Origin of the sequence: Acinetobacter sp. 809848 (assembly GCF_000581275.1) — a bacterium.
Classification (GTDB): domain Bacteria; phylum Pseudomonadota; class Gammaproteobacteria; order Pseudomonadales; family Moraxellaceae; genus Acinetobacter; species Acinetobacter pittii.
Genome location: NZ_JEXG01000001.1, coordinates 57,672 through 288,357, shown reverse-complemented (window position 1 = coordinate 288,357; position 230,686 = coordinate 57,672). Strand labels below are relative to the sequence as shown.

Here is a 230,686-nt window from a genome sequence, read left to right as displayed (position 1 = left end):
GCGCTAATAAATAACATGAATAAAATAAAAAATCTATTAAGTTTTTCTAATTTATCTTGATTTGTTTACTTTTTAATATAAATAAAACAAATGATTTTTTTATCTGTATAAAATTAAAAAATAATAGATGTGTTTAAGTAATTTTTTGCCATTTGATATTTTTATATTGTTGATTTTTATTGTTATAATTTAATATTAAGATGATTTTAAATTTTTCAGTATGAATTGAAAAATAATTCCATTAATTTAATATAATTTAATTGTTGTAAATTGAATTAAAATTTAATCACTTGGTATTTATTTTTAAAAATATAAAATTTGTTTGAATAATTTTCATTCTATTTTTAAGGTTTGATTTAAGAAAATTTAATAGCAGTTTAAAGTCATTATTTAATATAAAAATATATGTGAATTTCCGCCACCAATTTTAAAATAAAAAAAGAGCAATTTTATAAGGTCATATAAAATTGCTCTTAAGTTGGGAGAGTGGGAGAAAAGAGAAACTTATGCGGTCGTTTGTTCTTGAGTTGATTTAATTAATACTGGCTCTGGTAGTTCTTCAGTATCAGCCACTTTATCGCCTTCAAGCTTGGCAACAACTGCGGTAGCAATACTGTTACCTACTACGTTTGTTGCAGTACGGCCCATATCAAGGAACTGATCGATACCGAGTAATAAAAGGATGCCAGCTTCAGGTAAGTGGAACATAGTGAGCGTCGCTGAAATAACTACAATAGAAGCTCGTGAAACACCAGCAATACCTTTACTTGTTACCATTAGAGTTAACAAAATTAAGATTTGTTGAGTGAAACTAAGATCAATATTGTAGGCCTGAGCAATAAAGAGCACTGCAAACGTGGTGTACATCATTGAACCATCAAGGTTGAATGAATAACCTAAAGGTAATACAAAGCTCGTTACTTTTTTAGGCACGCCAAATTTATTTAGTGCATCCATAACTTTAGGATAGGCTGATTCACTTGAAGCTGTGGCAAAAGCAAGCGTCACAGGTTCACGAATTAATTTACCTAAGCGGAAAATATCTTTTTTAAGTACGATTGCACCTACAGAGAATAAGATGATCCACAGTAATAAAAGACCAAAGTAGAACTCCGCGATTAAAATGCCATAATCAACAATCAAGCCTAAACCTTGTACTGTAATTGCTGAAGCGATTGCTGCAAATACTGCAACAGGTGCAAACATCATGACGTAATCAGTAATACGGAACATGATTTTGCTGAGTTCATCAGTCAAACGAATGATAACTGAATCTTTTTCTTTGCCTTGATTTACAAAAGCAAGGGCTGAGCCAAAGAAAATAGAGAAAACAAGGACTTGCAAAATATCGTTATTTGCCATTGCTTCGGCAATACTGCGTGGGAAAACATGGCTTAAAAATGATTGTAGAGTGAAGCCTGTAGTCGCTGGAGCAGAAGAGCTACTCAATTGTTGCGCAGTTGGTAATACTAAATCTAAAGCTGCACCTGGTTGGAAAAAGTTTGCCAGACCCATACCGATAGCAAGCGATACGAACGAAGCAGTAATAAACCAAGTCATTGATTTAAGGGTGATACTGCCGATTGATGTCGATTTCCCCATTGATACAATGCCTGAAACAATAGTGGCAAATACCAATGGAGCAATAATCATTTTGATAAGGCGTAAAAAGATATCTGTAGGTATGTTGAGATAAGAAGCGATTTGCTTCAATTGTTCACCCTCATTAAAGAAGTGGTGACAAATCCAACCTGTCAGTATGCCAAGTAAAATAGCAACAACAATATACTTTAGCAATTTCTTTTGCTTCATATGAACCTCTATCCATTTGATTCAATCATCCTTTGATGGGATTTGAATGATTGAAAGCTTTCCTTGTTAGTTCAGTTCGGTTGTTCTAACGATGTTATCTTCCTAGATCTGTATCTGTTTTAACCGAATCGAATATGGCGATGTTGTTATGGAGATGGATTGTTGCTCGATTTTGAAGCGGTGTGAAATGCAAAAAAATATTGATCCATGCATTTTTTGCATAATAAAGGTTAAGTAGATTGAAGAAAATCAAGTGATTTTAAACGTATGGTAAAAAATATATAAATCAAAAAATTAACTAATTTTTAAAGTTAAAAGAATTATAAAATTTATAAAAATAATTTAAATACAATAATTTATTTTGTGTTGATAAAATTGTTATGTGGTTAGAAGATTCTTCTTTTATAAAAATGAAAAAAATAGAATTATAAAAAAGGCACCTATTTAGAGATGCCTTTTTTGTTATGCATTTTTTTAACGGCGATTGGCTAAGAAACGACCTAGACGGGTAATTGCTTCACGTAATTCATTTTCAGCAGGTAAGAAAACCACGCGGAAATGATCAGGTGTTGGCCAGTTAAAGCCTGTACCTTGCACCAATAAAACTTTTTCTGCACGTAGCAAATCAAGCATTAACTTTTCATCATCTTCAATTGGGTAGATGTTCGGGTCAAGGCGCGGGAAACAGTACATTGCTCCATCTGGTTTTACACAACTTACGCCTGGAATTTCATTAAGCATTTCCCACGCAATATTACGCTGTTCATATAAACGGCCACCAGGACGGATCAAGTCATTAATTGATTGATAACCGCCTAGGGCAGTTTGAATCGCATATTGAGCTTGAACGTTAGCACATAGGCGCATTGACGCTAACATGTCTAATCCTTCGATATAGTCGGCAGCACGGCTTTTATCACCCGTAATTGCCATCCAACCTGAACGGAAGCCTGCAATACGATAAGCTTTTGATAAACCATTAAAAGATACGCAAAGCTGGTCGCCCGCTAATGATGCTACTGAAACATGTTCAATACCGTCATAAATAATTTTGTCGTAAATTTCATCAGCAAATAAAATTAGATCATATTTTTTTGCAATCGCTACAATCTGTTCAAGAATGTGGCGTGGATATACCGAACCCGTAGGGTTGTTCGGGTTAATGATGACAATACCGCGAGTATTCGGAGTAATCTTACTTTCAATATCAGCAATATCTGGGTACCAGCTATTTTCTTCATCACATTTATAATGAATTGCTGTGCCGCCTGAAAGATTAACTGCTGCTGTCCAAAGCGGATAATCCGGCATTGGAATCAGCATTTCGTCTCCATCATCTAATAGGCCTTGCATAGCCATTACGATGAGTTCAGATACGCCATTACCAATATACACGTCATTGACATGCATATTGAGAATTCCTTTTTGCTGGTAATACTGACAAATTGCTTTGCGAGCAGGGAAGATACCTTTTGAGTCAACATAACCAATTGCATTTGGTAAGTTTAAAGCAACATCATTAATAATTTCTTGGGGTGCTTCAAAACCAAATGGAGCAGGGTTGCCGATATTCAGCTTGATAATCTTATGTCCTTGCTCTTCCATTTCATTGGCGGCTCGTAAAACTGGCCCACGGATGTCATAACAAACATGCTCAAGCTTCGATGATTTTTTGATTTCTCGAGTAGATGGCATGGAATGGATGGTAGCAGTATTTTTAGACATAACGGGATTCACTTTTGCATATCGGTATAAATAACTTTTAAATGTTTTAACTGTTACCAAATTTAGATCATGTTGATCTTTCAATAGTTCAACAATTTTTTCATGGGTAAAACCCGATTGTTGATATTGTTTGATAATTGGTAGTAGTTGTTGGAAAACCACACTTTTTTTCTGAGACATGTTCTGTCCTATACAACCGTGCGCACTTAGAATAGCACTATGTTTGCTTGCTTTAAAGAAGATTAGTAATAAATTTGCTTACTTTTGATTTTGTATTTTGCTTACTTTTTGCTTTTTGTTCTTTATATGTTTAAATTCCAACAAATTTTACGTTCAGAGACTAGTGTTTTTGTGATGAATGGCGTAAATATAAAACTCGATCATCAGAAATGTTTACTTCAGAATAAAAGGTGTATGTCATGGGAAAAGTCAATAAAACAGACCGGGAATGGCAAAGAGAGTTATCACCAGAAGAGTATCGGATTACACGACAAAAAGGCACTGAACCTGCATTTACGGGGCAATACTGGAATACTAAGCAACATGGTACTTATGTTTGCCGTTGCTGCGGCGCAGAGTTGTTCTCATCAGATACCAAATATGATAGCGGTTGCGGTTGGCCAAGTTTCTTCCGTCCGATCAATGGTGCTGTCATTGATGAACATGAAGATTTAACGCATGGTATGGTCAGAACTGAAATAGTTTGTCATGATTGCGAAGCTCATTTAGGGCATGTATTTGAAGATGGACCACAGCCGACTGGTTTGCGCTACTGTGTAAACTCGGCATCATTACAACTGAAAACAGAAGAAAAAAATGATGAGGAAACCTATCCATGAGTAATATTTATCAGTTTGAAGCTGAGCTGTTAGAGGGTGAAGTTAAGCAATTAGCTGATTATAAAGGTAAAGTTTTACTAATTGTAAACACTGCCAGTAAATGTGGTTTTACACCACAATTTGCTGGCCTCGAAAAACTTTATGAAAAATATAAAGATCAAGGATTAGAAGTTTTAGGTTTTCCCTGCAACCAGTTTGGTGGGCAAGATCCAGGAAGCAATAAAGAAATTGGTAGCTTCTGTCAGCGTAACTATGGGGTGAAATTTCCCATGTTTGCTAAAGTTGATGTAAAAGGCCCAGAAGCCCATGTGATTTTTAGATATTTAACACGTGAAGCTAAAGGTATTTTAGGTAGTAGTAGCATTAAATGGAACTTTACCAAATTCTTGGTAGGTAAAGATGGTGCTGTTTTAAATCGCTATGCACCTACGACTAAGCCAGAAGCTTTAGAAGCTGATATTGAAAAAGCATTAGCGAGTTAATTGTTTAAATGAACGCTATTCCTCAAGCTTTTGAGTTTTGGCAGGATGGGCGAATGCCGTATGTTGAAACCAGAAGATCCTGTTTTAGCCGAACGTGTTATAAGTCTCATAGTCATCCAACGTTTTCTATCGGGGCTATAGACGAGGGGAATAGCGTTTTTCAAAGTTCATTTGGTACACCCCAAAAGATTGATGCTGGTACTTTGGTGATCGTACCCGCACATATTGAGCATTCATGTAACCCTTTGCCAGATCAAGCTTGGAGCTACCAAATGCTACATTTGGACATAAGGTGGTTAAATCAGCTGTATTCAGAATTTCGAGAACATGGTCTGGATTTACATCTGCCTCAGCATAAGCCGCTCATAATAAAAGAAGAAACTTTATATCAGGCTTTTTCTGATATGAATGAAACTTTATTCGATCCTGAAAAATTAATTATTGAAAAAGAACAGTCGCTGATCTATTGCCTTACCCAGTTGTTACTCCCACATTTCGTATTAGAAGAAATACAAAAAACTGAATATTTGTATGAAGATTTTTTGGACTTAATTCATATTATTAAATCGTCAGAACAATTTATTTCTCTTGAAGAGCTTGCAGAGCAGGTTGGTCTTAGTCGATATGCAATCATTCGTTTATTCAAGGCCAATGTTGGTTTAACTCCACATGCATTTCAAATTAATTTAAAGATTAATCAAGCCAGAGCTCAATTAAAGCAAGGGATTTCACTCGCAGAGCTAGCTGTCAATTTAGGCTTTAGTGATCAAAGCCATTTTCATAAAGCTTTTAAAGCACATACGGGAATTACTCCTCGACAGTTTCAACTTGCAGCCGCGCAATAATTTACAAGAAATTATTTTTCTCTATTTTTAAGCTACTCCATACAGTTTTAAAGATGAAATCGTTATGGAAGTTTTTTTGGTTATCGCCGTTACTCACTTTTTAGCACTACTATCTCCAGGTCCAGATTTTTTTCTTATTTTGACCAGTCTTTTGCAAAAAGGAGCGCGTTATACCTATGGCGTTATTCTGGGAATTACTTTGGGTAATGCTGTTATCTTAATGGTGTGTATATTTGGACTTATGGTTCTTGGTAATTTAAGTACAATGATTCTTTTAGTACTTAAATGGATGGGGGCTGGATATTTAGCTTATTTGAGTTTTCTCTGTTTTAGAGCCACTCAAGGAACAAACTTAAATATTACTGTTGCTGAAAATAGTTTGTTTGAACAAGAGTCTAGTTATAAGAGTAAAGCTAAAAGCTTGGCTCTGGGTTTGCAATCCAGTCTTCTTAATCCTAAAAATATTATGTTTTATAGTAGTTTAATGCTACTTATTCAACAGGAATTTAGCTTATTTCAAAAATTACTAATGAGTATATGGATGACAGGAGTGGTTTTCGGGTGGAATTTATTATTAGTTCGTTTATTGCGTCAAGAGCGTGTATTAGCACAGATTAAACGCTCTGCTAGAGGAATATATTATTGCTCCAGTCTGGCTTTCATTTTTTTCGCAGTGTTATTGGTTGCCTATAGTTAAAGCAGATCGCATAGCCTTCTAAATAAAACTGAAGGCTATGCAATTTTGCTGGGTTTAAAGAATCGCTTTTAAACGTTTAACAACTTCTTCACATTGTGCCAAATCTGCTACTAAAGCCATACGCACATGATTGGCACCAGGGTTACCTTGTTTGGTATCACGAGATAGATAACGACCCGGTAAAACTTTAATGTGTGCTTTTTCCATCAGCATCTTGGCAAAAGTTTCATCATTATCGACTTTTAACCAGTAATAAAAACCGGCATCAGGTTTTTGTAATGGGAGGAGATGACCTAGCTCAGATTGGAATAAATCAAACTTTGCACGATATTGCTTACGGTTTTCTTCAACATGGTTTTCATCGTTCCACGCTGCGATTGAAGCAAGCTGGTGTTGTACTGGCATTGCAGCGCCGTGATAGGTGCGGTATTGCAAATATGGCTTTAACAGATCGGTATCACCCGCTACAAAACCTGAGCGCAAACCCGGCAAGTTTGAGCGTTTTGAAAGTGAATGAAATACGATACAGTTTTTGTAGTCATCACGACCAAGCTCAGCACAAACTTCTAATAGACCAGTAGGTGCTTGATCAAACCAAAGCTCTGAATAGCATTCATCAGAAGCAATAACAAAATTATATTGATCAGATAAGGCAATTAGCTTTTTAAATTGTTCTTTAGAAAGCACAGTACCTGTTGGGTTACCTGGTGTACATACAAAAAGAAGGGCTGTCTTTTCCCAAACTTCTGCTGGTACAGCATCAAAATCACCTAAATAGCCATTTTCTTCCGTGCAATTAATGAAGTATGGCTTTGCACCTGCAAGTAAAGCTGCACCTTCATAAATTTGATAAAACGGATTCGGCATCACCACATAAGGTGCATCTTCACGATTAATTAATGCCTGTACAAAAGAGAAAATGCCTTCACGTGTACCAGAGACAGGCAAGATGTGGTTTTCAGCACTAATGCTGTTAAGTTTAAAGCGCTTAGTTAACCAATCTGCAATGCTTTGGCGAAGCTCTGGTAAGCCTTTACTGTTTGGATAAGTTGATAAATGGTTAAAGTTATCAATAATAGCCTGTTTAACAAACTCTGGTGCTGGATGCTTAGGTTCGCCAATTGATAGAGGAATCAAGGGAAGGTTAGCAGGAGTAGTATCCTTAAAAAGTTGGTTTAACTTTTCAAATGGATACGGGTGTAATAACGACAAGCTAGAGTTCATTAAACAGTTACCAAGTAGTTGAGTTTCAGTGCTGACAAATTTGATTAGATGCTTCATCTAATGCAGCTTTCAGTTTTTCCGAGAAGAGTTTGACCTCTTCGTTATTCAGCGGTTTTCCATCTTTTTTGGTGACAAAGAAAATATCTTCGGCACGTTCACCTAAAGTTGCGATTCGGGCTGAATGGATGTCTAAACCTTGCATCATAAATAAACCACCCACGCGTGCAAGTAGACCGGGGTGATCGAGTGTTGAAATTTCGACCATATTTTGCTGTAAGGCTTCATTTAATGTTACGTCGACTGTATTTTCAATATCGAAATGACGTAATTGACGTGGAATACGACGTTGCATGAGTCCCGGATATTGGTCTGGTTGGCTAAGGGCTTTCACTAATGCATTTTTAACGGTTTCTTCACGTTCTGGGTCGGTAAGCAATGTCCCGAAACGATCAAGTACAACATAAGTGTCTAAGCTAAATGCTGTACTTGCCGTGATAATTTTTGCATCCTGAACGTCTAAGTTCATTCGGTCTAAAACGGCAACAGTGGTGGCAAATAGGTTAGGTTGATCGCGAGTATAAATAAAGATTTGCACCGCATCTTGAGCTGCTTTACGGTGAGCACGCAAGAGGACTAATGGCTCTGGATTATCACCGTGTTTTAAAATTGCTTGTGTATGCCACGCAATTTCATCCGCTGATTCTTTAATGAAGTATTCATCACCTAGTTCTTGCCATACTTTTTCGACATCTGCCAATGCGAAGTTATTTACCAGCAATTCACTTGCTGCAAATTTGGTGTCTTCAATCAGCATTTGGTAGTCAACGGGACGGCCTAAACCTGTACGGATTACATCACGAGCATGCGTATAAAGTTGACGCATGAGAGAAGCGCGCCATGTGTTCCATAGTTTTGGATTTGTCGCGTTAATATCGGCAACCGTTAAGGTATATAGATAATCAAGATGCTCCATATCGCCCAGTTTCTCTGCAAAATCTTTCACGACATCAGGATCAGAAATATCTTTTTTTTGAGCGGTCAAAGACATGAGCAAATGGTTTTGAATAAGCCATGCAATTAATTTGCATTCACGCTCTGTAAAGCCATGTGCACGGCCAAACTCAATCGCGTCTTCTGCGCCGAGTTCGCTGTGGTCACCACCGCGACCTTTTGCGATGTCATGGAATAAAGCAGCAATGAACACAATATCTTGACGAGCAAGACGTTGGAAAACTGAACTTACTACAGGGAATTCTTTGGCAAATTCAGGTTCTCTAAAACGATTTAAATTACGCAGCAATAATAATGTGTGAGCATCGACCGTATAGATATGGAACAAGTCATATTGCATAAGGCCCATAATTTGGCCAAAAGCAGGAATATAGTTTCCTAAAACACCATATCGTTTCATCGCAACCAAGGTATCGTATAAACGATATGGTGAGCGAATAATCGACATAAACAGTGCTTGATGCTCTGGATTATCGCGATAACTTTGGTTGATTCGTTTTGCGGCAAGAATAAGTAAGCGTAAAGTCCGGGCGCGAATACCTTCAATATCTGGTCGATTGGCTAAAATATAGAACAACTCTAAAATCGCGCTTGGATGCTCGGCGAATATTTTATGATGTTGTACGGCAAGTTTATTATCGACAATTTTAAAGTGATCGTTAACAACTTCAATTTTGCGTTCATAGTTGGGCAGTCGAGGAGTAATCACTGACTCGCTAAAATACGCAAGCAACATTTCATTGAGTGTTGAAACTTGCTGCGCCGTACGGTAGTAGCGTTTCATGAACTGCTCAACACCATAATTTACAGGTTGGCCTTCTTGACGAACATAACCAAATTTAGCGGCAATTTCCCTTTGGTGGTCAAAGAGTAAACGGTTTTCATCACGTTTAGCTAAACGGTGTAAATGATGTCGAATTTCCCAAAGAAAACTTTCAGCTTCTTCTAAAACTGCCAATTCAAACTCTGAAATGAAACCTAAATGCACTAAGTCATAAATACGATTTACGCGAAAGTGACGTTTGGCTATCCAGCCAATTTGGTTAATGTCACGTATACCACCCGGTGCATTTTTAATGTCGGGTTCTAAATTACTTTCAGTATTGTTGTGTTGATGGTAACGCTTGGCTTGTTCGGCCATTTTTGCGTCATAGAATGTTTTGTCAGTCCATGTCTGCGAAACAATACGGCGAGGCCATTTCGCAAGCTGACTATTGCCAGTAATTAACCGCGCTTCAATTAAAGTTGTTGCAACGGTTAAATCGGTAGCAGCCTGTTCAACACAGCTTTGAATCGTGCGAACACTAATGCCGGGTTTAAAGTTTCCAACGTCCCATAAAGAAGAAATAAATGTAGAGATACGTTTTTCGTTTTCTTCGTTAATTTCATGCTCCGATAGGATCATGATATCGACATCGGAATAGGGCAACATTTCACGGCGCCCATAACCGCCTACAGCAAAAAGGCCCAGTTCTGTCTGATCGAGTTCAGCATGTTTCCATAAAAAGATCAGTGCTTCATCTACTAAATCTGAACGGGCTTTAATGATTTCACGAATAGATTGCCCATTTTCATATGAATCTTGCAACTGTTTTTCTACATCCGTTCGCCACTGATTAATGGCTTTAATATCATGATGACTTGAGACATAGTTCAACAATGGCGATATATTGATCATGAAAATGGGTCTACCAATAAGTAAAAATTAAGAGTTTGTTTGAACGCTTACTTGATCAGCGGTTTCTTTCGCTAAAGTACGAGCAAGATCAGTATTTTCAGCACGAGCGGTTGCTACCCCCATACGACGACGTTTGAAACCTTCTGGTTTGCCAAACAGGCGTAAATCGGTGTCTGGGTGTGTTAAAGCTACATTGAGATTGCTATAACTTAAATTGCTGGCATCAACTCCAGCATAAATTACCGCACTTGCTGCAACACTGTGGCGTGCTGTGTTTACAGGTAAACCTAAAATTGCACGTGCATGCAGTTCAAATTCACTTTGAAACTGAGATGCTAAAGTTACGAGTCCTGTATCGTGTGGGCGAGGTGAGACTTCACTAAACCAAACCTTGTCGCCTTTAATAAACAGTTCTACACCAAAAATACCACAGCCACCAAGTGCAGTTGTCACTTTATTTGCAATACGTTTTGCTTCTTCGAGTGCCGCCGCCGTCATTGGTTGAGGTTGCCAGCTTTCTACATAATCCCCGGCATCTTGGCGGTGACCAATTGGGTCACAGTAATGAGTTTCGATTTCACCAGTTTCAGGGTTTTTAGCGCGAACGGTAAGTAATGTAATTTCAAAATCAAAATCAATTTGAGATTCAATAATAACCGTGCCTTGGTTAACACGGCCACCTTGCATCGCATATTCCCAAGCTGCATCGACTTCATCGAAACTTTTTACACGAGACTGACCTTTACCTGAAGATGACATGACTGGTTTTACAAAGTTTGGATAACCAATGTCATCGCAAGCGGCGCGGAAGCTTTCGAGCGTATCAGCAAAACGATAAGCAGAAGTAGGTAGGCCAAGTTCTTCAGCCGCAAGACGGCGGATGCCTTCACGGTTCATTGTGAGGTTTACAGCTTTAGCAGAAGGGATGACAGTTGCTGTTTTGCTCGCTTCAATTTCAAGTAAAACTTCTGTCGCAATTGCTTCAATTTCTGGAACAATTAAATTTGGTTTAATTTTCTCGATGAGTTGTTTTAATTGGGCAGGATCTGCCATGTTTAACACATAAGAAAAATGTGCAACTTGCATTGCTGGTGCATGATCATAACGGTCGGCTGCATGTACTTCTACACCAAGGCGTTGTAAGGAAATTACAACTTCTTTGCCAAGCTCTCCTGAACCTAACAATAAAACTTTAAATGCAGAAGATTGAAGTGGGGTACCGAGTGTCACGCTCATGCGAATCATCCTGACAAAATTATTTTTTTAAGCATAGCAGAACTTATGGTGGAGTTAAGCCTTATCATGCATAAAAAAAGTAATTTTGTCGGACAATTAAAAAAGTGGTTTTTAGATATTAACCTGATAGTTTAAAAGCAATTCATCCGCATTTTTACCACGGATGCCCCAATTTTCTTTAGGTGTTTCAAAAATAGTAATTTCAATGTCTTGTGGAGAAATTCTACATTGTTCTTGAATATTACGAAATAAGGTTTGGATAAGCTGCTTTTTAGTGGCTGCACTGCGGCCTGCAAACATTGAAAGTTCAATAATAATGTAATGCTGGCTTCTGTCAGAAGGGTAAATGAAATTTCCTGGTTTAAGGCTAATAAAACGTTGAAATCTTTTCTCAACAGGATATTTCAATTCTTCAATAAGCGCCTGATGGATTGCATGAGAAAGTAATTCTCGGTACTGCATAATGGTTTGTTCATTTGCATAAATTTTAACTTGTGACATTTTTATCTCTATATAAGTAGCTAAGGTTATCTTTTTAATCAATTCAAAAATTAAATCTTCCAAGCCAGAAGTTTCAATCTTAAACGCCTCTGGCCAGATTTTATTTTATATAAGGAAGATAAGTTTATCTATTTATAAAGGTAAATAAGTATAGATCAGACCATAAACAATTGCGGCAGTTAAAGTTGCTGGTACGATTTTCTTAAATTTAAAATAAAGACCTGCTAAAACTAAAAAACCGATAAGCATTGCGAAACTCTTATTGGGAGTTTCAAGGAGAGGTGGAAGGGTAGCAACTACAAACATGGCACTAATTGCAGATATTCCAATACTCCCTAAGGCAATTTTGATCCAGATTGAGCCGCGTCTTTGTTGGTTGCTCTGTAGTTTTTGTATTACGAAAAAAGGTCCAAAGCGTGAAGCAAAATTGGCTATGCCCACAATAATGCCGACCAGAATAATTTCTAGGTTCATATTAAGCCTCAACCTCATCATGCTGTTTCAGTACATAATGTTTAAATAGACCAGCTAAAATGCCTGAAAAAATACCTATAAAGATAGCCGCTGATAAGTTAATCCAATAACACGCCAAAGCTGAAACTACTAAAGATACAGCAACAACAAGGCTATGCTTTCGTTCAAATGCGGCTAATAAAAAACTTAAAAATAAAGCAGGTAATAAGAAGTCTAAAGCTGCTTGTAAAAACTTTGGCAAATGAGCAACTTGATCGGCAAATAATCCACCTAACAAAGAGCCACTTGCCCAAGCCATCCAACTAAATAGACTTAGGCCAAGCATCCAAGACTCGGACCATTGTTGTCTGCGTTGTGAAAGTTGGATCATTCCACTGGCAAAAACTTCATCCGTTAAGCCCCAAGCCCATACTGCAGTTTTCTTAAGATTTAATTTATTTGGAATCAGGTTGTATAGAGCAGGTCCATAAAGGACATGGCGAATATCTAGTGCAATAACTGTTAATGCTGTTAGCCAGATGGATGAACCGCTAGCCAAAAGAGCGACAACCAAAAATTGGCTAGCGCCAGCATACATTGAACAAGATAGAAAAAAGGCTTCCCATGGTGTAAAACCAAACTGGGATGCAGAAACGCCAAAGGCAAAAGAAACGGGTAAATAGGTGAGTACGATAGCTTGGCTATCTTTGGCGCCTTGCCAAAAAGTTGCTGTTTGGGCAGGCATCAATTGTTGTTCGGACACAATACACCTTGGCAATAAACCAAATGATAAAAATACTTGAAAGATTGAGTATTGTAGCTGAATTTAATAGCATAGTGCCGAAATGTTTAATCGGCAGTTTGATATGTTGAAGGCAAAGATTCGTTTAGTTTATATCGCCATGATGAGTGCAGGTATTTTTACATTGCAGGGCTGTGATAATGGTAATCAGGGTGTAGAAAAAAAAGTAGAAATTAAGCCAGCACCGAAACTAACCAATGATGCAACTGTTTATGCTCAAAAAGCATGGACATTAATTAACACGGTTGAGCATTTAGTTTATGAAAAACAACTCAGCCAAATTGATGACAAAGTTCGTAAACCTTTACGTCAATTGAGTACAGACTGGCGCATTAATGTAAAAATGACGGATTCGGTGACAGAAGGGAAATATGCACTCTGCCGTAAGGCCCTGACAAGTTTAGATATATGGGCACGCGAAACACTAGAAAACAATAGTTCAGTTGCCCAAAAACAAGCGGACTATGAGCGAGATAAGGCTCAATGTAAGGATGCGATCGATACACCGAATCTTGGAAATACTTCGCCAAAATAAAAATAATGAATCTAAAAAAGCGAGATGATCAATCTCGCTTTTTTTTGCTTTTAAACGATAATGAGTGAATGTGAATTACGGTTTTGTGGCAGCTTTAGCGGTGTTTACAGTTTTCACAGCATCTTGTTTCATTTGATGAGTCATTTGCTGTGATTCATGTTGAGCATGAGTCGCGCTGGTCATTGCATCATGTTTTTGAGTGCTTAAATCTTTTTTAACATCCTGTTTAGTTTTAGTTGCCTCTTTCTTGGCTTTTTGAGCGGTAGTTTTTCCATGTACCGCTACACATTTTCCACCTTTGTGATTCGGTCCTGTACCGCCTTGTAGTTGAGTTCCTTTTGGACATGCAAATGTCGAAACACTTAACATAGCCAATACGCCTGCTGTAAGAATTGTTGATAATTTTTTCATGTTAATCAGCGCCTTGTTGAGTATTATTGCTCAGCTTGAGTGTAGGGTGAAAATATCTGCTTTAACACATTCATTTTGTGGAAATAGAGTTTGAACAATGTTTTGATTTGCAGTGTTATCTAATTTTTTAATTTAATTTTAAGTTTTTATTATTTAGCCGCTTTTAAAAAATTAGGATTGTGCTTTAGCAACTACTTTCAATTTCTCAATATCTAGAATCTCAATTTTTCTAAAAGCAATTTTAATGATTTTCTGTTTTTCGAGCAGGCTCAGTTCATGATTGATCGTTTGTCTAGATGTGGTCAGCATATTTGCCAACTGTTCTTGAGAAATATGGATGTGATGATCTTGAATAAGAATATGATTCCCATATCCTTCTAAAATGAATAGAAGGCGCTGCGCCAGTCTTTGAGAAATACTACATGTTTGGATAGCAATCTGTTCTAAGAAAACGTACCTGAGTTTTTGGCTGGTTAAAAGTGCAAAATAGTACCAATAATATGGATTATCCTTGAGTAGCTCATTTAAAGGCTTCGCTGGAATATGTAGAACTGTGCTTTTTTTCAAGGCAATCGCATCGTGTGAGCGCGGTTCATGATCAATCAATGATATTTCACCAAACCACATGATTGGCTCAGCAATAGCAGAAAGTGCTTCATTACCATTTACATCGACATAACCCAAGCTAATTGAGCCTTCAAGTACGGTATAAATGCCATCAAATAGATCTTGAGCATGGAAAACATAGCTATTTTTCTCAAAGGTGATTTGCTTGCCATGTTCTAAAATAAAATTTTGGAATGTTTCTGGAAGCACACTAAACCATGTGTTTTCTTTTAGTCGATTAATATAAATTAGGTCCAATATTCGGTCATCCATGAAAAAATTCTTTACTTTGTCAAATAGCTGACAACTTTAAGTTTTCCTTATTTGTACAGTATGACTATATGTAAGTGAATAGGGAATAACTCATGTCAAATCTGGAGCAACAGCTTAGCAAATATGCGGCTTACCACTTAAATCATAAAAATATTTTGACGCACTTTATCGGTATTCCGCTCATCGTGTTTTCAATTTTGTGTTTAACCGCAAGAGCTGGAGTCGATATTGGTAGTTTTAAACTGACTTTAGCCATAGTCCTGATTGCAGCTAGTACGATCTATTATTTTATTTTAGATAAAGTATTTGGCTTACTCATGCTCGTTCTTTTAGCTGCTGTGTATCCACTGGCGAGCCAAATTGCACAGTTATCTTTTGGAGAATGGTTAGTAGCAAGTATTGGTTTCTTTGTGGTGGGTTGGGTCTTTCAGTTTGTGGGACATTATTTTGAAAAGAAAAAACCTGCTTTTGTTGATGATGTGATAGGACTTGCGATAGGACCATTATTTGTATTGGCAGAATTTGTTTTTATGCTAGGTTTTAGAAAGCCTTTGCATGCACGTATTTTACAAGAGGCGCGTAGTAAACGAGAGACGATGGATTTAAGTCATTAAACATAAAAAAAGCCCCAACATATTGGGGCTTTTTTAGCTTTAACTTAAACGTTAAAACGGAAGTGCATTACATCGCCGTCTTGAACAACGTAAGTTTTACCTTCTAAACGCCATTTACCAGCTTCTTTAGCGCCGTTTTCACCGTTGTATTGTACGAAGTCATCATATGCAACAACTTCAGCACGGATGAAGCCTTTTTCGAAGTCGGTATGAATCACACCAGCGGCTTGAGGAGCGGTTGCGCCAACTTTTACTGTCCATGCACGTACTTCTTGTACACCAGCAGTGAAATAAGTTTGTAAACCTAAAAGTGCATAACCTGCACGAATAACCACATTTAAACCTGGTTCTTCCATGCCCATTGCTTCTAAAAACTCAGCACGATCTTCATCTTCTAATAATGAAATTTCAGCTTCGATTTGGTTGCAAAGAGGAACAACAATTGCGTTTTCCTCAGCAGCAAGTTTTTTAACTGCTTCTAAGTGCGGGTTGTTTTCAAAACCATCTTCTGCAACGTTTGCAATATACATCGTTGGTTTTAAAGTCATTAAACCAAAACCACGAACTAATTTACGTTCGTCATCAGACAAATCAGCTGCACGAGCTGGTTTACCTTCGTCAAGTAACGGTTGGATTTTTTCTAAAACTGCTTTAGTTGCTACAGCTTCTTTGTCACCGCCTTTAGCAACTTTAGTTAAGCGTAAAATTGCTTTAGCAACAGTTTCAAGATCGGCAAGTGCAAGTTCAGTATTGATGGTTGCGATATCGTCTAACGGATCAATTTTACCATTTACGTGAATCACGTTTTCGTCTTCGAAACAACGTACAACGTGTGCAATTGCATCAGTTTCACGGATGTTAGCAAGGAATTGGTTACCTAAGCCTTCACCTTTTGATGCACCAGCAACAAGACCTGCAATGTCCACAAATTCCATTGTAGTTGGCAAAATACGTTGCGGCTTAACAATTGCAGCAAGTTTGTCTAAACGTGGATCTGGTACAGGAACAATACCTGTGTTTGGTTCAATGGTACAGAAAGGGAAGTTTTCCGCTGCAATCGCTGCTTTCGTTAATGCATTGAAAAGGGTAGATTTCCCTACGTTTGGCAGACCAACAATACCGCAATTAAAACCCATGAAAACCACTCACAAATGTGTAAATTAAAAATTGTCGTTGATTTTACATGAAAGCCATGACAAAGTCATGGCTAGAGCAGGGTTGTATTGCGTTTAAACTTTACGTTTATCAAGTTGCTGGGCTAATGCATCGCCAGTCGCTTGTACCAACATGACTAAAACAATTAAGACTAAAATGACAGCCACCATAATTTGCATATCAAAACGTTGATAACCATAACGATAAGCAATGTCTCCTAATCCACCTGCACCGATAGCACCGGCAATTGCAGAAGAGTTAATCATGGTCACAATAGTCACGGTAAAGCCTGCCACAATACCCGGCAAAGCCTCTGGTAAAAGCACATGCCAAATAATTTGTTTACGGTTACAACCCATGGCTTGAGCAGCTTCAATTAAGCCTTGGTCGACTTCACGTAAGCTGACTTCTGCAATACGAGCAAAAAAGGGAATTGCAGCAATCGTCAATGGAACAACGGCTGCCCAAACGCCATAACTTGTACCTACAATCCAGCGAGTAAGCGGAATAAGTGCAACCATTAAAATAAGAAAGGGCACAGAACGAGTAATATTAATGACCCAACCCAAAGCCTGATTAATCTTTTGTGACGGATGAATGCCATGCTCAGAAGTGCTAACTAAAACAACAGCAATAGGTAAGCCAATTAAAAAAGCAATAAACGCAGATGCACCTACCATGAGTAAGGTGTCTACAGTTCCAGTAATTAATAAATCAATGAGCTGGTCGTGCATAGCCAAGTACCTCAAATTGTGCAATTGCAGTTAATGCGTCTTGTCGTAGAGATGAAAGATCAATTTCTACGTTAGGAATACCGACTAAAAGTGAGCCAATAATGTGCCCTTGAATGGTATCGACCTGACTTTGATATAAATTGACAGGTGCTTTAAATCTGGCAAGTAGTTCTTGAATATCGGGAACTTGATGTGCTTCAGCCTCATATTTCAGTTTTACAATAATATGTGTCGAATTTTCATCGGGTAGAGGAGTGATTTTAAAAGGCAGAGTGATCTGCTCAAGGTTCAACAATTCCTGAGTAATTTGTTGCTCTGGTCGTGAAAATACAGACCAGACTTGTCCAGCCTCTACTATCTCACCTTGATCAATCACCACCACTTGATCACAAATTTCTCGAATGACCTGCATTTCATGAGTGATGAGTACAATCGTTAGACCCAGTTCCTGATTAATCTTTTTAAGTAAAGCCAAAATAGTGGCGGTACTTTCAGGGTCAAGTGCCGAGGTGGCTTCATCACAAAGTAAAATTTCTGGGTGGTGAACAAGTGCACGTGCAATACCGACACGTTGCTTTTGTCCGCCTGAAAGTTGTGATGGATAATGACCAGACTTATCTGCAAGACCTACGAGTGCCAGAACTTCATTTACACGTTGATCGATATCTGCTTTGTTGTAATTGGAAACTTTTAAGGGCAATGCCACATTTTCCCAAACTGTTTTTGCAGACATTAAATTGAAATGTTGAAAAATCATTCCAATTCGTTGACGGGTTTGAATGAGTTCAGCATGGCTCAATTCAGCAATGTTTTGTTGATGAATATGAATGCTGCCTGTATTCACTTGTTCTAAGCCATTTAAAGTGCGGAGTAGGGAAGATTTTCCCGCACCACTTTTACCAATAATGCCTAAAATCTTACCTTGAGGAATATCAAGGTTAATCTCTTTTAAAGCATGCAGTTTTTGACCTTGCGATTGGTAAAACTTATTTAAACCGCGAATTTTGATATGAGGTAGAGAAAAATCAACTTGTGATCCAAAACTCACCATTGTCATTCTCCTTATTTCCAGCCTTGAAACCACATCCCTTGCCCAAAGTCTTTATCCAGAATGTCTTGTGCTTGTTTTGAGTTCTGGAATGCTTTAACAAAGGTTGCAAGTTTTTGGTTTTTATCTTGGTAATCGCGACGAGTCACAAACAAAATTGCATATTTTTTATCGATTGGATCTAAAAATAATGCGCTATGTGGGTCGGTTACCTTTGCCATTTTTAAGTAGTGGGGGAAGCCGAAAATTAAATCGACATCATTATATGCATGTGCTGTTTGGGGGCCTTCAACTTCAACGAAGCTCAGCTGTTTGGGATTAGCAATAATGTCTTGAGTGGTTGAAAGTTCATTATTAATGTCTTTAAGCTGAATTAAGCCAGCGCGATGTAATAAAATTAAAGCACGGGCTAAGTTAACCGGATCATTTGGAATAGCCACACGTGCTTTTGACGGTAACTCTCCAAGTGATTTATATTTTTTTGAATATAAACCTACATGACTTCCTGAACCTACACCAAATGCGTGTAAGTCATAACCCGTTTCTTTAACAGCATTACGTAGAAATACGCTTTGCTGGAAAAAGTTTGCATCAATATCACCGTTTTGTACGGCAACATTGGGTGCTCGCCAATCAGAAAATTCAACGAGTTTGACATGAACGCCTTGCTTTTCTACTTCATTGGCCACGCTTTGTAGTAGCTCAGCATAAGGTGGGCTAATGCCAATCGTTAAAACATCATCGGCTTCTTTATTTTTAATATAACGGTAACCGATGAGGCCCAGAACTACGATTAAAATCGTAATTCCGAGTAACCAATGCTTATGCTGTTTGAACTGAATTGCCATAATCTTTCCGTTATTACTTCCAGCCAGGGAACCAAAGTGTTGGCCCAATCTCAGCATCTAACACAGCTTTAACTTTTGGCGAGTTTTGATAGATCTCAACAAATTTCTTCAATTTGTCGCCTTTATCCTGATAGTCATCACGCACTACAAACAAAATTGCATAACGTTTATTGGTATTGTCATCAAGTAAAAGTGCACTTTCAGGGTCAGCTGTTTTTGCTAAGCGCAAGTAATGTGGATAGCCAAAAGCCAAGTCAACATCATCAATTGCACGAGCAGTTTGTGGTCCTTCAACCTCTACGAATTGCAAATTTTTAGGGTTTGAAACTACATCTTTAAGTGCAGATAAATGATTGTTTGAATCTTTAAGCGTAATTAATTTAGCTTGCTGTAAAAGTAGTAGGGCACGACCTTGGTTTACTGGATCATTTGGAATGACTACGCGTGCGTTTTGTGGCAATTCATCTAAGCTTTTGTACTTCTTTGAATAAAGTCCCACATGTGATGCTGCACCCACTGCAAATGCCTTTAATTTAAAGCCTGTTTCTTTAATTGCATTGTCTAAGAAAGGTTGGTGCTGGAAAAAGTTCGCATCAATATCCCCATGATTTAAAGTAATGTTTGGTGTATTCCAGTCAGAAAATTCGACTAGTTTTACATTTAAACCCTGTTTCTTTGCTTCATCGGCAGCAGCTTGTAAAGTTTTTGCAAATGGAGGACTAATCCCAATCACAAGTTCATTTGAGCCACTTTGACGATGTTTATTCCAAAAGAATAAAGCAATAATAAGGACTACAACGACTAAGCCTATGCCTAGCCATTTTTTTGAGGCTGTTTGAGCCATGTCTATCTCCAAATTTAGGCGGTTATTTCTTCAATTGTTGTTAAGTTTTTGCTGTTGTTATAGGGACTACATCGGAACGCTTGAACAGGGTGTTGTTCTGGTAATTGGTCACCCCGATTAAAAATTTTGTTCCGTAATGAACCCGCTTTATATGCAGTTTTATAGCGACCACGTTGTTGTAGCTCAGGAATGACCAAGCGAATAAAGTCGTGGTGAGACTCAGGTGCAACAGTACGTGTTAAATTAAAGCCATCAATATCTGTTTCATCTAAAAGATGAATTAGGTATTCAGAAACTTCTTCGCCACTACCTACAATGAGTGGATAACGACCACCCAAAACATGCTGAGCTTTTAAGTCATTTTTCGTGATTTGTTGCTCTTTAAATTTTTCGGTAATCGAAACAATACTGTTACTTTTTTGGTAAGGAATCGCTTCATCGTCGGCAAATTTACTTAAGTCAATGCCTGTTGAACTTGCATAATGCGCGAGGCCAGCTTCAGGACTTGCATATTGACGATATTCATTAAGTTTGTGTACAGCGAGATCATGTGTTTCGGCAACAACAACGGTGATGCCAACGAAGACTTTAATGTCATCCGCTGAACGGCCTTGCTGTTCTGCAAGAGCACGAATCTTTTTCACTTGTTCTCGTATTTTTTCGGGTTTGTCGCCGCCAATAAATACACACTCAGCATGACGCGTCGCAAACTGCATACCTTTGGGGGAAGCACCTGCTTGAAACAGTGTCGGGGTGCGTTGTACAGAAGGAGACACCTGAAACACACCTTCACTTTGGTAATATTTTCCGTGGTGGTGAATGGTGTGAACTTTAGATGGATCTGTAAAAACACGTCGTGCTTTATCTTTTTTAACGGCTTCGTTTTCCCATGAACCTTCCCAGTATTTATAGCAAAGCTCTAAAAACTCTTCGGCTTGTTCATAGCGGGCATCGTGGTCTTTTAAACCTTTTTGACCAATCAAACGTTCTGCACTATCTAAATAACCCGTCACGATATTCCAGCCAATACGACCTTGAGTTAAATGGTCGAGACTCGCAAAGCGGCGTGCAAATTGATACGGATGTTCATAGCTTAAGTTCACAGTGACCCCAAAACTCAGGTTTTCAGTGACTGCCGCCATAGCTGAAATGAGTGTAGATGGGTCATGGCTTGGAAGTTGAATGGACTCTTTTAAAGTCAGATCAATACCATTTTGATAGACGTCATACACACCTGTAATATCGGCTATAAACAAGCCGTCAAATAAACCACTTTCTAAGGTTTTAGCTTGTTCTGTCCAATAGCTCAGTTCATTAAAGCGGTGTGATTCATCACGTGGATGTGTCCATAAGCCATGATTGATATGTCCAACACAGTTCATGTCAAAGGCGTTTAATAAAATCTCTTTTGCTTTGAAATCTGCCATTACAATGTCCCCCGTCGAGGTGGTAGAACACCGTTAAGAACATAGTTCCCAATAAAGTAATATTTCCATCGTGCAGCATCATGTAAGGTATGCACACGCGCATTGCGCCAGAAACGGTCTAGACCATCTTGTGATTGACTACCACGGCTACCAGCAAGTTCAATCAGCTTAGACGAAGCTTTTAGCGCCGTATCACTACTATGAGCACGTACTTTGGCAACATCGATGGATGCTTTCGCAATATTTTCTGGTGTGGTATCAATTTTTGCGGCATCGATTGATTGCGCAGCTTGTTTTAATAAAACTTCACTTGCTCGTACATCTACAGCAATGCGTCCTAGCTCATAAATCGTCAAAGGATCTTGATTGGCTGTTTCTACATTTGAATCAATCCATGGGCGAGCTTGATGCACTCTTTGCAAGCTTTCTTCAAAGGCTGCACGTGCAATACCTACCTCAATCGATGCATGCATGATTTGAGCAAAAGGGCCCACTAAGGTTGGTTGCAAAAATGCAGTATCAAAAGGAATAAGATCATCTGCATCTACAAAAACCTGATCAAATTTAACCGTGCCGCTACCTGTGGTTTTTTGCCCAAAGCCAGACCAGTCATCAACAAGTTTCAATCCTTGTGAACCACTTTTTACAAAGGCTAGATATTCTCGACCTGCATCGTCTAAAACTAAGGTTGGAATACGGTGAGCAAATAAACTTCCTGTGCAGTAAAACTTTTCTCCTTGAATCAGGTAGCCATTTTCGTGTGGACGGATATTGGTTTGCTTATGAGTTGAAGTTTTGGTTTTAAACTCAGCAAGTGCATTACCAAAGCGAGTGCCATTTAAAACTTCGCCATATAACCGTTGTTTTTGAGCTTCTGTACCTGTATTGCGCAATACTTCTAAAGCATAAAAATGGTTTTGTGGAATTTGTCCAATTGAACCATCTGCACCGCTTAAAAGAGCAATCACTTTAGCAACGGTATGACTTGAAACTTCGGCACCGCCATATTGCTTAGGTACTGTAATTGCCCAAAGTCCAGACTGGCTCAATGCATCAATTTCGGTATACGGTAAAATTCGCTTAGCGTCTCGTTCAACAGCAGTTTTTTTAAATTGCTCAGCAAATTGTTTGGCAATTTCTAAAGCTTCAGCATCATTTTGAATAATATGTGCTTGACCAGATGCCGATGTTTGTTTGGTTTGTACCGATTGATATGAAGTCATGACAATTTCTCCTTAAATCCAAGCATGGCGGGCAGGGAAATGACCATTAAGGTAATAATTGCCAATGGCATGTAATTTCCAGCGAACAGGGTCGTGTAAGGTATGTACACGGGCATTTCGCCAATGTTGATCTAAATTATGTTGGCTTAAGCTTGAACGGCTACCGCCCAGCTCTAGTAGTTTTTCAGAAATTTGTAGGGCAGCATCATTGGCATAGACTTTCGCTTCGGCAACCAGGATCGAAGCTTTTGCTACCTGTTCATCAGTCACAGTTTCAAGTTGGTCAAGTTCATCTAAATATTCAGCAGCTTCATCAAGCAGTAAAATTGCAGCATCGAGCAAAATATTTAACTTACCTACCTCTTGCAGGGTGTAATGTTCAAAGCTAGCTTTTTCAACATTTGCATCAATAATTGGACGTGCTTTGTGTATGGTTGATAAAGTATCTTCAAAAGCAGCTTCAGCAATACCTACATCAATTGCTACTTGTAATAACTGCGAATAGGCACCCCGATAGGTTGGGGTTTGGGTCAATAATCGCTCATCAAAAATAAGTTCAGGTTTAACTTCAACTTGATTTAATTTAACTGTACCGCTCGCTGTAGTACGTTGACCAAACCCATTCCAGTCATTAATGACTTCAATGCCTTGAGCATCTCGGTTAACAATGACTAAAACCACATGACCTTCAGGATGAATTGCTTTAATCGCGAGCCAATGCGCAAAGCTCGTACCTGTAGAATAAAACTTTTCGCCGTTTAAAATATATTTGCCGTTCTCAACAGTAAGATTGCTTTTTAATGTTTTTGAATCATGGGTATTACGTTCTGGTCCACCGTTGGCAAGACGTTTACCTGCTAATATTTCTGAAAAGATGAATTGTTTTTGTTGTTCTGTGCCCATGATTTCGATCAGGTTTAACAGGCTAATCTGATTTTGTGGAATCTGACCAACATTCGCATCACCTTTACTCAAAATACGGAAAACTTGAGCCAAAGTTTTATTGGAAACAAAAGCACCACCGTATTTTTTTGCAATGCGAATACCACCTAGGCCTTTTTGACTAAAGTTTTCTATTTGCTCATGCGGTAATAAGCGTTGTTGATCACGTGTATTACGACCCTCTAAAGCATAATCCGCCACTTGATAAGCAGCATTAATCGCTTGTTGATCATTTTGAATGATTTGGACGTATGCAGTCGTTTTTGATAGAGAATTAGACATAATGACACCTTGTATTGCTGTCATTACCTTACAAAAGAAATATTTTTCCACTAAACGAGGACTTATGCTCAGCTTATGAAATAAAGTGCAAAGCATTTTTTTTGCTTTTTAATGAAAAAATAGAGATATTGAAAGATTATAAAAAACAATAGTTTAAGTTTGCTATGTGGAAAAATAATAATAGAATTGGTTTTAATATGAAAAAGAGCAATAAGTACGGTAAAAAAAGATATAAAAAAAATAGACTTAAGTGTCAGTGAAAAATGAGCACAATATCCATTGTTTTAACTAAAAATAGCTTCTAAAGTATCTACTTACCATCGACCATTTTTGTACAAATAGTCAAATAAAAATAAACGTGGAGATTTTATGCGGGTTTTGTATCAGTTTCCTTTGTCCCATTATTGTGAAAAAGCTCGCTGGTTGTTAGACCATAAAGAACTTGATTATGTGGCTCATAACTTAATTCCAGGCTTTCATCGTGCTTTTGCACAACTCAAAACAGGCCAAAATTTACTGCCTATTTTGAAAGATGATCATCAATGGATCGCTGAGTCGACTAAAATTGCACTTTATCTGGATGATACTTATCCAGAGCATTCACTGTTACGTCGTGATGAACAATTAAGACAGCAAACATTAAAAATAGATAGCTTGGCTGACGAGCTGGGTATTCATGTCCGTCGTTGGGCTCTAGCTCATACGTTGGCGCAAGGAGACCATGCTTTAGAAATTATGATGGGTGAACAAGGCTATTTACGTCAGTTTGAAAAAATATCGAAGCCATTCCTCAAAACACTGGTAAAGAAGAACTATAAACTTGAAGAAGAGCTAGTCAACCAGTCAAAAGAACGTATGGATGAACTCATAAATGAACTAAATAACTGCTTAATCGAAAATCAGGCACGTTATATGGTAGGCGATCGCTTAAGTCTTGCTGATATTTCTGTATGTTCTATGCTTGCTCCTTTATTAGAAATAAAGGGTACGCCGTGGGAGCGGGAAGAGGCTGAAGGTGTTTCGGAAGAATGGAATAACTATCAACAAAATTTACTCGATTTACCTCTAGGTCAGTATGTTTTAAGAATATATCAAACTGAGCGTAATGCGCGAGTAGATTGGCGCGGAATTTAAAATTATAAAATGCCCTGAGAAAATCGGGGCTTATTTTTATCTTTGCTAGTTATTTTATTAATGTAGATATTACTATCAATTTTCTAAATGATTTTTATTAAGCCATTTGTTTATATTATTTTGATGCCAAAATTACTTTTTACAATATAAATTCCATTTTATCTAAATGACTAATAACTTTAATTTTTATGATTTTTTGGAAAATACAATTTTTCTAAATATTATTTTTAGCCAAAGTTAAGCCACTTTATTGTGCATGTGTTTACAATGTAATCAATAATTGCCACATTTAAGTGTAAATAGATGAGCTTAATAATAGACAGAAGATTAAAACATAGATTAAAGTAGAAACATGTGAGCAGTTTTAAAGGTATTAATTCTGCAAAACAGATTGAATAGAATAAGTGAAGCAAATGGATGGGTCCGACTTGGAAAAGTTGGCTCGATAATTGCAATTTAATAAAAATCACTCTATTGCTCTATATGAATGATTCTATAGATAAATAGAGAGAATGATCATCAAGGAGTTCTTATGAAACGTTCTGCAACCTCTCTCATTATTTCAACAGTTATGCTTTGTACGGTTGGCGCTACTTCTCAAATTCAAGCAGCAGATACATTAGCTAAAATTAAAAGTACCGGAAAAATCGTAATTGGTCATCGAGAATCCTCAGATCCAATTTCATATGTTGTTGCAGGTAAACCAGTAGGTTATGCAGTCGATATATGTAACCAGTTTGCAAATGACATTAAAAAAGAATTGAAAATGCCTGGCTTAAAAGTTGAGTACAAGGCAGTAACTTCATCAACACGTATTCCTGAGCTTTTAGCAGGCAATATCGATATGGAATGTGGTACCACTACAAACTCTAAACAACGTCAGCAACAAGTTGGTTTCTCAACTAACTACTATGCAACAGAAGTGCGCATGGCTGTTAAAGCAAACTCTGGCATTAAGAGTTTGGCGGACTTAAATGGTAAAGCAGTTGTTACTACTCAAGGCACTACATCTGACAAATACATCAAGATGAATGAAAAAGGTCAGGCTGTTAATGTTCAAAATATTTATGGTAAAGATCATGCTGACTCTTTTGCCATGATGGCATCTGGCCGTGCTGCTGCATTTGTAATGGATGATAATATTTTAGCAGGCTTGATTGCGAAGTCTTCTACACCTAAAGCTTTCGCAATTGTAGGTCCGGTACTTTCATCTGAACCTTATGGAATTATGCTTGCTAAAGATGATCCAAAATTTAAAGCGGTTGCAGACCGTACTGTAAATAACTTGTGGAAAACTGGTAAAATGGACGCTTTATATAAGAAGTGGTTCTTATCTCCAATTCCACCAAAAAACACGAATTTGAACATGCAACAAAGTTCATCTTATAAGAAATTAAAAGCTAACCCAACAGATGCAGGAATCTAACTGGATCTTTTTGTCCTAAATTTACTTGTGTAAGTGTAAAGATTCATTTGCACAAGTGGTCTATTTTCTAAAGATATTAATTTAAGGGGCAAACATGTCAGTCGGCTCGCTAAACTGGACTATATTCTGTGCGGAGTCTAATGAATATGGTGTCGATAAAGCCGCATGGGCAGAATCAGTTTGTAAAGCTATTGGTAGCTCAAGCTACAATGCTTATGCTGAGGCACCCACATGGTTACAAATGTTAGGTTCAGGCGTGTTCACTATGGTTTGGACAGCTATTATAGCCTTTCTTATCGCATTTTTATTAGGTTCTCTCCTAGGGGTAATTCGTACATTACCCAACAAACCTCTCGCATTTATCGGCAATTGTTACGTTGAAATTTTCCGTAATATTCCACTTATTGTGCAACTATTCTTCTGGGCTTTTGTTTTTCCTGAGTTTTTACCGGACAGCTTAAGTGCAGGTAGTGGGGATGTAGTTGCTGGTGGTTGGTGGAAAAATATTTTAAATCAGCAACCTGCGGTTATTGGTGTTTTTGCATTAGGTCTCTACACGGCTGCCCGTGTATCTGAGCACATACGTGCCGGAATTAATACTGTTTCTCGTGGACAAAAGTTCGCGGCTTCTGCTATGGGTTTTACTACTGCCCAAAGCTATCGTTATGTCATTTTACCAGTTGCATATCGTACTGTATGGCCAACGATTACATCTGAAGCAATGAACGTATTCAAAAACTCAGCTGTTTTATATGCGTTGAGTGTGTTGAATTTCTTTGCTTATACGAAAACGATGCGTGAAGAAACTTCTCAGGACATCATCATTCTTATTCTCTCTACACCTGTTTATTTGATTATCACTTATAGCATTAAGTTTGTAATGGCATGGATTGAGAAACGAATGGCTGTACCTGGCTTAGGTTCAGGAGGGAAGTAATCATGGATTTTTCTTTATTACAAAACCCTGACGTGATCGCAGCACTCAAAGAAGGTTTCATTTTTACGCTTACCGTAACGGTATTAGCAATGATGGGCGGTATCCTAATTGGAACCCCATTGGCAATGATGCGTTTATCTAGCAATGCCATCGCAAGTAATTTTGCAAAATTTTATGTTGATCTGTTTCGTGGTATTCCACTGATTCAGGTGATCTTTATTTTCTACTTTTTGTTGCCAAAAATATTTGAGTTTCAATCTGATACCTATTGGGGGCCGCTATTTTCGAGCGTTGTAACTTTTGCTATTTTTGAAGCTGCATTTTTTTCGGAAATTGTACGTTCTGGAATTCAGTCTATTTCAAAAGGTCAAGTACATGCAGGCTACGCGCTTGGTTTTACCTATGGTCAATCAATGCGCTACGTGGTTTTACCTCAAGCCTTTCGCAACATGCTTCCGGTATTGTTAACTCAGACCATTATTCTGTTTCAGGATGTGTCGTTAGTTTATGTGATTAGTGCACCAGACTTTTTAGGTCGTGCAGATACATTAGCTAATACTTATGGACCTGAAACGAAAGCAACATTCTATTTAATCGTCGCTGTAGTGTATTTCTGTAGCTCGTTTGTGCTGTCGCAATTAGTCAAACGCTTACAGCAAAAAATTGCCATCATTCGCTAATTGGAGATTTTAAATGCCAATGATAGACATCCAACATATCTCTAAATGGTATGGTGATTTTCAAGTTTTAACAGATTGCACGACGAGTATTGAAAAAGGTGATGTCGTTGTTGTTTGTGGACCATCTGGTTCAGGAAAATCGACACTCATTAAAACAGTAAATGCTCTAGAACCATTTCAACAAGGTGACATTATTGTTGATGGGATTTCGCTTAAAGATCCAAAAACAGATCTGGCTAAATTCCGCTCACGAGTGGGAATGGTCTTTCAGCACTTTGAACTTTTTCCACACATGACTGTTTTGGAAAATTTGACGATTGCTCAAGTTAAAGTGTTAAAGCGTTCAGTTGCAGATGCTCGTGAAAAAGGTTTGAAATATTTAGAACGTGTAGGTTTACTTGCACATAAAGATAAGTTTCCAGGGCAGTTATCGGGTGGTCAGCAACAACGTGTCGCGATTGCACGTGGCTTGTCTATGGACCCAATCTGTATGTTGTTTGATGAACCAACTTCTGCACTTGATCCTGAAATGGTCGGTGAGGTTCTTGAAGTTATGGTACAGCTCGCACATGAAGGCATGACCATGATGTGTGTTACTCATGAAATGGGCTTTGCTAAAAGAGTATCTAACCGTTTAATTTTTATGGATGAAGGTAAAATTTTAGAAGACTGCCCAACCCATGAATTCTTTGATAATTTAGAAGCTCGTCATGAGCGTGCTAAACTTTTCTTAGAAAAAATTCAGGCGATGCACTAATATCCCTAATAAAAAAAGAGCCTTTAAAGGCTCTTTTTTTATATTTAATTTTTAGAAGCTATACTTTGCTAGTAGGTTGATACGTGAATAATCACCCTTGTCACCTGCAAAAGTTTCACGTTGACCGTAAGTATATTCTGCTCCTAAATCAATATTTTTAACTGGGTTCCAGATTAAATTGACTAAAGCGTTATAAATTTCTTTGTTATAGCTGGTATTGGTTAAATTGCTATTTGCATAGACATTATCATCTTTATATTGAATACCACCTACAGCAAAAGTAGAACGCAGAATAGGGCTCCATTTACGTTGATATCCAATTACTGCGCTATCGAATTCTCCTAAATTAATATCTTGTGTTGTTGTGTCATAGTTATAAGCCGAATTGCTATAAAGTAAATAACGGCCATCGCCTTTAACATGATAGTAATTAGCAACCACGCTATCTTGAGGCGTTAAGTCATATTTACCACCAACCCCAACACCCCAGCCAAATTTCTCTTCAGAAGTGCTATCTTTTGGAGCTACACGGTTTTCATGGGCAAGACCATGTAACTGTAATAGGCCTTTGTTATCCGTAGTTTTGAAATCATATCGTGCTGTTAAAGCAGGAAAACGGCTTCCACCGGCAGCATTACCAGCTTTTTCAACATCACCGCCTTCTAAGGCAACTAATATTTTCTGTTGTGCATTAATTGGTTGGGTGTAACGGACCTGTACTGTACGTGTAGTACCTGTACCGATAGCGCCATTAAAATCTACTGTTTCTGGTGATGTATCTGTGTTTACAAAAGGTGAGGTCGTTTGACCAGCTAACCATTTTCCTAAGGACATATAGGCATGGCGAACACGGAAAGTACCATGGCTATTATCTCCATTGCCACCCATGAAATCGGCTTCAATTTTACCTGTTAAATCTCCATATTGAGTTGGACGAGTAATATCTAAGCCAATTCGTGAAGTTGCTGCAGATACATTTAGTGAGTCTTGTTTAGGGTCATCTTTATTCAGTGGATAATTGGCACCATTTGAAATACTGCCATTTGAACCTTTAAAGTCATAGGTTGCATCTGCGCGAACACTACCATAAAGCTTGACTTGAGTTTGTCCATCGACCATAGCCATCCAACCTGGTTTTGATGCAGGTGGTGTAGGGGTGGCAGGTACTGCGGGACTTGTTGCTGGAGCAGTGACAGTTAAAGCTGTTTTTTGTTGATCAGATAGTTTCTGAACGAGTTGTTTTAACTCCTTTACTTCATCACGTAAGGCGTTAACTTCAGCATCTGTAGCGGCATGCACAGGCATCGTCACGCTCATTGCACCTAAAGAACTCATTGCTAATACTAGTGTTTTGATCTTATTCACAGGAACTCCCCCGACATGGATAAAAATTTTCCTGCAAATACATAACAAAAATGATGCCAACTTTACGAAGATTAAAAAATAGTCAAATTTTGATGATTAATTCCTTTTTAGCCTCAAATGGTAGTGAGAATAAGGATTCTGAATAGATAAATCAGATTTAAGCATAAAACTGACTCTCTAAAATGAACCGCCTCTGACACTACTTGCACGTTTAAAAGGCATAATCGAAATAAACTCTATAAAAGAAATAGAGTTTTGCTGTCCATAAACCTTTGTATTTTCAATGCAGAGGTGATGGTATAGGGTTATACTGTCTTTACTGTGAAATTCTGGCTGGAGATTAAGAGTGGAGTTAGATCGTTTTGATAAACAAATTCTAGAAATTTTGTCTCATGAAGACTTAAATTTGAATGAACTTTCAGAACGGATCAATCTGTCAGTCAGTTCTGTGCATCGCCGTATTAAGCACCTGATTGAAGCCAACATCATGGGGCAGCTCAAAAGGGAAATTAATTTTAGTAAGCTTGGTTTTACTTTACATATTTTATTGCAAGTTTCATTGAGTAAACATGATAGTGAAACATTTGATAAGTTTCTGTCTGAAATAGAAGCAATTCCAGAAGTAACCAATGCATTCTTGGTAACGGGTCAGAGTGCCGATTTTATTTTAGAGCTTGTAGCACGCAACATGGATGACTACAGTGAAATTTTATTAAGACGTATTGGAAAAATCGACAACGTAGTTGCTTTGCATTCTAGCTTTGTCATTAAAGAATATAATGTGTTCAATTGCTATAACTTGCTCAACAAGCTATAAAAAAACGCACCAAATGGTGCGTTTTCTTTGATTCAAATGTTTGATTTAAGCATCAAGTTGAGCCAAAACCTCATCCGAGAATTCAACGTTAGTATAAACGTTTTGTACATCGTCAAGATCTTCAAACATATCAATCATTTTAAGAATTTGTTTTGCTTGGTCAACATCTGTAATTTCAGCTTTTGTAGATGGGCTCATCACAACTTCTGCGTTATCAGATTTTAAACCAGCAGCAGTAAGAGCATCTTGTACTTCACCGAAAGTTTCTGGTGAAGTGATTACCAAAATTTCATCTTCTGAAACTTCAATATCTTCAGCACCAGCTTCTAAAGCAACTTCCATGATTTTATCTTCTAAAGAAACATCTTCAAAAGTAATCTCACCACGTTTAGTAAATAGATAAGATACAGAACCCGCAGTTCCTAAGTTACCATTTGTTTTACTAAAACAGTGACGTACGTCTGGTACTGTACGGTTTAAGTTATCTGTCATTGTTTCAACAAGAACAGCAACCCCGCCAACACCATAACCTTCATAAGTTACTTCTTTTAAATCATCATTATCTTCACCACCAGCACCACGTTGGATAGCACGGTTAATGGTGTCACGTGTCATATTAACTGAGAGAGCTTTTTCAACTACTGCACGCAGACGAGGGTTGCTAGCAGGATCTCCACCACCAAGTTTGGCAGCAGTCACAATTTCACGAATATATTTAGTAAAAACTTTACCGCGACTTGCATCTTGTTTAGCTTTACGATGCTTAATATTGGCCCATTTAGAATGACCCGCCATGGACGTGAACTCCAAAAAAAGAAAATGCAAAAGTGCTGGAATATTAGCATAGGCTTGGTTTTGTTGAAAACTGTTGCCCTGCGTTTTGTTAGCCAATTGAATAAGAACAATAAGCTTAAGATCTAATGATTGAGATTAGGTCAAATCAAGTCCAATTTGATTTAGTTAATTTTTACATCTATACCAAATTGAGCGTACAGCTCTTTAATGGTTTCCAAGTCTTTTTGTAAATCAGTCGGGTAAATTTTACCTAAAATCCCACCTTGTTTACTTCGAGCATTGGCATACATTAAAACAATAGGAACATTGGCTGCTTTTGCAATATGCCAAAAACCTGTACGGATAGGTTTACGTTCAGAGCCATCTTTAGCACGTGTAGCTTCTGGAGCAATCACTAAGTTAAAAGTTTCATGGGTTTGAAATTGTTCAACCATTTGCGAAACGATATCTTTACTTGCTTTTCGGTCAACTGGAATACCACCCAATTTTTCTAAAATTGGCTTGAGTGGGCCTTTGAAAAGTTCTTTCTTTATTAAAGTATGAATTTTGATGTCTAACATTTGGAAGAGGGCAATCGAGAGCACTGCATCTAGATTTGAGGTATGTTCAAAGCCAATAATAACTTGTTTTTTCTCAAGAATTTGTGGGTCTACATTGTAGGTCCAACCAACGGCTTTAAAGATAGAGTTACCTAGAAATTTTTTCATACATCAGTGCAAATTGATAAATTTTCAGGATTCTAATATGAGTTTGTAAAAAAGCCTAGAAAAATTATGAAAGCTAAAGTAGAGCACAAAAGTTAAGGATTATCTAAGTTCTAAAATACTTTAAAAGTTCTTTTTTTATTTTTCTCAAACTTCGTCTGAAAGTAATAAACCTAGATAATTTTAAAATTAAGATACTGGCTGTGGTATCTCTTCATTAATTAAATATTCAATATATTTCCAAATTTTTTCAGGGTTAATAAGGTTTTTATCTGTCGTTCCATCAATAATCATCCCATCAATAATAGAAATAATGATATGAACAAGGGGAGTTGGGTTTTCTATACCTAACTGAGTAAGTTTTTCATGTAACAGATTAGTCAACCATTTTGTATATTCATAAAATGGTTCACGAATTGAAGTATATTGTTTAGATACTTCAATAAATGCCTTTTTAAATAAACAGCCATTAAATGTTTCGCTATTGATCCATTCAATATACCAATTAAAAATAATATGGATTTGCTCAAGAGGACTAGCATCTTGATGTAAACTTAATTGTTCATTGATTGAGTTTTGGATATTTATATTTCGATGTTGCAAGCATTCCATAATTAAATTTTCCTTTGACGGAAAATATTTATAAAAAGTCATTTTTGCAACATTTGATTCAGCAATAATACGGTCAACACCAGTAGCATTGTACCCAATCTGATTAAATAAATTTAAAGCAGTATTTATAATATCTTCTTTTTTTGACATTACTATTCCATATAGTTAAAACTAATTATAACTTAATCTAAAATATTAAATTTTTAATACAAATTATGATAATAAAAAACTGATTTTGATTCAAGTTGAGATTGTGATAATGATTATCATTAATTGGAGTTTTTTTAAATTTTTTATTTGATTTCGTACGATTTTAATTCTAATATTAATCAATGAAGGAACATATTTAAATATTAATTTAAGTCATTGTTTTTATAATAAAATATGTAAAAATCGATCATGCTTCAATAAGTTTAATGAGAGCGGATATGCCTAAGAAATTTGAGAATTTTAATAATCCTAGAAAGAAAGCGCTTACAGGGATGAAACAAAGCATTTCAGCTGAACTATGGGAAAAAAATTTAAACTTTTTAACACGATTAAGAGCAAAGATTGCAAAACATCCTGTATCCCATCATCCTGCAATCGATACTTTAAATAATGGCGAAATTAATAAAGAAGATTTAAAAAAAATTCATTTAGAGTATCGTCATGCAATTGTGCAAACTTTTACTGATGCATTGCTCATGGCCCAATTTCAAACTAAACAATTAGAGCCGAGATTGCATGCCGGTGCAAAAATGTTCCCGCGTTTTCTTTTGAGTTTAAATATTTTTGATGAGTTTGGATTTCGGCCCGGGTTGGATAAAGACGGCTACTATCAGGGAAATCCTGAATATGCTCATTATCCCTTATTTGAAGATATATTGAATGATTTCGGTATTACAGAACAAGATCGTCTAACTTATCATCCGACTGAAATTGCAGATCAGGTTAGAGTATTTTTAGAAAATGCTTATGATGACTATAAAGCTGTTTCAGCCTTATTAGCAGTCGCAGAAGAAGAAGTCATTCTGTATAGTCCACCTTTACGTAGAGCAACTAAGGCAGTTGGTCTAGATGTGGAGGGTGGTGGTTATTATCATGTACATGGTATCTCTGAAGATGAAAGTGCCGAAGCAGCAGATGATGATCATGAAGAAGATTTATGGTATGTCTTGATGCAAGCTTGTACAGAAGAAGACTATAACTATATTGAAAAATTGTGCTTAGAGTATTGTGATTTATGGGAAAAGTTCTGGGATACACAATTAGATAATTCTGAGCCAATGCGAAAGCAAATCTTAGCTTAATAGATGAAAGATGGATATTTAGTACGGAACGTAAGTGTATTTTAAAACATCTAAAATTTAGGGATAAAATAAATTTAAATTTTGAGTATTTTTTATAAGAGTAAAGCATATTTTATTTGGATATATATTAAAAAACCCCATAAACTTTTTGTTTATGAGGTTCGGTATTTGGTGGGCCCACACAGACTTGAACTGTGGACCAACGGATTATGAGTCCGCTGCTCTAACCAACTGAGCTATAGGCCCTATAAGTCAGAAAAGCTTTTAATCTCAATGCTTTTCAGTGCGTGCAATACTAATCAATTTTTTAATTAAACACAAGTCATTTTCTGAAGTAGACGCAAACTAAACCCAAAAATATTGTGTCTTATTGGTTAATATTTCAAGCGATAGTGATTCTAGCTTATGTGTACTTCAAGAGTAAAGTGGGAGAAGTTATTTATCGATCAATTAGAATTTATTCCAACAATCTATTGTGACGATGACTTAATTGTATTTGTAGTTTGAGACATTAATTTATATAAAATAAATTTTGTTTAAAATATAAGCAGGAATTGTAGATGTGCTGTTTGTGTGTTGTGAAAATATAGAATTAGAAAAAGCTTATTTAAGATAAATATAAATGGTGATTAAAAATATTATATATTTTTATATTGTAATTAAGCTTTAGATATATGGTGGATTGCCTTTTTAATTATATATTTCGAAAAATAATAGTTACAATAATTCTATTAATAGAGTTCTAGCCTATATGTAGTAAAAAATATAGACTATTAGGGCCAAATTACTTAAGAAAATAGTATTATTAATTTTTAGATTAGCTTGAAATTTAAACTTAACTTAAAAAAGTAAACATTAAGATATAAAGTTAGCAACTTTAATAATGAAACATAAAACTAACGAATAAATGGATTAATTTTTTTTGATGCAAATAAATTTAATTAAAATATAATACTTTTTCTTAAGGTGTTGGTTGTGTTTTTCTAAAAAAGCTGTTAAGGGTGATAATAGAAATTTTTATCATTAAAATACCTTTCCGTCTCTAAAGTATTTTCTATATGAAACCTAAATTGTGATTGTCTTCACAACAATACAAATGTTTGTATCTTATAAACTTTATTCTTGACTAAAACACTTGGTTTTAATAAAGTATAAGTGTATTTTTTACAAAACAAAATATTATTGCTTAATCCTGAAATACAACAAGAGGCCTACTTTCTAAGTAGGCTTTTTGTTTTTAGTAGTATTTAGACATATGGTACAGAGTAATGAGTTTAAGCTTTAAATAAACTAGATTTAACAAGAATCAAAATTATAAAAGTCCTTAGACTTTCAGAACTAACCTATAAAGTTTTATAAATTTTCTTGAATAATTTTAATTAACTCTCTAGCTGCTTTAGGTAAAGGGCGGTCTTGGAGCCAAATTAAATAAATAGATAGAGGTAAATGATTTTTTGTATTTTTAAAATCTAAAAGGACTAAGTGACCTTGATCAATTTTATCTTGTACTAGTGATAACGGAAAATTTCCCCAACCAAGTCCAGCTTCAACCATATTAATTGCTGTTTGTAGACTATTGGTTTTCCAGTACATTGCACCAATAATTGAACGGGGATCTTTCATTTCATGTTCACTACTCGCCACAACAATTTGTCTAATATTGATTAATTCTTCAATAGAAAACTGCTTTGTTCTATCTTGTAGAAGAGCGTGGCTAGAAGAAATTGTAGCCGCCACTGTTTCAGTCATTACCAATTGTAGATTCTCGCGCATTTTTATATTGAGGTCTGAACCCGCTAAGCAAAGACTGATTTGCTCCGTATAAAGTAAATTAACAATGTCGTCTTGGGGGGCAGTAATAACTTCTATGTTCAGTAAAGGGAATTTATCGGCTAATTTCTTTATACAAGAAAACAATAATTTTGTATTTACATCAGAAACAACGCCAATACGCAATTTACTTTCAAGTCCTAAGGAAAGTTCATGTGCATGATTGCTAAATAGCCTAAGTTGTTCAGAAATAATTCGTGCTTGAGGTTCCAAGGCTAATGCTGTAGCGGTAGGAATGACCTTTCGAGGTGTCCTTTCAAATAATATATAACCCAATTCTGCTTCTAAATTAGCAACGGCCATACTTACTGCTGATGGGACTCGATTTAGTTTACGAGCGGCCGCAGAGAAAGAACCTGTATCGAGTACAGTTATGAAAAGCTCAATATTTTCACTGTTAAAATTCATTTTGATATCAGCTGAACTGAAAGCTATTAACTTTATATATGATTTTGACTGAAATTAAAATATAAGGAATTAAGCAGAGTTTGTTGATTATGCAGGGTATAAAGCGTCGAATTGTATATGTTTCTTCCTATGAGATAATCGGAATGATTATTTCATCAGTAGGGTTGGCGATTTTGGCAGGTGATAGTGTTGAACATACGGGACCACTATCTGTCATGATTACGACCATCGCTGTAACTTGGAATTTTATCTACAATATTTTATATGAGAAATGGGAAGCTAAACAAACCAATAACGTCCGTACAGTTAAGCGTAGAGTGGGGCATGCTATTGGTTTCCAGCTTACTTTGGTTCTGTTTTTAATTCCTCTTATTTCATGGTGGATGGATATTTCACTGATTGCTGCTTTTTGGTTAGATGTGGCCTTTATTATCATTATTCCTATCTATACTTTTATATTTAATTGGAGTTTTGATAAGTTATTTGGATTGCCTATTTCGGCACAGGCTAAAGCGCTATCAGAATAACCGTAAAATTATTTTATAAGCTATCAAGGTGATCGACGTTGATAGCTTATCTAGTTTCATTATTTGATTTGATCAATGACTAACTGTTTTGAAAATTTTAATTGAGCTTTCTTGGCGAAAATATAATAAATCAAAGCAGTAGAGATAAGACCTACGAGCCATGATAAATCGATTCCTCCTAACATTGCCGCAATTTGACCCGTATAGAATTTACTATCAATAAATGGTAGTTGAATCAAAATACCTAGAAAGTAGCAGGTAATTCCAATCCGATTCCAACGGCCATACTTGCCATTTGGATCATAGAGTGCATCTACATCACATTCTTCTTTAGAGATAAAGTAGTAATCAACAAGATTAATAGCACTCCACGGAATAAAAAAGGTAAGCAAAAACAAAATAAATGCTTTAAAGGCGCTTAAAAAAGTATGTTCACCTATAATTGCAATAAAGGTTGAGACTACAACCATAGCAAGAACAATGAGTAATCTTGTTATTTTTGAGATTTGATTTGTCGATTTGAGACTATTCCAAATCGTAGCAATACACATAAAACTGCCATAGGCATTTAAGGTCGTTAGAGTAACTTTCCCAAAAGCGATACTAAAATATAGAAAGGTTACGACAAGGGCAATTGGGTTCATACCCACAACATATTGAACTTCATTTCCGACAAAATTGCCGTTTGCAACCTGAGCGATTAAAACGCCTAAGCTCATAGAAATTTGTGAGCCAATTAAAGAACCTAAGCCGACAGCCCAAAAAACACGAGATGAAGATGTTTTAGTTGGAAGATATCGAGAATAATCTGCAACATAGGGGCCAAAAGAGATTTGCCAAGAAGCAGAAAGGGAAACTGCTAACAAGAATGAAGACCAGCTGAAATGACGTACTGCTAGGAGTTCAGAAAAATCAGAAAGTGCGAAGATCTGAGTCAAAATAATCACAAAAGCAATCAAACCAATAATACTGGCTACTTTGCCTACCAAATGGATTAAACGGTATCCAATCGTTGCGAATAAAATGATTAAACTTGCATAAATTAAGATACCAGTTGTATTGCTGACATGTGCCAAATGTGCAATTGCTTTACCCGCTAATACCTCTCCAGTTGCGGTAAAACCAATATACATAAGGCAAACGAGTATGATTGGAATACAAGCGCCATAAACCCCAAATTGCACACGGCTTGAAATCATTTGAGGGAGACCAAGTTTAGGACCTTGGGCAGCATGCAGTGCCATGACGGCAGCACCAAAACATTGTCCTACTAATAAGCCGATAATAGACCAAAAAACATCTCCGCCTAACACAACGGCTAGCGCGCCTGTCACAATGGCTGTGATTTGTAAGTTGGCACCGAACCATAGGGTGAATTGAGCAAATACTCCGCCATGTCTTTCATTTTCAGGAATAAAATCAATACTTCGGTTTTCTATAAAACTACTATTAGGTTTCCCAGCCGATGAGTCCATTTCACTCTCCTTATCCTTTAAGAGCCATCCTATTCTTATTCATTCATATTTGTATAAGCAAATATAAACATGTATATACAAGTAATTTTAAGAAGAATCAAATATTTTTGAAGTATTAGACGTTAAAATTGAGTTAAATAATTCATAGATAAGTAGAAAAAGTATTTGACTGATTTTATTTTTTAAAAGTTAAATGATAAAAAAATAATATATGAAAAAGCCCTCTGCAGAGGGCTCTATTTTATGCGTTTGCGTCTAAAACAAGTTGGAAATAAGTGGGAAGTTCAGAAAATTGTACCAGTTGGGTCTTATCTTCTTGCTTAAAATAATACTGATAATTTGGAGTGTCTAAATGGTTATCTAGATATTGGGTTGCATCTGTAAACTGTGCTTTTGCAATCGGCTTATCTTTTTTGCATTTAATAATAACAGGATTTACGGAGTTTAATTTTACAGGAACGCCATTTTCAAATTTAGCAGTTTCAATCAATAAGGAAATTTTGAAATCTCCGAAGGTTACACAGAAGTGACCTCCATTTTCAGTCTTAATTTCTCGGTCAGAGAAAAGATCTTTAAATAAATTCTTTAGGGATTCTCTGTGTTTATCTAAAGCAACTTGAAATTCATGATCACGTTGCTCGATCTTTTCTTGCTCTTCTTGTAGCAATTTGGCTTGCTTTTCAATTGTTGTAAAATCCAGCTTCATTTTAATATCTCCTTTGGTTGTTTTAAAACTATATATGGCAATCTTTTATTAAGTTTTAAAGAAACATACAGTATTTGTTACAACGGAATAATTAAGATGAGCTTTTGTATAAACCATCACAATTGTAAAAAAATATTTTGAAAATATAAGAATTTAAAGAAATAATTTATATAATTGAAATGCTGCTACATATTAAGGATAGATTTTTAATGTAGCAGCATATTTCTTATTTTGTACAATGTTCTGCCATAAGTGGAGTGCTTTTAATTTTAAAAAAACCTCCGCTACTCATTACACCAAGCATCACTAAAACTGTTCCTACTAACTGCCAGATATTGAGGGCTTGTCCAGTAAGTAGAGCAATTATCATACTGAACACTGGCACAAAGTTAAAAAAGACAGAAGCACGACCAGCACCTAACTTTTGTATACCATTAAACCAGAATAAATAAGCAATCATGGTAGAGCAGATAACAACATATCCCATGGCTAAGTGCGCATTTATAGGGGCAGATGTAATCGCTGTAAGAGGATCTTCAAATATCACACTCAACAAACCAAGTGTTATTGCCCCGAACAGCATAGAAAAAGTTGTTGTTTCTAAGGGAGTAGCATTTTTTACATAACGGCGAGACAGTACATTTGCAAGACAAAATCCAAATGCGCCCAATAATATAAATAGATCTCCAATGTCTATTTTGAGGTGCAGCAAAGTCGTTATATGTCCCTGACTAATCACCAGTAACACACCACTTAAGCCAAATAAAACGCCTAAGAATTTATTAGTGGTAAGTTTTTCACCATCTAAAAGGATTGTCATTAATAGAGTCATTAATGGCGTGGTTGCCATAATTAAAGCACCGTTAACAGCTGATGTGGTTTGAAGTCCATAAAAACAGCCGATGTTGAATCCCGCAATTCCGATAATACCAATAATCAGATAGATAGCTAGATTCTGTCTTAAGGCTGTCCATCTAAGCTGGCCTGTTATTGAAAAGATTAAGAGTAAGCCTAGACTTGCAATAAAAAAACGTTCAGACGCAGCAGATAACGGGGGCATATGTTGAATAATATAAGACATTGCATTAAATGCTGATCCCCAAAAAAACATCGTTAAGACAACACCAGCATAGGCATAAGCCACCGTTCTGTTCATGGACAGGCTCCCATTAAGAAAGGTTTTATTCTCGACAAATCTATAAAGGTGTACAATTCCATATTAATACACTTCTAATGTGAAAATTTGCACAATGATTGATTGGGAAAATTTGCATTACTTTTCAGTTTTTACCGAAGAAAAGTCACTTTCTGCTGCTGCCAGAAAATTGGGAGTAGATCATGCAACTGTATCTAGAAGAATTGCCCAGCTAGAACAAAATTTAAAACTTAAATTAGTTGATCGTAGGCCACGGACATACATTTTAACTCCTGACGGAGAACGTCTTGCACAAGTAGTTGCTCGTATGATGGAAGAAACTTTTTCTATTGAACGTTTAACACAAGCAGGTCAGCAAGAAGTAATGGGAAGTGTTTCTATTAGTATGCCTCCCTTAACTGCTGCACATCTCATCATGCCCCATTTGGGTAAATTTTATCGCCATTATCCGCAATTAAAATTACGGGTGCTCGGTGATGTTCATTATGTTTCTTTACAGCATAGTGAGGCTGATATTGCGGTACGATTTGGACGTCCCAAAGATGAAAATTTAGTTGCTCGCAAAGTAGGTGAAATACCTTTTGGAATATATGCAGGTCCAAATTATTTAGCTTCAACAGATCCTGAAAATTATGATTGGATTAGTGTAGAAGTGGGTGGAGTACATGGTCAAAAACAGCAAAAGTTAAAAGAAAGGTTAAATCATAAAGAACCTATAATGGTTACTAATAATCCCGAGTTACAGTGGAGAGCTGCATGTGGAGAAATTGGTTTAGCGGTCTTACCAGATTTTTTAGGAGCTCTCAGTAATTTGGTCAGATTACAAGATGATTATCCGATGAGTGCTGAAATATGGTTAGTCACACACGAAGATTTAAGGCATAGCCCTGCAATACGTGCAGTAATGGATTTTCTTATGTCTTGTTTTGAAGCTTTTAAGGTCTAATGTGCTTAATGCTATCCATTTATATAAAAGCTACTGGAGTCCGCAGCTTTTATATTTGAATGAATTTTAAGCCAGACTGACTTCTATTCCTCTACGTAAATTAGATTGGTCCTGATCGGAGTTTAAATCAATTTTGGCATACGATTTGGCAAGTATGCGTCGAGCAGCAAAATTAATTGGTTTTTCTATCAACTTAGGTAATTTGATACCTAAGGGGTTGCTTTCGGTTTGAGATACCTCGGTTTTAACCCTAGTTCCCATAATATAGTCAAACCATGGTTTGGTAACGCACCAATTAGCATTTTGATTGCTTGTCATATGATGATCATAGTGCCAAGGGATGCGTTTCTTAGCATATTCAGGGTCTAAATGGGCTTTTGAATGTACACGCCAATAATTCCATAAGCCATAATAAAGCCCAGCTGTAAAAAAGGGCGCTACTGGTAAGAATACTGTTGCAGCACCAGCTAAACTAATTAATGCTGTTTTTTCATTATAAATTTCTGCATTTTTGAACATTGATTCTGCATAACCTTCATCATGAAAATTATTTAAGCGAGCACGTTTATGATGAGCAATATGAGTAAAAAAAGGGCTGTTACGATACTTGGTTGGATATTCGTGTAACCAAACTTTATGGAAGTACCATTCAAGGCCATTTGCAACAAAAATACCGACAGGAAACCCGAGCATACTAATTACTTCTCATGAATCATAATTTAAATGCATTGTAAAATAAGAAAGTTTTATCGCTTTGACTTTATAGGCAGTCCAAGAACTGCCTATAAAATCAATTTTATTGCTTTTGTTTGCGTTCGCGATATGCGCTTGGAGTTTCACCAGTCCAACGTTTAAAAGCTCGTGTAAATGCAGAGGGTTCAGAAAAGCCAGTTAAATAAACAATTTGATCAAGGGTTTCTTTGGTGTTTGCAAGTAAACGTCTTGCAAGCTTCTCTCGATGCTGGTTTAAAATTTTCTCGTAATTAGTATTAATTGCTTGTAAATCAGCTCGAAGGGTACGTGGGTTACGATTTAATTGTTCAGCAATAAATTTTTGATCGAATTGACCAGATTCAAGTAAACCATTGCTGAGCAAGCGCTCAATCGCATAAACAAGTTGATGCTTTTCTAAGTTTGATAGTTGCTGTTCAGCAATTGTTTCATGAATTTTTAATAATTCAGGTTCAGCCGCTGGTGATGCTTTATTCAATAATGTACTAGGAAAAATTATAGCGCCTTGTTTTTGGTTTAAAATTACCGGACATTTCCAAGCTTCTTGATAATTATTAGCTGAAGCACCTTGTTGATAAGGTAATGTAATTTGGCTAGGCCTAAACTCGTTATTTGTAATATATTTAAAAAAATTAAGAAAAATACCGATACCACATTCAAGATAATGTCTTACAGGGTGTTCAAAACCTACTAATAACGCGATATCTTTTTCAACAATTAAAGAAAGATTAAATACATCGGTTAACAGGTCCTGATATCTTAAAGCACGTTGTAAACCTTCACCGAAAGTAGAACTACTTAAAAATAAATATTCAATAACTAAACCTCTGAAAGCAGGCATTTGACTACCTACATGCAAACCAATATCAGGATCTTCACTTATTTCTTCTGCCGCTGTCCAAAATCGCTGTTGAGTAGAATTGTCTCTACGAATATTTTTATCGGGCGGTTGATTGGGTAAATTTACACTTGCAAAAATAGATGCTGCATCTAATCCCATTTGCTGCATAGTTTGATAAGTCATCCATAAAAAAATTCCAGCATCGGAAGAATTTTTTGACATGTTTTTTATAAATATCCAGAAAGTCGTACAATGCATTCAATCATGAATTTATTGTTAATACGATATTCTTACCTATAAATTTCATTGATCAGAAAAAAAGCCTGCATCTTCACGTGCCTGTTTTAAAGCTAAAATAAAAGATATTAGTAAAAGTAGCCCTATGAGGAAAAGAAAAAGATCAATTTTACTGATCGCGTAACCTATACTTGTAGCTCCTAGACTTAGTAAAACAATACATAATATTTTCCAAAAAATGAGCATGTTACGTTCTGATAAAAGCCTAAGAATATTGTTTGTAATTGAAGGGGATTTCTAAATTTATTTATGTTTTTTTTATTATAGATTATGTAATTCTTTATAATTTTATAAAATTGGTTTTTTATTAAGCTTTTGAAAAATAAATAAATTATTTTTAGGCTATATAAATCAATTTCTTTCATTATTTCTTAAAATTAAGTTTTTATTAATTAATAGAATGATAATTCTTTAGAAACACTATAAAATAGGAATGTAAAAAATAAATTTAATTTTTTAATTAATATAAAACAATAGTTTACTGTGGTTATTTAAATTTTTGTTAAAAAAAAGACTTGATTTTTAAGCTAAATTTTGGAATTATAGTTATGCAAATTGTGATCTATTTCCCACAATTTGTATTTCAGGTTAAGTGGTTATCACTAATGCTCATTTGCTATTTTTGCTTATGAGCATTTTTTTATGTGACTTTTTAATATAACTACAAAATTTTTGAATCGTTAAATTTTAAGATTATTTAGCTGAGCTAAGCTTAATTATTTTTAATAAATTTTTAGAGATAAGTTAATCATATTGAATAGTTACAGTTGCTGTTGCCGTAACCTCACCCGCGCTTACATTAGCCGCTGTTTGATAGTAACGAGCAGTTAAGGGGATATCGTACTCTATAGTCTGATTAGAGCTGACTGTGCCTATATTTTGTTTTATTGTTTTTTGAATTGGGGTAGTGGCACCATTCATATTCCATAATAGTTCTACACCCACACCATTGGCTTTGGTTGAGTTTGCTGCACTATTATTAATGACCTGATTATTTTTGGGATCAGAATTATAGTCAAAACTTAAGCTGATGGTGTTACTTGTTGCTATACCCGAGTTGTTTTCGCCGCCGTTACATGAAATCGATAGATTAAAGCTCTGCTCGCCTTGTGTTGAACCAATCGCTTTAAAACCTGACTTTGTAACAGTCGGGAGTTGAATAGGTATATCTACACCATTTTGAATTTCACATGATGAAGACGCGATCAAAATAGGAGCATTACTTAATACTGTAGTAGTTAAAAATGGTCGGTTTTGTTGACCTGATACATAATAGGTGCTGTAACGTCCTGCTACTAATGCTCCTGAACCTGTGGTCATGGATGTTTTAATAACTTCCATAACAAAATATCCCGGTGAAAGGGTATATGCAGTATTTGGGGTTAAAGTACGTCTATATGGGTAATACCCAGAAAAATCTGAAGCATCTGCTGCTTCACGATAAAGACGAATACCAATACCGGGAATATTGGTTGCATATACATTATTACCTATTGGGCTAACTGGATAATTTAAGGGGAGAGCCGCAATAATTTGATCACTAGCACGACTACATGTTGCAGTGGAATTATTGGGAGAAATCGTAAAAGTATTCCTTTGTAAGATAGTCCCTATAGGGTCAGTCGGTTTTACGACGATTTTACCAATGTTCATCGGGATATCGACGGTGGTAAATCCCTTACTTAAATTACAATTTGCATTTGTATGGCTATAAGCAAATAGACTCGCTGCCAAAAATCCAATTTTTTTTAAAATCTTATTCATTTACAGACTGCCTTTGTCATAATAATTGATTGATTGTTATGCTTTATTTGATCCGTGATATCGTATTCAAGTTCGCATTTTTCAGTATTCCTTTCTCCCCATCTCACATATAAAAGGTCATGGGTTAAGGGGGTTCGTAAATAAATACGGCTGCCTTGCGCAACAATACCTATTACTTCGTTATTCTGGTTATATACCTGTGCGGCAAAAGGTAAATGTGAGCCATCTAAAGTGGTCGGTCTGATAAAAAGTGCGTAACCTTTTTTTGTTGTGAATTGAACTTTAGTGATTGAGCCTGCATAGGGAGCAATACGTAAGCTACTTTCAGCTAGCTCAACCTGTGTAGACATGTTTTGTGGGTCAAGGCTAATGTCATTCATATGGTAAGGCGTAACATATGGGATAACCGCATATCCCTTTTTGTTTATGCTGAGGCCTGGTGTATTACCGACTTGTGCTCCTGTTGCATCTGGTGCATAAACTAAAACCATTGTTTGAGCTTGATCTGGACCAAACAGAATTCCTTGGGAGTGAGTAACGATATTGCCACTCAAGTTAAGCATTTCTTGTTGATATGAGTCAGCGTAACTAAAAGAAGCACCTAATGTTGTGTAGTTTGTCTTATAGTTGCCATTGATATTGAGATTCGTTTGCCCATGGTTTTGACTGGAAATTGATGCGCCGTAATTCAACCGGTTTCCTGTAAAACCGCTAAAACTCAGAATTTGGCTATCTTCACTTATAAGACTATTAAAATTTAAAGAGCTTTTCTTAAAATCTAAGGGAAAGGATAGAGAAATGAGATATTGAGTATCTTGGTTAGCTCGCCCGCTAGCTTCAATAGTTTCACTATTAATTGCAGAGAAACTATAAGTTAAATCTTTAAATTGGTTGCTATAACCTAATTGGAATTGCTTATTAGTAGTAGACTGGTTCCAATAGTTTGTCCACGAACCTACTAAATAGAAATTTCCCCATTGGTTTGGAAGAGCTTGATTTAAATTAAGCTGGAATTCACTTTTTTGCTTACCTACCGAAAAACTATCAATGTTTTGCTCTTGTAAGTCCCGAATCAAAATTGCATCACGTAGTTTGAGATAGTTTTGTGTTGAATAACGATAAGTTGCTAGTGTTAAGTTAGTATGCGTTGGAGAAAATAACTTATTGTAACTTAGACGATAACTTTGCCCTGTCATTTTAGGTTGATAAGAAAAATTGGCATTTGAATGTGTTGCATCAAAAGAAATAGCACCAGCTGGCGTTGAAAAAGCTGTACCTAACAATACAGAGAAATACTGCTGCGTTCCTTGAATTGCGCTATAAGTTGTAAGGTAATTATTGATTCCGCGTTGATATTTACCCTGTATTAGCCATGGAGTTAACTTAATGTTTGGGTCTCGAAATTGTCCTAACGTGAATGAATATCGGCTTATTTGAGGACGTAACATTTCAATGACAGAAGCATATGGAATAGAATATTTTTGAACTATTCCATTAGATTCAAGTACCGAAACTTGTAATTCACCTCCAAATCCTGTGGGATAGAGATCATTAATTTCAAAGTTCCCAGGTGGAACAGTGGTCTGGTAAATTAAATTACCTTGTTGTCTAACTTCGACTTTTGCATTGGTTTTGGCATAACCTCGAACTCTTGGAGCATAACCGAGCATGCTATTTGGAAGCATTCGGTCATCACTTGAAATATTCATTCCACGATAGGGCAAAGAGTCAATAAAATCGCTATTAGTAAAATAATCTCCTAAAGTCACAACACCGTGAATATCGGGAAACGCCTTTTGTATATATGTATTTGTCGATGTATAAGAAGAATTATTAGATTGGCTTTGCCATTTCCATTGTCCATTATGGCGAAACTGCCACCTTGCTAAATTTGCTCCAAGATTGGTTCCCATAAAAGCATAACTATTTTGATGTTGTTCATTGACTATTCGATATGCTGTGGCGTTATAGCTTAAAAAAGCTGCATTAATACCGCGATCCCATAAATGTGGATCGATATAGCCTTGCGGATTTTTTTCTAAGACGACTTGCGGGATCGAAATATCAATTCTTAAACGGGAACTATCAAATACATAAAAAGCACTATCTATCCATGAAGCGAGAGCTTTACATGAAGGTGATGAATTAGAATCATGTTGACTTAGAACATCAGCTTTTACGCCATATTCAAGCAACGCGGCTTCTGTAAAACATGTTTCAGCATTTGTGTTAGGAGCTGAGGCAGTAAATCGCATACGCCGTTTACCCAGCCATTGACCATTAATATAAACATCTAAGCTATATTCACCAGGCAAGATCGGGTTTCCGTATTTGAAGCGAGCTATATCAATTTTTTGTGCATTACCTACTAAGAAATTGCTATCAAATTCAGCCTTTGTAAAATGTGGAGCATCAGTATTATTTTCAGCATATATAGCCACAGGCATGAATAGCGTAATACTTGAGACGACATACCAAGTAAAGGGGCTTTTTAAACATATATAAGGTATAAACCATTTAGACATAGTTCTAGAGCCTATTCATGATAGGTTTTAAATTTTCTTAAGAAATACAATGAGGTTAGAATTTTATTGGGTGTTCAACTCGTCCACCGTAATCATTGATATATACAAAGCTCATATCGGCTAAGTTTTTATTTTTTAGTTTAATTTTATCCTCTGAAAAAGGGGCAATCATTAACCCTTGTTGCAATAAGTCTGTTTTATGGCTTTCACTTCCTTGAAAAATGGAGGTGATAGTAAGAAAAAAAGGTGTCGGATTTTTTATCATTAGATATTGATCATTTATTTTCCACTCGACTTTGTCACTTAGTTGATCAATATTTTCTTTTAGATCTATAGGGCGATAAAAAAATTTAATTCGCGAACGAACGGCGAGTTGCAAAAAATTGTTAGAGGTTGTTGTGGTTTGACCTTGTTGAGTTCTTCCTTCAGGTTTAGGAGGGATATCTAAAACATTAAGCCAAAAAATAGATTCTTGTTGTTGGCTTAGTTGAGATGTAGTAGGTAAAGCTGTAATTCTTAAGGTTTGCCCCTTAGTTGCTTCTACTCGTGAAATTGGTGGAGTAATAATGAAAGGTACATTTGTTTCATCTGGTGTTGACTTTGCATTTCCATCATCGATCCATGCTTGAACAAGAGACGGGGCCGTGCCGTTATTACTTAGTTGTAATGTGATCTCACGTGCATTTGAAGGGTAAATGACACGAGTACCATGTAAAACAATTTCAGTATGGCCTGTAGTAGTGAGCACTACTTGCAGACACACTAATCCCCAAAAAAATTTACGACCACGAAAAAGCATCAGTCATATTCTCAATAACAAATAATAGGAAGGAGATAGCTTCTATTCATGAATAGAAGCTTCAATTTTAAGTTTATTGATAAATAATCGTATATTTTACTTGCGATGTTACCGTACCAGCAGTAGAAGCACCTGTAGCATAATATTCAGCATAATAGTTAAGATCAGCACTACCGCCTGCTGAAACATTTACCCATTGTGAATTCGTCTGAGTTTCATTTGTGCTTGTAGCAAGTAAAGGAATTACAGCGTTATTACTGCCAAGTAACTGAATATTTACATTTGTTGCTGCACCAGAAGTTGCTTGGTTTAATAAACGACCCGTATTAAAGTCAACGGTTGCGCCTGGTTCAAAATAAGTTGCGACTTTACCTGCAGCGGTACAGTTCGTTAGATTAATTTGAAAAGGTGTACGACCAGCTACATCACCAGCATTTTTTAAGGTTTGAGATGAAACAGTAGGCAAATTGATTGTTAAATTTTTATCTCCAGTATCAATAGTACAAGTATTATCCGTGACAAGACCATTAATAGTAATTGTGCCATCTGCTGCTTGTGCATTTGCTATATTTAAGAGAGAAACTGCCGCCACAAAAATAAATTTTTTCATAAAATCCCCAGAATAGCTTTTTAAAATAAAATCCATTACTTTTCAGTAAGTTTATTCTGATTAAGTAAGGCGAAGGAAATATATCACTTTTCAATCAAAAAACAAGGAAAACATTATATTTATATATATTTTGATCAATTGTTTTTATTAATAAAAATTAAATAAATTATTTTTTATCAGTTGGTAAAATAATTAGTTGGTTTTTATTTAAAATAGAATTTAAAAATTAGTAATATCTAAGTGATTGTATTGTATTGAATTAATGTAATTTTAAAATATTTAAGATAATAAATATCTAATATTTTTGATTAAGTTATTGTTTTTGAATGATAAAATTGTTTTGTGTATATCTTATAAATATATTTAATTTTTTAAGAATTTTTTAAGGTTCAATTCCTACTGTTTTAGTTGTAATTCAATAAAAGATAATCTGGAGTTCAGTTCCATGAATACTATGAAGTATAGCTATAAACCTAATTACTTTTTCTTTGCTCATAAATTAGTTTTATTTTTAAAGGATTATCTCATCAAGCATCCGACGGAGCAGCAAACAACGTTTAACTTGCAAACGATTTATGACATCTTTAGCCATGATCTTGCTTCAAGTACGACGAACCTTGAAGGTATCTTAAATATTGCAGATGAATATGTCTTTGAAACAGAAGATGGCTTACTTCCATTAATTAGTAAGCATTCAGTCAATCTCAAAAATCATGTGCTTTCTTTAGAATTTACACCTCAAGCCTTGGCAAGTCTATTGTCAGGTCATTCGTTAGTAAATCCTAAAGCAGCTTAGATTTTCTTTTAAGGTAGAGTGAACTCATATAAAATTCATAAAATTTATTTTTAAGAGTTATTTATGAGTAAAGACTTTAAGGCCTTAACTTATATTGTGGATGATAATGTAGCAGATACGGTGACTTGGCTTTTACATCATCAAGATGTTTTTGATTCTTTTAATTTTGATGTGTTGAGCCAAGAATTCACAGTAACGCATGCAGCAGGAAAAGATATTATTCGAGTTGGAACCTTTCTGAATGCTACTTACGGAATATTAGTAACTTCTATATAAATGAAAAAAGCCCTGAATGATCAGGGCTTTTAAATTTTTTAATTTGAGTTAAGCACTCATTGCATCTACTGATAAATCAGCAACTGTTGGCTTTGGTTTTTCAGCTGTTAAACCTAGTTTATTAAATAAAGCTTGGTCTTTACCTTCACCGGCATTTGGTGTGGTTAGTAGTTTATCACCAGAGAATAATGAGTTTGCACCAGCCATAAATGCTAAGGCTTGGTCTGAATCACTTAATGATTCGCGGCCCGCAGAGAGACGGATATAACTATGAGGCATGATAATACGCGCCACAGCAATAGTACGAATCCACTCAATTACATCAAGCTTTTCAACATCAGCTAAAGGTGTTCCTTCAATAGGAACAAGCATATTGATTGGCACAGATTCAGGATGAATTGGTAGGGTAGCTAGTTCATGTAATAAACCAATTCGGTCTTCACGACTTTCGCCTAAACCCACAATACCGCCACTACAAACTTTCATACCAGCTTGACGAACATAATCAAGCGTATTTAAACGGTCATCAAAAGTACGAGTACTAATGATGTGAGAATAATACTCACGAGATGTATCTAAATTGTGGTTGTAGTAATCTAAACCAGCAACTTTTAGGCGTTCTGCTTGAGATTGGTTAAGCATCCCTAAAGTCATACAGGTTTCCATACCTAATGCTTTAACTTCACGTACCATTTCTAAAACATAAGGCATATCGCGCTCATGTGGGTTACGCCAAGCAGCACCCATACAAAAACGTGAAGAACCTGAATCTTTTGCAGCTTTCGCTTCACTAATCACTTTTTCAACAGCAATACGTTTTTCTGCTTCTAGTTTTGATTCGTAATGTGCCGATTGTGAGCAGTATTTGCAATCTTCAGGACATTTACCCGTTTTAATAGATAAAAGGGTACTGACCTGAATTGAATTGGCAGTGAAGTGCTCACGATGTACTTGCTGAGCCTTGAAAACTAAATCCAAAAAAGGTTGTTCATATAAAGCTTGGATTTCTTCACGATTCCAATCATTACGTAGAGTCATTGTCATATCCATGATGATGGCATTAATTCACTATACATAATCATACAGAATTCGTATTAAAGCTATAGGGCAAAAAACATCATTTTTTTAATTTGATAGCTGAAGTTGATTAAGTTGCTGTTCAATTGCCCAATCAATATGCACATTGACGATTTCGTCATGTAAATTTTTGCCATTTTGTAGTTGATCTACAATTTCTTTTGAATAAGGAGCATTTCCTAATCCGATTGCAATATTACGTTTAAATGATTGATAACCTGTCCGGCGGATAGGGCTACCTTCCGTATTGGCTAAAAAAGTGGCTTCATCCCACTGCCAGATATCAAGCAGACTAATATTATCTAACCCATGTCTAGGATTAAAATCAGAAATAGATGCTGTTTTGGCAAAGCTATTCCAAGGACAAATTAACTGGCAGTCATCACAACCAAATATTCGATTTCCAATACCTGCACGTAATTCTTCAGCAATAATTCCTTTATATTCGATAGTTAAATAGGCAATACAACGTCTTGCATCTAACATATAAGGCTCGACAATTGCTTGCGTCGGGCAAATATCAATACAAGCGCTACAAGAACCACAATGTGCTGTTGCAGGCTCGTCGAAAGGTAGCTCGAGTGACGTAAATAGCTCACCTAATACGAAAAAAGAACCTGACTTTTTATGAATGAGCAAAGTATGTTTACCTGTCCAACCCATTCCAGCACTTTCAGCTAATGATTTTTCAAAAATAGGCGCCGAATCCGCAAAAGGGCGAGATTCAAAGTCACCAACTTTTTCACGTATTCTTGTTGCTAGCGTTTTCAATCTACCACGCATGACTTTATGGTAATCACGACCACGTGCATAACGGGCGATAATGGCGGAGTTAGGTTCCAAAGGTACATATCGAGGCTTTGGAGATTCCACAAGATAATTCATGCGGACACAAATAATACTTTTTGTGCCAGGCACTAATAGTGTTGGATCAGCTCGTTTTTCTAGATTTTCTTCTAAATAAGTCATATCTGCATGATAACCACGTTCAAGATACTCTAAAAAACGTGGCATTTGCTCTTGAGCATCTGGTTTTGCGATGACACAATCAGCAAAACCCAAGTCTAATGCTTGAGCTTTGATCCATGCTTTTAATTCATGTGGATCAATTTGTTGCACTGTAATGCGTGATGTGTCGGAAGATGTCATAAACCAAAATGCAAGAGGATAATAATATGCAGGCGGTAGTTTACCATAGCGATGATATTCGAGCATGGGAGCGGCGCTGGTTTGCTGCACAAAACTCCTCCTTAGGTTTAATGCAGCAAGCGGCTTGGTCAATTGCCCAGCAACTTATTGAGCTTTTTAAAGATCGGTCTATCAAGAATATTGCTGTTTGGTGCGGGCAAGGCAATAACGCAGGTGATGGTTACTTTATAGCAAGTTATCTGAAGCAAGCTGGATTTAATGTTGAAATCTTTGCAGCTCAATTGGGTGAGTCAAACGATTTACATTGTGCAGCGCAATTTGCTAGAGAAATGAAAGCCCAAATTCATCCAAATTTTGATATTAAAAGAACATTTGATTGTCATATTGATGCTTTATTTGGCATAGGTTTAAACCGAGAATTAAATATAGGTTGGCAACAAGTAATTCGAAATTTTAATGAACAAGTGGGCTTAAAAATTTCGATTGATATACCGAGTGGCTTACAAGCAAATACAGGACAAGTCTTACCCTGTTCAGTAAGAACTGATCATACCTTTACTGTTTTAGGTCTTAAAGCAGGACTATTTACAGGGCAAGGTAAAGAGTACGCGGGACAAGTTCATTTAATTAATTTAATTCCTACAGACCACGAGCTGAAACCCTTAGCTTATTTGTCACCCACAAATATTAGACTTCCTCAGCGTATGGCATTTGGGCATAAGGGAAGTTATGGGCATGTTTTAGTGGTGGGTGGACATGAGCAAATGGGCGGTGCAGTTATTATGGCTGCTGAAGCTGCTTTTCATGCGGGTGCAGGCAAAGTGACAGTGGTTTGTCATCGCAACCACCATCAGGCCATTTTGTCGCGGGCACCTAATATTATACTTCGTGATATTAATGCTTTAGATGAAAACAATATTAAAGAGATTCTATCTCTGGTTGATGCAATATGCTTTGGAATGGGATTAGGCCGTGACGATTGGGCAAAGCAGATTTATCAACAATGGTTTAATTTGTTAAATCAGAGTACACGCCTAGAAGTTGTTTTAGATGCAGATGCTTTATGGTTTCTGGCTAAACAGCCTGAAAAGTTAAATACACATATTTATGCCACACCTCATCCTGGAGAAGCTGCTACTTTACTTGGTTGCTCTACAGCGCAAATTGAAAATGACCGAATTGCTGCAATTTATGCCTTACAACAAAAATATGCAGGCCATTGGGTGCTTAAAGGAGCGGGTAGCTTAATTTTAGAAGATAATTTGTATATCTGTACGCAAGGTAATCCTGGTATGGGAACCGGTGGAATGGGAGATGTGTTAGCAGGAATGATTGCGAGCTTAAAAGCCCAGTTCCACAAAGGTATTGCATTACATGAGATAGTGACTCTGCATGCTCAAGCAGGTGATGAACTTGCAAAACAAGGTATGCGTGGTTTACAGGCTTACCAAATGAATCAAGCCATTAGTCAGGTTGTAAATCAATAAATTTTTAACGTCTACGACTGCTAGAACGACTTCGCCCACGTGCCATACCACCTAAAGCATTTAAAACAGACAGTTTACTCATGCTTCCCGATGCATGAGCATGGCAAATGGCAGCAGCAAGGGCATCGGCTGCGTCGGATTGAGGTTTAATCGTCAAATTAAGTAATCGCATGACCATCATTTGGACTTGTTCTTTATCGGCAGCGCCATAACCAACCACAGACTGTTTAATTTGACGGGCAGTATATTCTGCAACTTGTAAATCTAAATTAACTAATGCTGCTATGGCAGCACCACGGGCTTGTCCTAATTTTAAGGCAGAGTCTGGGTTTTGAGCCATAAAGACTTGCTCAACCGCAGCTTCAGTTGGACCATGGAATTTCACAATTCGCTCAACGCCAGCAAAAATACGTTTTAAGCGTTCTGGCATTTCTTGAGTTTCTGTTCGGATTGTACCGGCATCAACAAAACGTAGTTTACTACCATCTTTTTCAATGATTCCATAACCTGTTAAGCGTGAACCCGGATCAATACCAATAATCAATGCCATGTGAAGACTTATATAAATAGTTTAGAGAGTATTGTTACATAGCCAAAAAGGTTCTGCATGCGTAATTTAAAGAATGCTGCGATGAATGGTTATTTTTCGGTTTTTATCGAACTAATTTATATCTTTAAAATCATTTGATGTAATTCTATTTTAGTGGAATACTTATCTATAATTTTGGAATTAAAGTTTATCGGTAGATGGAAGATATTAATATCCGCATTGCGCAGCAAGTGCGTGAAATACGTCTAGCGCGTGGATATACCCTAGATATTCTTGCTAGTCGATGTCAGGTAAGCCGTTCTGCAATTTCACTCATTGAAAGAGGAGAAGCGAGCCCTACAGCTGTTGTTCTTGAAAAGCTAGCAAATGGTTTAGGGGTGCCTTTGACTCAGCTATTTGATTCGCCCCAGAATACTCAATCGCCTCAACCTATGGTACGGCGTAGTCAACAAGCAGAATGGAAAGATCCAGAAACGGGATATATTCGCCGTCAAGTTTCGCCTCCAAATTGGAAATCTCCATTTCAGATCGTTGAAATTGAATTTCCAGCCCAGTCCCGAGTTACTTATGAAACAAGTACGAATTCTAAAGTTGTATTACAGCAAATTTGGGTAATAGAGGGGCAAATTGATATTCAATTGGGTGAAAACTTTTATGCTTTACAAGAGGGGGATTGTTTGGCGATGCAATTAGATCAACCGATCATATATAGCAATCCTTCTTCTAAAGCTGCTCGATATATTTTAGTTGTATGTAATGAGCTCGTCTCTATTCTTAAGGAATCTTCATGATTAAAAATCTTAATCCAAATTTACGTTTAATCGATTGTCATGAAGCTACACATGCAAAGGCTATATTAGATATTTTGAATGAAGCAATTATCAATTCTACTGCTTTGTATGACTATTTGCCGCGCTCTGAAGAGTCGATAAAAAACTGGTTTGCAGTTAAAAGAGAAAATGGTTTTCCTGTCATTGGTATTGTAGATGAGACAAACAAGTTATTAGGTTTTGCAAGTTGGGGAACTTTTAGAGCTTTTCCTGCCTATAAATATACGGTCGAACATAGTATTTATATTCATCATGAACATCGTGGCGGCGGATTAAGCAAAATTTTAATGCAAGAATTGATTAAGCGTGCTCAAGAGGCAGACTTACATGTATTGATAGGCTGTATTGATGCAACCAACCAAGCAAGTATCGGTTTACATGAAAAAATGGGCTTTATTCATGCAGGTACTTTTAAGCAAGTCGGTTTTAAGTTTGGTCAATGGTTAGATGCTGCTTTCTATCAGTTAAATTTAAATACACCACATACCCCAGTTGACGGATAAATAATAAGGTTTTCAAATTTCAAGTTTTAAAATAACCCAGTTTATAAGGATGAATATAAGCTGGGCTATAAAGTTCAAATTATAAAATACCTAGCTGCTCTAATCCCTTATAAGCAATTTCTTTTCGAATAGAACTAGGTATGCCTTTTTTCATTTCTAAATTGAGTGAGAACGCTACAATTTCTCCTTGAGGTTGAACGACCCAGCCTGTTAACCAGCCCACTTGAGGCTCCACATCCCATCCCCAACCACTTTTGGCATAAATTTTCCGTCCATTTTTTTCTTCTATGAACAGCATAGATTGAACTTGTTCTTGCACATTCTTGCTAAAAGGAAGAGTTTTATGGGCTAGTTCATAAGCAAACTGGGCTTCTTGTTGAGGTGTAATTTTAAGTGGACCAACAAGCCAAAAATCATCTGCTTTTGAACCAATATCAGCATTACCGAAACCAATGCGTTTTACCTCTTTAGACATAAGATCAAGGCCAATTCGTCGAGCTAGTTCCTGATAAACTGGAATAGCAGAAGCTTTTATAGCATCACCTAAGGTCATGTCTTTTTCCCAATCGGGAAATAAACGCTTTTGCCCATCCCATTTAAACACTTCAGTTGGTGTTACTTTATGATGCTCAAGTCCTATCAAAGCATTTAACATTTTAAAGGTAGAGGCGGGAACATATTCGGTTGATACTCTTTTAAGATCATTGCCATAGACTTCCTCTGTTTGCCCACGTTTTATAACTAAAACACCTGTAGTTTGTGCTTGATCAAACAACGATTTAATTTTCTCTGAGTTTTTATTGGTAGAAATTGACTGTATTTGATGTTGTTCTACCGTATTAAAAGAACATGCCGATAAAAACATCGTACCAATGGCAAAGAAAAGAGCTTTTTTAGTCATGAGTTTATGTGAGTTTAAAAGAGTTATTCTTTAATTTAACTTGAATAGAGGTACTTTTAGATAGAGAAAATGTAAGTTATTTACGAAATTCTATATCTATGCACTACTTTTTAAAATTTTATAAAACAACTATATAAATAAAAGAATATATCCAATTTTTCTAAGAACCTAAGTTTTCAACTAGACTAAAAAACTGCTTTCTTGAAGGACTTTTCGTTTAACTAGAGTAAAAAAATTAAAATCTAATTGAAGTCGCACTTGATAAACTTGATACAGCACTCATTAATAATAAAGCATGTTTGTTTTTATCGAGTTAAAATCAAATGTACTCTAGTATTGCAGACTCTTGTTGATCCGATAGCGTTGTTAATTTTTAGGAATTAGACAGAACTATCAAAGCTAAGAGGAAAGCTTAAACCTTATTTGTAACTTAGGTAGGGTTGGGTCAAATAAAATTGCAATGAATTTTCTTTTTGAGATAGATAAAGTTTTACATGAATTTACTTCTTATTGTAGTTCTGGGCGCGATTGTTGAAATTGCCGTATGGATTGGCGTAGCACAGTTCATCAGTGGATGGTATGTGTTCTTTTGGTTCATTCTTGCTTTCTTTATTGGTTTGGGGCTTATTCGCAGAAGTACTGCTGGTATTATGCCTCAATTACAGCAAATGCAGATGACTGGCCAACTCGGTAATGACCCAACAGTAACTAAAAAACTTGCTTATGCTTTTGCAGGTTTCTTATTAATGTTGCCAGGCCTTGTTTCTGATGTGTTAGCGGTTTTAATTTTGATCCCTGGTGTTCAAACTGCTTTCCGTAATATAGCGATGAGAACTTTGGCAAAACGCCAACAAGCTATGATGGATAAAATGATGGGTGGTATGGGCGGTAATATGGGAGGGCAAAATCCATTTGCTGATCTAATGCGCCAAATGCAAGATATGCAGAATCAACAAGGTGGGGGCAGTCAAGGTCAATACCGTGATTCAAGTATTATTGACGGAGAAGCGCGAGAAGTCACTCCAGATCACAAGAAAATTGAACATAAAAATAAGGATTAATAAATACCTTATCTAAAGGCCTAAACCTCTAAAGTTTAGGTCTTTTTTATTTTAAAAAAATATAAATTATTTAGTTAGATGTTCAGTCACAACAGAATCTGTTTGAGCCACTTCAGTTGGGCTTTCTTGTGGTTTTGTTTGAGGTTGGTATTTGTTTGAAGCTAAGGCTGTTTGCTTATTCTCAGATTGTTGATAACCTCGGCTTCGGTTGGCTCGTTCGCGAAAGCCACCTTTATTAATGAGCTTTGTATGTGACATGCATTTGCCTAAAATGTGAGATTATTCGCTTATTTTAACAAATTTGGCAAAATATCAAAATAAGAAAAATAGTCCTATAAAAATAATATTTAACTTATATATATGTTTTTAATTAATATTTTTTAATTGACTCAATTGTTCATCCAGATTGAATTATCTATTCATTTCACATAGGATAAATATAAAGGATGTATAAATTAAAAAATGTAGCAAACCTATTAAAACAACAACGGTTGAAATGAGGGAAGGAGGGTTACCTATGCTATATCAATACCATTGTGCGTGTTGCGACAAAGTTGTGGCATCGACTGATAAATCATGTCCATATTGTGGTTCACAACATATTCGAAGCCCGTATGGCTTATGGATGTTTTGTGTGATGGCTTGTCTAGCTGTTGTCGTTGTATTTAAAGTTGTCCATATTTATATCCAGAACCATCAAGATACTCCAACGCAGTCAACTTTACTGGATGTATTAAATCAGGATGATAAAACGACAAGACAATAGATTTTGATTACAGCTACAAATGATATGGCGTCAAGGATGATTGCTAGAAGATTAAACCCTACATACCATAAAATTTGAACTATAAATAAAAAAGCCCGCTCAATGGCGGGCTTTTTTACGATTTTGTTTTAGAGGCCAGCAGCATCTTTAAGAGCTTCAACTTTATCAGTTTTTTCCCAAGTAAATGCAGAGTCAGAACCTTCGCGACCAAAATGACCATAAGCCGCAGTTTGTTTGTACATTGGTTGAAGAAGATCCAACATACGAGTAATACCAAACGGTCTTAAATCGAAATGATCACGCACAAGTTGAATAATCAACTCATCAGAAACTTTTGCTGTACCAAAGGTATTAATTGAAATCGAAGTAGGTTCTGCTACACCAATTGCATAACTCACTTGAATTTCACATTTGTCAGCAAGACCAGCAGCTACAATATTTTTTGCAACATAACGACCAGCATAAGCAGCAGAACGGTCAACTTTAGATGGATCTTTACCAGAGAAAGCACCCCCGCCGTGACGAGCCATACCGCCGTATGTATCAACAATAATTTTACGACCCGTTAAACCACAGTCACCTACAGGGCCGCCAATAACGAACATACCTGTTGGGTTAATGTGGAACTTAGTAGCTGCATGGAACATTTCAGCAGGAATGATCGGTTTAATAATTTCTTCAATAACTGCTTCTTTAAGCTGGCTTTGAGAAATTTCAGGATCGTGCTGAGTAGATAAAACAACAGCATCTAGACGTACAGGCTTGCCATTTTCATAGGCAAAAGTAACTTGGCTTTTTGCATCTGGGCGTAACCATGGAAGGGCACCTGAACGACGAAGTTCAGCTTGACGCTCCATTAAGCGGTGAGCATAAGAAATCGGCGCAGGCATAAGCACGTCTGTTTCACGGCTTGCATAACCGAACATTAGGCCTTGGTCACCAGCACCTTGATCTTCTGGTTTTTGACGGTCTACACCTTGAGCAATTTCAGGTGATTGTTTACCAATCATATTGATTACAGCACACGTTGACCCATCAAAGCCAAGATCAGAGTGGTGATAACCAATACCGTTAACAGTATTACGAACAACAGCTTCAACATCAATATTAGCAGTCGTTGTTACTTCACCAGCAAGTACAACAGCGCCTGTTTTTACCAGTGTTTCACAAGCAACACGTGCGTATGGGTCTTCTTTTAAGATTGCATCCAAAATAGCGTCGCTAATTTGGTCGGCCATTTTATCGGGATGACCTTCGCTTACAGATTCCGAGGTAAAAACAGCGTACTCGCGCATGAAAGTCCTATCTTGGTTATTTCAAAAGACATAATATGTTACATCGACTTGAGCTTGAGGACCAGTTCATACTGACTAAAAAGCATGAATTTATTTCATTTATAGTGTGTTTTAATTGATAAGTGTATTAGCAAAATTGATATAGAAAGCTTTAATTTAAAGTATTTATATTTTAACAACTTGTTGCTAGTGTGTTTTTTAAACATATAACTTAATAAAAATCTTAAATATCAGAATTTGAATTTTAAAGTAAAGAAACATGATCAAAGCATATAGGATTAGCTAAATATTTTATCTATATATCAAAAGCTAACCAGATAAATACTCTTACATTTAGTTGTTGTGCAGAAAAATGAACACTGTTTTGTATAACTTAAAGATTCAAATGTTTTTTGTGTAACCAAGAAACGGTTAAAAATAAAGAAATATACCGTGTTGGGGTTTACCCTAGGCCTTTTTTTTAAGACAATATAGCGGCATTGAATGGTTATTCATCTTCTTCTTTTCATCAATCTATTAAAATTGGATTCTGATCTATGACGACCCCTTTAAACGAACGTCGTATTGCAAATGCAATTCGTGTATTGGCAATGGATGCTGTGCAACAAGCAAACTCAGGGCATCCAGGTGCTCCAATGGGGATGGCAGATATTGCTGACGTCGTCTGGCGTGAGTTTTTAAATCACAACCCAACAAATCCACAATGGGCAAACCGTGACCGTTTCGTTTTATCAAATGGCCATGGCTCAATGTTGCAATACGCTTTGCTTCATTTAACAGGTTATGATCTTTCAATTGAAGATTTAAAACAGTTCCGTCAATTGCATTCTAGAACTCCTGGTCATCCTGAATATGGCTATGCACCGGGTGTAGAGACGACAACTGGTCCTTTAGGTCAAGGTATTGCTAATGCTGTTGGTTTTGCTTTAGCAGAAAAAACATTGGCTGCTCAATTTAATAAAGATGATTTAAAAGTTGTTGACCATTTCACTTACTGTTTCTTAGGTGATGGCTGTTTAATGGAAGGTATTTCTCACGAAGTATGTTCTTTAGCTGGCACATTACAACTTGGTAAATTGATTGCTTATTATGATGATAATGGCATTTCAATTGATGGTGAAGTAGAAGGGTGGTTCAGCGACGATACAGAAGAGCGTTTCAAAGCCTATGGTTGGCAAGTTCTTCGTGTAGATGGTCATGATGCTGATGCGATTCGTCAAGCGACAATCGAAGCAAAAGCTGAAACTCAGAAACCAACAATCATTATGTGTAAAACGATTATTGGTTTAGGTTCACCGAATAAGCAGGGTAAAGAAGACTGTCATGGTGCGCCATTAGGTAAAGATGAAATTACTTTAACTCGTGAAGCATTAGGCTGGAACGAAGAAGCATTTGTTATTCCTGCTGATGTATATGCTGCATGGGATGCAAAAGCAAAAGGTAGTGAATCTGAAGCAGCTTGGAATGCGGTATTTGCACAATATCAAGCAAAATATCCAACTGAAGCGGCTGAGTTACTTCGTCGTATCAGTGGTGACTTACCAGCAGAATTTGCAGCGCAAGCAGATGCTTTCATTCGTGAAACAAATGCGAAAGGCGAGACAATTGCAACTCGTAAAGCAAGCCAAAATACATTACAAGCATTTGGTCCTTTATTACCTGAATTGTTAGGTGGTTCCGCTGACTTAGCAGGTTCTAACCTAACACTTTGGAAAGGTTGCCAAGGTGTTCAAGAAAACCCAGCTGGTAACTATGTCTACTATGGCGTACGTGAATTTGGTATGACTGCGATCGCTAATGGCGTTGCATTGCATGGTGGTTTCGTTCCTTACGTTGCAACATTCTTAATGTTTATGGAATATGCACGTAATGCAGTACGTATGTCTGCATTAATGAAACAACGTGTAATTCATGTTTATACACATGACTCAATCGGTCTGGGTGAAGATGGTCCAACTCACCAACCGATTGAACAAATTGCTTCATTACGTGGTACACCTAACTTAAATACATGGCGCCCTGCGGATACTGTAGAAACTGCAATTGCTTGGAAATCTGCTTTAGAACGCAAAGATGGCCCTACAGCACTTATTTTCTCTCGTCAAAACTTACCATTCCAAACACGTTCTGAAGAGCAAATTCAAAACGCTGCAAAAGGTGGTTATGTACTTGCTCAAGAAAAAGGCGAATTAAAAGCAATTATTATTGCAACTGGTTCTGAAATTTCTTTAGCAATGGAAGCTTATGCACAACTTGAAGGTGTGCGTGTAGTTTCTATGCCATGTGCAGAAGAGTTTATGAAGCAAGATGCTGCATACCGTGAAGCAGTATTACCGGCTCATATCCGTGCGCGTGTTGCTGTTGAAGCAGCTCATGTTGATTACTGGTGGAAGTTTGTTGGTCTTGATGGCAAAGTAATTGGTATGACAACTTATGGTGAGTCTGCACCAGCAAAAGATTTGTTCCAATTCTTTGGTATTACTACTGAAGCTGTTGTTGCAGCCGTAAAAGAATTAACTGCTTAAATATTAAAGTAGTGTAAAAAAGCGCTCTATCTAGAGCGCTTTTTTATTTGAGACGTTAAATAGTGAGTTCTGTTTGGATATTAATCTGAGAGGTTAATAACTTATGAATAGGGCAATTCTCTGCAACTTTTAGTAATCGCTTATGCTGGTCTTCAGTAAATTCACCTTTGAGTGTAATTTTTCGTTCAATATTATTTTGGCCTTTTTCAGGTTCGCCATTGGAGTTTAATGCTAAATCCACTTGAACATGATCAAGCTTAATACCTTTAAGATTCGCATACATTTCTAATGTAATTGTAGTGCAAGCCCCTAAAGCGGCTAATAAAAGCTGAACCGGGTTCGGAGCTGTATCTTGTCCACCTTTATCAGTTGGTTCATCTGCAAACCATTGATGACCTGAAGGATCGGTAAGAGTTACTCGATATGGGGTAGAAGTACTTTGTGCTTGGGCTGTATTAACCATGTTTTACCTTGCTATTCATGAATAAAATCGTAATAAAAATTAATAAATCTGAAGCTTCGAATAGAAGAATATCTAAACTTTATAATATTGTTTTTGAATAACAACTGTAACGCTTTTATTGTTGCATGGATGAAACATATCGTTTTATAAAGAATAGTGAATTAAATTACTTGATGTATACACTAACGACTATATCAATAAAGGATACGAAAAATGCATCTTAAAACATTAAGCTTCGGTTTGGCAGTAGCATTGGCTAGTTCAGTTACTTTAGCTGCACCAGTAGACTACAAAATTGACCCAACACATACAGCTACTGTTTTCTCATGGAATCACTTTGGTTTCTCTACTCCAAGCGCTAACTTCTCGGATATCCAAGGTGTAATTAAAGTTGATAATGCTAAACCAGCAAACTCATCTGTAAATGTGACTATTCCTTTAAGCAGTGTAAATACAAACGTACCTGCTTTAGATAAAGAGTTCCAAGAAGAAGCTTGGTTTAATGCTGCTAAATATCCAAATATTACGTTTAAAAGTACTAAAGTTGAAACCAAAGACAAAAAGCACTTTAAAATTACTGGTGACTTAACTGTTAAAGGCGTAACTAAGCCAGTTGTACTTGACGCTGTTTTAAACAAGCAGGGCGAGCATCCAATGGCTAAAGTTCCAGCGATTGGTTTTAATGCTACAACTTCATTCAAGCGTTCTGACTTTGGTTTAGGAAGTTATGTGCCTAATGTAGGCGATAAAATCACTGTAAATATTACGACAGAAGCAACTGTTGCTAATGCAGCTAAAAAATAAGTTATAAGTTTTCTAAAAAGCCCTCAAATATGAGGGCTTTTTTATTTAGACTGGCTCTTTTTTATCTGGGTCTATAAATACTAAAGGCGCTGAAGGATCGATATTTCTTTTCTGAGATTTTTCTCTTAAGAACTGGTAAGTAGGGACTTTTCTTTTTGCCTGATCGCGCAGTTTCTTTTTAATATAAAGAACCAGAGCAAAACATGTAGTTGCAACGGTGAGCATCATACCATTCATATAGCTCATGATTGAGCTTACATAGCCAATAGTTGTTAAACGATTCATCATACGTTCAACTTGAGTGCTACTTTCAATGCCCGTAATTGCCCAACTACATAGATGTTCACAGTTATTAATAATCAAATGATAGTGATTTTCATGCATACGCGAGCGCATTCGGCGAACGACAATCTTTCCTTTATAACGAGGTTTGTCATAAGAACGGACGTGTATTTTTTTGCCATGCGAGAAAGCATCTATTGATGTGATTTCAATCGGGCGTTTTTTGATGAAATGAGCTAAGCCGGAATAATGGATAACTCGACCTCTCCCTGCATATATACCATGATGGCTATAGCCGAGATGCTTTACGATGAGGTGAGCCCCTAAAGGGTAGCGTTTATTCAGTTGTTGCATGCTTACGCTGATCCAATAAAGTGTAAATGGCTTTTATTGAAAAGCTGCTAAACATTATAACCAATATCAGCAATTTGGAGTGTATTGATTACGTCGAATGAAGGAATTTGATGCATATCCAATCTATTTATATTTCTTGTATATAATTTAGTTACTTAATATGAAGGATAAATGTCATGTCAGGTGTTATTCAATGAAATGGGTAGTTGGGTGCTTTGCTTTGTATGGGCTTTTGTTTCAGGCCGCATATGCTATAGATTACCAGCAAATTCAAACGGTAGAAGGTGACCAATACGATGTGATCTCGATCAGCGATTTTAAAGCATTACGCTTGTTTTTAAAGAATCCTAATAATCAGCAATACTATAAAAGCTTTAACAATATTGAGGAAAAATTAAAGCAGTGTGAGCAGCTTAGCTTTGCAATGAATGCGGGGATGTTTCATTTAGGATTTTCTCCAGTAGGGTTGTATATTGAACGAGCTAAGGTAGTTCAGCCCTTAAATGAGCATAAAGGATTGGGAAATTTCTTTTTACAGCCGAATGGGGTAGTAGCTTGGAATAAAAAACAGGCCTTTGTTTTAACTATGCAACAATATAGCCTACAAAATTTGAAAGTTGATTATGCAACCCAATCTGGGCCAATGTTAGTTATTGAAGGAAAGATAAATTCCTTTTTTTTACCAGACTCTCAATCAAAGAAAATTCGTAATGGAGTTGGTATTCGAGATAATAAACTCTACTTTGTAATATCGAAAAATAGGGTGAATTTCTATAATTTTGCCGAGTTTTTTCAAAGAAACCTTAAGGTGGAGCAGGCTTTATATCTCGATGGTTCTATTTCTAGTTTATATATGCAAAAGAACAATCGGAATGATCAGCAATTTCAAATGGGACCAATGGTCGGTTGGGTGGATGAGTCTAATTGTGCATTAAAGTGAAATATAAAAAAGCCAGTACAAGACTGGCTTTTTAATTAATGAATAGACGGTTTTTGAGTGAGTTCATTTAACTCTTTTCGGCTATAACCACGGGAAATAAGAACTTTTTTAATTCCCTTAATGACATCTTCATCTGTTGCTTGTGCAAGTGCACTTAGAAGTTGTTCATTAGTTTTACATGAGCAGTCATTTTCAACACAAGCAGTTTGGTTTTTATGCTCGTTATGCTGTTGATCTGCCAAGAACAGCTTTTGCCAAAAACTCATAGAGCCTTCATATACAACCTAACATAGCTCGAAATATAGCCAATTTAAAATAAAATACAAGACTCTATAAGTGATAAATCCACCACTTGAACTCGAGAATTTTCGATGGGAATGCTTGAGTTAAACGAAATTATGACACACAGATGACTTGATATTTTTTGAAAATTTAAATACTTAAATAATAAAACTTTAAAAAATAAGGAGGTATATAACCTCCTTATTTAAAACTTTACAATGAAAGATTTTGTTTAAATCTTCTCAAGTAAAACACCAGACTCGACATGATGCGTATAAGGGAACTGATCAAATAAGGCAAATTTAGTCACTCGATGAGTTTGACTGAGAGTTTTTAAGTTTTCATATAACGTGTCAGGATTACATGAAATGTAGATAATACGTTCAAAACCTTGTAAAAGTTTTAAAGTCTCATCATCAATTCCTGCTCGCGGTGGATCTACAAATACGGTGTCAAAGTCATAGCTCTGAATATCAATATTCGCTTCTTGTAGACGGCGGAATTCGCGCTCACCTTGATAAGCTTGAGTAAATTCTTCAGCCGATAGACGTGCTACTTGAATATTATCGATTTGATTCTGTTCAATGTTCCATTGAGCTGCATAAACAGATGATTTTGCAAGCTCAGTAGCCAATACTCGTTCGAACTTTAAAGAGAGTGGAAGCGTAAAATTACCATTACCGCAATAGAGTTCTAACAAGTGTTTCTTTGATCCTTCAGCTGCATCACATGCCCATTGAAGCATTTTTTTGCAAACTTGTGCATTAGGCTGGGTAAAGCTACTTTCGATTTGCTTGTATTTAAATGAACGATTTAAAAGTTCGAATTCTTCAACGACGAAATCATCGCCAATAACAATTTTCTGGCCACGACTACGGCCCATAATCTTAATATCTAATTTATCGGCAAGCGCTTTAGCGGCTTGTTCCCATTCTTGATCCAATTTACGGTGATAAATGAGGGTAACTAACATTTCGCCGCTAAGTGTTGCGAGGAAATCAGCTTCAAATAAACGATTAGAAAGCTTAGGTTCAGCTTTGAGTTCTTCCAAAAGTTTTGGCATTAAATCATTGATGCTTTGATCTGCAATTGGAAACTCATCAATGCGTACAACGGTTTTTTGCTTGTCGTCATCGTTACGCTCAAACATGGCATAGAACATATCATTTTCTGTATGCCAGATACGAAATTCAGCACGCATACGGAAATGTTGTTCAGGTGATTCAAACACTTCTAATGTAGGTGGTGTAAATTCAGAAAATTGAGTAGTAATGCGTTCAATTTTAGCTTGAAGTTGTTGACGATAAGAAGAGGTCATAGACAAAGAAAATTTAGACAGAATCAAATAGTGAATGGTATCAAAAAAATTGAACTTACAGGAGCCAATTTTAACCAGATATTCATAAGAGAAAGCAGGTACCTAAACTAGAGCTAATTTAAAACACGATTAATAAAATCTGATTTTATTGTTCTATATTGATCGGGGTCTAAATGGCTACACTGTAATTTTAATTGATTATATTCATTAACCAACGTGGGTGAGTTTATAAGCTTATTTTTAAAGGCTAAGAAAAATGTGAATACTGAATCCGTGACTACAATTTGAAATGCTACATCATCATTGTTGAGTGATTCGAGCATACAAAGCTCATGTGTTCTTAATGTATTTTGTTTTTCGATAAAATTAAGTGTTTTTAAGCGTTCAATTGCGAATTTAAATTGATCAGGTTTAACTTCAACATAAATATCTAAATCACCTTTTGAAATTGCATTCGGTATTGCAGATGAACCAATATGCTCAATTTTGGCAAAGGGTAGAAGTGCGGAAATATCTTTTTGATATGAATTAAAAAGCTGAGCGCATCTTTGTTGATATTGTTCTGGTTCTAAAAAGACCATTATTAGAATCTCAATTTGATAAAATTTATATAGTTAAGAATAGATTACTTTATTAAATAAAAAAGCCCAAATACTGAGATTCGGGCTTTTTTTTGAAAATTATCGATTAATCGGTCATTGTCATTAAGCTTGCGTTACCACCAGCTGCAGCTGTATTCACACTAATTGCACGTTCAATCACTAAACGCTCAAGTGGAATAGCCTCATTTGGTTCAACATGGGTAATACCGACAATTGCACCAGAGCGAGTAGCAATCTCTTGCTGTAATGAGAAGATCTCTTCGCGATTACCATGATGTAAAACTGCATCAAAATCATCTGATGCGATATTTTTAACTGTAGTAATTGCAGCAAGCACATCTTTTGGCAATGTTTGTTTGTATTTTGCCAATAACGGACTATTTGGCATTACGGCCGCTTGGCTACCCACTGCAAAAATTGCGAGTAACTGATGCAACTGATTTTGTTCTGTATCAGCGATAGAAAGAACACGATGACGTGGCAAAATAATATATTGGTTACTTTCCCCAGTAGGGCCTTGTAACTCATAAAATTTACCAACACCAAATGGTTCAATTTCGCGATTTGCTTGTGGTAAATGTTGTTTTGCCCAATTTTGTAAGCTCTGATAAACCTCACGGTTAAAGCCTTCAAAAGCAGTTTGCTCAGTCTTCATAGCAAATGGTGTTGCCAATACTTTGTTTGAACACTGCTGCATCAAGCGATACATGTAAAGCGGACCACCAGCTTTCGGGCCTGTACCAGATAAACCTTCACCACCGAATGGTTGTACACCAACGACAGCACCAACAATATTACGGTTGATATAAAGGTTACCCACTTCAGCATGCTGAATGACCGTTTGGATGGTTTCATCAATACGGGTATGCAGACCCATTGTTAAACCATAACCTTTGGCATTAATACGTGAGATCAATTGCTCAAGCTCACCATACTTATAGGTAATGATGTGTAGAACTGGACCAAAAACTTCGCGCTGCAAGTCATCAAGATTAGGGAGTTCAATTGCTGTTGGTACAACAAAGGTTCCTTTATCTAGTTCATTCTGGCTTGTTGAACCAAACATCAACTGATGTACTGGATAGCCTTTCGACTTCATTTTTTTGATGTGTTGATCAATCGTCTGTTTTGCTTCGTCATCAATAACAGGACCAATGTCAGTTTTTAAAATTGCAGGGTTACCTACAATTAACTGTTGCATTGCACCTTTAAGCATTTTAATAACGGTTGCAGCGCTGTCTTCTTGCACACATAAAATACGTAAAGCAGAGCAACGTTGACCCGCGCTATCAAAAGCAGAACTTACAACATCGAGTACGACTTGTTCAGTTAAAGCAGATGAGTCAACAATCATTGCATTTTGACCGCCAGTCTCTGCAATGAGCGGAATAGATTGACCATTTTCAGATAAACGTTTTGCAACGGTCTTCTGTAAAATTTTTGCAACTTCAGTCGAGCCAGTAAACATGATGCCATCAATACGGCTATCTTGGCTAAGCTGAGCACCTACTGTTTCACCGCGGCCAGGAAGTAGCTGTACAGCACCACGTGGAATACCAGCTTCCCATAAAATCTGAACTGCTTGAGCTGCGATTAATGGGGTTTGTTCAGCAGGTTTAGCAATAACGCAGTTACCACTGACTAATGCTGCAGCAATTTGGCCAGAGAAAATTGCAAGAGGGAAGTTCCAAGGGCTAATACAAAGTACAGTACCTAAAGGCTGAATAGCTGTATTTGCGGGAAGATTCTCAACTTGAGTTGCGTAATAACGTAAGAAATCTACAGCTTCACGAACTTCTGCAATCGCATTGGCATAAGTTTTCCCACTTTCACGGCAAAGCAAAACCATCAATTCTTGAATGCGGCTTTCCATTATGTCAGCTGCACGTTTTAAGTGTTGAGCACGCTGTTCTTTAGGCGTATTTGACCATTCTGATTGAGCTTGTTCAGCTGCATTAAGCGCAATTTCAACATACTTAAGATCAGCTTCTTGCACATAACCAACAATTTCATCATTTTGTGCTGGGTTTGTAATTGCAACAGAATGACCTTGCTCTAACGACTCGTTATTTGCCAATAATGGATGACTTTGCCAAATACGATTACGTAATTCTTGAGCTGTGCTATCTAAAGCTGCAAGTGGGGTGTCATTTGCTAAGTCATAACCTTTAGAGTTTTTACGAAGTGTTCCGTACATATCTAAAGGTAGAGGAATTGATGGATGTTTTAAACCAACTGAACCTTCAAGCTTAGCTGCATGACGAATATCATAAATTGGAGACTGGATAAGATCTTCAACTTTAAGTGTTTTATCGGCAATACGGTTAACGAATGAAGTATTCGCGCCATTTTCGAGTAAACGACGAACTAAATAAGCTAACAAAGTTTCGTGGTTACCAACAGGAGCATAAATACGGCATGGTACGCCTAATTTATTTTGCTCGCGTGAACCAACAACTTGTTCATAAAGAGGTTCACCCATGCCATGTAAGCATTGGAATTCATATTGTCCAGCATAATATTTGCTTGGATCCGCTAAATGATAGATCGTTGCCAATGTTTGAGCATTATGAGTGGCAAATTGCGGATAGATGAACTCTGGCGCTGCAAGTAATTTTTTAGCACATGCGATATAAGATAAATCGGTATGTACTTTACGAGTAAAGACAGGGTAGTCATCCATACCTTCGATTTGTGCTTTCTTAATTTCGCTATCCCAATATGCACCTTTTACAAGGCGAATCATGAGACGCTTTTGGCTGCGTTTAGCAAGGTCAATAATATAATCAACCACGAAGAAACAGCGTTTTTGGTAAGCTTGAATAACGAAACCAATACCTTTCCAGTTTGCAAGTTCTGGCTCGAAGCAAAGACGTTCTAGTAACTCAAGAGAAATTTCTAAACGTTCTGATTCTTCAGCATCGATATTTAAGCCAATATTGTACTTTTTAGCCAAACGAGCGAGTTCAAATACTTTGCCGTAAAGTTCTTGATGAACACGTTCAATTTGCGCGCGTTGATAGCGAGGGTGTAAAGCAGAAAGCTTAATTGAAATACCCGGACCATCATAAACACCTTTACCATTAGACGCTTTACCAATTGCATGAATGGCTTGCGTATAATCGTTAAAGTAGCGTTCAGCATCATGTTCGGTTAAGGCTGCTTCACCTAACATATCGTAAGAATAGCGGAAACCTTTGTCTTCGAGTACTTTCGCATGATCTACAGCTTCTTCAATGGTTTCACCAGTTACAAACTGTTCACCCATCATACGCATTGCAACGTCAACAGCTTTACGAATGATGCCACGTCCACTGCGTGCTAAAAGGCCAGTAAGTACACTTGAAAGACTGGTTTGCTTAGGAGTTTCCATGAGCTTACCAGTTAACATGAGGCCCCATGCTGCAGCATTTACAAACATTAAGCTGCTTTGGCCAACATGTTCTTTCCAGTTACCTTGATTGATTTTATCTCGAATAAGCAAATCACGTGTTGCTGAGTCTGGAATACGAAGCAAAGCTTCGGCTAGACACATGAGCGCCACGCCTTCTTGTGAAGAAAGAGAGAATTCTTGTAATAGCCCTTGAACAATACCTGCTTTGCCCGAAGAGGTCTTACGTTCACGTAAATTATTGGCAAGATTAAAAGCAAGATCATAAATTTTATGATCTAAATCATCAGATACCGCGGCAGCTTGTAATAGCTCTTCTACAGCTTCTGGTTCAGCACGTCGCCAAGCTGTATTGATGCGTTGTTCAAACTCACTTTTATCGTTGAATTCGGTGATATAGCCTTGGTGAGATTTATCCATTTGATGAAAAGTATCCATTGTGTTCATATCTGTTTCCGCCAACCAGCTCTCGTAAACTCATCTTGAGTAGAGAGGTTTAGATAATTTATCATTACAGAAGAAACACCGAATAACTCACTATATTTAGCCCATTTTTTAGAGGAAAATTCAGATGAATGGCCCAATATTAAGCCTTGACCGTACTGATTTAAAAATTTTGGATATTCTTCAAACAGATGGGCGAATTTCTAATAGTAAATTAGCCGAACTTGTTAACTTGTCGCCAACTGCTGTTATGGCTCGAGGGCAGAAGTTGACAAAGGATGATTTCATTTTGGGATATGAAGCGAAATTGAATCCAATCAAGTTAAATGCAAATTTTTTGGTGTTCGTAGAGGTGCTATTAGATAAAACAACACCCAATGTTTTAGATGAGTTTATTGATGCTGTGGTTCACTATCCAGAAATTGTTGAATGTCATATGGTGAGCGGTGGCTTTGATTTTTTAATTAAATTACGAAGTGGCAGTATGGAAGAATTTAGACGGATTGCGGGACAGGTGCTGTGGCAATTGCCGGGGGTAAAAGAGACTCGTAGTTATCCAGTCATGCAAGTTGTAAAAGATACTTCAAAAATTAAAATCAAAATTAAAAATAAATAAAGGGGCCGAAGCCCCTTGATTTATTTCAATAACTTATACGCTTTCTTTGTAGAGTTCATCTGCTTTTTCAAAGCGGCCGGTTACTGTCGTGTTTGGCGCTTTAGTTAAAAGACTCACTACAATGATGCTGATAAATGCAAGGATAAAGCCTGGAATAATCTCGTAAACACCAGTGTCTGCGAAAAGATTTTTCCAACCAATCACTACAACTGCACCAACGATCATACCCGCTAGTGCACCTTGTAAATTCATACGTTTCCAGAACAATGACAAGATGATAAGCGGACCAAATGCAGCACCGAAACCAGCCCATGCATAAGCAACAAGGCCAAGAACTTTACTGTCTGGGTTACCAGCAAGAGCAATCGCAAGAACAGCAATCGCAAGAACCATGACACGGCCAACCCATACAAGCTCTTTTTGAGATGCATTTTTACGAATGAAGCCTTTGTACAAATCTTCTGTTAGCGCACTTGAACATACCAAAAGCTGGCAGCTCAATGTACTCATCACAGCAGCTAAAATCGCAGCCAGAATGATACCTACAATCCATGGATTGAATAAGATTTTAGTCAATTCCATAAATACAGTTTCAGGGTTTTTGCTTACAACTGCTGCTAATTCAGGGTGTTGCTGGAAGTAGGCAATACCGAAGAAACCAGCACCGACAGCACCAACTAAACACAGGATCATCCAAGTCATGCCAATACGACGAGCAGCAGGGATTGATTTTACAGAGTCAGCAGCCATGAAACGTACAAGGATATGTGGTTGACCAAAGTAACCCAAACCCCATGCCATGGAAGATAAAACTGCCACTACACTTAAATCTGAAATAATATTAAATGCATGTGGACGAGCAGTTTCAATGAGTGTCACAAATTGTGTTGTATCGCCAATTGCAAGATAAGTTACAATTGGTGTTAATAACAAAGCAAAAATCATTAGGCCAGCTTGGAATGTATCTGTCCAGCTAATCGCTAAGAATCCACCGATACAAACATAACTGATGGTTGCAATTGCGCTGAGCCAAATAGCAGTGGTGTATGACATTCCGAATAAATTTTCAAATAAACGGGCGCCTGCTACCATGCCTGAAGCACAATAAATTGCGAAGAAAACCAAGATGATAACGGCAGAGAAAATACGAAGTACTTTTTTCTGATCGTCAAAACGACTTGTAAAATAATCTGGCAACGTGAGTGCATTATTTTGGACTTCAGTATGAACGCGTAATCGACCAGCAACCAGTAGCCAGTTAAGCCAAGCACCGATAATAAGACCAATTGCAATCCACGCTTCAGATAAACCAGAAAGATAAATCGCGCCTGGTAAACCCATGAGCAACCAACCACTCATGTCTGATGCGCCTGCGGATAATGCAGTTACGAAACTGCCTAAACTACGACCACCGAGAATATAATCTGAGAAGTCGCTTGTAGCACGGTAGGCAAATAAGCCGATAAGAACCATTGCTACGATGTACACCATAAACATGATGAGGGTGGGATCAAAATAACTCATAATGGATGTGTGTCCTTATATCCATAATCCGTGATTGTAACCTAATCCAGGTCGCTGTTTTCTTGTACGGCATCCAAGAGGTTGAGATTCAACCACAAAAGATTTTTTTTGCACTGTTATTTTTATATTGTACTTTTGTATCATTGTGTAACTTGAAATAAATTGATTTTATAAATATAAAATTATAATATTAATCATTAACTTATAATTTTTTAATATTTATTTTTTAAAATTTTTTCAGTAAAAAAACGCCATTCTGAAAAAAATTAAATCGATATAGAGTTATAAATAGGCTATTAGTCAAAAAAAATGTATAGAAATTTAGAATAAAGTTAAAAAAATCGACAATTTTTTGTTCAATTAATAATTTTTTTTATTCACGTTGGGCTTATTTAGTGTCTATAAATAGCAATTAGCCGATTAAATTTTCAAAAAGTCTATGCATTCCTTGAGTCGCTGACATCTTTAATAATTCATATTGGTGGGGAACACGCAGATGATCAGCATTTGGATCTATATAGTAGGCTTTACATTGATTTGAAATTTCATGAACTAAAGCTGCAACTGGATATACGCTTAATGTCGAGCCGATCACAATAAAAATATCTGCACTCTGTACTAATTGAATTGCTTCTTCATAAGCAGGTACAGCTTCACCGAACCAGACTACATGTGGACGTAGCGGATAGCCATCTGGGCAAAAGTCTTGTTCTAAATCTAGCTTCCAACCATTAATATCGTAAAACTGTGTTGTAAATTGTGCATTCGGGCCAGAGCTTTTCGCTAAACGAATATTTCCATGCAAATGTAAAACGTTAGAACTTCCAGCCCGTTCATGTAAATCATCAATATTTTGAGTAATCACTTGTACGTCGAAGTAGTCTTGTAGTTTGGCAATATAGTGATGAGCTTCGTTAGGTTCAGCCTCTAAAATATTTTTACGTCGCTCATTATAAAAGCGTTGAACTAGAGCAGGGTTCTTTTGCCATGCTTCAGGTGTGGCAACTTGTTGGATGTCGTAATTTTCCCATAGACCATTACTGTCACGAAAAGTGCTAATTCCACTTTCAGCACTCATGCCAGCGCCAGAGAATACAACAAGCTTTGTCATAGAAGTCACCGATTCGTAAAACTAAATTTGAATAGATTTTGAATAGATAAAGAAAAAACCAGTTTAAGACTAAACTGGTTTTTATTAAATATGAAAAGCTATAGCTATCTTTTATAAGCCAGCTTCATATTCTGCATTTGTTAAAAGTTTTTCAACATCTGCAATATTGTCTGGTTTGATTTTATAAATCCAGCCTTTTCCATATGGATCGTCATTTACAAAATCAGGATCATCTTCAAGGTCAGTATTTACTTCTACTACAGTGCCTGAAACAGGAGCATGGATGTCAGAAGCAGTTTTTACTGATTCAACCACACCAGCTTGTTCGCCAGCAGTAACTTTACTCCCAACTTCCGGAGTTTCAACGTAAACCAAATCGCCAAGTTCATCTTGTGCATGATCGGTAATCCCTGTAATAACAAGATCACCCTCAATCTTTACCCACTCATGTGTACGTGCATACTTCAGTTCAGAAGGATGATTCATGGTAACTCCTTAAGCTTGTGTCCAATAGTTTTAAACATTATAAGTATGGGTCTTTACGCCAGTTGCTCGGACTGCGACCACTCCAGCGTTTAAAAGCGCGGCTAAAATTTGCAACGTCCGAATAGCCAAGTTCATCAGCAATTTGTTCAAGACTGTAATCTGTACGTGAAAGTAAAGATGTTGCATGTCGATAACGTACTTCATCAACTAACGTTGAAAATGATGTTCCTTCCGCTGCTAATTGGCGCTTTAGTGTACGGTCTGACATGTGTAGACATTCAGCTACATTTTCGATGCTTAAATAATGTTGTTCAGAATTACTTAAAATATCACGAACACGCATTGCTAAACGACGGCGTTCACCTAAAGCAGAAAGTTCAGCTTCGCACTGATTAATAGCAACCTGACTTGCGATAGGATCAGCATTAACTAATTTAATTCCTAAGTATTTTTTATCAAAACTTGAAATCAGATGTGGCTGGTTGAAGCGAATTGTGCTGCTTAGTTTATTTCTATACTTTTCAAAGCCTTCTGGTTCAGGAAAGTCCAAATCTACATCACCAGCTAAATCTTCGATACCCGTAATCGCTTTAGCCATACTCATGATGCCAATGGTCAAACCTAAAACGATTTCTGTCCGTAGAGGTTCAAGTTCGATGTCGCACTGTAATTGTAGGGTAGCTTTTGGCCCAAACGTTGAAAAATAGAGTTGTAAAAAAGGTAGTCGTAGTTGAATAAAGCGTGCTGCAAGGGCAATTGCTTCAGTAATGTCTTTGGCTGTCATAATCGCATAGCCAATGAAGCCATGAATCGAAATACGCATTTGAGTACCAAGATGGTAACCCAACGTGGTTTCACCAGTTAAATTAAGCGCGTGTTTAACCAGTTCGTTTGCTACAGGTGTAGAAATACGATAATCAGGATCGGCCAGTTGCTCACTAGTAAGATGAAATGGAGCAAATAATGTTTCATCGTTATATCCCCAACGTGAAACAACATCTAATAGCAATAAGCCATAGACACCCGGAATACCTTGATCTTGACGAGCTGAGGTAATTTTCATATGCGTTCCATTGCTCTCATCAATTTGTCACATGCATTTCTTACACATCTTGTCATGAAATATAATCTGAGTTTATAAAAACTGTTAGACAATCATATCAACCATGTTTTAAACATTCTTTTTAAAGACAACAATTTTTGTTGTTGAAATAAGTAATACGTCACCATTTTGATTTAAGGCTTGCGTAACGTAACTTACAATACCACGATCTAATTTTGTTTTGGATGGTGTGATCGCTGAAATTTCTGCTTCAACATGAATTTTATCACCTGGTCGAGTAGGGCGTGGCCACCGTAAGCTAGACTCTGAACCAATCAGGCCGCCATGAATCGGCATACATTCTGTCCATAACCGCATAGTAATTGCAGAAGTATGCCAACCGCTAGCAGCAATTCCTTGAAAAATTGGATCGTGCTTAGCTTGTTCTTCATCTATATGGAAGGGTTGAGGGTCATAGGAGCTTGCGAATTTTTTGATTTCATCTAAGGTAATTTCATATTCACGGCTAATGAAACGATCACCAATTTTCAAATCTTCTAAATAAAGCATTAATCTTGACCCTGTAATACTTTTTGTTCAATTAGGAAACCACCTGTTTGACGTTTCCATAACTGTGCGTATATACCATTTTGCGCAATTAACTCTTCATGAGTTCCTTGCTCAGCAATTCGACCTTCATCAAGAACGATTAAACGGTCCATTTGTGCAATAGTAGATAAACGGTGTGCAATTGCAATAACGGTTTTATCAACCATCAGGTCATTTAAACTTGACTGGATTGCTGCTTCAACTTCCGAGTCTAATGCACTAGTTGCTTCATCTAAAATAAGAATAGGAGCATCTTTTAAGAATACACGTGCAATGGCAATACGCTGTCTTTGACCACCAGAAAGTTTAACACCACGTTCACCTACTTGAGCGTTATAACCACTACGTCCTTTTAAATCAACCAATTGCGGAATAAATTCAGCAGCTTTGGCTTTATTTACAGCATTCTCCATGTCTGCATCAGATGCATCAGGGCGACCATATTTAATATTTTCTGCAACTGAGCGATGCAATAAAGACGTATCTTGAGTAACTAAAGCAATATTAGCTCTTAAACTATCTTGAGTTACATCTTCGATGTTTTGACCATCAATTAAAATGGCACCTTGCTTAAGATGGTAAAAATGTAAAAGCAACTGGATCAGCGTCGACTTTCCTGCGCCAGAACGGCCCACGATTCCTATTTTTTCGCCTGCTCTAATATGCAAGTTGAAGTGATCAATCACATTTTTATTGTTATAAGCAAAGCTTACATCTTTAAATACAATTTCACCTTTGGTCACTGCAAGTGGTTTCGCATCTGGTTTGTCTTGAATATTGATTTTTTTACCTAATGTTTGCATACCATCTTGAATGGTTCCAACATTTTCAAATAAGGCTGACATATGCCACATCATAAATTCAGCCATACTATTAAGTTTTAAAATCATTGCAGTAGTTGCTGCGATTACACCTAATGCTGCTAAACCTTGGGTCCATAGCCAAACAGAAGTACCAATTACACCTACAAACAAAACAGCAGACAACATATTGATGCTGACTTCAAAGAGGGTGCCTAAACGCATTTGAGCATAGACTGTAGTCATAAACTCTTTCATAGATGCTTTTGCGTATTGGCTTTCACGACCAGCATGGGCAAATAGTTTTACTGTTTGGATGTTGGTGTATGCATCTGTTACACGGCCAGTCATGATCGCTCTAGCATCGGCTTGTTGCTGAGAAACTTTACTTAAGCGGGGGATAAAGAACCATGCGCTTAATAAAAATAGGCTTAACCAAACTAAAAGTGGAATAAGTAAAATTGGTGAAATTGCGCCAAGAACAATGCTGACTGTAATGAAGTAAATGCTGACGTATGCCAACATGTCACCCAAAATAATCCAGAACTCACGGATTGCTAACGCTGTTTGCATAACCTTAGCAGAAAGTCGTCCTGCAAAGTCATTATGGAAAAAGTCTAAGCTTTGTTTCAATAAAAGATTATGGAAACGCCAGCGCAAACGCATTGGGAAGGTACTATATAAAATCTGATGTTTGATAATAGATTGAATATTTACAAAAAAGATATTGGTAAATAAGACTGCAATCAAAATGAGTAAATCAGTAGCATGCTGACTTAAAAAGCTTTCCGGATGACTTTTACTTAACCAGTCTACGAGTTGTCCAATCTTTGAAAAAAGTAAGGCTTCAAAGCTTGCAGCACCTGCTGTAAAAAGAATAAGTAAGAATAAGTAAGGGCGTAGGCCTTCCGTAGCTTGCCACACAAATGGGAAAAAACGAGTTGGTAAAGGTTCATCTAAACCTTTAGTTGGGTAGGGATCTACAAGTTTTTCAAACCACTTCAGCATGAATTACTACCTTTGAGACAAAAGCCACTTAATTAAATCTTTGCAATTTAATTTGCAAAAAGTCAGTTAGATCAATATCACTTAGGGTTTCGATCTTGTGAATATATGCAAATACACATGAACTGATAATGTTGTACGTCTTAAATTAATACATGACGCAAAAATGGAGACTCGAAGAAATCTTCAAGAACGTCGCGAGGACTAAAAGTATTATTTATTATATCGAGATTAATAGATAAAGGGTGAAGGAATTTATTCTTTAAGTATTTTTTCTTAGTATTTTGAACATGTGTTAAATTATTACAGCTACACATTAATTAGAAAAGGCCTTTAGATCTATATCCTAAAGGCCTAAGTATTGTATTACCACATTAGGTCGTCTGGAATAACATATGCTGCATATGGATCTTCCTCATCAGTGGCTTGTTCGTTTTTCTCAGCATTATTAATTAAAATGAAGCCTTGCATTTTTTGATCAATTTTTTCACCTAAAGCTTTTGGAAGATAGGCGTATTGATCTTGATCTTTAGCAATAACTAGGCTACCTGCAACAAGTGCATTATAAACTTGCTGAGATAGATACACTTTTTTGATTTTATTTTCATCAATAAATTGATAAGCCACATCCCCAGCAAAATCAGTAATCTTGTGCTGCTTAATCATCTGAATGATTGATGCTTTAAGTGCTTTTTCTTCAAGCTGTTTCTGTTTTTCTAAATTTAAAGCCTGATCTTTAGCTAACTTTTCTTGTTGAGCTTTTTCAATATTTGCTTTGATTTCAGCTTCATTACTTAGTCCAAGACGTTGTTCGTGATGAGCTTGCTTTGTTAATTTTTTTGCTTTTTTATTATCAACTAAACCAGCTTTTAATAGCTGTGCTTGTAAGGCATTTTTAACCATGTCTTAGTCCTTTTGTGAAGTTGAAGTACTATAGAGATAAACTATCCAGTAAGAAATACTTAAGGCTAAGCTTAAAATTGCTGGCAATAAAAATGATTGTAGTTTCAAATATGGATGTACTGAAGCGGCAAGAATTCCACCCAGCAGGAAGCCAGCAAGAATAAGTAAATGTAAAACAATACGTCGATTTTCTACAATTAAGCCTCTGGCTTTATATCCAAGTGCTAAACCAATATCAGTCAGCACACCAGATAGATGAGTAGTGCGAATAATCGTTCCTTTGTAGTGGCTTACCATCGCATTTTGTAACCCCATTGCCGTACAAGCCCATAATAATCCATAGCGTGGAAAATAAGGAAGCAATAGCCAGCAAAGGAAAATGAATAAGGCAACAAGGCTCAAAGGTAAGCCATAACGACGACCTAGTCGAAAATGACTGCTACCTAAAATAAAACCACTATAAAATGAACCGCAAACATAACAAATAATCACCAGAAGTAAAAAAATGATATGTTCTGGTTGCCACTCTACCAAACTCATAGCCAGCATACTAACGTTGCCAGTCATATGTGAAATAGATTGATGCAAAAGAGTAATTAACCCTAATACATTTATCATTCCGGCATTAAATGCCAGCAAAAAGGCTCCAAGTTGGAACCAGTTTGGTAGACGTTGAAATGGCATTTTGTTTAAGACGCTTGCTTAGAGCGAATATCTACAGCTGCGGTAAATAATACATCTGTAGATGAGTTAAGGGCTGTTTCTGTAGAGTCTTGCAATACACTGATAATCATACCAACGGCCACAACTTGCATTGCTACTTCTGATGAAATACCAAATAAACTACAAGCTACTGGAATCAGAAGTAAAGAACCGCCAGCAACACCAGAAGCACCACAAGCTGATACAGTCGCAACAACTGATAAAATAACCATTGTAGCTAAATCAACATGAATGCCAAGCGTATGGACGGTTGCTAATGTAAGTACAGTAATCGTTACTGCCGCCCCTGCCATATTTACTGTTGCGCCTAAAGGAATAGACACACTAGCTGTAGACGGGTTAACACCTAAACGCTCTGCTAAATCCAAGTTAACTGGAATGTTTGCTGCTGAGCTTCGTGTGAAGAATGCAGTGATCCCACTTTCTTTTAAACATTTAAAAACTAATGGATATGGATTACCACGGATAGTTAAACCTACTAAAATAGGGTTCACTACGAGGGCAACAAATAACATTGTTCCTAATAACACCACTAATAAGTGTGCATAGCTCTCAAGCGTCGCAAGACCAGCATCAGCAAAGGTCACTGCAACCAATCCAAAAATACCGACTGGTGCAAAAGCAATTACTTTATGAATAATAGCACTTACAGCATGTGAAACATCTTGCATCACTTGTTTTGTGGTATATGAACTATGGCGCATAGCTAAACCTAGGCCAATTGCCCAAGCTAAAATACCAATAAAGTTAGCTTCACTAATTGCTTGAACAGGGTTCGCAATAAAGCTTAAAAGCAAATTTTTTAATATATCTGCGAGACTACCAGGCGCTTGTAAATTATTATGAGAAACCGTGTTGAGGTAAAGTGTGCTTGGAAAAGATAAACTTGCAATAACAGCACTAAAAGCAGCTAACAACATACCTATAACGTACAGTAGTAAAACTGGGCGTAAATTGGCGCTATGACCCACTTGGAAGTTGGCAATAGAAGAAAGCACCAATACAAAAACTAAAATAGGGGCAACCGACTTTAAGGCTTTAATGAAAAGCTCACCAAATAAACTTAAGTAAGGCGTAACGTTCGGAAATAGTAATGCAACGCCTATCCCTAGAATAATGGCGATAATAATCTTAGTGACTAAGCTTAATCGAGAAAAGAATGCAAGCATATAAAGGCCTTATTAACCTAATCATGGCTAAAGGTTGAACAAGCGGAGTATTTTATACTTAAGTGATGTGAATCTTAAGCTTTTTTATAGCACCTATAAGTAATTATACTTAATGGTAATATTAAATAATTGTTTTTATTGGTCTTAATTTAATATTTTTAATTTTATAGTTGGTGGTTTTGCTTGTTAATTGCTCATTAAAAAACTAGGTATATCAAAAAGCTGTGAAAGCATGGAATAGGCTAAAGAAAATAGGGTGGCAAAAAGTTAAATATGGTTGAGCTTTTTAGAAAAGCTACGCGAATTTTCAAAACTTTGTGCTTGGATTGGACTCTAAGCTTTCAAGCTGAAAAATCGCATATTTCAGGAAGTTACTACTATTATTATAAATTTATAATTTAGAAAATATTATTTACTTGCACAGTACAGCTGATGAAGCGTATTTAAAATTGAATGCATATTGTCATCCTTAATTGAATAAAAAATTTGCTTACCATCACGACGGGTTGATACAACATCACTTTTGCGTAGCATCATAAGTTGTTGTGAAAGAGTGGGCTGGGTAATTTGGGTCTTCTCTTCAATTTGAGAAACATTTAACTCCTCATAAGCTAAGTGACATAAAATTAATAAACGATCTGTATTAGCCAAAGATTTAAGAATTCCAACGACTGAATCAGCCGCATTTTTCATTTCTTCGATTTGGAGTCCATCTTTCATACTTTATACCTATATCAATATAGCGGGCATAGTATAGATTGATCTTATGAAAATGAATGTAGCAAAACTAATCAATCCAATTGTTTTTGTTGAAAAGCAATATAAGAGGAATTGATAAATAAGTAGTCTTTCTAATTAAAAACAACTATTTGTATTTCTTTTGTGTCTAAAATGTTGCTTTGTGTTATAAGTGTAATTGTTAAGTATAAGTGAAACGAAGTCAACCTAAAACAATTTCAATTTGCTTTCAATAAATAGTTAAATCTAATTTATCTTGAGACAAATCATAAAAAAGGATTGAGTTTTTATTTTTTAAATATATAATCTGTTTTGTACAGACAGGTCTGTATATTTTGGTTCAGTAAGGTCGAAAAAAACGTCTAATTGTGAACCAAAATGACTTTCAGACGCAGCGTGATACATAAGAAGAATCATTAAATATAAGAAGAAGAATATCACGCTTTATTTTTATGCTGCTCTTTCGAAATCGATTAATTTTTCTACTCGAGTCCAGTAATCATTAATTTTTATTGAACCATGTTCGACTTGAGCCTGTATGGTCATACCTTCCAAAATATTAACGAGTAGTAAAGATAGGGGAACTGGCTCTTTTACATCATACTGGTTAAGAAGATTTTGCATGAGTTGGGTCAACCAAGCTTTATACAAAGTGGCAGGTTGATGTGTTGAAGGATATTGTTTTAAAACCTCTTCCAAGGCTTTTTGAAACATGCAGCCATTAAAATCTTCACTATTAAACCAGTCGGAATACCATAAAAATACTGCTTTAATTCTCGCAAGAGGGTCTAACTCATCATGTTTTGATAAGGCAGAAGTAAGAGAGTTTTGTAGAAGCGTATTTCGAAGAAGTAGACACTCTTCAATTAATTTTTCTTTTGATGGAAAATGCTTATAGAAAGTCATTTTTGCAACGCCAGATTCATTAATGATGCGATCTACACCTATTGAATTATAGCTATACGAGTTAAAAAGTCTTAATGCGGTGTTAATAATGTCATCTTTTTTCGACATATTTTAGCCTCTCACAAATGAATTGCTATTAGCTTGAACGGTGATCTTTATCAATGAGAATCTAGATAATTTAATTTTACAAGGTATTGTTTGTTATTGATAGAAAAAAGATATTATTTTTTTAAACGCTGAAGTTTTACTTTTAAGGGAAAGGTAAAGGGTTCTAGGCTATATATTTAAATAATTATACTTCCTTTTTCAAAATCTTTTAACTTCAATATTTTTGCGATAAGTCGCTTTAAAATTTAAAAAGGAAATTAATAAACAAAAAACAAATCTATTTTTGAGTTTGTCGGCCAATTTAAAAGTGGACTTCCCGTTGCTTTGAAAAGTCCACTTTTATTAAGTTTCTTACTCTGAAGGTGGCAAAAGCATCAAAATAGATTCATTGAGTAAGTAAGCAACATTTTCAAGGATTTCAAGCTCATTAAATTCGCTATCGAAAGCTAAGCTTTCTCCATCAGCAATAGCTTTTAATTTTGGTGCGAAAGTTTCAGCTATACATAGCGCTTCGCCATTTCCCCAGAAGTTTAGAATTCCGTTATTTTCTGTATAAAGTAGGCGAGAGGCAGGTTCTAATAGAACTTCATAACCTTCATGTAAGATCTCTTGAAGATCATCGGCTTCGATCTCATCAGGTTCTGGAATATTATCTGGATATTTAGGTTCGCTCATATAAGACATGATTGCTGCATCAAGTGCTGCAGAGTCTTGCAACTGAGCTAAAACTAATTCTTTTAGATAACTTAGTTCAGTTGAGCTAATTTCACCAATTTGACTCATTTGTGTGCGTGCGATATCTACAACAGGATTTTGAAGTAAAGTATTGGCTGAAAATTGATCACTAATACGTTCCATCATTCCTGCAACGTTTGGCATGCGAAAGCCAAATGAGAAAGTTAAGCAGTCATCTTCAGCAACCCCATAATGTGCCATTCCAGGAGGAACATAGAGTAAATCACCTGGTACTAAAACCTCATCAAATTGCACATCTATTTCTGGCAAAAGTTTTAATGGTTGATTGGGTACAAATGCAGTATTTGCATCGCACCTTTGACCTAGCTGCCAGCGACGATGACCATGACCCTGAACTAAAAACACATCATAGAAATCGAAATGTTTCCCAACTGAACCACCCTTAGGCGCATAAGACACCATAATGTCATCGCGGCGCCATTGAGGAATAAAAGGAAATTTTTTCCAAAGTTCAGAAAGATCAAAAGAGTAGTGATCTACTGCCTGTACTAAAATTGACCATAATTTTGGTAGCTTTTGAAAATCACCTTTGGTTAAAGGTGAAGACTTTACGTGCCATTCATTTGGATTTTTATCTTTTTGGCGAATCAGTCTGGCACTTGCATGTTCTTCCAAGGCAAGTTCTTGCACATCCTGAGGTTGTAAAAGACCTATAATTTCTGGTAATCCGTTACGCACCAGTAAAGGTTTTTTCTGCCAATACTCTGCTAAAAATTGCTCGGCAGTAATACCGCCTAAAACTGTTAAAGGTTCTGTCATGGAAATAACCTATTTATAAAATATCTAGAATTAAGGAATTTGTAGATCAAGTTGCCTTAAAATATGGCAAAGTTGAATCATAGGAAGACCCATAAGTGTGGTCTGATCTAGGCCTATCATTTTTTCAAACAAGCTAATTCCTAAACTTTCACACTTAAAGCTACCTGCGCAATGTAGTGGTTGATCTAATAAAACGTATCGTTCAATTTCAGCTTGATACAGGTTTCGAAATTTAACTTGATAATGTTCAACGAGCGTTTGTTCAAAGTTTCTATCGAGCCATTGCACGCTAAGCGCTGTACTAAAAAAAACAGTTCGACCAGAATTTTCGGCTAGTTGTGCTTTAGCATTTTCACTAGTCATCGGTTTGCCAATAAAGTCATGCGGAGCATGTTCTCGCCAAGCAACTTGATCTGAACCAATAACGATGGCTGATGGGTTCTGTTCAGCAATCACCTGAGCTTTTGTGAAAGCGAGCCTTTTTGCAAGTTCATCGGCATGGGTTTCATCGCGAGGACTTTCATCAATATCGGGACTAATACAAATATAATTAATTCCAAGACGGTCCATTAAGTCTTTGCGAGTTTGACTACTCGAAGCCAAAATAATTTGTGGCTGAACCATTACACTGCAAATTCCATTAATACATGTAAAGGTACATAGCTTAATACAGCTTGATGACATGCATGTATTTTAATAGGAGGCGCTTCACCAGCTTGATAAGCCTCTACCCAGCGAGTTACGCAGATACACCAGAAATCACCCGGTTTTAAGCCAGGGAAGCCTACTTCTGGTAAAGGAGTAATAAGATCATTACCAATTTTTTGAGAAAAATTTAAGAAATCAGAGGTCATTTGTGCACATACGGTGTGCTGACCAAGGTCTGTTACTGCTGTGTGGCAGAAACCATTTCTAAAATAGCCCGTAATAGGGTCAAAGCAACAACTTGCTAAAGGTTCCCCTAAAACATTTAAGCGATTGATTTGTGGATCTGGATGAATAGACATAATGGGTGAAATATCAAATAACTACCTCTATCATAATCAAAACTGGGGCTTTCTACAGCTTTTATGCAAAAAAACTAACCTTTTTTGATGTAATCATTTAAAATTGGCGCGTTTTTAAAATCATAAAGAGAGCTTTACATGAATTTTCAGCGTATGACTGACCTTAACTTAACAGGCAAACGTGTCCTTATTCGTGAAGATTTAAACGTTCCTGTCAAAAATGGTGTGATTACTAGCGATGCTCGCTTACGTGCAGCATTACCAACTATTAAAGCTGCTTTAGATAAAGGCGCAGCAGTGATGGTATGTTCACATCTAGGTCGTCCTGTTGAAGGTGAACCAAAGCCAGAACAATCACTTGCACCAGTCGCTGCTTATTTAACAGAAGTATTAGGCCAAGAAGTTAAATTATTAACAGATTATCTAGAAGGCGTTGAAGTTGAAGCTGGTCAAGTTGTATTGCTTGAAAATGTACGCTTTAACCATGGCGAAAAGAAAAATAATCCAGAGCTCGCTCAAAAATATGCTGCACTATGTGACGTATTTGTTATGGATGCATTTGGTACTGCTCATCGTGCAGAAGCATCTACTGAAGGTGTAGCTCGTTTCGCTCCAGTTGCTGCTGCTGGTCCTTTGTTGGCTGCTGAGTTAGATGCACTAGGCCGTGCAATGCAAACTCCTGAAAAACCAATGGTTGCAATTGTTGCTGGTTCTAAAGTTTCAACTAAACTCGATGTTTTAAACTCACTTTCTAGTATCTGTGATCAACTGATCGTTGGTGGCGGTATTGCAAATACATTCTTAGCAGCTGCTGGCTTTAACGTTGGTAAATCATTATATGAAGCTGACTTGGTTGAAACTGCTAAACAAATTGCTGCTAAAGTAAGTGTTCCACTCCCTACAGATGTTGTAGTTGCTGATGCATCGCAAATTAATTTTGAAGATTTCTTAGGTTCTTTAGCAGCAGCTCAAGCTGTTGTGAAGAAAGTAGAAGATGTGACTGCAAATGATATGATTTTAGACGTTGGTCCAGAAACAGCTAAAGCATTTGCTGATATTTTAACAACATCAAAAACGATCCTTTGGAATGGTCCAGTAGGCGTATTTGAAGTAGATCAATTTGGTGAAGGTACCAAAGCACTTTCTCTTGCGGTTGCTCAATCGGAAGGATTCTCGATTGCTGGTGGTGGAGATACATTAGCTGCGATTGATAAATATAACGTAGCTGATCAAATTGGTTATATTTCTACAGGTGGTGGCGCATTCCTTGAGTTTGTTGAAGGAAAAACATTGCCAGCAGTTGCTGCTTTGCTTGAACGTGCTTAATACTGTTATATAGAAATAAGAAGGGATTGGGTAACCAATCCCTTTTTCATTGATAAGTCATTAAACTGTCATATATCTGCAATAAAATGTCGAGCATTAAATCACCAACTGTGGAAAATAGTGATGAATTTAAAGCTTACATTTGCTGCTGTGTTAATTGTACCGATGATGTTGACTGCTTGTGCTAAGAAAGATGAAGCATCTCAAGCGGGGCAAGAATCAGCTGCATCTACTGCTGTTTCTGAAAAAGTAACGCCTGAGCAACAAGCAGCAATTGATGCGATTGATAAGCCAGTTCTAGATGAAAAGAATACAGATGTGGTTGAAGGTAGTGCGCCAAGTGAGGCTGCTGCTTCAGAAACACATTAATTTGTTGTTTTTTGTTAAAAAATCCCTGCAAATGCAGGGATTTTTTTTGAAATACTGTGATTTGTTGCTGAATTGAAATAAATGACAGGGTAGAATAAGCCGCACTACCTGGGAGGATATTATGGCACTCATTTCAATGCGCCAGCTCTTGGATCACGCTGCTGAACATAACTACGGCGTACCAGCATTTAACGTAAATAACTTAGAACAAATGCGTGCAATTATGCTTGCCGCGGATGCAACCAATTCACCTGTAATTGTTCAAGCATCAGCTGGAGCTCGCAAATATGCAGGCGCTCCATTCTTACGCCATCTTATTTTGGCTGCAATTGAAGAATGGCCGCATATTCCAGTGGTAATGCATCAAGACCATGGAACAAGCCCTGATATCTGTCAGCGTTCAATTCAGCTTGGCTTTAGCTCAGTGATGATGGACGGTTCATTAGGTACAGATGGTAAAACACCTACTTCTTACGAATACAACGTTGATGTAACTCGTAATGTTGTTGCTTTAGCACATGCATGTGGTGTTTCTGTCGAAGGTGAGATTGGCTGTTTAGGTAGCCTTGAAACTGGTATGGCTGGTGAAGAAGACGGTGTTGGTGCTGAAGGTGTCCTTGATCACTCACAACTTCTTACTTCTGTTGAAGAAGCGACTCAGTTTGTTGCCGATACTAATGTAGATGCATTGGCGATTGCTGTAGGTACTTCACATGGTGCTTACAAGTTCACTCGTCCACCTACAGGTGATATCTTGGCAATTGACCGCATTAAAGAAATTCATGCGGCATTACCAAATACTCATCTTGTTATGCATGGTTCAAGTTCTGTGCCGCAAGAGTGGTTGAAAGTAATCAATGAGTTTGGTGGTGATATTAAAGAGACTTATGGTGTACCTGTTGAGCAGCTTGTAGAAGCAATTAAACATGGTGTGCGTAAGATCAATATCGATACAGACTTACGTTTAGCATCTACTGGTGCAATTCGTCAGTTTATGGCTGAAAACCCAGCTGAATTCGATCCACGTAAATACTTTGCTAAAACTGTAGATTCAATGAAGCAAATTTGTATTGATCGTTATGAAGCGTTTGGTACAGCTGGAAATGCTGACAAGATTCGTCCGATTTCTTTAGAGAAAATGGTTGATCGCTATAAATAATTCCCGTCAGGGTTTAATTTATAGAAACCGGTTATTTATATAACCGGTTTTTTATTACATACATTTCATTCATAAAAAAACCTGTGATAAACACAGGTTTTGATGGAGAGAAAAAGACTTACTTTTGTAAGTTCTTTTTGTCTAGACTTGGATCTTTGATTTCTACATATGCATTTGCACGTACTTCACGTAACCAGCTATCAATCTCAGTGTTAAATTGGCGTTCACCTAAAATTTGACGTGCCATACGCTCTTGATATTCATGCGTCATATCTTTTTCACGTTTATCTGTTACTTGTAAGATATGCCAGCCGAATTGAGTTTGGAAAGGTTCGCTAATTTCACCTACAGGAATTTCCTGCATTTTTTTATCAAATTCAGGAACCATCATTCCAGGTGTTACCCAACCCAAACTTCCACCATCACGTGCTGAGCCTGTGTCATTTGAATAGGTTGCTGCAAGTGTTGCAAAATCTTGACCAGCTTTTAAGCGTTTATAGATGTTATCAATAATTTGCTTAGCATTCTCAAGAGTGACTACTTCAGATGGTTGAATGAGAATGTGGCGGGTTTGAAATTGAGGTACTAAAGCTTTTTGCTCATTTTGTTTACGTTCAAGAAGCTTTAAAACATGTACACCATCACGTACTGAAACTAAGTCAGTCGTTTGACCATCTTGTAATGGAGTAATACGAGCTGCAAGTTCAGCAGGAATATCAGACAGTGGGCGGAAACCCATATCAGCACCTTCAACTTTTACATTTGCAGTTGAAAGTTTTTTCAAAGCATTTATATCATTACTTTGCGCAAGCTTTGAACGAACTTCTTGAGCTACAGATTGAACTTCTTGTGCATTGTCACCAGAAATGCGCATATGAATTACATGTGCTTGGTTACCTAACGCAGCTTGTCCCTGAGGTGATTTTAAGAAGTTTTCTACATCTTGATCACTAATTTTAATGCGAGACATCACTTGTTGTTGGCGCAAACGGCTAATCGCTAAATCCTCAGCGATTCGGCCACGTAAACTTTCATAAGTTCCGGGTGCCATAGCATCCAACTTTTGCTGGAAAGCTTCTAAACTTTTACTTCCAGATTGACTTGCTACTTTTAAGACTGCTTCATTTAAGCTTTTTTCATCAGGTTTGATGCCATATTTTTTAACTTGTTCAAGTTGTGCCTCACGCAAGATGAGTTGATCTAATACTTGAAACTGTAAGTATTGCTGAGGTGGCACTTCTTTCTTTTGAGTTTGCAGTTCATGAGCTGCTTCAGCCATACCTTGTTGAAGATCGCTTTTTAAAATTACGCTATTGTCCACAATTGCCACAACTTCATCAGCGGGTTGGGCAAAACTATGCATTGATGAAGAGATTAGGGCAGCAAGTGTAGTTGCTTTAAAAAACTGTTTAAGATGCTTTGTCTTCATTAACGTTGTGTCCAAGATTGATTAATTTTGTTAAAACCTAAAACGCGATTTTCAAGTAAAGACGCGAGTTTATTGTTTAAACCACCTAAACCTTTTAGTGTAATTTCGGCCATGATCGCACGCTTTTCACTAACATCTGGAGATTTTGGATCGTCTAGATCGTTATAGTATGAACGGCCATAGACAGAAATACCCCAGCAACATGACTCATAGTTAACTCCTAGCAAGAGTTCACGGGCAACATCATTGTCCATGTCATATTGTACGTGGCCCATAATACGCCAATTGTCTTTAATTGGTTGTATAAACGATGCAACAACTTGGTCATAAGTATCTTGACGACCAGGAATATCTTTACGATAGAAATAGCCTAAGTTATATAGATTTCCTTTATCACCAGTATAGTAAAGTTGGAAGTCACGTTGAGCATTGTCACCATTCGACATCCAAGCTGAGTTGGCAGCAATGGTAAAGTTTTGGTTAAGCTGGCTTGATAGACTCACCACAGGACCTGTGTTGCGTTCAGTATCAATTTCATCTTGTTGTCGTTGTAAGGTGACACGACGGTCTTCGAAATAGTAACTTTGACCTACACTTGCCCGTAAACGTTCTAAACCTACTGTGTCAAAGAGGCTATAACTTACACCCAATGATAAAAAGTTATTGTCTTCTAGGCGGTCATGACCATAAAAACGGTAAGGGTTAAATAATTGATCATAACTTACTGACGCAGTAGTTGAGTCAAAGTTAGGGTAACCATCTTGATTTTTGTATGGCGCATATGCATAGAAAGCACGTGGTGTAAGTGTTTGTAAGTACTTGCCATCACGTTCAAAGTTCAGTCCAGTGTCTAACGTGAATTGAGGTACAACGACTGATTTGTTTTCGGAACCACCATCTAGATTTTGAGATGCGATACTGTCCTTATCATAAAACGTTTGAATAGAACGTACAGAGACTTCAGGAATCACAAAAGCTGCCGGTGTACGGTAGTTATAACGCGTTGCGAACTGGTTATAAATACGTGTACCACTACTTTCTTGAGCAGAATCATCATTAATTGATTTCTTAAAGTAAGCAGTGTCGTTATTAAATTCGTATTGTAGTCCTAGTGGATTACCAGTGACGTAATTTAATAAAAATTGTGGTAAACGCGCGTATGGTTTATCTGCATCTGCAACTTCAGGATCAAGTGTCTGGAAATCTTCGACCTTAAGCTGTGCTTTTAAACCCGGAATACCATGTTGATAATTAAGTTCCCATGCTCTACGTAAGTTAAGATCTGTTTTAGAGTTAGGACTGCTATCTAAGTCAGAGAAATAATCTTTATCTGATGCATAGTTATATTCGAGGTTAGTAGACCACTGATCGTTGATATCCCAATTATGTAAAAAATGGAAATCTTTACGATCTTTGTCATCATAACCTTTGTCAGATGGCAAGATGCCACCCCACATTTCCCCAGCACCAAAGCCATCGGTTAAATATCTAAACTCACCTTTTAGCATTGCACCGCGGTCTGCTAAATATCGCGGAGTAAGTGTCAGATCATAGTTAGGCGCAAGATTTAAATAAACCGGAACAGAAAGCTCAACACCACCATCATTTGAGAAACCAAATTGTGGGTTGAGAATACCTGTAGTACGGCGGTCGTCAATCGGGAAGTTAAAATAGGGAACAGCTAGAACGGGAACGTCCTTAACATATAATTTTGTTCCACGAGTTACGCCGCGTCCAGTTTCCTGATTTAACTCAATTTTATTGGCTTGGATTTTCCAACCAGGTTTTTGGCCTGGTGGGCAAGTCGTATAGGTTGCATCATTAAGAACCATAACGTTTGGTGAGGTTCTTTCGATTTTTCCTGCATGACCATGGGCATGTTGCTGTTCAGAAATATAAAAACTATTGTCTAAATTCCCGGTTTGGGTTTTTAGGTTATAATTAATTTCATCACTCTGTGAAAGTAACCCGCCTTGAGCTAACTGTACTCGACCTTGTGCATGCGCAAAGGTTTGAGTCTTATCAATCGTTACTTTGTCAGCGCGAACTGTGCGTCCTTCCTGATCAATAACGACATCACCTTCTAAAACAGAATCACCCGCTGGATTGTAATGTCCGTAGTTAGCCGTAACGACAGAAGTCGCTTTGTCGGCGTCTAAAGCTTTGGTCTCAGGGTTAATCGGTGTAACCCATGTGCCTTGGCAAAATGCCGAGCTTAAATATTTATTGTCACGAAGCTGGGCTTCAGGTGCAGATTTATCAACATAATATTGCTGAAAGAATTCTTGACCTGGGTAAACTTCCTTGATGCTCGCTTTAAGTTGATTATTGTCTATATTGGAGACAACATCAGTTGACTCAGCATAACTTGATTGTATGGAGCCACATAAGAGCGTAAAAATAGCTGTCGCTAAAGGATTAAATTTAAACTGATGCTTCATTGTCTCATTAACCAAGTATGCTAATTCACAATTAATTATTGTCGCATCATAGAGAAAAAGTTTATAAGTGGCTACACTTAACCCTTCAAAAATCTCAGCTTGTTTTAGATTTTATTGCAAATGAATACACAACGTGAACAATTGATATATACATGGCTTACATCTGTTCTTGAAAATGATCAATTTAAGATCGCTTTTTTAGCAGGTGATGCAAGCTTCCGCCGTTATGCGCGTATCGAGTTACAAAATAAAACGTATATGCTCATGGATGCCCCTCCAGAAAAAGAAGACTGTGTTCCGTTTGTGACCATTGACGAGTTTTTTGCGAGCCATGGCGTACGTGTGCCTCAGATCATCGCGAAAGATCTGGCTCAAGGTTTTCTATTGTTAGAAGACTTTGGTGATGTGCTTTTGTCGACATTATTAACTAATGAAACTGTTGATAAATACTACGAACAAAGTTTTAAACAACTTATTCAATTGCAATCTATTGACGGGACTAATCAGTTCCCAGCTTATTCTTACGAAAAATTAATGTCGGAAATGCAGCTACTCACAGACTGGATGTTGCCGTCGCTTTCTATTCAGCCGACTGCTGAACAGAAAAAAACGATTGATAATGCATTTGACTTCTTGGCTCACGCTGCATTAGCCCAACCGCAAGTTATTGTACATCGAGATTTTCATAGTCGAAATTTGATGAAAATTACCGATGAGCAAGAATTAGGGGTAATCGACTTCCAAGATGCTGTTATTGGCGCTGATACATATGATCTAATTTCGATTACTCGTGATGCATATGTTCAATGGAACGCTGATCGTGTTTATCAATGGTTTAAAGTGTTTTATGACCTGTTGCCAGCGTCGACTAAACAAAACCGTAGTTTTGATCAATTTAAACGTGATGCAGATTTAATGGCGATCCAGCGCCATATTAAAATTCTAGGTATTTTTGTTCGCTTGTTTGAACGTGATGGTAAGTCAGGTTATTTGAAGGATTTACCACGTGTCATGTGGTATTTGCTTGAAGAAAGCCGTGGTTACCCTGAGCTTGAAGAGTTTATGGTATTTATGAATAACATCGTGATGCCTAAATTTATCGAGAAATATGGTAGCTATGAGGTAGCAGCATAATGAAAGCAATGATTCTTGCTGCTGGCTTGGGCAATCGTATGCGTCCACTTACGCTATATACACCAAAGCCTTTGCTCGAGGTGGGTGGTAAACCCCTGATTGTGTGGCATATTGAAAAACTTAAGAAAATTGGTGTGACTGAAATAGTCATCAATTCTGCATGGTTGGCCGACAAGCTCATCAGTAGTTTAGGTGATGGCTCTCAATTTGGTGTGGATATCCGTTGGACACGAGAGGATGAAGGGTTAGAAACAGCTGGTGGAATTATTAATGCTTTGCCACTGCTTGGAACAGATCCTTTTATTCTGGTGAATGGAGATGTATGGACCACAATGAATTTTGAAGGTCTGCGCCATATTAAGCTAAAAGATGATTTGGCACATCTTGTGTTGGTTGATAATCCTAAACAGCATCCTGAAGGCGACTTTACATTATTGGATGGGCGCGCTTTTACATTCGATCAAGATGTGACGGGCGAAAACCTCACTTTTAGTGGTCTATCTGTTATTCATCCTAAACTTTTTGACGGATTGGAAGCGGGTAAGCGTCCTTTAGCTCCACTATTGAAGCAAGCGATGCATAATCAGAAAATATCTGGTGAAAAGCTTAAAGGTGCATGGGTAGATGTGGGAACGCCTGAGCGTTTAATGGAGCTAGATTTGCAAATTCGTGAAGGCTTCTACGATTAAGTGTGTAATCCCTAATCGTTAACTAGTGTTCCACGATGCATAAATGGGTATACTTTGTTTTAAATTTTACTTAGATGTTATCTGTTTATGCATCCGTTTTTTCAAGAGTTACAACAGGGTAGTCAAAAATTAGGTTTATCGCTTAGCGATGAAGCTTTGACATTATTGTTGAAGTATCAAGATGCTTTGGTACTTTGGAACAAAGCTTATAATCTAACAGCGATTCGTGATCCGAAAGAAATGTTAGTGAAGCATTTGTTAGATAGCCTAAGTATTTTGAAAGATTTGCCAACAGGCCGTTTGCTTGATGTAGGTACAGGTGGTGGTATGCCGGGCATGATCATTGCTTTATGTCAGCCGGAACGCTCATGTGTATTGCTTGATTCGAATGGTAAGAAAATTCGTTTTTTGAAACAGTTTATTGCTGACCTTAAGTTAAAAAACGTAGTAGCCGTGCAAACACGTGTTGAAAATCAAGATACAATTGATGAGCTTGGTCAATTTGATGTGATTACAAGTCGCGCTTTTGCTTCTTTAACGGATTTTGTGGATGCAGCTCAGCCATACTTGCATCAGAGCAGTATAATTGCAGCAATGAAAGGAGTTGTGCCAGTTGAGGAAATTGAGCAACTTAATCAGGACTTTTCATGTAAAGTGATTGAGCTGCGCGTACCAAGACTTGATGAACAACGTCATTTACTTTTACTTCAACGTATTTAAATAAAAAGTATTAGGGTTACCATGGCTCAAATTATTGCGATTGCAAACCAAAAGGGTGGTGTTGGTAAAACAACGACTGCAGTAAATCTTGCAGCGTCTCTAGCTGTATTAAAGAAACGTGTATTACTTGTAGATATGGATTCACAAGGTAATGCTACGATGGGGTCTGGTATTCAAAAGAACGATCTTTTGTATTCCATTACGGATGTTCTACTTGGTGAAGTACCAATTGAAACGGCCATTCAAAAAGCAGAAGTTGGATATAAAGTTTTAGGGTCTAATCGTGAACTTTCCGGTGTTGAGCTTGCTATTGCAGAACAAGAGGGCCGTGAATTCATTCTAAAAAATGCTTTGAATGAAATCCGAAACTCATTTGATTTTATCATTGTGGATTGTGCGCCAAGCTTGAGTTTGATTACTGTCAATGCTTTGGCAGCTGTAGATAGTGTAATCATTCCAATGCAATGCGAATATTATGCGCTAGAAGGTTTAGCTGATTTAACCCAGACTATAGATCGTATTCAAAAGGCATTAAATCCTGATTTAGAGATTATTGGTGTATTACGTACAATGTACGATGCACGAAATGCTTTAACACGTGATGTATCTGCTGAGTTAGAACAGTATTTCGGAAAAAAACTTTATGATACTGTCGTTCCGCGTAATGTTCGCTTAGCAGAAGCGCCGGCGCATGGTTTGCCTGTTATATATTTTGAGAAAAGTTCTAAAGGTGCAGTTGCATACTTAAATCTTGCAGCTGAGATGTTGAAGAAAAGTAAAGTAAAGAAAGGAAGTAAAGTATGAGCATCAAAAAACGCGGATTGGCTAAAGGACGTGGTTTAGATGCATTACTTGGTTCAATTCAAAAAGAAAAATTACAGCTGGAAGCACAGGCACTTGACCACGGACAGTTGAAACAAATTGATGTAAATTTATTGAAACGTGGTGAATATCAACCACGTCGCTTTATTCATGAGCATGATTTGCAAGAGTTAGCATCTTCTATTGAAAAACATGGAGTGATGCAACCTATTGTAATTCGTCCAGTTGATGATGAATCACATCCATACGAAATCATTGCTGGTGAACGACGCTGGCGTGCAGCGCAACTTGCGGGTTTAACTGAAATTCCTGCAATTGTTCGTGATTTAAATGATCAGGTTGCCATTGCATTAGCACTTATTGAGAATATTCAGCGTCAAGATTTAAATCCGATTGATCAGGCTATAGCCTTGCAGCGTTTTCATGATGAATTCGGTTTGAGCCATCAAGAAATTGCTGACACAGTAGGGAAAGCACGTACTACCGTAAGTAATTTACTTCGTTTGTTGAGTTTGGCGGATGAAATTAAAGATTTCATGCAGCAAGGCCAGCTTGATATGGGGCATGCTCGAGCTATCTTGACGTTAAAGGGTAAAGATCAATTAGACGTTGCTAAAATCGTAATTGAAAAAGGACTATCTGTTCGTCAAACAGAGCAATTGGTGCGTGATAGAAGTGAGCCTAAGCAGGAGAAGGAAAAAGCACCTGTAGCACCTGATATTGAACAATTGACACAAAAATTATCAGAGCGTTTTGGCGCTAATGTGAAAATTGATCATAATCAAAAAGGTAAGGGTAAGCTTGTTATTCATTACCATACTTTAGATGAGTTAGATGGCATTTTAAATATTTGTTTGCCTAATTAATTTGTATTTGGGTCATATATTTCTAATTTTATATTCTTGGGGAAGAAGATATGTGGGAACTTGTGAGAGCGGGTGGCTGGTTGATGCTGCCTTTAATTCTGTGCTCAATTTTAACTGTTGCGATCAGCATTGAACGTTTTGTTCGGTTAAGACGTTCACAAGTTCTACCCAAAGCATTAATTGATGATAGTTCGTTAAGAACTGAAGATATTGTGGAAAATTTGGAACAAAATGTAGAAGTGCAAAACAGTGCATTGGCTCACATTTTAAAAGCAGGTTTTGATCATCGTGAGCATGGTGAGCAATTTGCACGTGCGCAGATGGAAGTTGCAGCTTCTCAAGAAATTTCTTATTTAGAAAAAAATATTAATTTTTTGGGCACTTTAAGTGCTGTAGCGCCGTTACTGGGATTGCTTGGCACTGTGGTGGGAATTATTGAATCATTTCTTGTGATTGATTTTGGATCGGCTGGTAGTCCAAGTTTAATGATTCCGGGTATTTCTAAAGCGCTTATTACTACAGCTGTGGGAATGTTAATTGCGATTCCTGCTTTAGTTGCTTATCGCTATTTTCAAAGATTAGTACAAGATTATATTACTGACCTAGAACAGCAATCGACTTTATTTCATGCCTCATTGTTCTATAAACGTTCCTCGTCTATAGCAGAACATCGTCGTGTTGGGTGATGGGTGAATAGCCAGATGAAATTTAAACGTTCTAAGGTTGAAGACATTCATATCAATTTAACGCCTATGATTGACTGTTTGTTGTTCATTTTAGTTTTTTTATTACTATCGACTACTTTTAATCAGCCAAGTCGCCTCAATTTAACTTTACCAGATGCACAAGGTGTTCCACCAAAACAGTACGATCACAAAATTGAAGTCGTGGTAGACTCTTCTGGTCATTATGCTGTAAATGGTCAGGCACTTTCGTCTAAAGAGGTTGCTGATCTGAGTACTGCGATTAAGCAAGTTGCTCAAGAGCGCCGTGATTTTATGTTCATCATTGCTGCGGATGCCAAAGCGTCTCATCAGGATGTAATTCGCGTTATGGATGTAGCAGGACAACTCGGTTTTGTTAACATCAATATTAGTACCAAAGTTCCTTCTAGAGGTTTTTCTGAGTGAATCAAGATTTTAAGGTTTATTTGCGTCTCATAGCCTATTTAAAACCTTATTGGGGCGTGGCCTTATTAGTTCTTATCGGGTTCGGTATTAACTCAGCAACAGAAGTCTCCGTTGCTAAATTGATTAAATTTATTATTGATGCAATCCAAAGTGGCAGTAGAAGTGATTTGGATTGGTTCCCATTATTAATCATTTTATTGGTTTTTTTCCGTGGTTTAGGCCTTTTTATGGGAGGTTACTATACTGCGGTGATTTCACGTAGTTTGGTTTTTAGTATTCGCCAAGAAGTTTATGCCAAACTCTTAAGACTACCGGCACAATATTACCTAGATAATTCATCTGGCCATATTACTGCCAAGATTATGTATAACGTTGAGCAGCTAACAGCAGCTTCTTCGGAGTCATTAAGAGTCATCGTTAGGGATGGGATGATTACACTGGGATTATTAGGCTATCTGTTTTATACCAATTGGCGTCTTACTTTATGTGTTTTTGTATTTTTACCTGTAATTGGTGTATTGGTACGTAAAGCTTCAAAACGTATGCGAAAACTCTCATTACAGGTTCAAGATACAATGGGTGATGTGAACCACGTTGTTCAAGAGAGTATCAATGGTAATGCTGTAGTAAAAACTTTTGCTGGTGAAGAGTCTGAACAAGAACGGTTCTATAAGTCATCAGAAGAAAACTTAAAACGTGGTTTAAAAATGGTAATTGTACAAAACCTGAATAGCCCTGTGGTTCAGGTAGTAATGGCTTGTGCGATGGCCCTTATTGTATGGTTAGCTTTACGACCACAGATTTTAGGTAATACTAGTGCTGGTGAGTTCGTGGCTTACCTTACAGCTGCTGGTCTATTAGCAAAACCAGTTAAAAACTTGACTGATGTTAATGAAAAGTTACAACGCGGTTTAGCAGCAGCTCATTCTGTTTTTGAACTATTAGATTTGCCTGAAGAGCAAAATAACGGTCAGTTGAAACCTAAACTAAATGGTGCAATTCGTTTTGATCATGTGGCATTAAATTATGCTGATGGCGTACAGGCTATTAAAGATTTCTCTTTAGATATTCTTCCTGGGCAAACTGTAGCATTAGTTGGACGTTCAGGTGCTGGTAAAAGCTCATTAGTTAATATGTTGGTACGTTTCCAAGAGGTATCAAGTGGGCAAATTTATTTAGATGGTTTGCCAATTAATGATATTGATCTTTCTTGTTTGCGTACCCAAATCGCAATGGTAAATCAGCAAGTTGTATTATTTAATCGTACTGTTCGTGAAAACATTGCGTATGGTCAGTTGCAAGGTGCGTCAGATGAGGAAATTCATGCCGCTGCAAAAGCTGCATATGCACATGACTTCATTATGAATTTACCAAATGGTTATGATACTGTTTTAGGGGCACAGGGCCTAAACTTATCTGGTGGTCAGCGTCAGCGAATTGCTATTGCTCGAGCAATTTTAAAGAATGCTCCAATATTAATTTTAGATGAAGCTACAAGTGCTCTTGATAATGAATCTGAACATTTTATTCAGCAAGCATTTGATGAAGCGATGCAAGACCGCACTACGATTGTCATTGCTCACCGTTTATCAACAATTGAAAATGCTGACCGTATTGTAGTGATGGATCAAGGACAAATTGTTGAACAAGGTACTCATCAAGAACTCCTCGCAAAACATGGTGCTTATTATCAATTACATCAGCGTAATTTCGAGGATAACTAAGCATGTCATTAGTCCAGCTGATCCAGAATGCATGGAATAAACAATCGAGTTGGTTGATTGCTTTACGTCCATTGTCTTGCTTGTATCGGGCTGGGTTTTTACTAAATCGTAATCTTTATAATTCAGGTTTTAAGCAAATTTATAAAGCGCCCGTACCTGTGATGGTTATAGGTAATATCACAGTAGGTGGAAGCGGAAAAACTCCCTTGCTAATACAACTGGTGAATTATCTACAGCAGCATAATGTAAAAGTAGGGGTAATTAGTCGGGGATATGGGGGTAATGGTCCTTTTCCACTGCTGGTTACCTCGGGCGGCCAAGTAGCTCAAGCTGGGGATGAGCCAGCATTAATTGTTCAGGCTACAAGTGTACCAATGGCAGTAGGTCCTAATAGGCAGGCCGCAATAGAGTTATTGCTTGAGTCATCAGAAATAGATTTGATTATTAGTGATGATGGGTTGCAGCATTGGGCATTAGATCGACAGATCGAGTGGATTGTACTGGATCAAAATCGTGGTTTAGGGAATAAAAAACTATTACCTGAAGGTTATCTGCGAGAGCCTGTTGAACGTTTAGAAACTGGAACAGTGATTGAGCATACTCATAAACCTGCTACAGAATTAAACATGTATCTCGAGACAGGACAGCCATATTTACTTAACCCTTTATCTAATTCTAAACCAAGCTTTAATCTTGAGAATAATTATCATGCTGTAGTGGGTATTGGCTTTCCTCAACGGTTTTATCAAACCCTTAAAGATCTAGGGTTGAAGCAATTCGAAGAGCATGCCTTTCAAGATCATCATGATTACACAATCAATGATTTAATTTTTAATGATGAGCTGCCACTTATTACAACTGAAAAAGATGCAGTTAAACTATTACCGTTACTTGAAAAACATCCTGAATTTAAACAATCTATTTGGGTAGTTCCTGTTACAGCTGTGCTGTCTACACAGTGTTATCAGGTTTTAAAAATGCAATTGCAAGAACTTGATATTCAATTATCTTAGGAAGAAAAAATGAAACACATCGTCATTCCAGCACGCTTCTCAAGTTCGCGTTTGCCAGGTAAACCATTGTTGCTTATTCATAACCGTCCTATGATTTTACGTGTAGTGGATCAGGCAAAAAAAGTCGAAGGTTTTGATGATTTGTGCGTGGCAACAGATGACGAACGTATTGCTGAGATCTGCCGTGCAGATGGAATTGATGTAGTTCTTACCAGTGCAGATCATCCTTCGGGTACAGACCGTTTAAGTGAGGTGGCTCGCATTAAGGGTTGGGATGCAGACGATATTATTGTAAATGTTCAAGGTGATGAACCTTTATTGCCAGCTCAACTTGTTCGGCAAGTTGCAGAACTTTTGGTTGATAAACCAAATTGTTCAATGTCTACGTTGTGTGAGCCGATTCATACCTTAGATGAGTTCCAGCGTGACAGTATTGTAAAAGTAGTCATGTCTAAACAAAATGAAGCTTTATATTTTAGCCGGGCTACCATTCCTTATGATCGAGATGGGGCTAAGCATGATGAACCGACTTTACATTCACAAGCATTTCGTCATTTAGGTTTATATGCTTATCGAGTGAACTTATTACAAGAATACGTAACATGGGATATGGGGAAGCTTGAAAAGTTGGAGAGCCTTGAACAATTACGTGTTTTGGAAAATGGTCATCGAATTGCAATTGCTGTAGCCGAAGCCAATTTACCACCAGGTGTGGACACTCAAGCTGATCTTGATCGCTTAAATAGTATGCCTGTTGAATCTTTTGAATAAGCGTTAATTTTTAATGAATCCGAATGTAACTTCAAAGGTTTATCCTTGGCAGCAAACAACATGGGACACCTTGACAACAAGGTTTCCCAATATTGGACATGGTCTCTTATTTTACGGCAAGCAAGGTTGTGGAAAACATGCTTTTGCTAAGCAGTTTTTGGCATGGGTACTTTGTTTAAATAAGCAGCCGCAGGGCCCTTGTGGTGAATGTAGTAGTTGCCAATGGTTAAAATCAGACACTCATCCCAATTATGTTCATATCACAACGGATGAAGAAAATAAAAAACAGAATGCAAAAATTAAAATAGAAAAGATCCGTGACTTACTACCTTTCGTACAACAAACGGGAGAAGGTTGGCGCGTTATTGTGATTGAGCCTGCAGAAGCACTTAATTTGGCATCTTCAAATGCTTTGCTAAAGACTTTAGAAGAACCAGGCGAGCGTGTTGTTTTAATTTTATTAGCTGATCACTATCTTAAACTACCGGCCACTATTCGTAGCCGATTGCAACATTTCGCTTTAGATCGTATTTCATATGAGCAAGCTACTTCTTATTTGAATGAGTATTTATCTGAACTTGCAGAAGTGCAGCCTGATTTACTGCTTGGCTTATCTAATGATATGCCTTTACAAGCAATAGAAATTGCTCAAAGTGACTGGTTTGCGAAAAGGCAAATTTTCTTAAATGATTGGCTTAAAATTGTTGCTCAAAAAAATATGCCTTTATTTTTCTCAGGCAAATGGCAAAAAGAATTAAGTTTTAATGATTTTATAATGCTTTTTGAATACTTGTTGGGTGATTTAATTTGTGTCAAGCTAAACCAACCACAGAAAAATACTGATTTAGATTTTGATCAGTTAAGCCCATATTATGATTTAGAAAGCTTATTTAATATTTATAGTGAATTACAGCAAGCAAAAAAGCTTGTTGAACAAAATGTACAAAGCCAACTTATTATTGATCAATTATTTATAACGTTAATGAATATTTAAGGGGAAAACTATGCAGCCGCAAATGGGGGGGATTATTCAGGTAAATATTCCTGATAAAGCTACTTTGCAAGCAAGCTATATGGGATATGTGCAAGGTGGAGGCCTATTCGTACCATCAAAACAAAAGGTAAAGATGGGACAAGAAATTTTCATTTTAGCGACTTTGCCTGAGCAGTCTCAAAAAATTCCTCTAACAGGCAAAGTAATCTGGATCTCCCATAAGCAAAGTGGATTTAAACCTCAAGGTTTTGCTATTCAGTTAAGCGGAGATAAGGGAATTTACTATAAAACTGAGGCAGAACGAGTTTTGGCTGGTAGTATGTCTCTAGACCGTCCAAGTTATACGATGTAATTAAATAGGAAAGAAAAGTGTTTGTTGATACGCATTGCCATTTAACGATGTTAGATTTAACGCCTTATAACGGTGATCTGGACCTTGCGCTTGCAGCGGCGCGAGCAGAAGGAGTGTCTAAGTTTATGGCAATTTCCGTTGATCTCGATGACCATATTGCACTAGCTGAAATTGCAAATAAACATGCAGATGTTGGTTATACGGTAGGTGTACACCCTTGTGAGGATGTGGACACAATGGCACGTGCAACAACTGAGTATTTGATTGAATTGGCTCAATCAGAAAAAGTATGGGCTTTAGGTGAAACTGGACTGGACTATTATCACAGTACAGATTTTATTGAAGAGCAAAAGGTGTGTTTTGCAAGACATATCCAAGCTTCAAAAATTTTAAAAAAACCAGTTGTCGTTCATACCCGATCAGCAAAGCATGATACGGTAGATATTATCCGTGCTGAACAATCAACCCATGGGATCCTGCATTGTTTTACCGAAGATTGGGAAACTGCTAAAGCTGTGCTTGATTGTGGTTATTACATTTCTTTTTCCGGTATTGTGTCATTTAAGAATGCACAGGATTTGCGCGATGTAGCTAAACAGGTCCCACTAGATCGTCTTTTAATTGAAACAGATAGCCCATATTTAGCACCTGTCCCATATCGTGGTAAAACAAATGAACCAAAATACGTGCCTTATGTAGCCAAAGCGCTCAGTGATGTATATGATAAATCGGTTGAGGAAATTGCAATGATCACCTCACAAAATTTTGAGAACTTGCTAAAAGCGATTTAGGTTATAGAAACTATATAAGAGAGTAATTGCGTGAAGATGGATCGTCAGGCTCAGTTCCGAGCAAGAGAAGTATTAATATTTCAGGTTGCGGAACAATTATTGCTAGAAAATGGCGAAGCCGGAATGACACTCGATGTCTTGGCTGCTGAGCTTGATTTAGCAAAAGGAACTTTGTACAAACACTTTCAAAGTAAAGATGAGTTGTACATGCTGTTGATTATTCGTAATGAGCGTATGTTACTTGAAATGGTTCAAGATACTGAAAAAGCCTTTCCAGAGCATTTGGCTTTTTTCATGTTGCATCATTTACATCATCCTGAGCGAACAGTTTTATTCCATCAAATTGAGGAAAAACTCTCAATCACTGCTCAAGGCGTACATCATCTTTTTCACGAACTTTATCAAGTGCGTAAACAGAGATTGCGAATTATCATTCGTATGACAGACCACTACCTAGAATCTATTCAAAGCAGTATGCCTACACGAGATTATCTTGCTTCTATTTGGTCATTAACTCATGGTGCGGCAGCTATTCTCAATTCAAGTTTTTATCAACGATATTTAGGTTCAAGAGACACTTTAAGAGTGGCTTATATTGATCAGGCTTTAGCCTTGCCTAAACAAGCTGTTGAGCAATATGCTTAGGTCGATATGAAATCTCAATCACCACTTAAATCTCAAAAAGGTTTTACTCTCATAGAAGTGATGGTGGTGATTGTTATTATGACCATTATGACCTCTCTAGTTGTACTCAACATAGGTGGGGTTGACCAAAAGAAAGCGATGCAAGCAAGAGAGTTATTTTTGCTTGATATGCATAAGATTGGTAAAGAGTCGCTTGATCAGTCTCGTGTTTTAGCTTTATCTACTCTCAGTGAAACAGATGTTTCACCATTTTCTTATGAATTGTATGAGTATCATGACCAGAGTAAATTACAGGTCCAAGATTTAAAAAATCGCTGGCAAAAATATTCAGAATTTACTACGCGGCAACTGCCTAAACATGTATCGTTTACAATACAACCTTTAGATAAGCAAAACTATTCAAAAGCTACGAATACCGATTTAATTGGAGGGCAGGCTCCTCAGTTAATCTGGTTCGGTAACGGTGAAGCTAAAACTGTGAAAATACAGTTTTACTTTGAACAAAAACCAATTGGTTCAGAAATACAAATTGATCATTTGGGTAAAATAAATGAAATCTAAAGGCTTTACTCTATTAGAAGTAATGGTTGCTTTAGCAATTTTTGCAGTGGCGGCTGTCGCGTTAACTAAAGTAGCCATGCAATATACTCAATCTACCTCAAATGCAATTCTTAGAACAAAAGCACAGTTTGTCGCAATGAATGAAGTTGCTTTAATGGAAATAAATCAGGAATGGCTCGAAGGTACACAAAGCAAGCAAGTGACTTCTCAAGGTGAGACTTGGCAGATTGATAAATCTGCGCAATCTACAATTAGTCCAAATGTTCAAAAAGTAGATGTACAAGTTAGTTTATATGATTCTGATAAGGGGAAAGTTCAAAATGGTATTACTCACTTGGTATTTTTTAATTACCCCGTGAAAGCAAAATAATGATAAAGAATAAATATTTTTGCTCTCCAGGCCCAGCTTCACGTCTTGCGGCACGATCAGAGCAGATGATGAGGGGTTACTCCGAGCAAGGCTCTTCGTCTTGCACTCAGACAAAGCTTCGCTTTGTTAATCCTCGCTCAGGATTTACTTTAGTTGAGCTTTTAGTTGCGATTGCAATTTTTGCTATTTTATCTTTGTTGGGTTGGAAGGTTTTTGATTATTTACTAAAAGTCCGTGATCGTAATACTCAACATGAAGTGCAGCTATTTGAATTACAAGATGCTTATCAACAAGTTTTGCGTGATACATTGCAAATTATACCTTTATCAGCCAATCAAGGCGGGCAATTACGTCCAGCTTTAGAGATTGATAATCAAGTTCTCCGCTTTAGTAAGGCGGGTGTTACTGATCCATTAAAGCAAGGATTATCACCTTTTGAGCGTATCGAGTATCGATATGATCCTGATCAAAAAAAGCTTTATCGCCTTAAATATAGTAACTTAAATACTTCAAATAGAGAGCAACCCTTATCAAGTACGCTGTTGAGCCAAGTTGAACAATTTCAAATTATGGTTTTGACACCTCAAGAAGTAACAAAGTGGCCTGAAATTAATATTGACCCTACAAAACCTGATGAATTTAGGAAGTTGCCAAAAGGAATAAAAATGCAACTCACGGTTGCAGGTGTAAGTTATGAGTGGATTTATAGCTTAAACCAAGGTGATTTATCGCTCTCCAAACAGGGAGGTCAATAAATGTTACTCTATAAAAAAAATCAGCAAGGTGTAGCGTTACTCACAATTTTGATAATGGTTGCTTTGGCTACAATTTTAGCTGCCTCTATTGCAAAGCATCAAACTAATACGATGGAAAATACGGGTTATTTGATGCGTCAAAATCAGTCATTACTCTATGCAAAAAGTGCAGAAGCTTTTTTTTCTGAATTATTAATTCAAGATGCAAATAATGCTGGTGGCATCGATCATTTAAAGGAAAGCTGGGCTCAGCCAATGCCACCTTTCCCAATAGAAGATGGAGCCGTATCGGGGCGCTTACTAGATGAGTCAGGAAAATTTAATCTAAACAATTTAACGACCAATGAAGGCAAGGTAAACGAAGCTGCTAAAAATTGGTTTGAGCGATTGCTTGTGCGTGTAGGATTGCCAGCAGAGTTAAGTCAAGCAGTTATTGATTGGCAAGATCCAGATGATGAACCAAGCGGCCCTATGGGGGCAGAAAGTAACTATTATGAAGGACTTGACTCTGGCTATTTGGCTTCAAATGCTAAATTTCATCGTATAGAAGAGTTGAAATTGGTAAGAGGTTTTGAAGGCAAGAAATATGATTTAATCGCACCATACATTTCTGCATTACCTGAAAATACAAAAGTGAATGTTAATACCGCATCGCCATTAGTATTAGCGAGTATTGATCAAAAAATAGATTTAGGGACTATAGAAAAAGAACTTCAATTACGTCAACAGAATTTAAAGTTCTTTCAAAATATTGATGAATTATGGCAATTGAATGCTTTTTCAACAGTTGATCCACAAAAGAAAACTGAAGTTAATAGCCTTTTAGATGTGAAGTCGAACTTTTTTCAAGCACAAATTGAGGTTGTGTTGAATAATAGAAAAAGACAGTTTACAAGTGCCTTAATGCGCAGTGATAAGCAAGTTTATGTATATTCTAGAAATATAGTGCCTTTTAACTAATTGAAAAGTTATGATTTATTTACTTTAGATGTTTTTTGAAGTTTGTAATTATAAATTTTTCCAAGTTAAACGTTAAAGTAAATATAAACTGTCTATATGTGTATATTCGATATTCCTTCATCAGTCTTATCATACTTTTTGCTAATTGCTTCTAATTGAAAAGTGATGCGAAATTTTTGTCTTTTGCTTTATAATAATGTTCTTAGAAGGAATGATCGATTTGGCACATGTTAATTCGTAAGTTATTTAAGTTTGAAAATGCACATGTTGTACGTAACTGTACATCGGATCGTTGTAAGCGATCAATTCATGGACATAGCTATAAAGTTGAGTTATTGCTTAAAGCTTCGAAATTAGATCATGGGCAAATGGTTTATGATTTTGGACTCCTAAAAGGAGTAATAAAAGACTTATTCGATAGCTTTGATCACGCAATTTGTTTTTGGGAAAAAGATGATTCTCAATATATTGATGCATGTCAGACTTTTAGTGCTCGTTGGATTTCTTTACCTGTTTCACCATCGGCTGAACAGTTTTCACGTATTTTCTTTTATCTAGCTCAGCAAGTTTTACAATCAACAGTCACTCAAAATGGGGAAGGTGATGTTGAAGTATATTCTGTTATTGTTCATGAGACTGATACTGGATATGCTCAGAGTTTTATTGAAGATATTCAAAACGAACAAATGGGTATTTTAAGTCTTGATGGAATTGTTTTTTCAGAACAAATTCAGATAGAGTGGGCAAATCCACAAATGTATGAAGACTTGAAAAAAGGGATTAAATTTAATAATCCTCAAGTTGATTTGCAAGTCGAAGTATAAATCGAATTACTTATTTTATTTGTAGAATTGAAAATTGATCTAGGATGACATTAATGCAATTAACTGAGCAACAGCAAAATAAACTCAGTAAAGTTCAATTAGAAGAAAGTTGGAAAAGATCTTTAGCACCTTTTCTATTAAGTCCTCAGATGGATAGTTTGCGCGATTTCTTATTTCAACAGAAACAAGCTCAGAAAATAATATATCCGCCTAGTAAACAGATCTTTAATGCTTTAAATATCACACCACTGGCTGATGTGAAAGTTGTGATTTTAGGGCAAGACCCATATCACGGGCCAAACCAAGCGAATGGATTAAGTTTCTCTGTTCAAAAAGGTATTGCATTACCACCATCTTTGCGCAATATTTTTCATGAATTACATACAGATTTGGGTATTCCAGCTCCTCGCCATGGTGACTTAACAAAATGGGCTACGCAAGGCGTACTTTTACTGAACAGCGTGCTTACTGTTGAAGCTGGACAGCCAACCTCACATCAAAAGCAAGGTTGGGAAGCATTTACTGATGAAGTTATTGATGTTTTAAATGAACAGAGACAACATATAGTATTTATTTTGTGGGGTGCTTATGCACAGCGCAAAGGACAACGTATAAATAGAGATAAACACTTGGTTTTAACAGCCGCACATCCATCACCTCTTGCTGCAAATAGAGGGGGATTTTTTGGATGCAAAGTGTTTTCAAAAACAAATCAATATTTGAAACAACATGGCATTGAGCCCATAGACTGGCAATTGGACGCATGATGAACTCTCCCAATGTAAATAACTATCACCCGGACTTGGTGGTTGAAGAAGCAAAAAACGGCTGGCGTATAGTACGTTTGAATCGTCCTAAATCGTTACATGCTTTAGACGAATCAATCGTAACGGCATTATTGCGTGTATTTGAAGATTTCCGTGACGATGAACAGGTTAAAGCAATTTGGTTAGACTCAACTACACCAAAAGCTTTTTGTGCAGGTGGTGATGTTAGAAAATTACGCCAACTTGTTATAAATCAAGAAGTCGATACCGCAAATAAGTTCTTCCAGCAGGAATATGCTTTAGATCTACTTTTACATAATTATGCTAAACCGGTTGTGGTTTGGGGAGAAGGTTACGTAATGGGCGGTGGTTTAGGCTTGTTTATGGCTGCACCATTCCGTCTAGTGACACCATATTCACGTTTAGCAATGCCTGAAATTAATATTGGTTTATATCCTGACGTTGGTGCGAGCCGTTTCTTGGCAGATCGTGGTCCAATAGGTTTGTTTACGGGCTTAACCGGTTCAATCATGACTGCTGCTGGGGCGTATAGCATCGGTTGGGCAACACATATTTGTGAAGCTCAGCGTGATAATGTTTTGCAAAAAGTTTTAAATATTAATTGGGCTCATTATCCTGCAGGGGATTTCCGAGCAATTGATGATACTTTAAATAGTTTACACCGTCCTGTTGCGGCAGGTCCATTGCAAAACTCACTTGATGTAATTCATAGTGTTTGCCGTGGTTTTAATTTTGAACAAGACTATCAAGCTATTGTTAGCTTACGTGATGCGAGCAGTGATTGGTTACGTCAAGCAAGTGAGAATTTGCAAAAAGGATCTCCTAGTACCGCGGCAATTACTTGGTTACTGTGGCAATGGGGCAAACAAATCCACTCATGGGATGAGGTCTTTGATCTAGAGGCTCAGATTTCTGAGTGGAAAATCCGTCATCCTGACTTTGTGGAAGGTGTTCGCGCACGCTTAGTTGATAAAGATTTATCACCTGAATGGAAACCATGTGACGATCTAAGCTTGAGAGGTATATTGGCTGATTGTCCACCAGTAACTTCAATTGATAGCTGGAATGCCTTACTTAGACAACACGGTGTGATCACCTAAAGTAAATGACTGAATATAGTGATGAACACTGGATGCAGCTTGCTTACGAGCAAGCTGAATTAGCCGCCCAGCAGGGTGAGATACCTGTTGGAGCGGTTCTGGTGAGCCAAAATCGAGTAATCGGATCTGGTTATAATGCTCCAATTACTTTATTGGATCCAACTGCACATGCAGAAATTCAAGCTATCCGTGCAGCGTGTTCCTCTTTAGAAAATTATCGATTACCTGAAGATACGACTTTATATGTTACTCTTGAGCCATGTACTATGTGTGTAGGTGCGCTCGTACATGCAAGAATTAAACATGTGGTTTTTGGTACGCCAGAACCTAAAGCAGGCTCTTTGGTGAGTGCGCGTCAGTTATTACAGCAAGGTTATTATAATCATAGGTTTACATTTCAGAATGGCTGTCTACAAGAAAAATGTGCACAACAGCTTAGCCATTTTTTTAAACAAAGACGTGAGCAAAAGAAACAAGAGAAACAACAAAAAAACGTCCTTAAATGATTAAAAATTAACATACTCTTATGGCAAACTAACGCGGTTTTAATGTCATGATTCTATTTAATAAGGACGATTCAATGCGTAATGTAATTACCGTAGAAAAAGAATTTAATGCTCCTCTTACTGATGTATTTAATTTGCTCTCTAAGCATTCAACTTACAATACTGCTTTTGCACCTTTACAGGTTGTGCGTGTTAAAGACTCCGCAGATTCTAAAAGACCTGATGGTTTAGGCTCAATTCGACGTATGGGATTTGGTCCAATTAAGCCACTTAAAGAAGAAATTACATTGTTGGAAGAAAATAAAAGTATTGAGTATAAATTAATAGACAATCCTTTGATTAAACACCATTTAGGTAGAATTGAGTTTTCTGAGATTACTCCATACATTACCTTAGTTACATACCGTATCGAGTTAACGGCAAAAGCGCCAGTGGTCAGTAAATTAATCCTTGCACAGTTAAAACTAGCCATTACACTAGGCTTTTCGAGATTAGCTAAAGCATTTGCTTCTTAGTGAGAGTTCAATGACAGTTCAAATTATTACTATTGATGGTCCGAGTGGTTCGGGTAAAGGAACATTGGCCGCAAAACTTGCAGCACATTATCAATATCATTTACTCGATTCGGGTGCCTTATATCGTTTATTAGGGTTGTCATTACATAAACACGATTTATTAGAGAAATTAGACAGTCAGCTTGATGAATGTATTCAATATGCACGTCAACTGGACATTAAATTTGAAACGTCTACCTCAGGGATTTTGGTCTTCTTAGATGGCGAAGATGTATCTCAAACAATCCGTACAGAGCGAGTTGGTGAGTACGCATCAAAAGTTGCAGTGGTTCCAGAGCTTAGACAAGCACTATTTGAAAGACAAAGAGCTTTTGCGCAAAGTCCTGGTTTAGTTGCAGATGGGCGTGATATGGCAACATCTATCTTTCCAGAAGCTAATGCTAAAATTTATCTGACAGCTTCGGCTGAGTCACGCGCTGAGCGAAGAGTAAAACAGTTGCAGGGTATGGGGCTAGATGCTAAAATAAACGACATTTTAGCTAATATACAGGCACGAGACAAAAGAGATATGGAGCGAGAAGTTGCTCCGCTCAAGCCAGCCAGAGATGCTTATATCATTGATAGTTCGGAATTAACGATCGATCAGGTATTTAAGTTGATGGTTGATTATGTCGATAGCCGTACTATTTAGTAAATAGAATTATCAGTTGAAGCATAGCTTGATCAGTCTATAAAGACTATGTTGATACTTAACTAAACCGGCCTTGTCTGATCCAAGACCGCTGAATTTATCAGGTATATCATGACCGAATCTTTTGCAGCCCTCTTTGAAGAAAGTGAATTAAACCTCAACGTTGAAAAGGGTGCAGTCATCCAAGGTGTTGTTGTAAACATCGATAGCGACTGGGTAACTGTTGACACTGGCCTAAAGTCTGAAGGCATTGTTGACCGTGCTGAATTTTTAAATGAACAACGTGAACTTGAAGTTCAGGTTGGTGATACTGTTGACGTAGTTGTTGAAGCTCTTGACAACGGTATGGGTCAAACAGTTTTATCACGTGAAAAAGCTAAGCGTGCTGAAACTTGGACTAAACTTGAAAAAATCTTTGAAGATGGCGAAATCGTTACTGGTGTTATCTCTGGTAAAGTTAAAGGCGGTTTCACTGTTGACATCGGTCCTGTTCGTGCATTCTTACCAGGTTCATTAGTTGACACTCGTCCTATCCGTGACACTACTCACCTTGAAGGTAAAGAGTTAGAGTTCAAAGTAATTAAACTTGATGCTAAACGTAATAACGTTGTTGTATCTCGTCGTGCTGTTATGGAAGCTGAATCTTCTGCTGACCGTGAAGCATTACTTGCTCAACTTGAAGAAGGTCAAACAGTTACAGGTACAATCAAAAACCTTACTGATTACGGTGCATTCGTTGATCTTGGCGGTATTGATGGTCTTCTACATATCACAGATATGGCTTGGAAGCGTATCAAGCACCCTTCAGAAGTTGTTGAAGTTGGTCAAGAAGTTACTGTTAAAGTACTTAAATTTGACCGTGAACGTAACCGCGTATCTTTAGGTCTTAAACAATTAGGCGAAGATCCATGGTTAGCGATCATGAGCCGTTACCCTAAAGGTTCTATCGTTAAAGCTCGCGTAACTAACTTAACTGACTACGGTTGTTTCGCTGAAATTGCTGAAGGCGTTGAAGGTTTAGTTCACGTTTCTGAAATGGACCACACTAACAAAAACATCCACCCATCTAAAGTTGTTCAGATTGGTGATGAAGTTGATGTTATGGTTCTTGAAGTTGATGAAGAACGTCGTCGTATTAGCCTTGGTATCAAACAAACTCGTGCTAACCCATGGGAAGAGTTTGCTAAAGCTCATGAGAAAGGCGAAAAAGTATCTGGTACTATCAAGTCTATCACTGACTTTGGTATCTTCATTGGCTTGAACGGCGGTATCGACGGTTTAGTACACTTGTCTGATATTTCTTGGAACGAGCAAGGTGAAGAAGCTATTCGTCGTTACAAGAAAGGTGACACTGTTGAAGCTGTTATCTTGTCTGTAGACGCTGAAGGTAACCGTATCAGCCTTGGTATCAAGCAATTGAACAGCGATCCGTTCAATGACTTCTTAGCTGCTAACGAACGTGGTGCTTTAGTTAAAGGTACTGTAACTGCAGTTGATGCTCGTGGTGCAACTGTTAAGTTAGCTGACGAAGTTGAAGCAACTCTTAAAGCTTCTGAAATCAACCGTGACCGCGTAGAAGATGCGACTAAATTCTTAGAAGTTGGTCAAGAAGTTGAAGCGAAGATCATCAACGTTGATCGTAAATCTCGCTCTATCAACTTGTCTATCAAAGCGAAAGACGAAGCTGAAGAGAAAGAAGCAGTTGCTAGCTTGCGTACAGCAACTACAAGTCAAGACAATGGTCCTAAGACTATTGGTGACTTGATCAAAGCACAAATGAAGTAATAAGTTAACAAAGTACAGTTTCATGTAACGGAATTGTACTTTTTATACAAATTACTGTAAACGGTAGCCTAGTATTCAACATACTGCGCTACCGTTTTGTATTTAAACAGGTTATTATCGAACGACATAGAGTAGCAATAAATAACGAGGTCGTAGATGACTACTGAAGCTCTTAATAAGTCTGATTTGATTGAACGCATTGCGCTAAAAAACCCACACTTAGCTGAACCTTTGGTGGAAGAGGCGGTTAAAATTATGATTGATCAAATGATAGAAGCACTATCAACTGATAATCGAATTGAAATCCGTGGTTTTGGTAGCTTTGCTTTACACCACCGTGATCCAAGAGTTGGTCGCAATCCTAAAACAGGAAAATCAGTTGAAGTTGCAGCTAAAGCTGTTCCACATTTTAAACCCGGAAAAGCCCTTCGTGACGCAGTAAACGAATCTGGGAAATAAATAAAATTTATAAGTCGGGGTGTCTATGCGTTATATTTTAATTGCATTGCTTATTGTTGTATTTGGCTATTCTTTAGCACTTGTTTTGCAGAATCCAACAGAACTTTCTGTTGATTTGTTATTTACCCAAGTTCCAGCTATGCGTTTAGGCTTATTATTGCTACTCACATTAGTACTAGGAACAGTGGTCGGTCTTTTACTTGGTGTACAGGTTTTCAGAGTATTCCAAAAAGGTTGGGAAATTAAACGCCTGCGTAAAGATATTGACCATTTAAGAAAAGAACAAATCCAAAGTGCTCAATTAGCAGCGGCTGAAGCAGCTGCAAATGTAAGACATGAAAAAACCGTTGTAGATATTTATCCGCAAGATAAAAATTCTACTCCGCTATAATCCCCCCCGTACTACTCTTTATTAATGAGTAAAGAGTAGTATGTCTCTAAATTTTATCTCTTCTTTTATTCTTCTAAATATAAACGCTTTTGATCTTATCGCTTTAATTTTGGAAAGCAGCTCTCTACATTCCTTTATTCCTTCATGAGTTGTCTATTATAATAACGCTGATTTTATATGATGGAAGAAAGTCTCTTGAGTATCATTGTTGCGTTAGATGCAAAAAGCCAATATGACGCTTTAAAAATTGTTGAACAGCTTGATCCTGCTTTATGCCGCGTAAAAGTAGGTAAAGAGCTTTTTACTCATGAAGGCCCATCTGTTGTAAAAAAACTGCAAGAACAAAATTTTGAAGTTTTTCTTGATCTTAAATTTCATGATATTCCAAATACTACCGCTCAAGCAGTATGTGCAGCGGCTGATTTAGGCGTATGGATGGTAAATGTTCACGCTTCAGGTGGCCGTAAAATGATGGAAACTTGTGTGGAACGTTTAAAAGCGGGTAACTATCAAACCCAACTTATTGCTGTGACAGTACTCACATCAATGGGTCGGGAAGATTTAAAAGATATTGGTTTAGATATTGAACCTGTAGAGCATGTGAAGCGCTTAGCTAATTTAACGAAAGAAAGTGGCTTGGATGGGGTGGTTTGTTCTGCTCAAGAAGCTAAGATTCTTCGTGAATTGATCGGGCAAGACTTCTCTCTGGTAACACCAGGAATTCGTCCAGAAGGTTCTAATGCAGACGACCAAAAACGTATTGTGACTCCAAAGCAAGCTATGCTTGATGGTTCCACACATCTGGTTATTGGTCGACCGATTACTAAAGCAGAAAACCCAACAGAAATGTTGAAATCTATTCTGGCTTCAATTGCCTAAAAATTTAGAAATAAGCTAATTAATAACGGCGCGAGTAGGCTTAATAATAAGCCACTCATCATGGCATGTGGTACATAATGTGTACCGCATGACTGTTTTACCATGGCTAAGGTAACGTCCATTGAGGTTGCTCCAGCGCTTGAGATAGCAGGGCGTGGAAAACGCCATCCCATCGTATACATTAGAAAAATAGCAACGATTTCCCTAAATAAGTCAGTTAATAAGGCAATTCCACCTAGTTCTGCCGAGTGTAATTGTGTAAATAAAATCCCTGACATTGAATACCAGCCATAACCTTGTGCTAAAGCTAAAGTTTCATTAAGTGTAAAATGTTTGTGAAGTAAATAGTAATTCAAAAAGCCCGCTATACATGACCCTATAAAAGCAGCTAACGGTACAATTAAAATCTTCCAGCTTAACCAAGTGCGGTTAAAGTGGGTAAAGGCAAGTTCAATACCAATTAAGAAAATAAAAAGTAATAATAAATACCAGCTATTAAATGCGATATGTGAGGTGAATTGAGTAATGATAGCGCCGAATAAAACACCGACACCTAATGCAAAAAAAGCCTTAGCAATATTCTTTAAAGCATTTACAAAAAGTTGTAGGGAGATTTTTCCTTTGACGCTTTGTTTATCAAAAATTGTATAAGCCAATAAACACGTAAAGAACGAACCAAAAGACGTGGTAAGAGCAATGATAATAGCGGGTGGAAGTATGGCAGAAGGATTCTCGATTTGATCAAGTGCCAAGGTTAATTCCAAAGCGACACTCGCTAAGAGAATATAAGAAAAATAGGGCAGTATTTTAAATATAAAGTGTCGGATATTTAGAGATAGTTTGGGTGCTAGGAAATAACCGGAAGCAAGTGCTAAAAAGATTTGAATAATGAGATAAAAAGATTGCATATAATAGATAGATTGTTATTAACCTACCTATTATGTCTTGAACATTTTAAGCTGCATAGCTCTGTGAGCTTTTATTTAAAAGTAAGTAGTCATTGGGCTTAACTTTACGAGTTTCTAACCAATACTTCCATGTGTAAGTTGGCCATAGTGAAAAGTTTCTACCATCGGCAGATTGATACCAGCTACTACACCCACCAGCTTGCCATACAGTTCCTTGAAGCTGCTTTTGAACACGTTCGTTAAAAGCATCTTGAACATCTGGTTTGATCTCAATTGCTTTTTGACCAGACTCTTCTACTAACTGAATAAGCTGTAAAATGTAATTTACTTGAGATTCAATCATAAAAATAATCGAATTATGACCTAGAACTGTATTAGGACCTACCAATTGAAATAGGTTAGGAAAATTTTTGGTCATAATTCCGTAATAGCTTTCAGCACCATATTTCCATGCTTGTTTTAACTCGATTTGATTACGTCCGATACATGTGAAATGTTTTAAATAAATACGTGGGTCAGTAATAAAACCTGTACCGTAAATTAAACAATCAATAGGTCGTTCTTGTCCATCTTTGGTAACAATACTGTTTTCTTTAATCTCTTGAATACTATCAGTTACTAGCTCAACATTTTTTCGGTTAAAAGTAGGAAAGTATTTATTTGAGATAAGAATACGTTTACATCCCATAACGAAATCAGGTGTAAGTTTTTTTGCTAACTCTTTATCTTTAACTTGAAAACGTATGAATGCTTCTGCCAATTTTTGGCCATACTTCATGATTTGAGGTTGAACAATGGGTACAACGCGAGATTCATTACTCCAGTAAAGTCGACTACGATGAAGCTGGCGATAAATATTAGAAGATTTGAATAATGCTTTACTTAAGCTTGAATATTTACGCTCATCTCGTGGTATTACCCATGCAGCTGTTCTTTGAAATACATAGAGCTGTTTAACATCTTTGGCTATTTCAGGAATATATTGAATTGCGCTACCACCTGTACCAATAGATGCAACTGACTTTCCGTTTAAGTCATAGTCATGTTCCCATTTTGAGGAATGAAATACTTTTCCTTTGAATTTCTCTATCCCCTTGATAGGAGGAATTTGTGGGATGTGTAGGGGGCCAGATGCAAAAACTACAAATTGCGCTTCTATAGAAGGTTGGTTCTTAAAATCTAGAATCCACACATGACGTGTTTCATCATATTCGACATGAGTTACGTCATGGTTAAACTTGCAGTAATCTTTAATTTTATATTTCTGTGTAATGTCTTGAATATAATTAAAGATCTCTGGCCCCTCAGCATAGCGTTTTGTCCAATCTGTTTTTGGTGCAAAAGATAATGAATACATATGAGATTGAACATCACATGCTGCACCTGGATAACGATTTTCTCGCCAAGTTCCGCCGACATCGTTTGATTTTTCTAAAATAACAAAATCTTGCTGTTGATTTTGTAGTAAACGGATTGCCATTGCTAGGCCACCAAAGCCAGCACCAATAATAGCGATTTTAGTTTTTTGAATAGCATCTTGCTTTGTGTTTAGCATTGGAAACCCTGCATAAGCTGAAAAGAGGATTGCTCGCAAGACTAACGTTTTTTAATCAGTTTAAACATGATTGTAACGACGTGAAAATTGATAGATTCGGCAATTAATTTTCTTGCTTCTTTATAGTAAAACATTTCAGTCTAGGGAAATTGATAGAAGAATGAAACGGTCGATACTTGGTTTAATCTATTTAATTCAAGGAATGCGCAATGCTGGCATTGATGTCGACTCACGTTTGGCTGATATAGGTATTAAAGTTGATGCTTTAGACCCGAGCTCTACAATTCATGATCGTCTTGAATGGGACATTCAACAAATAATTAGTAAAAATGTAGAGCCTGAAAAGGGTTTATTTATTGGACAGCATTATGCTTTAGCCGGTTACGGCCCATTGCTTATGCTACTTGTTACAAGTAATGATATTCAAACTGCTTTAAATAAGGGTATAAAATATCAAAAGCTTACGCATTTATTTGGTAGCTTAGCTTTATATGAAACTGATGAGCGGGCCATTTTAAATTATTTGCCTGTTGATTTAAAAACGGAAATTGGGCAGTTACGGGCACAATGTGAAGTCTCAGGAACTTATAAGTTTATTCAAGATATTTATACGATGATGGGATTGCAAATGCCTGCGATGCGTATAGAACTTCCATTTGAAAAGCCTACTGATATAGATACTTTGTCACGCTATTTTGCATATTATGGCGAAGATGTGCATTTTAATGGTAAATATGCGGCATTTAGCCTAAGTAAGGATGTACTTGAAATCAAGATTCCTTCTGCCGATATCATTACACATCGTATTTATGAATCAAAATGTATTGCAGAAATAACAAGATTAAATCAACAAGATCATCAAACTCCACATATCATACAATGTGTGCAAGATTATCTTGAACTGCAACAAGGAATTATCCCGAGCATGGCGGAAACGGCTTTTGCATTGAAAATGCCTGAAAGGACATTAAGGCATCAACTGCAACAGCTAAATACGAGTTATAAGCAAATTCGTGAACAAATTATCAAAAATAAGGCATTGAAGCTTATGGAATATAGGGAATACTCAATAGAAGTTGTTGCCGAATTACTCGGCTATTCTGAACCAGCGGCATTTAATCATGCATTTAAACGATGGTTTGGACAGAGTCCTCGACAATATGCAAAAGAGTCATCGTCGTAACTCTTGATGCTAAAAGCTAATGTGGTTGAACAAAATGTTCGCTATACTCTCATCAGTTAAAATTGAAATAAAACGATATGTTAAATTTAAAATCTTCTCATAGTACTGCATTCACACCTTCTTCCCCAGCAGAACGCTATGCTGAGGCTTTAGCTTCAGGTCAATTTATGGCAGATGAAGCGCAAGCACAGGCAGTGCAAGAATTAGATCGCGTATGGAAAGAACTTTTAAACCGTTATAAAGCCTCAAAAAAAGCTTTCCGTCGTTTTCGTCGCCAAACTTCACCTAAAGGTGTATATATGTGGGGCGGAGTAGGCCGTGGTAAAACTTGGCTTATGGATCAATTTTACGAGTCTGTGCCATTTCGCCGTAAAACGCGTATGCATTTTCATCATTTTATGCAACATGTTCATAAAGAACTAAATAAGCTTTCGGGCCAACGTAATCCACTTGAAATCGTAGCTGACCAAATCTATAAAGATGCTGTCGTTATCTGTTTCGATGAGTTCTTTGTATCAAACGTAACAGATGCAATGATTTTGAGCGATTTATTCCAAAAATTGTTTGTACGTGGTGTAACATTAATTGCAACATCAAACATTGCACCAGATGGCTTATATAAAAACGGTATTCACCGTGATCGTTTCTTGCCAACCATCGAAATGGTTAAAAAGAACTGTGCTGTTTTAAACGTAGATGCAGGTGTGGACTATCGTTTACGCGTACTAAAACAAGCTCAATTATTCAAATCGCCATTAACGAATGAAGCACAAAGCTGGATGGCTGAACGTTTTAGTGCATTAACTCATACACAAGCTCACTCTCAAGAGCCGATTGTGATTAATAATCGTGTTGTCGAGACTCTGGGGCATACAGAAGATGTGTTGTGGTGTGAGTTTTCTGAACTCTGCTTTAAACCACGTAGCCCAGCAGATTTCATTGAAATTGCAAATATTTATAATACGGTTCTAGTCAGTAATGTTCCTCATTTGACAGATTTCTTGTCAGAAGGCACTCGTCGCTTTATTTATCTAGTCGATGAATTCTATGATCGTGGAGTGAAATTACTTTTAACGTCCCAAGATAGTATTATTGATATCTATCAAGGTGAAAAATTAGCATTTGAAATTGAACGTACGCGCTCACGTTTGCTAGAAATGCAATCTGATGAATATTTACATTCTGAACATCGTCATATTGATGCTACTAAAACTTCTTAAGAAAGTAGATATGAAAAGCGCTCTAAATTGGGCGCTTTTTTTACAACAAAAATTGATAAATTTAGTTAAATAGTGCTTTTTCACGCTGTAAAGTTTGATATAACTAAATACGCTTTAGAAAAACAAGATAGTGAAATTTTTTTGTCTGTTAACAAAAAGTCTAGTTTCGGTATCTTTAAATATTGAATAAATTGTTGGGAATCTTAGTTAGAATTTTAATATTTCCTATATAGAAAACTTTATCTTTGTCAATAGTTTTGCAAGGGAAAATGCTTACTATTTAGGAATGTGATATTAGTATTCAGCTTAATTTAAATCGGTATACTAGGATTCTCTTGGTATAAAAAGTAGCAACTTCAGGAAAGACAATGACTGCACGTATTCAAAAAGGCAAGTTAGCGATTGCTAAAGAACTTTACGATTTTATCGAAAATGAAGCTTTACCAGGTTCTGGTTTAGATAGTGAAACTTACTGGAAGAACTTTGAGCAAGTTGTTGTCGATCTTAGCCCAAAAAATAAAGCATTATTGGCTAAGCGTGATGAATTACAAGCAAAAATTGATGAATGGCACCGTAACAATAAATTTGAATTAGGTGCTTATAAAGCGTTCTTAACTGAAATTGGTTATTTATTACCAGAAGTTGAAGATTTTCAAATTACTACTGAAAACGTAGACGAAGAAATTGCTTTGTTGGCAGGACCACAGTTAGTTGTACCTGTACGTAATGCACGTTATTGCTTAAATGCAGCAAATGCCCGTTGGGGTTCTTTATATGATGCACTTTACGGCTTCGATGTAATTTCTGAAGAAGGTGGAGCTGAAAAGGGTAAAGGATATAATCCTGTTCGTGGTGCAAAAGTTATTGAGTTCGCTAAGAATTTCTTAAATGAAGTTTTCCCGCTTGCTCAAGGTTCACATGCAGATGCAACAAAATATGCAATTGAGCAAAATAAACTTGTTGTAACTTTGAAAGATGGTTCAAAAACAGGTTTAGCCCATGAAGCTCAATTTGTTGGTTTTAATGGTGAAGAAGCAAATCCTTCAGAAGTTGTACTTTTAAGTAATGGTCTTCATGTCATTATCGAAATTGATGCAAATAGCCCAATTGGACAAACTGATCCAGCGGGTGTTAAAGATTTAACATTTGAAGCGGCAGTAACCACAATTCAAGATTTGGAAGACTCGGTTGCGGCTGTTGATGCAGAAGAAAAAGTTGAAGGTTACCGTAATTGGTTAGGTTTAATGAAGGGTACACTTCAAGAATCTATTGAAAAGAATGGTAAAACGATTGTTCGTGATCTAAATAAGGATCGCGAAATTAAAAACTTAATTGGTGGTACAACAAAACTTCATGGTCGTTCACTTATGTTACTTCGTAACGTAGGTCACTTAATGACTAACCCAGCTATTTTGGTAGACGGCGAAGAAATTTTTGAAGGTATTATGGATGCATTGGTAACTCCATTGTTATCAATTGCTGATATTCGTAGTACAAACGAAAATAAAAACTCTCGTAAAGGTTCTATGTATATTGTTAAGCCAAAAATGCATGGTCCTGAAGAAGTTGCATTTGCTGTAGAGTTATTTGAGCGTGCTGAACAGGCGATTGGATTACCACCTAAATCGTTAAAAATCGGTATTATGGATGAAGAGCGCCGTACGTCTGTAAACTTGAAGAACTGTATTGCTGCTGCAAAAGACCGTACGATCTTTATTAATACTGGCTTTATGGACCGTACGGGTGACGAAATCCATACTTCTATGGAAGCTGCGCCAGTTGTTCGTAAAGAAGCGGTTAAAACACAAAAATGGATTGCTGCTTACGAAAACCGTAACGTTGCAATTGGTTTGAAATGTGGTTTACAAGGTAAAGCACAGATTGGTAAAGGTATGTGGCCAAAACCAGATAGCATGAAAGATATGTTAGCAACTAAAGCTGCTCATCCAAATGCTGGTGCTTCATGTGCTTGGGTTCCATCTCCAACTGGTGCGGTACTTCACGCCATGCATTACCATCAAGTGAATGTAAAAGCACGTCAAGATCAGTTAAAAGCTGAAGAAATGTTGTCATTAGATGACTTGTTAACCCCGCCGTTTGCACCAGAAACAAACTGGTCAGCAGAAGAGATCAACAATGAACTTGAAAATAACTGCCAAGGTATCTTAGGTTATGTTGTTCGTTGGGTTGACTTAGGTGTAGGTTGTTCGAAAGTTCCTGATATTAACAACGTGGGCTTAATGGAAGACCGTGCAACATTACGTATTTCTTCTCAACACGTTGCTAACTGGTTACGTCACGGTATTGTAACTCGTGAACAAGTTGAAGAAGTGCTTAAACGTATGGCAAAAATTGTTGATGAGCAAAATGCGAATGATCCATTGTATAAACCAATGGCAGCTAACTTTGAAACAAATATTGCTTTCCAAGCAGCTTCTGATCTTATCTTCAAAGGTTGTGAACAGCCTTCTGGTTATACTGAGCCTTTACTTCATGCGGCGCGTTTGAAGTTAAAAGGTTATACAGGTGATTAATTTCATCCTGTTTTGAAAAAAGCCTCTTCGGAGGCTTTTTTATTTTCGGTATATTTTGTGCTTATAGAAAGGGAATTTATAGCTAAAAGGTTTTGAATTTGATTAGTCTAAAAGATCTCGATCGTGAGAATTGGGTTCTATGCGCAAAATTATCATTAGATGATTCTCAAAAAGATTATGTTGCACCAAATGTATATTCTATTGCTGAGTCTAAAGTGGAAGAACATTACTGTCCAAGAGTGATTTTTTCGGATGATAAAGTCATTGGATTTTTAATGTATTGTGTCGAAGTTGATCCACCTGATGAGACATTATTTTGGTTGTTTCGTTTTATGATTGATGCAAATCATCAGGCTAAAGGTTGTGGTACCACGGCATTGCAAATAGCGATTGATGAAATGGCTGCAAAAGGAGCTAAGCTTATTCGAACAATGTATAAATCATCCAACTATGTGGCTGGAAAACTTTATAAAAGAAAGGGTTTTCAAGAAACTGGAGAATATGATGAATGTGGAGATATTATTCTAGAGTTGAATATTTCTAATTAAAAAAAACGCTAACTGAAGATTCATGTTAGCGCAGGAGTTAATAGAATTAAATATATTGAAAAGCAATATTAGTTACTGCTCACAATTCCAATTTTAGTGACACCTAAACGTTGTGCTGTAGCCATGACCATCGCTACATTCTTATATTCAGCCATCTGGTCTGGTTTGAGTTTGATCTGGTCTTGATCTTTTTTAGCAACAACACCTTGAAATAAAGTCTCTAGTGCCTTTCGGTCAGAAACCTCTTGGTTATTCCAAAATACTTTGCCTACTGCATCAATTCTTACATCAATCACTTCAGGTGGTTTTTCATTTGTTGGTGGCGGTGTGCCATTTGGCAAATTAATATTAATCGCGTTGTTTGGTGCAGGTATGGTAATAATAAACATAATAATGAGTACCAACATGACATCAATAAGAGGTGTCATGTTGACTTCTAACATCACATCATCATCATTATTTGAACCAACATTCATACCCATAAAATTCTCCTTAAGTTAATTACGGGGAAGCTGGAGGGGTAGTAACAAAAGCAATTTTGCCAATACCAGCTTCTTTGGTCGTACTAATGACCTGATCTATCGCTTCAAAATGGGTAAGTTGATCACCCCGAATATGAACTTCTGGCTGAGGTCTTTTTTGTGCAACTGCTTGAAGTTTTGCCAGTAATATCTCTTTACTAGGCACATAACTTTCGTTCCAGAAAATATCGCCTTTCTTATTTACTGAGAGTTGAATATTTTCAGGAGTGGTTGCATATGGAGTATTTTTTTCTTCTGGTAGTTTCACTGGAACCGTATGTGTGACTACCGGAATAGTAATAAGAAAAATAATAAGTAAAACCAACATGACATCAACCAGAGGTGTCGTGTTAATTGTGCCAATCATTTCGTCATCATCTTCAGAACCAACACTCATACCCATAATGTTTGCTCCTGATTATTTAATACTGCGATTAACTGAATTATTGGTATTAATTTCTCCACTTAATAAAACCGCGTGTAAATCTGAACCAAATGAACGGACATTTTCCATAACTGCTTTATTACGGCGTGTAAGCCAGTTATAACCAAGTACAGCAGGTACTGCGACTGCAAGACCAATCGCTGTCATAATCAGAGCTTCACCAACGGGGCCTGCAACTTTATCGATAGATGCTTGACCTGAGATACCAATGGCTGTTAATGCGTGATAAATTCCCCATACAGTACCAAAAAGACCAACAAATGGTGCAGTAGAACCTACTGTTGCTAAAAAGGCTAAACCACCGCCTAAATGATTTTGTATTTTCTCAATTGCGCGTTGAATTGAAATGCTCACCCATGTATTAAAATCGATTCGTTCAAGTAAAGAACCGCCATGTGATTTAGTTGAATTAATGCCTTTTTCTGCAATAAAGCGATAAGCGCTACTTTGTTCTAAACCTTCTGCAGCATTATCAAGGGAAGTCGCTTCCCAGAAATGTTTTTCAGCTTCTTTGCCTTGGCGTTTGACTTTACCTTGCTGCAATAGTTTAGAGATGATGATGTACCAAGTTCCAATCGACATGAGTACTAATATAAATAAGGTAGACTTAGCAACTAAATCACCTTCGCGCCAAAGGGCTTCTAGGCCATAAGGGTTTTTAACAGTTTCACTCGTTGCGGGTTTCGGTGGTGGAGTTGGAGTATTTGTACTTGATGTAGTTTCAGTAGTTGCTGTGGCCACAGGAGTATTGCTTGTTTCTTCTGCGAAAACTGAGCTTAATGGAAGTAACGAGCAAGCTGCGATTAGACTTGCAGAAGCGAAACGAACTAACGGTTGAGTTGATTTTTTCATCGTATATCTCCAATATTTTTTAATTTCTTGCTAATTCAATTGTTTATTCAATTACAAATGGATATTCAATTTCATACCAATCTTGCTGAGGTACACCATCTTTCATTGCTGGTTTGAACGTACATAAGCTGTAAGCTTTAGTTGCCGCTTTATCTAAAATTTTGCTGCCACTCGATTTTTTTACTTTGGCATCAATAACTTTGCCGGATGTATCAACCAAAACACGTATTCGCACTGTCCCTTGTTCTTCATTCATAAGTGCTTCTCGTGGATATTCTGGTTTTTCACAGCCAGCAGAACCCTCTGAAACACCACGACTTACACCAGCTGGTTTTGGTGCCGGCGCAGCAGCCACTGGAGCAGGTGCGGCAACAGGGCTTGGAGATGGGGTACTAGGTGCCGCAGGAGCTGGGGTAGCCGCTTTAGTCGGTTGAGCCACTGGTGTCGTTTTTTGTACCGGTGTTGCTACTTTCTCTACTTGTTTAGGCGGCTCAGGAACCTTGGCAACTTTTTCTACCATTTTTGGTGGCTCAGGCGGTTTTTCCTTTGGTTTCGGCTCTTCCGGCTTTGGTGGAGGAGGCGGCTTAATATCCTGAATAATTTGTAATTCCACAGGTTTTTCTGCTGGTTTTTGAATATTGTTTGCTAAACCTGACATCAGAATATAGGCAACAAGAAGATGCAGAAAAATAACTGCAGCAATACCAATTAGGCGTTTGGCAGATTTATTTTCTATGTCTGTAAAAGTCATGCCCATAGTTACTCCTGAAACTTGAGACAAACAATTCTTAAATTAATGTTTGACTAAGGGTGAGTATTCGGTCTGCAAACACGATGTCTGAAGTCGTGTTTGCAAAATAACCAATTAGAACTTGTATGTACCACGTAAATAGTATGTACGTCCTGTTGGGTCACCATACCGAGGGTCATATCCGTATTGGAAATTATCTAAAACGTTTGAAGCAGATGGGTCTTCATCGAAAATATTTTTAATACCCGCTGTTAGCTCAAGATTTTTAAAGCCTTTATAGGTACCAGAAATATTGTAGAGGGTATAATCACTAACTTTGTGATGATCATATTGTTCTTCACCTATCTGATTTTGATCATCGTAACCACGTACAAACTGTTGTTCAAAAACTAGTCTCCAATTTTCATATGCCCAGTTAATATTAGCTGTGTGTTTCCATCGGACAACAGCAGGGTCTTCATATAGGCCAACCTGTCCTGTCCATGGCTCACTTTTTGAGTCGCGATAATCTAGTTTGGATACATAAGTCCCATCAATTCCAAAGCCAAAACGGCCAGTGGATGTCATTGGAGTTAAATAATTCAGACTAATATCAAAACCTTCTGTTTTCATACCACCAGAGTTGAATAAGTTGGTTTTTATATAGTCGATAGTACCATCAGCATTTCTTACAAAAAGAGCAGAGTATTTTTCAGGTTCTCCAAAGATTGTGGCTTCTCCCACCTGAGCAATCAGGTCGTCAATTTTAATATTGAAATAGTCAACCGTTAGTACAAGGTTTTTAATTGGCTCGAAAACAAAGCCAGCAGTAAATGATTTTGATTCTTCAGGTTGTAAATCTTTTGAGCCTCCCTGTAATTTCATAAATTGAGTATTACAAAAGTCATTTTTATTTTTCCCTTCTACGACCTCACCGCCTGGGCAGTAAAGTGGGTCATTATATTTTGCACCAGTATAAGTTTTGCTTTGAGCCGCATTAATCTCATATAGGCTTGGTGCACGGAAACCTGTGCTATATGAGGTACGGAACATGAGTTGTTTTAATGGCTCCCAACGGATCGCGAATTTAGGGTTAAAAGTATCGCCAAAGTCACTATAGTCATCGTAACGAGCTGCAAGTTGTGCTTCGATCGTTTTGGTTATAGGTATTTGTAATTCTGCAAATGCAGAGGTAATGTCTCGGTCGCCAGAATTATCAGGTTTACTAGGGTCTGTACCACTACTAGGAGCTTGACGGACTAAATCTGCATTAATATGTTGTTTCCAATCTTGATTAGTAAAGCTGCCTCCTAAAGCAAAACCAACCTCACCAGCAGGTAAAGTAAAAATAGGACGGCTAATACTGAAGTCAGCAGTAGTGGATTCTAAAGTTGCTTCATTATATTTTCCTTTAACTGATAAACTGTTCCAGATATTAGGATCACTACTTTCACCAAATGGGTTTAATGTTCCGTTATTTAAGGCATCTTGTAATTTAGTCTTATTTAATTGACCAGTAACGAAATTATCTGAGGCTTCACTTTTTGCATAGGTAATACCTGTGTTTAAATCCCATCCCCATACGTCACCTTCCAGACCAGCAAAAAGCCGATATGATTCATTAATTGATTTAGCTATACGGTTCCCAGCATGTGAGCGTAAATAGAGTTCTAGGGGGGCACCACTTAACCCATTAACGCTAGGAACAATACCATTGCCTGGATAATATGGACTATCACTTGGAAGGGTGACGCGAGTTGAAAGATTGCTACGGCTAAAAGGATCTGGAGCAACAGAAGTGATAACTTCACTACGTGAATAAATATATTCACCAATAGCATTTAAATTATCATTAACTTTGAATGTACCACGTCCTAAAACAGAAACGTTTTCTACGTCAGGTTTGATACCTATCAAAGCTTGAGTATTTGCATAACAGAATCCCTCTTCTGCTGACTCTGTGGGGCCCAAACATTGACCATTTTGAGCATAGGGATTTCCAGAAACTCCAGATATAGGATCATAAAAATTTGAGGTAAACGCATTAGCAGAGCGTCCATCAAGACCGAGTTCTGGTAATACTCCGCCACGTTCAGAAATTTTTCGGTCTTTTGCCATAATGCCGTTAGTACGACGATAATCTACAACACCGAAAATATTAAAACCATCTTCATCTAAGTCGCCATAGCCACCAAAGATAGAAATATCTTGTTTGTCACCACCTTTGTGTTCTGGTTGTAACAAGCCTGCGCTAATACCCACACCTTGATATGTTTTTTTTGTAATGAAATTAATAACCCCTGCAACAGCATCGGCACCATAAACTGCTGAGGCACCATCACGTAAAACTTCAATACGATCAATCATTGCTAAAGGAATAATATTTAGGTTTACGGTGGAAGTACCAAAAGGGTTCGCTGCGAGGCGTCGTCCATTAAGTAAAACGAGTGTTTTATCGCTACCTAAACCCCGAAGGTTAGCGGTAGAACCATCGGTATTACTGGCACCCACATTCTGGTCAGTTGAAAAACCTGCCTGATTTGAACTTACACGGGTTAATGCCTCTTCAACTGTAGTAACGCCAGCATTTGCGAGATCTTCGCCTTTAATAATGGTAATAGGTGAAGCACTTTGTGCTGCAACTCCTTTGATTGAAGAACCTGTAACGGCAACTTTTACGACTTTTGTTGGTTTTTCATCACTACTTGATTGTTCAGTTTCTGCTGCCTGTGCCAGGGTAAGACACATCATACTTAAACTAAGGGTGCTTAATTTAAGAATTGTTTTGCTGATCTTGGGGGTTGCCTGAGATCGAACATTGTATTTTTTTTTCATCGTGGATTTGATCCCTTTTTGTTGTCGTTAGCGATATTGCTGGAAAGTTTTTAAGCAAAGCAAGTGCCAACTATATATTTTTCTTTTTTTAGTTTATGCAAAATATTGATATATATTGATTTTATTGTGATTCAGTACGAAGATTCATCTGTTATTAAACAAAAATAAATTTTCCGTTTGGAAAATTTTTGATCGCTGGCCAAAAGTTTCAAATTTTTTTGTATAAAAAATATACATTGCTGGACTCTTCACATGCTTAATAAATAAAAATGTATCGTTTTAGAACCTTTTTATATGTAATGTTATAATATTTATTGCTATGTCTTTGAGTTGTATTTTTATTATAAATCAATATATTGAATGGTAGTTATGTGTGGGGGGAGCTTGATCTAATGTGGAACATAATTAATTTTTAATGTATTTTATTTGTGCATTTAAGGTATTAGATGATTAACATATGCAAATATAATATTTGGCAAAAAGTTACTTTTATCTATATAGTTCAAACCATTTTAAGTACCTAATAAAAATATGAATTTCTAATATTATTAATTATTTTGTGATGAATATTAATAAATGGCATGAAATTCGCTTTATTTTCAGTAGTTACAAAAGATTGGGTTTTTGACTTTGTTTTTCCATTTGTTCAAATAAAAATGCTCATAGAAAAGTAAAGAATTAAACCTAAATAGGCTTATCTGTTGAAAAAGAACTTTTCTTATGCAGATTTAGATGTTACTCAAAAGGATAATATCTTTTAAAAAACTAATTACGTGGGTATGAACTTGAAATTAAAATTTTTTAAGCTCGCCATTTTAAGTCTGGCTATTACATCAGTTCCTTGTGCTTACGCAATTACGCCAGCGCAACCAAACAAAATTTTGCATGTTGCCTATGAAGCCCCAGATGATGGCTTTGATATGGTCAAAACCACCAATTTCTATAGCGCTAATATTGCTGAGGCAATTTTTGAGCCTTTACTTAAATATGACTATCTGGCACGCCCATTACAGTTAGCTCCCTATACAGTAGAGAGCCTGCCCAAAGTGGAACAAGACGGTAAAGTGTATACTTTTAAAATTAAGCCAGGTATCTATTTTACTAATGATCCCGCTTTTAAAGGTAAACGCCGTGAGCTAGTAGCCGAAGACTACGTCTATACAATTAAACGTATTCTAGATCCTAAAAATAGAGCACCGTCTGTTTCATTCATTGATGGTAAGTTACTAGGTGCCGATGCGGTTGTAGCCCAAGCAAAGAAAACTGGAAAATTTGATTATGCTGCTCCAATTGCAGGAGTCAAAGCACTTGATCGATATACTTTACAATTTACCTTAACTCGCCAAGACTATAATTTCCCTTATATTCTTGCCTATATTGCATTTGGCGGAGTTGCTAAAGAGGTTGTTGATTATTACGGTGACCGTATTGGTATGCATCCGGTAGGTACAGGCCCTTACATGTTAAGTAAATATGTACCAAGAAGTAAGGTCGAGTTGATTGCTAATCCTGATTATCGTGGTTTTGTCTGGAACTTTAAGTCGACAGGAACACTTTGGGATAACCAGCTTGTTAAGGAAATGTCTGGAAAGAAAATGCCACAAATTGGAAAGGTGGTGGTCAGTATTATTGAAGAACAACAGTCAAGATGGTTAGCTTTTCAGTCGGGTCAATTAGATTTTGACAAACTTACAGCAGATGCTGTTCCTCAAGCTTTAGATGGAAATCAGCTTAAAGCTTCTTTTAAGAAGAGAGGAATTAAACACTTCCCATATAAGGAACCAGAAATGACCTATACCATGATGAACATGCGTGATCCGGTGATTGGTGGTTTTAGCCCAGAAAAGATCGCTCTTCGTAGAGCAATTACGTTGGCATATAATCAAAAAGAAAGTATAAAACAGGCTTATAAAGGGCAAGCTGTTCGCGCTGAAATGTTTATACCTGAAGGCGTGAATGGCTATAACCCGAAATATAAAAGTAGCGTAGCGTACAACCCGTTGTTAGCAAATAAATTACTTGATTATTATGGTTATAAAAAAGGTGCTGATGGTTATAGAACCCAGCCAAACGGGAAACCTTTAATTTTAAAAATCAATACAGAAAATAGCTCGGCCTCAGTTATTCACTCAGAACTTTGGAAAAAGAATCTGGATGCGATTGGCATTCGAGCTGACTTTAAAGTGAGTAATTTTGCAGATAACTTAAAAGCCGCAACTCAATGTAAATATATGATATGGAGCGGGGCATGGATTGCTGACTATCCTGAAGGAGATAATTTTGCACAGTTGCTTTATGGACCAAATGCTGGACAGGGAAACCATGCTTGTTATCAGTCTAAAACATATGATGCTCTTTACACTCAGGCCATTCATTTACCACCGCAACAACGTCTACCATATTATGAAAAGCTTAATCGCCAGATTGAAGCTGATAACCCATGGATTGTTCATGTAACTCGAATTCGTAATTGGTTGATACGCCCACAAGTTCAGGGTTTTAAACCCCATCCTATGATGAATACAAACTGGCAATATCTTGATATTACCCCTATTAAAAAATAAATTTAGATAAAGATCATCATGACTGAAAATTTAAAACAAAAGCTCAAGCATTGTAGTATCAGCTTGCTATTCGCTAGTATGGCCTTAACGGGATCTACAAGTATTTTTGCGAAAAGCCCAGCCGATCCGAATAAAGTTTTACGTTATGTATTTCCAACAGCTGAGACAGGTTTCGACCCAGCTTATATCCATGATTTATATTCGGCGCATGTAACCACATCGATATTTGAAACTTTATATACCTATGATTATTTAGCAAGGCCGGCAAAGCTTATTCCGCAAATAGCAACTGCTATGCCAGAAGTCAGTGCCGATGGTCTGACCTATACCATTCACATTAAAAAGGGAATTTATTTTACGCCAGACCCTGTTTTTAAAGGCAAACCTAGAGAATTAACAGCCAATGATTATGCGTACTCTTTTAAGCGTTTATTGGACCCGAATCTGCGCTCTCCAAATAGCTGGTTATTAGAAAACAAAATTGAAGGTATGGATGCGTTAGTCAAAGCAGCTAATAAATCCGGAAAATTTAACTATGACCAAAAGGTAAGTGGTTTACAAACACCTGATAAATACACTTTGGTGATTCGTTTAGTTAAGCCAGACTATAACTTTCCTTTATTACTGGCCCATGACCCGACAGGTGCAGTGGCACGTGAAGTCATCGAAAAGTATAAAGACAAAGCCGGTTATGTTATGGGCCATCCTGTAGGTACAGGTCCTTATGTGCTGAGCAAGTGGATACCAGCATCGCGTATTGTTTTAAAAGCGAATCCTGATTATCGGGGCTTTACTTGGAACTTTAATGCCAGCAGCCCTGAAGATCAGGCAATTGTGAAGCGACTTAAAGGTAAAAAAATGCCCCAAATCGGCACAATTGATATTCAGGTGATGGAAGAAAACCAATCGCGGTGGCTAGCATTTCAGCGTGGTGAGGTTGATATATTTCAGCTTGAAGGCCAACTGGTCGCAAAAGCGGTTAAAGACGGTAAATTAAGACCTGAACTTGCTAAAGAAGGTGTGCAGTTATCTCGCATTGTTGACCCCGAAATTAGTTATATTTATTGGAATCTTAAAAATCCAGTTGTTGGGGGAATGAGTAAAGAGAAAATTGCTTTACGCCGTGCGATTGCGATGTCTCGTTCAATAGATCAAGAAATTAAACTAGTAAGAAATGATGATGCACAGCGTCTACATTTTCCAATTCCACCAGGTGTAGTGGGTAATGACCCTCAATACAGAACCAGTACGCCATATTCTGTGAAAGCAGCAAATTTACTATTAGATCGATATCACTATAAAAAAGATGCCTCAGGTTGGCGTACGCAACCAGACGGAAAACCACTTGTCATTGAATATATGGCTCGTAGTGACAGTATTGGCCAGCAAAGCGCTGAGCTGTGGAAAAAAAATTTTGATAGTTTGAATATCCGTATGGTCTTTAAACCCATGCTCTTTGCAGATCTTATTCGTGCGCAAAAACAATGTGACGGGATGTTCGGGTCTTCTGCATGGATAGCCGATTATCCAGATGGGGATAATTTTATGCAGAATTTTTATGGACCTAATACACATATGACGAACTGGTCTTGTGGTTCTATACCAGAGTTTGATCAGTTGTATCGCCAAACGCAACAAATGCAAGCAGGTCCTGAGAGAGATGCACTTTATCGAAAAATGACACGGTTGTTAGAAGTTTATATGCCTGTTCAAATCTCATATGCACGCTACCGGAATATGCTGGCTCAACCAAAAATCATTGGATATAAGAAGCATCCAATTTTACATGCAGAGTGGATGTATTTCGATATTGATACAAATACTAAATCTAATCATTAAATGAAAAAAATTGGAGATACAATGAAAAATAATGCACTGAAAATGACAACCTTATGTATGTTGACCATAGGTGTAAGTCAGTTTGCAACGGCAGAGACAACACGTCCTATTTTGCCATTACTTAAAGCACAACAACTTCCAGCATGGTGTGATGCGAATTTAAAAAAGATTCAGAAAGAGATTTCAAATTTTGAAAAAACACCTGTTAAAGATAATGCAGCAGCGGCACCTATATTGGCAAAATGGGATAAAATTTTTGCGCATTTTGAAGATTTCTCAGGTCCTATAAGTCTATATAGTAACGTAGACCCAGATGCAAAGTTACGTAAGGCAGCAGAAGACTGTGAAATCAAAATTAATCAGTTTCATACTGATATATTTCAAAATTCAAAATTATATAACGTCATTAAGAATACAAAAGCTACTGATCCGATAGACCAAAAATATCGTCAAGATATCTTAGATCAATTTGAAGACACAGGCGTTCAACTTGAGCCAGTAAAACGTGCACGAATGAAAGCTATTCTGGATGAGTTGACCAAACTCGAACAAGAATATGCCCGTAACGTCCGTGATAATCCAGAGAAACTTGAGTTTACTCCTGAAGAGATGAAAGGCTTACCTCAAAGTTATATTTCAGCATTAAAGAAAAATGCTAAAGGCAACTATTTATTAGGTTTTGAATATCCGGAATATCGTCCTTTTATGGAGTTGGCAGATAATGATGATGCCCGAAAAAGATATCAAATTGCCTTTACGCGACGGGGTACTGAACAAAATTTAAAACTACTTAAACAGGCAATTGATTTGCGTTATGAGCTTGCTCAGTTATTTGGAAAAGCAAGTTATGCAGATTGGGTTTTAAAAGACCGTATGGCTAAAACGCCTGAGGCTGTAAATCAATTTTTGGCAGAAGTACAAAAAACAGTAGCACCACTAGAACGCAAAGAAGTAGAAGAACTCCGAGCATTTAAAGCACAAACTTTAAAAACGCCATTAGAAAAAACCGAGATAACGCGTTGGAGTGAAGCTTATTGGAGTGAAAAACTTCGTAAGAGTAAATATCAGATTGATCAGGAAAAACTTCGTGATTATTTTCCAACCTTAGCTGCTCAAAAATGGTTGTTTGCCATTTCATCTGACCTTTATGGTATTGATTTTAAACCTGTCAAAGTTAAAGCATGGCAGGACGAAGTTGAATATTACGATGTAGTTGATAAGAAGACAGGAAAACTCCTTGGTGGCTTATATATGGATAAATTCCCTCGTGAAGGGAAGTATGGCCATGCCGCTGTTTGGGGAGTATATGGTGGTAGTACATTAACAAACCGCTTACCAGTTTCAGCCCTAGTTACGAACTTTAATCGTAAAGGGCTAAATAGCGATGAGCTTGAAACGTTTGTCCATGAGTTTGGTCATGCTCTACACGGCATTTTGTCAAATACCCGCTATACCAGTCAGTCTGGAACATCCGTAGAGCGTGATTTTGTAGAAGCACCATCTCAAATGTATGAAGAGTGGGCACGCCGTAAAGAGACTTTATCTAAAGTGGCTGATTATTGTGATCCAGCCTGCCCACGTGTTGACGATGAGTTAATTGCCCGTTTAAAAGCTGTACATAATTATGGTCGTGGCTTGCGTTATGCCCGTCAGACCCTTTATGCACAGTACGATATGTCATTGCATACTGCTGATGCTTTAAAAGTGAAACCTTTAGAAAATTGGCAAAAAATGGAAGCTGCTACAGCTTTGGGTTATGTACCAACAACAGAGTTTCCTGGGCAGTTTGGGCATTTGATGGGCGGTTATCAAGCTGGTTATTACGGCTATATGTGGTCTGAGGTTTTAGCTTTAGACATGCTTTCTGCTTATGGGGACAACCTTAATAACCCGCAAGTAGGGCAACGTTACCGTCAAACGATCTTATCGCAAGGTAGCCAAAAACCAGCAGCTGAATTAGTTAAAGATTTCCTCGGTCGTGATCCTGACAATAAAGCATTCTTTAACGAAATTACCGGACAACGGGTTAAATAAGGAATTATCACTATGCTGGCATATGTTATTCGGCGTTTATGGCAGATGATTCCAACTATGTTGGGGGTAGTCTTACTTATTTTTATTCTTTTTAACTGGGTAGGTGGCGATCCTGCTTATATTTTAGCGGGCAAGATGTCTAATCCTGAGCAGATCGAAAACATTCGTAAGCAGTTAGGTGTCGATCAGCCTTATTACGTTCAGCTCTGGATTTTCATTAAACAAATACTGACTTTTGATTATGGTGCGAGTTGGAGTACTGGCGAACCTGTTTCTCAAATTATTTTAACCCGATTAGGACCCTCACTCACGCTTCTAATTCCACTGACTATTTTACAGACGGTTATTTCAATTATTTTGGCATTGGCTGTTGCTGCGGTACGTGGATCTCTAACTGACCGCATGGTCATGATGCTATGCACTATTGGCATGTCGATCAGCATCTTAGTTTACATTATCGTTTTTCAATATGTTCTGGCGTATCAGCTAAGTTGGTTTCCTGTGCAAGGCTGGAGCGACACCTTTACTGATAATTTATTTAAGTTTGCCTTACTACCAATTCTAATCATGTTGGTGGTGAGTATTGCCCCGACTTTACGGTTATATCGTAGTTTCGTGCTTGATGAAATTAATCAGGACTATGTTCGAACAGCACGCGCTAAAGGTGTGGGTGAAAGCCGAATCTTAGGTGTACATGTACTGCGTAATGCTTCAATTCCGATTATTACCGACGTGATGTCAACTTTACCTGCATTGCTCATAGGCGCATTTTTAATTGAACGTTTTTTTGGTATTCCAGGGATTGGTCGAGAGGTGATTATTGCAGTTGAGCGAAGTGATTTTCCTGTCATTAAAGCAATTACAGTTTACATCGCAGCTGCAACCATGATTTTTAACCTGATTGCCGATTTGGTCTACAAAGTGGTTGATCCACGTGTACAGTTGAAGTAGGTGGGCTATGCTGAGCGTTTTATCAAAAAGAAAACAACAAACAAAAGCCGAAGCTCATTCATCTGGCATGTGGAAACTTGCCATGCGACGTCTTCGGGCCGACAAGATCGCGATGTCATCATTAGTGATTGTATTGCTTTATTTTATTATCTTGGTTCTATCAATGACGGGCGTGATTGCATCTGACTGGAATAAAGAAGTTGCTGTGAGTTATGCGCCACCCACATTTATAGGGGCAGACAAGACAACAGAAGCTGGACAAAATACAGCAGCAATTGAGGAAGAATTACCAGAAAATCCAGTTGATCCTTTAAAAGATGTAATTAACAAGCTTAAGGCTGAAATTAAACAAGAAAAGAGCTCTGGAAGTGCAATTGATTATTATGGTGTAGTTGACCCATTAGCTGATGATATGAAAGCGATCGATCAGCAACTGGGCGGACATCTACTAGATCAGCAAGCAGAACTGAAAAGTACCCTTGTGTTTGGAGCTGATAAATGGGGACAGGACGTTTTAAAGAAAACTATTAAAGGTGCTGAAACTTCAATTATTGTTGGGGTGATATCGGCTTTACTTGCAGTAGGAATTGGTACACTTTTAGGCGCAATTTCTGGATATTTCGGTGGTTGGGTTGATGATATTCTCAACTGGTTTTATAACATTTTTACCTCAATTCCATATTTGTTATTAGTTCTCGCGATTGCTGCAGTACTTCAACAAAAAGGCATTCTATCTATTGTTCTGATTTTGGGTTTAACGGGCTGGACAGGTGTTTATCGATTAATACGTGCGGAATATATGAAACACACTGCACGTGAGTACGTCCTTGCTGCCAAAGCAATTGGTGTTGGTCACTTCCGCCGTATGTTCATTCATATTTTTCCAAATGTCAGCCATATTGCTTTAGTCCAGATGTCAATTTTGGTGGTTTCTTTTATTAAATCTGAAGTCATTTTGAGTTTCTTAGGCTTCGGTGTACCGGTAGGCGTAGTGTCTTGGGGGAGCATGCTAAATGAGGCACAAAGTGAACTTCTTTTAGGCAAATGGTGGCAGCTTGTAGCAGCCTCTGTCGCAATGGCTGTTTTAGTTACTGCATTCTCAATGTTTACTGATGCTCTTCGTGATGCATTAGATCCAAAACTAAAATAAGAGGAAACCCTAATGTCAGAACAAGAAAATAAGAGTGTGCCATTACTTCACATTGAAAATTTACGTGTAAGTTTTAAAGGCGAAGACAAAAAGTATATCGAAACTGTAAAAGGAATCTCCTTTGATATTCCAGCAAATACCACTGTTGCTTTAGTTGGCGAGTCGGGTAGCGGCAAATCAGTTACTTCTTTGGCAACTATGGGCTTACTACCTGTAGGCCAAAGTAAAATTGATGAAAAAAGTAAGATTGTTTTTGAAGGAAAAGATTTACTGAGCTTATCCCGTAAAGAGATGCGACAAATCTGTGGTAAGGACATAGCCATGATTTTTCAGGAGCCGATGTCATCATTAAATCCTGTTTTTACGGTTGGCAATCAAATTGCAGAAATGTTGTGTTTACACATGGGTTTGAGCCGTAAACAGGCTCGACAACGTGTTTTAGAGTTGCTTAAAGAAGTAGGTATTCCTTCACCTGAAACTAAAATTGATGCTTATCCAAATCAACTTTCGGGTGGTCAACAGCAACGTGTCATGATTGCTATGGCGATTGCGTGTGAACCTAAACTGCTGATTGCTGATGAGCCTACCACTGCACTTGATGTCACTATTCAAAAACAGATTATTGATTTGCTCGAGTCATTGCGTAAGCGCCGTCAAATGTCGATGCTTTTTATTACTCACGATTTGGCTTTGGTTGGTGAAATTGCAGATAAAGTCATTGTAATGCGTCATGGCGAGATTAGAGAGCAAGGTGTTGTGGAACAGGTTCTTGAACAGCCTAAAGATGTATATACGAGAGCTTTGTTATATTGCCGCCCGCAAATGTCACAACGACCTTATCGATTGCCCGTGACGAGCGATTTTATGCGTCAAGAAGATGATGTATTGGTCGAACAAAGTTTTGACGTTTCAGAAATTCCTGAGCGCAAGCGTGGTTTAAATGGTGATGAGCAAATCATCTTAGAAGTAAAAGACCTGAAAAAAAGTTTTTATAGCCGTAAAGGCCTATTTGGCAAAGAAGAGTTTCAGGCCGTAAAAGGAGTTTCTTTTAAGCTGGCTAAGGGAAAAACTTTGGGTTTAGTCGGAGAGTCTGGATCAGGTAAAACGACTGTTGGGCTATTACTCATGCGTTTACATCAGGCATCTGGTGGGCAGGCTTTCATCGAAGGTAAAGATATTCTTTCATTAACTGAAAAAGAGTTTGCTAAATATCAACGTAAAATCCAGATCATCTTTCAAAATCCCTATGCGTCTCTTAATCCACGCTTTACCATTGGGCAGATTTTATTAGAGCCTATGCAAATTCATAAAATCGGTAAAGATGATGCAGAGCGTAAACAAATTGCCCTTGGACTGCTTGAGCGAGTCAATTTACCTGAACAAGCTTACTACCGATATCCGCATGAGTTTTCAGGTGGACAACGTCAACGTATTGCCATTGCACGCTGTTTAACGCTGAAGCCTGAAATTTTGATTTGTGATGAATCTGTTTCTGCACTAGATGTTTCAGTTCAGGCACAAGTACTTAACCTATTACAAGATTTACAAGATGAGTTTGGGCTGAGTTATATCTTTATTTCACATGACTTATCGGTTGTGAAATATATCTCTGATCAGGTCATGGTCATGAATCATGGAGAAGTTATTGAAATAGCCAATTCAGATGAACTCTATGCACATCCTCAACATGATTATACTAAACGACTATTAAAGGCGATTCCTCAAGGGATTCAACACATTTCATGAGCGTAAAGTTATGTCGTTAAGGGCACTTTCGAGTGCCTTTTTATTTGGTTTATGTGGTAAATGCTTATAAAATAAGAGAGATAAATGTAGAGTATTTTATTCTTGTTATGTGCGCTAATTTTAAACCTTTAACGTTTGCCCAATTACAGCAACTTCAGTTGCCTGTGGTCGGCTTTAGCTATGCCGAAGAGGTTTATCCTGCAGGAACAATGCCACTATTATTTAAATCACCACAAGGGCTTGAGTGGCGTGAAGTGATGTTCGGATTGGTTCCTAAATGGGCTGAAGATACAAATATAGCAAAACATACCTACAATGCCCGCCATGAGACTATTTTTCAAAAACCTAGCTTTCAAGAAGCTGCACTTAAATGTAAATTTGGTGTGATTCCAGTGACCGAATTTTATGAAAGTAAGTATATAAATGATAAACCTGAGCGGTGGGGTGTTCGCCGTAAAGATGGGCAGGCTTTTTTCATCGCAGCAATCTATGAAATTTGCAAAATAAATGAAACGATTATTCGTTCTGCAAGCATGTTGACGATGGATGCTATAGACCATCCGATGATGAAAGATTTTCATGAGCCAGGCGATGTTAAACGATCAGTTATTGTGATTCCACATGAACGACTAGATGAATGGTTAAGTTTAGAAACACCAGATATTTCCAGCTTTATCGAAGGCTTTCCAGTTGAAGAGTTTGAATGCTCTCATGTACCAAAAGAAAAAATTATAAAACCTACACCACAGTTAAGTATGTTTGACTAATCTATCTAAAATTAAGATGAGGTTATTGATCTCAAATTTGAATCAATAACCTATATCACTTATTCAATATTTTTACTTAATGTTTGTACCTCAGAGTCTTCAGCTAAATAGCTCAATTCAATCGGTGAAATCACAAAAGTTGTATTATCTGAGGCCTGTTTAAATACAAAGCCATATTCAAAAGATTGGCTATTTTTACTTGGTAACCAGAATAGATAAGGGCAGCCAGTATAACTACCATCCCAACCCATTTCTCTAGCGAGAGCCAACGCTGTATCAGATTTCGCTATGATTTCTTTGAGTGATTCTTTATCTCGTGTTGAGACATCACCATCATCATCTGCAAATGTTTGTAGAAACTCATTTAAGGGCTTAAGGTCTTCCCAGTTATGTTCTATTGTCGAGAAATGATATCCATATAGCATCATGTGCACTTTCTTCCATCTTGTTATTGTGTCCTTGAACATACCAAGAAATATATGAAAAGGAAATGGATAAATCTGATTTAAGTTGTTTATTTTTCATAACTTATAGATTGTTTTTTGTACGGAATAAAGACTTTTATAAATATTAAAATTATTCATATTACCTCAATAGCATAGGCGGAAAGTAACAATCCTAATGATTAGGATAAATGACTATTTTAGTAAATCAAACTGTTGGCGAATATAGAATTGTTCATAATTCACCTATAATAGAAATGAAACTATATAGAGCATATTTATGTTTATAACAACTACGCGCCCACAAGATAATTTAATTCACCAACTTCTGCCGATTTTGGAACAGGCGAGTCAGATTTTACTAGAAGAATATCAAAACTATTCTGCGGGTTATGAGTTTACTATTCATGAAAAGCAAGATGATTCACCTGTAACCCAAGCAGATCTAAAGGTAAATAGATTTTTATTAAAGCATCTTGCAGAGATTACTCCAGAGTTGCCTGTATTGTCTGAAGAAAGTGATTATAGTGCCCGTCATGACTGGTCTACATGTTGGATGTTAGATCCGCTTGATGGTACGAAAGAGTTTATACATGAACGTGATGAATTTACGATCAATCTAAGCTTGATCAACGGCAAAGAAACAGTTTTCTCAGTTATTGCCGTGCCATGTGAACAAGTGGTGTACTTAGGATATCTGCAAGATTTACCTTTTAAATATAGCTTTAGCCAACAACAATGGTATCAATATCAGGTCAATTCAACTTCGTTAGATGCCCCTATACAAATAGGACTTAGTCACGGTAGTAAAAATCCAAAATACCAAAAATTTATTCAACCTATAGAAAAAGAACATCGTATTATTCGACGAGAAGCTGGGAGTGCCTATAAGTTTTGCATGATGTTAGAAGGTGAAATAGATATTTACCCACGCTTTCATCCTACTTCTGAATGGGATACCAGTTCTGGTCAAGGTCTCTTAGAAAGTATAGGCGGTGGTTTACTTACTCTTGATGGAAAACCTTTTGAATATAACCAAAGAAGCACGGTTTTAAATAAGGGCTTTATCGCTTTTCGTGATCAGGAAAGCAAAAAAATAGCATTTGAAGCATTAGCCCAATCAGGTGTTATAGATTGAGAGTTATACCAGACATGTTATAGTGGCAAAGTATTGAAAAAAGATGACAAGATAAAGATGGCACTCGATTTATTGCCTAAAAGTATGTTTGAAGCAATTGATTTATTGCCCGATGCTTCAACTCCTGTAACCTTATTTACGCGCCATTCTTTAAGAGAACTTGTAGATGGGCAGGGCTTGGCTGGTTATGATCTCCAACTTACTCCTCAAGGACGTGAGCTTGCGCAGGCATGGGGTAATTACTTAATCAAAAATACAGATCGTGTTATTCAGCATTGTATTTCAAGTCCAATACAACGCTGTGTCGATACGGCGGCACTCATGATTGAAGGGGCTGACGATGTAAGTCCCCAATCAAATACTCATACGATTGAAATTATTGAGCAAGGGCTACTTGTTGAACCGGGTAGCTTTGTGTTGGATATACAACAAGCTGCTCCTTATTTTAAAAAGCAGGGTGCTTTAGGTTTTATTAATAGTTTTGTAAATAATGCATTACCTGGTATGAAACATCCCATTACAGGTGTTTTAGATGTACTAGAGCTTATTTACCGGACTCATCCAAAAACTAAAGGCGGTCTTAGTTTAGCCGTGAGTCATGACACGATTATTGCAGCAATTGTTGCTGTAATTTCTGGCGAGAATAAAATTAAGAAAGAAGACTGGCCGGAAATGATGGAAGGGTTATTTGTATGGTTTGAAGGTGAAGAGTTTCCAAATTGTAAATTAAAGTGGATTTGGAGAGGAAAGGCCTACGAACTGAATGTAGCTAAATTTCATAAAGTGCTATAAGCTCAAAAACAATAGATAATAAAAAAAGCCCTATTGGGCTTTTTTTACATGTTCAAATTAGTTAGCTAACGCTTTAACTTGAGCATTTAAACGGCTCTTATGACGAGCAGCTTTATTTTTGTGGATGATGCCTTTATCAGCCATGCGGTCGATTACAGGAACAGCTTTTTTGTAAGCTTCTGTAGCAACAGCATAATCACCACCAGCGATTGCACTTAAAGTACGTTTGATGTAGGTACGAACCATAGAACGCAAGCTTGCGTTGTGTTTACGCGCTGTAACGTTTTGACGCGCACGTTTTTTAGCTTGAGCAGAGTTTGCCACTCTTGCACTCCTTGAAAATAAGTTGGTCTGGGCGGGCTGTGGTCAATTCAGTAAACTGGTGTAACCATCACCAGCCCGTAAACAAGTGCCATATTGTGATGAATCAACACGGTGAAGTCAAGCCTTGCGAGCGTTTTAAGCGGTTTTAGGGGCTGCTAAAACGGTAAGAAAAGGTTAAATTTGATACAAACTTAAAGAGGGTTGGATAAAAAATGACTATAAGTACTAAAAAAGCAATTGTGATAGGTGCTACGGGACTTGTGGGTTTAGCGCTTGTCGAACAGCTTGAGCAAACACCAGAATTTGAAGCGATTACTGTTGTGGTAAGAAAAGAATCACAACTACTTAATACATATAAAAAAGTTACTCAACTTGTTATAGAGGACTTTTTATTACTCAATGATGAAGATGTGAATGGCCATACCCATGCTTTTAGCTGTCTTGGAACAACATTAAAAGTGGCTGGTTCAAAACAGGCTTTTTATGCCGTGGATTATGAAATCAATGCCCATTTAGCAGATCTAGTGCAAGATAAGCACATTCATTTACTGCTAGTGAGTGCCCTTGGAGCAAATGCAAACTCTCCAATTTTCTATAATAAAATGAAAGGACAGTTAGAGGATTATATTGAGAGCTTAGAACTCGAAAAACTATCTATTTTTAGACCGTCTTTACTGATTGGTAAACGCAGCGATGTACGGTTTATTGAAGACTTAGGGCAGAGTCTATTTAAACTTATTGAGAATAAATTTCAAAAGCCATTCAAATATAAGCCAGTAACTGTCGAGCAATTGGCTCATACGATGGTCGTAGCGGCGCTAACGCAAATTGAAGCCTTTAAACGATATGATAATCTGAGCATACAACAAACTCGATAAGGGAGTATTAAAGTGTCGACAGTACCATTTGTAACATGTGATTTATTAGATGATAACCCTGAAAAAGGCTTACAGGTTGTAATCCCATCAATGGATGGCAAGTTCTTTCAAAGTTATGGAGCTCGTAAAACTTTTGGGGGACAGGTTGTAACAGTAAAGTGCTTTGAAGATAACTCACGTGTAAAAGAGTTATTGGCAACAGATGGTACAGGTAAAGTATTAGTTGTGGATGGTGGTGCATCTATGCGCTGTGCACTCATGGGTGATTTGATTGCTGAGTCAGCAGTTAAAAACAACTGGAATGGTGTAGTGATTTACGGTTGTGTACGAGACGTTGATGCACTTGCGACCTTAGATTTGGGAGTACATGCATTGGCTGCAATTCCACAAAAAAGTAATCGTAAGGGCATTGGTGAGGTAGATATTAATTTGTATTTTGGTGGAGTCACAATTCAATCTGGTGATTTTATCTATGCTGATAATAATGGGATTGTGATAGCAAAAGAAAAATTAGTCTAATTCTCTAATATAAAGGAAGGCATGATGGTGATTCATCAAATTAAAGTACTTCAAGCAGTTGTATCTGCAATTGCTGAAGGTGGTAGAGGTGTTTCAGGAACAGCATTTCCACAACAACCTGCAAAGGCTTTGAAATTATATGAATTTGAAGGTTCACCATTTTGCCGTCGTGTTCGTGAAGTGATTACACTTTTGAATCTGGACGTTGAAATTTATCCATGTCCTAAAGGTGGAACAAAGTATCGTTCAGTTGTAAAAGAAAAAGGCGGTAAATTACAGTTTCCATTTTTAATTGATGAAAATACTGGCGATCAGCTATATGAATCACAGGATATTATTCATCATTTATTTAAACATTATGGTAAGACAGGGAAAACACCGCAGAAATTTTCGAGTTACCCAAACATGCCTTATGTTGCAGTTGCAGGAACTATATTAAATGGAGCTCGTGGAATATGGATAAATAAAAAAATTGTTGATAGAGCTGCACCTGAACAAAAACTTGAGTTATGGAGTTTTGAAGCAAGTCCGTATTCACGAATTGTAAGAAGTCTACTCTCTGAACTTGAGCTACCATATATTTTGCATAATGTGGCAAAAGAGAGATGGCAAGATATGGGACCTGCTATTCTTCGCTTAAAACCTGGTAAATACATACCTTTAGAAGGCGGAAAAAGAGAAAAGCTGTTGCCGATTATGCAAGGTAAAATGCAAGTACCATACTTAGTAGACCCAAATACGGGAGTGAAGATGTTTGAGTCGGCTCAAATCGTAAAGTATTTAAAAAAGCAATATGGACGTTGATTAAGCTTAATCTGAGTAAGAGTTTAGGCGTTTTCTTAAACTCTTATCAACATCAGATTTCTTAACAGGTTGTATGAAAAAAATATGAGTATGCTAAATTAATAAGCTTAAATACCTAAAAAGGCATATTTTATGGAATGTATGAGAATTCAACCTGTAACGAGTACTCCTGGTGAAAATGCATTATTTATTGTATTGGGACTAGCTCAAGGTGATTCTGTAATAGAAAAAGTAAAAGATTTTGCTGCTAATTTTTCAGCACTAACCAGAAGTCTCTTTAATCGTTATCCAGATAGTAAATTTAATGCTACTTTAGGTTTTAGCTCAAATGCATGGGATATATTATTTCCAGAGCAATCCAAGCCTCAAGAGTTACAACCATTTCAAGAAATTAGAGGTCCGAAATACACGGCTGTCTCAACTCCGGGTGATTTATTTTTTCATATACGTGCTGATCGTCAGACTTTATGTTACGAGCTGGGTAATATAATTAATCAACAGCTTGGTAAAGTAACGTATCCAATTGATGAAGTTCATGGTTTTCGTTATTTTGACGGTCGTGCAATTATTGGCTTTGTGGATGGAACAGAGAATCCTGAACCTGTTATTGCAGCACAGTGGGCATTAGTAGGCGATGAAGACCCTGACTTTATCGGGGGAAGTTATGCTTTTATCCAAAAATATACACATGATATGGACAAATGGCGTTCATTAACTGACGAAGAGCAAGAAAAAGTAATCGGCCGAAAAAAGTTCAATGATGTTGAGCTCGGCGATGATGAAAAACCTTTAACGGCTCATAATGTCGTTAGTAAAGCTCATGATGCAGAAGGTAATGAACTTAAAATTATGCGAGCTAATATGCCTTTTTCAAATCCGTCTAGAAATGAATATGGCACATTCTTTATTGGCTACTCGCGTAAATTTAGTACAACCCGACAAATGCTTGAGAACATGTTTTTAGGCAATGAGCATGGTAACCTAGATCGGTTACTTGACTTTAGTACTGCTCAAACAGGTACTTTATTTTTTGTACCGACTGTAGATTTTCTTGATGATTTAGGCGATGAATAGTCGTTAGTTTAGAAGACTTAAATGATGGGAGTGACTAGATTACTTCCATTATTTAAATTGAAATAAATATGATGTGATGAAATGTTTAAAAAGATAACGCAGCTTTTTCAAGGCTCAAAAGAAACACCAGAAAAACTTTACTTGCAAGAGAATCAATTAAAATTTGATTCTGAACGTGGGCCTATCATTAATGATGTAGTGATTAATCAGAAGTGGTCAGAGCATCTTGAATATTTCTCAAACCGTAAATTACAGAATTTTGATAATCTTCAAAAGTTATTTCAAATTACGCCACAAATTAATGAAAAGATTGATTTAGAAATCGCAACACAGCGCTATGTTGCAAGATTGGAAAATACTCAAGAAAAGCTACTTCAACTCAAAGCGATTATACAAATTTTAAATCAATATTACGTTTTGTTTTTGCGTGATAAATAATCATAGTTAATTGATTAAAAAATATAAAAAGTAGGGCCAACTAGTAGTTTGATTTTCAAAAAAATAACTCATTTCACTAAAAACATCATGCTACTATTGAGCTCATATCTTTTTAGCTGATAAAAGCCATATACATGTTTCAACAAGAAATCTCTCAATTGAATTTACAACAGCTCAAAGCCGGTGAAAAACGTTGGGTAGGGTCGTTATTAGGTTCGTCTGCTGCATTATTATTCAAAGAAATTGCCGTTCAGCATTCATCTTTGCTCGTTGTAGTAGCTCGAAATAACCAACATGTTGCCCAGTTAGAAAGTGAACTTGAATTTTATGGCATAAAACCGACAATTTTCCCTGATTGGGAGATTTTGCCGTATGACCGCTTGTCACCTCATCAAGATATTGTTTCAGAACGACTCGCGATTTTATCCAATATGCCGCAAAAAGGTGTATTGCTCATTTCAGCAAGCACTTTAGCTCAAAGAGTTGCACCATATTCTTGGGTTTTAGGTGAGCATTTTGATATACGTGTGGGGCAAAAATTTGATTTAGAACAACAGAAGCTACGTTTAGTACATGCTGGGTATCATTTAGTAGATACAGTTTACGACCATGGTGAGTTTGCTGTACGTGGCAGCATTATGGATATTTTTGCATCTGGTCAGGATGCACCTATCCGTATTGACCTATTTGATGATGAAATTGATACTTTAAAATTCTTTGATCCAGAAACACAAAGAACCACCACAACGTTAAAAAGTTTTACAGTTCTTCCCGCGAAAGAGTTCCCATTAAAAGAAGCTCGCTCCATTTTCAGAGATCGTTATTCTGAACTTTTTCCGACCGCGAATCCTAAGAAAAACCCAATTTACCAAGATGTTCTTGATGGAATCGCATCTCCAGGAATCGAGTTTTATTTACCGTTGTTTTTTAATAAAACCCACATGCAATCTCAAAGTGCACTTACAACGTACTTCCCAAAGAATTGCATTGTAATTACAACTGATGATGTGGATACCGATTTAACCAGTTTTTGGAAAGAAGTTTTTCGTCGTTATGAAGATAGACGCCATAACGCAGATCAACCAATTCTCCCTCCTGATGAGTTATTTATTGCACCCAATAACTTGCTAAGTGCTTTAAATCAGTTCCCACGTATGCTTGTAAGCGCTGAAGCAGTTGAAAAAAAAGCTGGGGCTCTAAATCTTAAGGTTGAGCAACCACCTAAGTTGCCAGTTGACCCGAAAAAAGAAAAACCATTTGCGGTAGTTAAAAAATATATTGATGAAGCAAATCATCCTGTTTTATTGGTTGCAGAAAGTGCTGGTCGACGAGAAAGTTTAAGAGATGGTTTGCGTGCCAGTCTGGGAGATATTCCTAGTGTAGATAGTTTTGAGCAATTCCAGAAAAGTCAGTTTGCGATTGCTATTACGAATGCACCATTAGACCGTGGTTTGCTTTTAACCGATCAATTGTCTGTTATTTCAGAAAATCAGTTGTATGAGCATCGCGTAGTTCAACGTCGTCGTAAACGTCAGCAAGAAGTTTCAGAAGAATTCCTAATTCGTAGTTTGACCGAATTAAGCATAGGTGCTCCTGTTGTTCATATTGACCATGGTGTAGGGCGTTATGCTGGATTAATTACTTTGGCAATTGAAGGGCAAGATTATGAATTCTTGCAACTAGACTATGCTGAAGAGGCAAAAGTTTACGTGCCTGTAACTAACTTGCATCTCATTAGTCGCTATAGTGGCGGAGATCCAGATTTAGCACCATTACATAAAATTGGAACTGACGCGTGGAGTAAGGCTAAACGTAAAGCTTTAGAACAAATTCATGATGTTGCAGCAGAGTTGCTACATATACAAGCACGTCGTCAGTCAAAACCTGGCTTTGGTTTTGAAGTCGATCAGTCACTTTATATGCAATTTGCGAGTGGATTTGCGTATGAAGAAACACTTGATCAAGCCAATGCTATTGAAGCGACACTTTATGATATGCAACAAGCTAAACCGATGGATCGACTTGTTTGTGGGGACGTTGGTTTTGGTAAAACAGAAGTTGCAATGCGAGCAGCATTTGTTGCGGTGCAAAATGGCAAACAGGTTGCTGTTTTAGTACCGACGACATTGCTTGCTCAACAGCATTATGAGTCTTTTAAAGACCGCTTTGCCGACTGGCCTGTTCGTATTGAAGTATTATCACGCTTTGGTTCAAATAAAACGCATACGAAAAATATTGAAGACCTTGCTGAAGGCAAAGTCGATATTGTGGTGGGCACCCATAAACTTTTACAAGAAAATGTGCAGTTTAAAGATCTCGGGCTAATGGTGGTCGACGAAGAGCACCGTTTTGGTGTGCGTGATAAAGAGCGTATTAAAGCATTACGCGCAGATGTTGATATGTTAACACTTACAGCTACACCAATTCCACGTACTTTAAATATGGCTTTTTCGGGAATGCGTGATTTATCTATCATTGCTACACCGCCAGCCCGTCGTTTAGCTGTTAAAACCTTTGTACAAGAACATACCGAAGCGTCTATTAAAGAAGCGATCTTGCGTGAGTTACTACGTGGTGGCCAAGTATATTTCTTGCACAATGAAGTTGATACGATTGAGAGAGCAGCTGAAAATATTCGCGTGCTTGTTCCTGAAGCTCGTGTAGCAGTGGCTCACGGACAAATGAGGGAAAGAGAACTTGAGCAAGTCATGCAACAGTTCTATCACAAAGAATACAATGTATTGGTATGTTCAACAATTATCGAAACTGGAATTGATGTTCCAAATGCCAACACTATTTTGATAGAAAGGGCTGACAAACTTGGTTTAGCTCAATTACATCAACTGCGTGGCCGTGTAGGACGTTCACACCACCAAGCTTATGCCTACTTATTGGTTCCTTCCATAAAGCATTTAAAAGGTGATGCTGAAAAACGCCTTGATGCAATCCAACGTGCTTCAACTCTTGGTGCTGGTTTCATGCTGGCTACGGAAGATTTAGAAATTCGAGGTGCCGGTGAGCTTTTAGGTGAGCAGCAAAGTGGTTCAATGCAGGCAATTGGATATAGCCTATATATGGAAATGCTGGAAAAAGCTACTAAAGCGATTCAGCAAGGCAAAACGCCGAATTTTGATGCACCTTTATCATTAACAGCAGAAATTAATTTACACATACCTGCTCTTATTCCAGATGAGTACCTAGGTGACGTGCATCAGCGTTTATTATTCTATAAGCGTATTAGTAATACAGATACCCAAGAAAAGCTCGACAACATCCGTATGGAGCTTATTGACCGTTTTGGGGTTCCACCGCAATCAGTTAAACACTTATTTAGTGTTCATCAAATTCGACTGAAAGCTGAACAGCTGGGGATTACTAAAATTGATATTAATACTCAAGGCGGCAATATTGAATTCTCGCCTGATACACCTGTTCAGGCCATCAGTATTATTCAACTCATGCAAAAGCATCCAACCTATTATCGTATGGAAGGTGGTCAACGTTTAAAGGTTATGGTTCAGCTTGAAGAGCAGGAAAAACGAATCCAATTTATTAATGATTTATTAGCGAAATTATTGAATGAATTACATGCTTGAATAGTGTTTTAAAGTGATTTTCATTCTATATAAATCCTTTGTATGTTGATAACAGAATTTTATGCACGATTTCTCGGTCTATTGGGGGAATAAGTGCATAAAATCATTGTTATTTGTAATCAAACCAGACACTAGCAATACTCACATCAAAACTGATGTGATAGTATTAGCCATTATTGTTTATTGTCATTTATAAAAGATATGTTTAGTTTGCATCCACAACTTGCTCAAGATACTTTTTTTGTAGGCGATTTTCCGCTTTCAACATGTCGTTTAATGAATGATATGCAATTCCCTTGGCTGATTTTAATCCCTCGTGTGCCGGGAATCACAGAATTATATGAGTTGAGCCAAGCTGACCAAGAACAGTTTTTGCGCGAATCAAGTTGGTTGTCTAGCCAGCTATCTCGTGTATTCCGCGCTGATAAAATGAATGTTGCAGCTTTGGGCAATATGGTGCCTCAATTGCATTTCCATCATGTGGTACGTTATCAGAATGATGTTGCATGGCCTAAACCAGTATGGGGTACACCTGCGGTTCCTTATACAAATGATGTGCTGGCTCATATGCGTCAAACTCTTATGCTTGCGTTACGTGGTCAAGGTGATATGCCATTTGATTGGCGCATGGACTAAATCAATGCAATGCCACATTTATATAAATGTGGCTACATTGAGGTGTGGAGGATAGGGTGCAATTAGAGAGGTTTATCGATAGAGAGCCTAAGCAGTTTGCATATTTTCATCGTTTGATGGGATATTCAATTCTGTCATTAATTTTAGTGATCTATGCTTTTACCTCACCTAATACAAATTATCAGATCTATGTTCCACCTTTTTTCCTATTTCTGCTTTTTATTAGTTCGAAGTTAGAACATTGGCTTCAGTACCAATTCGATAAAAAAACTCAAAAAAGTGTTTTCTTTGCAATCGATGCAATTGTTGTGGCAGTTACCTTAGCAGGTCTGCATCTTAACTTGGTGCCTACATTTATTGCAATTTTTGCATTATTTTATTCAGCAATTAATAGTCGTATTTCTTTCGCAGTCATTTGTTTGACCAGTTTGTTAGGCGCGATTATTTTTTATTTAAGTACTTTCTTTTTATTTGGTTTTTATACATATTTTGAGCCTACTAGCCAAGAGTTGACTGTAATTACACTTCTTGGCTTGGTTATGTTTATTACCATCGGAAACTACTACCAGCATCGTTGGGTTAAAAAAATCAGTCAACAGCGTCAACATTACTATGACCAAATGACCCGCTATATTGCTTTTGCTAATCAGTTAAGTCGTTATGCGCCATTACAGTTATGGCAGTCTATTATGCGCGGTGAGGCTGAAGCAAAGATTGAATATAAGCGTAAAAAAATGACAGTGTTTTTTTCTGATATCCAGGGTTTTACGGAGTTATCAGAAACTTTGATTCCAGATGATTTAGCATTTTTGCTTAATGACTATTTAAGTCATATGACAGAAATCGCTAAACAGTATGAAGCCACAGTCGATAAATTTATGGGTGATGCCATCCTTATATTTTTTGGTGATCCGAATTCACAAGGTGTGGAGCAAGATGCCAAAGCCTGTGTAGAAATGGCAATCGCTATGCGTCAGCAAATGAAATTGTTGCGCGAGCGCTGGAAAAAAATGGGTTACTCAGCATTGCATATCCGAATGGGCATTAGTACTGGTTATTGCCACGTAGGAAATTATGGGGCAACACATCGTATGGCTTATACGATTGTAGGTCGTGATGTGAATTTAGCGGCTCGTCTGCAATATGCTGCTGAAATAGATGAAATCTTAATTTCAGATGATACTTATCAATTAATCAAAAGTGATTTCCTGTGCGCACCTAAAACACCGATTTATCTAAAAGGTATTCAAGGTGCGGTAAAGACATGGCAAGTGATGGAGAAATATACAGGCAATAAATCGGATCATCAGCAATGGTTCGATTATGAGTATAAAGGCTTTCACTTGGTACTTAATTTAGAAGAAGTACAAAACTATGAATATCCTGAATTAGTAGAAGTGCTTGAGAAAATGATTCAACGAATTAAAGTTCAACAAACTTTAGTGAATACTCAAGGTATAGCGCAGTTAAGACTTGAAGATGAAGTTAAAACTTTAGAAATAGACCAACAAGATCAAGTTTAGAGTCTATAAAATATAAAAAAAGCTGCTTTTAAAGCAGCTTTTTTTATTAACACGATTAATGATTTTCTGAAGCGTGGTTGATTGTATATTTAGGGATCTCAATTTCTAAATCTTCATCAACAATTTTTACTTGGCATGAGAGGCGAGAATCCGGTTCAAGACCCCAAGCGCGATCTAAAAGATCTGCTTCAACATCATCCATTTCTTCTAAGCTATCAAAACCTTTACGAACTACTACGTGACATGTTGTACAAGCGCATGACATGTCACATGCATGTTCGATTTTAATTCCTCGATCAAGCAAACTTTGGCAAAGATTTGCATTCTGTTCAACTTCAAATTCTGCACCTTCAGGACAAAATTGAGCGTGAGGAAGTACTTTAATGCGGGGCATATTGATCACCTATACCTTTAGTTTGAATTTGACCAATCTTCAAGTTTTGTACCTTTTAAGGCGTGGTCAATATGTCGATTCATACGTAGTGCAGCAAAAGCATCACTATGTACTTTAAGTTGTTCTACAGCTTTTTTAATTGCTTGAATATCATTGTCTTCAAGTTGTACTTTAAGCGAGTTTTCAGCGGCTTTAAGTACTTCGAGCTGTTCATTATTGAGTAAATCAGCATCCACTTTCAAAGCTTGTTCTAATGCTTCAAGCTCGCGTTGGGCCTCAACTTTGGTTTCTTTTAAATGACGCAGATTTTTGTCTTCTTCTGCATGTTGGAAACCTTCAATTAGCAAGCGTTCAGTGTCAGACTCTGATAAACCATAAGATGGTTTAATATCAATTTGAGCTTGTACACCTGAAGTTGTTTCACGAGCTGAAACAGTAAGCAAGCCGTCTGCATCTACCTGAAAGGTAACTTCAATACGTGCTTGACCAGCAGTCATTGGGGGAATGCCATGAAGAACGAATCTTCCTAACGATCGACAGTGTTCGACTAAATCTCTTTCACCTTGAACTACATGAATCAGCATGGCAGTCTGGCCATCTTGATAAGTAGTAAACTCTTGGCGGCGAGCAACCGGAATAGCTGTATTACGAGAAATAAGACGCTCTACTAATCCACCCATGGTTTCTAAGCCAAGAGAAAGAGGAGTAACATCTAAAAGTAGTGAGCCGTCTTGGCTGTTTCCAATTAATTGATTGGCTGTAATAGAAGCACCAATCGCTACTACTTCATCAGGATTAATTGTGCAAAGTGGTTCTTGGTTAAATACATTGCGAACCGCTTGCTGAACAGCATACGAACGCGTAGAACCACCTACTAAAACAACATTTTGAATATCTGATAACTCAAGTTTTGCATCACGTAAAACGCGTTTGCAAACACTGATTGTTTTATCTAAAGCAACTTGAATAATGCTCTCAAAGGTTGAGCGATCAAGTGTTAGTACATTTTCAAGTAGTTTTAACTGAACGGATTCTTGTGTAGAGAGTTGTTCTTTTGCTTGGCGAGCAGCAACAATAAATACTGCATAGTTTTCATCACTTAGCGTATCAATATTTAATTGTTTTTTAGCCCACTTAACAATGAGACGATCTAAATCATCACCGCCTAAAGCAGTATGACCACCTGTAGCTAATACTTCAAAGACACCTTGTGAAAAACGTAGGATTGATACGTCGAAAGTACCACCACCTAGGTCATAAATCACATAGTTATGATCTGTAGCTAAATTCGTTTCTTGATCTAAACCATAAGCCACAGCAGCAGCAGTTGGCTCATTTAAAAGACGTAGTACATTCAACCCAGCCAGCTGTGCAGCATCGCGTGTTGCTTGACGTTGTGCTTCATCAAAATAAGCTGGAACAGTAATTACGGCTCCATTTACTGGGTTTTGTAAACTAGATTCAGCACGTTCTTTTAGTTGTTTTAAAATTTCAGCTGAAATTTCAACAGGCGTTTTACGACCAGAACGTGTCTCGAAAGCTGGCATCTCATTTTCAGAACCCACTAATTCATATGGGTGTTGAAATTTGATATCTGCTTTTGAGCGTCCCATAAAACGCTTTACAGAAACAATTGTATTTTTTGGATCAGCAATAATGAAAGGTTTTGCTTCTTCACCATAATGAGTGACATCATTTCCATAATGCACAATAGAAGGAAGAAGTCGTCTTTCTTTTTCGTCGTTAAGGACTTTTGGTTTGCCTGATAACACTGTCGCAACTAAAGAATGTGTTGTTCCTAGGTCGATACCAATCGCAATGCGGTGTTCATGTGGGGCACTGGATTGACCCGGTTCAGCAATTTGCAAAAGTGCCATGAGTTAAATCCTTTGAATATAAATTGGAAAAAGCAAATTAAAAATCATCGTCTAAATCAAAGTTGTCTTCATCATCCAACAGTTGATCTTCTGCTTTTTCAATATCGTTAAGAACGCGCTGAAAGAAACGTAATTTACGTACAGTATCTCGAGCTTCGCCCCAATCTTCATCTGAGTAGTCAATTTTAAATTCGCGAACTAAGCCATCAATCCACTGAAAAACTTCTTGCTTAAGAGTACTTAAATGCTCTTGTGAAGTTGCTTCATCAAGTTGCTCACGAAGTTCTAGAGCTGATTGTAGGAACTCAAAATCACTAATGGATTGATCGAGGTGGTGATCTTGCTTTTTTAACGCTAATAGATAAGCAGCGCGGCTATCTACTTGCGAAAGTACTTTAAAAGCTTGATTGATTTCACTTGATTTGATCAATGCCTGATCTTTATCTTCTGCTTTATCTGGGTGATATTGCTGTTGCAAACTTAAGAAACTAGTTTTTAAGCTCGCCAAATCGATATCGAGTTCTACGGGTAAATTGAACAACTCAAAATGATTCATTAGAAAGGAGGTCCACGTTAATTAAATACATTAAAACAGTGCTATAAAAAGTCACTGTTTTAATGAAAAGGATGGAAGGAGAAGAGGGAGTTATACAGTGAAAGACTCACCGCAACCACATTCACCTTTTTTATTGGGATTGTTAAATTCGAACCCTTCGTTAAGGCCATTCTTTACGTAGTCCATTTCTAAGCCTTCTAAATAGACAAGACTTTTTGGATCTACAAAAACCTTAACGCCAAATTGTTCGAAAACTTGGTCATGTTCATCGACAGAATCAACAAATTCGAGAACATAAGCCAACCCAGAACAACCAGAAGTTTTCACACCCACGCGAATGCCTTCACCCTTACCTCGATTTTTAAGGTAATTGCTAATATGAGTCGCAGCATTTTCAGTTAAATGAATCATGAAAACTCCAACGTTTACAATGGTAACAAATTAAGCTTTAGATTTTTTACTGCGGTAATCATCAATCGCAGCTTTAATTGCATCTTCAGCTAGTACAGAGCAGTGAACTTTTACTGGAGGAAGAGCAAGCTCAGTTGCGATATCAATATTTTTGATCGCTTGAGCTTCATCAAGAGTCTTACCTTTTAACCATTCAGTTACAAGTGAGCTTGATGCAATTGCAGAACCACAACCATAAGTTTTGAAGCGTGCTTCTTCAATCACACCACTATCATTTACCTGAATTTGTAAACGCATCACGTCGCCACATGCAGGTGCACCCACCATGCCTGTACCAACATTTTCAGAGTTTTTATCTAAAACACCAACATTACGTGGGTTTTCGTAATGATCAATTACCTTTTCGCTATAAGCCATTTCGCTTCTCCAAACCTCGGGGTCAGCCTAATATTAATATGAGGGTTAAAACACTAATTTCAATAATTAGTGTTCTGCCCATTCAACTGTAGAAAGATCGATACCTTCTTTGTACATATCCCAAAGCGGAGAAAGTTCACGTAATTTCTCAACAGCGGCTTTGGTAATTGTAAGCACGTGGTCAATGTCTTCTTCAGTTGTGTATTTACCAAAACTAAAGCGGATTGAGCTGTGTGCTAGCTCATCAGATAAACCTAATGCGCGAAGAACATATGAAGGCTCTAAAGTTGCAGAAGTACAAGCAGAACCACTTGATACTGCAGCATCTTTAAGCGACATCATTAAAGATTCACCTTCAACAAAGTTGAAGCTAACATTTAAATAGTTTGCAACGTTTTGAGTTGGGTGACCATTTAAGAACACTTGTTCAAGGTCTTGTAAACCGTTCCAAAGTTTGTCACGAAGTTTACGGAGACGCTCTTGTTCTGCATGCATTGTTTTGCCTGCAATCTCAAAAGCTTCACCCATACCAACGATTTGGTGAGTAGCCAAAGTACCAGAACGCATACCACGCTCATGACCACCACCATGAATTTGTGCTTTTAGACGAACACGCGGGCTACGACGTACATATAATGCGCCGATACCTTTTGGACCATAAATTTTATGAGCAGAGAAACTCATAAGGTCAATTTTCATCGTAGATAAGTCGATATCAACTTTACCAGCTGCTTGTGCTGCATCTACGTGGAAAAATGTTTTGTTGGCACGTGTTAATTCACCAATCGCCGCTACATCTGTGACTGTACCAATTTCATTGTTTACCATCATAAGAGAAACAAGAATAGTATCTGGGCGAAGGGCAGCCTTAACCATTTCAGGAGTGATTAAACCTGTTTGTGGTTCTGGCTCTAAATAAGTAATTTCAAAGCCTTGTTCTTCTAATTCACGACAAGGATCTAGAACAGCTTTGTGTTCAATTTTACTTGTAATGATATGTTTGCCTTTAGATGTATAGAATTGAGCTACACCTTTAAGGGCAAGGTTATCTGATTCAGTTGCACCAGAAGTCCAAACGATTTCACGTGGATCAGCTTTAATTAAATTTGCTACTTGCTCACGTGCATATTCAACTTTTTCTTCTGCCTGCCAGCCATAAGCGTGGGAACGAGACGCAGCATTACCAAAGGTACCGTCGAAAGTTAAACACTCCATCATACGTTCTGCAACTTGCGGATCTACTGGAGTGGTTGCTGCGTAATCAAGATAAATTGGACGTTTCATATCAAATACCTGTACCCGATAAAAGAGCTGAATCTGTGCCAGTCACATTTTGGCGTAATGCAACAGTTTGAACGTTGTCTCGGCTAATGAGGTCGGCAAGAGAGATTTTTGCTAAATAGTCGGCAATATGATGAGAGAGTTCTTGCCATAAATCATGAGTGAGACACATTGCACCATTTTGGCAGTTACCTTTATGGTCACAACGTGTTGCATCAACCGTTTCATTTACAGCTTCAATAATTTCTAACACAGTAATTTCATCAGCATTTCGAGCCAAATGGTAACCACCATTTGCACCACGAACACTAGAAACTAACCCATGACGCTTAAGTTTTGCGAATAACTGTTCTAAATAAGCAACTGAAATGGATTGGCGTGCGGCAATTTCGGCGAGCGTGATCGTTTGTTCAGTTGGCTGCAAAGCTAAATCAAGTAGAGCAGTCACTGCGTAGCGACCGCGAGTTGTAAGGCGCATGATTCGATACACATGTTAAGACTAGATAATAGGATTTTATGAATCCCGACTAAAATAGTCAAGTTTTTTTATTTTTAATTCAAGTGTAGGAACAAAATAGAAAAATAAATTAGGCAACCCACAAATTATATATGAAATAAACAATAAATATTAGGCTAATTATACCAAAGGAGAAGTTAATATTTCGTTGACGTCGTTGTAAGCGAGTAATTCGATTTTGATATTGTTTAATTTCCACGTGAAGGGAGTTGATCTCTGATCTTTGTTGATCAATTTTCTCAAGTAATGGAGCGATCCGTTTACGTGAAGCAAGGGTTTCAGCTTCATCATCTGAAGTGTTAAACCACTGTTTCCAGTCAACTAGCAATTTTGGAAGAGTTAAATGAGAAATTAAATCTAGAAGTTCCTTTTTCGTTTCCTCATCACCATCAATACGCATATTTTTAAGGCTGCGTTGGTTAGAAAAACCAAAAATTTTAATTAAATCGATAAGCGTACTATTGATCTCAAGATCAATACGTCTATCAAAAGAGTGAATATCGAATAACAAACCTTTTTCTGTAAATTGAACATAGAAGTCAAAGAAAGGTAAATAGCTATTAATACGAATCGTTGTTTTGTTCAAAATAAACTTTTTCGCTTGCAAGCGAAGGGCACCATCGTGGGTGAGAATAAATGAAAAAAAAGTTTCTAAAATAATTAGAACAATATTCAGCAACAGACGCGGATGTTTTTGTCTTTGTTGCGTTTCACTCATAAAAGTTTATCCTTAGAAATAGCAATTAACCGAAGAATGGGACATCCTATCCCAAACTTAACACAATGTCGTGTTAAATATATTTACATGACTTATTTGCTTTGTAGAACAGTTTTGTAAATGGATCAAGTCTTTACTTTGATATTATAGAAATATTTTGTGGTCAAATCAGTCATCATTTCTCTCATCTGATTAGGAGTTTAGATTAATGGATAATGCAAATACAGATACCCAGATAGAAGAGTCGGAAGAAAAAAATAAATTAAAATCAAAAAGTTCAAGAAAATCAGCTTTAGATTTTAGGAAGTATACTAAGCAAATTTGGCTAGCAGGACTTGGTGCTTTTTCACGTGCGGAAGAGGAGGGAAATAAGCTTTTTGATTCTTTGGTTAAAGTGGGTGAGGAGCTAGAATCAAAAACTGGAGACTTGGCAGATAATACTGTTGGCAAAGTCACAGAAAAAGCAAAAGAATCTGTATCTGAAACAAAAGACAGAGTAGAAAAGATTCTTGATACGAGTGTTAATCACTCTTTAAACCGTATTGGATTGGTGACGCCGAAGGATTTGCAACACATCGAACAGCTGCTTGTACAACTGCATATTAAAGTGGATGCTTTAATAGAAGAAAATCAACAGTTGAAAGCAAAATTGAATAAAAAGTAAAAAAATGTTGGGATTTAGCAAATATATAACAGTTTTTTAGCATTTATTTTTGCTAAAAGCCCTGCTCTAGTATTGCGTTTTCCCCTAAAGCATTGCTATAAAGGCGTCATGGCCTTTTAAACTATAGCCTTGGACCTTAAACAAACGATATTAAGAGGATGTTTTATTCATGAATAAATCAGAATTAATCGATGCAATTGCTGAAAAAGGGGGAGTATCTAAGACTGATGCAGGCAAGGCACTCGATGCGACAATTGCGTCAATTACTGAAGCACTTAAAAAAGGTGACACAGTAACTTTAGTTGGTTTTGGTACTTTCAGCGTTAAAGAACGTGCTGCACGTACTGGTCGTAACCCTAAAACTGGTGAAGAGCTTCAAATTAAAGCAACAAAAGTACCTAGCTTTAAAGCTGGTAAAGGTCTTAAAGATTCAGTAGCTTAATCTTTTAAGATGAATAAACGCGCCAATATAGGCGCGTTTTTTATTAAATATCTGAATTGACCAATATTGCTCATTCATTGATTGTGGTTTTTCAGTTAAAATTCTCCTCGAAATAAAATATTGGAATACTTATGGAATCGTTTCGTACAGTCATTAAGGGTTGGCTCGGCAAAGTCCTTCTAATTTTGTTTTTGACCCCTTTAGCACTTGTAGGTATTGAAGGATATTTTAATAGGGGAAACAAGGCTGATGTTGCAAAAACAGTAAACGGCCAAGAAATATCTAAAAAAGACCTTGAAACTTTAACTCAGTCTTACAAAGAACAATATTTAGCTGCTGTTAAAGGGGATGAAAGTTTACTTAATTTACCTGTTATTCAGGCTAAGGCACTCGATATTTTGGTGTCACGTAATCTATTAATACAGCAAGCAGAAAAATTAGGTATCTCTTTGAGTGATGCTCAAATTGAGCAAATGTTAGCTCAGCAGCCTAGTTTGCAAGAGAATGGTCAATTCTCACAAAAACTCTATGAAAATTACTTACGTTCTATTGGCATGACGAGTCAGGGTTTAATAGCAAGCCTACGTCAAGATCATGCTTTGAAAATGTTAACGTCAACCTTTGCTGATTACTCTTTAGTAAGCAAAGTTGATTTAATGCAAATTGCGAATTTGCAAACTGAACAACGTACGTTACATTTAGCTAGTATTAAATTAGATGCTTACAAAACAGGTTTAACTGCATCTAATCAAGAAGCTACAGATTACTATAACAAGCATCAAAATGAATTTAAGCAACAGGCTTCGGTTGATGTTGATTATGTTGTCTTATCTCCATCAATGATGGCTAAACCAGCGCCTGCAACTGAAGCTGAACTTCAGCAAGCTTATGCAAAGTTTGTTGAAACTCAGAAAAAAGATGCTAAACGAACTGTAAAGCATATTTTAATTACTACTGATGCTCGTGATGATGCAGCTGCTCAAAAACTTGCAAAAGAAGTTTATGCGAAAATTCAGGGTGGTCTTTCGTTTGCACAAGCTGCATCGCAGTTCTCTGAAGATCCTAGTTCAAAAGCAAAAGGTGGTTTAGTTGAAGCATATGCTCCAGGCGTTTTCTCGGATGCATTTGATAAAACTGTTTTAAGTTTGAAAAATGGACAAGTTTCGCAACCAGTAAAAACACAATATGGTTATCATATTATTGAAGCAGAAACTCAAGCTAACCAAATCCCTTCATTTGAAGCTGAGAAAGCGCGTTTAACGGCTGAGGTTGAAAAGAATAAAGTTGCTACTGTTTATTCAGATGCCGTAAACAGTTTGAATGAAACAATTGTTGGTAATGATTCTTTAGAAGCTGTTGTACAAGAAGTAAAAGGTGCAAAAGTTGAATCATTGAATGGTGTAACTTTAGCAACTCAAAACCCATATTTAAGTGATCCAAGTGTCAAAATTAAGTTATTTAATGATGATGTGAAAAATGGTGACCGTAATGCATCATCTAATATTCAATTAGCAAATGGTGATACGGTATGGGTTAAAGTACGTGATTACCACGCAGCTGGTGTAAAACCATTAGCGCAAGCGATGAATGAAGCAAAAGCCAAAGTTATCGATGCAAAAGCGCGTAAAGCAGCCCAAGCAAAAATTGCTACCATGTTGACTGAGTTTAAAACTCAACCAGCAGAACAAGTAGTTGCTAAAAATAAAGTCGCATTTGAATCAGCAGGCGTATTTAGTCGTTCACAGGGTTTAAAGCGTGAAATTGAACGTGCAGCATTTAGTTTAGCTACCCCTAAACCGGGTATGTGGTCTGTTACAACAGCAAACTTACCAAATGAGCTGGTAGTCGTTGCAGTTTCAAATGTAAATTCATCAGCCGCTAATGCTATTCCTGCTGATCAATTACAACAGCTAAAACAACTTTATCGTCAATCTCGTGGTCAACAAATATTGGAAGATTACAGCCAATATTTAAAATCACATGCAAAAATTAAATAATAATTTGATCAATTAAAAAAAGCGCTTCGGCGCTTTTTTTTATTTTCTATTAATCGAGATGATGTTCGATATATTGCTGTCGATATTGTTTAGGTGATAAGTCAAAAATTCTTTTAAAGGCCTGACTAAAAGCAGTCTCGGATGAATAGCCGACTTTGTTTGATATTTGCTGAATTGAAAAATTACTTGTGCGTAAGTACTGACTTGCTAAACGAAAACGGTAATGTTGCAAATAAGTTAGAGGTGGTTCCCCAATAATACTATTAAATAGATTTGCAAATTTTGAACGTGACATACAACATTGTTCTGCTAATGACTCAACTGTCCAAGCGACTTCTGGTTGGCTATGAATAGCGGATAGGGCATTACTTAATTCAGGATGGGTTAACGCACTTAGCCAGTTTTGTTGATCAGTCATTTGTTGAACGTGATCACGGATGCACTCAATGAGAAGAATACTGACTAAATGATCAATAATTTTGTCATGACCTGGCCTGATTTTTTGAGTTTCAATTGCTAAGAAATAAAGCCCAATTTGTAGCCATTCGGGTGGGTTGGTTTGATTTTCGTGCTGAATATGCATGATCGAAGGCAATGCATTAATCAAAGGTCCTGCCATATGAGTATCAATCTGACAGCGCAAACACAGCAATAAGGTTTTATCTTGAGAGGAGGTGCCAAATTCAATCGCATCTTGTCTATGACCGTTAAAAAACGAAGTAATATCTAGTGAATCTACTAGTTTATTCGCTGTTGATTTTGAGTCAGTGGCATTATGTGCTTTTCCAGAAGGAATTAAAATAATATCACCAGCTGTCGCAATTATTTTTTCTGACGCATTAAGTTGAATATATACTGAACCAGTTAAAACAATATACGCAAGTAAAGCAGATTGATCTTGTGTTTTAAAAGCCCATTCTCCTTGAGCTTTTAAATAGATGTATTCAGACTTATTAAGGTGAATATCATCAAAAAACTTACTTAGTGCATCCATGTTTATATGATCAATCATTATTTTATTAAAATTATAGTGAGCTATAAGAATAGATCAACATGTGTTTTTAGGACAAAAAAGTGGAAGAAAATGCCAAAGACTTTGAAATAGGTTTTTTGGACGGTTACTACTGTTAAGTAATTAGTATTTCTTTAACTATATAGATATATAGAAAAAGGAAATATGACTATGAATGCACCAGTAAATGTTCAACAAGAACTTATGCCAGTGCCAGCGTCTATGCGTGAGATAGATCGTAAGCGCTATTTATGGATGATTAGTCCAGCTCTACCTGTAATTGGTTTAGGTATTTTAGCTGGTTACCATTTTGGTCCACGCCCATTAAAAAAAGTTTTCGCTTTAGGTGGTCCACTTTTATTACATGTTGTGATCCCTGCAATTGATACTGTTATTGGGAAGGATGCACGTAATCCGACTGATGAAGAAATTAAGCTTTTAGAAAAAGATCCATATTATTCACGTCTTGTGAAGAGTTTTATTCCACTGCAATATGCTGCAAATGTTTATGCATGTTATTTAACAAGCCGTAAAACCACGTCATTCATTGATAAAATTTTGCTCGGTGTTTCAATGGGTGCAATTAATGGTATTGCAATTAATACAGCCCATGAATTAAGCCATAAGCATGATCGTATTGATCATATTTTATCTCATCTTGCTTTGGTTCCTACAGGTTATAACCATTTCCGTATCGAACATCCTTATGGACACCATAAACGTGCAGCAACTCCTGAAGATCCGGCTTCTTCACGTATGGGCGAAACATTTTATGAGTTCTGGCCACGTACAGTTGTAGGTTCTTTTAAGTCTGCAATTGAAATTGAGAAGAATCGTTTAAAACGTAAAGGAAAAGAGTTCTGGTCAGCAGATAATGAATTATTACAAGGCTGGGGAATGAGTGCTGCTTTTCATGCCTCTATGGTTGGAATTTTTGGTAAAAGTACAATTCCATATTTAGCGACACAAGCATTTTATGGCATTAGTCTTTTTGAAATTATTAACTATATTGAACATTATGGTTTATTACGTCAGAAAAAAGAAAATGGTCAATATGAGCGCACAATGCCAGAGCATAGCTGGAACAACAATAACGTAGTAACAAACTTATTTCTGTACCAGTTGCAGCGTCACTCAGATCATCATGCTTATCCGACTCGTCCATTCCAAGCATTACGTCATTTTGATGAGGCACCAGAATTACCAAGTGGTTATGCAAGTATGTTATTACCTGCGTTAATTCCTTCGTTGTGGTTCAAAATAATGGATAAGCGAGTTTTTGATCACTATAAAGGTGATTTGAATAAAGCGAATATTTCACCAAAAAGACGTGCAAAAATCTTCAAAAAATTTGGTGCAGTAGATCAATCATTAGAAACATAAAAGTTGAATAAATAATATATATTCCTGAAATACCAAACCCTCTAATCATGTGATTAGAGGGTTTTTATTTTGCCTATAGATGGTAGTACTAAGCAGCAAGGGAATTTAAACTCGCTTGCGATGCTCTTATTTTAATTCACTTGAAGATTTACCAAGCTCACGACGCGCAATAATTAATTGTTGAATTTGCTGAGTACCTTCAAAAATATCAAGAATTTTTGAATCACGTGCCCATTTCTCAAGTAGTTCGTCTTCGTTATAGCCAACACTTGCTGCTAACTCGACACATTTTAAAGTGATCTCGTTACCAACACGACCTGCTTTTGCTTTTGCAATAGAAGCTTCTTTAGAGTTTGGCTTTTTGTTATCAGCCATCCATGTTGCTTTTAACATGAGCAGACGAGCAGCTTCCCATTCAGCCTCCATGCGGTAGATTTGTGCTGCAAGGTTAGAAGCATGCAGATAGGGAGTCGAGTAGTCAGGATCAAGCTGATCTTTAAAAATCTCTTTAATACGCTCTAGTGAAGCTTTCGCACAACCGATTGCCATTGCTGCAACTAGAGGGCGTGTATTGTCAAAAGTTTCCATTACTCCGGCGAAACCTTTAGCAACATCCACTTCGGCATTACCCAAAAGGTTCTCTGCTGGTACACGGCAGTCAATAAAACTGATGACTGCTGTGTCTGATGCTTTAATTCCTAATTTATGTTCGAGACGTTCGACCTTCATGCCAGGCGTATCTTTGGGTACCACAAATGATTTAATAGCTGCACGGCCAAGTTTGCGATCAAGTGTGGCCCAAACAACGACAGAGTCTGCTCGTTCACCTGAGGTCACAAAAATCTTTTCACCATTTAGAATGTAGTCATTGCCATCTTTGGTTGCTGTGGTACGGATAGCGGCAGAGTCGGAGCCACAACCCGGTTCGGTGATGGCCATTGCTGCCCATGTTCCTTTGAACCGTTCTAATTGCTCATCATTTGCGACAGCAGCAATTGCTGAGTTTCCAAGGCCCTGACGAGGCATACTCAGTAATAAGCCTGTATCGCCATAACACATCTCAATAATTCCAAGAGCGGTCGACATGTTGGTTCCATTGCGAATACCTTCATTGTCGGTATCACCGCGCTTTCCAGCACCCGCAGCACCAGCATTAATTCCTTCACCACCTTCATTCATGCCATCGATGAGAGAGGCGAGCATATCAAGTTCTTTTGGATATGCATGTTCAGCTTTATCATATTTGCGAGAAATAGGGCGTAATACATTGATCGCAACATCATGTGCTTGATCAATCATCATTTTGAATTTTTTAGGATTTTGTAAATTCATTAAAGTATCCTCTGATTGATCTTTTAAGCATGTAAGCCAGATTGTAAAATTGCAGTAGCCCGTAAATCGCGGTACCAACGTTCAACAGGATGTTCTTTTGTGAAACCATGTCCACCAAGAATTTGCACACCGTCTGTGCCAATTTTCATGGATTTTTCAGCACAAAGTAGATGGGCTAAGTAAGCTTCGCGGTGAAATGGCTTGCCTGACTCTGCAAGGCTTGCTGCATTTAAAATCAACATACGCATTGCATCAATTTCAATTGCCATATCTGCAATCATGAAAGCGACACTTTGACGATGTGAAATAGGTTCACCGAACGCGGTTCGTTCATTGGCATATTTAATACAGTAAGCTTTTACAGCTTCACATGTACCTACAGCCATTGCACACCACACTAAGTTGCCTAAATCTACAAAGGCTGTGTAATCAAAATCTGTTGCACCTAAACGTAGAGCAGGAGTGTGATTAAAGCGAAGAGTTGCTGTTTCTGTCGCTTTAAGACCCATGGCCGGAGTGTTTTTTATTGAAATTGTTTCATTACACTGCACGACGAATACGTCTGGCTTGCCGTTAAAGTCTGCACTTACTAAAAATACATCAGCTAAATCGCCTAAAATCACTAATGTTTTTTCACCATCAATAAAAAACTGATCATTTTCAAGTGATGCTTTTGTTTTTAAAACATAAGGGTTAAATGCTGGAGTTGTTTCTTGAACAGCAAAAGTTGCTGTAATGTCTGAGTCTTCTGCAAAACATGGTAGGTACATCGACTGAACTTCAGCAGAACCCCAACGTGTGATTGCATTAATAACGCTAAATGTACTGAGTAATCCTGCTGTAAGGCTGAAATCACCTTCAGCTAGTTTTTCAGCAATTAACAAGTTACTAACGATATTTTGTTCGGCCGCTACTCCACCGAGTGCTTCTGGAAGTGCATAGTAGTTAAGTCCTAAATCTTCAACATATTGCCAAAGACTTTCAGGAAACTGAGCTTCCTGATCGGCATCATGAGCTAACCCCAATAAAACCTCTTGAGCAAATTGAGACATTGCTTCAGAAGTCATTTGTTGTTCTTCGGTTAGACTTAAATCAAATAAATTTTTTTGTTGGCGAGGTAAACGTTGTTGAGAGATTTGCTTGGGCTTAAACGCTTTTTGAGTCTGCGTTAATGCTCTAAAGCCAGCTTTTGAACCTTGATAAAGAGATTTTTCAACAAATTTACGCAACTTGAGTTGATCAAGTACATCGCTTCCAGCCAATCTGGTGATCAGCGATAAACCCAAACCCTGAGCTTTATTGATCATACTTGTCATGATTATGGTGTCCTAACACATTGTTATTGTTTTATGCTGACACGCCTTATATTAAAAAACTATGTCGTTACTGACATTCGAAAAATGAGTAGATAAATGGTAAATACAAAATAATAAAATTATAAGTTTTTGATTTTATTTATTTAAAGTGAATTTAATATCGGGGGAGTCGAGAAGGATTGACTAGAATGACATGGAATCATTCTAGTCATTCATTAAATTAAGCAAAGTTACGAATCATACGTCGCACATTGGTTTTTGCATCAATAACCGTCATAAATGTGTAGGCTCCAATGAATTTACGGCTAATAAACATAAACTCTTTTGGCGGAACTGAAAAATAACGTGAAGCCATTGATTTACTAGCTTGTTGCATAACACGGCTATGAAGCTGGCTTTTCTTCCAGTCATAACGTTCGTGTTCATCCATAAGACCAGCGGGCATATCTGGGTTATTTGCAGGAGTACTGAATGCTTCTGTTGCAAGTAAAAAGACATCAGCCATACCTGGTTTAATACTTTCAGGCATCGCATCAAAGAACTCGTAACCAGTCATGGCTTTGACCATTGCATCTTTATTATGTTGATAACCTGCCTGAATGAGTTGACGGGCAACTGATAGCAAGTGTTCATCAAACTGGCGAATAGCACCAAAATCTAATAATACAATTTTGTCTTGAATGTCTTGGCCATTACCTAAACGAACAAGGTAATTACCAAAGTTAGGGTCAGTTTGCATTTCACCCCATTCAAAAATTTCACGAACCGCAATCTCTAATGACGCTTCACCGAGTTGATTACGACGTTCTTGAGGTAATGACAACATCACAGGGCTATTAATTGGCACACCACGTTCAAAAGTCATGCAGAGCACTTGATTTGTGCAATATTCATCTACAATTGTAGGAACAATATAGCGCTCATCATCTTTTAAGCGTTCACCAAAGCGACGAGTAGTGGCAGCTTCAACATCATAGTCAACTTCACGATGCATCATTTCACGTACTTCATCAAACCACTGATCAAATTCACGGGTTTGTGGAACCATACGCGTCAGTTTAAGCATGTTTTTAAACAAGCTCATATCGGAGTCAATAGCATTTGCAACGCCCGGATATTGAATCTTTAAAACTAACTCTAAACCATCTGATTTACGCGTTGCACGGTGTACTTGTGCGAGAGAGGCCGTACCAATTGGCTCATGATCAATTGTTAAATCATTTAATTTAGCGCCCAATTGCTCTTGAAGGTGCGGCTTAATTGCAGGCCAATCTAAAGCAACTGTCTGGTTATTTAAGGTGTTTAGTGCTTGTGTAATTTCTTCAGGTAAAAAATGCTCACCATAAAGGGCCATCATTTGGCCAATCTTAACAATAGAACCCTTAAGTTTACCTATTTCAGAAACCAGATAATTAGCTTGCTCGCTCATCGCTTTTTTGCGTTTCTTTTCTTTTTCTTCCTCATTAGAAAATAAAGAAGAGGCGCTTGCAGTTGCCCAACGTGTTCCTGCAAGTAAAGAAGCTTTCGCGATTGATAAGCGTCGATCCATGGAAGAAGTTTTTAAACTCTTAAGCTTATCTTTCTGATTTGACATGAAAATAGAATCCTATGCGCATCATGCAGCCAAACGCTGGTGATCTAAAATTGTAACGAATATTACATGTTTTGAGCGTATTAAAATAGTTCTCTCAGACTGAATGATCAGTCGAAATGGCTATCTTTATTTCATTAACTTTAAAATAGCCTAAGCAATTTTAAAATTTAAGAAACTTACAGCGTTCAGGTGAGTAAAACTAGGGTAAAAACGGATCTTTCACAAAAACTTAAATTACATTTTAAATTGGATCTTCAATTCAGACTTCTGCATTAAGTGAAGGCGATTGGACTGAATATGCTGTAATAACATTTGTTTGACTGAATCATGCATAAAACCAAGTGCATGAGCTTTTACAATAATAATGCTGGGTAAGGTATAGAAAAAATACTTAACATCCTCGAGTGTTGCGTTATTAAAGATGCCTTGTTCAATTAACGTCTGCTGTAAAAACTGCTTTTCATTTAAGACATAATCTGAAGATTCATCCCAAAAACGGTGACGCATAGCCATCAGATTGTTGTGTTTATAACTCATAAAATTGTCAGCTCAGACTTAAATCTAAATAAAATATATGGAGTCGAGCCATGAATATCAAGTTGAGATTATTTTTTATTCAGTTGCTGTTTGATTTTTTATGTAATTCTTGTAAATAGCCTAAGCAAATTTAAAAATTTTTTAGAAAAAACTATAATCCAAATAATTTCATCTATAACACTACTTATTATGACTCCTGCATGTAGACTGTTAAAAAGCAATAAAATTGAATTTTCAATCCATGAATATGAGCATGATTCAAATGCTAAAAGTTTTGGATTAGAAGCAGCAGAAAAACTAAATTTAGATGTAAGGGAGGTATTCAAAACATTGATGGTTAGCGATGATAAGAATTTTTTTGTTGCAGTATTGCCAGTTAATCATCAATTAAATTTAAAAAAAGTGGCTACGGCGTTTGGCTGTAAAAAATTGCAAATGGCCAATCCAAAAGACGCTGAACGTTTAACGGGGTATTTGGTCGGAGGGATTAGTCCTTTAGGTCAGAAGAAACGCTTAAAAACCGTTATTGATGCATCTGCACAAGAATTCAGCAAAATCTATGTGAGTGGAGGAAAACGGGGACTAGATATTGGCTTAAACCCGAAAGATCTAGCACAACTCTTAAATGCTCAATTTGTTGATGTACTTGATGAGTAATATAAATCTTTTTCTTATCTCATTAAATTAACTAATTTTAAGATAGGTAGTATTAAATCAAGTTCTTTTAATAAAAACAATTCTCATTATTATTTATATTTAGTATTATGCCGAACCTTATAACTATCTAATAACTTTTGGGTTTGGAGAAAGGGAAAATGAATCAATACAAAAAGGTTGGGGCTAACTCAAATCATCTGATGTGTGCTGAATCACAGTATTTTAAATTAAAACCTTGTTGTATTGCTCTAGCAGCAGTATTTGCGCAGCAGGTTTATGCAAATACAAATATTGAAAAGGAAATCCTTAATAATCAACCGACACAAAAGCCTGTAGCTCAATTGCAAAAAATTATAGTGACGGCGACAAGGACGCCCAAAAATATTGCTGAAATTGCAGGCACAGTTCAAACGATTGAAAAGCAGCAAATTGAACAACAGGCAACTGCGGGACGAAAAATTGCCGATATTCTGGCTCAGTTGGTTCCATCACTCGGGGTGAGTAGTGGAACGACTACCAACTATGGGCAAACAATGCGTGGTCGTGATGTCATGATTATGATTGACGGCGTATCGCAAAATGGCTCACGCGATGTGGCTCGGCAGCTAAATAGTATTAGTCCAGGCATGATTGAACGTATTGAAGTTCTTTCAGGAGCTACAAGTATTTATGGATCAGGTTCTACCGGCGGGATTATTAATATTATTACGAAACGTGCTGATTCTACTAAACCAGTAAGTTTTGAAACTAAACTTGGTATTACGTCTTCCGATACATTTCGAAGTGATAGTCTTGCTTATGAAATTGGCCAATCTATTTCATTTAATAAAGATAATGTAAATGGTTTCTTAGGGACTAATTTCACTAGTCGCGGATCTCAGTTCAATAGCCATGGTGATCGTATTGCTATAGCACCTATGCAAGGTAGCCGTCCTGATACTGATACAATTGATGTTAATAGTCGTATAAATATAGATTTAACTGATAACCAATCACTAAGTTTGGGTGCACAGTATTATAAGGATGAACAAGATACGAATTATGGTCCTGATTATGGAAAAAATTATATTTATGGAGGAGCGCCTAACTCATATATTGGGAAGAAGGGTTTAGAAATATCTAATCAGCCTTTTACAGAGCGCTATGCATTCAACACTCAATACCAAAATAAAGATATTTTAGGTCAGGTCTTAAATTTAGAAGGATATTACCGTAAAGAAGATGCTCGTTTCTTTCCAGTCTTTTTAGGAGGGGAAGGTACAGAAGCAAAGCAATCTCAATCTGAAATCGAAGTGGCTGGTCTGCGTTCAACAGTACAAAGTGATTTAAATATTATGAATCGTGATCTTAATCTAACTTATGGTTTAGATTATGAACATGAAAAAGATCATCAATATTATGAGCATTTCACAGCATTTAATACAGGTTTGACCTATAAACCTACAGGTAAAACTTCAGATGCCGGTCCAAATACAACAATTCAAAGTGCTGGCATTTTTATACAAGGTGATTACGCTTTAACAGACCGTATGAATGTCCAGGCTGGTACTCGTTACCAATATATCAAAGCTGAAACAGAACAGTACTCGACTAAAAATGGCATACAGCCAAGCGGATCTGTAAATGACGATGCTGTTTTATTCAATTTGGGAGCGATATATAAATTAACAGATGAGCAGCAAATATTTGCTAATTTCTCTCAAGGTTTTAGTTTTCCAGATGTACAACGGATGATGCGTGATGCATTTAATATCTCAACAGCGAATATCCAACCTATTAGTGTAAACAGCTATGAACTAGGCTGGCGTTTACAAGGGGAGCAAAGCCTAAATCTAGGTATAACGGGTTTCTATAATACCTCAGATAAAGTTGTTCAATTCTACAAGAACAGTAATAAAGAAACTGTTGCTGAGGTTATGGACAAAGACCAACGTGTATATGGTGCTGAACTAACGGCGACCTACCCATTTATGGAAGAGTTTAAAGTTGGGGGAACACTGGGTTATACGCGTGGTCAATATAAAGATACGGATGGTAAATGGAAAGAGTTGAATGCTTTTCAAGTTTCACCAATCAAAGGTACTGTTTTTGCCGAGTGGAACAGTGATGAAGGATATGGTGCTCGTATGCAAATTCTTGCTATAAAAGGTACAAATGAAGCAGTAAAAGATGGTTCACTTTCAGCTGTAAAAATTAAAGGCTATAGCACGATGGATGTTTTGGCTCATTTTCCAGCTTGGAAAGGACGTATAGATTTTGGTGTATATAATGTTTGGAATAGAGACTATCGAACTGTCTATAGTCAACAAGCAGAAAAAGTATATGGTCTTGTAGAAAGTATACCAGCTGAAGGACGTACTTACGGCCTCAGCTATACATTTAATTATTAATATGAAGTGAGATAGGGAATATCTATAAATCATAGGTATTCCTTAATAAATTAAAAAAAATAATAAAATAAACTTGCATTATTAAATGCAAATGATTATCATTATCTATATTGGAAGTTGAGAAACGTTCTAGTAATTAAGATTAACGTCTACTACTGTAATGCTGGGTTTTAGGCGATTTAAAGTTATACCAGAGACTCCAATAACAATGATGTTGAAAAAGATGAGTTGATTTCTGGTATGTGAGCGCCTGCAGGATATTATAAAAATAGGCAGGTTCAACTAGCGGTAAATGGAACAAAGAAAAATAAACATTATCAGCGCAACAAAAAGAACTAATCAAAAGCAGTAGGCGAGGATGGCCTGCTGCTTTTGTAGTTAAAGTTAATTTCATAGTTATTTATACATTTCAACTATTTTGGATATTTAACTCTACACAGTAACAGATCGATTATATTTTTGATCAAAAAATAACCACTAATGTTTCATTTATTAACATCCTGCCTTTTTAGCCGTTTTTTTGTATACCCTGAATAAAACATGATCAAAAAAAGAGGTAAAAACGTGCTTATTTTTCATGGAAAACCTGTTCACGGAGCTATCTTTGATATGGATGGGACAATGTTTGACACTGAGCGATTGCGGTTTCAAACATTGCAACAGGCATCTCAAGAACTCATTGGACAGGAGTTTTCACACGAATATTTAATGCAATGTTTAGGTTTAAGTGCAACTACTGCTGAGCAATTGGCTCAACGGTTATATGGGGTAAATGTTCCATATAAGGAAATTCGAAAACGTGCCGATGAGATGGAACTAGAACATATTCGAAAACACGGCGTGCCTATTAAAAAAGGTTTGGTTCAAGTTCTAGAGCGTTTAAGAAAATCTGGTTTAAGAATGGCTGTGGCTACTTCAAGCCGTAGAGCAATTGCCGAAGAATATTTAATTAATGCAAATGTTTATAAATTTTTTGATGTCATTACTTGTGGGGATGAAGTAGAACAAGGGAAGCCACATCCAGAAATCTTTTTAAAAGCGGCTAGTCAACTTCATTTAGACGCTAACCAATGTTTAATGTTTGAAGATTCGGAAAATGGTTTAACTTCAGCCCACACATCGAAAGGTTTAACGATTTTATTAAAAGATATTAAAGAACCAAATGATGAAATGCTGGAAAAAGCGCATTTTTATTATGACCAGATGTATGACTTTTTAACTGATCTTGACCAATTTATTCCTGTTATGGATATGCCAGAGATACAGGAACCTTTTCCGCAAAGTCTGAATCAGCTTACTGTTGGAATACATGGTTTCGGTGCTATTGGCGGTGGTTATATAGCGCAGATCTTGTCGCATTGGGATGGTTATACGAAACCAAAACGTATAATTGCGTCAACACGAAATAGTCTTTTCCGCGAAGCTGTAAATGCGTTTGGAACCTATAGTATTCGCTATGGGCAATTTTCTTATGATGAACGTATTGAGAATATGACCATTGTTGATTCTGAAAATGAACAACAAATGTTGGAGATGTATACCCATTCAAGTTTGATCGCACTTTGTTTACCCGAACAGGCCATCGAAGTTGAGGCAAAAATAATTGCAAAAGGGTTATATGCGCGTTTTAATTCGCAACTTGAAACATGTATAGAACCGTTAACCTTTCTAATTATTTTAAATAAGGTTGGTGCGAAATATTTGGTTATGAAGCATCTTAAAGAAGCTCTACTAGAGTTAACCAACGATGAAGATGTAACCGAGCATATTTTAAAAGAGCATTACTTTTGCGACACCGTAGTTAATCGCATGGTTTCAAAACTTTCTAATCAGAATTTATATCGTCAACTTCGTATTAAACATAATTTTCTTGAACAGCATTTAGAAGATGTGGAGCAAGAAGACCAAATTGAAATTGAAGACTGTAATAAACTGAATCAAGATAAACTAAATCAGGCTTCTATCTATGTTGATAACATGCGCCGTAATTTCCAGCCGGGACATATCTTACAAAGCATGGATTTAATCTTGTTCCATAGTGAAACTGATATGCCAATCTATGTAGAGAAAGGCAGTCCTTTACTTGAAAAGTTGCGTCAGGTGGTATTGGTTGACCAAATTACTGACATTCAACTCATTAAAAATCGTTTATGGAATGGTGTACATGCGATGCTTGCTTGGTATGCATCTTTAATGGGTTATGAATCTATTGGTGTTGCCATGGGTGATCATTTAGTTAAAGCATTTGCAGAGAACTTAATTGCAGAAGTGAAGCAGGGACTTGCTATTGTATTACCTAACTATGCAAAAGATCTGGATCGAATGTCACAAAGTTTTCTAGACTCATGTGAATATGCATTTAAAGATCCTTGTCAACGCGTAGCTAGAGATCCACTACGCAAACTCACTCATAATGAACGTGTCATGGCATCAATTGCTGTGAATATTTGTCATGATTTGCCTTATAAAAATTTATTAAAAGGTGCTGCTTTAGGTTATGCCTATGCGATTCAATTTTTAGAAATTGAAGAGACTAAAGCTGTTGAACATCTGCAGCAACAAATTCAGAACCTAGACTTGAGTACAACTCAAAGAAGACAGCTTGAAGCTGAATTGGTTCAACTTATCCAATATTTGTTTTCTGAACAAGGTAAACAACCTTTGGACATTAAGCTGAACAATACCAAAACTACATCAAATCAATATGTTTGAGTTTGCTTATTGAATTAACCTCAACAATTGAAAGACAAACATGTTTTAATACAAAATTTGAATAATTTTGAATTAAAACTGTGCTGTTAAAACCCTCCACACTCATGGTGCCAACACCTATACGGGATTATCCCGAATGGCACCTTGGGCGTCAAAATTACGCATTGTGGTATCTAGAAATTAATGATCAGAAATTAGTTCATTATCTAGATCAATTGCGTGCGCATTTTTCAGAATTCTTATTAGAACCCAATAGTCGTCAATATCATATCACACTGTTTATATGTGGATTTTTAGACCACGAAACCAGAGTTTATAGTGATGACTTTAGTTTGAGTGAATTTGAGCAGCAAAGAGAAATCTTAAAAAAAGAAGATTTTGCTCCGTTTCATTTAAAAATTGGTTCAATCGATAGCTTTAGTAGTGCTCTATTTGTAGAAATAGGAGACACTGAAAATATCTTATTTCAGATACGCCAAAAGTTAGGTTTAGTTTCTAATGAAATTGCGGCTTTAGATTATTGCCCACACATCACTTTGGGGTTGTATAAAACAGACTATAGTAGTGATTTGATTTTACAAAAAATTTCTGAATTACCTGTACAATATAAACAGGCTGAATTTGACCTTAAAGTTGAGCATTTAACATTTGGTTATTATCAAGCTCAAACTTTACAAGGTAAGTTATATCCGTATCAGCATTTGTTTTTAGGTGATGCATGTTGCAACTGATTTTGGGTGGAGCCCGTTCTGGCAAAAGCCGACTGGCTGAACAAACGGCAATAGACAGGCAATTAGCTGTCACTTATGTTGCAACGGCGCAAGCGCTAGATTCTGAAATGCAAAGTCGAATAACCCATCATCAAAATCAGCGTCCTTCTCACTGGTCCTTGGTTGAAGAACCTTTATATTTAGCAAAGATTCTGCAAAAAATTGATCGACCTAATCAAATTATTCTTGTGGATTGTTTAACACTTTGGCTAACCAATTTGTTACTTTTAGAAGATCAAAATGTTCAGAAATTTGAATGTGAGCAGCTGTTAAAAATTTTACCCACGCTTCAGTCAGAAATTATTTTAGTAAGTAATGAAACTGGTCTTGGTGTTGTACCACTCGGTGAGATCAGTCGTCGGTTTGTCGATGAAGCAGGCAGACTACATCAAGCTCTAGGGCAAATTGCAGATAAGGTTGTGTTTTGTGTGGCTGGTTTTCCAATGATTTTAAAAGGTGAGAAATAAAATGAACTGGTGGTTACAATCTGTACAGCAACCTGATGTGGACGCAAAACAACAAGCTGAGCAACACCAGCTTCAACTGACCAAACCTACAGGTGCTTTAGGTGATCTAGAACTGATAGCAGTAAAACTTGCTAGTTTGCAATCAAATGCGCATCCACACATTAACCATCCATGGATTACAGTTTTTGCTGGCGATCATGGCGTGGTTGAAGAAAATATCTCTGCATATCCTCAAGCCGTTACCCGTCAAATGTTACAAAACTTCACGACTGGTGGTGCAGCAATTAGTGTCATTGCCAAATATCATCAAGCTCATTTACAAGTGATTGATTGCGGTACAGTTGGTGAAGCATATGAATATGCAGGGGTTGAACGTCATTGTATTCGTGCCGGCACAGCAAATTTTGCCAAACAAGCTGCAATGAATGCTGAAGAGTGCCGTGCTGCCTTAGAGTTAGGTAAAAACAGTGTAGACACGGCCAAATCTAAAGGTGCAGATATTTATATTGCGGGTGAAATGGGAATTGGAAATACCTGTTCTGCTTCTGCCTTAGCATGTCTTTTATTAAATGATACTGCCGAGCAATTAACTGGAGTTGGTACAGGAATTGGTGCCGATCAGTTAAGACATAAAATTGAAGTGATTGAAAAGGCAATTGAACTTCACCATAAACATGTCGTCGGTGATGTCTTCAAAACATTATGCGCCGTAGGTGGTTTGGAAATTGCGGCAATTACAGGTGCTTATATCCACTGTGCGCAGGTGGGCTTACCTATCATTGTGGATGGTTTTATTAGTTCGGTCGCTGCTTTATGCGCAGTACGAATGAATTCTAAAGTGCGTGACTGGATGCTTTTTGGCCATCAATCGGCAGAATATGGCCACCAACGTATTTTACAAGAACTCAATGCTGAGCCGATTTTAAAAATGAATTTACGTTTAGGTGAAGGTAGTGGTGCTGGCGCTGCTTTGGCATTGGTTAAAATGGCATGTGTATTACACAACCAGATGGCTACATTTGCCGAAGCTGCTGTTAGCGGGGATAAAATTGGGTAAATTTAGAATTGATTTGCTCAGACATGGCGAAAGTCAATATAGCCATACTTTACGTGGACATTTAGATGATGAGTTAACAGCAAAAGGTTGGCAGCAAATGCAGTCAACCATTGAGCAAGTGGCTAATCAGCCATGGGATGTCATTATAAGTTCATCATTAAAGCGTTGTGCTTGTTTTGCTGAGCAACTTGCGAAGACAACTCAGCTGCCTTTACTTCTAAATCATGACTTAAAGGAAATGTATTTTGGTGATTGGGAAGGCGTCTCAACTCAGCAAATTTATGAAACTTCACCCGAATTACTTGCAAATTTTTGGCAAAAACCTAGTCAATATTGTCCACCTCGCGCAGAAACATTAAACCAGTTTCAAATAAGGGTCCTTAAAGGCTTTCAAGATTTGCTGAAGCATATGCAAAAGCAAAACTTACAGCATGCACTGGTTATAACTCATGGCGGTGTAATTAAGCTATTGGCTTGCTTAGCCAGACAACAGCCTCTAGATGACTTACTTAAAATGCCGGCAGAACTTGGGAAATTATATTCTCTTGAATTTTCTGAAACAGATGGTCAATTAACTTTTATATTAAGATAGTAGTTTTATATTTTTATACACTTGTAAGTTATTATTTTTACAATATTATTTTAGCCTGTGTAATAGAACTGTCATTGCTAAAAACTAAGCTATTGGCATTTCTTATAACCACTCATCTGACTTATGAATATTTTATTTAAAACGACTGTGCTCGCCGCATCACTATTACTCGTTGCGTGTAACGATAATGATGATCAAGAAGCTCAAACTGCACCATCCACAAACCAATCAAAATATTATCAAACAAAAACGCCTTACCAACCGCAACAAGAAATAAAAAACTATGAACAAACACCGAATGGATTCCAGCCAGTTTTTACAGAGCTAGTGGCACGTCACGGTTCAAGAGGTCTCTCAAGTCTGAAATATGATTTGGCACTTTATAATTTATGGAAACAGGCAAAAGCAGAAAATGCCTTAACACCATTAGGTGAGCAATTAGATGCTGATTTAGAAGCCATGATGAAGGCAAATATCTTATTAGGTTATGGCGTGGAAGGGATCCGCCAGTACGGTTATGGAAATGAAACCATGACTGGTATCTTAGAACACCGTGGCATTGCAGATCGTTTATTACAACGCTTACCAACTCTTTTAAATTCCCAAGCCTCTATATTGGTACAAAGTTCTGGGGTGGATCGTGCGGTAGATAGTGCTAAATTTTTCACTGCTGAACTTATAAAACAACAACCGCAACTGAAAGATAAAATTGTTCCATTGTCTTATACCAATTTATCAAGTGAAAGCGGGCCGAGTGTTGAAGATGGCGGCGTTGATCGTTTCAAACTCTATTTTCATAGTTTGAATGCAGACGAAGACTTAGCTCAACCCCTGAGTGCTAGCCAACAAAAAATTTATGATGCTAGTCAGGCCTATCAAGATTTTGAAGAAAATAATAAAGATTTAGCCCAAAAGTTAGATGAGTTATCGAAAAATACCGAGGCTGAAAAAACAGCTCAAACAGTGCTCAGCCCGATTTTTAAAGCGGATTTTATTAAAAAACTGGGTACAACAGGTTATAGTTTTAGCAACACTGGATCTTTTACAGTCACTTCACCTAAAGGTGAGCAAATTACCGAAAAAGGTAAGGGGAAAAATACGATTTCCAGTGCAGTTGATGCAGCAGCGTATATTTATGAGCTCTATTCAATTTCTGGTGGTATGAAAGATGAGTTGAAAGGTATCAATTTTGATAAATATATGCCGTTAGAAGCTGCAAAATTCTACGCTGAATTTAATGATGCAAACGATTTTTACGAAAAAGGTCCAAGTTTTACAGAGTCAAATCAAGTCACAAGTGAAATTGCTCAAGGACTCAAACAGGACTGGTTCCAACAAGTTGATGCGGTTGTAAATAAAACCCAACCATACAAAGCAGTTTTACGTTTTGCCCATGCTGAAATTATTATTCCTCTAGCAACCAGTCTAGATTTACATAATATGATGCAGCCTTTACCGCTTCGCCAGACTTATAATTACTCAACTAGCGCATGGCGCGGTGAAGTAGTTTCACCTATGGCAGCAAATGTCCAATGGGATATTTACCAAAATAGCCAAGGCTCTACTTTGGTTAAAATGCTTTATAACGAAAAAGAAACTTTGTTCAAATCTGCATGTAACTATGCACGTTATACACCAACTAGTTTTTACTACGACTACATTAAATTGAAACAGTGCTATCAAATGCAATAGATTTTCAGTTTTTGAAGTCTTTAATGGGAATAGGGATTGCTATTCCCATTTTTATTTCTTCATAATTTAATTTGCTTTTAAATATAGACCAGTTAGAGACTTGGATATGACACCTTTTTGGATTGCATTGCAATTTTTAACTGTTCTGCCTATTGAGCTAAAGACAATGCCGACGGCGCAACAAAATGGTCGAGCTATTTTGTTTTATCCACTGGTTGGGCTGATTATTGGTGGCGTTCTTTTTCTTATCTCGTGTCTTTTAGTTAAATTACCCGTTCTTTTGCTTGCTACTATCATCATGACTTTATGGATTTGGCTAACAGGTGGGCTGCATTTAGATGGGCTAGCAGATACAGCCGATGCGTGGGTAGGCGGTTTTGGTGATAAACAACGAACTTTACAAATCATGAAGGATCCAAGTTGTGGCCCAATTGGAGTCCTCAGCTTAGTTATCATATGTTTGCTCAAATTTGCACTGGTTTATGTATTGATTGAACAGCATCAAACGTTATTTTTAGTCTTTGTTCCTAGCCTTGGGCGTGTGGTGCCATCTATTTTATTCTTAACTACACCATATGTACGTGAAAAAGGGTTAGGGCGTTCTTTGACAGATCACTCACCTAAAACAACTTCATGGATAATCACTGGGTTCGTTCTACTATTACCTTTGTATTGGGAGTTGCAAGGACTTATTGCCATCATTAGTTTTTTAATAAGTCTCGTTTATTTAAGACATCTGTTTATTAAAAGAATTGGTGGTATTACGGGGGATACAGTTGGTGCAGCGATTGAACTAAGTGAAACCGTACTCCTTTTTGCTTTTGTTTTGAGTTATTTTTATTTACTTTAATTTTGAGTTTCATCCAAAAATAAAAAAGCCCTCAAAAAATGAGGGCTTAATTTTCAATCTTAAAAAGATGAATTAGCGGTTTGGTAAAACATCTTTTAAAGCTTCATGCATTTCAAGCAATGTCTTTTCAGTAGTTTCCCAATCGATACAACCATCAGTTACTGATTTGCCATATTCTAAATCACAAAGATTGTCAGGAATATCTTGGCGTCCACCTTTTAAGTGACTTTCAACCATAATACCTACGATTGACTTATTACCATCTAAAATTTGTTCAGTAATATTTTTAAGAACAAGTGGTTGTAAATACGGGTCTTTATTTGAGTTAGCATGGCTCGCATCAATCATAATTTTGTTGCTCACTTTAGCTTTTGCTAAAGCATTTTCTGCTTCTGCAACAGAGCCTGCGTCATAGTTTGGTTTACCATTACCACCACGTAATACAACGTGTGCATAAGGGTTACCATTTGTATTAATAATTGAAACCTGACCGTCTTCATTTAGACCTAAGAAACTATGGCCATATTTAACAGATTGCATCGCATTGGTTGCAACAGTTAAGCCACCGTCTGTACCATTTTTAAAACCAACTGGTGAAGATAAGCCAGAAGACATTTCACGGTGAGTTTGGCTCTCGGTTGTACGTGCGCCAATTGCAGACCATGAAATTAAGTCTTGGTAGTACTGTGGAGAGTTAGGATCGAGTGCTTCAGTTGCACATGGCAAACCTTTTTCATTTAACTCAAGCAAGAGTTTACGACCAATACGTAAACCTTTTTCGATGTTAAATGAGTCGTTCATATCCGGGTCATTGATTAGACCTTTCCAACCAATTGTCGTACGTGGTTTTTCAAAATAAACACGCATAACTAGATATAGGGTATCTTTAACCTTTTCGCTTAGCGCTTTTAAGCGATCAGCATATTCGTGAGCAGCTTTTGGGTCGTGAATAGAGCAAGGACCAATAACAACAAACAAACGTTTATCTGAACCATCTAAAATATTACGAATAGTTTCGCGGCCTTTTAGAACAGTTTGCGAAGCAACATCAGATAAAGGAAGTTCTGACTTAAGCTCATTTGGTGTTACAAGAGTTTGAATGCTTTTAATATTAACGTCGTCGATATCTGGCTTTGAAACGGAATTTGAATGTGTAGTCATTGCTGTCACTGGTTCGATCATACTAAAGGTTGTTTTGTGTACTGAATATACCATGAAATAATTATGAAAATACTACATCTCATGGTATTTCAGATTGGAAAAATCCTATTGATTTTACTATCTTTCAGTCGAGTTGCCTGTTTTTTCGGCAACTACTGCTTGTTGTTGTACCACAGGTGCTTTCGGTTTTGCTTTGACTGGATGAACCATAAAGTTAACACCGAGGGCAAATAGGGTAATCCCTAGAATTTTTCGGATTAAACGTTCAGGCATACGAGAGCTAATTAATGTTCCAATAATAATTGCTGGAATTGAACCCACCAATAACCACATCAGAAGTGTAAAGTCGACGTTACCAGCACTCATGTGTCCAAGGCCAGCCACTAAGGTAAGCAATACTGCATGTACAACATCCGACCCAATAATTCGGATCATAGGTAAGTTCGGGAACATAATCACAAGTGCCATGATTCCAAATGCACCCGCACCAACTGATGAAAGAGTTACGAATACACCTAAAATGATACCCATAATCACGATAAAGCTACGTTTTTTATGGATTGCTAACTGCTCATTTTCACTTTGAGTAACTTCTTTAGTTCTGAATTTATTAAAGAATTTCTCAATACGCGTACGGAAAATGATGGAAACACCAGTTAAGGTCAACATAAAACCTAACACCATGGTGAGTACAGCTTTATAGTGTGTTGACTGGCTTAAATAATGCTCAAGTACCCATGAAGTAATGAAAGATGCAGGAATACTACCTACGGCTAACCATAAAACAATTGGCCAGACAATATTGAGTTTTCTAGCGTGAACCATTGATCCACAAAATTTTGAGATTGCAGCATAAAGTAAATCGGTACCAATCGCGATATGAGGTTCAATTCTAAAAAGGCTAATTAAAATTGGTGTCATTAATGATCCACCACCAACTCCTGTAATCCCTACACAGAAACCAACTAACATACCCGCTAAGATAAATTCAAAAGCACCAGACATCTTTATCGCCACTTATCACGAAACGCAGATATCTTATTCCTTTTAGAGATAAACAGTTGTCATGAATAATGATTTACTTATGCAAAAAAAAGCTAAGCAACGAAAATTTTGCTTAGCTTGTACTATTTTTCATCATTTTTTAAAGAAAATGATTATTTTGATGACTTTAGTGGGTTAATTAAAAGTATAAGAATAAAAGTTAATGGCGTTGCAAAGATCCACCAACTGACAAAACCAATTGAAAATTTATATTGTTGAATAAGAATAAATGCACATAAACCAAATAGCATGAATGCAGCTATTTTAAAGTGCCGGTAATATTTTTGAGCTAATGATTTGAAATGACCTGTTGATTTCGGTGATCGATATTTTTCGCTCGCCATAAACAACAAATACATACCTAATAAAATTAAGATGAAAGCTATAAGAATCATGAGCTCACCTCAGTATTTAATTTATTCAGCTTTTTTTGAATTTTTGCGACAGCTTTATGCTGGATAGGTTGAATTTTGCAAAATATAAAAATGGCTAAAGCTGCAAATAGCCACAAAAATACATCTACACGTGCAAAGGTCCAATAATCACTGAGGCTTTGAACATACTCATGTTTAAGTAAATAAATTAGATTTAAGATTGGAAGTGCAAGACACAGCATAATAAAAACGCTAAGTTGAGTTCGCCACAAATGCTGTTTTTTAGTGATTAATGCAATGATTAAGCTAATTAACCAAACCAAGAAAAAGCTATAAACTTCATAATTGATTGTGGTTGACGTGACTGTAAACAATCGATTTGAGCTTAAATAGGCCACAGTTGCACAAGGCAATCCTACAAATGCTGCAACATTTAAACGGTCAACTAAATAGTGTCCGAAATGAAACTGACTATTTTTATTTTGAATTTGGCGTTTAAGACTCCAAAGTAATAAACCAGAAGCAATCATTACACAGCCTAAAATGCCTGAGAAAAAGAATCCTAAACGAAGTAAAGGCTGAGCAAATGTTGCCATGTGCAGGCCATAAACACCCGCATTCAATGTTGCAATAGGGCTATTATTACGTGTGTCTTCTAAGACTTTGCCAGTTGAAGCATTTAATGTAATTTGAGGCTGATTTCGAGTAATAGTGCGGTCTTCTTTTTGAATAAATGTAATTTGAGCTTGATTGGTATTTGGATTTTTTACACTCATTGTTGATAAAGGTTGGTTGCCCCAACTTTGTTGAACTTGGCTCAGCAGCTTCTCAATAGCTAAGTTTTGAGCAGGTTGAATCGATTGATTCTCAAATATAGTCTTTGTGCGGATTTCGGTAAAATATTGATAAGGGTTTTCAGGGTAAAGTTTTTGCATTCCCCAAGGCAGATATAAATAAAAGAAAATAGCTAAGCCTGTAAATGTTATGGTTAAAAAGAAGGGCAGAGCAATGACTGAAGAAATATTATGAAAGTCTAGCCATGAACGCTGAGACTTAAATGTACGTAAAGTAAAAAAGTCAGTGAATATTTTTTTATGGGTAATAATGCCTGAAACCAAAGCAATCAGCATAATAAATGCGGCAAGACATACGACTAATCGCCCAACTATTATTGGAATGCCAAAAAGTTGGTAATGGAAGCGGTAAAAAAAATCTCCGCCTAGGGTTGCCGAAAGTTGAAGTTCTTTTCCCGTATTAGCATCAAGTGTGGCATTACCATAACCGCCGTCAGCTTTTTCCCAATACATGGTGTTGACGGGACTTTCTGGTGTAGCCACAGTTAAGTACCAAGATTTGGCGTCTGGAGCGTTTTCTTGTAAATATTGATATGCTGTTTTAATAGCAATATCTTGCTTTACTTCATATTGCGCAAGTGCAGGCTGCATCCATAAATTAATTTCGTGGCGGTAATAAGATAGGCTACCCATTAAGAAAATGGCAAACACGAGCCATCCAAAAATTAAGCCAGTCCATGAGTGTAGCCATGCCATAGATTGACGTATACCTTTATGCATAACCCACCGTCCGTGTCACAATAAAGAAAAGGGCAAATAGTGCGATTGATACAATGGTCAGTCGTACTAATGATTGAATGCAGAAACCAACAATTACAAAGACTACGTAAAATAAAATCGATATAAATGCTGAAAGATAGATAGCCTCAGCTTTGTCCAGATTCAAAAGGAAAATTCCAGTGAGTCCAAGACTTAAATACGTCATACAGGCAAAGCCCATACCGAAAACTAGCAAGAATCGATAGAAAACTTTTATACGATATGACACAGGGAGATTTACAGTTTTGGACATCTTTACTGACACATAAACAAAGAATAATAAGTAAAGCCAATCCCTAAATTGGGATTGGCTACGGTATTAATATTTAAACTTTACAGCAACTGTATAATTGGCTGGAGCGCCATAAAAAGCTTGCCCATCGGGGAAACTATTTAAATATTTCTTGTCAAAAATATTATTACCATTTGCTTGAAGCGTAATATGATCATTGACTTCATAGCTTGCCATTAAATTGACTAAAGCATATGCATCTTGTTTGATCGTACTGTTTACATTTGAATCATATAACTTTATCCCATCTTGCCATTGTAAACCTGCACCAACTTTCAGCTTAGGTAAAGCTGGCGGAGTATAGGTGGTTAGCAAGTTAAGTGTCTGGTTTGGATTGTAGGTTCTTGCCTCGCCACCATTTTTTGTATCTTTAATACTAAATTGAGCATAGCCGAAAGAAAGATTTACGTTATCAGTAATTTGACCTGATAGACTGACTTCTACACCTTGTGACTCTAAATCACTCGTTGGTACTTTTCGATTAAGTGGATTTCCATCAGAGCTGCGTAAAGGGTAATTATTTTGTTCAGTTTTAAATACTGAAAGTGTTCCTGTTAAACGGTCATCTAGCCATGAACTTTTTACGCCCATTTCATAGCTTTTACCATCAATAGGTTTTAAAGCTTGATTGGTATCTTTATCAATACCAGTTTGAGGACGGAAAATTGAGGTGTAACTCATATAACCTGTATATTCAGGTGTAAAGTTATAAGTTAGTCCAACATATGGTGAGACTTTACTTTCACTATATGACATTGGTGAACCATAACTTTCACCTTTACTTTCAGCTTGGACATAGTTTGCACCAAGTAAAAGTTTTAAATCTTCATTAAGATGTAAGCGTGTCGCGGCATAGATGGAGTTAATATTCTGTTTATAGTTTGCGGCTTCCGTAAAATTCGACCAAGTTATAGATTGCGGTGTCCAACTTGCCCAATCTGTAGTGGTTGATTTTATAACGTTACTATCGTTAATCGTTCCTGTAGATTGTTTATCTTGCTGATGATTACGTACATAGCTATAGCCTAAAGATGCCTCATGTTCTTGGTTAAAAAGCTTATAGCTCCCTTCGAGATTAAAATCGACAGCATGTTTTTCTTGGTGTTCTTGGCCACCCCAAGGAGTTAGAGAAACACCTGAACCGTCAGCTTTTGGATAACCATAGTAATAGAGAAGACGGCTATTATGCTTCGTATCAAGATAGTTGTAAGTTAGCTTAGCCGTCCATAGGTCATTAATTTTTTGCTTTAATTCAACAAAAGCATTTTGAGTTTCATTATCCCAGTGTGCCCAGTCAGGGTTTGGATTATATGAACGATCATATGAAATTTGTTTACCATTGGCATCTAATAAAGGCAGAGAACCCCAGTTATTTGCATTAGGTTTATTTTGTTCTTGGCTATAACCTGCGGTAAGTAAAGTGCTATCTGTCAAATCAGCTTCAATAATACCTGCGAAACCATTTTTCTCAGAAGAATAGCGGTCAAGGTAAGAATCACCAGTTTGTTCATAGCCCATAATACGGCCACGTACTTTTCCACTCGGTATAATTGCGCCAGAAACATCAGCTTCATAACGCTGCGTATCCCAAGAGCCATAACTTACACCGCCACTTGCTTGGAATTCCTGAGTCGGGCGTTTTCGAATATTATTGATTGTTGCACTTGGATCACCGAAGGCGTTAGTTAAAGAATCAGCACCTTTAACAACTTCTACACGATCATAGAAATAAGTATCAGGATTCGTATTGTTATAGTTATAACCTGAGAGGGGAAAACCTACGCCGTCAGTTAATATATTTGAAATCTCAAAACCACGAGCCATATAAGTAGTTCGCTCAGTTTCTTGATTAGATACTGTTACACCTGGGGTATTTTTTAAAACATCTCGGGTACTAGTAAGACCAAAATCTTCTATTTGCTGACGAGTAACGACGTTAATGGTTTGAGGAGTTTCTTTAGCCTCAATATTAAGCTTGGTTGCGCTACTCGAGTTCTTAACATTATATGCTTTGGTTTGTTCAGAAGACTGCTCAGCATTTGATGCTTTAACTTGAATTGTCTGTAAAGATTGTACCTCTGAGTCCTGAGCATGAGAGAGGTTCGCATAACAAATCGCGCAGGCGATTACGGTAAGCTTAAATGGTCGAGGTGGGATATTCATAAGATTAAGGATAATGTAAATAATTCTCATTTATTTTATTGTTTGTAAATGTAAGCTACAATTCAAATTGCATTGTTAATTTAGATTAAAAGATGGTGAATGAGTGTAATTTTAGATAGTTTGTACTGTGGCTGCTCTTGGTAAGTACATATAGATCAAGTTCAAGATTGATAAACCTCTATGCTAGAATGCATTATTTCAAATTCTTGGGTAAATGACCTTGGCAAACCGAAAACTTAAAATAGGCATTGTAGTTGGTGAAGTTTCTGGAGATACGCTTGGTGTGAAACTTATGCGTAGTTTTCGAGAACAAGGAATCGATGCCGAATTTGAGGGAATCGGTGGTCCTCAAATGATTGCTGAAGGTTTTAATAGTTATTACCCAATGGAAACTCTATCTGTGATGGGGATTGTTGAGGTCTTAAAAGATTTAAAAAAATTATTCGCCGTGCGTGATGGTCTAATCAATCAATGGACTCAACATCCGGTTGATATGTTTATAGGTATTGATGCACCAGACTTTAACCTTAGACTTTCGAAAAGTATTAAAGAAAAGAATCTTCCAATAAAAACAGTTCAATATGTGAGCCCATCAGTTTGGGCGTGGCGCCAAGGGCGTGTTCATGGCATCAAACAAAGTATAGATTTAGTACTTTGCTTATTTCCTTTTGAAAAAGTTTTTTATGAACAATATAAAGTTCCAGCAGCATTTGTCGGACATCCGCTAGCTAAACAATTGCCACTTGAGAATCCAATTCAAATTGCCAAACAGCAATTGGGTATTGATGAAAATCAAAAACATATTGCCTTGTTACCTGGTAGCCGCAAAGGTGAAGTAGAGCGTCTTCTTCCTATGTTACTGGGGGCTGCCAATATTTTGCATACCAAACATCCAGACATTCAATTTTTAATTCCGGCAATTAACGATGCTCGTAAACAACAGATTGAGCAGGGTGTTGAACAATTAGCGCCTCAATTAAAAGCAAAAATTCATATTTTAGAAAATACAGATAGTGAATCGAAAATTGGTCGTATGGTCATGAACGCGAGTGACGTTATTGCTTTAGCATCAGGAACGGCGACATTAGAAGCCATGCTGATGCATCGACCAATGGTCACATTCTATAAATTGCATTGGTTAACTTATTTAATTGCTAAATTCTTGGTGAAAATTCCTTATTACTCTTTGCCTAATATTATTGCGGGTAAAAAAGTAATTGAAGAGCTAATTCAAGCTGATGCCACACCTGAAAATTTAGCAGCTGAAATAGAAAAACTAATGAATGTTGAGACAGCTCAAATTCAAGTGATGCAACATTTAACTATGCATAAACAGCTTATTTCTGGAAATACAGAAGACCCAGTCCAAGCAGTCCTAAAAGTACTTGAAAAGTAAAAAAAGCCCCATTTTTAGGGGCTTTTTAAATCTACTCAGGCACGTACAATCAGCTCGTAACCAGTATATTTACGAATGTTGATAACACCAATATCAAAAATTAAATATTGGCCTTTAATCCCTTGTAATACACCGCGAATTTTCGGTGTTTTATCTAAGTTTAGAGACTTAATTTTTTCAGGATATTGTTCAACTGGGTAAACAAACTCACGTGGCAATTCATTTTCTAGTAGTTCAACCGTTTCGTTAAATTCAAGGTTTTGACTAAATTCTTCACGAATAGTTTGAATTTTAGGGGCGAACTCTTCGATTAATTGATCCCGTTGTTCAACCATATTTAAAGGTTCAGCTTCACCCTTGAGGAGTTTGCGCCAATCTGTTTTATCAGCAATTAAAGAACCAAACATGGTTTCAAGTTGACCAGATAAACGGCGTGATCCAACTTTTAAAATAGGTAAGGCTTGAGTTGCACCTTGATCTAACCAACGACCTGGCATATGGCTAACACGAGTAATACCCACTTTTAAAGCACTAGAGTTTGCCAAATATACAATATGTGGTTGGAAACAAACGCTATGGGCAAAGTCATCTTCACGACATGTGCCTAAGTGATAGTGACATGTTTCAGGTTTCATAATACAAAGGTCACATTCTGCTTTGGTCTTAAAACATTTAAAGCAGTGGCCTTGAGAATAAGACTTTGGTGTTTTAGTGCCACAAGAAGTGCAATAAATATTACCTGTCCATTCGATTTCTAGTTCTTGTCCTAAATTAAAAGGAAGATCAATTTCTGAACGGTCTAATACAAATTTGTATTCAACATTTGCCTTGGTTGTCTGTTGATCAGTTACACTAGCATCTTTTAGGCCTGCATGCATTTTATGGCAAATGCCTTGTAGTTCCATAAAGTTTAAACTCACATCTTTCAATTAAGGGTTGCAGTTATGGCTGAACAAAATGTCATCACTTCTATGCTAGACGATTTATCAAACGAACAGCCCATTCATACTGCACTTTGTATTGGCCAGAAAATTGACCAGAATAACGCAATTCAATGGCACTATTTTACCGTAACTGAGCTTTTAAGTCTGCCTTTTACTCAGCGTTATGACTTGGGTTTTGTATTGTTTGATACTGATGAAATGCAAAACATCAGCGATGTACAAAAATCACAATTATTAGTAAAGCTAAGAGATTTATTAGCGAAACGAATTGTAGTGGTAAGTAAACGCAGTGATGAGCAGTTATTACGTTCTTTAGGTTTTACTCAACTTATTGATAAAACTTCATATGATAGTGATTTTGCTTTATGGCAATTTAATATATTGACTTATAAACATGTTCCAGACTGGTTTAATTCAAAGTTCTGGGCGAACCCGGAAAACTGGAATAAATTCCGCTGGTAAAAGGGCCTTAAATCTCTTTCAAAATTTAACAATTTGGTTTTTGCTGTCTTAACAAGAATCCGCGTATGCTCATGTATAAACCATACATAAGAGTTACACATGACTAATTTAAGCAACATTGTAGAAGTTTTGGCTAAGCAGGCTTTAGGTGGGAATCAGCAAGCGTCAGGTCAAGGTGGTTTAGGTGGAATTTTAGGTTCAGTGCTAGGACAAATGGGGGGTAATACTTCATCTGGTACCCAAGGTGGTCTTGGGGGCGTACTAGGTTCTGTATTAGGGCAAGTGACTGGCAATAACAACACACCTCAAGCAGGTGGCGGTGTACAAAGTTTATTAATTGCAGTTGTGCCTTTAATCTTAGGTTGGGTGCAGCAACAAGGTGGTTTACAGGCTGCATTAGAAAAGTTGAAAGGTGCGGGTTTAGGAAGCCAGGTTCAAAGCTGGGTTGATCCAAATCAAAGTAATAGCGAAGTTCCGACTCAGCAATTACAGAGTTTATTTAATCCAGCTGACATTGAACAAGTTGCTGAGCAAGCCCAAGCGCCAAAAGAGCAAGTTTACGGTGCAATCGCATCCGTCTTACCTCAGGTCATTGACTCTTTAACACCTCAAGGTGACAGTACCGATCATCAAGAAGCAAACCAAGATATTCAAAATGTCATGAATCTTGTAAGTGGTTTTTTAAAATAAGATATAAATCTACAAAAGCCGATAAGTCTTATATCGGCTTTTTTTACTCAGGACAAAAAATAAAAGGGCATAAGCCCTTTTATTTTAGATCTGAATCAAACATAACCGATTAGAAGTTATATTCGATACCAGTACCTACAACAGTTTGTTTGTCGTCTTCTTTAATCCAGTCGCGTTTTTGTTGAGCAACGATACCGTAGAAGCGAGCTTGTTTGTTGATTTGGTAATCAAGACCTAAACCGTATAAGTCAATTTTACGATCTTGTTTACCGCTTACTTGTGTTTCAGCAGAAGCGTATTCTGCTTTCACTTTAAGTTTAGTGTTAGGAATTTTATAAGCAGCTGTTACTGCATATGCTTCTTCTTCTAAACCTTTGTAGTTTATATAGGTATCTGTAGTTTTATCAACACCATCTACACGCGTAGTTTTTGACGTTTTATAAGCAGTCAAGTCATCAGTAGGTTCAGCGTGTTGCCATAAAGCACCTACAACAAAACCAGATTTGGCAATATCATAAGAACCAGTTACACGGTAAGCATCGGTATAAACATCTTTTAGACCGTAAGCTGCATATTTACCTTTAATACCAAAGTCACCAGCAGCAGCAATTGCTAAACCGATATCTTTGTTTTCGTAACCAAGCGATGTTGATACAGAGTCAAAGCTATCATTTTTGCTGTCTTTACCAGTTTCACCTTGTTTGCTATCAGAGGTGCTTTCACCAGTTTGAGCCATGATATTGAATGTTAAACCAGCTAATAATTTAGGGTCTAATTCAAAACCGATCACGTTGTCTAAACGGTTTTCACCGTACATGATATTAGTAATATCTAAACGTGTATCGTCATTAAAGATGTCTTGGTTACCACCAGCAGCTGTTTTAAAGTAAGAATCATACTTACCTACTTTTAATGTACCAACACCTTCAGTTTTTAAACCGATAAAACGGTTACGAGCACTAAGGTCAGTATCAGAACCTGAACCATCAGTAGAAATTGCCCATTCAGCTAAATAAACAGCAGATAACTTATCAGTTAATTTCTCTTCGCCTTTTACCCCAATACGAGAAGAGTTTGAGTTAACTTCGGTAACGTCACTTTTACCATCGAAATTTTTATTATCAACTTGGTTAATAGAAACATTTAGTTTGCCATACAAAGTTGGCGCTGCTTGCACCGCGTTTACGCTCAAAGTTGCAACTGCGGCAGCGAGTAGCAATTTCTTCATTGAGATTTCTCCAAAAGGTATTTAAAAATGGCGTATGCCTAGCTAACTATTTATTTTGTAGTTGACTTATGTACAAAAAGTTACAAAAGCTCACCAACTTGCTAAGCAGTATCGGCAAAATTTGTGACAGAGAAGTGAAGAATAAATGACAGTTTTATGACGTTTAAAATTTAGAAATAAATTAGTTGTTTTCATTTTTTTATAGTTTTTAGACGAAAAAAAGCGGAGCCTAAGCTCCGCTTTAACCATCTAAAAATCAAAGAGCTGCTTTAATTTTTTCAGCTAATTCTTTAATTTTTTCTTGATCCCCTAACTCAACAGCATGGCGTCCAAGATGATGCACATTTGTTGGAATTAGGTGAAAATGAACATGTGGAACAGTTTGTCCTGCTGCTGCTCCAGAAAGTTGCATCAATACAATACCTTCCAAATTGAGTGCTTTTTCCATTGCCTTAGCAATCTTTTGAACAATTTGTATAGTATAGGCTGCTGCTTCAGCAGGTAAGTCCAGCAGTGTTACAGCAGGTGTTTTTGGAATAACTAATGTATGACCATCGGCTTGAGGCATAATATCCATAAAAGCTAGAACTTGATCATCTTCATAGACTTTTATCGCTGGAAGTTCTCCACGTAAAATTTTTGCGAAGATATTTTGATCATCATATGCCATGTATTATTCCTTTAAAATTATTTACATTTCAATTCTTTTTGACGTTCTTTAATAGCGTCAAGACGTTGTTGCTCTTTGTCAGAAAACTTTGGTTTTGTCGTATGACAGTTTTCATTACCATATTTTTCTTTAGCATCAGGATCTTTAAAACAAAAGCCTTTTGACGCATAAATCAAATTGTAATCATCTTGCAATTTTTGACATTCTTGCTCAGGTGTTGCAGCTTGTACGCCTAAACTAGCAATGCTCACCATGCCAGTAAAGACTGCAACCATAAATTTATTCATGAGCTTTTCCTCAGTTAAAGGTATGAACCTGTACTCAATATAAGGTTTCTTACCAATATTTCAATGACTATTAATTACTCAGGTGTCATTTTGGTTTGTATTTTGGGCAAAAAATTAATAAAATCTTTATATATCAATGTCTTAAAAATAAACAATAAAAACAAAAACTTAACTAAATTTTTATATATCTTTCCATAATTTAACTACTATCTAATACCTTGTAATTGCTTATAATGAATGAAATAGGGGACTTGCTTCTATTAAATAAAAAATCAAAAAGTTCGTAGAAAAGCCATATTTATGACTCATCTTTTGCTGAAAAGACAGTTTTAGTTTGAATTTTGGTCAATGGAAAAGAAAGATATTAATGCCATGATCAAAGAACAAAGCGTGATAATTATCACATTTTGTATTTTAGGATTAGGTGGAATTCACTAGGCCCATTTATTTTAGACGGAAATGGGCTTCTCTTATTGAAACAGAGATAAAATTATTTTCGACTTTTATTTAAGATTAAAATTCACCTGAAAGATGCATTGATTTTACATATTTAAAGTCTTATTATATGCCCCATAATTGCTGCGTTTGATAGTTTTTGTTTTTTATAGCCCATTTCTCCAAATGAAATGGGCTTTTTTTATTAAAGTTATTTCGAATCATTAAAATTTAGTATTTTATATTGAGAATAATTTCGCCTTATATTTGGATTTTGTGGCATAGTCTAAATGTTGCTTTCATAATTGCCCTGATAGTTACTTTCTACCCTCATACCCTTACACATAGTAATAGTATATTCATCATACTTCCTTAAAGGATCAGTCGTTCGTTAAGACTAAATATTAAAGGAATAGGTGATGTCACAATTTTTACTAATTGCTGAAAAAGTTTATAAAAAGTTCGAAGAAGAAAAGCTTTTCTCCGAGGATGTAATTGGGCACTTGAATAGCTTAGTTAGTATTATACGGCAAGAGATAAAAGACACTTCATACAAACTAAAATATAACTTTATTGATTTTGAAGAATGTTTAAATAAACCTGCAAAGAAATGTTCAGTTAAACTCGATATCAGCTTAATGCCAATTTATAAGAATAAAAGTGAATACATTATGTGGTTAGCGAGTTTTATCGAAAAAATTACTCTAGGTGGAAGAGAAAAGTTTCCACCGCTTACAAATAGTTTACTTCCGAGCTGTATAGTGACTAATCCTTATGTAACAAAACTGGAGCAGGCCAAGGCCTCTTCTGAAAAAAGTGCACAGATGATTGTAAATTACTTTAAATCATCCGATTATAAAAAAGTTAACAAAGTGCCTTCATAGTGAAAATAATAATTTTCTATTAAAACAATAATATTATTGGTAAATGCACTGTTATAAGAGGGTTTATTCCACCCAACCGAATAAAAGCAATAGGTTGAATCATGACCTTATTCTTAAATTTGCGTTGATCGTTCGGTGAGCCATTTTGCTAGTTGTGGCCAGAACTCCAATGCACTTGCCTGACTCGACATGAGACCCAAATGTCCGCCAGGGATGAGAGTAAACGTAACATCTTGGCTACTGGTTAACTGGCTTAATGGTTGAGCTGCATCAGCGGTAACCAGTTGATCACTACGACCCGCGCCCACTAAGAGAGAGCAGTCGATATTTTTTAATTCAATTTTTTTATCTTTTAACTCAATAAAGCCGCGCTTCAATGGATTTTGCAACCAAACATTGAACAACATGTCCTGATTAATTCCCCCCGGGTAATCAATCATATTATTTAAAAAGCTACTTAGAGTGGCATGCTCTTGTACGAACTGAAGATCATTAAGGTTTTTAAGTAATTGAATATGACCATCGAGCCAGCCTTTAGGGTCGAGAATTTTGAAACCTAAAGAATTTAAAATTCCTGGGCTATGAATCAGACGTTTTGGCAATCCAGAGTAAATACGTTTTTGAATTTTTTTATTGCGGCCAATCGTATTGTTTATGGTTCGATAGAGTTTCCCAATATAGCCAGAAGCATAACTGTCTATTGGGCTACCAAGAACAATAAGATTTTTAACATAATTTGGATGATTATGCGCTGTATATAAAGTGACGAATATACCTGCCATACTCCATCCGTGAAGCGAGATTTGCTCACTTCCAGAGTGTGTTCTGACAAGTTGTATGGCTTTAGGAATGAAATCTTCAATAAATGATAAAAAGTTAAGATGTCTGTCTTTAAACTTTAAACGGCCCCAATCTACCAAATAGACATCAAAACCAGCATTTTGGAAGTATTTAATAAGAGAACGATAAGGATATAAATCATATATCGCCATATTAATAGCGAGTGGAGCAACGAATACTAAAGGTTCTTTGAATTGTTTTTGAGTAGCTGCGTAATAACGTATACGGGTTTGATTAAATTCACCAATCACTTCGTACGGAGTGCTTTGTGACAATACTAATGTTTGAGGGCGAAATAGTCGGGTAGAGAGGTGCTTGATTTGACTTTGTTCAGAGACAAGGGACTTTAAGCGTTTCATCTTGCTTTTACCAACTATTTACTAAAGTTGAATAAAGTCTAAGCGATAATTTTAAGGTTTACCTTGACCTTAAATACCCTAGACACTCAAAATGATGATAGTTTTTTAGTACATGACCAGTAAAGGCGAACATTTAATGAACCAGTCTGATGATTTAGAATACCAACTTGATACTTTAGCTATTCGTACCGGACATACTCGTAGTTTTGAAGGCGAACATGGCGAACCGATTTTTTTGACTTCATCATTTGTATATGAAAATGCGGCTGAAGCTGCAGCAAAATTTTCTGGTCAGGTTCAAGGAAATATCTATTCTCGTTTTACTAATCCGACTGTATCGATGTTCGAAAAACGTTTAGCAGCTTTAGATGGTGCTGAACGTGCCGTGGCTACAAGCTCTGGAATGGGCGCGATTTTGTCAGTTGCTATGGCATACCTAAAAGCGGGTGATCATGTTATTTGCTCAAGAGCAGTTTTTGGTTCAGTTGTTGCTTTGTTTGAAAAATATATTGCCAAGTTTGGTGTAGACATTACATTTGTTGATTTATGTGATTTAGACGAATGGAAAAATGCTGTACGTCCTGAAACCAAACTTTTCTTTGTTGAGTCACCGTCTAACCCTCTAGCTGAGATTGCAGATATACAAGCGTTAGCAGATATCGCCCATGCGAATGGTGCATTACTTGCGGTTGATAACAGTTTCTGTACACCTGTTTTGCAGCAACCACTCAAGTTTGGTGCGGATCTTGTGATTTACTCTGCGACTAAATACTTAGATGGCCAAGGCCGTGCATTAGGTGGTGCTGTTGTTGGTAATCATCAGTTGTTAGAAGAAGTTTTTGGTGTTGTTCGTACGCTTGGACCATCAATGAGCCCATTTAATGCATGGGTTTTCTTAAAAGGTCTAGAAACTTTACGTTTACGTATGAAAGCACACTGTGAGAGTGCTCAAATTCTTGCAGAATGGTTATCTACTCATGAAAAGGTACAGAAGGTTTACTACGCTGGTTTACCTGCTCATGAAGGTCATGAACTTGCTGCTAAACAACAAAATGGCTTTGGCGGTATTGTATCCTTCGTTGTTAAAGGCGAGCGTGAAGGTGCGTGGAAGGTTATTGATAATACTAAGTTTATCTCGATTACAGGTAATCTAGGTGATGTGAAATCGACGATTACCCATCCAGCAACCACAACTCATGGCAAACTTTCTGTTGAAGCAAAAGAAGCAGCTGGTATTCAAGAAGGTCTAATTCGTGTTTCTGTTGGTCTAGAAGATATTAATGACATTATTGGTGATATCTCGCGTGGATTAGATTTAATCTAATTAAATTATGTTTGTTATGGAAAAGCCACATATATTTTAATGTGGCTTTTTTGTGTTACTAATAAGCAACAATAGCAATAAAAAGTCTACGTATTGTTATAAATCAGTCTAAAATTTCAACGTATAAAAGTTCTAAATTTAATAAAAATAACAAAGAGAGTCTTTAGTCATGCTTAAACCAATAATTATTTTAGTTGCGATAGGGGCAATTGGACTGGTTGGATATAAAGTATTTGCTCAAAAAGATGAACCGACACAGATCAGTGAAACTGTATTATTAATTAATGATGCAAACAAATCCGTTCAAGATGCTGATCTTTCAATAGAAAAAGCCAATACTTCGTTCAAGAAAGTTCCTTTAAGTGAATATAAAACAAACAATAAAAGTCTACAGGCTGCCCAGTAACTTTTCTAAATTTTACTTTTTTCTATTCATCAAAAGTTTTTTATATAAAAGCTTTATAGTGGATTGACCATAGAAAATAGTTTCATAGATACCAATAGAAAACATTGATTTATTGTGTCAGAATTACGGATTAATTTTGATTTAAACGTACTAACCTCAATGATCTTGATGATCTATAGGGGGAGTAGAAAGAGTTTAAGTTTTGCAGTGTTATGTGACTATCAATAATACTTGAAATATTTGATAGAGATACGGAGTTAGGTTTATGAATATCAATATGCTTATGCAGCAAGCGCAGCGCATGCAAAAAGATATGGAATCAAATATAAAAAAGGCTAAAGAAGAGCTTGCTCAAACTGAAGTACACGCTGAAGCGGGCGGTGGTTTGGTTAAAGTCACAATGACTGGCCGTTATATCGTAAAACGTATCGAAATTAATCCAGAATTACTTCAAGATGAACCAGATATGATTGAAGATTTAATTGCTGCTGCAGTAAATGATGCTGTACGTCAAGCAGAAGTGATTTCTGAAGAAAAAATGCAAAAAGCAAATTCTGGTATGGGTTTACCACCTGGCTTAGCGGGCATGTTCTAAGGAAATTCAGTGTTTAGCGATAGATTTGAACAACTCGTTCAAGCTTTACGTATATTGCCAAGCGTTGGTCCGAAGTCGGCTCAACGTATGGCTTTACATCTTTTGATGAAAAATCGAGAAGGGGCATTTGCATTAGCGCATGCTTTACATGAGGCTTCAAGTTATATACATGAATGCAGTGTCTGCCATTCTCTGACTGAACATGAAATTTGTGATATTTGCGCCTCAACTGACAGAGATGATCAGTTATTGTGTGTGGTTGAATCACCAGCGGATGTGATGGCGATTGAGCAAAGCGGTAGCTTTCGTGGAAAATACCATGTTTTAGGTGGCCATCTTTCTCCATTAGATGGTATTGGTCCGGAAGAAATTGGTATTCCTTATCTCATTCAGCGTCTAAGCCAAGGTACTATTGAAGAAGTCATTTTGGCAACTAATGCGACTGTAGAAGGACAAGCGACAGCCCATTATTTGGTAGAGGCGACTAAACATTTACCAATACAAATGACGCGTATTGCTCAAGGTGTACCTCAAGGTGGTGAACTCGAATACGTAGATAGCCATACTTTAAGTCAGGCAGTGCATAACCGCATGAGAATGAAATAAGCATTCCGATGCTTATTTCATTAATGAATGTACTATCAATTTGATTAAATTTATTAATTAAATTCAGTTATTAAACATAAATATTATTCTGTCTTTTATTATTAAAGATAGTTTAAATAAAATATGAATATAAGAATGAAAAAGATCTTATAAATTTTAAATAAAGAACATTTGGAGATAAATTTAAAAAGTACAAATAAAAGATCAAAAAATTATCTATTTTCGAAAAATTGTTCAAAAATAGAGTATTCATAAAGGTTTAAGTGGCATTTTTCTGCTTCTATGTTATATATACCAGAGTTTAAAGCACTCTTTGCAATACTTGAGAAAGCATGTTTCAGTTTATCCAACAGCAAGCCGAATTGGTTGATGTTCTTCAAAAAATGGATCAATGTTCAATATATGGACTTGATACAGAATTTATTAAGGTTGACACACTCTGGCCTAAACTTGGAGTATGCCAAGTCAATGTAAATGGTGATGTCTATCTGTTGGATGGTGTTTCATTAGATCTAAGTCAGTTTTGGAAAAAGATTTTTCTCGCGCAGCAAAACATTTTTCATGCATGTGGAGAAGATATTGATTTAATCTATCATTATGCTGATCAAGAAGATTTGCTTAATGTGTTTGATACTCAAGTGGGTCTTTCTTTTTTAGGTCATGGCCTGCAAGTGAGTTACCAAGGTGCTTTAAAACTTTGTCTTGATATTGATATTGAAAAAGATCAAACCAGATCTGATTGGTTAGCTAGACCTTTATCGCCTCAACAACTTTGTTATGCTGCTAACGATGTTTTGTATCTAATGAAGTTAGCTCATCATATTCAAGAACAGCTTAAGCAGAAAGGGCTTTATAACTATGTTCTTGAGGACTGTAGTAGTCTAACTAAAGAAATCATTAGTGAAACACCTACCGAATTACTATATACCGATGTGGGAAATTATCGTCACTCACGTCGTCAGCTAATGCAGCTACAAAATTTAAGTGAATGGCGTGAATACATTGTGAAAGCAACGAATCAGCCACGCAGTTTTATTCTTAGAAATTCAACCATGATTGATATGGTTGAAAAAAACCCTCGCAATAGCTTTCAACTTTCGCAAGTTAAAGATATTCGTCCAAACGTAGTTCGCGAGTACGGCAAAACGATTTTAGAACTTCTTAAAGATTTGCCAGTCGAAAGCAAATGGCCATCAAAGATTGCAAAACCATTTAAGATTACGTCTAAAGAGACTTTAAATAAAATGGATATGGTACTTGCTCATGCAATAAATGAGACTTCTATTCCTAAAGAAGTGTTGTTGAGAAAAAAATGGTTAAACGCCATTCATCAACATGTTCTATGTCAAGGGGATGAACAGGATTTACCTGACTATCTATTAGGATGGCGTTATGAGTTATTAACGCAACCATTAATCCAATTGTTTCAAGAAGAAAAACAAAGTTTATCTATTTAAAATGCAATAAATAATTAGAAATTTAAAGGCTCATCATATGATGAGCCTTTTTAACTAAAGCATAACCATTCTGTTAAATTTTTAATTAATTACTATTTAAAATGAGCTAATTATAATATCTAAGTATACAAAAAATAGATTTTTATGTAGTTTATCTAAATAATTATTTAGTCTAATAAAATTCATAAAATAATGTAATAAAGTAAATATAATTTGAAATTTCAATAATGAATTAAATTAACTTATATAATGAGAAAAATTCAATTGATTAAACATACAGGTCTGTATATTCTTGGATTTAAGAAAAACAACTTCAATTTATATAATATATAACTATAAGTTTGTTTCGGTGCAGAAATGAAAAGCCTACCCAATTGGGTAGGCTTTTTTATTTTTAATGATATGGCTTAGTTAAAGTAACTTAATTTTATGAAATTTAAAAATGAGTATTAAAATCTACAGATATTATCTAAATGAATCAGCAAGTTTAGAAACAACTTCTTCAGCTTTTTGAAAAGCATTTTCTAATGACTCTATATGCCTATGATCTCTAAACTCTTGATACTCACAAGTAATTTCATAAATTTTTTCTACGCCTAAATATTTGCTCAATGTACGAATGTGGGGTACAAGATGACTCATATCATGCCGAATCCCATCTTTCTCAAATCCAAATTCACCGCTGGAAGTGATAATAATTAAAATTTTTCCAGCTAAAAGAGGTTGTAAGGGAAAGTCTCCACGAGCTAGGTCAAAATCAAAGGTTTTATTGATACGAATAATTTGATCAAACCATGCTTTCAGTTGAGCAGGCATGCCGTAATTGTACATAGGTGAAGAAATTACAAGAATATCTGAGCGCGAAACTTCTGCTATTAATTGATCTGATATAGATAAAACATCACGTTGAGCTTCGGTCCTTTTATTGTCAGGTGTGAATACAGCATCAATCCAGTCTTGATTAATAAAGGGTGGTGGATTCATTCCTACGTCACGATAAATATACTCATCTATAGGCAATTGTTGTTTCCAAGAGTTGATCAACCGACTGGCAATATTTTTTGAAATAGAATTGTGATTTGGGTTGGGGTTAATCGCAGCTCTGACACTAGCATCTATATGTAATATTTTACTCATCATTAATTCCAAAAAGGTCAGGATTTAATTTATTTTGAGTTTTAAAACATAAGTAGACAAACGAGAAAATTACATTTATAGATGATTTTAATTCATTCATAAATGTAAATGGGGAGGAAGCATGCAAGTTTCTTTGCAAGCACTTAAAGCATTTGAATCAGCCGCTCGATTGGGTAGTTTTAAGTTGGCTGCTAAAGAACTTTCGCTTACACCGACTGCAATTTCACATCATGTTGCGAATCTAGAAAGCAGATTAAATGTTGATTTATTTCATCGACAGGTAAGGAAAATAACCCTTACAACGACAGGGCAAAGACTTGCTGGAGCAATTTCTGAAGGATTTCGTAAAATTGAAGATGCACTAGATGAAATAACAGTAAATGGAAACATAGTAAGAGTCGCTAGTACGTCTTCACTAGCTGCAATGCTGCTAATTCCTTCAATAAATGAATTTTATCAATTGTACCCCGATATCTCTGTTGAGTTTTCTACAGGTGAAACTTTAGATAATCACTTATATACATTACCTATTCGATATGGTGACGTATCTTTGGTCCAGTCTCAAGATATCGTTAAATATGAGTCTTTTAATGTATTTGGTTCATCCAAACTTGATCTGCTTAAATGTTCTAGTGAACCAATAACTTTATTTACGACAGAATGGAAAAATAAGGCGTTACCAAGCCCACCACTAGAGGCTTGGCTTGAGGAAAATGAATGGAACCCCAAAAGGGTGACGATTAAAAAATTTGATCAGGAAATTTTTGGGATACACGAGGCTTTATCTGCCAATGGTTTAGTATTTTGCTCTACTACACTTACCCATAGGTTTGTTAAGGCGAATCTTTTACGGGAGTTTAAAACTAAAGCCGTTCAATCAAAGCTGTGTTACTACATTCCAAATAAGGAGGATTTTAAAAATAGAAATGCCAGAAAATTTATTGAATGGGTAGAAAGTTTATTCAATCAATAAACTTATATCTCTGATTGGTTTTAACTACACAACACTAAAACTTATATAGCGTTTTTATGATATAAAATTAGATAAATTAATAATTAGAGAGATAAATATGCTTAACAACTTTAATGCTGAACAAGCTCGTCAAAATGCTAAAAACTTTAAAATAAATCAAGACGTCATATTGGAAAAAATTTTAACTGGTACTGAGTCTGAATCTAAGGAGGGGAAACGAAAAACAACTTTCTGGTTTCCTGTTGATGCTATAAGTCCTGATCATCTTACATTGGTTGAAGAGGAACTTAGAAGGAGAGGTTTTAATGTCTCAACTGATATTGAGCACTCTGGTACCACGATTACAATTGAAATAAGCTTCTAATGAATGATTGTTTTAACTAAACCACTCTTAAAAAAGAGTGGTTTTTTACTGTATGTTTTTCCATGATTTAAATGAAGTTAAATATAAATTTATTTACAATTAAATTTATATTAATCAGGATTTTATTTGACAGGTTCTATCTTGTTCTGTAGCTTTACTTTTTGAGTGGAATATGGATATGAACTTCCAAACAATACTTTTATCTTTCAAAAATCAATCTACTGGTACAGATGCATTTAAAGACTTAAAAAATGCATGTGAGCAGTCACTTAAAGAATCTCAAGATACAAAAGAAAAAGCAGCAGTTTACCTAATCTACGGTTTCGCACGTAGTTATGTAATCTTATATGAAGATGAAGCTGTAACGACAGAATTTGCCCATACCTCTAAAACTCAACTCATCGCTTATATGGAAAGTCTTAATGAGGCTTTATTAAGTCAAGATGATAGCGCTATTTTGACTGCCTTAAATCAAGTAAGCGATGACTATATAAAAAGCTCTCGCGTCTTCTAGAAAAAAATTAACACGTCCTTAAATAAAAAATACTTCTTTAGTTTGGGCTAAAGAAGTATTTATTTTTATATATTAATGGGACTTTTTCTTACCGCCACCATCTTGTTTATTGACGGTAGACCATGCAATTCGTTCGGCTTCTTCTTGAGAATGGCCTCTATCTACTTCACTCTCAACAATATGTTTGGCCTGACGTTTTTGCTTGGCTGTATAAGCAGTTTTATCACCACGAGGCATAATTTCATCCTCCATATCTATGAACAAGATACTTAATATTTAAACATGTTGAAAATTTAAACCAGTTAAGTAATGTCTCCCAATGTATATTGAGTGCTTAGAAATTTTACTCAAATGTGAATTTAAAAAGGTAATACCTGATTGTAATATGATAAATTTCATAGAATTAAATCGTGAAATTATTAAAGATAGATCACAAAAAGTACTCAGTAACGAACATTTTTTCTTTTTTCCTAAAAATTGTTTTATTTTATTAAAGTTGAAAATTATATTTAATTATTTAAAATCAAATGTTTATTAATTTTATATGGAACCTTGTTTTTAACAGGAACAAAGTTATTATCGACCTTAATCATTGTTGTAGGTTAATATTTCTCAAGAATTAAAAAAACGACTGATGCGTAAACAAACCTGCGTGTGTGAGTCGTTTTTTTTCATGTATGCTGTCCTTAGTTCAAGAGTTGATTTGAAATGCACTGTGATATTTATAGATCGAGCAAAAAAGATGAAATGTACATGTATATTGCTCGTCCAAACTATCCTGACAATGCGGAGCAAGCTGATCCGTTTGAAAATGTTCCTGAAGCTGTTTTACAAGCGTTTGGTCGTGCAACGTTTGTCATGCATTTAGAGTTAGCTCCAACACGTAAATTGGCGCGTGTTAATGTTTTACATGTTTTAGACTCATTACAAACAAAAGGTTTCTTTATTCAGATGCCGCCAGAAGGGTTAATTAACCCGAATGCAGTTGAACCAGAGGGCTTACGTGGTGCATGAAGATCAAACTGGAATAATGAATCAATTATTTTCTTTTTTGGATGTTATTCCTGAAGGTGTTATTGCTTTAGCAGCTTATGGAATAGGCGCTATTATTGCTTTGTGGTGTTGGTGGCGATTAATGCGCCGTCTTCCTACTACTTTGGGTGCAATTAGCTGGCTGATTGTATTTGCTATTTTAGTTACACCAACAGTATCTGAAGGACCGAATGCATCTGTAGCACCTGCTATTTTTGGACTCCTTTTTGGTGTTTTAACTAAAGACAGTCCGTTAATTTGGTCAAATTTATCTTTAATTCTGTTTGTAGTTGGTCTAGGTTTGGTGATTGGATATTGTTGGTCAAAATATTCAACAAACAAAAACATGCGTTCCATCTAACCATTGAAATAGAAAAATAAGGTCTTTACATGTCTGCTGATACCCAACATTTTACCGGTACAGATCAATATATTGCGACTGATAGTCTTAAGCTTGCTGTAAAAGCAGCTCGTGCTTTGCAAAAGCCTTTACTGATTAAGGGTGAACCAGGCACGGGTAAAACTTTACTTGCTGAACAAGTAGCACAAAGTTTGGGTTTAAAACTGATTACTTGGCATATCAAATCTACAACTAAAGCGCAGCAAGGGTTGTATGAATATGATGCAGTTTCTCGTTTAAGAGACAGCCAGTTAGGCGATGACCGAGTTTACGATATTAAGAACTACATTAAACCCGGTAAACTGTGGGAAGCTTTCACCAGTGAAGAGCGTTGCGTATTATTAATTGATGAAATTGATAAGGCCGATATTGAGTTTCCAAATGACTTATTGCATGAACTCGATAAAATGTCTTTTTATGTTTATGAAACGAATGAAACAATTACGGCAACGCAACGCCCAATTGTAATTATTACTTCAAATAATGAAAAAGAATTACCAGATGCTTTCTTGCGCCGTTGCTTCTTCCACTATATTGAGTTTCCAGATGAAGCCACAATGCGAGAAATCATTGCGGTTCATTTCCCAAATATCTCTGCAACATTGGTGAACGAAGCTTTACAAGTTTTCTTTAAACTACGTGAAATTCCTAATTTAAAGAAACCACCATCAACCTCTGAGTTGATTGATTGGTTAAGCTTACTCATGGCAGATGATATGCCTGAAGATGTATTACGTAATCGAGATACATCTAAAGCTATTCCACCTTTATATGGTGCTCTCATCAAAAACGAGCAAGATGTACAACTTCTCGAACGCTTGGCTTTCATGTCGCGACGTTAAAGGAGGGAATAACCCATGTTTGTGCGGTTATTTTACACCTTACGTAAATATGGTGTTCCAGTTACCACGCGTGAACTCATTGACTTAAACCGTGCAGTGAGTGAAGGCTTGGTTTTTGCTGACCAAGATGAGTTCTATCAACTTGCTAAAACTATTTTAGTTAAAGATGAGCGATTTTTTGATAAGTTTGATCGTGCCATGAAAGATTACTTTGATGGCATTGAAACTTTTGATATCGATGAGTTGCTTAAGCAAGTTCATAAATTACCAAAAGACTGGTTCGATTTAGAACTTCTCGAAAAGCATTTAACACCAGAGCAAAGAGCTGAACTTCAAAAAGCAGGTTCTTTAGAAGAACTGATGAAAATGCTAGAAGAGCGTTTACGCGAACAGCATAAGAAACACCAAGGTGGTAACCGTATGGTTGGCACAGGTGGAACTTCACCTTTTGGAGCTTTTGGTGACCATCCAGAAGGCGTCAGAATTGGTGGGCCGGGGCGTAAACGTTCGGCGGTTAAAGTCTGGGAACAGCGGAAATACCAAAATCTAGATGACGACCAAGTTCTTGGAACTCGTCAGATGCAAATTGCGTTACGACGTTTACGCAAATTTGCTCGCCAAGGCGCAGCTGAAGAGTTAGACGTTGATGGAACTATTCGAGAAACAGCCAAACAAGGTATTCTTGATGTTCAAATGGTGCCAGAGCGTCGTAATCGAATAAAAGTACTCATGTTGTTTGATGTGGGTGGTTCGATGGATGCGCACATTGCCCAATGCGAAAAACTCTTTAGTGCTGCTAAAAGTGAGTTTAAGACACTCGAATACTTTTATTTCCATAACTGTCTTTATGACTATGTTTGGAAAGATAACTACCGAAGAACAGCAACCCGCATGAATACATGGGATCTGTTCCATACTTACGGACGCGACTATCGTGTAATTGTGGTGGGTGATGCCAGTATGGCACCGTATGAGCTGAAATCGGTAGGTGGCTCGGTTGAATATATGAATGATGAAACAGGTGAGGTTTGGTTACGTCGCCTACGTCAACATTTTGATAAAACAGCATGGTTAAACCCTGAAACTGAAGGGTATTGGCATTACACTCAAACCATTGGTTGGATTAAAGAGATTTTTGAAAACCATATGTATCCAATGACCTTAAAAGGCATTGAGGACTTAACACGCTACCTTTCTCGATAAACTTGATAACTTTAATAATTTAAAAAGAGGGATGATATGCAACATCAAATTAATGGTATTGCTTTGCCAAATGAACAGGGATTTTTTGGTGAATATGGAGGCCAATTTATTCCTCCGCATTTAAAAGAAGCAATGGATGAAATTAATGTTGCTTATGAAGAAATTCGACATACACCAGAATTTCAAAATGAATTATCGGACCTCTTTTCAAATTATGTAGGTCGTCCAAGTCCGTTATTTCATGCGAAGCGTCTATCTGAACAGTTAGGTGGCGCACAAATTTATTTAAAACGTGAAGACTTAAATCATACAGGTGCTCATAAAATTAATCACTGTTTAGGTGAGGCTCTACTTGCTAAATATATGGGCAAAAAGAAAGTTATTGCCGAGACTGGTGCGGGACAGCATGGCGTTGCTTTAGCGACGGCTTGTGCTTTAGTTGGTATTCCATGTGAAATTCACATGGGACAAGTCGATATTGAAAAAGAACACCCTAATGTGGTCAAAATGAAAATTTTGGGTGCTCATTTAGTTTCAGTAACACGTGGTACAGCAACCTTAAAAGATGCTGTAGATAGCGCGTTTGAAGAATATTTAAAAGACCCTAAAAACTTTATTTATGCAATTGGTTCTGTAGTTGGACCACATCCATTTCCAAAAATGGTTCGAGATTTTCAATCGATTATTGGCAATGAAATTAAAGAGCAGACGCATCATCGTTTTGGTAAAAACCCAGATTATGTTGTCGCATGTGTTGGTGGTGGTTCAAATGCAATCGGTGCCTTTACAGCATTTCTAAATGATTCGGATGTGAAATTGGTTGGGGTTGAACCAGCAGGACATGGTTTAGAAACTCACATGCATTCGGCAACTTTAACCTTAGGGAAACCAAGTCAAATTCATGGTATGGCATGTTACGTGCTTGAAAATGAAGCTGGTGAACCGTTACCCGTGCATTCTATTGCTTCAGGATTGGACTATCCTGGTGTTGGTCCACAGCATAGTTTCTTAAAAGATTTAGGCCGTGTGGAATATAGCACTGCAACTGACCAAGAATGTTTGGATGCTTTTATGACCTTATCTCGTGTAGAAGGAATTGTTCCTGCGCTTGAAAGCTCACACGCTGTCGCATGGGCAATACGAGAAGCACCAAAGCTGTCGAAAGAAACCATGATTGTGATTAATCTTTCTGGTCGTGGAGACAAAGATTCGGATTATGTGGCAGAAAAACTTAAGCTTTAAACCAACTAAACACAAAAAGCGGTTGAACTTCAAAGATCGCTTTTTTATTTCATAGACTGAATTTATCCTTTCTTAAAAGTTCATTATTTCTTAATTAAAACAAAGTATTCTGATTTTAAGCTGTGATTGTTAGAGATAGGTGTGTAAAACACTGCTTCACAGGGCAAAGCGTTGCGTTGCTTTGTCTCACTCAGTAGAATAGTCACTTTGCAAAATTTGCCTTTGGAGACGCCTAAGTGGAGCGACCGACGATTAGCCCTGAACATTTACAGGAAGCTGCTGAAAATTTATCTACAATTCGAGATTTTATTCGCTTTGGGGTATCAGCATTACGTCAACATGATGCACATTTAGGACAAGGTACTGAAGATTATTTTGCAGAAAGTTCTGCATTAGTTTTACAAACCTTATCTCTTGAATGGTCAGCAGACTCAGAGATTTTAGACGCTAAGCTTTTGCCAAGTGAAAAAGCAGAATTCTTAAGTTTGTTAGAACGTCGTATTAATGACCGTATTCCGACTTCTTATTTATTAAATTTAGCTTACTTCTTTAATAAGCCATTTTATGTGGATGAGCGCGTACTTATCCCGCGTTCACCAATTGCTGAATTAATTGAACAGCGCTTTGCACCATATTGCTTAGATGAAAATGGTCAAATGCGTGAAGCACTTAACAACCTGCCAGAAAATGCTAAACCTAAAACTCCACAGCGTATTTTAGATATGTGCACAGGTTCTGGTTGTATTGCTGTTGCTTTGGCTTATGCATATCCAGATGCGGAAGTGGATGCAACGGACATCTCTAAAGAAGCCTTAGAAGTAGCATCGATTAATGTTGAACACCACAATAAGCAATATCAAGTTGCGTTACTTGAATCTGATTTATTTGCCAAGATTCCAGCTGAAAACCAGTACGATTTAATTGTAAGTAATCCTCCGTACGTTGATGCCGAAGATATGGCTGACTTACCGGAAGAGTTTTTACACGAACCTGAGCTTGCATTGGCAGCAGGCCAAGATGGTTTAGACCTCGTGCGTAAAATGCTTGCTCAAGCGGCAGATTATTTAACTGAAGATGGTTTAATTGTCATTGAAGTGGGTAATTCTGAATGGGCTATGCGCCAAAACTTCAATACGATTGATTTCAACTGGCTTACTTTCCAAAAAGGTGGTTCTGGCATTTTTGCTTTAACCGCAGAACAATGTCGTCGTTATAGAAAACTATTTGAACAGCAACAAGCATAAGGAGTTGTACATATGGCAGGGAACAGTATTGGACAACTCTTTCGTGTAACGACATGTGGTGAGTCTCATGGCGTTGGCTTAATGGCAATTGTTGATGGTGTGCCACCTGGTCTTGAGTTAACCGAAGAAGATCTACAAAAAGATCTGGACCGCCGTAAGCCGGGTACATCAAAATTTGCGACTCAGCGCAAAGAACCTGATCAGGTTGAAATTATTTCTGGTGTGTTTGAGGGTAAAACTACTGGTACGCCAATTGGTTTACTCATTCGTAATACTGACCAAAAATCGAAAGATTATGGAAATATTGCGCAAACCTTTAGACCGGGTCATGCGGACTACACCTATACACAAAAGTATGGTTTCCGTGATTACCGTGGTGGCGGTCGTTCGAGTGCACGTGAAACTGCTATGCGTGTTGCAGCGGGTGCTATTGCTAAAAAATATTTAGCAGAAAAATTTGGTGTCTTGATTCGTGGTCATGTCACTCAAATCGGTAATGAAGTTGCTGAAAAACTGGATTGGAATGAAGTTCCAAATAATCCATTTTTCTGTGGTGATGTAGATGCTGTTCCTCGTTTTGAAGCATTGGTTACGTCTTTGCGTGAACAAGGTACAAGCTGCGGGGCTAAGCTAGAAATTTTAGCTGAAAAAGTTCCTGTAGGCTGGGGTGAACCTGTTTTTGACCGTCTAGATGCTGACATTGCTCATGCCATGATGAGCATTAATGCGGTTAAAGGTGTTGAAATCGGGGATGGTTTCGCAGTTGCTGGGCAGTTTGGTCATGAAACACGTGATGAGTTGACGAGTAATGGCTTCTTAGCGAACCATGCAGGTGGTATTTTAGGCGGTATTTCGAGTGGTCAGACGATTCGAGTTGCCATTGCATTAAAACCTACTGCAAGTATTACAACACTAGGTAAAACGATTAATTTAAGCCGTGAAGATACTGATGTGTTAACTAAAGGTCGTCATGACCCATGTGTAGGTGTACGAGCAACTCCAATTGCAGAAGCAATGTTGGCTATTGTCCTAATGGATCACTTCCTACGCCATCGTGCACAAAATGCAGATGTTGTTCCACCGTTTGCACCAATTGAACCATAGTCATAATTTTGACTATAGTAAATTAAGCCCCCATATTTAACTTAAACTTGGGGGCTTTAATTTTTTTATCATATTCGGCTCTATTAAATTTTAAATTATTTCCTTGTCTTATAATCTCTATATAAATATAATACCCGCGATTTATTTCTGAATATATTTATCTGCTTAAGTAAGAAATTAAAGTCTTATTAATTTTATACTTACTCAAGATATTTATATCTTAAAACTAATTTTATTCAGATTAGTTTTATATAAGTTTATTACATATTTAAATTTTATTACTTTAAACAAATAATTTTCAAAGTCATCATTGAAATTGGGGAAATATCAATGAATCAATGTACATATAGAATTGGCTGTATGTCAAAGGATAAACTATTGCCTAAAAACTTAGAGGCAATGATAAAAGTTATTCATGACTTATCTTTATCCTCTCAGCTATCTGAAAACTGGATATATAGTGATGATAATCCAGATATATATATTATTGATTTAGACAGTGGCTATACAAATATTCTTATTCCTAAAAAAATTAAAATTGTATTAAGTAATAATCCTGAGCTTTTAAAAGGTTATCAATATGGGTTAAAGAGGCCCTTAAGGTATCAGGAACTATTAAAAATTTTATTAGAAATTGAAAATAATGAATATTTTAAAAAATCTTATCGAGAACGAATAGAAAATATAACTGCTACAGATCCATTTGAGACAAAAATTCTATATAAACTTGTTTGTTATCCAAACTTTAAAAATATTCATGCAGAGCAGATTGTTAATGTCACTAGAGTTTGTGCTTTATTATCTATTGAATCAAAGACAGTCCAAGAAATTAAAAAATTCTTGAACTTATCTGTAGATGAAATACAAAAAATTATAGAGATTATTAAAAAAGAGGCTCATCCGAACTATGAAACGATACATGAGAATATTGTCTCGATATTGCCGTTTTCAAATGAAGTTGTTCAGACAACACCTCCAAGGATGGAGCAAAACTTATTGCTCTATCTTATAAATAAACTTTGGAAGAAGTTAAAAGGAGAATTCTGATGAACTGGAATTTTTTAGGTTAGAGTAGGTATGTATTAATCTTAACTAAACCATTCTTAATTTAATATTAAGAACTAAACAACAATATTTAGTACATATTAAATCTAGATTACATTTTAGCTTTACCACGGATGGAAAAGCTAAATAGAGAATTCTTTCATTATTTTAATTCAAAATGATAATATCAAAAACAAATAATGTAATCACTAGCCAAAAGTTATCCTCAATTGTTATTTGACATTATTAAGTTAAATCTACAATTTGTTCTTCGTTTACAGCAATCTTATATTGATTACGTCCATTGGTTTTTGCTTTATATAATGCATGATCAGCTCGTGCCACAAAAGCAGAAATAGAATCGTTTAGACGTGGAATTGTGGTTGCGACTCCTACACTAATAGTGACATGTGGTGAAACATCACTACATGGGTGTTTAATCGCAATTTTATTAATCGCATTCATTAAACGTTCGACTTGTATCAAAGCTTGCTGAGAATTTGTCATTGGGAATAGTAGTAAAAACTCTTCACCACCATAACGAGCAACTAAATCTCCACTACGAGCAGCAATAGAAGAAATAGCAATAGCGATTTCCTTTAAACATTCATCACCTTTGAGATGTCCTAGCGTATCATTGTAGGCTTTAAAATAATCGATATCGACCATCATAATAGTGAGTGGGGTTTCATGTCGTAATGCACGGCGCCATTCATTATCCAAAGTTTCATCTAGATAACGTCGATTGGCTAAACCAGTAAGTGCATCTTGCTGAGAAAGTAAGGATAACTGCTGCGCTTGTTGCATGAGCTCAATACGGTTCAGCTCAATCATACAGTTTTGTAGATAGTTTTCTCGATGTTGACGGTCCGTTGCATAGGCGAGAGTCATTCCCAAAAAACTACTAAAAGTGTAAGTTCGGTTTAAGAACGTCCAATCAATCACACCATTTAAGTAGTTACTTACTAAAATTCCAACTAGTCCTCCCATCCATCCAGCAAATATGGCGGTATAGAAGCGCATGCCAACAGCACCATAAATAATAACGATTGCATACATCATCGCAGCATGAAAAAGAACATTATCTTGTCCATTCTCAATAACGTTAATTAAAATAAAAGTAATTGCTACCGCTAAAGCCGAGCCAACTCCTACATAATAATCAAAATACTGATTTAATTTTTTAATAAATGATAAAATCCAAGCGATAAGAACAATTATACCAACCCAAGAATAATAGCTAAACCAGGATAAAACTTGTTCACTTGGTAAAACTTGATATATACCAAAGCTTAAAAATATATATAATATTAAAATAATAGGCGCTCTATAGCGGAACTCATAGGCAGCACCGTTTTGGTATTGAAAACGATAAATCGTTTCAAGCTGCTTTGGAAACCATACAAAGTTTAATCCTCGTGTGGTTAATAAATCTATTTGTTCCTGTCCCAATATATTGGAACCCTGCAACTTCATAATTAATGCTCTCTATATTGGAAGTTGTCATAAAATGAGACTTATTTTAAGTAAAGTTCCATCTAAAAATATTGATTATATAATGTGTGGTTTATTCAAAATAATAATACAGATTTTTTAAAAAAGTAATGATTTTTATCTATGTTAAATGTGATAAAAATCACGACATTTCAATGATTAGCCTAATAATTATCTAAAGTTCTCCAATCCATCGAAAAAAGTTACAAATGGTCGATTAACGATTGTATCTTTATCATTTTCGGATAGACTTATAGCGTGAAATACAGATGATTGCTGTCATATAAATAGGAAAATTAGCAATGACTGCTCTAAATCAATATGGAATGAATTTAGAAATTACGCCGCATAATGGATGGTCACAACGGTTCTGGGACGACCTGTTACCAGCTAAAGAACGGGTGAGTAAACATCCGTTTTTTACGGAAATGGCCAATGGGGGATTGAGCCTAGATAGTTTCCGTTATGCTCTACTTAATTTCTATCCATTAGTCGCCCATTTCCCGTCATATATGGCTGGAGCATTGGGGAAAGCGACTGGATTTTCTGAACCGGGAGTTACAGAATCACGAGATTGGTTAATCCAAAATATTAAGGTAGAAGAGCGACACTTAAAATGGTATCGCGATTGGGCTGGAGGTTTTGGTTTAACAGTTGAAGAACTTGATCGCGTACGACCACCCGCTGCTATGAATGCTGTAAACCATTTTCTATGGAATATGAGTCATCGAGGCAATTTGGCAGAATGTCTGGCTGCAACAAATTTGGCGATTGAATGGGCAACTGGAGATTGGTCTATTCAGGTGTATAAAGGGATTCATACTTATACAGATCATCCTGAAGTAACGATTGATAAACGTTCTTTAGCTTGGTTGCGCGCTCATGCACATTATGATGATCTTCATCCTTATGAAGCTATGGAGTTGATTAAACGCTTATGCAATGATCGTCCTGACTGGCAGCAAAAAGCATTTCATGCTGCTGAAGAAGGGCTGCGATATTATGAATTAGCTTTGGACGACTGCTATAGGATACAGCTTCAAGCCTCTGCTTGATCTAGCCTTAAAAAGGGAGAATATCGTATGGATATTCTCCCTTTTATTTTATTCGAGCAACTTTAAGAGTTTAGTTCGATAAGGTGTTTCTTCGGGTAATAATTCAAGTAAACGTTCCACAGCATCTACACGGTCTGGTACACGACTGACTACACGTAATAATTGATCAATATCTTCAATTTGATAAATCACATGACTCAAACGAGCGTCAAAACAATCTCTCCATGCACATAAAAAAGGACTTTCTGATTTAGCTAAGAAACTTCCTCTATAGAGTGTAAGCGTAGTTGATGTGAAGCCTAGGTTTAATGCTTGTTCGGCCATTAAAAAATCACATTGAATTTCGCAGTTAAGTCTATATGGTCGTGACTCGATAACGTCGGGTATTAAGTTTCTGAGTTGAGAAAGTTCTGCTTTTAAAGTGGTAGTACTTACAGGCCGATCACCATATAAAGCATAGTGAAGTTCTTCAAGATTAATCCCTTCCGGACAAAGAGTTAAAATACATAGAATCTCAATTTGACGCTGAGTTAATGTAAGGCTGTGTTGGTTATATTGAACTTTAGGAGTACCGAAGGCTTTAATATATAAGATATTTTTTTGATGAAGCTGAATTGCTTGTTTAACAATGTCAGCACAACGCTCTACTGCTAAAACTCCAAGTGAATTATGTTTTTGATATTTGGTCGATAAATTCATAATTCCATAAAACTGACCTGTATTCGCATCGGTAATCGGTGCTGCATAACAGACCCAGTCTCTGACACTATTCATTTGGTTTTCGTGAGAGTAAACACAGCTTGCAGAATGTGTATTTAATGCTAAACCAATGGCATTTTGGCCTACAGCCTGAGTAGACCACTGGCCACCTTCGACAAAATGTACTTGCTCTGCCGATGAGCGCATAGGATGACTACTCCATGTCCAAAGTAGAGTACCATGAGGATCAGTCACACCAATGGCCATATCGGCATCTTCGGCAATATGCATCAAGTTGCGGTGGCATTCATGAATCGAACGACCAAATAATGAATGTTCCCATTCCTCACCCAGATCAAACAAAGGTGCTGCCTCAAGTTCAAGTGATGGTTTTTTTCCTAATTGTTTAGAATGAGATGAGGATTCCGGCCGAAATAAGGACGGGGTAGTATCTATTAAAGGCGATGATAATTGTTCTGACATATCCATATCGAAATTCCTTTATCATTGAAATGGCGTATCCGTAGCCGCTCAACATCTATAACTTTCTTATTGTGACTATTTCCTAGTTATCTCCTTACCTTAAATAATTTTATAAGTCTTGACCATTATCCTATTGGATAAGTTTTGTTAATTGCCTAATCATTAAGATAAGACATCTTGTCGGCTGAAAGGCTTTGGCACTTCTTCTCCGAAATATTGTCGATCAGCAAAATAGCTAGAACGAACCATAGGTGCACTCCAAATATTATTAAAACCTAATCGCTTACCGTGTCGAGTATATCGTTCAAATTCTTGTAAATTTACAAACCGATGAATCGGCGCATGTGATTTTGAAGGCTGAAGATATTGACCAATCGTGACAAGATCGACTTGATAGTCTTTTAAATCGTTGAGTAGGGCAAGCACTTCAGCCTCTATTTCTCCTAATCCAACCATCAGGCCAGACTTAGTTTTGATATCGGGACAATATGCTTTAAAGCGTTTAAGTAACTCAAGCGAATGTTGATAATCTGAACCGGGGCGCATCGCTTTATATAAACGAGGAACCGTCTCAATATTATGATTAAACACATCTGGAGGTGATAAGCTTAGAGTTGAAAGCGCTGTCTCTAAACGACCGCGAAAATCTGGTACTAAAATCTCAATCAATGTTTCTGGACAACGTTTCCTAATTTCTTCAATACACTTTACAAAATGGGCAGCTCCGCCATCATGTAGATCGTCGCGGTCTACAGAGGTAATCACGACATACTTTAAGTTTAGATTTGCGACTGTTTCTGCCAGATGCTTAGGTTCATCTTCATCTAGCGGTTTTGGGCGACCATGAGCGACATCACAAAATGGGCAGCGACGAGTACAAATATCGCCCATAATCATAAATGTTGCCGTACCACCACCAAAACATTCAGGTAGATTTGGACATGCGGCTTCTTCACAAACACTATGTAGCTTTTGTTGGCGCAGCAAATTCTTTATGCGTTTAATTTCTTCAAAATCGGTTATTTTCGCTCTAATCCAGTCCGGTTTAGTCGGTAACTCTTCTGTAGGTAAAATTTTAATCGGAATGCGAGCAACTTTATCCGCTCCTCTTAATTTAATACCAGTTTCTATTTGCCTTTTTAAGTCCATATATAAAATTCCATTTTATATTAAATAACTTTTAACTAGACTCTATATAATAAAAATCCTTATAATTTAAATAAAGGATATGGAGTTTATTAATGAGCGTAGTACACAGCTAATATTATAAATTAATAAAGGTTGGTTAAAGGTTTGTTTCACAAGCCAATGAAATGTATTAAAATTTTTTTATTTTATTTTTGCTTTACAAGTTTTTGAAAAATAAAAAATTATATCCATAAAAATCATTAAAAAATTTTTAGTCTAATAGCATATTAAATTAAATTGAGCTTTATTATTTATAGCGAAATATATAACTCTCGCTGAAACTTGGTTGATTTTTAATAATCAAGATAATAAAGGAAAAGGATATGCAATTAACGGAAGAGCAATTACTCGCAGCATATAAACGCATGCGCGATATTCGTGAATTTGAGGATCGACTTCACGAAGAAAATACCAATGGTGATATTCCTGGCTTTATTCACTTATACAGTGGTGAAGAAGCTGTAGCAGTCGGGATTTGCGAAAATTTAACCGACAAAGACTATATCACTTCAACACACCGTGGACATGGACACTGTATTGCAAAAGGTTGTGACATTCACGCCATGATGCTGGAAATTTTCGGTAAAGATGACGGGCTATGCCGTGGAAAAGGCGGTTCTATGCATATTGCTGATTTAGATAAAGGTATGCTCGGTGCCAACGGGATTGTGGGTGGTGGACCTCCTCTAGCAATTGGTGCGGCGTTGACAGCGAAAACCTTAAAGACTGGTGGTGTCGGACTGTCTTTTACAGGCGACGGTGGTTCAAACCAAGGCCTTACTTTTGAAGCAATGAACATGGCTGTTGTTCTTAAACTTCCAGTAATTTTCGTTTTCGAAAATAACGGTTTTGGTGAAGGTACTGGTCATGATTACGCAGTAGGAAGCAAAGACATTGCAGGTCGTGCAGCAGGTTTTGGTTTGCCTGCGGTTAAAGTTGACGGTACAGACTTCTTTGCCGTCTATGAAGCCGCTCAAACTGCTATTGAACGTGCACGTCGTGGTGAAGGTCCGAGTGTGATTGAAACCATTACAAACCGTTTTTATGGCCACTTCGAAGGTGACCCTGGCTTGATTCGTTCTAAAGAAGAAGTAGAGTTCATCAAAGAAAATAAAGATCCTTTGAAAATTTTCCGCGAAAAAGTCAAAGGCAAAATTGATGAAGCCAAACTAGACGAGATTGATGCAGCTTCTAAGGCAAATGTTGATGATGCCGTTGCTAAAGCTCGTGCTGCGGCTTATCCAAAACCAGAACAACTCCTTACTGACGTCTATGTCTCTTACTAAAGGAATAGTAAAGATGCCAAATAAAAGTTTTCGTAATGCAATTAAAGAAGCCATTGAATCAGAAATGCGTCGTGACCCAACTGTATTTGTTGTTGGTGAAGATGTTCGTGGTGGGCACGGCGGTAAAAATACCGAAGAGAACGAGCTTGAAGGCTTCGGTGGGGTACTTGGTGTAACCAAAGGTTTATGGACGGAGTTTGGTTCAGAACGTGTGATTGATACACCAATTACCGAGTCTGCAATTATCGGTATGGCCGCCGGTGCGGCTGCAACAGGTTTACGTCCTGTTGCTGATTTAATGTTTATGGATTTCTATGGCGTGTGTCATGACATGCTTTATAACCAAGCCGCTAAATTCCGTTATATGTTTGGCGGAAAAGCAAAAGCGCCAATGGTTGTACGTGGCATGATTGGCGCAGGTTTTTCTGCGGCAGCTCAGCACTCTCAGTCACCATATAACGTATTTGCCGCGGTTCCGGGTTTAAAAGTTGTAGTTCCATCTAGCCCATATGATGTGAAAGGACTATTAATTCAGGCTATTCGTGATGATGACCCTGTGGTGTTCTGCGAACATAAAATGCTATATGACATTAAAGGTGAAGTTCCAGATGATGCCTATACCATTCCTTTTGGTGTAGCAAATTACACCCGCGAAGGCACAGACGTGACCATTATTGCTTTAGGCCTGATGGTACACCGCGCCAATGAAGTGGCAGACAAATTGGCAAAAGATGGTATTTCGGTTGAAGTGGTAGACCCTCGTACGATTTCACCTCTTGATGAAGAAGGAATTTTAGAGTCTGTTGCATCAACTGGGCGTGTGGTTATTGTCGATGAATCAGCAGCACGCTGTGGTTTTGGTCATGATGTGGCTGCACTGATTGCTCAAAAAGGTTTCCACTATTTGAAAGCACCTGTTGAACTCGTAACGCCACCACATACGCCTGTTCCATTCTCTCCAGTTTTAGAAAAAGAATGGATTCCAAGTGTAGAGCGTATTGAGCAAGCTGTGCGAAAAACATTGGAGGCTTAGGATGAGCGAAATTAAAACGCTGGAGATCCCGAAATGGGGATTATCCATGGAAGAAGGTACTATTGCCCAATGGTTGATTAAAGAAGGCGATAGCTTTAATAAAGGCGATGAAATTTGTGAAATTGAAACCACAAAAATCGTCAATGTATTAGAAGCGCCTTTTGCTGGAACACTCCGTAAAATTTTAGCGAAAGATGGTGATACTTTACCTGTTGGTGGTCTTATTGCCGTATGTGCTGAAAGCCAAGTTTCTGATGCAGAAATTGAGCAATTTATTGCATCACTAGGTGGTTCAGCAGCTAAAGCCCCTGAAGCATCTTCGGAGCAAAGTAAAGCAGAAACATCTGCACCTGTTGCTGAAAAAGCAGAACAACCACAGTCTGTAGCTGCAAGTGCTCCAGTTCCAGTAAAGACTGCTAAAGGTGACTACGCTGTACCCGAGTCATTACAAGGCTATCAAGCATCTGATGAATTGTTTACAACACCGCATGCGTTAAAGCTTGCAGAAAAGCACAATGTGAACTTGGCAAAAGTCACAGGTTCTGGTCGTGAAGGACGTATTAGTGTTCAAGACATCCAGAAAGCTGTGCAGGCTGCTGGTGGTCAATGGCCTGATATTAAGCAGCAAACTCAAGCTAAAGTGGTTAAATCTACGGCCGATGATAGCCAAGTTTTAGCGACGCCTGTAGCACGTCGTTTAGCAAAGCAATGGGACATTAACCTAAATGACTGCCGTGTTTCAGGTACTCGTGGTCGCGTCTGTAAAGAAGATGTTGAGGCAGTTTACTATCGTAACAACCCAACGTCGGTAAATGAACAATCTGCTCAATGTGCTGTTGCTCAACCACAATCCACCGTTACAACTGTGGCGATGAATGGGATGCGTAAAGCGATTGCTTCACGGTTACAGACTGCAAAACGTAATGCACCGCATTTCCGCTTGGTGGTCGATCTCAACGTGGAGGCTTTGCAAAAACTACGTAAGCAGATTAATGAGACTGTTCCACAAGTGAAACTTTCAATTAATGACATGCTAATTAAAGCAGCTGCTGCGGCACTAATTAAAGTACCTGAGGTGAATGTTCAATTTGATGAAGCGACTCAATCAATTTTACAGTTCTCTCAAGCGGATATTTCGGTGGCTGTAGCGATTCCAAACGGTTTAATTACACCCATTGTAAAAGCTGCGAATCAGAAGTCTTTAGCACAAATTTCCGATGACATGCGTGATTTAGCAACCCGTGCTAAGACGGGCAAGTTACAACCCGACGAGTTTCAGGGCGGCAGCTTTAGCATTTCAAATTTAGGAATGTTAGGCATTAAACAGTTCGATGCCATTATTAATCCACCGCAAGGTGCAATTATGGCATTAGGCGCTTCCGAATCTCGCGCTGTTGTTGAAAATGGCAATGTAGTGGTTCGTGAGATTGTCACAGCGACATTGTCATGTGATCACAGAGTCATTGATGGCGCAGTTGGGGCGAAATTCTTGGCCAGCTTTAAGCAGTTTGTTGAAAACCCTGCTTTAATTTTGGTGTAGGAGAATCCCCATGTCAGAAGCTCAATTTGATTTAATTGCGATTGGCGCGGGACCGGGTGGGTATGTGGCTGCAATTCGTGCAGCCCAGCTCGGGTTAAAAACCGCAATTGTAGAAGAGCAACATTTAGGCGGAATTTGTCTAAATTGGGGCTGTATTCCAACTAAAGCTTTGCTTGCAGGTGCAGAGCTCGCAACCCAGTTTAAACATGCAGGACAGTTTGGTTTTCAGGTATCTCAACTCGATTTTGATATTCAAAAGCTTGTGCAACATAGCAGACAAGTGTCAGCTCAGCTGGTACAAGGTATTGATTACTTGCTGAAAAAGAATCAGGTGACTGTTTTTAATGGTCGCGCTCAACTTACAGCTAAAGAAAAAATTGAAGTGACCGATGCTCAAGGTAACAGTCAGGCTTTGAGTGCGCCACATATTATTTTGGCAACTGGAGCTAAAGCTCGACATGTTCCTCAGCTTCCTGTCGATGGAACATATGTCTGGAGCTATAAAGAAGCGCTTGTTCCAGAGCAGTTACCGAAAAGTTTACTGGTTGTAGGTTCAGGTGCAATTGGTAGTGAGTTTGCTAGCCTTTATCAAGATTTGGGTTGTCAGGTGACATTAATTGATTTAGCCAAGCAGATTTTACCAACTGAAGATGCAGAGGTTGCCCAATTTGTCAGAAAACAATTTGAACAAAAAGGTATGAAAGTCTTAACCGATGCTGTCGTTCAAAGTATTCAGATTGAAAATGAGCAAGTCCACTGTGTGGTTGAAACGGCAAATGATGTTCAAACGCTTGTTTTTGATCGCGTGCTTTCGGCAATTGGTGTACAGCCTAATACCACGGGGCTAGGAATAGAACGTTTAGGTGTAGAACTCAATCCACAAGGTTTTGTGGCAATTGATGACTATTGTAAAACCAATGTAGTAGGGCTTTATGCCATTGGTGATGTGGCTGGTGCACCGTGTCTCGCTCATAAAGCAAGCCATGAAGCCATGATATGTGTCGAGAAAATCGCTGGTGTAGCAAATGTCCATTCACTGGATCGTAGCCAGATACCTGGTTGTATTTTTACACATCCACAAGTGGCGAGTATTGGTTTAACGGAAAATGCAGCAAAAGCTAAGAATCTACCTATACGAATCGGTAAGTTTTCTTTAACTGCAAATGGTAAAGCTTTGGCAATTGGAGATGCGACAGGCTTCGTTAAAACGGTGGTACATGCAGAAACGGGTGAATTACTTGGTGCACATATGGTAGGTCATGAAGTGACTGAACATATCCAAGGCTTTGCGATTGCCAAATATCTAGAAGCAACTGATGAAAGTTTAGCTCAAGTGATTTTCCCACATCCAACCTTATCAGAAGCCATGCATGAGTCCATTTTGGCCTCAATGCAACGAGCGATTCATATGTAGAAACTCTACATTTACAGGAGTTGAACATGGTTAAAGGATTAAGCAATAAAGTCGTTTTAGTGACTGGGGCAGCTCAAGGCATTGGCCGTGGGATTGCCCTGCGCTTGGCGCAAGAAGGGGCACATATTGCATTAGTTGATATGAAACAAGATCGACTGAACGATGTGCAGCAAGAAATTCAGGCTTTAGGTGTAAATGCGAGCACATTTATTGCCGATGTCAGTGACCGTGAGCAAGTGTATGCTGCTATAAATCATACTGAGCAGACACTTGGTGGGTTTGATGTCATGATTAACAACGCTGGAATTGCACAAGTTCAAGCGATTGCGGATATCACACCTGATGAATTCCAAAAAATTGTTGATATTAATATTGGTGGCGTGCTGTGGGGAATACAGGCTGCTGCTGCAAAATTTAAGCAACGTCAACATAAAGGAAAAATCATTAATGCTTGCTCAATTGCAGGCCACGACGGGTTTGCTTTACTCGGTATTTACTCGGCAACCAAATTTGCGGTACGAGCACTTACCCAAGCTGCGGCAAAAGAATATGCCAGTCAGGGTATTACGGTAAATGGATATTGTCCCGGAATTGTCGGAACGGATATGTGGGTTGAAATCGATAAACGTTTTGCTGAAATTACGGGTGCAGAAGTCGGTGAAACATATAAAAAATATGTGGAAGGCATTGCTTTAGGTAGAGCCCAAACTCCAGACGATGTAGCTGCATTAGTTGCTTTTCTGGCAAGTGAAGATTCGGACTATATTACGGGTCAATCCATTTTAACGGACGGCGGAATTGTCTATCGCTAAAACAACATCCTGATTTGAGGGAGATAATAATGAAAGCAGCGCGTTTTTATGACAGAGGCGATATTCGCATTGAAGATATCCCTGAACCAGACGTCACTCCTGGCACTGTAGGTATCAAGGTGGCTTGGTGTGGAATCTGTGGTACAGATTTGCATGAGTTTATGGAAGGGCCAATTTTTATTCCACCGTGTGGACATCCGCATCCTATTTCAGGCGAATCTGCGCCGATTACCATGGGACATGAATTTTCAGGGGTGGTCTATGCGGTAGGTGAAGGTGTTGATGATATTGAAATTGGTCAACATGTCGTCGTGGAGCCTTATATTGTGGCCGACGATGTACCAACTGGACCGGGCGATAATTATCATCTTTCCAAAAATATGAACTTCATTGGTTTAGGTGGTCGTGGTGGTGGTTTATCGGAGAAAATTGCGGTTAAACGCCGTTGGGTGCATCCAATTTCCAATAAAATTCCACTGGATCAGGCAGCCTTAATTGAACCGTTATCGGTGGGTCATCATGCCTATGTGCGCAGTGGTGCAAAGGCTGGTGACATTGCACTGGTTGGCGGAGCCGGCCCAATTGGTTTATTGCTTTCGGCAATTTTGAAAGCGAAAGGGCTTAAGGTCATCATTACCGAGCTAAGTGCAAAACGTAAAGAAAAAGCCAAGGAGTCGGGTGTTGCAGATTATATTTTAGACCCGTCAGAAGTTGATGTTGTTTCTGAGGTCATGAAAATTACTAATGGCGATGGTGTTGATGTTGCATTTGAATGTAGTAGCGTTAACAAGGTATTAGATACTTTGGTCGCGGCAGTGAAACCAACAGGCGTGGTCGTTATAGTTTCGATTTGGAGCCACCCAGCATCAATTAATGTGCACAGTGTTGTAATGAAAGAGCTCGATGTAAGAGGCACAATTGCCTACGTAAATGACCATCAAGAAACCATTAAACTGGTCGAAGAAGGTAAAATAAATCTGGAACCTTTTATTACCCAGCGTATTCAACTTGATGATTTGATTTCACAAGGTTTTGAAACCTTAATTCATAACAATGAGTCAGCCGTTAAGATTATCGTACATCCATAAATAGACACTCAAGCCTATAAAAAAGAGCGATGATTCGCTCTTTTTTATTAAAGTAAATTGTTGTTTTGAGCTTCAATAATAGGGGGTAATGGCTGTCCTAAAGAACTTAGAGACTCACGTTCAATCAAACGCACAATAGAGTCGAGTGGTAAATCATTTTCTTGCAAACCGAAAGGTTCTTCAATTTGAGCGCTTAATGCATCTAGTCCTAAAAACATATAAGCGATTAAACCCACAATAAGCGGTGTCCAAATACCTAAAGCTGCTTCAAGGCTAAACGGTAATATAAAACAGAAACAGTAAACGGCGCGATGTAAAAGTACTGAATATGAGTAGGGTAAAGGCGTGCCAGCAATTCGGTCACAACCCGCTTGAATATTGCCTAGCTCAACAATATGTCGATTTAAGGTGCTATAGATAATGTCACTAATGTCGCCGTCTTTTAGAGCTTTGACTAAATCTTTTTGAATATTTTCTAGTACAAATTGCGGTGCATTAATATGCTCATTTAAATAATTAAGTGAAGAGTTATTTAAATAGGCATGCTCAAGAAATTTTGTAGGTTCAACTGTTTGTTGACGTAAACGATCACGCAATAAGTTACTAAAAATTAAGACCTGATGAATTAAATGTTCACGTTGTTCATTAGATAAAACATGGCTATCTCTAACAATATGTCTGGCATTAGCAATTAAAGCACCCCAGAGCTTGCGACCTTCCCACCATCGGTCATAACACGCATTATTTCGAAAACCCGTACAAATCGAAAGAATCACACCAAAGATAGTAAATCCGATCGCGGGTACGGTAGGAATTTGAATCCAATGATAATAAGAGAGCCAAACTACACATGCTGAAATAAGTACAACAAAACTCAGTGCTGGCAAGACCTTCGGTAAAATTGTTCCTTTCCAAGCAAATAAAAGTTTAAATACATTGCTTTTATCACGAACAATCATATAAAGCCTTTGAACTAATGAACCTAACTAAGTGCAATATGATACGCCTTAGACGAGCTAAATACCTAACTAAAGCTTATGCTTTTGTCTATATCGCCAAAGAGTAGTGCGGCTAATACCAAAAATATTAGCAACCATATTTAGATTATGGTTATATTTTTCTAAAGCAGCTTGTACATTTTCAGGGGTAAGTTCTGTATTTGTCTCAGGCAATTTAACGTAATCTTCAGCATTTAAGAGTTCATTTGGTAAGTCTTCGACTTCAATTTCATCCTTACCATTTGCCATGGTTAACGCATAAAGAAGGGTGTTTTTAAGCTCACGAACATTTCCTGGCCAGTCATAGTTCAATAAAATTTGCATGGCTTTTTGATTAACATGGCGAGGCATTGTGTCGAGTTGAGTGGAGCTTTCTTTTAAAATCTGATCGACAATGAGAGGAATATCGACTTTACGCTCTCTGAGTGGTGGTATAAAAATTGGAATTACACGTAAACGGTAGAGTAGATCGTGACGGAAACGACCAGCTTTAGCTTCCTCCCGTAGCGCCTTATGCGTTGCAGTGATAATACGGACATTGGCTTGAATTGGTTTTTCACCACCTACAGGAGTAAATTCACCTGTTTCTAGCACCCGTAATAATTTAGCTTGAAGCTCTAAAGGAATCTCGGCAATTTCATCTAGAAACAGTGTTCCGCCTGCGGCACGTTCAAACACACCTTTATGGTCGCGAATTGCTCCCGTAAAAGCACCTTTCACATGTCCAAAAAGTTCACTTTCTAGAATATTGGCATTAAGAGCTGCACAGTTAATCGCTACAAAAATCTTATTTTTACGTTGGCTATAATCATGAATTGCTTTTGCCACAAGTTCTTTACCGCTACCAGATTCACCGCGGACGAGCACTGGAAACTCAGTAATTGCCACCCTTTGAATAATTGAAAACATACGAGCCATTTCTGGTGAACAACTATTGAAAACTTTAGCCAAGTCTTGCAATTGTTCTGTTAGCTCTACTTGATCAGCAATATCATTCTCTATGCAAACAGGCTGTAGAATATGCAATTTCCCGATAATGCGATGCTCTGCGATGTAAATATCATTTTCCTGATAGATGAATCGCTTTCTCATTTTAGGAGTATTGATTTCAAGATACTGATTATGATGGTCTTGAGTAAGCGCTGCCATACTCTCAATAGAAATGTCATCTGTATTAAATTTATAGTGAATTGCTTGAGTCGTTGTGTCAGCGAGAAACAGACTCGCATTTGGGAGTAAAGCTTTTAATTGCTCAAATAAAGTAAAAAAATCTTGTTCTGACTCAAAATTTAACTTTGCCATTTCATGTGTTTCACAATCGTTTCATTGAAACATACTTGAGTTTCATAGGAACATCAAGCTGAGTTTATTTTCTAGCTTAAAATTTACTTATTATTATAAATATTTGATTTTTATATTTATTATTTAATTTTAAATAATTGGCATCTTATTTGCAAAATATAGGAAAGAAATAAATTATTAGGGTATAAATCATGTTCTTTAAGCAGTTTTTTGAAAAAGAAAGTTCGACTTATACATATATGCTTGGATGTGAAGAAACACGAGAGGCTGTTTTAATTGATCCAGTCGCATCAGATATTGAGATTTATGCAAAAGAATTAGAGCAGCATCAATTTACGCTCATCTATACCTTAGATACCCATGTCCATGCAGACCATATTACTGCTGCGAATTTGCTTCGTGAACGTTTTCATTGCAAATCAGTTTTACATCGAAACTCAGATGTGAGTTGCGGAGATATTTTAATTACAGATGGTTGCATGCTTAAAGTCGGTAACCTCAGTATTGAAGCACGTTATACACCAGGTCATACCAATGCTTGTACGAGTTATTTGGTTGAAAACATGGTTTTCACTGGTGATGCATTATTAATTGATGGATGTGGTCGAACTGACTTCCAACAAGGTAATGCAGGTACACTTTATGACAGTATTCATAAACAACTTTTTAGCCTGCCTGACGAGACTATTGTGTATCCGGGACACGATTATAAAGGTCGTCTGTCTTCAACAATTGGTTATGAACGCTTAAATAATTCACGTCTAGGTCAGAATCGCTCGCGTGAAGATTTTATTGAATTAATGAATAATTTAAATCTCCCATATCCAAAACAAATCGATAAAGCACTTCCTGCTAATCAGGCCTGTGGCTCAACTTCACAATCATAAGGTGGCGATATGGAACTTAAACGAGTTAATCAAGATTTTTTTGTTGCTGGCCAGATTACTGCCGACGATATCGCAAAAATTGCAGATCAGGGAGTAAAAACACTGATATGTAACCGTCCAGATGGAGAAGGTGCAGACCAACCCAATGTGATTGAAATTGAAGAAGCAGCTCAACAATATGGTCTAAATGTAATTTATCAGCCTGTGACCAGCGGCAAAATTACCGACCAACAAGTTGCCGAGTTTAAACAGCTTTATCAGAATGTTCAGAAACCTGTTTTAGCGTATTGCCGTTCTGGTATGCGTGCAATCAGTTTATGGGCTTTAGCAGAAGTTGCCCCGAAAGATGCGGTTTTATTAGTAGAAGCAGGTAACAAACTTGGTTTTAACTTGAAAGGGTTAGTGCCACGTATTTTAAAACGTGACCATGAACCAGCCACAATTCCTTGTTATAGCGTCGTGATAGCTGGTGCAGGAGCAGCTGGAATTTCTGTTGCTTCGAGTTTACTGTCTCGTGAACCCCATTTAGATATTGTCATTATTGATCCGGCAGATACCCATTATTATCAACCAGGCTGGACTATGGTCGGTGGCGGTATTTTTAAACCACAAGTAACCGCACGCTCAATGGCAAGTGTAATTCCTTCAAAAGTGAAATGGATGAAAGCAGCTGTTGCCGGATTCGACCCTGAGCATAATCAAGTTATTTTGGAAGGATGCCAACCCATTCAATATAAAGCTTTGGTCGTCTGTCCTGGTTTAAAACTGAATTGGCATGGAATTGAAGGTTTAGTCGAAACCTTAGGGAAAAATGGGGTGACGTCTAACTATCGTTATGATTTAGCGCCGTATACATGGGAATTGGTGCAACAGCTAAATGGTGGAAAAGCAATCTTTACCCAACCGCCTATGCCGATTAAATGTGCCGGTGCTCCTCAAAAAGCGATGTACCTTTCAGCCGATTACTGGTTAAGACAAGGCAAACTCAAAGATATCTCTATCCATTTTTATAACACTGGCGCTGTTTTATTTGGTGTGAAGGAATATGTACCTGCACTAATGCAATATGTCGAAAAATATGGCTCTGAACTGCATTTTAACCATCAACTTGTCAAAGTAGATGGGCCTGCAAAAAAAGCATGGTTTAAGGTAGTGAACAATGAAAATGCAGCATTGGTCGAGACTGATTTCGACATGTTGCATGTTGTTCCACCGCAACAAGCCCCAGACTTTATTCGTGCCAGCACACTCACTGATGAAGCAGGCTGGGTGAGCGTGAATCCTCAAACCCTACAACATACACAGCATGCCAATATTTTTGCTTTAGGTGATGTGATGAATGCGCCTAATGCCAAAACTGCTGCTGCGGCACGAGCACAAGCTCCTATCGTTGCAGTAAATGTTCTCGCACAACTGAACGGTGAGCAAAATTTATGTGAATACAACGGCTATGGCTCATGTCCACTTACTGTAGAACGTGGAAAAATCGTTCTGGCTGAGTTCGGTTACGGCGGCAAATTACTCCCAAGCTTTCCGAAATGGGTGATTGATGGGCAAAAGCCATCTCGTTTGGCATGGTTACTTAAAGAGCAGATTTTACCGCCGATTTATTGGCAAGGCATGCTCAAGGGCCGCGAGTGGATGGTCAAACCTGAGCGAGGTTAAGCAAAGCAACGCTTTGTACGAGCGCAAGACGAGAACTATGTTCGAGTTAAGAGGTTAAACAAAGCAACGCTTTGTACGAGCGCAAGGCGAAAGCTGTGTTTGAGCGGAAGAGGATAAGCAGAGATTAATAATCTTTACTCTAAGAAGCGACTAAAGCTTCGCAGATTTATTCACTCATTAACCAGCAGTCTACTGCAAATAATGTATATGCAATTTTAGGCTTTTGATATGTTATTACTTGTCGTTGAAGGCATCGTGATTGGTTTTTTACTTGGTCTTACTGGTGCTGGTGGGGGTATTCTTGCTGTACCCGCGCTTATGACCAGTCAAGGCTGGAGTGTGGCGCAAGCTGCACCGATTGGGTTGTTGGCGGTTGCGCTATCTACTCTCATAGGAACCATTGAAGGCTTATTTAAAAAGATTGTGCGTTATCGCGCTGCAATCTGGATTGCCCTAATTGGTGCTCCTATGGCACATATCGGCATTTTAATAGCTAACACGATTTCACCTATTTGGCTCATGTTAATGTTTAGCTTGGTCATGTTTACAGTGGGCTATCGACTTATTAGTAACCGAGTATCAGACTTTCATAACCCGCCGTGTCAGGTTAACCCAAGTACGGGGCGCTTTATCTGGAATTTTAAAACGGGAAGCGTTCTTGCCAGCATCGGAATTATTGCTGGGCTTTTAACAGGCATGCTAGGGGTTGGTGGCGGCTTTGTAATTGTACCAGCGCTTAGAAAAGTCACAAATTTGGATATGCATAGCATTGTGGCAACGTCACTTATGATTATTTTTCTCATTAGTGGAGTGAGTATTGTGATGCATATTGCAGAGGGTTTTCACTATCCAGTAGGCATTACTAGTGCGTTTGCGCTCGCATGTGCAGTTGGTATGTTATTAGGGCGCAGAGCTATTCGTTTTATTCCGTCTGCAATTGTGCAAAAAGTCTTTGCTTTAATGGTTTTTGCTGTCGCAATTTATATGGTCATTAAGATAGTTAATCTAACAAATATCTAAGTAATATAGTATTTTAACTATCTCTGTAGTTAGCAATTTTCCAAAGACGAGATGTTAAAATTCTCTTTGGAAATTTGATTTAAACCATATAAATTTTTGAGAAAGCGATATGAAGCGAGTTAACGTAGCAATTTGTGGTTTTGGACGGATTGGGCAACAAATTGCAGAGCTTCTTTTAAATCGATCGACATACTATAAACAAAAATATCAAATTGATGCCCGTTTAGTGGGCGTCTGCAACTCATCATCAGGTTTAATTGATCAAGAAGGTTTACACGCTTCAAAGTGGCTAGATAAAACAAAATATCAAGTAGGCCTAACAGAGCAAAAGTTTTTAGAACAGGTTCAAGCAGATGTCATTATTGAGACAGGGCCAAGTGACTATGTGACAGGTGGAAAAGGCCTATTTTATTTAGATTATGCTTTAACACATAGCATGAATGCGATTGCGGTATCTAAAGGTGCTTTAGTCGTAGATGGTAAAAAATTAGTTAACTTGGCACATCAGCACAATAAAAAACTATTTTTTAGCGGTGCGACAGCTGCTGCCTTACCAACTGTTGATTTGTTTGAATATAACTTAGCTGGCTGCCAAATTTTAGAAATAGAAGGTGTGTTTACAGGCACCACGAATTTTATTTTGAATGATATGTTGCAACATGAATGTGCGTTTGCAGAATCTCTTGAAAAAGCTCAAGCAAAAGGTATTGCAGAACCTGACAGCTCTTTCGATGTAGATGGATGGGATACTGCTGCCAAAATTACGATACTAGCCAATACTGTTTTGGGGGCTGATGTAAAAATTCAAGATATTCCAAGACAAGGAATTAGTCACGTTACGGCTGAACATATTCGTGGTTGGAAAAAAGAAAATGTAATTCCTCGTCTGGTTGGTTTTATTCATATTAAGAATCAGCAAATTCAAACAGGTGTTGAATTAAGATTAGTTCCAGCAAATCATCCGTTTGCTCATCTGCAAGGTTCCAATAAATGCATTCGGGTGTTAACGCAAGAAATGGGGGAATTTGTTGTCAGTGGAGGGGCATCTGCGCCTTTAGCCACAGCAGCCGCAGCTTTAAAAGATTTTGAGTTGATGCTTAAAACGGGCTGCTAGAGATGAATTATTACTTATAAAAAAAGCAGGCTTTTAGGCCTGCTTCTCACAATTTTTTTGACTATTAAATAACTTTTTTCCAATTTCTAACTTACTAAACATTAAGTAGTTACCAAGTAAGATTAATAAAATTCCAAATACAGCATTTAAAGTCCATACATATCCTTCAAAGAAAGTAGAAACTGTTAGAGCAACTAAAGGAAAGAGCAACGTGCTATAGGCTGCTTTGGCTGCGCCAATTCGTCCAACAAGAGAAAAGTAAGCAGAGAACCCAATAACCGTACCAAATACTGCTAGGTAAAGTACCGAGCTTAAAAATGGGAAATTCATTGGAGGCATTAAATCTTGGCCAGTAAATAAAGCTAGACTTAACATCACCAATGCGCCATAAGTCATTGCATAACAGTTTGTTGAAAAGATATTTAGACCACGTTTTTGGTGTCTAACACTAATCATGTTCCCTAAAGAAAAACCGTAAGTGCCTACTGCACACAGACCGATACCCATTAATAATTGTGCATTAAACTGACTATTAATCAGGTCATGCCAGAACAGTAAAACAATACCTATGAGCCCTAAAATTGCGGCTGGGGCAAAGTTTGGCGATGGTTTTTGCTTAAAAAAGATAAGTGCATTAATAGCATTAAAGAAAACAGCCATCGAAAAAATGACAGACTCTAAACCACTGTTTACATATTTAACGGCGGTATAAAAACAAATAAAGTTTAGGCCGAAAACACAAAGGCCTTGCAGCATACAAAACAAGTGATCTTTTAAAGCAATCCGCTGTAATTTTCCTGAAAATAGTAAAACAACCCACAGTAATAAGGCTGAAATAGCAAAACGCCATAAAATTGCGACAACGGGCGTTGCATAGTGGCTTTGAACGGCAATTCCAATCCATGTTGTTCCCCAAATCAACACCACCGCAACATAGAGTAAAATATTCATAACTTCATCCTCGATTACCAAGCTTAAGTATCTAGGAATGCTTCATTTTTCACGTATATATTCTTGTTTTGCACATGCAAGATCTTGCGTTTTTTATAGATCTAAACTAGCTGAATTTTGCTGAATATGGTTAACTTAAGCTCAATGATATTCGTTTTAATTTTGCATGGCCTATCAAACTTTAGAACAGCTACAGCAATCTAAAGCCAAGCTTCACGAGACTGTGGTGCTTGATGAGAATATGCAACTTGCATTTTGGTCTAATCAGCAAGATCGTGTAAGTGTCTGTAGCGATCACCACACTTTAAGTCTCTATATTCAAGATGGCTATGAAAGCTATCAAAAAACCCCTGCAGGCTGGAAAAACGGCGGTGGGCCGGGGCGTTTTTGCTTATTGCCTGAGCATCAGGAGTCGACTTGGGACATACGTGGTGGGCTTAAATTCGTTCACTTGTATTATACCGACCAACATTTGCGTGATGTTGCCGAAAAAATATGGGACAAAGAACCTAATCAAATTGAACTAAACGAAGTTGTTTTTAACGATGACGAAAAGATTCGAGCGCTTTATCAGTTTTTCTTGCTAGATTGTGATTGGAAAGATTCAGCAAACCATTTACAAATGAGTACAACTGCCAGTTTATTGCTGAACCATTTAATTCGAAGATATAGCAGTGTTCAATGGCAACAACCTACTATCAAGGGTGGGCTCGCTCCTCATAAACTCAAATATATTCAGGACTGGATTGAAGGGCATCTAGATCAAGCACTTACCTTGTCTGATTTGGCGAATGTTGTGAATTTAAGCGAATACCATTTTGCTCATATGTTTAAACAGTCTATGAATATGGCGCCTCACCAATATGTCATGCAAAGACGCTTAACCAAGGCCAAAGGGCTAATTCAGTCATCTCAGCTTTCTTTGCAAGATATTGCCCTAGTATGTGGGTTTAGTTCAGCAAGCCATTTAAGTCATCGCTTTAAACAATTTTATGGCATAAGTCCTTCGCAGTTACGTTAAGTGTCTAATGTAATTGGTTTATCTTGAGCTGCATCAAACGCAGCTCTTGCCGCATCAATATCCGCAATATGCTGCTGAGCCCATTGGCCTAAAGCAATTACAGGTTCTGTAAGTGAATGGCCCAATGGAGTTAATTCATATTCAACATGAGGTGGAACTACAGGATAAACCGTACGTTTAACCAATCCATCTCTTTCTAAACCACGCAAACATAAGGTAAGCATACGCTGTGATATTCCATTGATACTTCTTTTAATTTCAGAAAAGCGATGAGAACGTGATGCAAGTGTCATTACAATGAGTATACTCCATTTCTCGCCAACTCTAGCCAATACTTGGCTGACTCTTTGGCAATCTGAACTTTGGATATCGTGAGGTATAGTTACAGTCATATTACTTGGTTCCCTAAATGTGCCTTCTTGTGCA

226 protein-coding genes, 1 tRNA gene and 2 pseudogenes are annotated in these 230,686 nt (G+C 37.2%); 124 read left to right on the top strand and 105 right to left on the bottom strand.

The genetic code is table 11. The features are described from left to right. Positions 1–504: 504 nt before the first annotated feature. Positions 505–1,812 (bottom strand): dicarboxylate/amino acid:cation symporter, encoded by a 1,308-nt coding sequence (locus J536_RS06395; protein ID WP_002114420.1) that lies wholly within the window; start codon positions 1,810–1,812, stop codon positions 505–507. 474 nt (positions 1,813–2,286) lie between these two features. Further along, positions 2,287–3,717, bottom strand: a complete 1,431-nt coding sequence (locus J536_RS06390) for a pyridoxal phosphate-dependent aminotransferase (RefSeq protein ID WP_014206525.1) — start codon at positions 3,715–3,717, stop codon at positions 2,287–2,289. A gap of 239 nt (positions 3,718–3,956) precedes the next feature. Between J536_RS06390 and msrB the strand changes: the two genes are divergently transcribed. The 4 genes from msrB to J536_RS06375 all read left to right on the top strand — a co-directional run bounded on the left by msrB (position 3,957) and on the right by J536_RS06375 (position 6,400). Continuing rightward, positions 3,957–4,376, top strand: coding sequence for a peptide-methionine (R)-S-oxide reductase MsrB (gene msrB, locus J536_RS06385; protein ID WP_002114184.1), 420 nt, complete (start codon positions 3,957–3,959; stop codon positions 4,374–4,376). After that, positions 4,373–4,858: a glutathione peroxidase gene (locus J536_RS06380; RefSeq protein WP_002114194.1), complete on the top strand. Its 486-nt coding sequence runs from the start codon at positions 4,373–4,375 to the stop codon at positions 4,856–4,858. Before msrB ends, J536_RS06380 begins: the two co-directional genes overlap by 4 nt. Positions 4,859–4,866: 8 nt before the next feature. Further along, positions 4,867–5,703 (top strand): AraC family transcriptional regulator, encoded by an 837-nt coding sequence (locus J536_RS0104200; RefSeq protein ID WP_032062434.1) that lies wholly within the window; start codon positions 4,867–4,869, stop codon positions 5,701–5,703. Positions 5,704–5,767: 64 nt separating this feature from the next. Next, positions 5,768–6,400: a LysE family translocator gene (locus J536_RS06375; RefSeq protein WP_032062433.1), complete on the top strand. Its 633-nt coding sequence runs from the start codon at positions 5,768–5,770 to the stop codon at positions 6,398–6,400. A gap of 54 nt (positions 6,401–6,454) precedes the next feature. Here J536_RS06375 and dapC read toward each other — a convergent pair whose 3' ends face one another. From dapC to J536_RS06345, 6 genes are all read right to left on the bottom strand, one after another. Beyond that, a complete protein-coding gene (gene dapC / locus J536_RS06370; protein WP_032062432.1) occupies positions 6,455–7,624 on the bottom strand; it encodes a succinyldiaminopimelate transaminase in 1,170 nt (389 codons plus the stop codon). Between the two features lie 25 nt (positions 7,625–7,649). Continuing rightward, positions 7,650–10,313 (bottom strand): [protein-PII] uridylyltransferase, encoded by a 2,664-nt coding sequence (glnD, locus tag J536_RS06365; protein ID WP_000608324.1) that lies wholly within the window; start codon positions 10,311–10,313, stop codon positions 7,650–7,652. A gap of 27 nt (positions 10,314–10,340) precedes the next feature. Next, entirely contained in the window at positions 10,341–11,558 is a 1,218-nt protein-coding gene (purT, locus tag J536_RS06360; RefSeq protein ID WP_079381102.1) for a formate-dependent phosphoribosylglycinamide formyltransferase, read from the bottom strand. Between the two features lie 102 nt (positions 11,559–11,660). Then, entirely contained in the window at positions 11,661–12,050 is a 390-nt protein-coding gene (locus J536_RS06355; RefSeq protein ID WP_017386770.1) for a tautomerase family protein, read from the bottom strand. 132 nt (positions 12,051–12,182) lie between these two features. Beyond that, on the bottom strand, positions 12,183–12,524 hold the full coding sequence (ygaH, locus tag J536_RS06350) for an L-valine transporter subunit YgaH (protein WP_032062431.1): 342 nt from the start codon (positions 12,522–12,524) through the stop codon (positions 12,183–12,185). 1 nt (position 12,525) lies between these two features. Next, positions 12,526–13,248, bottom strand: coding sequence for an AzlC family ABC transporter permease (locus J536_RS06345; protein ID WP_063098679.1), 723 nt, complete (start codon positions 13,246–13,248; stop codon positions 12,526–12,528). A 121-nt stretch (positions 13,249–13,369) separates the two neighbouring features. Here J536_RS06345 and J536_RS06340 point away from each other — a divergent pair, with 121 nt between their 5' ends. After that, complete coding sequence (locus tag J536_RS06340; RefSeq protein WP_212750229.1) at positions 13,370–13,840, top strand: hypothetical protein; 471 nt, start codon at positions 13,370–13,372, stop codon at positions 13,838–13,840. A gap of 75 nt (positions 13,841–13,915) precedes the next feature. Here the strand turns inward: J536_RS06340 and J536_RS06335 are convergent, their stop codons facing one another. Beyond that, positions 13,916–14,251 (bottom strand): hypothetical protein, encoded by a 336-nt coding sequence (locus tag J536_RS06335; RefSeq protein WP_032062428.1) that lies wholly within the window; start codon positions 14,249–14,251, stop codon positions 13,916–13,918. Positions 14,252–14,422: 171 nt separating this feature from the next. Then, positions 14,423–15,130, bottom strand: a complete 708-nt coding sequence (locus J536_RS06330) for a Crp/Fnr family transcriptional regulator (RefSeq protein ID WP_032062426.1) — start codon at positions 15,128–15,130, stop codon at positions 14,423–14,425. 92 nt (positions 15,131–15,222) lie between these two features. On the opposite strand from J536_RS06330, the gene J536_RS06325 reads away from it, so the two are divergent. Then, a complete protein-coding gene (locus J536_RS06325) occupies positions 15,223–15,744 on the top strand; it encodes a DUF962 domain-containing protein (protein ID WP_032062424.1) in 522 nt (173 codons plus the stop codon). Between the two features lie 44 nt (positions 15,745–15,788). Here J536_RS06325 and ychF read toward each other — a convergent pair whose 3' ends face one another. From ychF to J536_RS06285, 8 genes are all read right to left on the bottom strand, one after another. Next, positions 15,789–16,880, bottom strand: coding sequence for a redox-regulated ATPase YchF (gene ychF, locus J536_RS06320; protein WP_002050104.1), 1,092 nt, complete (start codon positions 16,878–16,880; stop codon positions 15,789–15,791). A 93-nt stretch (positions 16,881–16,973) separates the two neighbouring features. Next, on the bottom strand, positions 16,974–17,633 hold the full coding sequence (locus J536_RS06315) for a methionine ABC transporter permease (protein WP_017386774.1): 660 nt from the start codon (positions 17,631–17,633) through the stop codon (positions 16,974–16,976). Continuing rightward, positions 17,614–18,690, bottom strand: a complete 1,077-nt coding sequence (locus J536_RS06310) for a methionine ABC transporter ATP-binding protein (RefSeq protein ID WP_080947589.1) — start codon at positions 18,688–18,690, stop codon at positions 17,614–17,616. Before J536_RS06310 ends, J536_RS06315 begins: the two co-directional genes overlap by 20 nt. 5 nt (positions 18,691–18,695) lie before the next feature. Continuing rightward, a complete protein-coding gene (locus J536_RS06305; protein WP_032062420.1) occupies positions 18,696–19,529 on the bottom strand; it encodes a MetQ/NlpA family ABC transporter substrate-binding protein in 834 nt (277 codons plus the stop codon). Between the two features lie 13 nt (positions 19,530–19,542). Beyond that, positions 19,543–20,373 (bottom strand): MetQ/NlpA family ABC transporter substrate-binding protein, encoded by an 831-nt coding sequence (locus J536_RS06300; RefSeq protein ID WP_032062418.1) that lies wholly within the window; start codon positions 20,371–20,373, stop codon positions 19,543–19,545. Between the two features lie 14 nt (positions 20,374–20,387). After that, on the bottom strand, positions 20,388–21,800 hold the full coding sequence (locus J536_RS06295) for an LLM class flavin-dependent oxidoreductase (protein ID WP_032062416.1): 1,413 nt from the start codon (positions 21,798–21,800) through the stop codon (positions 20,388–20,390). Next, on the bottom strand, positions 21,800–23,023 hold the full coding sequence (locus J536_RS06290; protein ID WP_032062414.1) for an SfnB family sulfur acquisition oxidoreductase: 1,224 nt from the start codon (positions 23,021–23,023) through the stop codon (positions 21,800–21,802). Before J536_RS06290 ends, J536_RS06295 begins: the two co-directional genes overlap by 1 nt. A gap of 12 nt (positions 23,024–23,035) precedes the next feature. Then, complete coding sequence (locus tag J536_RS06285) at positions 23,036–24,271, bottom strand: SfnB family sulfur acquisition oxidoreductase (RefSeq protein WP_080759644.1); 1,236 nt, start codon at positions 24,269–24,271, stop codon at positions 23,036–23,038. A 345-nt stretch (positions 24,272–24,616) separates the two neighbouring features. Here J536_RS06285 and J536_RS06280 point away from each other — a divergent pair, with 345 nt between their 5' ends. From J536_RS06280 to J536_RS06260, 5 genes are all read left to right on the top strand, one after another. Further along, positions 24,617–25,381: a glutathione S-transferase family protein gene (locus J536_RS06280; protein ID WP_017386781.1), complete on the top strand. Its 765-nt coding sequence runs from the start codon at positions 24,617–24,619 to the stop codon at positions 25,379–25,381. Positions 25,382–25,913: 532 nt separating this feature from the next. Next, complete coding sequence (locus tag J536_RS06275; RefSeq protein WP_005076378.1) at positions 25,914–26,807, top strand: amino acid ABC transporter substrate-binding protein; 894 nt, start codon at positions 25,914–25,916, stop codon at positions 26,805–26,807. A gap of 94 nt (positions 26,808–26,901) precedes the next feature. Beyond that, entirely contained in the window at positions 26,902–27,744 is an 843-nt protein-coding gene (locus J536_RS06270; RefSeq protein ID WP_002114400.1) for an amino acid ABC transporter permease, read from the top strand. 2 nt (positions 27,745–27,746) lie between these two features. After that, entirely contained in the window at positions 27,747–28,424 is a 678-nt protein-coding gene (locus J536_RS06265) for an amino acid ABC transporter permease (RefSeq protein ID WP_032062410.1), read from the top strand. A gap of 13 nt (positions 28,425–28,437) precedes the next feature. Further along, positions 28,438–29,181 (top strand): amino acid ABC transporter ATP-binding protein, encoded by a 744-nt coding sequence (locus tag J536_RS06260; protein ID WP_032062408.1) that lies wholly within the window; start codon positions 28,438–28,440, stop codon positions 29,179–29,181. A gap of 51 nt (positions 29,182–29,232) precedes the next feature. Here the strand turns inward: J536_RS06260 and J536_RS06255 are convergent, their stop codons facing one another. Further along, complete coding sequence (locus J536_RS06255; RefSeq protein ID WP_032062406.1) at positions 29,233–30,546, bottom strand: DcaP family trimeric outer membrane transporter; 1,314 nt, start codon at positions 30,544–30,546, stop codon at positions 29,233–29,235. 346 nt (positions 30,547–30,892) lie between these two features. Between J536_RS06255 and J536_RS06250 the strand changes: the two genes are divergently transcribed. Beyond that, positions 30,893–31,363 carry an Lrp/AsnC family transcriptional regulator gene (locus J536_RS06250; protein ID WP_002050132.1) on the top strand — a complete coding sequence of 157 codons (471 nt, stop codon included), beginning with the start codon at positions 30,893–30,895 and terminating at the stop codon, positions 31,361–31,363. A 45-nt stretch (positions 31,364–31,408) separates the two neighbouring features. On the opposite strand, the gene J536_RS06245 is transcribed toward J536_RS06250, so the two are convergent. The 3 genes from J536_RS06245 to J536_RS06235 form a co-directional block, all read right to left on the bottom strand. Then, positions 31,409–32,158, bottom strand: a complete 750-nt coding sequence (locus J536_RS06245) for a YebC/PmpR family DNA-binding transcriptional regulator (RefSeq protein WP_002114471.1) — start codon at positions 32,156–32,158, stop codon at positions 31,409–31,411. Positions 32,159–32,319: 161 nt separating this feature from the next. After that, a complete protein-coding gene (locus J536_RS06240; RefSeq protein WP_002114566.1) occupies positions 32,320–32,865 on the bottom strand; it encodes a 1-acyl-sn-glycerol-3-phosphate acyltransferase in 546 nt (181 codons plus the stop codon). 186 nt (positions 32,866–33,051) lie between these two features. Continuing rightward, complete coding sequence (locus J536_RS06235) at positions 33,052–33,624, bottom strand: TetR/AcrR family transcriptional regulator (RefSeq protein WP_005076373.1); 573 nt, start codon at positions 33,622–33,624, stop codon at positions 33,052–33,054. Between the two features lie 278 nt (positions 33,625–33,902). Between J536_RS06235 and J536_RS06230 the strand changes: the two genes are divergently transcribed. Further along, complete coding sequence (locus tag J536_RS06230; protein WP_032062404.1) at positions 33,903–34,766, top strand: iron-containing redox enzyme family protein; 864 nt, start codon at positions 33,903–33,905, stop codon at positions 34,764–34,766. Between the two features lie 169 nt (positions 34,767–34,935). On the opposite strand, the gene J536_RS06225 is transcribed toward J536_RS06230, so the two are convergent. Continuing rightward, positions 34,936–35,012 (bottom strand) — tRNA-Ile (locus tag J536_RS06225). Between the two features lie 1,107 nt (positions 35,013–36,119). Continuing rightward, positions 36,120–37,004: a LysR family transcriptional regulator gene (locus J536_RS06220; protein WP_032062402.1), complete on the bottom strand. Its 885-nt coding sequence runs from the start codon at positions 37,002–37,004 to the stop codon at positions 36,120–36,122. 89 nt (positions 37,005–37,093) lie between these two features. Between J536_RS06220 and J536_RS06215 the strand changes: the two genes are divergently transcribed. Next, complete coding sequence (locus J536_RS06215) at positions 37,094–37,531, top strand: PACE efflux transporter (RefSeq protein ID WP_032062400.1); 438 nt, start codon at positions 37,094–37,096, stop codon at positions 37,529–37,531. Positions 37,532–37,590: 59 nt separating this feature from the next. On the opposite strand, the gene J536_RS06210 is transcribed toward J536_RS06215, so the two are convergent. The 3 genes from J536_RS06210 to J536_RS06200 all read right to left on the bottom strand — a co-directional run bounded on the left by J536_RS06210 (position 37,591) and on the right by J536_RS06200 (position 40,868). Continuing rightward, positions 37,591–39,006: a purine-cytosine permease family protein gene (locus J536_RS06210; RefSeq protein WP_032062399.1), complete on the bottom strand. Its 1,416-nt coding sequence runs from the start codon at positions 39,004–39,006 to the stop codon at positions 37,591–37,593. A gap of 241 nt (positions 39,007–39,247) precedes the next feature. Continuing rightward, complete coding sequence (locus J536_RS06205) at positions 39,248–39,712, bottom strand: hypothetical protein (protein ID WP_014206549.1); 465 nt, start codon at positions 39,710–39,712, stop codon at positions 39,248–39,250. A 226-nt stretch (positions 39,713–39,938) separates the two neighbouring features. Further along, positions 39,939–40,868, bottom strand: a complete 930-nt coding sequence (locus J536_RS06200; protein ID WP_032062398.1) for a DMT family transporter — start codon at positions 40,866–40,868, stop codon at positions 39,939–39,941. A 94-nt stretch (positions 40,869–40,962) separates the two neighbouring features. On the opposite strand from J536_RS06200, the gene J536_RS06195 reads away from it, so the two are divergent. Beyond that, positions 40,963–41,814 carry a LysR family transcriptional regulator gene (locus J536_RS06195; RefSeq protein ID WP_032062397.1) on the top strand — a complete coding sequence of 284 codons (852 nt, stop codon included), beginning with the start codon at positions 40,963–40,965 and terminating at the stop codon, positions 41,812–41,814. A gap of 66 nt (positions 41,815–41,880) precedes the next feature. Here the strand turns inward: J536_RS06195 and J536_RS06190 are convergent, their stop codons facing one another. The 7 genes from J536_RS06190 to J536_RS06165 all read right to left on the bottom strand — a co-directional run bounded on the left by J536_RS06190 (position 41,881) and on the right by J536_RS06165 (position 49,418). Further along, a complete protein-coding gene (locus J536_RS06190) occupies positions 41,881–42,507 on the bottom strand; it encodes a sterol desaturase family protein (protein WP_002115991.1) in 627 nt (208 codons plus the stop codon). Positions 42,508–42,610: 103 nt separating this feature from the next. After that, positions 42,611–43,609 carry an AraC family transcriptional regulator gene (locus tag J536_RS06185; RefSeq protein WP_002115967.1) on the bottom strand — a complete coding sequence of 333 codons (999 nt, stop codon included), beginning with the start codon at positions 43,607–43,609 and terminating at the stop codon, positions 42,611–42,613. Between the two features lie 81 nt (positions 43,610–43,690). Then, on the bottom strand, positions 43,691–43,870 hold the full coding sequence (locus J536_RS25970; protein WP_002115975.1) for a hypothetical protein: 180 nt from the start codon (positions 43,868–43,870) through the stop codon (positions 43,691–43,693). Between the two features lie 558 nt (positions 43,871–44,428). Beyond that, entirely contained in the window at positions 44,429–45,448 is a 1,020-nt protein-coding gene (locus tag J536_RS06180) for a fimbrial protein (protein WP_032062396.1), read from the bottom strand. After that, the gene (locus J536_RS06175; protein ID WP_081404094.1) at positions 45,445–47,889 is read right to left on the bottom strand and encodes a fimbria/pilus outer membrane usher protein; all 2,445 of its coding nucleotides are present in this window, start codon (positions 47,887–47,889) and stop codon (positions 45,445–45,447) included. Before J536_RS06175 ends, J536_RS06180 begins: the two co-directional genes overlap by 4 nt. Positions 47,890–48,028: 139 nt before the next feature. Next, a complete protein-coding gene (locus J536_RS06170) occupies positions 48,029–48,772 on the bottom strand; it encodes a molecular chaperone (protein ID WP_032062394.1) in 744 nt (247 codons plus the stop codon). Between the two features lie 73 nt (positions 48,773–48,845). Next, entirely contained in the window at positions 48,846–49,418 is a 573-nt protein-coding gene (locus J536_RS06165) for a fimbrial protein (RefSeq protein WP_002115990.1), read from the bottom strand. Between the two features lie 409 nt (positions 49,419–49,827). Here J536_RS06165 and J536_RS06160 point away from each other — a divergent pair, with 409 nt between their 5' ends. Together J536_RS06160 and J536_RS06155 are read left to right on the top strand one after the other, a co-directional pair. After that, the gene (locus J536_RS06160) at positions 49,828–50,178 is read left to right on the top strand and encodes a hypothetical protein (RefSeq protein WP_017386793.1); all 351 of its coding nucleotides are present in this window, start codon (positions 49,828–49,830) and stop codon (positions 50,176–50,178) included. A gap of 63 nt (positions 50,179–50,241) precedes the next feature. Beyond that, positions 50,242–50,454: a hypothetical protein gene (locus J536_RS06155; RefSeq protein WP_032034803.1), complete on the top strand. Its 213-nt coding sequence runs from the start codon at positions 50,242–50,244 to the stop codon at positions 50,452–50,454. 48 nt (positions 50,455–50,502) lie between these two features. Here the strand turns inward: J536_RS06155 and bioB are convergent, their stop codons facing one another. Both bioB and queG read right to left on the bottom strand, forming a co-directional pair. Further along, entirely contained in the window at positions 50,503–51,492 is a 990-nt protein-coding gene (gene bioB / locus J536_RS06150; protein ID WP_005069622.1) for a biotin synthase BioB, read from the bottom strand. A gap of 87 nt (positions 51,493–51,579) precedes the next feature. Beyond that, positions 51,580–52,680, bottom strand: coding sequence for a tRNA epoxyqueuosine(34) reductase QueG (gene queG / locus J536_RS06145; RefSeq protein WP_032062391.1), 1,101 nt, complete (start codon positions 52,678–52,680; stop codon positions 51,580–51,582). A gap of 26 nt (positions 52,681–52,706) precedes the next feature. Between queG and J536_RS06140 the strand changes: the two genes are divergently transcribed. Continuing rightward, on the top strand, positions 52,707–54,167 hold the full coding sequence (locus J536_RS06140; RefSeq protein WP_032062389.1) for a bifunctional ADP-dependent NAD(P)H-hydrate dehydratase/NAD(P)H-hydrate epimerase: 1,461 nt from the start codon (positions 52,707–52,709) through the stop codon (positions 54,165–54,167). A 4-nt stretch (positions 54,168–54,171) separates the two neighbouring features. On the opposite strand, the gene ruvC is transcribed toward J536_RS06140, so the two are convergent. Further along, positions 54,172–54,717, bottom strand: coding sequence for a crossover junction endodeoxyribonuclease RuvC (ruvC, locus tag J536_RS06135; RefSeq protein ID WP_002121356.1), 546 nt, complete (start codon positions 54,715–54,717; stop codon positions 54,172–54,174). A gap of 197 nt (positions 54,718–54,914) precedes the next feature. Between ruvC and J536_RS06130 the strand changes: the two genes are divergently transcribed. Both J536_RS06130 and J536_RS06125 read left to right on the top strand, forming a co-directional pair. Then, positions 54,915–55,508 (top strand): helix-turn-helix domain-containing protein, encoded by a 594-nt coding sequence (locus J536_RS06130; RefSeq protein ID WP_032062387.1) that lies wholly within the window; start codon positions 54,915–54,917, stop codon positions 55,506–55,508. Then, on the top strand, positions 55,505–56,050 hold the full coding sequence (locus J536_RS06125) for a GNAT family N-acetyltransferase (protein WP_032062385.1): 546 nt from the start codon (positions 55,505–55,507) through the stop codon (positions 56,048–56,050). The genes J536_RS06130 and J536_RS06125 overlap by 4 nt, the downstream gene beginning before the upstream one ends. 79 nt (positions 56,051–56,129) lie before the next feature. Here the strand turns inward: J536_RS06125 and blaOXA are convergent, their stop codons facing one another. Further along, on the bottom strand, positions 56,130–56,951 hold the full coding sequence (gene blaOXA, locus J536_RS06120; protein WP_032062383.1) for an OXA-213 family carbapenem-hydrolyzing class D beta-lactamase: 822 nt from the start codon (positions 56,949–56,951) through the stop codon (positions 56,130–56,132). A gap of 494 nt (positions 56,952–57,445) precedes the next feature. On the opposite strand from blaOXA, the gene J536_RS06115 reads away from it, so the two are divergent. Then, positions 57,446–58,012 carry an FxsA family protein gene (locus J536_RS06115; RefSeq protein ID WP_002121432.1) on the top strand — a complete coding sequence of 189 codons (567 nt, stop codon included), beginning with the start codon at positions 57,446–57,448 and terminating at the stop codon, positions 58,010–58,012. Between the two features lie 66 nt (positions 58,013–58,078). Here the strand turns inward: J536_RS06115 and J536_RS06110 are convergent, their stop codons facing one another. After that, complete coding sequence (locus J536_RS06110; protein WP_032034812.1) at positions 58,079–58,270, bottom strand: hypothetical protein; 192 nt, start codon at positions 58,268–58,270, stop codon at positions 58,079–58,081. Between the two features lie 259 nt (positions 58,271–58,529). Between J536_RS06110 and J536_RS25965 the strand changes: the two genes are divergently transcribed. Continuing rightward, entirely contained in the window at positions 58,530–58,778 is a 249-nt protein-coding gene (locus J536_RS25965; protein ID WP_002121448.1) for a hypothetical protein, read from the top strand. Positions 58,779–58,906: 128 nt separating this feature from the next. Here the strand turns inward: J536_RS25965 and metK are convergent, their stop codons facing one another. Next, positions 58,907–60,073 (bottom strand): methionine adenosyltransferase, encoded by a 1,167-nt coding sequence (gene metK, locus J536_RS06105; RefSeq protein ID WP_032062381.1) that lies wholly within the window; start codon positions 60,071–60,073, stop codon positions 58,907–58,909. Positions 60,074–60,609: 536 nt separating this feature from the next. Here metK and tkt point away from each other — a divergent pair. Beyond that, positions 60,610–62,598: a transketolase gene (gene tkt, locus J536_RS06100; RefSeq protein WP_005076314.1), complete on the top strand. Its 1,989-nt coding sequence runs from the start codon at positions 60,610–60,612 to the stop codon at positions 62,596–62,598. A gap of 55 nt (positions 62,599–62,653) precedes the next feature. Here the strand turns inward: tkt and J536_RS06095 are convergent, their stop codons facing one another. After that, positions 62,654–63,061 carry an OsmC family protein gene (locus J536_RS06095; RefSeq protein ID WP_032062379.1) on the bottom strand — a complete coding sequence of 136 codons (408 nt, stop codon included), beginning with the start codon at positions 63,059–63,061 and terminating at the stop codon, positions 62,654–62,656. Positions 63,062–63,274: 213 nt separating this feature from the next. Between J536_RS06095 and J536_RS06090 the strand changes: the two genes are divergently transcribed. Next, the gene (locus J536_RS06090; protein WP_017386802.1) at positions 63,275–63,865 is read left to right on the top strand and encodes a YceI family protein; all 591 of its coding nucleotides are present in this window, start codon (positions 63,275–63,277) and stop codon (positions 63,863–63,865) included. Between the two features lie 45 nt (positions 63,866–63,910). On the opposite strand, the gene J536_RS06085 is transcribed toward J536_RS06090, so the two are convergent. Continuing rightward, positions 63,911–64,501, bottom strand: a complete 591-nt coding sequence (locus tag J536_RS06085) for a lecithin retinol acyltransferase family protein (protein ID WP_032062377.1) — start codon at positions 64,499–64,501, stop codon at positions 63,911–63,913. 193 nt (positions 64,502–64,694) lie between these two features. Here J536_RS06085 and J536_RS06080 point away from each other — a divergent pair, with 193 nt between their 5' ends. Further along, the gene (locus J536_RS06080) at positions 64,695–65,441 is read left to right on the top strand and encodes a phosphodiester glycosidase family protein (protein WP_032062375.1); all 747 of its coding nucleotides are present in this window, start codon (positions 64,695–64,697) and stop codon (positions 65,439–65,441) included. 35 nt (positions 65,442–65,476) lie between these two features. Here the strand turns inward: J536_RS06080 and J536_RS06075 are convergent, their stop codons facing one another. The 4 genes from J536_RS06075 to putA all read right to left on the bottom strand — a co-directional run bounded on the left by J536_RS06075 (position 65,477) and on the right by putA (position 71,481). Then, complete coding sequence (locus tag J536_RS06075; RefSeq protein ID WP_000011679.1) at positions 65,477–65,707, bottom strand: hypothetical protein; 231 nt, start codon at positions 65,705–65,707, stop codon at positions 65,477–65,479. A 248-nt stretch (positions 65,708–65,955) separates the two neighbouring features. Further along, positions 65,956–67,041, bottom strand: a complete 1,086-nt coding sequence (gene trmA, locus J536_RS06070; protein WP_017399478.1) for a tRNA (uridine(54)-C5)-methyltransferase TrmA — start codon at positions 67,039–67,041, stop codon at positions 65,956–65,958. Between the two features lie 113 nt (positions 67,042–67,154). Beyond that, positions 67,155–67,622 (bottom strand): GrpB family protein, encoded by a 468-nt coding sequence (locus tag J536_RS06065; protein WP_032062372.1) that lies wholly within the window; start codon positions 67,620–67,622, stop codon positions 67,155–67,157. 106 nt (positions 67,623–67,728) lie between these two features. Then, the gene (gene putA / locus J536_RS06060; RefSeq protein ID WP_032062370.1) at positions 67,729–71,481 is read right to left on the bottom strand and encodes a trifunctional transcriptional regulator/proline dehydrogenase/L-glutamate gamma-semialdehyde dehydrogenase; all 3,753 of its coding nucleotides are present in this window, start codon (positions 71,479–71,481) and stop codon (positions 67,729–67,731) included. A 124-nt stretch (positions 71,482–71,605) separates the two neighbouring features. Here putA and J536_RS06055 point away from each other — a divergent pair, with 124 nt between their 5' ends. Then, the gene (locus J536_RS06055; protein WP_032012495.1) at positions 71,606–72,094 is read left to right on the top strand and encodes an Lrp/AsnC ligand binding domain-containing protein; all 489 of its coding nucleotides are present in this window, start codon (positions 71,606–71,608) and stop codon (positions 72,092–72,094) included. 33 nt (positions 72,095–72,127) lie between these two features. Here J536_RS06055 and putP read toward each other — a convergent pair whose 3' ends face one another. From putP to J536_RS05985, 14 genes are all read right to left on the bottom strand, one after another. Continuing rightward, on the bottom strand, positions 72,128–73,618 hold the full coding sequence (putP, locus tag J536_RS06050; RefSeq protein ID WP_002121403.1) for a sodium/proline symporter PutP: 1,491 nt from the start codon (positions 73,616–73,618) through the stop codon (positions 72,128–72,130). A gap of 412 nt (positions 73,619–74,030) precedes the next feature. After that, positions 74,031–74,738 (bottom strand): SIR2 family NAD-dependent protein deacylase, encoded by a 708-nt coding sequence (locus J536_RS06045; protein ID WP_078210393.1) that lies wholly within the window; start codon positions 74,736–74,738, stop codon positions 74,031–74,033. Positions 74,739–74,840: 102 nt separating this feature from the next. Beyond that, the gene (gene gcvH, locus J536_RS06040) at positions 74,841–75,215 is read right to left on the bottom strand and encodes a glycine cleavage system protein GcvH (RefSeq protein ID WP_005069578.1); all 375 of its coding nucleotides are present in this window, start codon (positions 75,213–75,215) and stop codon (positions 74,841–74,843) included. Between the two features lie 37 nt (positions 75,216–75,252). Next, the gene (locus J536_RS06035; RefSeq protein ID WP_002121430.1) at positions 75,253–76,278 is read right to left on the bottom strand and encodes an AraC family transcriptional regulator; all 1,026 of its coding nucleotides are present in this window, start codon (positions 76,276–76,278) and stop codon (positions 75,253–75,255) included. A 108-nt stretch (positions 76,279–76,386) separates the two neighbouring features. Next, positions 76,387–76,827 carry a MaoC family dehydratase gene (locus tag J536_RS06030; protein WP_002121358.1) on the bottom strand — a complete coding sequence of 147 codons (441 nt, stop codon included), beginning with the start codon at positions 76,825–76,827 and terminating at the stop codon, positions 76,387–76,389. Further along, positions 76,827–78,674 (bottom strand): ABC transporter ATP-binding protein, encoded by a 1,848-nt coding sequence (locus J536_RS06025; protein ID WP_014206581.1) that lies wholly within the window; start codon positions 78,672–78,674, stop codon positions 76,827–76,829. The genes J536_RS06030 and J536_RS06025 overlap by 1 nt, the downstream gene beginning before the upstream one ends. 363 nt (positions 78,675–79,037) lie before the next feature. Next, positions 79,038–79,574 (bottom strand): DUF2058 domain-containing protein, encoded by a 537-nt coding sequence (locus J536_RS06020; RefSeq protein ID WP_002121466.1) that lies wholly within the window; start codon positions 79,572–79,574, stop codon positions 79,038–79,040. Between the two features lie 3 nt (positions 79,575–79,577). Further along, entirely contained in the window at positions 79,578–80,258 is a 681-nt protein-coding gene (locus J536_RS06015; protein WP_002121399.1) for a YoaK family protein, read from the bottom strand. 5 nt (positions 80,259–80,263) lie between these two features. Then, positions 80,264–81,466 carry a serine/threonine transporter SstT gene (sstT, locus tag J536_RS06010; RefSeq protein WP_032062368.1) on the bottom strand — a complete coding sequence of 401 codons (1,203 nt, stop codon included), beginning with the start codon at positions 81,464–81,466 and terminating at the stop codon, positions 80,264–80,266. A gap of 408 nt (positions 81,467–81,874) precedes the next feature. After that, complete coding sequence (locus tag J536_RS06005) at positions 81,875–82,186, bottom strand: ArsR/SmtB family transcription factor (RefSeq protein ID WP_002121379.1); 312 nt, start codon at positions 82,184–82,186, stop codon at positions 81,875–81,877. Between the two features lie 468 nt (positions 82,187–82,654). Next, a complete protein-coding gene (locus J536_RS06000; RefSeq protein ID WP_002121343.1) occupies positions 82,655–83,218 on the bottom strand; it encodes a TetR/AcrR family transcriptional regulator in 564 nt (187 codons plus the stop codon). Between the two features lie 351 nt (positions 83,219–83,569). Then, a complete protein-coding gene (locus J536_RS05995) occupies positions 83,570–84,733 on the bottom strand; it encodes a cupin domain-containing protein (RefSeq protein WP_032057031.1) in 1,164 nt (387 codons plus the stop codon). A gap of 30 nt (positions 84,734–84,763) precedes the next feature. Then, a complete protein-coding gene (locus tag J536_RS05990; protein WP_032057030.1) occupies positions 84,764–85,357 on the bottom strand; it encodes a Maf family protein in 594 nt (197 codons plus the stop codon). Further along, entirely contained in the window at positions 85,357–85,740 is a 384-nt protein-coding gene (locus tag J536_RS05985; protein WP_032057029.1) for a DUF2237 family protein, read from the bottom strand. The genes J536_RS05990 and J536_RS05985 overlap by 1 nt, the downstream gene beginning before the upstream one ends. A gap of 138 nt (positions 85,741–85,878) precedes the next feature. Between J536_RS05985 and J536_RS05980 the strand changes: the two genes are divergently transcribed. The 3 genes from J536_RS05980 (at position 85,879) to fba (ending at position 88,594) form a co-directional block, all read left to right on the top strand. Beyond that, complete coding sequence (locus tag J536_RS05980) at positions 85,879–87,066, top strand: phosphoglycerate kinase (protein WP_017386816.1); 1,188 nt, start codon at positions 85,879–85,881, stop codon at positions 87,064–87,066. A 123-nt stretch (positions 87,067–87,189) separates the two neighbouring features. Then, positions 87,190–87,435 carry a hypothetical protein gene (locus J536_RS05975; RefSeq protein WP_004642615.1) on the top strand — a complete coding sequence of 82 codons (246 nt, stop codon included), beginning with the start codon at positions 87,190–87,192 and terminating at the stop codon, positions 87,433–87,435. Between the two features lie 121 nt (positions 87,436–87,556). After that, positions 87,557–88,594, top strand: coding sequence for a class II fructose-bisphosphate aldolase (gene fba, locus J536_RS05970; RefSeq protein WP_002121428.1), 1,038 nt, complete (start codon positions 87,557–87,559; stop codon positions 88,592–88,594). Between the two features lie 118 nt (positions 88,595–88,712). Here the strand turns inward: fba and J536_RS05965 are convergent, their stop codons facing one another. Beyond that, a complete protein-coding gene (locus tag J536_RS05965; protein WP_032062366.1) occupies positions 88,713–90,023 on the bottom strand; it encodes a peptidylprolyl isomerase in 1,311 nt (436 codons plus the stop codon). Further along, a complete protein-coding gene (locus tag J536_RS05960) occupies positions 90,023–92,464 on the bottom strand; it encodes an LPS-assembly protein LptD (RefSeq protein WP_032062364.1) in 2,442 nt (813 codons plus the stop codon). Before J536_RS05960 ends, J536_RS05965 begins: the two co-directional genes overlap by 1 nt. A gap of 120 nt (positions 92,465–92,584) precedes the next feature. On the opposite strand from J536_RS05960, the gene J536_RS05955 reads away from it, so the two are divergent. The 28 genes and pseudogenes from J536_RS05955 to pyrF all read left to right on the top strand — a co-directional run bounded on the left by J536_RS05955 (position 92,585) and on the right by pyrF (position 114,699). Then, on the top strand, positions 92,585–93,598 hold the full coding sequence (locus J536_RS05955; RefSeq protein WP_032057023.1) for an aminoglycoside phosphotransferase family protein: 1,014 nt from the start codon (positions 92,585–92,587) through the stop codon (positions 93,596–93,598). Beyond that, a complete protein-coding gene (murU, locus tag J536_RS05950; protein ID WP_032057022.1) occupies positions 93,598–94,287 on the top strand; it encodes an N-acetylmuramate alpha-1-phosphate uridylyltransferase MurU in 690 nt (229 codons plus the stop codon). The genes J536_RS05955 and murU overlap by 1 nt, the downstream gene beginning before the upstream one ends. Before the next feature lie 87 nt (positions 94,288–94,374). Next, positions 94,375–95,007 (top strand): 16S rRNA (guanine(527)-N(7))-methyltransferase RsmG, encoded by a 633-nt coding sequence (gene rsmG / locus J536_RS05945; protein WP_032057021.1) that lies wholly within the window; start codon positions 94,375–94,377, stop codon positions 95,005–95,007. A 21-nt stretch (positions 95,008–95,028) separates the two neighbouring features. Continuing rightward, complete coding sequence (locus tag J536_RS05940; RefSeq protein ID WP_002121458.1) at positions 95,029–95,811, top strand: ParA family protein; 783 nt, start codon at positions 95,029–95,031, stop codon at positions 95,809–95,811. Then, a complete protein-coding gene (locus tag J536_RS05935; protein WP_002121476.1) occupies positions 95,808–96,695 on the top strand; it encodes a ParB/RepB/Spo0J family partition protein in 888 nt (295 codons plus the stop codon). Before J536_RS05940 ends, J536_RS05935 begins: the two co-directional genes overlap by 4 nt. A 50-nt stretch (positions 96,696–96,745) precedes the next feature. Next, positions 96,746–97,381 carry a MotA/TolQ/ExbB proton channel family protein gene (locus tag J536_RS05930; protein ID WP_002121473.1) on the top strand — a complete coding sequence of 212 codons (636 nt, stop codon included), beginning with the start codon at positions 96,746–96,748 and terminating at the stop codon, positions 97,379–97,381. A 15-nt stretch (positions 97,382–97,396) separates the two neighbouring features. Then, the gene (locus J536_RS05925) at positions 97,397–97,825 is read left to right on the top strand and encodes an ExbD/TolR family protein (RefSeq protein WP_002121347.1); all 429 of its coding nucleotides are present in this window, start codon (positions 97,397–97,399) and stop codon (positions 97,823–97,825) included. Beyond that, positions 97,822–99,549 carry a lipid A export permease/ATP-binding protein MsbA gene (gene msbA, locus J536_RS05920; RefSeq protein WP_002121388.1) on the top strand — a complete coding sequence of 576 codons (1,728 nt, stop codon included), beginning with the start codon at positions 97,822–97,824 and terminating at the stop codon, positions 99,547–99,549. The genes J536_RS05925 and msbA overlap by 4 nt, the downstream gene beginning before the upstream one ends. A gap of 2 nt (positions 99,550–99,551) precedes the next feature. Then, complete coding sequence (lpxK, locus tag J536_RS05915) at positions 99,552–100,562, top strand: tetraacyldisaccharide 4'-kinase (RefSeq protein ID WP_002121338.1); 1,011 nt, start codon at positions 99,552–99,554, stop codon at positions 100,560–100,562. Positions 100,563–100,571: 9 nt separating this feature from the next. Then, complete coding sequence (gene kdsB, locus J536_RS05910) at positions 100,572–101,333, top strand: 3-deoxy-manno-octulosonate cytidylyltransferase (protein ID WP_002121419.1); 762 nt, start codon at positions 100,572–100,574, stop codon at positions 101,331–101,333. Positions 101,334–101,346: 13 nt separating this feature from the next. Beyond that, positions 101,347–102,327, top strand: a complete 981-nt coding sequence (locus tag J536_RS05905) for a DNA polymerase III subunit delta' (protein WP_032057020.1) — start codon at positions 101,347–101,349, stop codon at positions 102,325–102,327. A 10-nt stretch (positions 102,328–102,337) separates the two neighbouring features. After that, the gene (locus J536_RS05900; protein WP_002121335.1) at positions 102,338–102,679 is read left to right on the top strand and encodes a PilZ domain-containing protein; all 342 of its coding nucleotides are present in this window, start codon (positions 102,338–102,340) and stop codon (positions 102,677–102,679) included. Positions 102,680–102,696: 17 nt separating this feature from the next. Then, positions 102,697–103,470, top strand: coding sequence for a TatD family hydrolase (locus tag J536_RS05895; RefSeq protein WP_017399499.1), 774 nt, complete (start codon positions 102,697–102,699; stop codon positions 103,468–103,470). Between the two features lie 36 nt (positions 103,471–103,506). Continuing rightward, positions 103,507–104,115, top strand: a complete 609-nt coding sequence (locus tag J536_RS05890; RefSeq protein WP_005069536.1) for a TetR/AcrR family transcriptional regulator — start codon at positions 103,507–103,509, stop codon at positions 104,113–104,115. A gap of 6 nt (positions 104,116–104,121) precedes the next feature. Continuing rightward, positions 104,122–104,676 (top strand): type II secretion system protein, encoded by a 555-nt coding sequence (locus J536_RS05885; protein WP_005069534.1) that lies wholly within the window; start codon positions 104,122–104,124, stop codon positions 104,674–104,676. Continuing rightward, on the top strand, positions 104,666–105,046 hold the full coding sequence (gene gspI / locus J536_RS05880) for a type II secretion system minor pseudopilin GspI (RefSeq protein ID WP_032057019.1): 381 nt from the start codon (positions 104,666–104,668) through the stop codon (positions 105,044–105,046). The genes J536_RS05885 and gspI overlap by 11 nt, the downstream gene beginning before the upstream one ends. Next, a complete protein-coding gene (gene gspJ / locus J536_RS05875) occupies positions 105,046–105,801 on the top strand; it encodes a type II secretion system minor pseudopilin GspJ (RefSeq protein ID WP_032057017.1) in 756 nt (251 codons plus the stop codon). The genes gspI and gspJ overlap by 1 nt, the downstream gene beginning before the upstream one ends. After that, positions 105,802–106,761 (top strand): type II secretion system minor pseudopilin GspK, encoded by a 960-nt coding sequence (gspK, locus tag J536_RS05870; RefSeq protein ID WP_005076277.1) that lies wholly within the window; start codon positions 105,802–105,804, stop codon positions 106,759–106,761. It abuts the gene before it with no gap. 227 nt (positions 106,762–106,988) lie between these two features. Further along, a complete protein-coding gene (locus tag J536_RS05865; protein ID WP_002121363.1) occupies positions 106,989–107,585 on the top strand; it encodes a 6-pyruvoyl trahydropterin synthase family protein in 597 nt (198 codons plus the stop codon). A 53-nt stretch (positions 107,586–107,638) separates the two neighbouring features. Next, a complete protein-coding gene (gene ung / locus J536_RS05860; RefSeq protein ID WP_032062362.1) occupies positions 107,639–108,352 on the top strand; it encodes a uracil-DNA glycosylase in 714 nt (237 codons plus the stop codon). After that, positions 108,349–109,473 carry an enoyl-CoA hydratase/isomerase family protein gene (locus J536_RS05855; protein WP_014206599.1) on the top strand — a complete coding sequence of 375 codons (1,125 nt, stop codon included), beginning with the start codon at positions 108,349–108,351 and terminating at the stop codon, positions 109,471–109,473. Before ung ends, J536_RS05855 begins: the two co-directional genes overlap by 4 nt. Before the next feature lie 5 nt (positions 109,474–109,478). After that, positions 109,479–109,983, top strand: a pseudogene (tadA, locus tag J536_RS05850) (tRNA adenosine(34) deaminase TadA). Positions 109,984–110,053: 70 nt separating this feature from the next. Next, complete coding sequence (locus tag J536_RS05845) at positions 110,054–110,494, top strand: SRPBCC family protein (RefSeq protein ID WP_014206600.1); 441 nt, start codon at positions 110,054–110,056, stop codon at positions 110,492–110,494. Positions 110,495–110,504: 10 nt separating this feature from the next. Next, positions 110,505–111,185, top strand: coding sequence for a (d)CMP kinase (gene cmk / locus J536_RS05840; RefSeq protein ID WP_032062358.1), 681 nt, complete (start codon positions 110,505–110,507; stop codon positions 111,183–111,185). A gap of 111 nt (positions 111,186–111,296) precedes the next feature. Then, positions 111,297–112,970, top strand: coding sequence for a 30S ribosomal protein S1 (gene rpsA, locus J536_RS05835; protein WP_002121348.1), 1,674 nt, complete (start codon positions 111,297–111,299; stop codon positions 112,968–112,970). Between the two features lie 156 nt (positions 112,971–113,126). Beyond that, positions 113,127–113,429, top strand: a complete 303-nt coding sequence (locus J536_RS05830; protein ID WP_002121337.1) for an integration host factor subunit beta — start codon at positions 113,127–113,129, stop codon at positions 113,427–113,429. A 25-nt stretch (positions 113,430–113,454) separates the two neighbouring features. Continuing rightward, positions 113,455–113,820, top strand: a complete 366-nt coding sequence (locus J536_RS05825; RefSeq protein ID WP_002121360.1) for a lipopolysaccharide assembly protein LapA domain-containing protein — start codon at positions 113,455–113,457, stop codon at positions 113,818–113,820. 180 nt (positions 113,821–114,000) lie between these two features. Then, positions 114,001–114,699 carry an orotidine-5'-phosphate decarboxylase gene (gene pyrF, locus J536_RS05820; RefSeq protein WP_032062356.1) on the top strand — a complete coding sequence of 233 codons (699 nt, stop codon included), beginning with the start codon at positions 114,001–114,003 and terminating at the stop codon, positions 114,697–114,699. Here the strand turns inward: pyrF and J536_RS05815 are convergent. Continuing rightward, a complete protein-coding gene (locus J536_RS05815; RefSeq protein ID WP_032062354.1) occupies positions 114,696–115,607 on the bottom strand; it encodes a lysine exporter LysO family protein in 912 nt (303 codons plus the stop codon). The genes pyrF and J536_RS05815 overlap by 4 nt on opposite strands. Before the next feature lie 46 nt (positions 115,608–115,653). Beyond that, positions 115,654–117,201, bottom strand: coding sequence for a flavin-containing monooxygenase (locus J536_RS05810; RefSeq protein WP_081404090.1), 1,548 nt, complete (start codon positions 117,199–117,201; stop codon positions 115,654–115,656). A 121-nt stretch (positions 117,202–117,322) separates the two neighbouring features. Here J536_RS05810 and J536_RS05805 point away from each other — a divergent pair, with 121 nt between their 5' ends. The 4 genes from J536_RS05805 to J536_RS05790 all read left to right on the top strand — a co-directional run bounded on the left by J536_RS05805 (position 117,323) and on the right by J536_RS05790 (position 122,647). After that, the gene (locus J536_RS05805; RefSeq protein WP_032062352.1) at positions 117,323–118,345 is read left to right on the top strand and encodes an AraC family transcriptional regulator; all 1,023 of its coding nucleotides are present in this window, start codon (positions 117,323–117,325) and stop codon (positions 118,343–118,345) included. Positions 118,346–118,422: 77 nt separating this feature from the next. Then, the gene (gene zapE, locus J536_RS05800; protein ID WP_002117902.1) at positions 118,423–119,565 is read left to right on the top strand and encodes a cell division protein ZapE; all 1,143 of its coding nucleotides are present in this window, start codon (positions 118,423–118,425) and stop codon (positions 119,563–119,565) included. A gap of 368 nt (positions 119,566–119,933) precedes the next feature. Beyond that, positions 119,934–122,099, top strand: a complete 2,166-nt coding sequence (locus tag J536_RS05795; RefSeq protein ID WP_005076266.1) for a malate synthase G — start codon at positions 119,934–119,936, stop codon at positions 122,097–122,099. A gap of 98 nt (positions 122,100–122,197) precedes the next feature. After that, a complete protein-coding gene (locus J536_RS05790; protein ID WP_032062351.1) occupies positions 122,198–122,647 on the top strand; it encodes a GNAT family N-acetyltransferase in 450 nt (149 codons plus the stop codon). A 68-nt stretch (positions 122,648–122,715) separates the two neighbouring features. Here J536_RS05790 and J536_RS05785 read toward each other — a convergent pair whose 3' ends face one another. The 6 genes and pseudogenes from J536_RS05785 to J536_RS25655 all read right to left on the bottom strand — a co-directional run bounded on the left by J536_RS05785 (position 122,716) and on the right by J536_RS25655 (position 128,672). Continuing rightward, positions 122,716–123,129: an ExbD/TolR family protein gene (locus J536_RS05785; RefSeq protein WP_002117898.1), complete on the bottom strand. Its 414-nt coding sequence runs from the start codon at positions 123,127–123,129 to the stop codon at positions 122,716–122,718. Positions 123,130–123,148: 19 nt separating this feature from the next. Next, positions 123,149–123,571, bottom strand: coding sequence for an ExbD/TolR family protein (locus J536_RS05780; protein WP_002118000.1), 423 nt, complete (start codon positions 123,569–123,571; stop codon positions 123,149–123,151). Between the two features lie 15 nt (positions 123,572–123,586). Then, complete coding sequence (locus J536_RS05775; protein WP_005069505.1) at positions 123,587–124,465, bottom strand: MotA/TolQ/ExbB proton channel family protein; 879 nt, start codon at positions 124,463–124,465, stop codon at positions 123,587–123,589. 43 nt (positions 124,466–124,508) lie between these two features. Continuing rightward, positions 124,509–125,222, bottom strand: coding sequence for an energy transducer TonB (locus tag J536_RS05770; RefSeq protein ID WP_005069504.1), 714 nt, complete (start codon positions 125,220–125,222; stop codon positions 124,509–124,511). A 108-nt stretch (positions 125,223–125,330) separates the two neighbouring features. Next, positions 125,331–128,030: a TonB-dependent receptor gene (locus J536_RS05765; protein WP_032057007.1), complete on the bottom strand. Its 2,700-nt coding sequence runs from the start codon at positions 128,028–128,030 to the stop codon at positions 125,331–125,333. Positions 128,031–128,550: 520 nt separating this feature from the next. Further along, positions 128,551–128,672, bottom strand: a pseudogene (locus tag J536_RS25655) (hypothetical protein). Positions 128,673–128,803: 131 nt separating this feature from the next. Here J536_RS25655 and J536_RS05760 point away from each other — a divergent pair. From J536_RS05760 to J536_RS05730, 7 genes are all read left to right on the top strand, one after another. Then, a complete protein-coding gene (locus J536_RS05760; protein WP_081404089.1) occupies positions 128,804–130,594 on the top strand; it encodes an ABC transporter substrate-binding protein in 1,791 nt (596 codons plus the stop codon). Between the two features lie 15 nt (positions 130,595–130,609). After that, positions 130,610–132,433 (top strand): ABC transporter substrate-binding protein, encoded by a 1,824-nt coding sequence (locus tag J536_RS05755; protein ID WP_080776874.1) that lies wholly within the window; start codon positions 130,610–130,612, stop codon positions 132,431–132,433. Continuing rightward, the gene (locus tag J536_RS05750) at positions 132,434–134,467 is read left to right on the top strand and encodes a M3 family metallopeptidase (protein WP_080776876.1); all 2,034 of its coding nucleotides are present in this window, start codon (positions 132,434–132,436) and stop codon (positions 134,465–134,467) included. A 12-nt stretch (positions 134,468–134,479) separates the two neighbouring features. Then, complete coding sequence (locus tag J536_RS05745; RefSeq protein WP_000881922.1) at positions 134,480–135,418, top strand: ABC transporter permease; 939 nt, start codon at positions 134,480–134,482, stop codon at positions 135,416–135,418. A gap of 7 nt (positions 135,419–135,425) precedes the next feature. Beyond that, positions 135,426–136,568, top strand: a complete 1,143-nt coding sequence (locus tag J536_RS05740; protein ID WP_032057000.1) for an ABC transporter permease — start codon at positions 135,426–135,428, stop codon at positions 136,566–136,568. Positions 136,569–136,580: 12 nt separating this feature from the next. Continuing rightward, the gene (locus J536_RS05735) at positions 136,581–138,314 is read left to right on the top strand and encodes an ABC transporter ATP-binding protein (RefSeq protein WP_032056999.1); all 1,734 of its coding nucleotides are present in this window, start codon (positions 136,581–136,583) and stop codon (positions 138,312–138,314) included. Positions 138,315–138,421: 107 nt separating this feature from the next. Further along, a complete protein-coding gene (locus J536_RS05730; RefSeq protein WP_031945788.1) occupies positions 138,422–139,081 on the top strand; it encodes an SOS response-associated peptidase family protein in 660 nt (219 codons plus the stop codon). Between the two features lie 59 nt (positions 139,082–139,140). Here the strand turns inward: J536_RS05730 and J536_RS05725 are convergent, their stop codons facing one another. Then, positions 139,141–139,509 carry a hypothetical protein gene (locus J536_RS05725; RefSeq protein WP_032062349.1) on the bottom strand — a complete coding sequence of 123 codons (369 nt, stop codon included), beginning with the start codon at positions 139,507–139,509 and terminating at the stop codon, positions 139,141–139,143. A 295-nt stretch (positions 139,510–139,804) separates the two neighbouring features. On the opposite strand from J536_RS05725, the gene J536_RS05720 reads away from it, so the two are divergent. Continuing rightward, positions 139,805–140,662, top strand: coding sequence for a 3'(2'),5'-bisphosphate nucleotidase CysQ family protein (locus tag J536_RS05720; RefSeq protein WP_032062347.1), 858 nt, complete (start codon positions 139,805–139,807; stop codon positions 140,660–140,662). A 57-nt stretch (positions 140,663–140,719) separates the two neighbouring features. Further along, a complete protein-coding gene (locus J536_RS05715; protein ID WP_002117975.1) occupies positions 140,720–141,454 on the top strand; it encodes a histidine phosphatase family protein in 735 nt (244 codons plus the stop codon). Positions 141,455–141,511: 57 nt separating this feature from the next. Here the strand turns inward: J536_RS05715 and rpsT are convergent, their stop codons facing one another. Then, a complete protein-coding gene (gene rpsT, locus J536_RS05710) occupies positions 141,512–141,778 on the bottom strand; it encodes a 30S ribosomal protein S20 (RefSeq protein WP_002117906.1) in 267 nt (88 codons plus the stop codon). Positions 141,779–141,990: 212 nt separating this feature from the next. On the opposite strand from rpsT, the gene J536_RS05705 reads away from it, so the two are divergent. From J536_RS05705 to J536_RS05670, 8 genes are all read left to right on the top strand, one after another. Further along, positions 141,991–142,656: an NAD(P)H-binding protein gene (locus J536_RS05705; RefSeq protein WP_032062345.1), complete on the top strand. Its 666-nt coding sequence runs from the start codon at positions 141,991–141,993 to the stop codon at positions 142,654–142,656. A 12-nt stretch (positions 142,657–142,668) separates the two neighbouring features. Next, a complete protein-coding gene (gene rraA / locus J536_RS05700) occupies positions 142,669–143,175 on the top strand; it encodes a ribonuclease E activity regulator RraA (RefSeq protein WP_005076226.1) in 507 nt (168 codons plus the stop codon). 21 nt (positions 143,176–143,196) lie between these two features. Further along, entirely contained in the window at positions 143,197–143,979 is a 783-nt protein-coding gene (locus tag J536_RS05695) for a glutathione S-transferase N-terminal domain-containing protein (RefSeq protein WP_081318476.1), read from the top strand. 141 nt (positions 143,980–144,120) lie between these two features. Continuing rightward, positions 144,121–145,053 carry a Dyp-type peroxidase gene (locus tag J536_RS05690; RefSeq protein WP_080776895.1) on the top strand — a complete coding sequence of 311 codons (933 nt, stop codon included), beginning with the start codon at positions 144,121–144,123 and terminating at the stop codon, positions 145,051–145,053. 81 nt (positions 145,054–145,134) lie between these two features. Then, positions 145,135–145,491 (top strand): hypothetical protein, encoded by a 357-nt coding sequence (locus J536_RS05685; RefSeq protein WP_032056993.1) that lies wholly within the window; start codon positions 145,135–145,137, stop codon positions 145,489–145,491. 134 nt (positions 145,492–145,625) lie between these two features. Next, on the top strand, positions 145,626–149,087 hold the full coding sequence (mfd, locus tag J536_RS05680) for a transcription-repair coupling factor (protein WP_032056992.1): 3,462 nt from the start codon (positions 145,626–145,628) through the stop codon (positions 149,085–149,087). A gap of 201 nt (positions 149,088–149,288) precedes the next feature. Beyond that, positions 149,289–149,723: an HIT domain-containing protein gene (locus J536_RS05675; RefSeq protein WP_002117900.1), complete on the top strand. Its 435-nt coding sequence runs from the start codon at positions 149,289–149,291 to the stop codon at positions 149,721–149,723. Positions 149,724–149,779: 56 nt separating this feature from the next. Next, the gene (locus tag J536_RS05670) at positions 149,780–151,246 is read left to right on the top strand and encodes an adenylate/guanylate cyclase domain-containing protein (RefSeq protein ID WP_017403203.1); all 1,467 of its coding nucleotides are present in this window, start codon (positions 149,780–149,782) and stop codon (positions 151,244–151,246) included. A gap of 55 nt (positions 151,247–151,301) precedes the next feature. Here the strand turns inward: J536_RS05670 and fdx are convergent, their stop codons facing one another. The 8 genes from fdx to J536_RS05630 all read right to left on the bottom strand — a co-directional run bounded on the left by fdx (position 151,302) and on the right by J536_RS05630 (position 157,417). After that, on the bottom strand, positions 151,302–151,640 hold the full coding sequence (gene fdx / locus J536_RS05665) for an ISC system 2Fe-2S type ferredoxin (protein ID WP_009387062.1): 339 nt from the start codon (positions 151,638–151,640) through the stop codon (positions 151,302–151,304). Between the two features lie 17 nt (positions 151,641–151,657). Further along, positions 151,658–153,517 carry a Fe-S protein assembly chaperone HscA gene (gene hscA / locus J536_RS05660; RefSeq protein WP_032056991.1) on the bottom strand — a complete coding sequence of 620 codons (1,860 nt, stop codon included), beginning with the start codon at positions 153,515–153,517 and terminating at the stop codon, positions 151,658–151,660. Between the two features lie 37 nt (positions 153,518–153,554). Beyond that, on the bottom strand, positions 153,555–154,073 hold the full coding sequence (hscB, locus tag J536_RS05655) for a Fe-S protein assembly co-chaperone HscB (RefSeq protein WP_014206626.1): 519 nt from the start codon (positions 154,071–154,073) through the stop codon (positions 153,555–153,557). 90 nt (positions 154,074–154,163) lie between these two features. Next, entirely contained in the window at positions 154,164–154,484 is a 321-nt protein-coding gene (iscA, locus tag J536_RS05650; RefSeq protein ID WP_002117986.1) for an iron-sulfur cluster assembly protein IscA, read from the bottom strand. 30 nt (positions 154,485–154,514) lie between these two features. Then, on the bottom strand, positions 154,515–154,901 hold the full coding sequence (iscU, locus tag J536_RS05645) for a Fe-S cluster assembly scaffold IscU (protein WP_002117907.1): 387 nt from the start codon (positions 154,899–154,901) through the stop codon (positions 154,515–154,517). 66 nt (positions 154,902–154,967) lie between these two features. Then, the gene (locus J536_RS05640; RefSeq protein ID WP_032056989.1) at positions 154,968–156,185 is read right to left on the bottom strand and encodes an IscS subfamily cysteine desulfurase; all 1,218 of its coding nucleotides are present in this window, start codon (positions 156,183–156,185) and stop codon (positions 154,968–154,970) included. A 1-nt stretch (position 156,186) separates the two neighbouring features. Then, on the bottom strand, positions 156,187–156,660 hold the full coding sequence (locus J536_RS05635; RefSeq protein WP_002117915.1) for an Rrf2 family transcriptional regulator: 474 nt from the start codon (positions 156,658–156,660) through the stop codon (positions 156,187–156,189). Between the two features lie 109 nt (positions 156,661–156,769). Next, positions 156,770–157,417: a hypothetical protein gene (locus J536_RS05630; RefSeq protein ID WP_005076210.1), complete on the bottom strand. Its 648-nt coding sequence runs from the start codon at positions 157,415–157,417 to the stop codon at positions 156,770–156,772. Positions 157,418–157,625: 208 nt separating this feature from the next. Between J536_RS05630 and J536_RS05625 the strand changes: the two genes are divergently transcribed. The 3 genes from J536_RS05625 to J536_RS05615 all read left to right on the top strand — a co-directional run bounded on the left by J536_RS05625 (position 157,626) and on the right by J536_RS05615 (position 160,520). Further along, a complete protein-coding gene (locus tag J536_RS05625; RefSeq protein ID WP_005069443.1) occupies positions 157,626–158,081 on the top strand; it encodes a phasin family protein in 456 nt (151 codons plus the stop codon). Positions 158,082–158,250: 169 nt separating this feature from the next. Then, the gene (locus J536_RS05620; protein ID WP_001043034.1) at positions 158,251–158,523 is read left to right on the top strand and encodes an HU family DNA-binding protein; all 273 of its coding nucleotides are present in this window, start codon (positions 158,251–158,253) and stop codon (positions 158,521–158,523) included. A gap of 131 nt (positions 158,524–158,654) precedes the next feature. After that, positions 158,655–160,520 carry a SurA N-terminal domain-containing protein gene (locus J536_RS05615; RefSeq protein ID WP_032056987.1) on the top strand — a complete coding sequence of 622 codons (1,866 nt, stop codon included), beginning with the start codon at positions 158,655–158,657 and terminating at the stop codon, positions 160,518–160,520. A gap of 49 nt (positions 160,521–160,569) precedes the next feature. On the opposite strand, the gene J536_RS05610 is transcribed toward J536_RS05615, so the two are convergent. Then, positions 160,570–161,514: an AraC family transcriptional regulator gene (locus J536_RS05610; RefSeq protein ID WP_032062341.1), complete on the bottom strand. Its 945-nt coding sequence runs from the start codon at positions 161,512–161,514 to the stop codon at positions 160,570–160,572. Between the two features lie 189 nt (positions 161,515–161,703). Here J536_RS05610 and J536_RS05605 point away from each other — a divergent pair, with 189 nt between their 5' ends. Next, a complete protein-coding gene (locus J536_RS05605) occupies positions 161,704–162,915 on the top strand; it encodes an alkane 1-monooxygenase (RefSeq protein ID WP_032062339.1) in 1,212 nt (403 codons plus the stop codon). Positions 162,916–163,041: 126 nt separating this feature from the next. Here J536_RS05605 and J536_RS05600 read toward each other — a convergent pair whose 3' ends face one another. From J536_RS05600 to J536_RS05585, 4 genes are all read right to left on the bottom strand, one after another. Further along, positions 163,042–164,247, bottom strand: coding sequence for an acyl-CoA dehydrogenase family protein (locus tag J536_RS05600; RefSeq protein WP_005069433.1), 1,206 nt, complete (start codon positions 164,245–164,247; stop codon positions 163,042–163,044). Between the two features lie 23 nt (positions 164,248–164,270). After that, positions 164,271–165,554 (bottom strand): acyl-CoA dehydrogenase family protein, encoded by a 1,284-nt coding sequence (locus J536_RS05595; protein ID WP_155758146.1) that lies wholly within the window; start codon positions 165,552–165,554, stop codon positions 164,271–164,273. Positions 165,555–165,783: 229 nt separating this feature from the next. Beyond that, entirely contained in the window at positions 165,784–167,157 is a 1,374-nt protein-coding gene (locus tag J536_RS05590) for an ABC1 kinase family protein (protein WP_017386866.1), read from the bottom strand. Between the two features lie 234 nt (positions 167,158–167,391). Further along, positions 167,392–167,694, bottom strand: a complete 303-nt coding sequence (locus J536_RS05585) for a hypothetical protein (RefSeq protein ID WP_005076193.1) — start codon at positions 167,692–167,694, stop codon at positions 167,392–167,394. 189 nt (positions 167,695–167,883) lie between these two features. Here J536_RS05585 and ybaK point away from each other — a divergent pair, with 189 nt between their 5' ends. From ybaK to J536_RS05540, 9 genes are all read left to right on the top strand, one after another. Further along, on the top strand, positions 167,884–168,351 hold the full coding sequence (ybaK, locus tag J536_RS05580) for a Cys-tRNA(Pro) deacylase (protein WP_017386867.1): 468 nt from the start codon (positions 167,884–167,886) through the stop codon (positions 168,349–168,351). A 158-nt stretch (positions 168,352–168,509) separates the two neighbouring features. Further along, on the top strand, positions 168,510–170,741 hold the full coding sequence (locus J536_RS05575; protein WP_032062335.1) for a TonB-dependent receptor: 2,232 nt from the start codon (positions 168,510–168,512) through the stop codon (positions 170,739–170,741). Positions 170,742–171,305: 564 nt separating this feature from the next. After that, on the top strand, positions 171,306–173,453 hold the full coding sequence (gene mtlD, locus J536_RS05570; protein WP_032062333.1) for a bifunctional mannitol-1-phosphate dehydrogenase/phosphatase: 2,148 nt from the start codon (positions 171,306–171,308) through the stop codon (positions 173,451–173,453). Between the two features lie 104 nt (positions 173,454–173,557). Further along, the gene (locus J536_RS05565) at positions 173,558–174,184 is read left to right on the top strand and encodes a 2'-5' RNA ligase family protein (RefSeq protein ID WP_032062331.1); all 627 of its coding nucleotides are present in this window, start codon (positions 173,558–173,560) and stop codon (positions 174,182–174,184) included. Further along, entirely contained in the window at positions 174,172–174,690 is a 519-nt protein-coding gene (gene cobU, locus J536_RS05560; RefSeq protein ID WP_032062329.1) for a bifunctional adenosylcobinamide kinase/adenosylcobinamide-phosphate guanylyltransferase, read from the top strand. The genes J536_RS05565 and cobU overlap by 13 nt, the downstream gene beginning before the upstream one ends. A 1-nt stretch (position 174,691) precedes the next feature. After that, a complete protein-coding gene (gene cobT / locus J536_RS05555) occupies positions 174,692–175,747 on the top strand; it encodes a nicotinate-nucleotide--dimethylbenzimidazole phosphoribosyltransferase (protein WP_032062327.1) in 1,056 nt (351 codons plus the stop codon). Next, complete coding sequence (locus J536_RS05550) at positions 175,740–176,339, top strand: histidine phosphatase family protein (RefSeq protein WP_032062325.1); 600 nt, start codon at positions 175,740–175,742, stop codon at positions 176,337–176,339. The genes cobT and J536_RS05550 overlap by 8 nt, the downstream gene beginning before the upstream one ends. A gap of 123 nt (positions 176,340–176,462) precedes the next feature. Further along, complete coding sequence (locus tag J536_RS05545) at positions 176,463–178,031, top strand: histidine-type phosphatase (protein ID WP_032062323.1); 1,569 nt, start codon at positions 176,463–176,465, stop codon at positions 178,029–178,031. 106 nt (positions 178,032–178,137) lie between these two features. Beyond that, positions 178,138–178,881, top strand: coding sequence for an adenosylcobinamide-GDP ribazoletransferase (locus tag J536_RS05540; protein ID WP_017482235.1), 744 nt, complete (start codon positions 178,138–178,140; stop codon positions 178,879–178,881). 72 nt (positions 178,882–178,953) lie between these two features. Here J536_RS05540 and J536_RS05535 read toward each other — a convergent pair whose 3' ends face one another. Together J536_RS05535 and J536_RS05530 are read right to left on the bottom strand one after the other, a co-directional pair. Continuing rightward, a complete protein-coding gene (locus J536_RS05535; protein WP_017482234.1) occupies positions 178,954–180,063 on the bottom strand; it encodes a 3-deoxy-7-phosphoheptulonate synthase in 1,110 nt (369 codons plus the stop codon). Positions 180,064–180,159: 96 nt separating this feature from the next. After that, a complete protein-coding gene (locus J536_RS05530; RefSeq protein ID WP_017482233.1) occupies positions 180,160–181,047 on the bottom strand; it encodes a sulfite exporter TauE/SafE family protein in 888 nt (295 codons plus the stop codon). 61 nt (positions 181,048–181,108) lie between these two features. Between J536_RS05530 and J536_RS24930 the strand changes: the two genes are divergently transcribed. Then, positions 181,109–181,225 carry a hypothetical protein gene (locus tag J536_RS24930; RefSeq protein ID WP_002122212.1) on the top strand — a complete coding sequence of 39 codons (117 nt, stop codon included), beginning with the start codon at positions 181,109–181,111 and terminating at the stop codon, positions 181,223–181,225. On the opposite strand, the gene J536_RS0104185 is transcribed toward J536_RS24930, so the two are convergent. From J536_RS0104185 to J536_RS05520, 4 genes are all read right to left on the bottom strand, one after another. Then, positions 181,200–181,481 (bottom strand): hypothetical protein, encoded by a 282-nt coding sequence (locus J536_RS0104185; RefSeq protein ID WP_017482232.1) that lies wholly within the window; start codon positions 181,479–181,481, stop codon positions 181,200–181,202. The two genes, J536_RS24930 and J536_RS0104185, sit on opposite strands and share 26 nt — an antisense overlap. Beyond that, on the bottom strand, positions 181,478–183,034 hold the full coding sequence (locus J536_RS05525) for a PepSY-associated TM helix domain-containing protein (RefSeq protein WP_032056971.1): 1,557 nt from the start codon (positions 183,032–183,034) through the stop codon (positions 181,478–181,480). Before J536_RS05525 ends, J536_RS0104185 begins: the two co-directional genes overlap by 4 nt. Next, on the bottom strand, positions 183,027–183,326 hold the full coding sequence (locus tag J536_RS26105) for a hypothetical protein (protein WP_032056970.1): 300 nt from the start codon (positions 183,324–183,326) through the stop codon (positions 183,027–183,029). Before J536_RS26105 ends, J536_RS05525 begins: the two co-directional genes overlap by 8 nt. 66 nt (positions 183,327–183,392) lie before the next feature. Further along, a complete protein-coding gene (locus tag J536_RS05520; protein WP_032062322.1) occupies positions 183,393–185,528 on the bottom strand; it encodes a TonB-dependent siderophore receptor in 2,136 nt (711 codons plus the stop codon). Positions 185,529–185,748: 220 nt separating this feature from the next. Here J536_RS05520 and lpxB point away from each other — a divergent pair, with 220 nt between their 5' ends. Next, entirely contained in the window at positions 185,749–186,924 is a 1,176-nt protein-coding gene (gene lpxB, locus J536_RS05515; protein ID WP_032057498.1) for a lipid-A-disaccharide synthase, read from the top strand. A gap of 35 nt (positions 186,925–186,959) precedes the next feature. Here lpxB and J536_RS05510 read toward each other — a convergent pair whose 3' ends face one another. After that, positions 186,960–187,829: a DUF2797 domain-containing protein gene (locus J536_RS05510; RefSeq protein WP_004708933.1), complete on the bottom strand. Its 870-nt coding sequence runs from the start codon at positions 187,827–187,829 to the stop codon at positions 186,960–186,962. Between the two features lie 39 nt (positions 187,830–187,868). On the opposite strand from J536_RS05510, the gene J536_RS05505 reads away from it, so the two are divergent. Next, the gene (locus tag J536_RS05505) at positions 187,869–188,330 is read left to right on the top strand and encodes a DUF6231 family protein (RefSeq protein WP_032057497.1); all 462 of its coding nucleotides are present in this window, start codon (positions 187,869–187,871) and stop codon (positions 188,328–188,330) included. Positions 188,331–188,429: 99 nt separating this feature from the next. Beyond that, a complete protein-coding gene (locus tag J536_RS05500) occupies positions 188,430–189,020 on the top strand; it encodes a YidB family protein (RefSeq protein ID WP_002122193.1) in 591 nt (196 codons plus the stop codon). Between the two features lie 109 nt (positions 189,021–189,129). Here the strand turns inward: J536_RS05500 and J536_RS05495 are convergent, their stop codons facing one another. From J536_RS05495 to J536_RS05485, 3 genes are all read right to left on the bottom strand, one after another. Next, the gene (locus J536_RS05495) at positions 189,130–190,248 is read right to left on the bottom strand and encodes a porin (RefSeq protein ID WP_032057496.1); all 1,119 of its coding nucleotides are present in this window, start codon (positions 190,246–190,248) and stop codon (positions 189,130–189,132) included. A gap of 256 nt (positions 190,249–190,504) precedes the next feature. Continuing rightward, on the bottom strand, positions 190,505–190,918 hold the full coding sequence (locus J536_RS05490) for an HIT family protein (protein WP_005069390.1): 414 nt from the start codon (positions 190,916–190,918) through the stop codon (positions 190,505–190,507). A gap of 17 nt (positions 190,919–190,935) precedes the next feature. Beyond that, positions 190,936–191,205 carry a YARHG domain-containing protein gene (locus J536_RS05485; RefSeq protein ID WP_002122146.1) on the bottom strand — a complete coding sequence of 90 codons (270 nt, stop codon included), beginning with the start codon at positions 191,203–191,205 and terminating at the stop codon, positions 190,936–190,938. A gap of 854 nt (positions 191,206–192,059) precedes the next feature. On the opposite strand from J536_RS05485, the gene J536_RS05480 reads away from it, so the two are divergent. Continuing rightward, positions 192,060–192,524 carry a hypothetical protein gene (locus J536_RS05480; RefSeq protein ID WP_032057495.1) on the top strand — a complete coding sequence of 155 codons (465 nt, stop codon included), beginning with the start codon at positions 192,060–192,062 and terminating at the stop codon, positions 192,522–192,524. 113 nt (positions 192,525–192,637) lie between these two features. On the opposite strand, the gene J536_RS05475 is transcribed toward J536_RS05480, so the two are convergent. Continuing rightward, positions 192,638–193,723 (bottom strand): alpha/beta fold hydrolase, encoded by a 1,086-nt coding sequence (locus J536_RS05475; protein ID WP_017399547.1) that lies wholly within the window; start codon positions 193,721–193,723, stop codon positions 192,638–192,640. A 136-nt stretch (positions 193,724–193,859) separates the two neighbouring features. Here J536_RS05475 and J536_RS05470 point away from each other — a divergent pair, with 136 nt between their 5' ends. From J536_RS05470 to J536_RS05450, 5 genes are all read left to right on the top strand, one after another. Further along, entirely contained in the window at positions 193,860–195,047 is a 1,188-nt protein-coding gene (locus J536_RS05470) for an O-succinylhomoserine sulfhydrylase (RefSeq protein ID WP_032062321.1), read from the top strand. A gap of 169 nt (positions 195,048–195,216) precedes the next feature. Then, positions 195,217–195,453 (top strand): hypothetical protein, encoded by a 237-nt coding sequence (locus J536_RS05465; protein WP_005076161.1) that lies wholly within the window; start codon positions 195,217–195,219, stop codon positions 195,451–195,453. 265 nt (positions 195,454–195,718) lie between these two features. Then, complete coding sequence (locus tag J536_RS05460) at positions 195,719–196,048, top strand: YbaB/EbfC family nucleoid-associated protein (RefSeq protein ID WP_002113538.1); 330 nt, start codon at positions 195,719–195,721, stop codon at positions 196,046–196,048. A 9-nt stretch (positions 196,049–196,057) separates the two neighbouring features. Beyond that, a complete protein-coding gene (gene recR / locus J536_RS05455; RefSeq protein WP_002113756.1) occupies positions 196,058–196,654 on the top strand; it encodes a recombination mediator RecR in 597 nt (198 codons plus the stop codon). Between the two features lie 332 nt (positions 196,655–196,986). Next, positions 196,987–198,111, top strand: coding sequence for a ribonuclease D (locus J536_RS05450; RefSeq protein ID WP_032062320.1), 1,125 nt, complete (start codon positions 196,987–196,989; stop codon positions 198,109–198,111). 465 nt (positions 198,112–198,576) lie between these two features. On the opposite strand, the gene J536_RS05445 is transcribed toward J536_RS05450, so the two are convergent. Then, positions 198,577–199,251, bottom strand: a complete 675-nt coding sequence (locus J536_RS05445) for an FMN-dependent NADH-azoreductase (protein ID WP_081404087.1) — start codon at positions 199,249–199,251, stop codon at positions 198,577–198,579. A gap of 118 nt (positions 199,252–199,369) precedes the next feature. Between J536_RS05445 and J536_RS05440 the strand changes: the two genes are divergently transcribed. The 3 genes from J536_RS05440 to J536_RS05430 all read left to right on the top strand — a co-directional run bounded on the left by J536_RS05440 (position 199,370) and on the right by J536_RS05430 (position 201,099). Then, positions 199,370–200,221: a LysR family transcriptional regulator gene (locus J536_RS05440; RefSeq protein WP_032062318.1), complete on the top strand. Its 852-nt coding sequence runs from the start codon at positions 199,370–199,372 to the stop codon at positions 200,219–200,221. Between the two features lie 97 nt (positions 200,222–200,318). Beyond that, entirely contained in the window at positions 200,319–200,585 is a 267-nt protein-coding gene (locus J536_RS05435; protein ID WP_032062317.1) for a hypothetical protein, read from the top strand. Positions 200,586–200,763: 178 nt separating this feature from the next. Beyond that, positions 200,764–201,099, top strand: a complete 336-nt coding sequence (locus J536_RS05430; protein WP_032062316.1) for a hypothetical protein — start codon at positions 200,764–200,766, stop codon at positions 201,097–201,099. Between the two features lie 72 nt (positions 201,100–201,171). On the opposite strand, the gene J536_RS24925 is transcribed toward J536_RS05430, so the two are convergent. Further along, entirely contained in the window at positions 201,172–201,336 is a 165-nt protein-coding gene (locus tag J536_RS24925) for a hypothetical protein (RefSeq protein WP_002113596.1), read from the bottom strand. Positions 201,337–201,807: 471 nt separating this feature from the next. Here J536_RS24925 and J536_RS05420 point away from each other — a divergent pair, with 471 nt between their 5' ends. The 8 genes from J536_RS05420 (at position 201,808) to J536_RS05385 (ending at position 209,213) form a co-directional block, all read left to right on the top strand. Then, a complete protein-coding gene (locus J536_RS05420; RefSeq protein WP_032062314.1) occupies positions 201,808–202,113 on the top strand; it encodes a YcgL domain-containing protein in 306 nt (101 codons plus the stop codon). Then, positions 202,106–202,492 carry a hypothetical protein gene (locus J536_RS05415; RefSeq protein WP_032062312.1) on the top strand — a complete coding sequence of 129 codons (387 nt, stop codon included), beginning with the start codon at positions 202,106–202,108 and terminating at the stop codon, positions 202,490–202,492. The genes J536_RS05420 and J536_RS05415 overlap by 8 nt, the downstream gene beginning before the upstream one ends. Before the next feature lie 29 nt (positions 202,493–202,521). Further along, positions 202,522–203,373 carry an AAA family ATPase gene (locus J536_RS05410; RefSeq protein ID WP_002113662.1) on the top strand — a complete coding sequence of 284 codons (852 nt, stop codon included), beginning with the start codon at positions 202,522–202,524 and terminating at the stop codon, positions 203,371–203,373. Positions 203,374–203,388: 15 nt separating this feature from the next. Beyond that, positions 203,389–204,576 (top strand): vWA domain-containing protein, encoded by a 1,188-nt coding sequence (locus J536_RS05405; protein WP_032062310.1) that lies wholly within the window; start codon positions 203,389–203,391, stop codon positions 204,574–204,576. A 36-nt stretch (positions 204,577–204,612) separates the two neighbouring features. Continuing rightward, positions 204,613–205,818: a tryptophan synthase subunit beta gene (trpB, locus tag J536_RS05400; RefSeq protein WP_032062308.1), complete on the top strand. Its 1,206-nt coding sequence runs from the start codon at positions 204,613–204,615 to the stop codon at positions 205,816–205,818. A 236-nt stretch (positions 205,819–206,054) separates the two neighbouring features. Continuing rightward, the gene (prmB, locus tag J536_RS05395; protein ID WP_002113580.1) at positions 206,055–207,062 is read left to right on the top strand and encodes a 50S ribosomal protein L3 N(5)-glutamine methyltransferase; all 1,008 of its coding nucleotides are present in this window, start codon (positions 206,055–206,057) and stop codon (positions 207,060–207,062) included. A gap of 12 nt (positions 207,063–207,074) precedes the next feature. Continuing rightward, positions 207,075–208,166 carry a chorismate synthase gene (gene aroC, locus J536_RS05390; RefSeq protein WP_032034983.1) on the top strand — a complete coding sequence of 364 codons (1,092 nt, stop codon included), beginning with the start codon at positions 207,075–207,077 and terminating at the stop codon, positions 208,164–208,166. A 330-nt stretch (positions 208,167–208,496) separates the two neighbouring features. After that, entirely contained in the window at positions 208,497–209,213 is a 717-nt protein-coding gene (locus J536_RS05385) for a hypothetical protein (RefSeq protein ID WP_025468409.1), read from the top strand. 243 nt (positions 209,214–209,456) lie between these two features. On the opposite strand, the gene J536_RS05380 is transcribed toward J536_RS05385, so the two are convergent. After that, positions 209,457–210,686: a GGDEF domain-containing protein gene (locus J536_RS05380; RefSeq protein WP_032062306.1), complete on the bottom strand. Its 1,230-nt coding sequence runs from the start codon at positions 210,684–210,686 to the stop codon at positions 209,457–209,459. A gap of 320 nt (positions 210,687–211,006) precedes the next feature. On the opposite strand from J536_RS05380, the gene J536_RS05375 reads away from it, so the two are divergent. Further along, positions 211,007–211,759, top strand: coding sequence for a TenA family transcriptional regulator (locus tag J536_RS05375; protein ID WP_032062304.1), 753 nt, complete (start codon positions 211,007–211,009; stop codon positions 211,757–211,759). Positions 211,760–211,807: 48 nt separating this feature from the next. On the opposite strand, the gene J536_RS05370 is transcribed toward J536_RS05375, so the two are convergent. Both J536_RS05370 and lipA read right to left on the bottom strand, forming a co-directional pair. Further along, a complete protein-coding gene (locus J536_RS05370) occupies positions 211,808–212,947 on the bottom strand; it encodes a hypothetical protein (protein WP_032062302.1) in 1,140 nt (379 codons plus the stop codon). A 156-nt stretch (positions 212,948–213,103) separates the two neighbouring features. After that, positions 213,104–214,090 carry a lipoyl synthase gene (gene lipA / locus J536_RS05365; RefSeq protein ID WP_032062300.1) on the bottom strand — a complete coding sequence of 329 codons (987 nt, stop codon included), beginning with the start codon at positions 214,088–214,090 and terminating at the stop codon, positions 213,104–213,106. Positions 214,091–214,452: 362 nt separating this feature from the next. Here lipA and J536_RS05360 point away from each other — a divergent pair, with 362 nt between their 5' ends. Genes J536_RS05360 through J536_RS05335 form a run of 6 tightly spaced genes read left to right on the top strand, consistent with a single transcriptional unit; the run spans position 214,453 to position 221,302 of the window. Beyond that, a complete protein-coding gene (locus tag J536_RS05360) occupies positions 214,453–215,415 on the top strand; it encodes a thiamine pyrophosphate-dependent dehydrogenase E1 component subunit alpha (protein ID WP_001177517.1) in 963 nt (320 codons plus the stop codon). Positions 215,416–215,428: 13 nt separating this feature from the next. Continuing rightward, the gene (locus tag J536_RS05355; protein WP_001133051.1) at positions 215,429–216,448 is read left to right on the top strand and encodes an alpha-ketoacid dehydrogenase subunit beta; all 1,020 of its coding nucleotides are present in this window, start codon (positions 215,429–215,431) and stop codon (positions 216,446–216,448) included. A 1-nt stretch (position 216,449) separates the two neighbouring features. After that, positions 216,450–217,988 (top strand): 2-oxo acid dehydrogenase subunit E2, encoded by a 1,539-nt coding sequence (locus J536_RS05350; RefSeq protein ID WP_032062298.1) that lies wholly within the window; start codon positions 216,450–216,452, stop codon positions 217,986–217,988. Between the two features lie 10 nt (positions 217,989–217,998). Beyond that, positions 217,999–219,402, top strand: a complete 1,404-nt coding sequence (gene lpdA / locus J536_RS05345) for a dihydrolipoyl dehydrogenase (RefSeq protein ID WP_032062296.1) — start codon at positions 217,999–218,001, stop codon at positions 219,400–219,402. 26 nt (positions 219,403–219,428) lie between these two features. Further along, positions 219,429–220,214 (top strand): acetoin reductase, encoded by a 786-nt coding sequence (locus tag J536_RS05340; RefSeq protein WP_032062294.1) that lies wholly within the window; start codon positions 219,429–219,431, stop codon positions 220,212–220,214. 29 nt (positions 220,215–220,243) lie between these two features. Beyond that, a complete protein-coding gene (locus J536_RS05335; protein ID WP_032062292.1) occupies positions 220,244–221,302 on the top strand; it encodes a 2,3-butanediol dehydrogenase in 1,059 nt (352 codons plus the stop codon). A 47-nt stretch (positions 221,303–221,349) separates the two neighbouring features. On the opposite strand, the gene J536_RS05330 is transcribed toward J536_RS05335, so the two are convergent. Both J536_RS05330 and J536_RS05325 read right to left on the bottom strand, forming a co-directional pair. After that, positions 221,350–222,261 carry a bestrophin family protein gene (locus tag J536_RS05330; protein WP_032062290.1) on the bottom strand — a complete coding sequence of 304 codons (912 nt, stop codon included), beginning with the start codon at positions 222,259–222,261 and terminating at the stop codon, positions 221,350–221,352. A 69-nt stretch (positions 222,262–222,330) separates the two neighbouring features. Continuing rightward, positions 222,331–223,602 (bottom strand): sigma-54 interaction domain-containing protein, encoded by a 1,272-nt coding sequence (locus J536_RS05325; RefSeq protein WP_032062288.1) that lies wholly within the window; start codon positions 223,600–223,602, stop codon positions 222,331–222,333. Positions 223,603–223,793: 191 nt separating this feature from the next. Between J536_RS05325 and J536_RS05320 the strand changes: the two genes are divergently transcribed. The 4 genes from J536_RS05320 (at position 223,794) to J536_RS05305 (ending at position 228,288) form a co-directional block, all read left to right on the top strand. After that, the gene (locus J536_RS05320; RefSeq protein WP_032062287.1) at positions 223,794–224,489 is read left to right on the top strand and encodes an MBL fold metallo-hydrolase; all 696 of its coding nucleotides are present in this window, start codon (positions 223,794–223,796) and stop codon (positions 224,487–224,489) included. A 9-nt stretch (positions 224,490–224,498) separates the two neighbouring features. Next, positions 224,499–226,154, top strand: coding sequence for a TIGR01244 family sulfur transferase (locus tag J536_RS05315; protein WP_032062286.1), 1,656 nt, complete (start codon positions 224,499–224,501; stop codon positions 226,152–226,154). Between the two features lie 228 nt (positions 226,155–226,382). Then, positions 226,383–227,174, top strand: a complete 792-nt coding sequence (locus J536_RS05310; protein WP_005076117.1) for a sulfite exporter TauE/SafE family protein — start codon at positions 226,383–226,385, stop codon at positions 227,172–227,174. A 109-nt stretch (positions 227,175–227,283) separates the two neighbouring features. Further along, positions 227,284–228,288, top strand: a complete 1,005-nt coding sequence (locus tag J536_RS05305; protein ID WP_032062285.1) for a homoserine dehydrogenase — start codon at positions 227,284–227,286, stop codon at positions 228,286–228,288. Positions 228,289–228,321: 33 nt separating this feature from the next. Here the strand turns inward: J536_RS05305 and J536_RS05300 are convergent, their stop codons facing one another. After that, complete coding sequence (locus J536_RS05300) at positions 228,322–229,239, bottom strand: DMT family transporter (RefSeq protein WP_032052148.1); 918 nt, start codon at positions 229,237–229,239, stop codon at positions 228,322–228,324. Between the two features lie 166 nt (positions 229,240–229,405). On the opposite strand from J536_RS05300, the gene J536_RS05295 reads away from it, so the two are divergent. Next, a complete protein-coding gene (locus tag J536_RS05295) occupies positions 229,406–230,260 on the top strand; it encodes a helix-turn-helix domain-containing protein (RefSeq protein WP_005076113.1) in 855 nt (284 codons plus the stop codon). Here J536_RS05295 and J536_RS24915 read toward each other — a convergent pair. Next, positions 230,257–230,652 (bottom strand): winged helix-turn-helix transcriptional regulator, encoded by a 396-nt coding sequence (locus J536_RS24915; protein WP_005069321.1) that lies wholly within the window; start codon positions 230,650–230,652, stop codon positions 230,257–230,259. The two genes, J536_RS05295 and J536_RS24915, sit on opposite strands and share 4 nt — an antisense overlap. Positions 230,653–230,686: the final 34 nt, after the last annotated feature.

Coding starts and splice junctions, on each gene's coding strand:
- J536_RS06395 (WP_002114420.1), bottom strand. CDS start 1,812: ATGAAGCAAAAGAAATTGCTAAAGTATATTGTTGTTGCTATTTTACTT.
- J536_RS06390 (WP_014206525.1), bottom strand. CDS start 3,717: ATGTCTCAGAAAAAAAGTGTGGTTTTCCAACAACTACTACCAATTATC.
- msrB (WP_002114184.1), top strand. CDS start 3,957: ATGGGAAAAGTCAATAAAACAGACCGGGAATGGCAAAGAGAGTTATCA.
- J536_RS06380 (WP_002114194.1), top strand. CDS start 4,373: ATGAGTAATATTTATCAGTTTGAAGCTGAGCTGTTAGAGGGTGAAGTT.
- J536_RS0104200 (WP_032062434.1), top strand. CDS start 4,867: ATGAACGCTATTCCTCAAGCTTTTGAGTTTTGGCAGGATGGGCGAATG.
- J536_RS06375 (WP_032062433.1), top strand. CDS start 5,768: ATGGAAGTTTTTTTGGTTATCGCCGTTACTCACTTTTTAGCACTACTA.
- dapC (WP_032062432.1), bottom strand. CDS start 7,624: ATGAACTCTAGCTTGTCGTTATTACACCCGTATCCATTTGAAAAGTTA.
- glnD (WP_000608324.1), bottom strand. CDS start 10,313: ATGATCAATATATCGCCATTGTTGAACTATGTCTCAAGTCATCATGAT.
- purT (WP_079381102.1), bottom strand. CDS start 11,558: ATGATTCGCATGAGCGTGACACTCGGTACCCCACTTCAATCTTCTGCA.
- J536_RS06355 (WP_017386770.1), bottom strand. CDS start 12,050: ATGTCACAAGTTAAAATTTATGCAAATGAACAAACCATTATGCAGTAC.
- ygaH (WP_032062431.1), bottom strand. CDS start 12,524: ATGAACCTAGAAATTATTCTGGTCGGCATTATTGTGGGCATAGCCAAT.
- J536_RS06345 (WP_063098679.1), bottom strand. CDS start 13,248: ATGCCTGCCCAAACAGCAACTTTTTGGCAAGGCGCCAAAGATAGCCAA.
- J536_RS06340 (WP_212750229.1), top strand. CDS start 13,370: ATGTTGAAGGCAAAGATTCGTTTAGTTTATATCGCCATGATGAGTGCA.
- J536_RS06335 (WP_032062428.1), bottom strand. CDS start 14,251: ATGAAAAAATTATCAACAATTCTTACAGCAGGCGTATTGGCTATGTTA.
- J536_RS06330 (WP_032062426.1), bottom strand. CDS start 15,130: ATGGATGACCGAATATTGGACCTAATTTATATTAATCGACTAAAAGAA.
- J536_RS06325 (WP_032062424.1), top strand. CDS start 15,223: ATGTCAAATCTGGAGCAACAGCTTAGCAAATATGCGGCTTACCACTTA.
- ychF (WP_002050104.1), bottom strand. CDS start 16,880: ATGGGTTTTAATTGCGGTATTGTTGGTCTGCCAAACGTAGGGAAATCT.
- J536_RS06315 (WP_017386774.1), bottom strand. CDS start 17,633: ATGCACGACCAGCTCATTGATTTATTAATTACTGGAACTGTAGACACC.
- J536_RS06310 (WP_080947589.1), bottom strand. CDS start 18,690: ATGACAATGGTGAGTTTTGGATCACAAGTTGATTTTTCTCTACCTCAT.
- J536_RS06305 (WP_032062420.1), bottom strand. CDS start 19,529: ATGGCAATTCAGTTCAAACAGCATAAGCATTGGTTACTCGGAATTACG.
- J536_RS06300 (WP_032062418.1), bottom strand. CDS start 20,373: ATGGCTCAAACAGCCTCAAAAAAATGGCTAGGCATAGGCTTAGTCGTT.
- J536_RS06295 (WP_032062416.1), bottom strand. CDS start 21,800: ATGGCAGATTTCAAAGCAAAAGAGATTTTATTAAACGCCTTTGACATG.
- J536_RS06290 (WP_032062414.1), bottom strand. CDS start 23,023: ATGACTTCATATCAATCGGTACAAACCAAACAAACATCGGCATCTGGT.
- J536_RS06285 (WP_080759644.1), bottom strand. CDS start 24,271: ATGACAGCAATACAAGGTGTCATTATGTCTAATTCTCTATCAAAAACG.
- J536_RS06280 (WP_017386781.1), top strand. CDS start 24,617: ATGCGGGTTTTGTATCAGTTTCCTTTGTCCCATTATTGTGAAAAAGCT.
- J536_RS06275 (WP_005076378.1), top strand. CDS start 25,914: ATGAAACGTTCTGCAACCTCTCTCATTATTTCAACAGTTATGCTTTGT.
- J536_RS06270 (WP_002114400.1), top strand. CDS start 26,902: ATGTCAGTCGGCTCGCTAAACTGGACTATATTCTGTGCGGAGTCTAAT.
- J536_RS06265 (WP_032062410.1), top strand. CDS start 27,747: ATGGATTTTTCTTTATTACAAAACCCTGACGTGATCGCAGCACTCAAA.
- J536_RS06260 (WP_032062408.1), top strand. CDS start 28,438: ATGCCAATGATAGACATCCAACATATCTCTAAATGGTATGGTGATTTT.
- J536_RS06245 (WP_002114471.1), bottom strand. CDS start 32,158: ATGGCGGGTCATTCTAAATGGGCCAATATTAAGCATCGTAAAGCTAAA.
- J536_RS06240 (WP_002114566.1), bottom strand. CDS start 32,865: ATGAAAAAATTTCTAGGTAACTCTATCTTTAAAGCCGTTGGTTGGACC.
- J536_RS06235 (WP_005076373.1), bottom strand. CDS start 33,624: ATGTCAAAAAAAGAAGATATTATAAATACTGCTTTAAATTTATTTAAT.
- J536_RS06230 (WP_032062404.1), top strand. CDS start 33,903: ATGCCTAAGAAATTTGAGAATTTTAATAATCCTAGAAAGAAAGCGCTT.
- J536_RS06220 (WP_032062402.1), bottom strand. CDS start 37,004: ATGAATTTTAACAGTGAAAATATTGAGCTTTTCATAACTGTACTCGAT.
- J536_RS06215 (WP_032062400.1), top strand. CDS start 37,094: ATGCAGGGTATAAAGCGTCGAATTGTATATGTTTCTTCCTATGAGATA.
- J536_RS06210 (WP_032062399.1), bottom strand. CDS start 39,006: ATGGACTCATCGGCTGGGAAACCTAATAGTAGTTTTATAGAAAACCGA.
- J536_RS06205 (WP_014206549.1), bottom strand. CDS start 39,712: ATGAAGCTGGATTTTACAACAATTGAAAAGCAAGCCAAATTGCTACAA.
- J536_RS06200 (WP_032062398.1), bottom strand. CDS start 40,868: ATGAACAGAACGGTGGCTTATGCCTATGCTGGTGTTGTCTTAACGATG.
- J536_RS06195 (WP_032062397.1), top strand. CDS start 40,963: ATGATTGATTGGGAAAATTTGCATTACTTTTCAGTTTTTACCGAAGAA.
- J536_RS06190 (WP_002115991.1), bottom strand. CDS start 42,507: ATGCTCGGGTTTCCTGTCGGTATTTTTGTTGCAAATGGCCTTGAATGG.
- J536_RS06185 (WP_002115967.1), bottom strand. CDS start 43,609: ATGTCAAAAAATTCTTCCGATGCTGGAATTTTTTTATGGATGACTTAT.
- J536_RS25970 (WP_002115975.1), bottom strand. CDS start 43,870: ATGCTCATTTTTTGGAAAATATTATGTATTGTTTTACTAAGTCTAGGA.
- J536_RS06180 (WP_032062396.1), bottom strand. CDS start 45,448: ATGAATAAGATTTTAAAAAAAATTGGATTTTTGGCAGCGAGTCTATTT.
- J536_RS06170 (WP_032062394.1), bottom strand. CDS start 48,772: ATGCTTTTTCGTGGTCGTAAATTTTTTTGGGGATTAGTGTGTCTGCAA.
- J536_RS06165 (WP_002115990.1), bottom strand. CDS start 49,418: ATGGATTTTATTTTAAAAAGCTATTCTGGGGATTTTATGAAAAAATTT.
- J536_RS06160 (WP_017386793.1), top strand. CDS start 49,828: ATGAATACTATGAAGTATAGCTATAAACCTAATTACTTTTTCTTTGCT.
- J536_RS06155 (WP_032034803.1), top strand. CDS start 50,242: ATGAGTAAAGACTTTAAGGCCTTAACTTATATTGTGGATGATAATGTA.
- bioB (WP_005069622.1), bottom strand. CDS start 51,492: ATGACTCTACGTAATGATTGGAATCGTGAAGAAATCCAAGCTTTATAT.
- queG (WP_032062391.1), bottom strand. CDS start 52,680: ATGACATCTTCCGACACATCACGCATTACAGTGCAACAAATTGATCCA.
- J536_RS06140 (WP_032062389.1), top strand. CDS start 52,707: ATGCAGGCGGTAGTTTACCATAGCGATGATATTCGAGCATGGGAGCGG.
- ruvC (WP_002121356.1), bottom strand. CDS start 54,717: ATGGCATTGATTATTGGTATTGATCCGGGTTCACGCTTAACAGGTTAT.
- J536_RS06130 (WP_032062387.1), top strand. CDS start 54,915: ATGGAAGATATTAATATCCGCATTGCGCAGCAAGTGCGTGAAATACGT.
- J536_RS06125 (WP_032062385.1), top strand. CDS start 55,505: ATGATTAAAAATCTTAATCCAAATTTACGTTTAATCGATTGTCATGAA.
- blaOXA (WP_032062383.1), bottom strand. CDS start 56,951: ATGACTAAAAAAGCTCTTTTCTTTGCCATTGGTACGATGTTTTTATCG.
- J536_RS06115 (WP_002121432.1), top strand. CDS start 57,446: ATGAATTTACTTCTTATTGTAGTTCTGGGCGCGATTGTTGAAATTGCC.
- J536_RS06110 (WP_032034812.1), bottom strand. CDS start 58,270: ATGTCACATACAAAGCTCATTAATAAAGGTGGCTTTCGCGAACGAGCC.
- J536_RS25965 (WP_002121448.1), top strand. CDS start 58,530: ATGCTATATCAATACCATTGTGCGTGTTGCGACAAAGTTGTGGCATCG.
- metK (WP_032062381.1), bottom strand. CDS start 60,073: ATGCGCGAGTACGCTGTTTTTACCTCGGAATCTGTAAGCGAAGGTCAT.
- tkt (WP_005076314.1), top strand. CDS start 60,610: ATGACGACCCCTTTAAACGAACGTCGTATTGCAAATGCAATTCGTGTA.
- J536_RS06095 (WP_032062379.1), bottom strand. CDS start 63,061: ATGGTTAATACAGCCCAAGCACAAAGTACTTCTACCCCATATCGAGTA.
- J536_RS06090 (WP_017386802.1), top strand. CDS start 63,275: ATGCATCTTAAAACATTAAGCTTCGGTTTGGCAGTAGCATTGGCTAGT.
- J536_RS06085 (WP_032062377.1), bottom strand. CDS start 64,501: ATGCAACAACTGAATAAACGCTACCCTTTAGGGGCTCACCTCATCGTA.
- J536_RS06080 (WP_032062375.1), top strand. CDS start 64,695: ATGAAATGGGTAGTTGGGTGCTTTGCTTTGTATGGGCTTTTGTTTCAG.
- J536_RS06075 (WP_000011679.1), bottom strand. CDS start 65,707: ATGAGTTTTTGGCAAAAGCTGTTCTTGGCAGATCAACAGCATAACGAG.
- trmA (WP_017399478.1), bottom strand. CDS start 67,041: ATGACCTCTTCTTATCGTCAACAACTTCAAGCTAAAATTGAACGCATT.
- J536_RS06065 (WP_032062372.1), bottom strand. CDS start 67,622: ATGGTCTTTTTAGAACCAGAACAATATCAACAAAGATGCGCTCAGCTT.
- putA (WP_032062370.1), bottom strand. CDS start 71,481: ATGAACACAATGGATACTTTTCATCAAATGGATAAATCTCACCAAGGC.
- J536_RS06055 (WP_032012495.1), top strand. CDS start 71,606: ATGAATGGCCCAATATTAAGCCTTGACCGTACTGATTTAAAAATTTTG.
- putP (WP_002121403.1), bottom strand. CDS start 73,618: ATGAGTTATTTTGATCCCACCCTCATCATGTTTATGGTGTACATCGTA.
- gcvH (WP_005069578.1), bottom strand. CDS start 75,215: ATGAATCATCCTTCTGAACTGAAGTATGCACGTACACATGAGTGGGTA.
- J536_RS06035 (WP_002121430.1), bottom strand. CDS start 76,278: ATGAAAATTACCTCAGCTCGTCAAGATCAAGGTATTCCGGGTGTCTAT.
- J536_RS06030 (WP_002121358.1), bottom strand. CDS start 76,827: ATGCTTTATTTAGAAGATTTGAAAATTGGTGATCGTTTCATTAGCCGT.
- J536_RS06025 (WP_014206581.1), bottom strand. CDS start 78,674: ATGCTGAAGTGGTTTGAAAAACTTGTAGATCCCTACCCAACTAAAGGT.
- J536_RS06020 (WP_002121466.1), bottom strand. CDS start 79,574: ATGGTTAAAAATGCCTTACAAGCACAGCTATTAAAAGCTGGTTTAGTT.
- J536_RS06015 (WP_002121399.1), bottom strand. CDS start 80,258: ATGCCATTTCAACGTCTACCAAACTGGTTCCAACTTGGAGCCTTTTTG.
- sstT (WP_032062368.1), bottom strand. CDS start 81,466: ATGCTTGCATTCTTTTCTCGATTAAGCTTAGTCACTAAGATTATTATC.
- J536_RS06005 (WP_002121379.1), bottom strand. CDS start 82,186: ATGAAAGATGGACTCCAAATCGAAGAAATGAAAAATGCGGCTGATTCA.
- J536_RS06000 (WP_002121343.1), bottom strand. CDS start 83,218: ATGTCGAAAAAAGATGACATTATTAACACCGCATTAAGACTTTTTAAC.
- J536_RS05995 (WP_032057031.1), bottom strand. CDS start 84,733: ATGACAGAACCTTTAACAGTTTTAGGCGGTATTACTGCCGAGCAATTT.
- J536_RS05990 (WP_032057030.1), bottom strand. CDS start 85,357: ATGGTTCAGCCACAAATTATTTTGGCTTCGAGTAGTCAAACTCGCAAA.
- J536_RS05985 (WP_032057029.1), bottom strand. CDS start 85,740: ATGTCTATTCATCCAGATCCACAAATCAATCGCTTAAATGTTTTAGGG.
- J536_RS05980 (WP_017386816.1), top strand. CDS start 85,879: ATGAATTTTCAGCGTATGACTGACCTTAACTTAACAGGCAAACGTGTC.
- J536_RS05975 (WP_004642615.1), top strand. CDS start 87,190: ATGAATTTAAAGCTTACATTTGCTGCTGTGTTAATTGTACCGATGATG.
- fba (WP_002121428.1), top strand. CDS start 87,557: ATGGCACTCATTTCAATGCGCCAGCTCTTGGATCACGCTGCTGAACAT.
- J536_RS05965 (WP_032062366.1), bottom strand. CDS start 90,023: ATGAAGACAAAGCATCTTAAACAGTTTTTTAAAGCAACTACACTTGCT.
- J536_RS05960 (WP_032062364.1), bottom strand. CDS start 92,464: ATGAAGCATCAGTTTAAATTTAATCCTTTAGCGACAGCTATTTTTACG.
- J536_RS05955 (WP_032057023.1), top strand. CDS start 92,585: ATGAATACACAACGTGAACAATTGATATATACATGGCTTACATCTGTT.
- murU (WP_032057022.1), top strand. CDS start 93,598: ATGAAAGCAATGATTCTTGCTGCTGGCTTGGGCAATCGTATGCGTCCA.
- rsmG (WP_032057021.1), top strand. CDS start 94,375: ATGCATCCGTTTTTTCAAGAGTTACAACAGGGTAGTCAAAAATTAGGT.
- J536_RS05940 (WP_002121458.1), top strand. CDS start 95,029: ATGGCTCAAATTATTGCGATTGCAAACCAAAAGGGTGGTGTTGGTAAA.
- J536_RS05935 (WP_002121476.1), top strand. CDS start 95,808: ATGAGCATCAAAAAACGCGGATTGGCTAAAGGACGTGGTTTAGATGCA.
- J536_RS05930 (WP_002121473.1), top strand. CDS start 96,746: ATGTGGGAACTTGTGAGAGCGGGTGGCTGGTTGATGCTGCCTTTAATT.
- J536_RS05925 (WP_002121347.1), top strand. CDS start 97,397: ATGAAATTTAAACGTTCTAAGGTTGAAGACATTCATATCAATTTAACG.
- lpxK (WP_002121338.1), top strand. CDS start 99,552: ATGTCATTAGTCCAGCTGATCCAGAATGCATGGAATAAACAATCGAGT.
- kdsB (WP_002121419.1), top strand. CDS start 100,572: ATGAAACACATCGTCATTCCAGCACGCTTCTCAAGTTCGCGTTTGCCA.
- J536_RS05905 (WP_032057020.1), top strand. CDS start 101,347: ATGAATCCGAATGTAACTTCAAAGGTTTATCCTTGGCAGCAAACAACA.
- J536_RS05900 (WP_002121335.1), top strand. CDS start 102,338: ATGCAGCCGCAAATGGGGGGGATTATTCAGGTAAATATTCCTGATAAA.
- J536_RS05890 (WP_005069536.1), top strand. CDS start 103,507: ATGGATCGTCAGGCTCAGTTCCGAGCAAGAGAAGTATTAATATTTCAG.
- J536_RS05885 (WP_005069534.1), top strand. CDS start 104,122: ATGAAATCTCAATCACCACTTAAATCTCAAAAAGGTTTTACTCTCATA.
- gspI (WP_032057019.1), top strand. CDS start 104,666: ATGAAATCTAAAGGCTTTACTCTATTAGAAGTAATGGTTGCTTTAGCA.
- gspJ (WP_032057017.1), top strand. CDS start 105,046: ATGATAAAGAATAAATATTTTTGCTCTCCAGGCCCAGCTTCACGTCTT.
- gspK (WP_005076277.1), top strand. CDS start 105,802: ATGTTACTCTATAAAAAAAATCAGCAAGGTGTAGCGTTACTCACAATT.
- J536_RS05865 (WP_002121363.1), top strand. CDS start 106,989: ATGTTAATTCGTAAGTTATTTAAGTTTGAAAATGCACATGTTGTACGT.
- ung (WP_032062362.1), top strand. CDS start 107,639: ATGCAATTAACTGAGCAACAGCAAAATAAACTCAGTAAAGTTCAATTA.
- J536_RS05855 (WP_014206599.1), top strand. CDS start 108,349: ATGATGAACTCTCCCAATGTAAATAACTATCACCCGGACTTGGTGGTT.
- J536_RS05845 (WP_014206600.1), top strand. CDS start 110,054: ATGCGTAATGTAATTACCGTAGAAAAAGAATTTAATGCTCCTCTTACT.
- cmk (WP_032062358.1), top strand. CDS start 110,505: ATGACAGTTCAAATTATTACTATTGATGGTCCGAGTGGTTCGGGTAAA.
- rpsA (WP_002121348.1), top strand. CDS start 111,297: ATGACCGAATCTTTTGCAGCCCTCTTTGAAGAAAGTGAATTAAACCTC.
- J536_RS05830 (WP_002121337.1), top strand. CDS start 113,127: ATGACTACTGAAGCTCTTAATAAGTCTGATTTGATTGAACGCATTGCG.
- J536_RS05825 (WP_002121360.1), top strand. CDS start 113,455: ATGCGTTATATTTTAATTGCATTGCTTATTGTTGTATTTGGCTATTCT.
- pyrF (WP_032062356.1), top strand. CDS start 114,001: ATGGAAGAAAGTCTCTTGAGTATCATTGTTGCGTTAGATGCAAAAAGC.
- J536_RS05815 (WP_032062354.1), bottom strand. CDS start 115,607: ATGCAATCTTTTTATCTCATTATTCAAATCTTTTTAGCACTTGCTTCC.
- J536_RS05805 (WP_032062352.1), top strand. CDS start 117,323: ATGAAACGGTCGATACTTGGTTTAATCTATTTAATTCAAGGAATGCGC.
- zapE (WP_002117902.1), top strand. CDS start 118,423: ATGTTAAATTTAAAATCTTCTCATAGTACTGCATTCACACCTTCTTCC.
- J536_RS05795 (WP_005076266.1), top strand. CDS start 119,934: ATGACTGCACGTATTCAAAAAGGCAAGTTAGCGATTGCTAAAGAACTT.
- J536_RS05785 (WP_002117898.1), bottom strand. CDS start 123,129: ATGGGTATGAATGTTGGTTCAAATAATGATGATGATGTGATGTTAGAA.
- J536_RS05780 (WP_002118000.1), bottom strand. CDS start 123,571: ATGGGTATGAGTGTTGGTTCTGAAGATGATGACGAAATGATTGGCACA.
- J536_RS05775 (WP_005069505.1), bottom strand. CDS start 124,465: ATGAAAAAATCAACTCAACCGTTAGTTCGTTTCGCTTCTGCAAGTCTA.
- J536_RS05770 (WP_005069504.1), bottom strand. CDS start 125,222: ATGGGCATGACTTTTACAGACATAGAAAATAAATCTGCCAAACGCCTA.
- J536_RS05765 (WP_032057007.1), bottom strand. CDS start 128,030: ATGAAAAAAAAATACAATGTTCGATCTCAGGCAACCCCCAAGATCAGC.
- J536_RS05750 (WP_080776876.1), top strand. CDS start 132,434: ATGAAAAAAATTGGAGATACAATGAAAAATAATGCACTGAAAATGACA.
- J536_RS05745 (WP_000881922.1), top strand. CDS start 134,480: ATGCTGGCATATGTTATTCGGCGTTTATGGCAGATGATTCCAACTATG.
- J536_RS05740 (WP_032057000.1), top strand. CDS start 135,426: ATGCTGAGCGTTTTATCAAAAAGAAAACAACAAACAAAAGCCGAAGCT.
- J536_RS05735 (WP_032056999.1), top strand. CDS start 136,581: ATGTCAGAACAAGAAAATAAGAGTGTGCCATTACTTCACATTGAAAAT.
- J536_RS05730 (WP_031945788.1), top strand. CDS start 138,422: ATGTGCGCTAATTTTAAACCTTTAACGTTTGCCCAATTACAGCAACTT.
- J536_RS05725 (WP_032062349.1), bottom strand. CDS start 139,509: ATGATGCTATATGGATATCATTTCTCGACAATAGAACATAACTGGGAA.
- J536_RS05720 (WP_032062347.1), top strand. CDS start 139,805: ATGTTTATAACAACTACGCGCCCACAAGATAATTTAATTCACCAACTT.
- J536_RS05715 (WP_002117975.1), top strand. CDS start 140,720: ATGGCACTCGATTTATTGCCTAAAAGTATGTTTGAAGCAATTGATTTA.
- J536_RS05705 (WP_032062345.1), top strand. CDS start 141,991: ATGACTATAAGTACTAAAAAAGCAATTGTGATAGGTGCTACGGGACTT.
- J536_RS05695 (WP_081318476.1), top strand. CDS start 143,197: ATGATGGTGATTCATCAAATTAAAGTACTTCAAGCAGTTGTATCTGCA.
- J536_RS05690 (WP_080776895.1), top strand. CDS start 144,121: ATGAGAATTCAACCTGTAACGAGTACTCCTGGTGAAAATGCATTATTT.
- J536_RS05685 (WP_032056993.1), top strand. CDS start 145,135: ATGTTTAAAAAGATAACGCAGCTTTTTCAAGGCTCAAAAGAAACACCA.
- mfd (WP_032056992.1), top strand. CDS start 145,626: ATGTTTCAACAAGAAATCTCTCAATTGAATTTACAACAGCTCAAAGCC.
- J536_RS05675 (WP_002117900.1), top strand. CDS start 149,289: ATGTTTAGTTTGCATCCACAACTTGCTCAAGATACTTTTTTTGTAGGC.
- fdx (WP_009387062.1), bottom strand. CDS start 151,640: ATGCCCCGCATTAAAGTACTTCCTCACGCTCAATTTTGTCCTGAAGGT.
- hscA (WP_032056991.1), bottom strand. CDS start 153,517: ATGGCACTTTTGCAAATTGCTGAACCGGGTCAATCCAGTGCCCCACAT.
- hscB (WP_014206626.1), bottom strand. CDS start 154,073: ATGAATCATTTTGAGTTGTTCAATTTACCCGTAGAACTCGATATCGAT.
- iscA (WP_002117986.1), bottom strand. CDS start 154,484: ATGATTCATTTAACTGAAAATGCTGCGACTCATATTAGCAATTACCTT.
- iscU (WP_002117907.1), bottom strand. CDS start 154,901: ATGGCTTATAGCGAAAAGGTAATTGATCATTACGAAAACCCACGTAAT.
- J536_RS05640 (WP_032056989.1), bottom strand. CDS start 156,185: ATGAAACGTCCAATTTATCTTGATTACGCAGCAACCACTCCAGTAGAT.
- J536_RS05635 (WP_002117915.1), bottom strand. CDS start 156,660: ATGCGCCTTACAACTCGCGGTCGCTACGCAGTGACTGCTCTACTTGAT.
- J536_RS05630 (WP_005076210.1), bottom strand. CDS start 157,417: ATGAGTGAAACGCAACAAAGACAAAAACATCCGCGTCTGTTGCTGAAT.
- J536_RS05625 (WP_005069443.1), top strand. CDS start 157,626: ATGGATAATGCAAATACAGATACCCAGATAGAAGAGTCGGAAGAAAAA.
- J536_RS05620 (WP_001043034.1), top strand. CDS start 158,251: ATGAATAAATCAGAATTAATCGATGCAATTGCTGAAAAAGGGGGAGTA.
- J536_RS05615 (WP_032056987.1), top strand. CDS start 158,655: ATGGAATCGTTTCGTACAGTCATTAAGGGTTGGCTCGGCAAAGTCCTT.
- J536_RS05610 (WP_032062341.1), bottom strand. CDS start 161,514: ATGGATGCACTAAGTAAGTTTTTTGATGATATTCACCTTAATAAGTCT.
- J536_RS05605 (WP_032062339.1), top strand. CDS start 161,704: ATGAATGCACCAGTAAATGTTCAACAAGAACTTATGCCAGTGCCAGCG.
- J536_RS05600 (WP_005069433.1), bottom strand. CDS start 164,247: ATGAATTTACAAAATCCTAAAAAATTCAAAATGATGATTGATCAAGCA.
- J536_RS05595 (WP_155758146.1), bottom strand. CDS start 165,554: ATGATCAATAAAGCTCAGGGTTTGGGTTTATCGCTGATCACCAGATTG.
- J536_RS05590 (WP_017386866.1), bottom strand. CDS start 167,157: ATGTCAAATCAGAAAGATAAGCTTAAGAGTTTAAAAACTTCTTCCATG.
- J536_RS05585 (WP_005076193.1), bottom strand. CDS start 167,694: ATGAGTTATAAACACAACAATCTGATGGCTATGCGTCACCGTTTTTGG.
- ybaK (WP_017386867.1), top strand. CDS start 167,884: ATGACTCCTGCATGTAGACTGTTAAAAAGCAATAAAATTGAATTTTCA.
- J536_RS05575 (WP_032062335.1), top strand. CDS start 168,510: ATGAATCAATACAAAAAGGTTGGGGCTAACTCAAATCATCTGATGTGT.
- J536_RS05565 (WP_032062331.1), top strand. CDS start 173,558: ATGGTGCCAACACCTATACGGGATTATCCCGAATGGCACCTTGGGCGT.
- cobU (WP_032062329.1), top strand. CDS start 174,172: ATGTTGCAACTGATTTTGGGTGGAGCCCGTTCTGGCAAAAGCCGACTG.
- cobT (WP_032062327.1), top strand. CDS start 174,692: ATGAACTGGTGGTTACAATCTGTACAGCAACCTGATGTGGACGCAAAA.
- J536_RS05545 (WP_032062323.1), top strand. CDS start 176,463: ATGAATATTTTATTTAAAACGACTGTGCTCGCCGCATCACTATTACTC.
- J536_RS05540 (WP_017482235.1), top strand. CDS start 178,138: ATGACACCTTTTTGGATTGCATTGCAATTTTTAACTGTTCTGCCTATT.
- J536_RS05535 (WP_017482234.1), bottom strand. CDS start 180,063: ATGATCGAACCAGTGACAGCAATGACTACACATTCAAATTCCGTTTCA.
- J536_RS05530 (WP_017482233.1), bottom strand. CDS start 181,047: ATGTCTGGTGCTTTTGAATTTATCTTAGCGGGTATGTTAGTTGGTTTC.
- J536_RS24930 (WP_002122212.1), top strand. CDS start 181,109: ATGAATAATGATTTACTTATGCAAAAAAAAGCTAAGCAACGAAAATTT.
- J536_RS0104185 (WP_017482232.1), bottom strand. CDS start 181,481: ATGATTCTTATAGCTTTCATCTTAATTTTATTAGGTATGTATTTGTTG.
- J536_RS05525 (WP_032056971.1), bottom strand. CDS start 183,034: ATGCATAAAGGTATACGTCAATCTATGGCATGGCTACACTCATGGACT.
- J536_RS26105 (WP_032056970.1), bottom strand. CDS start 183,326: ATGTCCAAAACTGTAAATCTCCCTGTGTCATATCGTATAAAAGTTTTC.
- J536_RS05520 (WP_032062322.1), bottom strand. CDS start 185,528: ATGAATATCCCACCTCGACCATTTAAGCTTACCGTAATCGCCTGCGCG.
- J536_RS05510 (WP_004708933.1), bottom strand. CDS start 187,829: ATGGAACTACAAGGCATTTGCCATAAAATGCATGCAGGCCTAAAAGAT.
- J536_RS05505 (WP_032057497.1), top strand. CDS start 187,869: ATGGCTGAACAAAATGTCATCACTTCTATGCTAGACGATTTATCAAAC.
- J536_RS05500 (WP_002122193.1), top strand. CDS start 188,430: ATGACTAATTTAAGCAACATTGTAGAAGTTTTGGCTAAGCAGGCTTTA.
- J536_RS05495 (WP_032057496.1), bottom strand. CDS start 190,248: ATGAAGAAATTGCTACTCGCTGCCGCAGTTGCAACTTTGAGCGTAAAC.
- J536_RS05490 (WP_005069390.1), bottom strand. CDS start 190,918: ATGGCATATGATGATCAAAATATCTTCGCAAAAATTTTACGTGGAGAA.
- J536_RS05485 (WP_002122146.1), bottom strand. CDS start 191,205: ATGAATAAATTTATGGTTGCAGTCTTTACTGGCATGGTGAGCATTGCT.
- J536_RS05480 (WP_032057495.1), top strand. CDS start 192,060: ATGTCACAATTTTTACTAATTGCTGAAAAAGTTTATAAAAAGTTCGAA.
- J536_RS05475 (WP_017399547.1), bottom strand. CDS start 193,723: ATGAAACGCTTAAAGTCCCTTGTCTCTGAACAAAGTCAAATCAAGCAC.
- J536_RS05470 (WP_032062321.1), top strand. CDS start 193,860: ATGAACCAGTCTGATGATTTAGAATACCAACTTGATACTTTAGCTATT.
- J536_RS05465 (WP_005076161.1), top strand. CDS start 195,217: ATGCTTAAACCAATAATTATTTTAGTTGCGATAGGGGCAATTGGACTG.
- J536_RS05460 (WP_002113538.1), top strand. CDS start 195,719: ATGAATATCAATATGCTTATGCAGCAAGCGCAGCGCATGCAAAAAGAT.
- J536_RS05450 (WP_032062320.1), top strand. CDS start 196,987: ATGTTTCAGTTTATCCAACAGCAAGCCGAATTGGTTGATGTTCTTCAA.
- J536_RS05445 (WP_081404087.1), bottom strand. CDS start 199,251: ATGATGAGTAAAATATTACATATAGATGCTAGTGTCAGAGCTGCGATT.
- J536_RS05440 (WP_032062318.1), top strand. CDS start 199,370: ATGCAAGTTTCTTTGCAAGCACTTAAAGCATTTGAATCAGCCGCTCGA.
- J536_RS05435 (WP_032062317.1), top strand. CDS start 200,319: ATGCTTAACAACTTTAATGCTGAACAAGCTCGTCAAAATGCTAAAAAC.
- J536_RS05430 (WP_032062316.1), top strand. CDS start 200,764: ATGAACTTCCAAACAATACTTTTATCTTTCAAAAATCAATCTACTGGT.
- J536_RS24925 (WP_002113596.1), bottom strand. CDS start 201,336: ATGCCTCGTGGTGATAAAACTGCTTATACAGCCAAGCAAAAACGTCAG.
- J536_RS05420 (WP_032062314.1), top strand. CDS start 201,808: ATGCACTGTGATATTTATAGATCGAGCAAAAAAGATGAAATGTACATG.
- J536_RS05410 (WP_002113662.1), top strand. CDS start 202,522: ATGTCTGCTGATACCCAACATTTTACCGGTACAGATCAATATATTGCG.
- J536_RS05405 (WP_032062310.1), top strand. CDS start 203,389: ATGTTTGTGCGGTTATTTTACACCTTACGTAAATATGGTGTTCCAGTT.
- trpB (WP_032062308.1), top strand. CDS start 204,613: ATGCAACATCAAATTAATGGTATTGCTTTGCCAAATGAACAGGGATTT.
- aroC (WP_032034983.1), top strand. CDS start 207,075: ATGGCAGGGAACAGTATTGGACAACTCTTTCGTGTAACGACATGTGGT.
- J536_RS05385 (WP_025468409.1), top strand. CDS start 208,497: ATGAATCAATGTACATATAGAATTGGCTGTATGTCAAAGGATAAACTA.
- J536_RS05380 (WP_032062306.1), bottom strand. CDS start 210,686: ATGAAGTTGCAGGGTTCCAATATATTGGGACAGGAACAAATAGATTTA.
- J536_RS05375 (WP_032062304.1), top strand. CDS start 211,007: ATGACTGCTCTAAATCAATATGGAATGAATTTAGAAATTACGCCGCAT.
- J536_RS05370 (WP_032062302.1), bottom strand. CDS start 212,947: ATGGATATGTCAGAACAATTATCATCGCCTTTAATAGATACTACCCCG.
- lipA (WP_032062300.1), bottom strand. CDS start 214,090: ATGGACTTAAAAAGGCAAATAGAAACTGGTATTAAATTAAGAGGAGCG.
- J536_RS05360 (WP_001177517.1), top strand. CDS start 214,453: ATGCAATTAACGGAAGAGCAATTACTCGCAGCATATAAACGCATGCGC.
- J536_RS05355 (WP_001133051.1), top strand. CDS start 215,429: ATGCCAAATAAAAGTTTTCGTAATGCAATTAAAGAAGCCATTGAATCA.
- J536_RS05350 (WP_032062298.1), top strand. CDS start 216,450: ATGAGCGAAATTAAAACGCTGGAGATCCCGAAATGGGGATTATCCATG.
- lpdA (WP_032062296.1), top strand. CDS start 217,999: ATGTCAGAAGCTCAATTTGATTTAATTGCGATTGGCGCGGGACCGGGT.
- J536_RS05340 (WP_032062294.1), top strand. CDS start 219,429: ATGGTTAAAGGATTAAGCAATAAAGTCGTTTTAGTGACTGGGGCAGCT.
- J536_RS05335 (WP_032062292.1), top strand. CDS start 220,244: ATGAAAGCAGCGCGTTTTTATGACAGAGGCGATATTCGCATTGAAGAT.
- J536_RS05330 (WP_032062290.1), bottom strand. CDS start 222,261: ATGATTGTTCGTGATAAAAGCAATGTATTTAAACTTTTATTTGCTTGG.
- J536_RS05325 (WP_032062288.1), bottom strand. CDS start 223,602: ATGGCAAAGTTAAATTTTGAGTCAGAACAAGATTTTTTTACTTTATTT.
- J536_RS05320 (WP_032062287.1), top strand. CDS start 223,794: ATGTTCTTTAAGCAGTTTTTTGAAAAAGAAAGTTCGACTTATACATAT.
- J536_RS05315 (WP_032062286.1), top strand. CDS start 224,499: ATGGAACTTAAACGAGTTAATCAAGATTTTTTTGTTGCTGGCCAGATT.
- J536_RS05310 (WP_005076117.1), top strand. CDS start 226,383: ATGTTATTACTTGTCGTTGAAGGCATCGTGATTGGTTTTTTACTTGGT.
- J536_RS05305 (WP_032062285.1), top strand. CDS start 227,284: ATGAAGCGAGTTAACGTAGCAATTTGTGGTTTTGGACGGATTGGGCAA.
- J536_RS05300 (WP_032052148.1), bottom strand. CDS start 229,239: ATGAATATTTTACTCTATGTTGCGGTGGTGTTGATTTGGGGAACAACA.
- J536_RS05295 (WP_005076113.1), top strand. CDS start 229,406: ATGGCCTATCAAACTTTAGAACAGCTACAGCAATCTAAAGCCAAGCTT.
- J536_RS24915 (WP_005069321.1), bottom strand. CDS start 230,652: ATGACTGTAACTATACCTCACGATATCCAAAGTTCAGATTGCCAAAGA.